The 177,811-nt window shown below is 39.8% G+C and carries 165 protein-coding genes and 2 pseudogenes (1 of these 167 running past the window's edge); 74 read left to right on the plus strand and 93 right to left on the minus strand.

Annotated features, from left to right (window positions below; translation table 11 throughout):
* Positions 1-468, plus strand: partial view of an SDR family NAD(P)-dependent oxidoreductase gene (locus tag ODQ17_RS02510; RefSeq protein WP_322901546.1) — the 3' portion only. It extends 354 nt beyond the left edge of the window; only the last 468 of its 822 coding nucleotides appear in the window; its start codon lies beyond the left edge, outside the window; its stop codon occupies positions 466-468.
* Positions 469-531: 63 nt separating this feature from the next.
* On the opposite strand, the gene ODQ17_RS02515 is transcribed toward ODQ17_RS02510, so the two are convergent.
* Genes ODQ17_RS02515 through ODQ17_RS02525 form a run of 3 tightly spaced genes read right to left on the minus strand, consistent with a single transcriptional unit; the run spans position 532 to position 3,452 of the window.
* Positions 532-1,986 (minus strand): NAD(P)(+) transhydrogenase (Re/Si-specific) subunit beta, encoded by a 1,455-nt coding sequence (locus ODQ17_RS02515; protein ID WP_004794591.1) that lies wholly within the window; start codon positions 1,984-1,986, stop codon positions 532-534.
* A 12-nt stretch (positions 1,987-1,998) separates the two neighbouring features.
* A complete protein-coding gene (locus tag ODQ17_RS02520) occupies positions 1,999-2,313 on the minus strand; it encodes a proton-translocating transhydrogenase family protein (protein WP_003654992.1) in 315 nt (104 codons plus the stop codon).
* 11 nt (positions 2,314-2,324) lie between these two features.
* Positions 2,325-3,452, minus strand: a complete 1,128-nt coding sequence (locus ODQ17_RS02525) for a Re/Si-specific NAD(P)(+) transhydrogenase subunit alpha (RefSeq protein WP_004794594.1) — start codon at positions 3,450-3,452, stop codon at positions 2,325-2,327.
* 238 nt (positions 3,453-3,690) lie between these two features.
* Here ODQ17_RS02525 and ODQ17_RS02530 point away from each other — a divergent pair, with 238 nt between their 5' ends.
* The 6 genes from ODQ17_RS02530 (at position 3,691) to ODQ17_RS02555 (ending at position 8,866) form a co-directional block, all read left to right on the plus strand.
* Positions 3,691-4,617 (plus strand): DMT family transporter, encoded by a 927-nt coding sequence (locus ODQ17_RS02530; RefSeq protein ID WP_322901549.1) that lies wholly within the window; start codon positions 3,691-3,693, stop codon positions 4,615-4,617.
* 67 nt (positions 4,618-4,684) lie between these two features.
* Entirely contained in the window at positions 4,685-5,092 is a 408-nt protein-coding gene (locus ODQ17_RS02535; protein WP_322901551.1) for a RidA family protein, read from the plus strand.
* A gap of 18 nt (positions 5,093-5,110) precedes the next feature.
* Entirely contained in the window at positions 5,111-6,301 is a 1,191-nt protein-coding gene (locus tag ODQ17_RS02540) for an MFS transporter (RefSeq protein WP_322901553.1), read from the plus strand.
* Between the two features lie 141 nt (positions 6,302-6,442).
* Positions 6,443-7,447, plus strand: a complete 1,005-nt coding sequence (gene dusA / locus ODQ17_RS02545; RefSeq protein ID WP_322901555.1) for a tRNA dihydrouridine(20/20a) synthase DusA — start codon at positions 6,443-6,445, stop codon at positions 7,445-7,447.
* A 335-nt stretch (positions 7,448-7,782) separates the two neighbouring features.
* On the plus strand, positions 7,783-8,301 hold the full coding sequence (locus ODQ17_RS02550) for a hypothetical protein (protein ID WP_005302354.1): 519 nt from the start codon (positions 7,783-7,785) through the stop codon (positions 8,299-8,301).
* 169 nt (positions 8,302-8,470) lie between these two features.
* Complete coding sequence (locus ODQ17_RS02555) at positions 8,471-8,866, plus strand: hypothetical protein (protein ID WP_322901558.1); 396 nt, start codon at positions 8,471-8,473, stop codon at positions 8,864-8,866.
* 31 nt (positions 8,867-8,897) lie between these two features.
* Here ODQ17_RS02555 and ODQ17_RS02560 read toward each other — a convergent pair whose 3' ends face one another.
* Positions 8,898-9,797 (minus strand): LysR family transcriptional regulator, encoded by a 900-nt coding sequence (locus ODQ17_RS02560; protein ID WP_322901560.1) that lies wholly within the window; start codon positions 9,795-9,797, stop codon positions 8,898-8,900.
* Positions 9,798-9,893: 96 nt separating this feature from the next.
* Here ODQ17_RS02560 and ODQ17_RS02565 point away from each other — a divergent pair, with 96 nt between their 5' ends.
* Entirely contained in the window at positions 9,894-10,016 is a 123-nt protein-coding gene (locus ODQ17_RS02565; protein ID WP_174745132.1) for a hypothetical protein, read from the plus strand.
* Between the two features lie 64 nt (positions 10,017-10,080).
* Here the strand turns inward: ODQ17_RS02565 and ODQ17_RS02570 are convergent, their stop codons facing one another.
* Positions 10,081-10,842: a tRNA threonylcarbamoyladenosine dehydratase gene (locus tag ODQ17_RS02570; protein WP_322901563.1), complete on the minus strand. Its 762-nt coding sequence runs from the start codon at positions 10,840-10,842 to the stop codon at positions 10,081-10,083.
* 110 nt (positions 10,843-10,952) lie between these two features.
* Between ODQ17_RS02570 and ODQ17_RS02575 the strand changes: the two genes are divergently transcribed.
* Positions 10,953-11,708: a hypothetical protein gene (locus tag ODQ17_RS02575; RefSeq protein WP_322901565.1), complete on the plus strand. Its 756-nt coding sequence runs from the start codon at positions 10,953-10,955 to the stop codon at positions 11,706-11,708.
* Positions 11,709-11,754: 46 nt separating this feature from the next.
* Here ODQ17_RS02575 and acnA read toward each other — a convergent pair whose 3' ends face one another.
* The 6 genes from acnA to ODQ17_RS02605 all read right to left on the minus strand — a co-directional run bounded on the left by acnA (position 11,755) and on the right by ODQ17_RS02605 (position 20,082).
* Positions 11,755-14,511 (minus strand): aconitate hydratase AcnA, encoded by a 2,757-nt coding sequence (gene acnA / locus ODQ17_RS02580; protein ID WP_322901567.1) that lies wholly within the window; start codon positions 14,509-14,511, stop codon positions 11,755-11,757.
* Between the two features lie 124 nt (positions 14,512-14,635).
* Complete coding sequence (locus ODQ17_RS02585) at positions 14,636-15,448, minus strand: TatD family hydrolase (protein ID WP_322901569.1); 813 nt, start codon at positions 15,446-15,448, stop codon at positions 14,636-14,638.
* Positions 15,448-16,389, minus strand: coding sequence for an RsiV family protein (locus ODQ17_RS02590; protein ID WP_322901789.1), 942 nt, complete (start codon positions 16,387-16,389; stop codon positions 15,448-15,450). The genes ODQ17_RS02585 and ODQ17_RS02590 overlap by 1 nt, the downstream gene beginning before the upstream one ends.
* A 91-nt stretch (positions 16,390-16,480) precedes the next feature.
* Entirely contained in the window at positions 16,481-17,323 is an 843-nt protein-coding gene (locus tag ODQ17_RS02595; protein ID WP_282495937.1) for a hypothetical protein, read from the minus strand.
* A gap of 69 nt (positions 17,324-17,392) precedes the next feature.
* Complete coding sequence (locus ODQ17_RS02600) at positions 17,393-18,985, minus strand: peptide chain release factor 3 (protein WP_199943647.1); 1,593 nt, start codon at positions 18,983-18,985, stop codon at positions 17,393-17,395.
* 233 nt (positions 18,986-19,218) lie between these two features.
* Positions 19,219-20,082 (minus strand): hypothetical protein, encoded by an 864-nt coding sequence (locus ODQ17_RS02605; RefSeq protein WP_322901572.1) that lies wholly within the window; start codon positions 20,080-20,082, stop codon positions 19,219-19,221.
* 328 nt (positions 20,083-20,410) lie between these two features.
* On the opposite strand from ODQ17_RS02605, the gene ODQ17_RS02610 reads away from it, so the two are divergent.
* Entirely contained in the window at positions 20,411-20,983 is a 573-nt protein-coding gene (locus ODQ17_RS02610; RefSeq protein WP_250374790.1) for a TetR/AcrR family transcriptional regulator, read from the plus strand.
* Between the two features lie 704 nt (positions 20,984-21,687).
* Here the strand turns inward: ODQ17_RS02610 and ODQ17_RS02615 are convergent.
* From ODQ17_RS02615 to ODQ17_RS02630, 4 genes are all read right to left on the minus strand, one after another.
* The gene (locus ODQ17_RS02615) at positions 21,688-23,742 is read right to left on the minus strand and encodes a bifunctional diguanylate cyclase/phosphodiesterase (protein WP_013198956.1); all 2,055 of its coding nucleotides are present in this window, start codon (positions 23,740-23,742) and stop codon (positions 21,688-21,690) included.
* Positions 23,743-24,078: 336 nt separating this feature from the next.
* Positions 24,079-25,095: a ketol-acid reductoisomerase gene (ilvC, locus tag ODQ17_RS02620; protein ID WP_322901576.1), complete on the minus strand. Its 1,017-nt coding sequence runs from the start codon at positions 25,093-25,095 to the stop codon at positions 24,079-24,081.
* Positions 25,096-25,127: 32 nt separating this feature from the next.
* Positions 25,128-25,619 carry an acetolactate synthase small subunit gene (gene ilvN, locus ODQ17_RS02625; RefSeq protein ID WP_001215920.1) on the minus strand — a complete coding sequence of 164 codons (492 nt, stop codon included), beginning with the start codon at positions 25,617-25,619 and terminating at the stop codon, positions 25,128-25,130.
* Positions 25,619-27,343: an acetolactate synthase 3 large subunit gene (locus ODQ17_RS02630; RefSeq protein ID WP_004794658.1), complete on the minus strand. Its 1,725-nt coding sequence runs from the start codon at positions 27,341-27,343 to the stop codon at positions 25,619-25,621. Before ODQ17_RS02630 ends, ilvN begins: the two co-directional genes overlap by 1 nt.
* Positions 27,344-27,848: 505 nt before the next feature.
* On the opposite strand from ODQ17_RS02630, the gene ODQ17_RS02635 reads away from it, so the two are divergent.
* The 7 genes from ODQ17_RS02635 (at position 27,849) to ODQ17_RS02665 (ending at position 37,418) form a co-directional block, all read left to right on the plus strand.
* Positions 27,849-28,196, plus strand: coding sequence for a DUF4124 domain-containing protein (locus ODQ17_RS02635; RefSeq protein WP_322901578.1), 348 nt, complete (start codon positions 27,849-27,851; stop codon positions 28,194-28,196).
* Positions 28,197-28,383: 187 nt separating this feature from the next.
* Positions 28,384-31,008 (plus strand): leucine--tRNA ligase, encoded by a 2,625-nt coding sequence (gene leuS, locus ODQ17_RS02640; RefSeq protein ID WP_322901579.1) that lies wholly within the window; start codon positions 28,384-28,386, stop codon positions 31,006-31,008.
* A 27-nt stretch (positions 31,009-31,035) separates the two neighbouring features.
* The gene (locus ODQ17_RS02645; RefSeq protein WP_004794663.1) at positions 31,036-31,545 is read left to right on the plus strand and encodes an LPS-assembly lipoprotein LptE; all 510 of its coding nucleotides are present in this window, start codon (positions 31,036-31,038) and stop codon (positions 31,543-31,545) included.
* 18 nt (positions 31,546-31,563) lie between these two features.
* Positions 31,564-32,553: a DNA polymerase III subunit delta gene (gene holA / locus ODQ17_RS02650; protein WP_004794664.1), complete on the plus strand. Its 990-nt coding sequence runs from the start codon at positions 31,564-31,566 to the stop codon at positions 32,551-32,553.
* Positions 32,554-32,660: 107 nt separating this feature from the next.
* Positions 32,661-34,001 (plus strand): MacA family efflux pump subunit, encoded by a 1,341-nt coding sequence (locus tag ODQ17_RS02655; protein ID WP_004794665.1) that lies wholly within the window; start codon positions 32,661-32,663, stop codon positions 33,999-34,001.
* Between the two features lie 2 nt (positions 34,002-34,003).
* A complete protein-coding gene (locus ODQ17_RS02660; protein ID WP_005302315.1) occupies positions 34,004-35,998 on the plus strand; it encodes a MacB family efflux pump subunit in 1,995 nt (664 codons plus the stop codon).
* Positions 35,999-36,020: 22 nt separating this feature from the next.
* A complete protein-coding gene (locus ODQ17_RS02665) occupies positions 36,021-37,418 on the plus strand; it encodes an efflux transporter outer membrane subunit (RefSeq protein ID WP_322901790.1) in 1,398 nt (465 codons plus the stop codon).
* A 69-nt stretch (positions 37,419-37,487) separates the two neighbouring features.
* On the opposite strand, the gene ODQ17_RS02670 is transcribed toward ODQ17_RS02665, so the two are convergent.
* The 3 genes from ODQ17_RS02670 to orn all read right to left on the minus strand — a co-directional run bounded on the left by ODQ17_RS02670 (position 37,488) and on the right by orn (position 39,881).
* Positions 37,488-38,291, minus strand: coding sequence for an enoyl-ACP reductase FabI (locus ODQ17_RS02670; protein WP_023274323.1), 804 nt, complete (start codon positions 38,289-38,291; stop codon positions 37,488-37,490).
* A gap of 137 nt (positions 38,292-38,428) precedes the next feature.
* Positions 38,429-39,160, minus strand: a complete 732-nt coding sequence (locus ODQ17_RS02675; protein ID WP_322901582.1) for a Bax inhibitor-1/YccA family protein — start codon at positions 39,158-39,160, stop codon at positions 38,429-38,431.
* 154 nt (positions 39,161-39,314) lie between these two features.
* Positions 39,315-39,881, minus strand: a complete 567-nt coding sequence (gene orn, locus ODQ17_RS02680) for an oligoribonuclease (protein WP_005302306.1) — start codon at positions 39,879-39,881, stop codon at positions 39,315-39,317.
* 125 nt (positions 39,882-40,006) lie between these two features.
* Between orn and rsgA the strand changes: the two genes are divergently transcribed.
* The 4 genes from rsgA to secB all read left to right on the plus strand — a co-directional run bounded on the left by rsgA (position 40,007) and on the right by secB (position 42,331).
* Positions 40,007-41,068, plus strand: coding sequence for a small ribosomal subunit biogenesis GTPase RsgA (gene rsgA, locus ODQ17_RS02685; RefSeq protein WP_005302303.1), 1,062 nt, complete (start codon positions 40,007-40,009; stop codon positions 41,066-41,068).
* A 97-nt stretch (positions 41,069-41,165) separates the two neighbouring features.
* A complete protein-coding gene (locus ODQ17_RS02690; RefSeq protein ID WP_004794673.1) occupies positions 41,166-41,582 on the plus strand; it encodes a rhodanese-like domain-containing protein in 417 nt (138 codons plus the stop codon).
* An 11-nt stretch (positions 41,583-41,593) separates the two neighbouring features.
* Positions 41,594-41,851, plus strand: coding sequence for a glutaredoxin 3 (gene grxC, locus ODQ17_RS02695; protein ID WP_002114715.1), 258 nt, complete (start codon positions 41,594-41,596; stop codon positions 41,849-41,851).
* A gap of 27 nt (positions 41,852-41,878) precedes the next feature.
* Positions 41,879-42,331 (plus strand): protein-export chaperone SecB, encoded by a 453-nt coding sequence (secB, locus tag ODQ17_RS02700; protein WP_003654925.1) that lies wholly within the window; start codon positions 41,879-41,881, stop codon positions 42,329-42,331.
* Positions 42,332-42,400: 69 nt separating this feature from the next.
* Here secB and ODQ17_RS02705 read toward each other — a convergent pair whose 3' ends face one another.
* From ODQ17_RS02705 to ODQ17_RS02865, 33 genes are all read right to left on the minus strand, one after another.
* Positions 42,401-43,057 carry a 4'-phosphopantetheinyl transferase family protein gene (locus ODQ17_RS02705; protein ID WP_322901585.1) on the minus strand — a complete coding sequence of 219 codons (657 nt, stop codon included), beginning with the start codon at positions 43,055-43,057 and terminating at the stop codon, positions 42,401-42,403.
* A gap of 24 nt (positions 43,058-43,081) precedes the next feature.
* On the minus strand, positions 43,082-43,516 hold the full coding sequence (locus ODQ17_RS02710) for a hypothetical protein (RefSeq protein ID WP_004794675.1): 435 nt from the start codon (positions 43,514-43,516) through the stop codon (positions 43,082-43,084).
* Positions 43,517-43,527: 11 nt separating this feature from the next.
* Positions 43,528-44,754, minus strand: a complete 1,227-nt coding sequence (locus ODQ17_RS02715) for a beta-ketoacyl-ACP synthase (protein WP_322901588.1) — start codon at positions 44,752-44,754, stop codon at positions 43,528-43,530.
* Positions 44,754-45,479, minus strand: a complete 726-nt coding sequence (locus ODQ17_RS02720; RefSeq protein ID WP_151767336.1) for a 3-ketoacyl-ACP reductase FabG2 — start codon at positions 45,477-45,479, stop codon at positions 44,754-44,756. The genes ODQ17_RS02715 and ODQ17_RS02720 overlap by 1 nt, the downstream gene beginning before the upstream one ends.
* 23 nt (positions 45,480-45,502) lie before the next feature.
* The gene (locus tag ODQ17_RS02725; RefSeq protein WP_000762337.1) at positions 45,503-45,928 is read right to left on the minus strand and encodes an ApeP family dehydratase; all 426 of its coding nucleotides are present in this window, start codon (positions 45,926-45,928) and stop codon (positions 45,503-45,505) included.
* Complete coding sequence (locus ODQ17_RS02730; protein ID WP_322901592.1) at positions 45,928-47,130, minus strand: beta-ketoacyl-[acyl-carrier-protein] synthase family protein; 1,203 nt, start codon at positions 47,128-47,130, stop codon at positions 45,928-45,930. Before ODQ17_RS02730 ends, ODQ17_RS02725 begins: the two co-directional genes overlap by 1 nt.
* Entirely contained in the window at positions 47,127-47,672 is a 546-nt protein-coding gene (locus ODQ17_RS02735; RefSeq protein WP_322901594.1) for a DUF3261 domain-containing protein, read from the minus strand. The genes ODQ17_RS02730 and ODQ17_RS02735 overlap by 4 nt, the downstream gene beginning before the upstream one ends.
* Positions 47,673-47,674: 2 nt before the next feature.
* Positions 47,675-48,970 carry an NAD(P)/FAD-dependent oxidoreductase gene (locus ODQ17_RS02740; RefSeq protein ID WP_322901596.1) on the minus strand — a complete coding sequence of 432 codons (1,296 nt, stop codon included), beginning with the start codon at positions 48,968-48,970 and terminating at the stop codon, positions 47,675-47,677.
* A gap of 29 nt (positions 48,971-48,999) precedes the next feature.
* Entirely contained in the window at positions 49,000-51,315 is a 2,316-nt protein-coding gene (locus tag ODQ17_RS02745) for an MMPL family transporter (RefSeq protein ID WP_322901597.1), read from the minus strand.
* Positions 51,290-51,919, minus strand: a complete 630-nt coding sequence (locus ODQ17_RS02750; protein ID WP_004794688.1) for a LolA family protein — start codon at positions 51,917-51,919, stop codon at positions 51,290-51,292. Before ODQ17_RS02750 ends, ODQ17_RS02745 begins: the two co-directional genes overlap by 26 nt.
* Positions 51,919-52,347 carry an acyl-CoA thioesterase gene (locus tag ODQ17_RS02755; RefSeq protein WP_000542808.1) on the minus strand — a complete coding sequence of 143 codons (429 nt, stop codon included), beginning with the start codon at positions 52,345-52,347 and terminating at the stop codon, positions 51,919-51,921. Before ODQ17_RS02755 ends, ODQ17_RS02750 begins: the two co-directional genes overlap by 1 nt.
* Positions 52,348-52,356: 9 nt before the next feature.
* Positions 52,357-53,892: an HAL/PAL/TAL family ammonia-lyase gene (locus ODQ17_RS02760; protein ID WP_322901599.1), complete on the minus strand. Its 1,536-nt coding sequence runs from the start codon at positions 53,890-53,892 to the stop codon at positions 52,357-52,359.
* A 1-nt stretch (position 53,893) separates the two neighbouring features.
* Entirely contained in the window at positions 53,894-54,820 is a 927-nt protein-coding gene (locus tag ODQ17_RS02765) for an LpxL/LpxP family acyltransferase (protein ID WP_322901601.1), read from the minus strand.
* A gap of 2 nt (positions 54,821-54,822) precedes the next feature.
* Complete coding sequence (locus tag ODQ17_RS02770) at positions 54,823-55,563, minus strand: glycosyltransferase family 2 protein (protein WP_322901602.1); 741 nt, start codon at positions 55,561-55,563, stop codon at positions 54,823-54,825.
* A 2-nt stretch (positions 55,564-55,565) separates the two neighbouring features.
* Complete coding sequence (locus ODQ17_RS02775; RefSeq protein ID WP_322901604.1) at positions 55,566-57,224, minus strand: AMP-binding protein; 1,659 nt, start codon at positions 57,222-57,224, stop codon at positions 55,566-55,568.
* Positions 57,225-57,233: 9 nt separating this feature from the next.
* Positions 57,234-57,788 (minus strand): septation protein IspZ, encoded by a 555-nt coding sequence (locus ODQ17_RS02780; RefSeq protein WP_322901606.1) that lies wholly within the window; start codon positions 57,786-57,788, stop codon positions 57,234-57,236.
* A complete protein-coding gene (locus tag ODQ17_RS02785) occupies positions 57,785-58,039 on the minus strand; it encodes an acyl carrier protein (RefSeq protein ID WP_322901608.1) in 255 nt (84 codons plus the stop codon). The genes ODQ17_RS02780 and ODQ17_RS02785 overlap by 4 nt, the downstream gene beginning before the upstream one ends.
* A 5-nt stretch (positions 58,040-58,044) precedes the next feature.
* The gene (locus ODQ17_RS02790) at positions 58,045-58,305 is read right to left on the minus strand and encodes a phosphopantetheine-binding protein (protein ID WP_000067033.1); all 261 of its coding nucleotides are present in this window, start codon (positions 58,303-58,305) and stop codon (positions 58,045-58,047) included.
* 1 nt (position 58,306) lies between these two features.
* A complete protein-coding gene (locus ODQ17_RS02795; protein ID WP_104075002.1) occupies positions 58,307-59,110 on the minus strand; it encodes a lysophospholipid acyltransferase family protein in 804 nt (267 codons plus the stop codon).
* Positions 59,095-59,709, minus strand: coding sequence for a beta-ketoacyl synthase chain length factor (locus ODQ17_RS02800; RefSeq protein ID WP_322901611.1), 615 nt, complete (start codon positions 59,707-59,709; stop codon positions 59,095-59,097). Before ODQ17_RS02800 ends, ODQ17_RS02795 begins: the two co-directional genes overlap by 16 nt.
* Before the next feature lie 197 nt (positions 59,710-59,906).
* Positions 59,907-61,316 (minus strand): ribosome biogenesis GTPase Der, encoded by a 1,410-nt coding sequence (der, locus tag ODQ17_RS02805; protein WP_004794708.1) that lies wholly within the window; start codon positions 61,314-61,316, stop codon positions 59,907-59,909.
* A 187-nt stretch (positions 61,317-61,503) separates the two neighbouring features.
* The gene (bamB, locus tag ODQ17_RS02810) at positions 61,504-62,649 is read right to left on the minus strand and encodes an outer membrane protein assembly factor BamB (protein ID WP_322901613.1); all 1,146 of its coding nucleotides are present in this window, start codon (positions 62,647-62,649) and stop codon (positions 61,504-61,506) included.
* Positions 62,649-63,347 carry a YfgM family protein gene (locus tag ODQ17_RS02815; protein ID WP_004794712.1) on the minus strand — a complete coding sequence of 233 codons (699 nt, stop codon included), beginning with the start codon at positions 63,345-63,347 and terminating at the stop codon, positions 62,649-62,651. Before ODQ17_RS02815 ends, bamB begins: the two co-directional genes overlap by 1 nt.
* 27 nt (positions 63,348-63,374) lie before the next feature.
* A complete protein-coding gene (gene hisS / locus ODQ17_RS02820; protein ID WP_322901614.1) occupies positions 63,375-64,667 on the minus strand; it encodes a histidine--tRNA ligase in 1,293 nt (430 codons plus the stop codon).
* Positions 64,664-65,779 (minus strand): flavodoxin-dependent (E)-4-hydroxy-3-methylbut-2-enyl-diphosphate synthase, encoded by a 1,116-nt coding sequence (gene ispG, locus ODQ17_RS02825; RefSeq protein WP_322901616.1) that lies wholly within the window; start codon positions 65,777-65,779, stop codon positions 64,664-64,666. Before ispG ends, hisS begins: the two co-directional genes overlap by 4 nt.
* A gap of 21 nt (positions 65,780-65,800) precedes the next feature.
* Positions 65,801-66,592 (minus strand): helix-turn-helix domain-containing protein, encoded by a 792-nt coding sequence (locus tag ODQ17_RS02830; protein ID WP_005302244.1) that lies wholly within the window; start codon positions 66,590-66,592, stop codon positions 65,801-65,803.
* Positions 66,583-67,383, minus strand: a complete 801-nt coding sequence (pilW, locus tag ODQ17_RS02835) for a type IV pilus biogenesis/stability protein PilW (RefSeq protein WP_322901620.1) — start codon at positions 67,381-67,383, stop codon at positions 66,583-66,585. Before pilW ends, ODQ17_RS02830 begins: the two co-directional genes overlap by 10 nt.
* Positions 67,384-67,398: 15 nt before the next feature.
* Positions 67,399-68,634, minus strand: a complete 1,236-nt coding sequence (gene rlmN, locus ODQ17_RS02840; protein WP_005302240.1) for a 23S rRNA (adenine(2503)-C(2))-methyltransferase RlmN — start codon at positions 68,632-68,634, stop codon at positions 67,399-67,401.
* A gap of 123 nt (positions 68,635-68,757) precedes the next feature.
* Positions 68,758-69,189: a nucleoside-diphosphate kinase gene (gene ndk / locus ODQ17_RS02845; RefSeq protein WP_003654870.1), complete on the minus strand. Its 432-nt coding sequence runs from the start codon at positions 69,187-69,189 to the stop codon at positions 68,758-68,760.
* Between the two features lie 113 nt (positions 69,190-69,302).
* Positions 69,303-69,503: a Fe-S cluster assembly protein IscX gene (gene iscX / locus ODQ17_RS02850; protein WP_004698764.1), complete on the minus strand. Its 201-nt coding sequence runs from the start codon at positions 69,501-69,503 to the stop codon at positions 69,303-69,305.
* A 99-nt stretch (positions 69,504-69,602) separates the two neighbouring features.
* Positions 69,603-70,154 (minus strand): phosphatase PAP2 family protein, encoded by a 552-nt coding sequence (locus ODQ17_RS02855; RefSeq protein ID WP_322901622.1) that lies wholly within the window; start codon positions 70,152-70,154, stop codon positions 69,603-69,605.
* Positions 70,155-70,178: 24 nt separating this feature from the next.
* The gene (locus tag ODQ17_RS02860) at positions 70,179-71,468 is read right to left on the minus strand and encodes a glycosyltransferase family 4 protein (RefSeq protein ID WP_322901792.1); all 1,290 of its coding nucleotides are present in this window, start codon (positions 71,466-71,468) and stop codon (positions 70,179-70,181) included.
* 138 nt (positions 71,469-71,606) lie between these two features.
* Complete coding sequence (locus ODQ17_RS02865) at positions 71,607-73,790, minus strand: carboxy terminal-processing peptidase (protein ID WP_322901624.1); 2,184 nt, start codon at positions 73,788-73,790, stop codon at positions 71,607-71,609.
* A gap of 192 nt (positions 73,791-73,982) precedes the next feature.
* Here ODQ17_RS02865 and nagZ point away from each other — a divergent pair, with 192 nt between their 5' ends.
* Both nagZ and ODQ17_RS02875 read left to right on the plus strand, forming a co-directional pair.
* The gene (gene nagZ / locus ODQ17_RS02870) at positions 73,983-75,002 is read left to right on the plus strand and encodes a beta-N-acetylhexosaminidase (RefSeq protein WP_322901626.1); all 1,020 of its coding nucleotides are present in this window, start codon (positions 73,983-73,985) and stop codon (positions 75,000-75,002) included.
* 80 nt (positions 75,003-75,082) lie between these two features.
* Positions 75,083-75,925 (plus strand): class I SAM-dependent methyltransferase, encoded by an 843-nt coding sequence (locus ODQ17_RS02875; RefSeq protein ID WP_322901628.1) that lies wholly within the window; start codon positions 75,083-75,085, stop codon positions 75,923-75,925.
* A 55-nt stretch (positions 75,926-75,980) separates the two neighbouring features.
* Here the strand turns inward: ODQ17_RS02875 and ODQ17_RS02880 are convergent, their stop codons facing one another.
* On the minus strand, positions 75,981-77,294 hold the full coding sequence (locus tag ODQ17_RS02880; protein ID WP_322901630.1) for an alpha/beta fold hydrolase: 1,314 nt from the start codon (positions 77,292-77,294) through the stop codon (positions 75,981-75,983).
* 299 nt (positions 77,295-77,593) lie between these two features.
* On the opposite strand from ODQ17_RS02880, the gene ODQ17_RS02885 reads away from it, so the two are divergent.
* Positions 77,594-78,859, plus strand: coding sequence for a glutamate-5-semialdehyde dehydrogenase (locus tag ODQ17_RS02885; protein ID WP_322901632.1), 1,266 nt, complete (start codon positions 77,594-77,596; stop codon positions 78,857-78,859).
* A gap of 74 nt (positions 78,860-78,933) precedes the next feature.
* Here the strand turns inward: ODQ17_RS02885 and ODQ17_RS02890 are convergent, their stop codons facing one another.
* From ODQ17_RS02890 to edd, 4 genes are all read right to left on the minus strand, one after another.
* Complete coding sequence (locus ODQ17_RS02890) at positions 78,934-79,446, minus strand: gluconokinase (RefSeq protein ID WP_322901634.1); 513 nt, start codon at positions 79,444-79,446, stop codon at positions 78,934-78,936.
* A 17-nt stretch (positions 79,447-79,463) separates the two neighbouring features.
* Positions 79,464-80,822: a GntT/GntP/DsdX family permease gene (locus tag ODQ17_RS02895; RefSeq protein WP_004794740.1), complete on the minus strand. Its 1,359-nt coding sequence runs from the start codon at positions 80,820-80,822 to the stop codon at positions 79,464-79,466.
* A gap of 186 nt (positions 80,823-81,008) precedes the next feature.
* Complete coding sequence (gene eda, locus ODQ17_RS02900; protein WP_005302210.1) at positions 81,009-81,638, minus strand: bifunctional 4-hydroxy-2-oxoglutarate aldolase/2-dehydro-3-deoxy-phosphogluconate aldolase; 630 nt, start codon at positions 81,636-81,638, stop codon at positions 81,009-81,011.
* A 20-nt stretch (positions 81,639-81,658) separates the two neighbouring features.
* Positions 81,659-83,512, minus strand: coding sequence for a phosphogluconate dehydratase (gene edd / locus ODQ17_RS02905; RefSeq protein WP_322901637.1), 1,854 nt, complete (start codon positions 83,510-83,512; stop codon positions 81,659-81,661).
* A gap of 659 nt (positions 83,513-84,171) precedes the next feature.
* Between edd and ODQ17_RS02910 the strand changes: the two are divergent.
* From ODQ17_RS02910 to ODQ17_RS02930, 5 genes and pseudogenes are all read left to right on the plus strand, one after another.
* Positions 84,172-84,292 (plus strand): annotated as a pseudogene (locus ODQ17_RS02910) (hypothetical protein).
* Complete coding sequence (locus tag ODQ17_RS02915) at positions 84,274-85,476, plus strand: acetate/propionate family kinase (protein ID WP_322901638.1); 1,203 nt, start codon at positions 84,274-84,276, stop codon at positions 85,474-85,476. The pseudogene ODQ17_RS02910 and the gene ODQ17_RS02915 overlap by 19 nt, the downstream one beginning before the upstream one ends.
* Positions 85,477-85,517: 41 nt before the next feature.
* On the plus strand, positions 85,518-87,662 hold the full coding sequence (gene pta, locus ODQ17_RS02920) for a phosphate acetyltransferase (RefSeq protein WP_322901640.1): 2,145 nt from the start codon (positions 85,518-85,520) through the stop codon (positions 87,660-87,662).
* A 230-nt stretch (positions 87,663-87,892) separates the two neighbouring features.
* Positions 87,893-89,419, plus strand: a complete 1,527-nt coding sequence (locus ODQ17_RS02925; RefSeq protein WP_002115045.1) for a fumarate hydratase — start codon at positions 87,893-87,895, stop codon at positions 89,417-89,419.
* A 141-nt stretch (positions 89,420-89,560) separates the two neighbouring features.
* A complete protein-coding gene (locus tag ODQ17_RS02930) occupies positions 89,561-90,115 on the plus strand; it encodes a DUF2059 domain-containing protein (protein WP_322901642.1) in 555 nt (184 codons plus the stop codon).
* A 24-nt stretch (positions 90,116-90,139) separates the two neighbouring features.
* Here the strand turns inward: ODQ17_RS02930 and ODQ17_RS02935 are convergent, their stop codons facing one another.
* The 4 genes from ODQ17_RS02935 to tig form a co-directional block, all read right to left on the minus strand.
* Positions 90,140-90,856: a DUF2846 domain-containing protein gene (locus tag ODQ17_RS02935; RefSeq protein ID WP_198307484.1), complete on the minus strand. Its 717-nt coding sequence runs from the start codon at positions 90,854-90,856 to the stop codon at positions 90,140-90,142.
* 154 nt (positions 90,857-91,010) lie between these two features.
* Positions 91,011-92,324, minus strand: a complete 1,314-nt coding sequence (clpX, locus tag ODQ17_RS02940) for an ATP-dependent Clp protease ATP-binding subunit ClpX (RefSeq protein WP_005302193.1) — start codon at positions 92,322-92,324, stop codon at positions 91,011-91,013.
* 105 nt (positions 92,325-92,429) lie between these two features.
* Positions 92,430-93,035 (minus strand): ATP-dependent Clp endopeptidase proteolytic subunit ClpP, encoded by a 606-nt coding sequence (clpP, locus tag ODQ17_RS02945; RefSeq protein ID WP_003654845.1) that lies wholly within the window; start codon positions 93,033-93,035, stop codon positions 92,430-92,432.
* A gap of 192 nt (positions 93,036-93,227) precedes the next feature.
* The gene (gene tig, locus ODQ17_RS02950; RefSeq protein ID WP_004794757.1) at positions 93,228-94,562 is read right to left on the minus strand and encodes a trigger factor; all 1,335 of its coding nucleotides are present in this window, start codon (positions 94,560-94,562) and stop codon (positions 93,228-93,230) included.
* Positions 94,563-94,976: 414 nt separating this feature from the next.
* On the opposite strand from tig, the gene ODQ17_RS02955 reads away from it, so the two are divergent.
* The 7 genes from ODQ17_RS02955 to rdgB all read left to right on the plus strand — a co-directional run bounded on the left by ODQ17_RS02955 (position 94,977) and on the right by rdgB (position 103,419).
* A complete protein-coding gene (locus ODQ17_RS02955; RefSeq protein WP_322901644.1) occupies positions 94,977-97,250 on the plus strand; it encodes a TonB-dependent receptor in 2,274 nt (757 codons plus the stop codon).
* Between the two features lie 107 nt (positions 97,251-97,357).
* Positions 97,358-98,041 carry a Fe2+-dependent dioxygenase gene (locus ODQ17_RS02960; protein ID WP_199944983.1) on the plus strand — a complete coding sequence of 228 codons (684 nt, stop codon included), beginning with the start codon at positions 97,358-97,360 and terminating at the stop codon, positions 98,039-98,041.
* Between the two features lie 458 nt (positions 98,042-98,499).
* Positions 98,500-100,197, plus strand: a complete 1,698-nt coding sequence (leuA, locus tag ODQ17_RS02965) for a 2-isopropylmalate synthase (protein ID WP_013198991.1) — start codon at positions 98,500-98,502, stop codon at positions 100,195-100,197.
* 83 nt (positions 100,198-100,280) lie between these two features.
* A complete protein-coding gene (gene metX / locus ODQ17_RS02970; RefSeq protein ID WP_049837917.1) occupies positions 100,281-101,441 on the plus strand; it encodes a homoserine O-succinyltransferase MetX in 1,161 nt (386 codons plus the stop codon).
* The gene (gene metW, locus ODQ17_RS02975) at positions 101,441-102,034 is read left to right on the plus strand and encodes a methionine biosynthesis protein MetW (protein ID WP_001217230.1); all 594 of its coding nucleotides are present in this window, start codon (positions 101,441-101,443) and stop codon (positions 102,032-102,034) included. Before metX ends, metW begins: the two co-directional genes overlap by 1 nt.
* Positions 102,031-102,618, plus strand: a complete 588-nt coding sequence (locus ODQ17_RS02980) for a tetratricopeptide repeat protein (protein WP_013198993.1) — start codon at positions 102,031-102,033, stop codon at positions 102,616-102,618. Before metW ends, ODQ17_RS02980 begins: the two co-directional genes overlap by 4 nt.
* 174 nt (positions 102,619-102,792) lie before the next feature.
* On the plus strand, positions 102,793-103,419 hold the full coding sequence (rdgB, locus tag ODQ17_RS02985; RefSeq protein WP_013198994.1) for an RdgB/HAM1 family non-canonical purine NTP pyrophosphatase: 627 nt from the start codon (positions 102,793-102,795) through the stop codon (positions 103,417-103,419).
* A 189-nt stretch (positions 103,420-103,608) separates the two neighbouring features.
* Here the strand turns inward: rdgB and ODQ17_RS02990 are convergent, their stop codons facing one another.
* Complete coding sequence (locus ODQ17_RS02990; RefSeq protein ID WP_151766724.1) at positions 103,609-104,484, minus strand: AEC family transporter; 876 nt, start codon at positions 104,482-104,484, stop codon at positions 103,609-103,611.
* A 251-nt stretch (positions 104,485-104,735) separates the two neighbouring features.
* Here ODQ17_RS02990 and ODQ17_RS02995 point away from each other — a divergent pair, with 251 nt between their 5' ends.
* The 5 genes from ODQ17_RS02995 (at position 104,736) to ODQ17_RS03015 (ending at position 111,034) form a co-directional block, all read left to right on the plus strand.
* Positions 104,736-104,954: a Sec-independent protein translocase subunit TatA gene (locus ODQ17_RS02995; RefSeq protein WP_004794775.1), complete on the plus strand. Its 219-nt coding sequence runs from the start codon at positions 104,736-104,738 to the stop codon at positions 104,952-104,954.
* Positions 104,955-104,966: 12 nt separating this feature from the next.
* Positions 104,967-105,401, plus strand: a complete 435-nt coding sequence (gene tatB / locus ODQ17_RS03000) for a Sec-independent protein translocase protein TatB (RefSeq protein WP_005302167.1) — start codon at positions 104,967-104,969, stop codon at positions 105,399-105,401.
* A complete protein-coding gene (gene tatC, locus ODQ17_RS03005; RefSeq protein WP_004794778.1) occupies positions 105,398-106,168 on the plus strand; it encodes a twin-arginine translocase subunit TatC in 771 nt (256 codons plus the stop codon). The genes tatB and tatC overlap by 4 nt, the downstream gene beginning before the upstream one ends.
* Before the next feature lie 175 nt (positions 106,169-106,343).
* The gene (locus tag ODQ17_RS03010; RefSeq protein ID WP_322901650.1) at positions 106,344-108,524 is read left to right on the plus strand and encodes a PhoX family protein; all 2,181 of its coding nucleotides are present in this window, start codon (positions 106,344-106,346) and stop codon (positions 108,522-108,524) included.
* A 176-nt stretch (positions 108,525-108,700) separates the two neighbouring features.
* Positions 108,701-111,034, plus strand: a complete 2,334-nt coding sequence (locus tag ODQ17_RS03015) for a PhoX family protein (protein ID WP_322901652.1) — start codon at positions 108,701-108,703, stop codon at positions 111,032-111,034.
* A 49-nt stretch (positions 111,035-111,083) separates the two neighbouring features.
* Here the strand turns inward: ODQ17_RS03015 and ODQ17_RS03020 are convergent, their stop codons facing one another.
* Positions 111,084-111,863, minus strand: coding sequence for an NRDE family protein (locus tag ODQ17_RS03020; RefSeq protein ID WP_322901794.1), 780 nt, complete (start codon positions 111,861-111,863; stop codon positions 111,084-111,086).
* Positions 111,864-111,956: 93 nt separating this feature from the next.
* Between ODQ17_RS03020 and lgt the strand changes: the two genes are divergently transcribed.
* The 7 genes and pseudogenes from lgt to msrA all read left to right on the plus strand — a co-directional run bounded on the left by lgt (position 111,957) and on the right by msrA (position 116,849).
* Positions 111,957-112,775: a prolipoprotein diacylglyceryl transferase gene (lgt, locus tag ODQ17_RS03025; RefSeq protein ID WP_005302151.1), complete on the plus strand. Its 819-nt coding sequence runs from the start codon at positions 111,957-111,959 to the stop codon at positions 112,773-112,775.
* Between the two features lie 79 nt (positions 112,776-112,854).
* Positions 112,855-113,214, plus strand: coding sequence for a hypothetical protein (locus tag ODQ17_RS03030; RefSeq protein WP_005302149.1), 360 nt, complete (start codon positions 112,855-112,857; stop codon positions 113,212-113,214).
* An 11-nt stretch (positions 113,215-113,225) separates the two neighbouring features.
* Positions 113,226-113,589: pseudogene (locus ODQ17_RS03035) on the plus strand (hypothetical protein); the annotation flags it as partial.
* A 168-nt stretch (positions 113,590-113,757) separates the two neighbouring features.
* Entirely contained in the window at positions 113,758-114,600 is an 843-nt protein-coding gene (thyA, locus tag ODQ17_RS03040) for a thymidylate synthase (RefSeq protein ID WP_005302144.1), read from the plus strand.
* 44 nt (positions 114,601-114,644) lie between these two features.
* Complete coding sequence (locus ODQ17_RS03045; RefSeq protein WP_004794794.1) at positions 114,645-115,154, plus strand: dihydrofolate reductase; 510 nt, start codon at positions 114,645-114,647, stop codon at positions 115,152-115,154.
* Positions 115,155-115,168: 14 nt separating this feature from the next.
* Positions 115,169-116,224: an Lnb N-terminal periplasmic domain-containing protein gene (locus ODQ17_RS03050; RefSeq protein ID WP_151766730.1), complete on the plus strand. Its 1,056-nt coding sequence runs from the start codon at positions 115,169-115,171 to the stop codon at positions 116,222-116,224.
* A gap of 100 nt (positions 116,225-116,324) precedes the next feature.
* Positions 116,325-116,849, plus strand: coding sequence for a peptide-methionine (S)-S-oxide reductase MsrA (msrA, locus tag ODQ17_RS03055; protein ID WP_005036987.1), 525 nt, complete (start codon positions 116,325-116,327; stop codon positions 116,847-116,849).
* A 57-nt stretch (positions 116,850-116,906) separates the two neighbouring features.
* On the opposite strand, the gene ODQ17_RS03060 is transcribed toward msrA, so the two are convergent.
* The 5 genes from ODQ17_RS03060 to ODQ17_RS03080 form a co-directional block, all read right to left on the minus strand.
* Positions 116,907-117,311 carry an ExbD/TolR family protein gene (locus ODQ17_RS03060; RefSeq protein ID WP_003654800.1) on the minus strand — a complete coding sequence of 135 codons (405 nt, stop codon included), beginning with the start codon at positions 117,309-117,311 and terminating at the stop codon, positions 116,907-116,909.
* On the minus strand, positions 117,311-117,931 hold the full coding sequence (locus ODQ17_RS03065) for a MotA/TolQ/ExbB proton channel family protein (protein ID WP_322901660.1): 621 nt from the start codon (positions 117,929-117,931) through the stop codon (positions 117,311-117,313). The genes ODQ17_RS03060 and ODQ17_RS03065 overlap by 1 nt, the downstream gene beginning before the upstream one ends.
* Before the next feature lie 42 nt (positions 117,932-117,973).
* The gene (locus ODQ17_RS03070) at positions 117,974-118,723 is read right to left on the minus strand and encodes an energy transducer TonB (RefSeq protein ID WP_013199006.1); all 750 of its coding nucleotides are present in this window, start codon (positions 118,721-118,723) and stop codon (positions 117,974-117,976) included.
* Between the two features lie 378 nt (positions 118,724-119,101).
* Positions 119,102-119,965 (minus strand): formyltetrahydrofolate deformylase, encoded by an 864-nt coding sequence (gene purU / locus ODQ17_RS03075; RefSeq protein WP_004794803.1) that lies wholly within the window; start codon positions 119,963-119,965, stop codon positions 119,102-119,104.
* Between the two features lie 75 nt (positions 119,966-120,040).
* Entirely contained in the window at positions 120,041-120,733 is a 693-nt protein-coding gene (locus ODQ17_RS03080; RefSeq protein ID WP_005302132.1) for a TetR/AcrR family transcriptional regulator, read from the minus strand.
* Between the two features lie 112 nt (positions 120,734-120,845).
* Between ODQ17_RS03080 and ODQ17_RS03085 the strand changes: the two genes are divergently transcribed.
* The 4 genes from ODQ17_RS03085 (at position 120,846) to ODQ17_RS03100 (ending at position 124,727) form a co-directional block, all read left to right on the plus strand.
* A complete protein-coding gene (locus ODQ17_RS03085) occupies positions 120,846-122,294 on the plus strand; it encodes a coniferyl aldehyde dehydrogenase (RefSeq protein WP_005302127.1) in 1,449 nt (482 codons plus the stop codon).
* Positions 122,295-122,461: 167 nt separating this feature from the next.
* Entirely contained in the window at positions 122,462-122,698 is a 237-nt protein-coding gene (gene rpmB / locus ODQ17_RS03090; RefSeq protein WP_000048256.1) for a 50S ribosomal protein L28, read from the plus strand.
* A gap of 12 nt (positions 122,699-122,710) precedes the next feature.
* Entirely contained in the window at positions 122,711-122,866 is a 156-nt protein-coding gene (gene rpmG, locus ODQ17_RS03095) for a 50S ribosomal protein L33 (protein WP_003654787.1), read from the plus strand.
* A 151-nt stretch (positions 122,867-123,017) separates the two neighbouring features.
* Positions 123,018-124,727: a cation:proton antiporter gene (locus ODQ17_RS03100; RefSeq protein ID WP_049837926.1), complete on the plus strand. Its 1,710-nt coding sequence runs from the start codon at positions 123,018-123,020 to the stop codon at positions 124,725-124,727.
* 35 nt (positions 124,728-124,762) lie between these two features.
* Here the strand turns inward: ODQ17_RS03100 and ODQ17_RS03105 are convergent, their stop codons facing one another.
* The 10 genes from ODQ17_RS03105 to ODQ17_RS03150 all read right to left on the minus strand — a co-directional run bounded on the left by ODQ17_RS03105 (position 124,763) and on the right by ODQ17_RS03150 (position 133,705).
* The gene (locus tag ODQ17_RS03105; RefSeq protein WP_002114792.1) at positions 124,763-125,041 is read right to left on the minus strand and encodes a hypothetical protein; all 279 of its coding nucleotides are present in this window, start codon (positions 125,039-125,041) and stop codon (positions 124,763-124,765) included.
* 112 nt (positions 125,042-125,153) lie between these two features.
* Positions 125,154-125,657 carry a DUF6586 family protein gene (locus ODQ17_RS03110; protein ID WP_004794811.1) on the minus strand — a complete coding sequence of 168 codons (504 nt, stop codon included), beginning with the start codon at positions 125,655-125,657 and terminating at the stop codon, positions 125,154-125,156.
* An 81-nt stretch (positions 125,658-125,738) separates the two neighbouring features.
* Positions 125,739-126,086: an ASCH domain-containing protein gene (locus ODQ17_RS03115; protein ID WP_322901666.1), complete on the minus strand. Its 348-nt coding sequence runs from the start codon at positions 126,084-126,086 to the stop codon at positions 125,739-125,741.
* A 9-nt stretch (positions 126,087-126,095) separates the two neighbouring features.
* Positions 126,096-126,335 carry an RNA recognition motif domain-containing protein gene (locus tag ODQ17_RS03120; RefSeq protein WP_003654760.1) on the minus strand — a complete coding sequence of 80 codons (240 nt, stop codon included), beginning with the start codon at positions 126,333-126,335 and terminating at the stop codon, positions 126,096-126,098.
* A gap of 72 nt (positions 126,336-126,407) precedes the next feature.
* The gene (locus ODQ17_RS03125) at positions 126,408-128,387 is read right to left on the minus strand and encodes an ATP-dependent helicase (RefSeq protein WP_322901668.1); all 1,980 of its coding nucleotides are present in this window, start codon (positions 128,385-128,387) and stop codon (positions 126,408-126,410) included.
* Between the two features lie 115 nt (positions 128,388-128,502).
* A complete protein-coding gene (locus tag ODQ17_RS03130) occupies positions 128,503-129,075 on the minus strand; it encodes an HdeD family acid-resistance protein (RefSeq protein WP_013199011.1) in 573 nt (190 codons plus the stop codon).
* Between the two features lie 135 nt (positions 129,076-129,210).
* On the minus strand, positions 129,211-129,969 hold the full coding sequence (locus tag ODQ17_RS03135; protein ID WP_322901670.1) for a hypothetical protein: 759 nt from the start codon (positions 129,967-129,969) through the stop codon (positions 129,211-129,213).
* Positions 129,970-130,057: 88 nt separating this feature from the next.
* Complete coding sequence (gene topA / locus ODQ17_RS03140) at positions 130,058-132,694, minus strand: type I DNA topoisomerase (RefSeq protein WP_013199013.1); 2,637 nt, start codon at positions 132,692-132,694, stop codon at positions 130,058-130,060.
* A 35-nt stretch (positions 132,695-132,729) separates the two neighbouring features.
* Positions 132,730-133,179: a hypothetical protein gene (locus ODQ17_RS03145; protein ID WP_004794821.1), complete on the minus strand. Its 450-nt coding sequence runs from the start codon at positions 133,177-133,179 to the stop codon at positions 132,730-132,732.
* 148 nt (positions 133,180-133,327) lie between these two features.
* The gene (locus tag ODQ17_RS03150) at positions 133,328-133,705 is read right to left on the minus strand and encodes a winged helix-turn-helix transcriptional regulator (protein WP_005302097.1); all 378 of its coding nucleotides are present in this window, start codon (positions 133,703-133,705) and stop codon (positions 133,328-133,330) included.
* Between the two features lie 99 nt (positions 133,706-133,804).
* On the opposite strand from ODQ17_RS03150, the gene ODQ17_RS03155 reads away from it, so the two are divergent.
* A complete protein-coding gene (locus ODQ17_RS03155) occupies positions 133,805-134,815 on the plus strand; it encodes a zinc-binding alcohol dehydrogenase family protein (RefSeq protein ID WP_322901672.1) in 1,011 nt (336 codons plus the stop codon).
* A 54-nt stretch (positions 134,816-134,869) separates the two neighbouring features.
* On the opposite strand, the gene ODQ17_RS03160 is transcribed toward ODQ17_RS03155, so the two are convergent.
* Positions 134,870-135,115 carry a SlyX family protein gene (locus ODQ17_RS03160; protein ID WP_005302092.1) on the minus strand — a complete coding sequence of 82 codons (246 nt, stop codon included), beginning with the start codon at positions 135,113-135,115 and terminating at the stop codon, positions 134,870-134,872.
* Between the two features lie 32 nt (positions 135,116-135,147).
* Here ODQ17_RS03160 and ODQ17_RS03165 point away from each other — a divergent pair, with 32 nt between their 5' ends.
* The 4 genes from ODQ17_RS03165 to ODQ17_RS03180 all read left to right on the plus strand — a co-directional run bounded on the left by ODQ17_RS03165 (position 135,148) and on the right by ODQ17_RS03180 (position 140,312).
* On the plus strand, positions 135,148-137,058 hold the full coding sequence (locus tag ODQ17_RS03165) for an ATP-binding cassette domain-containing protein (protein WP_111855546.1): 1,911 nt from the start codon (positions 135,148-135,150) through the stop codon (positions 137,056-137,058).
* A 234-nt stretch (positions 137,059-137,292) separates the two neighbouring features.
* Positions 137,293-137,925, plus strand: a complete 633-nt coding sequence (locus ODQ17_RS03170) for a LysE family translocator (RefSeq protein ID WP_004794830.1) — start codon at positions 137,293-137,295, stop codon at positions 137,923-137,925.
* A 116-nt stretch (positions 137,926-138,041) separates the two neighbouring features.
* Complete coding sequence (locus tag ODQ17_RS03175; protein WP_322901676.1) at positions 138,042-138,977, plus strand: LpxL/LpxP family acyltransferase; 936 nt, start codon at positions 138,042-138,044, stop codon at positions 138,975-138,977.
* 234 nt (positions 138,978-139,211) lie between these two features.
* Positions 139,212-140,312, plus strand: a complete 1,101-nt coding sequence (locus tag ODQ17_RS03180; protein ID WP_322901678.1) for a glycosyltransferase family 4 protein — start codon at positions 139,212-139,214, stop codon at positions 140,310-140,312.
* A 58-nt stretch (positions 140,313-140,370) separates the two neighbouring features.
* Here the strand turns inward: ODQ17_RS03180 and gltP are convergent, their stop codons facing one another.
* Positions 140,371-141,657, minus strand: a complete 1,287-nt coding sequence (gene gltP, locus ODQ17_RS03185; protein ID WP_049837933.1) for a glutamate/aspartate:proton symporter GltP — start codon at positions 141,655-141,657, stop codon at positions 140,371-140,373.
* A 686-nt stretch (positions 141,658-142,343) separates the two neighbouring features.
* On the minus strand, positions 142,344-143,453 hold the full coding sequence (locus ODQ17_RS03190) for an endonuclease/exonuclease/phosphatase family protein (RefSeq protein WP_107880686.1): 1,110 nt from the start codon (positions 143,451-143,453) through the stop codon (positions 142,344-142,346).
* Positions 143,454-143,640: 187 nt separating this feature from the next.
* On the opposite strand from ODQ17_RS03190, the gene asd reads away from it, so the two are divergent.
* From asd to truA, 5 genes are all read left to right on the plus strand, one after another.
* Complete coding sequence (gene asd, locus ODQ17_RS03195; RefSeq protein ID WP_004794839.1) at positions 143,641-144,759, plus strand: aspartate-semialdehyde dehydrogenase; 1,119 nt, start codon at positions 143,641-143,643, stop codon at positions 144,757-144,759.
* 148 nt (positions 144,760-144,907) lie between these two features.
* Positions 144,908-146,257, plus strand: a complete 1,350-nt coding sequence (locus tag ODQ17_RS03200; protein WP_322901681.1) for a type IV pilus assembly protein FimV — start codon at positions 144,908-144,910, stop codon at positions 146,255-146,257.
* Between the two features lie 60 nt (positions 146,258-146,317).
* A complete protein-coding gene (locus ODQ17_RS03205) occupies positions 146,318-147,610 on the plus strand; it encodes a hypothetical protein (RefSeq protein ID WP_322901684.1) in 1,293 nt (430 codons plus the stop codon).
* Between the two features lie 55 nt (positions 147,611-147,665).
* A complete protein-coding gene (locus tag ODQ17_RS03210; RefSeq protein ID WP_151766743.1) occupies positions 147,666-148,637 on the plus strand; it encodes an asparaginase in 972 nt (323 codons plus the stop codon).
* Positions 148,638-148,651: 14 nt separating this feature from the next.
* Positions 148,652-149,449: a tRNA pseudouridine(38-40) synthase TruA gene (gene truA, locus ODQ17_RS03215; RefSeq protein ID WP_004794850.1), complete on the plus strand. Its 798-nt coding sequence runs from the start codon at positions 148,652-148,654 to the stop codon at positions 149,447-149,449.
* Between the two features lie 23 nt (positions 149,450-149,472).
* Here truA and ODQ17_RS03220 read toward each other — a convergent pair whose 3' ends face one another.
* Entirely contained in the window at positions 149,473-150,483 is a 1,011-nt protein-coding gene (locus tag ODQ17_RS03220) for an AraC family transcriptional regulator (protein WP_005302061.1), read from the minus strand.
* Between the two features lie 263 nt (positions 150,484-150,746).
* On the opposite strand from ODQ17_RS03220, the gene infA reads away from it, so the two are divergent.
* Complete coding sequence (gene infA, locus ODQ17_RS03225; RefSeq protein WP_001284370.1) at positions 150,747-150,968, plus strand: translation initiation factor IF-1; 222 nt, start codon at positions 150,747-150,749, stop codon at positions 150,966-150,968.
* 51 nt (positions 150,969-151,019) lie between these two features.
* Here infA and ODQ17_RS03230 read toward each other — a convergent pair whose 3' ends face one another.
* Entirely contained in the window at positions 151,020-151,391 is a 372-nt protein-coding gene (locus ODQ17_RS03230; protein WP_322901687.1) for a lysozyme inhibitor LprI family protein, read from the minus strand.
* Between the two features lie 174 nt (positions 151,392-151,565).
* On the opposite strand from ODQ17_RS03230, the gene ODQ17_RS03235 reads away from it, so the two are divergent.
* A complete protein-coding gene (locus ODQ17_RS03235) occupies positions 151,566-151,973 on the plus strand; it encodes a hypothetical protein (protein ID WP_322901689.1) in 408 nt (135 codons plus the stop codon).
* A 53-nt stretch (positions 151,974-152,026) separates the two neighbouring features.
* Here the strand turns inward: ODQ17_RS03235 and leuB are convergent, their stop codons facing one another.
* From leuB to leuC, 4 genes are all read right to left on the minus strand, one after another.
* Positions 152,027-153,106 carry a 3-isopropylmalate dehydrogenase gene (gene leuB, locus ODQ17_RS03240; RefSeq protein ID WP_322901691.1) on the minus strand — a complete coding sequence of 360 codons (1,080 nt, stop codon included), beginning with the start codon at positions 153,104-153,106 and terminating at the stop codon, positions 152,027-152,029.
* Positions 153,107-153,144: 38 nt separating this feature from the next.
* Positions 153,145-153,729 (minus strand): hypothetical protein, encoded by a 585-nt coding sequence (locus ODQ17_RS03245; RefSeq protein ID WP_005302052.1) that lies wholly within the window; start codon positions 153,727-153,729, stop codon positions 153,145-153,147.
* 112 nt (positions 153,730-153,841) lie between these two features.
* Positions 153,842-154,489: a 3-isopropylmalate dehydratase small subunit gene (leuD, locus tag ODQ17_RS03250; protein WP_003654711.1), complete on the minus strand. Its 648-nt coding sequence runs from the start codon at positions 154,487-154,489 to the stop codon at positions 153,842-153,844.
* Positions 154,490-154,507: 18 nt separating this feature from the next.
* Complete coding sequence (leuC, locus tag ODQ17_RS03255; protein ID WP_004794861.1) at positions 154,508-155,926, minus strand: 3-isopropylmalate dehydratase large subunit; 1,419 nt, start codon at positions 155,924-155,926, stop codon at positions 154,508-154,510.
* Between the two features lie 236 nt (positions 155,927-156,162).
* Here leuC and ODQ17_RS03260 point away from each other — a divergent pair, with 236 nt between their 5' ends.
* Both ODQ17_RS03260 and ODQ17_RS03265 read left to right on the plus strand, forming a co-directional pair.
* Positions 156,163-156,417, plus strand: a complete 255-nt coding sequence (locus tag ODQ17_RS03260; protein WP_171056858.1) for a DUF2061 domain-containing protein — start codon at positions 156,163-156,165, stop codon at positions 156,415-156,417.
* Between the two features lie 115 nt (positions 156,418-156,532).
* Complete coding sequence (locus tag ODQ17_RS03265) at positions 156,533-157,393, plus strand: LysR family transcriptional regulator (RefSeq protein ID WP_174766152.1); 861 nt, start codon at positions 156,533-156,535, stop codon at positions 157,391-157,393.
* 5 nt (positions 157,394-157,398) lie between these two features.
* On the opposite strand, the gene ODQ17_RS03270 is transcribed toward ODQ17_RS03265, so the two are convergent.
* Positions 157,399-157,635, minus strand: coding sequence for a hypothetical protein (locus tag ODQ17_RS03270; protein WP_322901695.1), 237 nt, complete (start codon positions 157,633-157,635; stop codon positions 157,399-157,401).
* 95 nt (positions 157,636-157,730) lie between these two features.
* Here ODQ17_RS03270 and ODQ17_RS03275 point away from each other — a divergent pair, with 95 nt between their 5' ends.
* Complete coding sequence (locus ODQ17_RS03275; RefSeq protein WP_322901697.1) at positions 157,731-158,327, plus strand: hypothetical protein; 597 nt, start codon at positions 157,731-157,733, stop codon at positions 158,325-158,327.
* Between the two features lie 54 nt (positions 158,328-158,381).
* Here the strand turns inward: ODQ17_RS03275 and ODQ17_RS03280 are convergent, their stop codons facing one another.
* Entirely contained in the window at positions 158,382-159,032 is a 651-nt protein-coding gene (locus ODQ17_RS03280) for an HAD family hydrolase (RefSeq protein ID WP_250374823.1), read from the minus strand.
* Between the two features lie 182 nt (positions 159,033-159,214).
* Here ODQ17_RS03280 and ODQ17_RS03285 point away from each other — a divergent pair, with 182 nt between their 5' ends.
* From ODQ17_RS03285 to katG, 3 genes are all read left to right on the plus strand, one after another.
* On the plus strand, positions 159,215-159,700 hold the full coding sequence (locus ODQ17_RS03285; RefSeq protein ID WP_004794866.1) for an RNA pyrophosphohydrolase: 486 nt from the start codon (positions 159,215-159,217) through the stop codon (positions 159,698-159,700).
* A gap of 85 nt (positions 159,701-159,785) precedes the next feature.
* Positions 159,786-162,080, plus strand: coding sequence for a phosphoenolpyruvate--protein phosphotransferase (ptsP, locus tag ODQ17_RS03290; protein WP_004794867.1), 2,295 nt, complete (start codon positions 159,786-159,788; stop codon positions 162,078-162,080).
* A 515-nt stretch (positions 162,081-162,595) separates the two neighbouring features.
* A complete protein-coding gene (katG, locus tag ODQ17_RS03295) occupies positions 162,596-164,752 on the plus strand; it encodes a catalase/peroxidase HPI (RefSeq protein ID WP_322901700.1) in 2,157 nt (718 codons plus the stop codon).
* Positions 164,753-164,823: 71 nt separating this feature from the next.
* Here katG and ODQ17_RS03300 read toward each other — a convergent pair whose 3' ends face one another.
* Positions 164,824-165,876: an MBL fold metallo-hydrolase gene (locus ODQ17_RS03300; RefSeq protein ID WP_005302032.1), complete on the minus strand. Its 1,053-nt coding sequence runs from the start codon at positions 165,874-165,876 to the stop codon at positions 164,824-164,826.
* Positions 165,877-166,533: 657 nt separating this feature from the next.
* Here ODQ17_RS03300 and hcaR point away from each other — a divergent pair.
* Complete coding sequence (hcaR, locus tag ODQ17_RS03305) at positions 166,534-167,439, plus strand: DNA-binding transcriptional regulator HcaR (RefSeq protein ID WP_004794873.1); 906 nt, start codon at positions 166,534-166,536, stop codon at positions 167,437-167,439.
* A 266-nt stretch (positions 167,440-167,705) separates the two neighbouring features.
* The gene (locus ODQ17_RS03310) at positions 167,706-168,383 is read left to right on the plus strand and encodes a DUF1345 domain-containing protein (protein WP_111855567.1); all 678 of its coding nucleotides are present in this window, start codon (positions 167,706-167,708) and stop codon (positions 168,381-168,383) included.
* 58 nt (positions 168,384-168,441) lie between these two features.
* Here the strand turns inward: ODQ17_RS03310 and ODQ17_RS03315 are convergent, their stop codons facing one another.
* The 4 genes from ODQ17_RS03315 to ODQ17_RS03330 form a co-directional block, all read right to left on the minus strand.
* Positions 168,442-169,047, minus strand: coding sequence for a glutathione S-transferase family protein (locus ODQ17_RS03315; protein WP_322901704.1), 606 nt, complete (start codon positions 169,045-169,047; stop codon positions 168,442-168,444).
* 49 nt (positions 169,048-169,096) lie between these two features.
* Positions 169,097-169,789: a helix-turn-helix transcriptional regulator gene (locus ODQ17_RS03320; protein WP_322901705.1), complete on the minus strand. Its 693-nt coding sequence runs from the start codon at positions 169,787-169,789 to the stop codon at positions 169,097-169,099.
* Between the two features lie 71 nt (positions 169,790-169,860).
* Positions 169,861-170,535 carry an HAD-IA family hydrolase gene (locus ODQ17_RS03325; RefSeq protein WP_322901707.1) on the minus strand — a complete coding sequence of 225 codons (675 nt, stop codon included), beginning with the start codon at positions 170,533-170,535 and terminating at the stop codon, positions 169,861-169,863.
* Positions 170,532-171,464 (minus strand): RluA family pseudouridine synthase, encoded by a 933-nt coding sequence (locus ODQ17_RS03330; protein ID WP_322901709.1) that lies wholly within the window; start codon positions 171,462-171,464, stop codon positions 170,532-170,534. Before ODQ17_RS03330 ends, ODQ17_RS03325 begins: the two co-directional genes overlap by 4 nt.
* 721 nt (positions 171,465-172,185) lie before the next feature.
* Here ODQ17_RS03330 and ODQ17_RS03335 point away from each other — a divergent pair.
* Both ODQ17_RS03335 and ODQ17_RS03340 read left to right on the plus strand, forming a co-directional pair.
* Positions 172,186-175,539 (plus strand): Rne/Rng family ribonuclease, encoded by a 3,354-nt coding sequence (locus ODQ17_RS03335; RefSeq protein ID WP_322901711.1) that lies wholly within the window; start codon positions 172,186-172,188, stop codon positions 175,537-175,539.
* 191 nt (positions 175,540-175,730) lie between these two features.
* Entirely contained in the window at positions 175,731-177,572 is a 1,842-nt protein-coding gene (locus ODQ17_RS03340) for a long-chain-acyl-CoA synthetase (protein WP_144733981.1), read from the plus strand.
* The last annotated feature ends 239 nt before the right edge of the window (positions 177,573-177,811 follow it).

Consider the following 177,811-nt stretch of genomic DNA (forward strand, 5'->3'; position numbering starts at 1 on the left):
CTCCCAGTTTTAAAACAATCTCCGAAAGCACGTATTATTCATCTTGCATCTATTGCTCACTGGGTGGGCTCAATTAAACCCAACAAGTTTCGCGCAGAAGGTTTTTACAATCCCCTGTTCTATTATGGGCAATCAAAGCTTGCAAATTTATTATTCAGCAATGCATTAGCAGAACAGCTAGCTGGAAGCTCAATTACTAATAATGCATTACACCCTGGTGGTGTTGCTTCCGATATTTATCGTGACTTACCAAAACCAGTTTATGCAGCGATGAAATTAGGATTAGTTCCAACTTCAGTTCCAGCAAACCTCATTACAGAAATGGCAACTGGAGATACTTGGCAAAACCGTAATGGCGAATATGTCAGCGCACATATGCCAGACTGGAAATCATCGCATGCCAAAAATCAGCAACTGGCACGTGACCTCTATCAACAATCTCTAAACCTTGTAGAAAAATTTCTTTAAACAAATAAGCCAAATAAAAAAAGCCACCCGAGGGTGGCTTTTACAATCCTGATTGGGGTCAGATTAGTGACCACCACCATTGATTGCTTTTGTCATATCTTCAACAACTTTCTTAGCATCACCAAAGATCATCATTGTTTTTTCGTTATAGAACAAATCGTTGTCTAGACCAGCATAACCTGTTGCCATAGAACGCTTAATCACCATGATTGTACGCGCTTTATGAGCTTCAAGAATCGGCATACCATAAATTGGCGAGCTTGGATCATCTTTCGCAGCAGGGTTCACAACGTCATTTGCACCAATTACAAGCACTACGTCTGTTGCAGGGAAGTCTGAGTTAATCTCATCCATTTCCAAGATGTCTTCATACGCCACGTCCGCTTCAGCAAGCAATACGTTCATGTGACCAGGCATACGACCAGCAACAGGATGGATTGCGAAACGAACGCGAACACCTTGCTCTTTTAGAATTTCACATAATTCTTTTACAGCATTTTGTGCACGACCTTGCGCCATACCATAACCAGGTACAATCACAACGCTATCAGCATTTGACATCAAGAAGCCAGCATCATCAGCAGAACCAGAACGATGGTTACGTTGAACTTGCTCACCTTTGGCAGCAGTAGCAACCGCTGCACCGCCCATTGCACCACCAAACAATACATTGATGATCGAACGGTTCATTGCTTTACACATGATGTACGACAGAATCGCACCAGATGAACCTACGAGAGAACCCGCAACGATCAACATGTTGTTTTCAAGTGTAAAACCAATACCTGCCGCAGCCCAACCAGAGAATGAGTTAAGAAGTGACACTACTACAGGCATATCACCACCACCAACTGGTGCAATCCACACCCAGCCAAATGCAAGCGCAAGAGCTGTCATTGCCCAGAAAGCAGTCATGTTGCCAGTCGTGAAGAAGTAAAATCCACAAGCCAACATCGCAATAAAGATAAGCGCTTGAACAGGTTTAACCCATGCACCAGAAATTGTTTTAGCCCATTTTTTCGCAGCCAATTTACCGTACGCAAACACAGATGCAGTAAAGGTAATCGCACCAACGAAACAACCAACAAACAATTCAAATAAGTGAACTTTGCTCATGTGCACATGTTGCACACCAGCTGCCGTTAAAGCTGCTTCATTTTGAGCAAACAATTCAGTTAATTGGTTGTTATGTAAAATTGCAGCAATTGCAATTAAAACAGCAGCCAAACCAACTAAAGAGTGCATAAGTGCAACAGTTTCCGGCATTTGCGTCATTGGTACAGTGCGAGCACGTGCAATACCTACGATTGCACCGAGCACCATTGCACCAACAATCATCCAGATCACTGGGTTATTCGCAACAAAGAAAGTCGTTACAACTGCAATCGCCATCGCGATCATACCGTAACGGTTACCTTGAATTGCTGTTTTAGGGCCAGACAAGCCACGAAGCGTCAAGATAAAGAGGATTGCGCCAACAAGGTACAACCAGTTTGCATTTGCTTGAATAAATTCCATGTCAAAGCCCTCTTATTTCTTTTGCTTAGGCTTGAACATTTCCAGCATGCGTGCAGTTACTGCAAAGCCACCGAAAATATTAATGCTTGCCAAAAATACTGCAATCGCACCAAGTACGCTCACCACATTTACACTTTGAAATGCAACGTTAGCATCCACACCCAAAATAGGTAGACCTACAGTTTGCAACATCGCACCTACTACAATAATAGATGACAATGCATTGGTTACAGCCATAAGCGGCGTATGTAAAGCTGGTGTAACACCCCAAACTACGTAATAACCTACGAAGATGGCAAGGACGAAAATTGTAATAGTTTCAACCATGAGAAATCTCCTTAACCACGCTTAAGCAGTACTTGACCGCCATGAGTGACCAATAGGGCTTTTTGGATTTCGTCTTCTTGATTAATCGCAAAGTTTTTCTCTTTGTCGAATAAAGTCTCTACGAAATTAAAAACGTTACGTGCATATAGCGCTGAAGCTTCTGTCGCTACAGTTGCCGGAATATTTGGAATACCCAAAATTTTCACGCCATTTTCTGTAAAAACAGTCTCGCCCACTTTAGAGCCTTCAACGTTACCGCCAGTTTCAACAGCCATATCTAAAATGACAGAACCCGGTTTCATCTTGGCAACAGTTTCAGCCTTAATCAGACGTGGTGCATCACGACCCGGCAAGAGCGCAGTAGTAATCACGATGTCAGCGTTAGAAACAGCCTTATCAACAATCGCAGCTTGGTCTTTGATGTATTGCTCACCCGGCATCCATCCATAACCATTTTTAGCGGCATCCGCTGCACGTTGTTGTTCTTCTTCAGACATTGGTACGTCTAACCACTTACCACCTAAAGATTCAACCTGATCTTTTGCTGTAGGACGTAAATCGGTCGCCTCAACAATTGCGCCTAAACGCTTTGCGGTTGCAATTGCCTGAAGACCTGCAACGCCCACACCCATAATCACAACACGAGCAGGTTTTACAGTACCAGCAGCAGTCATAAGCATTGGGAACATGCGCTGATATTCAGCAGCAGCAAGCAAAACTGATTTATAACCAGAAAGGTTTGCCTGAGAAGACAATACGTCCATATTCTGCGCACGAGAAAGCGTACGAGGAAGCAATTCCAGAGCAAAAGCAGAAACTTGCTGATTCGCAAACTGATCTAGCTCGGTATTACGATAAGGATCAAACATTGCTACAACAGCAGTATTTGCTGCAAGTTTTTGAATTTCCCCGCCTTGTGGCGCGCGAACTTTCAAAATAATTTGACTACCCGTATAGGCATCATCCGTAATGGTTGCACCGACCTGTTCATAAGCACTGTCAATGTACGCGGCCTTTACACCAGCACCACGTTCAATCACAACGCTATGACCAGCGCTAATCAACTTCTTTACTGTCTCTGGCGTAGCAGCTACACGATTTTCACCGACGACAGTTTCGGTTGGGATTCCGATCTGCATGAGCGTTCCTCAAGCTAATTTCTCATTGTCAAAAACATTGCAAGCCGCAATGTTTCCCCCATGTGTATTCTTTGTACAGAATTTGGATTCTAATTGAACTTTTTTAAAATACCACCCAATATTTATTTAATAAATACCCATATTTTGAACTGATGATTCACGATATTTGATTTGAGGTGTAATATAGGAAGATTTTTCTTTTTTTGTAGACAACAGTCTCTCTTATACAGTCTTGTATATGAAAATTTCGCTTTCTTCGTTTCAAATCGGGTCTTTTTTTGCTCTTTGCTCTGCTTTTCTATTCAGTACAAAAGCAATCTTTATTAAACAGACTTATGCCCTTTCTCCATTAGTAGATGCCACAGTCCTGATGGCTTTACGCATGTTAAGCGCTTTACCGTTCTTTCTACTTATTTGTTGGTTTAACAGGCATCATAATAAAGGCATAAAAAAGAAGGATTGGCTAATTTTAATTTTTGCCGGTCTATTAGGCTACTACTTTGCCAGTTGGCTCGATTTTATGGGTCTCATGTTTATTAGTGCCTCTCTAGAACGAATTATTCTATTTTTATATCCCACGCTTACTGTCATCGTCTCAAGCTTACTCTACAAACAAAAATTAGATGCAAAAAGTTTATTTGCCATTTTTCTTAGTTATGGTGGAACCGTGCTGGTCATGCTTCAAGAGCACAACAACGCACCAATTCAGGGCAACTTCTGGCTAGGTACAAGTTTAGTATTTGCAGGTGCGGTAGCTTTTGCAGGCTATTTATTACTAACCCCACCATTAATTAAGAAATTTGGTTCTTGGAATTTCACAGGGTTAGCATTAACTGTGGCTTGTATTGGTACATTAACGCACTATGCACTCAGCACACCTCAACCTATTCAACTTCTATTACAGCTACCCTCTAGTGTAATTTGGTATGGGGTTGGTCTAGGCTTCTTAGTGACCGTCTTACCTACTGTTATGCTCATGCAAAGTATTGAACGATTAGGCGCCTCTCAATCTGCAATGATTGCTTCGATTGGACCGGTTTTAACGATTTTACTTGCCGTTGCCTTTTTAAATGAACACTTAAATATGTGGCAATGGGTCGGTTGCCTTCTCAATATTATTGGTGTGATGATGATTACATTAAGAAAGAAAAGGCTAAAACATTAAATTCTCTTGACCTCAACTTAAGTTGAGGTTGGATACTCATCTAAATTTGAATGAACGGTTGAGTTCCATGAATAAAGAAACTTTTAAAATCATAAATCCATCAACTTTATATGACCCTACCCCAAATGCTTATAGTCATGTGGCTGTAGTAGAAAATTTTAAAAAGATTATTCATATTGCAGGTCAAGGAGGCGAAAACTCAAAAGGTGAATTAAGCCCAAATTTTGAAGAACAAGTTATCCAAACCATTAATAACATTCAATATGCTTTAAAAGCTGCCAATGCAGAGCTTAGTAACATTGCAGTGTTAAGAGTTTTAGTTGTTGACCATTCGGTCGAAAAACATCAAATTTTGATTAAAATTATGCAAAATTTATGGAAAAATCATCCTTTTCCAGCCTGTACACTCATTCCTGTACCACGCCTTGCGCTAGAACACATGCTTATTGAAGTTGAAGCAACCACATACACCTAATAAAATCGAGAGAACATCATGTCTACCCCTGAAGATATCAGTCAGAATAAACCTTTGCTTTGGTTGATGGCAGCAGCATGTGGCTTATGTGCAGGTGTGAATTACTATTGTCAGCCTCTAATTCACTCGATTCAACAAGAGTTTGCTGTAACTCAAGCACAAGCAGCATTAACCGTGACATTTGCTCAGGTGTCTTATGCCCTCGGTTTACTCTTTATTGTTCCAATGGGTGACATCGTCAATAAAGCCAAGGCTATTCCGTTTTTAATGGTGCTTTGTGCAATTGGCCTATTTACTTCTGCTTTTGCTGTGAACTTGCCTATGCTATGGATTGGTACAATTTTAGCAGGCTTGTTTTCTGTTGCCGCTCAAGTGCTTATTCCTCTTGCCACAATGACTGTAAAACCCGAAAAAACTGGAGAAATCATTGGTTTTTTAATGAGTGGTTTATTAGTCGGAATTTTACTCTCTACCAGTCTGGCAGGCTTATTTTCGAACCTTTTCCACTGGAAAGTGGTGTATGTAGTAAGTGGCATATTAATGCTGCTGTTGGCATTTACCTTAAAAAGCCGCTTACCTTATGTCTTACGTATGAAAATGAACTATGGGCAAATCTTTGTTTCCATGGCTCAACTTTTAAAGCAGGAAAAGCGATTATTATTAAGAGCGCTTACAGGTGCTTTCGCCTTTGCAGCAGTAAGTATCTTGTATTCCACCATCGCATTACTTCTTACCTCAGCACATCACTTACCTGATCTCTTTATTGGACTAGTGCCTTTAGTAGGTATCTTCGGTGCTCTATCAACACGTTACATTGGTAAATATGCGGATCAAGGACATACTGGCTTACTGACATGGATGGGCTGCGGGCTGTTCTTAGTAAGTTGGGTTTGTTTCTACTTCGGACAAACTCTACTTTCTACTTATGTTATTGGTTTTGCTTTAATTCAATTAGCACTCGCGCTCGTACACACCAGCAACCAAAGTATTATTTTCCGTTTACGACCAGATGCAAAGTCTCGTATTAATGCCATTTATATGACGACTTACTTTATTGGCGGTGCAGGCGGTTCGGCATTAGGAATTTTTGCATGGAACCGTGGTGGATGGACCATGACTTGCCTTGCAGGGATTGGGCTAGTCGTTCTTTGTATTTTATTTAGCATGTTCGATACGATCTTACAAAAAAAGAAAATGGTTTCCCAATAAGGTAACTTGTTATAAATCATCTTCCTATATTCAACACAAGGGTGGTTATAAATTACTCGGCTAAATGCCTCTGTCGATTCAAGCATAAACCTCGTATAATGCTGCCCTTTCATTAATTTAGCGACTTTTGGGCTATTGGTTATGCAATCACTTCAATCGTTACAACCTCGTATTTCTGTCGCACCCATGATGGACTGGACTACAAAGGATTATCGATTCTTTGCACGCTTGTTTAACCCAAATGTTGTGCTCTACACAGAAATGGTGACCACAGGTGCGATTCTTTTTGGCGATGCAAAACGTCATTTGGACTACAGCGCACAAGAACACCCTATCGTATTGCAACTTGGTGGCTCAAATCCGCAAGAGCTTGCGACCTGCACAATAATGGCCGAAGACTGGGGTTACGATGAAGTCAACCTCAATGTAGGCTGCCCAAGTGACCGTGTACAGAACAATAAAATTGGTGCTTGCTTAATGGCAGAACCAGAGTTAGTTGCTGAATGCATTCATACCATGCAAAAGGCAGTAAAGATTCCTGTAACAGTCAAACACCGTATTGGTATCGATGACATGCAATCTTACGAAGAGATGCTTCATTTCGTAGATACTGTTGCGGCAACAGGTTGTACTTACTTCGTTGTGCATGCTCGTATCGCTATTTTGAAAGGTCTATCTCCGAAAGAAAACCGTGAAGTTCCACCTTTGCGCTATGAAGATGTTTATCGTTTAAAACAAGAACGTCCACATCTCACCATTGAAATTAACGGCGGGATTAAAACGTTTGCTGAAACTCAAACACATTTACAGCATGTTGATGGTGTCATGATTGGTCGTGAAGCCTACCACAATCCATACTTACTCGCCGAAATGGGTCAGCTTTGGAATTTAGAGGCACCAGATCGATTCGATATTATGGAACAAATGCTGCCTTATATTGAACAACGTATGGCTGAAGGTGCTCCTCTTTCAATCATTACGCGTCATATCTTAGGTCTATTCCAAAACTTGCCAGGTGCTCGAAAGTGGCGCCAAGCGCTAAGTGGCGGAAATGCAAAAACTTTAGGTGATGTAGAACAGGCTATTAGCAACATGCAAGCAGCTCTAATTCGTACCGAGGAATATTTAAAAGAGCAGCAAGCTTAAGCTTGTGAGCGCTTCTTAAATTGTAAGAAAATGTGGCATTTTAAATCAGAGACTTAGATTTTGAGTATATTCGCAAATGTTGAAGCAAAATATTCAAATTTAAGCTCTGGTTAATTATTTATTTATAATGATATCAATAATTTAAATTTCACTATTTTTAATCACTCTTTTGATGAGCATCTTTTTACTCCGAAGCAGGTACCTCTGGAAAAAAAGATACGTTATTACATAACATAAACAAAACTTTTAAGGTACGCCGATTAGTATCTCTGAACGCCACAGGTAGGTGGTGATTTTTTTAATATGGATATGAGTAGCACGGTAGAGATTTCACGATGATTATTTATGACGGACAAGTAGCTGATAATTACATGTATCAGGATTCAAATCAGGCAGCCATTGTTGTATCCCACAGCACCCCAAGCCTTCCTTATCCTTTCACTATGAAACCCAATAATCATCAAACAGAAACTTCCAGTACTCCCGCTATAGATATTGATAAATTTGTAGAAAAATTAGAAAGTGTTACCTCTAGACGCAGTAAAGCTCGTTGCGCACGCAGTATCCGCCTTGCACTAGAATCTGCTGGTGCCAATGTCGAAAACCACCCAATCGCAGCTTCAGATTGGGGAGATACCTTAAAAAAGATTGGCTATAAAGAAATTAATCCAGCCTTTGATGAACCACAAGAAGGCGACATCTATATCATTCACAGAACCCGTAACCATGTTTATGGACATATTGCTGGATATACAGGAAGTGAATGGGTCTCTGACTTCAAACAAAATAGTTATGATGTCTATAAAGATGATAGCGTAACCTATACTTATTACCGATTAGGGCAAGCTACTTAAGAACTAGATGTTCAATCACTTGAATCATTTCAAGCATCTTATCAAACAAACGCTTAAAATCCAGCTTGGCTTCTTTTTTGCTTTATTTTCATATTGTACTCGTCAAAAATAATGATGGAACTTTATGAAAAGAATATTGCTGAGCTTTTACTTACTGACGTCATTTAGTATGACGTATGCTGCCCCAGATACAAAAGTTGAAGAGGTTTTAAAAAAAGTACCTGAAAAACGGATTTATCAGCCCCAATATTTATTAAAAGAAACCACTCCTAAAGCTCAGATTCATGTGATACGAAAACAATATTCAAACGGACTACTAGATTGCCCTTCCGTGATTTATCACGACAAGAAGAAAATTCTATCTTTGCACTCATTTGAAGAAGCAACATTTTTTCTAGAGCCTGATCGTTATTATATTCGCTATGAGGTAAACAATAGTGGTTGTATTAATGTGGAATTTTACCAGCATAAACGCCCCAAAATGGACATCCTATCTCAGGAGCGTCAGTTAGAAGGTGATACCGAATATACATTTTCTATTAGTGAGCACACTGGGCCACAATAATTATTTCAGTATGAGTTAAACATATTACCTCTCACACTTGCAGCAGCTGGTAGATCTGCTCAACATAAGGTTGAATCAGATCACTCTGGTTTGCTCTGTAAGCTAAAACCACTTCAGATAAAAGATTCTTATTTTCTAAAGGAATCAATTTTACATTTTTGGGTAATATTTGCTTGAACTCTTGGGGAACAATGCTAATACCCAAATTTGCAGCGACTAACTGTAATTGGCTTAGCTTACGTGATTGGATCACCGCTGCTTTAGGCCAGAAGCCTGCCCCTACACACAAGTTTGAAACCAAATAACTTAAACCGCCTCGTTTAGAATGGGGTGTAGAAACGAAATATTCATCTTTTAAGTCTTTAACTTGAATCTCTTGTTTATTTGCAAACTTAGCATGATCAACATGCACAGCCACCATTAAAGGTTCTTCATATAGCTTAACAACATTGATCTCATCTAAAGTATGCCGAACTGGTGGTCTAATCAAACCAATATCAATTTCCCCGCTCATTAAAGCTAGAATTTGATGCTCAGATGACAAAGTATTTATCTCAAAATTTATATGTTTGGCTAAGCTAATTTCTTTTAATATCTGAACCTTTTTATCATCCATAATAATACTGCTTGAGTGGGCAATTTTAATCTGGCGATTTTTTCCTTCGGCAATATTCTTAGAAAGTCCAATGATTTCATTTAAATAATGCATATTATCTTTTATTTTTTTATAGAAGACCTCTCCCGCGGTTGTAAGTTTTATTTTCTTATCAGTGCGATCAAATAACTGAAAATCAATTTCTTCTTCTAATAATTTAATTTGTCGACTTAAAGCAGATTGAGCAATAAAGAGCTTTTCTGAAGCAGCAGTAAAGCTCCCTTCTTCTACAATTTTTATGAAATATTGGAATTGTTTTAATGTGAGCATCACCATCTCAAAATTAGATTCTTAGGTCTATTTTCTATATTAGATTAGATAGATTGCCTTCGCTAGAATTTTATCAAGACCACACACTTGATTGAATTATTCATGAAGTATTTTAAAGGTTTCACCCTCTTCACTGTCGTTGTTCTAATTTTATGGTGTTTTAAATTTTATGATCAGCAGCTTCCACCACAGCCCAAACACGACACTATAGAGTTATATGATTAAATCGTTTTTCTCAAAAACAAAAAGCATGCCCTTCAACATAAGAGCATGCTTTTTTATGTTTAAATCAGGCTTTCTTCAAATCGAGTTTCTTCAAAACTTCAGCCACAGCAATCATGGCAAAACTTGAAGTCACCACTACCGCTGAACCATAGCCACCACAACGCAGACCAGCCGATGGACAAACATCGGCACTTGAAAATGGATTATCGATTGAATAAACACAAGTAATGCCAAATTTCTCTTTTGGCTTTTTACAGATGCCCCGAGCACGAAGTTGACTACGTAGCTTCGCTAGCATTGGATCTTGTTCTGTTTTTGATAAATCAGCCACACGGATTTTAAGCGGATCGAGCTTGCCACCAGCTCCACCCGACACAATCAACGGAATTTTATTAAAACGGCAATGGAGCATTAAAGCCAATTTTGCTTTAACGTCATCAATGCAGTCCAAGATAATATCTGGTACAGGGTTTAACAGCGCTGTGACATTCTCAGGCGTTAAGAAGTCATCAATAATATTTACTTTAATACGTGGGTTAATTTGGCGACAACGTTCCGCCATAATCTCAACTTTTTCACAGCCTAAAGTTGATGTCATTGCAGGTAACTGACGGTTCACATTTGATGCTGCAATCACATCCATATCTACCAGTGTAATCTCACCAATACCTGTACGTGCTAATGCTTCTACCGCCCAACTGCCCACCCCACCAATACCAATCACCATCACATGACTTTTTTCATAGTGCTGGAACGATGAATCACCATAAACTTTGGCTACACCTGCAAAACGGCGGTCATATTCATCTTGTTGGAGATCGGTCATTGCTACTCTTTGGGGATATAAAACACGGGAGGTATTTTACCTCAATCAATTGGTATCGCATATCTTTTACGATATTATGAGTGGGAAAAGCTCCTTAGAACTTATTAATAATGAATCAAGAATTTAATCAAAAAATTATCTTATGTATTCCTGGTATTTGGGAAAATCATCAAGCTCTATTACATGCCCTACTTGTTAATAAAACTGGATATATTTATGCGGGCTCAATTATTAAATCTTTAACAAACGAATATTACGGTGAAGTTGAAGAATATGGAAATGATCCAAATATCAGTGAGGTTTTTAGATCATTTAGTCTAGGTCGTTTTTCTGAAAGCGAATTAAAAAAAATTGAACAACATAATATGGTTATTTATGTTGTTTGTGATGGCGGATCAATAGAGTTAGCACAACAAGCTCTGTTAATAGGTCAGGCCCTCATGAAAGCAGGTGGCTTAGCAATTAAAGTTGAGACTTCGGGTCTTACACACCTTAAAAGCGATTGGCTTAGCTATAACGCTGAAAATATATTAGATCTATTTAAAGCCTTTATCCCTATTATTTCTGATGATAATTTACTCTACTCTTGTGGAATGCAGCAATTCGGTAAACCAGATGGATGTATAAACCTAAAGGTAGATCAAGCATCCTATATTTTGAATAACTTCTTGTTATATCTTCTTATAGAAAACCCAGAGTTATTAGAAAATCAAACTTTTTCGGCTGATGAAGAATCAGAACCACTAAAGCTTTCCCTAAAAGCATCTAGCGATTTTTTTGATGTAGATTCACTATATTTTAATCCATTCGATGTTTGGGTACTGACGTCATCATTTAGCTGGAAGAAATTATTTAAATTTAGTTAGATTTTCATAAAAAGAAACCCCATATTTTACGGGGTTTCTTTTTTAACTAACCAGCAATCAAATTCCGCAGTACATAATGCAAAATACCACCCGCCTTAAAGTACTCAACCTCATTTAACGTATCAATTCGACATAACACATTAAAGTGGCTGGCGACTCCATTTGGCCCTTTTACATCAACCTCAAGAATTTGATGAGGCTGAACGCCATCAGACAAACCTCGAATTGATATCACCTCATGACCAGTTAAGTTGAGAGATTGTCGAGTTTGCCCATCAACAAACTGTAATGGCAACACGCCCATACCTACCAAGTTTGAACGGTGAATGCGTTCAAAACTTTCAGCAATGACAGCTTTGACACCTAACAAGTTCGTTCCTTTGGCAGCCCAGTCACGTGAAGAACCTGTTCCGTATTCTTTACCAGCAATAATCACAAGTGGTGTGTGTTCTTGTTGATAGCGCATTGCGGCATCATAAATAGCGAGCTTTTCACCACTTGGCACATGAATGGTATTACCACCCTCTTCCCCACCAAGCATCTCGTTTTTAATACGAATATTGGCAAAAGTCCCGCGCATCATGACTTCATGATTACCACGTCGAGAACCATAGGAGTTAAAGTCTTTTGGCTCAACACCTTGCTCTTGTAAATACCGACCTGCCGGACTGTCTTTTTTGATATTACCTGCCGGTGAAATATGGTCAGTCGTTACTGAGTCACCAAGCACTGCCAAGATATTTGCCTGTTCAATATTTTTAATTGGTTTTGGTGGTTCACCAATGCCTTCAAAGAATGGCGGATGGCGGATATAAGTCGAATCATCAGCCCATTCATAAGTTTTACTTTTTGGAATCTGAATTGATTGCCAGCTTTCATCACCATCAAACACCGCAGCATATTCTTTATGGAACATGTCGGTATTTACTTTCTGTAAAACGGCATCAATTTCTGCCTGACTTGGCCAGATATCTTTTAAATAAACAGGTTGCCCATCTTTACCTTGCCCAATAGGTTGTGTGGTCAAATCGGTACGAATACTACCAACTAAACCATAAGCGACTACCAAAGGTGGCGAAGCAAGCCAGTTTGTTTTAACTAATGGGTGTACACGTCCTTCAAAGTTACGGTTACCAGAAAGTACTGATGCAACATTCAAATCATGGCATTGAATTGCTTCTTCAACTGGTTCGGGTAGTGGACCTGAGTTCCCAATACAGGTTGTACAACCATATCCCACCAAGTTATAGCCCAACTCATCTAAATACGGCGTAAGCCCAGCAGCCAGCAAATAATCAGTCACGACTTTAGAACCTGGTGCAAGAGAACTTTTCACCCACGGCTTACGCTGCAAACCTTTTTCAATCGCTTTTTTAGCAAGCAGACCCGCTGCCAGCATTACACTTGGGTTAGAAGTATTGGTACAAGATGTAATAGCCGAAATAACAACATCACCATGATTTAATGGATAGGTTTGTCCTTCAATCACGCATGAGGGGCTTTCATGTTGAATATTTGCTTTTTTTGCCTCGACAGCAGTACCACCACCGCCTTCATTTTCTAAACGCTCTTTAGCTTCTTTAGCTGGTTTTAATGTTAGCTCCATGAGCGCATTAAAGGTTTTCGGCACCTCTGATAAAAGCACTCGGTCTTGTGGACGTTTTGGACCTGCCAAACTTGCTTGAACCGTACTCATATCAAGGCTTAAAGTATCGGTAAAAACAGGTTCATCACCTGCATTTCGCCATAAACCTTGTGCTTTGCTATACGCTTCAACCAATTCAATACGATCACTTTGACGACCAGTTAATCTCAAATATCCTAGTGTCACTTCATCAATTGGGAAAAAACCACAAGTCGCCCCATATTCTGGTGCCATGTTGGCAATGGTTGCACGGTCAGCAAGTGGTAAATCTGCTAAACCATCACCATAGAATTCTACAAATTTACCCACCACCCCTTTTTGACGAAGCATTTGAGTAATGGTCAGCACCAAATCAGTTGCCGTAATCCCTTCTGGTAGTTTTCCTGTCAATTTAAAACCAATAACCTCAGGAATCAGCATCGAAATCGGTTGGCCAAGCATAGCCGCTTCTGCCTCAATTCCCCCTACACCCCAACCTAAAACACCTAAACCATTAATCATGGTGGTATGTGAATCTGTACCCACTAAAGTATCTGGAAAAGCAAAAGTCTGACCGTTATCTTCGCCCAGCCACACCGCTTGTGCCAAATATTCTAAATTGACCTGATGGCAAATACCTGTGCCCGGTGGCACTACACTAAAGTTATTAAATGCAGATTGCCCCCAGCGTAAAAATTGATATCGCTCACCATTACGTTGCATCTCGATTTGTACATTTTCTTCAAAGGCCTGATCGTCAGCAAAATAGTCGACCATCACCGAGTGATCAATCACCAAATCAACAGGAGATAATGGATTAATTTTTTCAGGGTCGCCGCCCGCTTGTGCCATCGCTGCTCGCATTGCAGCTAAATCAACCACTGCTGGCACACCCGTAAAATCTTGCATCAAAACCCGCGCAGGTCGATATTGAATTTCCTGATCTGAGGTGCGGGTTTTTAGCCATTCGGCTAAAGCATGGATGTGTTCAGTTTTAACGCTATGCTGATCCTCAAACCGTAATAAGTTTTCCAATAATACCTTTAAAGATTTCGGCAGTTTGGCAATATCCCCTAGCGTTTTCTCTGCTTGGGCTAAGCTAAAAATCTGATAATTGCTGGAACCTACTGTTAGCGTCTGTAAAGCATTAAAACTATTGATATTGCTATACTTAGCCATTGGGTTATCCTCCCATGTCTGGCAATGTTATTTTTCACGTTTTTACATGTTGTTTTCTTACTTTAAGCTTCTTTTTTAATCGCTGTGTTTTGTTTTAGTTAATATTTTTAATCTTTGATTTTTATTACGATAATTTCAATGCGGTGAGAGAGTTTTTCCACAGCACCTCAGCTAAATCTGACTCTGGCATATTTAAATTTTCGGCCAAACTTTGTAATACATAAGGCAAATTAACAGGAGTATTACGAGTACGTTGTTCAGTTGAGGTTTGACAGCAAAGCGGTGTCATATCTGGGCAATCTGTTTCAATCACCAAGTGCTCGGCACCTATGGCCTGCACAACCGTATGAAGTTTTTTTGCGTTTGGGTTGGTGATCTGCCCCGTCACACCAATTTTAAAACCAAGTTTAATCAGGCCTTTTGCCTCTTCTACCCCCCCACTAAATGCATGAGCAATGCCACCCAATTTAAATTTTTGAGCTTTCAATATAGCGAGCACATCACCATGCGCTTTTCGAATGTGGAGTAATACTGGTTTTTGGTATTGGGTTGCAAGCTCTAATTGATCTGCAAAATATTGCTTTTGCTTAGCATATATATCGGGCTGCTTATGTTCTTTTAAGAAAGTATCTAAGCCAATTTCACCTACTGCCACACAGTCCTGTTGCTGCAAGATATGTTCAAGGTGAGAAAGATGTTCTGGCTGATGCTCCTCAATATAAAACGGATGTAAGCCTGGTGCTAAATATGAAGTGGGCACATTTTCCCAGCCCTTTAACTGATGATGAGTCTGCACCAATTCATCAAAACGTGACTGCACAAAACCAATTAAGACTAATGCATCTACGCCCACTTTTTTGGCATTAAGCGCTAACTGTTGCCGATCTTCATCAAAATCAGCAACATCAAAATGGGTATGGGTATCAAACAAATGCATTAGCCAGCACTTTTTGCAACTGGTGCTGAAGCTGGTTTAGCTTTAGGCTGTGGCAAATACTCTTGTTTCAATACGTCTTGTAATTGGTCATATGGAATGACTAGTCGAGGTAATCCCACCACATATGGTCCAATTTCATATTCACCATATTGAAGAATTAAACCTTGCTCACCCAATAAGAAGTTATCAGATAACTTAAATGGCCAAGCTTGCTCATATTCCCCTACATTATCAGCCAGTTTAGAGTCTGTAACCCAAGTCTTAAAGGCTTCATGGGCTAACTTTTCCAATGCAGTTTTTTGCTGTGGGCGTAACAAATCTTCAAGCTTGATCTGCTTTTGTTCTTTTAAATCAAAATTATAATAATGCTGTGCAGCAGAACCATGTGCTCCACCTAAATAGCTACTACTATTCAGTACCACGGTTACAACTTTACCTTGAGCCTGCAAAATCTTAGGTTTCACCAAAAGATTAATCTGATGATTACTACTTAAAGCTTTTAATTCATTGTCCAAACCAATAAATGAATTGGCGTAGCGTTGAACTTGTGCATCAAAACTATTTTTTTGCTCTGCACTCGCAACTGCTGAAGCTTCTGTTTTTTGATCGGCTTGCTTCACTTTAGCATCTGGTTCAGCAATCTCTAAAATTTGACCTAGAGTCTTTAAAATTTGCTGATCTAGAATTTTGTCAATAAATGGAAAATTACTCTGCAAACGTTCAACTGTGAATTCTGGACAAGTTTTACCATCACAATCAGGTAAAGCAACCTTAGTAGGAACTGTTTCGCCCTTCAAAGTCAGCTCTACTGGCTTTTGTTCCTCGACTGCTGATTTCTGCTGTTCTTGAGAATCCTTAGGATCAGCTTTAGGCTGGCATGCCACCAAAAATATAGCAGAAGCAAGCAAAGTTAATCGCAGTGAAGCTTTAGAAGATAACATCATATTTTGCCTTTTATTCTAAGGAGATTACACAGTGCCTTTTCTAAGAAATTAGCGCATATAAATAGAGGTTGCAAATTCTGCTACCATCTTAAAACATTTGTTCATAAACCTCGGGTTGTAATATTTTTTTGGTTTGTTCTTTAGATAAATAAATATCGAGCTGTGGAGCTTCTTTAGTAATCTGGTTTGCCTGATAATGTAAGCCAACACCTTCACCATCAAAGAACCAATCTGCTTGTCCCCAATATAAAGTTTTTGGTGCTTCTTTCTTTATGTCAGCAGTCTGCTTTTTTAACCAATCTTGATACGCCACCTGCACCATTTGATGCACAGTCGTTTGTTGATCTTTTTGTAAAACATCTAATAAAGCTAAGCTTTTATGCAGTTTTCGGTCAGCCACGAAAAAGTAATAACGATCTTTAATCGTGAGCTCTTCTTGCTTGGTATCAAGTCCTAATTGCAATAGAACATATTGGTTGCGCTGTGATGCAATACGCGTATGAAGATGTAATTCGTAAGCCCGATTCTTTGAATATTTATCTTGCCATTCATCAGACTTTTTAACATAGGCATTAATGGCTTGCTGCAAGCTTAAGTCTTTTTTCAAATCAATTTGGTCTTGGATCACTTTAGCCTGACTTTTGGCAATCCATTCATTTAGCCATGCATCTTGGGTCTTTATCGTTTGAATATCGACATCAATACAGTTTTTCTTTTCACAAAATGGCAAAGCATAATCAGCTTTTACTTGTTGTAAGTTAAGGAATGGCAGTACTTCAGCCTTTTCTATATGTTGAGTTTGGGTAGATGCTAATTTTGTTTGAGAAGATGATGAAGGCTGAGTTCTTTTCCAGACAAAAAGACAAATCGCCAAAATTAATATGATTACTGCAACTAAAAGCGCAATAACTGTCTTTTTATTCAAATTCATTTCATCATCCTTTCTTATTTTTCAAAACAAAACAGCTTCTATTCGAAGCTGTTTGTCACATTAAAATGATCAGTGTTCACGTGTGTTACGGAACTGAATATCAGGCCAACGCTCTTGCATAATCTGCAAGTTCACTCGGCTTGGCGCAAGATAGGTTAAGTGTCCGCCGCCATCGATAGAAAGTTGATCGTGTGCTTTCTTCTTAAACTCATTCAGAGTTTTTTCATCATCACAGTGAATCCAGCGAACTGTGTTAACGCTTACAGGCTCATAAACACAGTCAACCTTATATTCTTCTTTCAAACGATAAGCAACCACATCGAACTGAAGTACACCTACCGCACCTACAATCAGGTCATTGCTAATTTGTGGCATAAATACCTGAGTCGCCCCTTCTTCAGACAACTCTTTCAAACCTTTTTGCAACTGTTTTGACTTCAATGGATCTTTTAAACGCACACGACGGAACATCTCTGGCGCAAAATGAGGAATACCTGTGAAATGTAAATTTTCACCACTGGTAAAAGTATCACCAATTTGAATTGTGCCATGGTTATGTAAACCAATAATATCGCCTGGCCATGCTTCTTCTAAATGTTCACGCTCACCAGCAAGGAATGTCAAAGCATCACTAATACGGACATCTTTACCAAGACGCACGTGGTTCATCTTTAAACCTTTTTCATATTTACCAGAGCAAATACGCATAAAGGCAATACGGTCACGGTGTTTCGGATCCATGTTGGCTTGAATTTTAAATACAAAACCAGAGAAACCTTCTTCTTTCGCCTCAACCACACGCTCTTGTGTAGGATGCGCTTTAGGTTCAGGTGCCCAGTTCATAAATGCATCTAGAACGTGGTCAACACCAAAGTTACCTAATGCCGTACCAAATAGAACCGGAGTTTGTTTACCTTGTAAAAATAATTCGCGGTCTAATGGCTCATTCGCCATTTGCACAAGTTCAAGCGATTCTTCAAAAGATGCCCAAGCCAACTCACCTACTTTTTCACGAATATCCGCATGATCGTATCCATCACGGACTTCAATATCGGTAATGGTTGAGCCAAAGCCTGCTTTGTAGACATACAATTTATTTTCAATAATGTTGTATACACCAGCAAAATCACGTCCCATCCCTAATGGCCATGTAATCGGTACACAGCGGATATTGAGGACATTTTCAATTTCATCAAGTAACTCAAGCGGCTCACGAATCTCTCGGTCCATCTTGTTTACAAATGAAATAATAGGAGTGTCGCGCATACGACAAACTTCCATCAATTTGATGGTACGTTCTTCGACACCTTTTGCACCATCAATTACCATTAACGCAGAGTCAACTGCAGTTAGGGTACGATAAGTATCTTCCGAGAAGTCTTCATGTCCCGGTGTATCGAGTAAGTTAATCGTATGACCTTTATATGGGAATTGCATAACAGACGTGGTAATCGAAATACCACGCTCTTTTTCCATTTCCATCCAGTCAGATGTAGCTGCGCGGTCAGATTTACGGCTTTTTACCATCCCTGCAACCTGAATTGCTTTACCCCATAACAACAGTTTTTCTGTCATGGTGGTTTTACCGGCATCGGGGTGGGAAATGATGGCAAATGTGCGGCGTTGAGCAACCTGTGCCGCTAACTCATCTTTAAAACTCATGAAATACACCTACTGCGGAAATTGCAGTGCCAAAGACCTAAAGTCGATCAAAATAAAAATTGGCGTAATTGTAGCAGATTTATAGAAGTGTTTAATGATTGTTGATAAGCTATGAGCTACTCATAAGCTTTTTAGATATTTTTTGAGAATGTAGCTTAGCATCTTAGAAATTTTATAATTAAAAAAAGCCCATACAATCTTAGATGGGCTTTCTTCGGGCTTAGGAGAATATCTTATGCCAGTTTCTTTTCTTCTATAAACTGAACATCGGCAATTTGTGCATCCCAGAACTCATTCCATAACGCGCAATATTCAATACATAGCTTCGTTAAGCCTTCATAATCGTCTTTGGTAATTGCTTGCGCTAAAGTGAACCAAAGATCATCTTGATGGTCATCATCAGCAGCTTCAGACGTTTCATCAGTAGATATACCATGCACATGGTAATACCCACCACCTTCAACATCAATATTCACAAATTTGGTCGCTTGACGTAATGGAGGACTAAAAAGAATAACCTCTTCCTCTGCAACAGCTAGTAACGCGACTACATTGATATAACTATCATAAGAAGATTCTAAAAATGATCTAACCTGATCTGAAATTTTTGATGGCTTAAAGTTACGACGATCAAGCTCTGTTAAACCATAATCATTAAGTAAATCTTCATATAACGGATAATGAGCATATTCAGGATTCCCCAAATAATAATTATCTTTACCCAAACCAGGACGAAAACCAAATTCATCAAGTATATTTAAACTTAATAATACTCTTGGAAACATTTTAGCTCCGGAATGGAGTTTAGGTTCCAGTTGTTTTGTCAGAAACTGAGCCTTTAATAAAGCATCTGTAAAAATTTGTACAATTGCATGACGATATTCTAAATGAATATGGGTCAAACTCTTCTTATCAAGATATCCGTTATTTAATACTTCAATTGCAGGATGTCTAGAAACTGGTAATTTTGCAATTTTACTTCTTAACTCTTTAAGAAATTGTAAATTCTCTTCCCACTGTTTTGCAGGAATGCTATTTCTCATCCCTTGCAATGCTTTTTGTCTTGGATTATTAAAGTCTTCAAATTTTTTTGACATAATCATTCTCAGTAAAAAGTTTTTCTTATAGTTAAGTTATAGGCCTTATTTTTATTCCAATTTTGCATTCAATTGCTAAAATAAATTCCACAAACCAAAACTTAACAATTTTATATTATGTTTATTAACTCAACAAATCAACGAATTAATTAATAATATTTAAAAAAAGTAAATTACTGCCAATTAGAAGTAATTTTTATTATTTTCAATAACAAATCAACCTATTGAATAAATATAATTTTTTAAATATCATTAAATAAGATTTATTTAAGCTTTCATACTTTACAATAGCAAAGTTAATCAAAAATATTTTATGACGAGAAAACCGATGTCAAAAAGAGAAACAATTATAACAACAGCCACAGCCCTCTTTAACCAAAAAAGCTATACCTCTATTGGGGTTGATCGTATTATTGCTGAAGCAAACGTGGCAAAAATGACTTTTTATAAATATTTTTCCTCTAAAGAAGCCTTAATTGAAGAATGCCTTCATCGAAGAAATTTAGAAGTCCAAACTTCTTTATTTGATCAAGTTAATGATATTGATGATCCATTAATTAAACTTAAAAGTATTTTCAACTGGTATGTCGACTGGATCAATACAGATGATTTTAATGGCTGCTTATTTAAGAAAGCGACGATTGAAGTCATGCAATTGTATCCATCTATTAAATATCAAATTAATAAATATCGAGATTGGATTTACAAATTAGTTTTTTCAACCTTTTCAGAACTTGAAGTTGAGAATAAACAAATCCTTACAGGACTCTTTCTTAATATTGTCGATGGCATCATTATTGATGGCACTATAAATAAATCAAAAATCAACTCAGAGAAAACATGGTCTTATATAAATAAAATCATTAATTTCGAGAAGGTTCGAGAGTGTGCAACTATTTAATATATAAATTAATTAACTTTTTATAATTTAACAAAAATAAACAATAATGTTAATTTTGGTGGAGCATAAACTCCTACTCCACCAAGTTAAAGCCAATTCACTCATTTTCTACAATCCTATAAATTTAATGATCTTATTATTAAAACAAGCACCTCACTTCAACCTTAATCAACACCCTCTATTTTAAGGCTAATTATTTTATAAAATTAATAAAATCAATAAGAAAATTTTATAATCTTTCTTCTAGCTCGAGTTGCTTACTCATTAAAGCAATTTTAAAATAATGATCTATATTTTATTTAAATATACTAATAAATTATTATATCTAAAGTATTTTATTCTCTATTAAAAATAAAAAAGGTTAACATGCCTATTTTCAATGATTCTATATAAGTTGTTAAAATTATTATATAAATTTTACTAACAAACACTTCCAATAGCACACTATAACTTGCTGGGCTTTGGGTGAAAGCTTTTCAATTTCAAAAATTATTAAACATACAATCCCATCTAAATGAGCATGTAACAAGAAAGTCTCTCTTAAACTATATATTTATGCTTAACCTTTTCTTTGCAACTGAATAGGCATGTATTCTCTTTAAGCGTATCAGTTTTAATGATTAGACCTAGGTTGATCAGCCGCTTTTTAGTAGGAAAGTTTGAAAATTAACAAAATAAATTAAAGAAAATTAATATATAAAACGTTAAACGAAATTAGCCCCTTGAGACTCAATGAGTTGATCAACCTGAACAGGCATTCCCAATAGATAACCCTGAAATTGCTGACATCCTAAACGGGTCAAAATCTCAACCTGCTGCTGAGTTTCCACCCCTTCTGCCGTTACCGTTAAACCTAGCTTTTTAGCTAAATGAATAATACTTTCTAGGATAACTTCTTCTTTTGAACCAGGTTTTAAATCAACAATAAAGCCACGGTCAATTTTCAATTCGTCTACAGGCAAATCTTTTAAATATAAGAAGCTCGAATGCCCTGTTCCAAAATCATCAATAGCAACACGAATTCCCATATCACGCAACCGCTCACACGCTCGGATACTCAAGTCGATATGACGCATTGCCGTAGATTCTGTAATTTCAACAATTAAGTGATGAGGTTGAATTTGATATTTTTTTAATAATGCTTCAAGCGTACTAAATAACTTTTTATTTTCAAACTGTAATGCCGACAGGTTCACTGCAACTGGATAAAACGGTGTATTACTGCGTTCCCACGCTTGAATTTGTAGGCAAGCTTGCTCCAGTGCCCAATATCCCATTGGAATGATTAACCCCGTTTTTTCCGCACCCTCAATGAACATATGCGGAGTAAGTATTCCTAAGGCTGGGTGATTCCAACGGATTAAGGCTTCAACTCCACAGACTTCAAGATTCGTATTAAATTTTGGTTGGTAATATAAGATGAACTGTTTTTCTTCTACGGCTTTATAGAGATCATTGATCAGTTTTGACTGACTTCTTGTTTCTTGCTGATGGGTTGAGTAACTAAAGATTGTATATGTATTCCGACCTTGTTCTTTAGACATCAGCATGGCGGCATCAGCATTCATGAGTAAGTCCTGAACATTTTGTCCATGCTCGGGAAAGAGTGCCACGCCCAAACTTGCAGAAATATTAATTTCCTTACCAGAAATTTGATAGCTTTCCTGAATCAGTTGTAAAACTTTCTCAGCCAAAACCACCGCTTCATCTGCATTTGTATTTTCTGCAATAAGCAAAAACTCATCGCCACCGATTCTAAGCAATTTACATTTTTCATTGAGTTGCCAATGTAAACGGTTTGCCATTTGAATAAGTAATTGATCACCCACATGATGCCCAAATGCATCATTCACCGATTTAAATCGGTCTAAATCAATATATAAAAAAGCAATTTTCTGATCTTTATACCGATGATCTGAAAGTAATACCTCTGCATAATCAACCAAATAAAGGCGGTTGGGTAGTTTGGTTAAATTATCTAGTATAGATAAGTTAGCTAATTCTTTATTTGCCTTACGTAACTCTAAATTCTGTTGTGTGAGCCTTTGCTCTAACATCGCGACAATAAAACTTGCTACGAGTACCAGACACGTGACCAAAATAATCGTAAATAATAATAAGTCATGTTCTGCCTGATATTGGCTAATAAATTTATCAGTGATATTCGTCGCAATGAGTGCCGTATAGTGCATTCCCATGATACTTAAGGTCATCATAACCGAAAATGCGATTTTTAAAGTTAGGCGGTAACGCTCATTGTCTTTCAATTTATAGGCTAATAAAAACGCCAGCCCTGAGCCACTCATCGCAATTAATATAGAAAATAATAGCAAGAAAGAGGTGTAATCTTTTTTATAGATATTAATATTCCAGCCCAACATACTAATGTAGTATGAAGCTGAAATTCCAATTCCCATAATAATAGAGCTTAAAATGAGTCGGAATAAAGGAAGCGTAAAACGCGAAGTCAACCACATTGCAATGCACGATAGCAAAGCACTAATGGCAAATGAAACAGTAATCAAAGGAATATTCGAGTTAACTGTTTCAGACAGATGATAAGCTTGTATACCAATAATATGAACAATACTAATTGCTGATGCGAGCAATAAGCCATTGATAAAGAGAATTAAGGACTCAAATTTTTTATAAACTTGCTTGAATATTAATTGCTCCATGGAAATCACAAGATAGCAAATGAAGCCAGCTGCAAAAAAAGAGCCGACGATCAATGTGCTATCGTAATCAACATGACCCATAGTGGACTTCCATGATTATTCAATACTTTTTTTTATTTTGTTCAACTCATTGCCCAAAATACAATTAAAAATTAAACATGTTAAAAAAATTTTAGTAAATTTGACGTTTTTAGTCAGTTATAAACAATAACATTATCTATATTTTGGTCAAGTATTTTTTACTTTATAAATCAATAGAGTAACTAAAAATTAAGCAGCCAATTATATGAAAAATATAGAATTTCTTTAATCTGGTCAAGTTGACCTAATCGCTCTTTTTCACATTCAAATAAAAACAGTATAAAAAAAGAACCCTGCGTAGTAGCAGGGTTCTTTTGAAGCTTTAGAAAAAGAAAATTAGTTCTTTTCTTTGTCTACGATTTTGTTTGCTTGAATCCAAGGCATCATTGCACGTAACTTATTACCAGTTACTTCAATACCATGTGCAGCATTTTGACGACGACGAGCAGTCATAGATGGGTAGTTTAATGCACCTTCTTGAATGAACATCTTCGCGTATTCGCCAGATTGAATACGTTTCAACGCATTACGCATTGCTTCACGAGACTGTTCGTTAATTACTTCAGTACCCGTTACATATTCACCGTACTCAGCATTGTTAGAAACTGAGTAGTTCATGTCAGCGATACCGCCTTCGAACATCAAGTCAACGATCAATTTAAGTTCGTGTAAACATTCGAAGTAAGCCATTTCTGGAGCATAACCAGCTTCAACTAAAGTTTCGAAGCCCATTTTCACGAGTTCAACTGCACCACCACAAAGAACTGCTTGCTCACCGAATAAGTCAGTTTCAGTTTCTTCACGGAATGAAGTTTCGATAATACCAGTACGGCCGCCACCTACGCCTGAAGCATAAGAAAGAGCAACGTTACGTGCATTACCAGTAGCATCTTGGTGAATTGCGATTAGGTCAGGAACACCTGAACCACGTTGGTATTCAGAACGAACTGTGTGACCAGGTGCTTTAGGAGCAACCATGATTACATCTAAATCTTTACGTGGAACAACTTGGTTATAAAGAATTGAGAAACCATGAGCAAATGCAAGAGTTGCACCTTCTTTGATGTTCGGCTCAATCACGTCACGGTAAAGTTGTGATTGGAATTCATCTGGAGTCAAAATCATTACGAGGTCAGCTTGCTTAACAGCAGCAGGCACTTCTGCAACTTTAAGACCAGCATTTTCAGCTTTCTTCCAAGAAGCTGAACCAGCACGTAAACCTACAGTTACGTCTACGCCTGAGTCTTTAAGGTTAAGTGCATGAGCATGACCTTGAGAACCATAACCAACAATCGCTACTTTCTTGCCTTGGATGATTGATAAGTCACAGTCTTTATCGTAAAAAATTTGCATTTGTGTTCTCCGCTAAAATACTTTTTAAAAAATTAAATGGCTAAAACTTTTTCGCCACGGGCGATACCTGATACACCTGAACGAACGACTTCTAGAATAGTGTTTTCTGCAAGTGCATCGATAAAACCATCTAATTTTTCAGTTGTCCCTGCTATTTGAATGGTATAGGTAGTTGGTGTCACGTCGACAATTTGCGCACGGAAAATATCCGCTGTTCGCTTAATTTCAGCACGTGAAGCACCTAACGCTTTTACTTTAATCAACATCAGTTCACGCTCAATGTGTGAACCTTCTGATAAATCTACTACTTTTACAACTTCAACAAGCTTGTTGAGCTGCTTTGTAATCTGTTCAATCTTATGGTCATCACCATAAGTGGTTAACGTCAAACGCGATAAAGTTGGGTCTTCGGTCGGGGCTACATTCAACGTCTCAATGTTATAGTTACGTTGACTGAATAAACCTACCAAACGAGAAAGCGCACCAGCTTCGTTTTCAACGAGTACAGAAATAATATGTCTCATTATGTACGCTCCCCTTTCCCTAACCACATATCCTTCATTGACTGACCTGCGATCAGCATTGGATAAACATGTTCTGTACGATCAACCATGACATTAATGAATACGCATTTATCATTAATCGCCATTGCTTCAGCAAGCTTTGACTCTAGTTCGTCAGCATGATCAATCTGGATACCTACATGACCATAAGCTTCCATCAATTTGCCAAAATCAGGTAATGATTCAACGTATGAGCTTGAATGACGACCTTCATAGTTCATATCTTGCCATTGTTTAACCATACCTAAAGCACGGTTATTTAAGCACAAGATCTTCACATTCATACCGTATTGCTTACAAGTTGAAAGCTCTTGAATACACATCTGAATTGAAGCTTCACCGGTAATACAAACTACCTGTTGATCTGGGAAAGCCAACTTAGCTGCCATTGCATAAGGTAAACCTACGCCCATGGTGCCTAATCCGCCTGAGTTAATCCATTGACGTGGACGTTTGTACTTGTAATACAACGCACCAAACATTTGGTGTTGACCCACATCCGAAGTAATAATGGCATCGCCATTAGTCGCTTTATATAAAGCTTCAACAACTTGCTGTGGCTTCATCGTGCCATCAGCAGGTGTTTCATACTTCAAACCATGAACTTTACGCCATTCATTAATTTGATCCCACCATGCAGCAATTGCTTCAGGGTTTGGCTTAGACACATTCAATTGTTTCAACTGCGTCAACATTTCCTGAAGTACAGGCTCAACCGCCCCTACAATCGGAATGTGCGCCATGATCGTTTTTGAAATGCTTGCCGGATCAATATCAACATGAATAACTTTTGCATTCACACAGAATTTTGCAGGATTATTGGTTACTCGGTCATCAAAACGCGCACCAATTGCAAGAATGACGTCAGCATTATGCATCGCCATATTTGCTTCATAAGTACCGTGCATTCCCAACATGCCCACGAACTGTGGATCATTGCCTGGGAAGCCACCAAGGCCCATAAGTGTATTTGTCACTGGATAGCCCAACAAATGAGCCAATTCAGTCAATAATGCTGATGCATTACCTTGAACAACACCACCACCCGTATAAATAACAGGGCGTTTTGCACTTAAAAGCTCATCAATCGCTTTACGAATTTGACCAGAATGACCACGTGAAGGTGGTTGATAAGAACGCATCTTCACTTTTTCAGGATATTCGTACGCAAATTTTTCTGCAGGATTTGTCGCATCTTTAGGAATATCAACTACAACAGGGCCAGGGCGACCACTTGAAGCGATATAAAATGCTTTTTTGATAATTGCAGGAATTTCACTTGCGTGACGAACTTGGAAGCTATGTTTCACGATCGGACGTGAAATACCCACCATATCAGTTTCTTGGAAAGCGTCTTCACCAATAAGATGTGATGCAACCTGGCCAGACAAAATCACCATTGGGATTGAGTCCATATAAGCTGTTGCAATTGGAGTCACAGTATTAGTTGCGCCAGGTCCAGAAGTGACCAGTACTACGCCAGTCTTACCTGTAGCACGCGAGTAAGCATCTGCCATATGACCAGCAGCTTGTTCATGACGTACGAGGTAATGATTAATTTTGTCTTGTTGAAATAGCGCATCATAAATATGTAATACAGCGCCGCCTGGATAACCAAAAACATGTTCAACGCCTTCGTCCGCAAGAGCACGAACGAGCATTTCACCACCAGATAAAAGTTCCAACGTGATTCACCCTAAAATCTTTATCACTATTTATGGAAGGCACAAATAGTGTTTCATTCATTGAATTGTCTGCACTGTTATAGCACACATATTGTCTAGTTTTCGTTGCAATAGAAAAATTTCTGTTTTTCAGCCGTATAAGCTTTTTTAACATTAATAAAGCATGTCTGGATATACATACTTTAAGTAAAATCAATCTCTCGGCTAGAGAGAATGTCTATTACAAAACATGACGGTTATTCGAAGGGTGATCAAATAATCGCATATAAAACTAAAGGAAGCATTTTTGTTGTTTAATTCACTAAAGTCAAGATTAAAGAAAAGGTTTTTCCATAAAAAATTTTAGCTGCTTCTTTTTTAATCTAAAATTAAATCGTAAATTTGGTAGTTCTACCCTCTATTTATTAAAAATAATTCTTCTTTTTTATATAAAACCATGCATTGTAAATTGCTTATTTCTGAACTTTATTTAAATATAGCCAGCTTTCTTTGGGGAATATCTAATATGAATTTATCTTATTTAAAAACAAGCTTATATACGACAGTTGCAACAGTGATTTTAGTTTACTCAAGCCAAAGTCAGGCACAGCAATATTACAAATGGATGGATAAAAATGGCTCCACCCATTACACCACGACTCCACCACCTAAGAGTGCAAAACATTTGAACAAAGTTTCTACTTACGGTAGCCAATCATCCGTAAAAAATTCGACGCCTTCTCCAGAACAACAATCTCAAGATAAAACAGATAAAGTAGTGCAAGAGGCAACTAACGTCGCACAGGAAAAAAATGCACCCGCAGTAGCTGTTCCACCTGTAGCACCTCCCCCATCCGCTCCAACACCGCGATAAGTAAAATGAGAGTGGTGAATATTTTCATCACTCCTCTATTATTTAAAATAAAGAAGAATAGATTGAGAAATGTTTATTGCTCATATTAAAAGATAAAATCCTGATCTAAAAACTGACATTTCCTGTTATTTTGCGCTATGCTGTGCAGCAATCTTTCATTTCAATTTTCGTTGTATAGCTTACGTCTATGACTATTTCTCACATTGACCCCGAATATCAAGCAAACACGATTGAACCATCAGTTCAACAAGATTGGGAAAATCGTAAAGTCTTTAAAGTTGCCGACACTGTCGAAGGTAAACATCGCTACATCCTGTCAATGTTTCCTTACCCAAGCGGCAAGCTGCATATGGGGCATGTGCGTAACTATACAATTGGCGATGTAATTAGCCGTTTTTACCGTTTAAAAGGTGAAACTGTATTACAACCTATGGGTTGGGATGCATTCGGTTTGCCTGCTGAAAACGCAGCAATTGCCCATAAAGTTGCTCCGGCAAAATGGACATTTGAAAACATCGCTTACATGCGTGACCAATTAAAAAAATTAGGTCTATCTGTAGACTGGGATCGCGAATTCGCGACTTGTACACCAGAGTATTATCACTGGGAACAATGGTTATTTGTTCAGCTTTATAAAAAAGGCCTGATCTACCGTAAACTTTCAACAGTAAACTGGGATCCGGTTGACCAAACAGTTTTAGCAAACGAGCAAGTTGAAAATGGTCGTGGCTGGCGCTCAGGTGCATTGGTTGAAAAACGTGATATTCCAATGTACTACTTCCGTATTACGGACTATGCACAAGAATTATTAGACGATCTTGACACTTTACAAGACGGCTGGCCTCAACAAGTGTTGACCATGCAACGTAACTGGATTGGTCGCTCTACAGGCATGGAAATTACTTTCCCATCTGCCAATACTGAAATCTATGCTGATGGTTTAACTGTTTATACAACACGTGCCGACACGCTAATGGGTGTGACATATGTTGCTGTTGCAGCAGAACACCCTCTCGCGCTTAAAGCTGCTGAAAACAACCCTGAATTGGCTGCATTCATTGAAGAGTGCCGCATGGGTTCAGTTGCAGAAGCAGACTTGGCAACAGCCGAGAAAAAAGGCATGGCAACAGGTTTGTTTGTAAAACATCCTGTAACTGGTGAAGAGCTTCCCGTCTGGATCGCAAACTACGTATTAATGTCTTATGGTTCTGGTGCAGTAATGGCTGTACCGGCACATGACGAACGTGATTTTGAATTTGCTAACAAGTTTAACTTGTCAATTAAGCAAGTGATTGATGCCAAAGGTGCCGACGATGCAGATTATTCTGCAACTGAGTGGCAAGAATGGTACGGTTCTAAAGAAGGTAAACTTGTTAACTCTGGTGAGTTTGACGGTTTAGAATTCCAAGCTGCGTTTGACGCATTTCTTGCAAAATTAGAACCACAAAGTTTAGCAAACTCTAAAGTTCAATTCCGTTTACGTGACTGGGGTGTTTCTCGTCAACGTTACTGGGGTTGTCCAATTCCAATGATTAACTGTGATACTTGTGGTCAAGTCACAGTTCCAGAAGACCAGCTTCCAGTTGTATTACCAACAGACGTTGTTCCAGATGGTTCAGGTAACCCGCTTAACAAAATGCCTGAATTCTATGAAACGAAATGTCCTTGTTGTGGTGGCGATGCTCGTCGCGAAACAGATACTTTAGATACTTTCGTAGAGTCATCTTGGTACTATGCACGCTATGCTTCTCCAGACTTTACTAGTGGTATGGTTAAACCTGAAGCAGCTCAAAACTGGCTTCCTGTAAATCAATACATTGGTGGTGTTGAACACGCGATTCTTCACTTACTTTATGCACGTTTCTTCCACAAATTAATGCGTGATGAAGGCGTTGTACAAGGTAATGAGCCATTTACCAACTTGTTAACTCAAGGCATGGTACTTGCAGATACGTTCTATCGTGAAGCAGAAAATGGCAAAAAAACTTGGTTCAACCCAGCTGATATTGAACTAGAACGTGATGAGAAAGGTCGTATTCTTTCTGCAAAATATTCAGGTGACGGCCAAGAAGTTGTAATCGGCGGACAAGAAAAAATGTCTAAGTCGAAAAATAACGGTATTGACCCACAAGCGATTATTGATCAATACGGCGCAGATACAGCTCGTGTATTCATGATGTTTGCTGCTCCACCAGATCAATCTTTAGAATGGTCTGATGCAGGTGTTGAAGGTGCAAACCGTTTCTTGAAACGCGTATGGCGCCTTGTAGCTGGCTTCCTTGAAAAAGGCAACTCAGCTTCTACAATCGATACAGCTAATTTATCTAAAGATGCTCAAGATTTACGTCGTAAAACGCACGAAACTATTCAAAAAGTAAGTGATGATATTGAACGTCGTCATGCATTCAATACTGCGATTGCTGCTTTAATGGAGTTGTTAAACGCGAGCAACAAGTTTGAAGCAAAAGATGACAATGACATTGCTGTAGAACGTGAAGCAATCACAACACTATTAACTTTACTTGAACCGTTTGCACCGCATTTAAGCCAAACTTTATTGGCTCAATTTGGTACAGATGTTACGGCAGCAACATTCCCTGAAGTTGATGCTTCTGCGTTGACGCGTAATACGCAAACGATTGTTGTACAGGTTAATGGTAAACTTCGCGGTAAACTTGAAGTTTCTGTTGATATTTCTAAGGAAGATCTATTAGCTCAAGCTAAAGCTCTACCAGAAGTTCAACAATTCTTAACTGGACCAACAAAAAAAGAAATTGTGGTTCCAAATAAATTAATTAACCTCGTGGTTTAATTAAAGTTATTAATGAGAGGATCAAGCATGCACTTAGCCAAACGTTTAGCCGCTGTTGTTTTAACCTTAGGCCTTAGTGCAGGCTTAGTCGGGTGTGGATTTCATTTAAAAGGAACCAACCCGACTGCGACTCCGCTTGTTTATAAAAAGTTAAGCCTTGAGTTACCGGCTAAAACTGATGATTTGGAAACGCAGTTAAAAGTGTATTTAGCTGCAAATGGTGTTCAACTCAGCAATGATAATGATGCCTACGTACTTCGTGTTTTAGAGTACACACCACGTCGTCAGCTTTTAAATGGAAAACTCACTGAAGTATTATTACGTTTGACTGTAACCTTCCAGATTGAAGATCGTCAGGGTAATAAAATTACTGAGCCACGCTCATTAACTGCATCTCGTAGTTATCAATATGACTTGGCAACAGTCAACACTGAAAATCAGCAAGAAAGTTACTTACAACGTATTGTAATTGATGATATTGCACAGCAAATTACTCGTCAGATTTCAGCAAATCGCTTACCAAAAGCTCAGCCTTAATCTGTATTTTTACCCGCAATGAAAATTGATTATTTACAAGCCTTAAAACGTACTCCGGAAGCTCGGGGTGCGTGGATTTTGCATGGGCAAGAGCCTTTATTAGAACAAAATTTATTAGATGCCTTTCGAAAAAGCTGGCAACAACAAGAAGTTGAAAGACAGCGCTATGATATTAGTAGCGTAAGCGACTGGAAAAATGTCTTTAACGCACTTAATAGCTTATCTTTATTTTCTCAGCAGCTTGCTATTGAAGTACACGGCAATATAAAACCTGATGCGAATGGCTTAAAACAGCTCAAAAGCTATATACAACATAATGAACATAACCTGCTATTAATTGTTTTACCCAAACAAGATAGTAGCAGCTTAAAATCTGCTTTTTTCCAAGTTGTTGAGGCAAATGGGGTTGTAGTTGCCCTCACGGCAAATTATCCACAAGATCGCCAAAGAATTTTATCTGCTGAAGCAGAGAAACTTGAAATTCAACTCGACAATGATGCTTGGCAGTGGTTAATGCAACATCATGAGCACAATTTGCTTGCAGCTAAAAATAGCTTGATGCGTGTAAGAGATACATTTCCAGACCAACAACTCATTCAGATTGAACAATTATATGCGTGCCTACAAGATCAATCACGCTATACCACCTATGATTTAAGTGATGCATTATTAGAAGGCAACCTTGGCCAATCTATTAAGATTTTTCAATATTTAATTGCAGCAGGCGAACCAGACAGTCTGATTTTATGGACTTTAAGTAAAGAAATGCGCTTGTTGATGCAGTTGTTTGAACAACCCCATAATGCCTTACAGCTCGGTATATGGAAAACAAAAGTCAGCTTATATCAACAAGCATTAAGAAGACTAAATCCACAACAGTTTTTAGGCTGGTCTACCCTTCTATTGCAAATTGATGCAGCAATTAAAGGAATGTCGAACGAAAATGCAGAACATTTAATGCAGCAAGCGATTGCTGAATTATGTGGAAAAACATTATTTATACAGTAATTCGGCTGTATCCTTTTTCTTCATTCCTGAAATATCATAAAAATTCACGTTTTATCCTCATTTCGCTTTTATACTAAATTAAATTTTAAACTTTTCGACCTCTCGCCATGCCAAAAATAAAGCCAATCAAACTTGTTATTATCATCGTCTGTATAGTCATTATTGCTCTTTTAGCCTGGAAGTTTTTCAAGCCAAAACAGCAGCAGCCTCAATATATTACTGCCGAGGTAACACGCGGGGATATTGAAAATAATGTACTTGCAACGGGTACACTTGATGCAACCAAACTGATTAGTGTCGGTGCACAGGTATCTGGTCAGGTTAAAAAGATGTATGTGCAACTAGGCGATCAAGTTAAGCAAGGTCAGCTTATTGCACAGATTGACTCAACGACCCAAGAAAATAGTTTAAAAACCTCTGATGCAAATATTAAAAATTTAGAAGCACAGCGCCTTCAGCAAGTTGCTTCTTTGAATGAAAAACAACTTGAATACCGCCGTCAGCAACAAATGTATGCACAAGATGCAACACCACGTGCGGATTTAGAATCGGCTGAGGCAAGCTATAAAACAGCTCAGGCACAAATCAAAGCGTTAGATGCACAAATCGAATCGGCAAAAGTCACAAAATCTACCGCGCAAACCAATATTGGTTATACGCGTATTGTTGCTCCAACAGATGGTACGGTTGTTGCGATTGTGACCGAAGAAGGTCAAACAGTAAACGCCAATCAAAGTGCGCCAACAATTGTCAAAATTGCAAAATTACAAAACATGACGATCAAGGCACAGGTCAGTGAAGCTGACATTATGAAAGTTGAGAAAGGACAACAGGTTTATTTCACTACCTTAGGTGAAGACACTAAACGTTACGCGACTTTACGCCAGATTGAACCTGCTCCAGATTCTATTTCTAGCGAATCAACAAGTACGACAAGCTCAACAACGAGTTCAGCTGTTTACTATAATGCCTTATTCGATGTGCCAAATACCGATGGTAAATTGCGTATTGATATGACTGCACAAGTTTATATCGTATTAAACTCAGCTAAAAATGCCTTGCTCGTTCCATCATCAGCACTTAGCTCTAAACAATTTTCAGGTCAAAGAAAATCAGGCCAATCATCTGATAAAGCAAGCTCTACACCTGAAGCTGCTAAAAAATCTCAAGGAAATGGAGCTCGTCTGGAGCGTCTTAACCTGACTGCTGAGCAAAAACAGCTAATTGAACAAGGTAAATTAACCTTAAGTGTTGTACGTGTATTACAAGCTGATGGCACAACTAAACCAACTCAAATTTTGGTTGGCATTAACAACCGTGTAAATGCACAAGTTCTTGCGGGCTTAAAACAAGGTGATCAAGTTGTCATTGCCGATAGCGCAGATACTTCTGCTGCATCAGCTAATAGTAGTAATAACCGTCGCCGTAGTGGCCCAATGGGAATGTAAGCATGACAAAACAAGCTTTGCTTGAAGTCAGCAATCTAGTCCGGGAATTCCCTGCTGGCGAAAGCACGATACAAATTTTAAAAGGCATTGACCTTACCATTTACGAAGGCGAACTGGTTGCCATTGTCGGTCAGTCTGGTTCTGGTAAATCAACACTCATGAATATTTTGGGCTGTTTAGACCGCCCTACGAGTGGTAGTTACAAGGTCAGTGGACAAGAGACCGGTAAACTTGAACCAGATCAACTCGCTCGACTACGTCGTGAATATTTTGGTTTTATTTTCCAGCGCTACCATTTACTGGGTGACTTATCTGCTGAGGGTAACGTTGAAGTTCCGGCTGTTTATGCAGGTGTTACCCCTTCTGAGCGTAAACAACGCGCAACGGCTCTACTGACTGAATTAGGTTTAGGCACTAAAACACTCAATAGACCAAGCCAGCTCTCTGGCGGTCAGCAGCAACGTGTTTCTATTGCCCGTGCTCTTATGAATGGCGGTGACGTTATTCTGGCAGATGAACCAACGGGGGCACTCGACTCTCATAGTGGTGTTGAGGTGATGCGTATTTTGCGTGAACTCAATGCCGCAGGTCACACTATTATTTTAGTCACCCACGATATGCAAGTTGCAAAAAATGCGACGCGTATTATCGAAATTAGTGACGGAGAAATTATTAGTGACCGTCCTAATGTTCCAGATCAAGCAGCCGAACCAGGAAATTCTGATCCTGATGCCGCTCCTGCTTTGCAAGGCAAACAAAAGAAAGGCAAAAGTATTTCTGCATGGCGTTCTACTTTAGACCGTTTGTCAGAAGCTTTTCAAATGGCTTTACTGTCTATGAATGCCCACCGCATGCGTACTTTTTTAACCATGCTGGGAATTATTATTGGTATTGCATCTGTTGTTACAGTGGTCGCGCTAGGTAAAGGTTCTCAACAACAAATTTTAAGTAATATTAGTAGTCTGGGAACAAATACGATTACGGTGTTTCAGGGCCGTGGTTTTGGTGATAACTCCAAAACTGCAAACTTTAAAACTTTGGTTCCTGCCGATGCTGATGCGTTAATGACTCAACCTTATGTCAGCGCAGTCAGCCCAATCGTCAGTACATCAAAAACCATGCGTTACCAGCAGAATGAAGCAAATGCCACCATTAACGGTGTGAGTAACGATTATTTCGATGTAAAAGGTTTAGTCTTTAAAGATGGTCAAACTTTTGACCAACGTAGTGTGCGTGATCGTTCACAAGATGTTGTAATCGATACCAATACGCAAAAACAATTCTTTGGAGATGGTAGTAATCCAATTGGCCAAGTCGTACTGCTCGGTAGTGTACCAGCACGTATTATTGGGATTGTAGAACCGCAGACAAGCGGCATGGGCTCAGATGATACTTTAAATGTCTATATGCCTTATACAACCGTAATGAGCCGTATGTTAGGTCAATCTAATGTACGTAATATCGTGGTTCGTATTAATGACAAATATTCAACTGCTGCCGCAGAAAATGCGATTGTAAATTTATTAACCCAGCGCCATGGTGCACAAGATATTTTCACCATGAACAGTGACAGTATCCGTCAAACTATTGAGAAAACAACTAGCACAATGACGCTTCTGGTTTCAGCAATTGCTGTAATTTCACTGGTGGTTGGTGGTATCGGGGTGATGAACATTATGTTGGTTTCGGTGACTGAACGTACTCAGGAAATTGGCGTACGTATGGCAGTAGGTGCTCGTCAAAGTGATATTTTGCAGCAATTCCTAATTGAAGCAATTTTGGTGTGTTTAATTGGTGGTGTGCTTGGCGTCTTACTATCGCTTGGCCTTGGACAACTCATTAATAAATTTGCTGGCGGTAACTTTAGCGTGGCTTATTCAAGCACTTCTATTATTGCAGCATTTGTCTGTTCAACTCTGATTGGTGTCGTATTCGGTTTCTTGCCTGCCAAGAATGCCGCGAAACTTGACCCTGTTGCCGCACTATCACGAGAATAAGGAAAATTGCATGTCTTTCTCTATGACTAAACTCAGCACAGCACTTCTTCTCACAGGTTCTCTTGTAGGATGTGCAGCTGTAGTAAAAACACCTTATGAAACGCCTGCGGTACAAGTTCCGGGTAGCTTTCAATATGACACACCAAAAGCAAAAAACATGTCTGCCGATCAATACTCTGATCGTTGGTGGACGCTTTTTAATGATACACAACTTAATCAGCTTGTAAGCAATGTATTAGAACGTAACAGTGATTTAGCAGTTGCCGGAATTGCGTTGAAACAAGCCCGTCTACAAGCAGATCTAACTGCAAACCAACAAGGGCTTCGTGTTACAAACACGGGAATCTCAACAGGCCATTCTTTCGATTTAAATTCTGGAGATGATAATTCTAGCGGATTATCAGTTAAAGGAGGCGTAAGCTATGAGCTTGACTTGTTTGGCAAGCTTGCACGCCAAACTGAGGCAAGTAAATGGGAAGCCTTAGCGACTGAACAAGACTTACAAGCGACTGGGCAAAGTTTAATTGCAACCACTGCCAAACTTTATTGGCAACTCGGTTATTTAAATGAGCGCTACACAACTGCCCAGCAAAGTCTCGCAACCTCTCAAAAGCTTTATGACTTGGTGCAGATTCAATATAAAGCTGGTGCTGTTTCAGGTGTAGATCTGACTCAAGCAGAACAATCGGTACAAAGCCAGAAAGCGAGTTTAAGCCAGATTGAACAACAACGTGTTGAAACACGTACGGCTATTGCAGTGCTATTACATGAGCCATTGCAACAATTAAACATTCAAGAGCCAAAGCGTTTACCACGCACTGCCCTACCTTCAATTGGTGCTGGTTTACCTGCCGATATTTTATCGCGTCGCCCTGATTTGCAAGCAAGTGAGTTACGTTTAAGAAAAGCATTAGCAACTAAAGATGCGACTAAAGCGAGCTACTATCCATCAATTAGCTTAACCAGCAGTTTAGGTTCAAGCAGCACATCGTTGACAGAACTGTTACGTAACCCTGCCCTCACACTTGGGGCAAGTTTAAGCTTACCGTTTTTGCAATATAACGATATGAAGAAAGATATCGCGATTAGCAACCTAGATTATGAAAAAGCGATTATTCAATATCGTCAAACGCTTTATCAGGCTTTTGCTGATGTAGAAAATGCTTTATCGAGTCGAACCGAACTCGACAAACAAGTAGCGTTACAGGAGCGTAATGTTGAACTTGCAGAAAAAACTGAACGTTTAACCGAAGTCCGTTACCGTTATGGCGCTGTCGCATTAAAAACACTTCTCGATGCTCAGCAAACTACACGTACTGCACGCTTAAGCCTCGTTGAAACCAAGCAAAGCCAATACAACGCGTATGTCACCCTTATGCAAGCTTTAGGTGGTTCACCTGTAAAAGAACTTCCTCAGTAACTTGTACCAATTAAAAAAGCCGTAGTCCTTCAACTACGGCTTTTTTTATGGCTAAATAAGTTTTAAAACTTATTCATCATCCATCATAGATTGGCTCATACCTACAGTATTGAAACCAGCATCTACATATAGAATTTCACCAGTAATACCTGAAGCCCAAGGTGAGCATAGGAACAACGCTGCATTACCTACTTCTTCAATCGTTACGTTACGTTTTAACGGCGCAACTTTTTCATTGGCATCTAACATTTTACGGAAAGACTTAATACCAGAAGCAGCTAAAGTACGGATTGGACCCGCAGAAATCGCATTTACACGAATACCATCAACACCCAAGCTTGATGCTAAATAGCGAACACCCGCTTCTAAAGACGCTTTTGCCATACCCATTACGTTGTAGTTAGGCATAACGCGCTCAGAACCTTGGTAAGTCAAAGTCAATAAACAACCTTGGCGAGCTTGTAATAAAGGTTTTGCAGCGCGAGCCATTGCAATAAAGCTGTATGCACTGATGTCATGAGCAACTTTAAAACCATCACGGTCAGTCACGTCAGTGAAGTCACCATCAAGCGTGTGTGCAGGTGCAAAGCCAATTGAGTGCACAACACCATCTACGCCGTCCCAATGTTTTGCAAGTTCTGCAAATGCATTATCAATTTCAGCATCAACAGCAACATCACATGGAAACACAAGCTTAGAACCGAATTGCTCAGCAAATTCATCCACACGTTTTTTTAATTTTTCGTTTGGATAAGTAAACGCAAGCTCTGCACCTTCACGGTGTAATGCTTGTGCAATACCAAAAGCAATTGATAATTTACTAGCAACGCCTGCAATCAAAAAGCGCTTACCTGCTAAAAGTCCTTGTGTCATGCCGATCTCACTCAAAACAATTTCAAGCATAATGCCAATATTCAACGGTTTTCGAAATTGCATAATGCATCTTTTTTCAAAAATCGCACGAAAAAAAATCGCTCCTGATAAGGAGCGACTTCTCGATGAATTCAATCTTAGTCGTCAGACAATAAGCCAAGTAAGCGTAAGAAAGAAATATACATCCACACTAAAGTTGCAAGTAATGCGATACCACACAACCATTCCATGAATTTTGGTGCACGATATGCTGCATTAGTTTCGATTAAATCAAAATCTAAAATCAGGTTAAGTGAAGCAATCACTGCAACAAATGCAGCAAAGCCAATGCCTAACCAGTTACTTTCAAAAATATAAGGAACACTTGAACCAAATGCTAAACGCATGACCATCTGCACGATAAATACAATAAAGATCGCCAAAGATGCAGAAATTACAACTGACTTGAACTTTTCAGTTGCGCGAATAATTTGGAATTTATATAGACCAAACATCACCAAAGTGGTGACGAAAGTTGCTAATAAAGCTTGAAGAGGAACACCTGGATATTTCAACTGGAAAGTAAAAGAAATACCACCTAAAAAAGCCCCTTCAAATAAGGCATATGGAATTGCCAATGTTGTTGCGGTCGTTGGTTTAAACGTTGTAATTAAAGCTAAAACCAAGCCACCAATTGCACCCACAATTGAAGCCGCGTAAGCAATGCCAACATTTGCAGTAAAGGCTGCATAGAAAAATAAAGCGACACCCACCGCAGCAGCAATGACTGTCAACATTACAGATTTTTGAATCGCACCTTGCACAGTCATCGGTTGACTATAGTCACTGACCGTTTCAACACGGGTCAGTATCGGGTTATTACTTTGCATAAATGCTCTCTTTTTATAATAAAAATTTAAAACATCATTTTAAGCAAAATGAATATGAAAGCCAAATCAGGCGATCGGCATTATTGTAACAATCCCCTTTAAACAATAAAAAAGGAGGCAATAGCCTCCCTTTCATATCACTCAGGCAAAGTCATTAATCTTTACCGTCAGTGTTCATGATAAAAAAATATTCACGGTAGTATTTCAACTCAGAAATCGAGTCACGAATATCATCCATTGCCAAATGAGATGCATTCTTTTTCAAACCGCTCATGATTTCAGGGCGCCAGCGTTTTGAAAGTTCTTTTACCGTAGATACATCAAGATTACGATAGTGAAAATACTGCTCTAGTTCAGGCATAAGACGATGTAAGAAACGACGATCCTGACAGATCGAGTTACCACACATCGGTGAAACTTTTGGATTAACCCATTTTTTTAGGAATTCTAAAGTTTGTAACTCAGCATCACGAGCTGTTAATTTGCTGCGACGAACTCGTTCAATCAGACCAGACTGCCCATGTTGGCGGGTATTCCACTCATCCATTGCATTTAAAATACGGTCAGGCTGGTGAACGGCTAAAACCGGACCTTCGGCAAGTACATTTAAATGATCATCTGTAATAATTGTTGCGATTTCAATAATTTGGTCATTATCGGTATCTAATCCGGTCATTTCCAGATCAATCCAAATTAATCGTGTATTTAAAGTACTGCTCATGTATGTACGTTCTAAAATGCCGTAAAAACATCAATAGTAGCAAATTTCTTGCATCTGCGCTGTAATTCTATAGCCGCTTCATGCTATTTTTGCCATCTTCAAACAGTGGTTTTTTTGGGATATGAATGGCTTTAATTCGTAAGCGTCGTTTAACTGAACAACAGCAACGTCGTATTGAAAAACAGCACAAAACTCGCCAAGAAGAGGCCGATACTTCACAAGATCTGGACGGACTCGTTGTACAACATTATGGCCGCCAACTTGAAGTACAAGCACTCTCTGTACCTGAGCATCACCCAGAAAAACCTCAAGTTGCCGAAGGAGAGCCAGAACCTTTCTGGAAACCTATCGAGCTCAAAAGCGTATGGCGCTGTCATACTCGAACAAACTTAGAATTACTTGTGACTGGTGATCGAGTTAAATGGCAAGCTGACCCAAATACGGGTTTAGGTATTATTACAGCCATTCACCCTCGTACCTCTTTACTTACCCGTCCAGACCGTTATCACAAAGTTAAACCTGTGGCAGCAAATATCAGTTTGATTGTGATTGTATTTTCACCGCTTCCTGAACCTGCGCCAACATTAATTGATCGATATTTAGTTGCTTGTGCAGATGCTAATATTCCTGCTCTTTTAGTCCTCAATAAATCTGATTTGTTAACCGAAAATGACCCAATTCTCACATTATTAGAAGAATATAAAACTTTGGGTTATGAAGTGATGATTTGTCAGTCTAAAAAGGGTGATATCTCTGCTTTATCTGAACGTTTAGATGGCGAAACAGTCGCTTTCGTTGGCCAATCGGGTGTAGGAAAAAGTTCTTTAATTAATGTGCTCATTCCAGAAGCAGAGCAAAAAACAAATATTATTTCTGAAAACTCTGCACTTGGTCAGCACACAACAACTTCTACACGTTTAATGAATTTCGGTAAAAATGGCGCGTTAATCGACTCACCGGGAATTCGTGAATTTGGGCTTTGGCATCTTGATTTAGAAAAAATTCGTATGGGCTTTCCAGAAATTGAAGCACATTTGGGTTCTTGCCAATTCCGTAACTGTACCCATACTCATGAAAAGAACTGTGGGTTAAAACACGCTGTAGAATCTGGTGAAATTTTACCACGGCGCCTAGATAGCTTTTTGCGTTTAAATGATGAGATTCAAGAAGCACAGCAAAAAAACTAATTTTCTGTCCGCTTTGCCCTTGAAGTGGTGATTTTGATCACCATCTATATACGCTATACTCTAGGTCAATTTTGTTTTTAATTTTTTTAGGTGACTTGTGGAACGCTGGTTAGAGTTTATGGGGAATCACCCCATTTTGTTTGGTACGCTCGGAGTCTTGGTCGTGTTGTTCTTCATTTTTGAAGGTCAACGTAACGGTCGTAAAATTTCACCACAGTCGCTTGGTATTTTAGTGAAAGCGAAAAATGCCATACTCATCGACTTACGCGATAGTAAAGACTTCCGTGAAGGTCATATTAGTGGTAGCCGCAATATTCCTTTCAGCCAAATTGCAAGTCATGCTGATGAATTAAAAGCAAGTGACCGTCCATTAGTATTTATTTGCAACCTCGGGCAAGTGGCTGGTAGTGCTTTGCAAAAAGTTGCTCACCATGACAGCTATCGACTCGATGGTGGCATTAGTAACTGGAAAGCACAAGGCTTACCTCTTGTAAAAAGCAAACCAAAAGCTTAAGGAGAATTATTATGGCTGCAAATGTCATTGTTTACTCAACTTCTGTATGCCCGTATTGTGTTCGTGCTAAACAGTTACTTGAGCGTAAAGGTGTTGCTTACAAAGAAGTAAATCTTTCTGTTGAAGCACCGGAAGTACGTGTTGAATTAATGCAACGCACTAATCATCGTACTGTCCCACAAATTTTTATTAACGATCAGTTTATTGGTGGTTTTGACCAACTTTATGCTTTAGAGCGTGAAGGTAAACTCGACGAATTATTGGCTTAATCTCGCATCCATATTAAGGAAAAAACAATGAGCGAAGAACAACAAGTTCAACCACAATTAGCTTTAGAGCGTATTTATACAAAAGATATTTCTTTTGAGGTTCCTGGGGCACAGGTTTTTACTAAACAATGGCAACCTGAACTCAATATCAATCTTTCTTCTGCTGCAGAAAAAATTGATCCAACTCATTTTGAAGTTTCTTTAAAAGTTGTGGTACAAGCCGATAACGACAACGAAACAGCGTTCATTGTAGATATCACTCAATCAGGTATTTTCTTGATTGATAACATCGAAGAAGATCGCTTACCGTATATTTTAGGCGCTTATTGCCCAAATATTTTGTTCCCGTTCTTACGTGAAGCGGTAAATGATTTAGTGACTAAAGGTAGCTTCCCACAGTTACTTCTTACACCAATTAACTTTGATGCAGAGTTCGAAGCGAATATGCAACGTGCTCAAGCTGTTGAAGGTCAAGCTTAATTTTATAGCTTGCTCTAAACTAAAAAAACCGCGTAATTCGCGGTTTTTTTATGTCTGCTATTTCGCTTATTAAACATCAAGTGAATGAAGCTGAATTGTAGGAAACTGAAAACCACGGCAAGATAATTCTGAACGCCATGCCACTGTTAAAATCATATTACCCACAACGAAGTTTTGATAAGCAAATGTCCCGATCAGTAGATGAGAACATATTCCGCCACGGTCTGTAGGATGTGCTTGAGTATTTAAAGTATTTAAATCTAAACGGATACCAAGGCCTGAAGCTTTTAGAACAGCCTCTTTAGTTGTCCAGACTTTAAACCAATATTCTCTATCTTGTTCTAGACTTTGCCATGTTGCATATTCATCGGGATGAAATGCATGCTGCGCTAGAGCTTCCAAACGTACTTTACGGTCTAACTCTTCAACGTCTATACCGATATCTTTAACATGCTGACTCATCGCTAAAGCATAGTATTGTTGACTATGAGAATGATTAAAATCTAAATCGTGATTCAATAAATATGGCTTGCCATGCTCATGCTTTGCAAACTCCAAATCCGTTATTGTAATTTGTAATCTCTGTGCTATCAGCTCATTTCTAATATTATGTATTTGCTGTTTTTTATAATGATTAAATGTACTGAAGTCTGGAAAATCTTGTTTAGATTTTAAAAGAAGCTGGGACAATGTCTGTGTGTAGACTTCAATATTACGTTTAGACATTATCCCGACCTTATTTAAAATTAATTAGAATTTAACCACGTCGCCTTTTAAGGTAACACCCGCCATCATGGCGCCTTTATAGCAATCGTAAGTTGTCGTACTTGTAGTTTCATTGGCTTTAAAATAGCTCACAATATTGGTAACTGCATTTGCACCTTGTGCTTTAGCATTGTTTTGCATTTGGATCAGTGCTGAACGTAAAACCCAGTCACAAGACGTTGCTGCTGACTTACCAAAACCATTGGTTTTTTTATTGGTTACCGCATCTTTTTGAATGATTTTACCGCCAGACTTTGTACCCTTTAAATAAAACTTTACTGAACCATCTAAAGTCCCATCTGCAACTGCACGGTCTACAGCTTCTTTAAAATTTAACTGATGTACTTCATCTCCAGCCTGAACAGTGGCAGTAAAGCCCGCACTTAGCATTGCTACAAATAAAAGTTTTTTATTTAACATTGTTGTGTTCCTTATTGTTTAACAAGTTTAAAAATAAGCGAAGTATTAATTCCGCCAAAAGCAAAGTTATTGCTCATAATAATGTCAGCATCCAAAGTTCTCGGTTGCTGAACGATATAATCTAGATCACCGCACAATGGGTCGATTTCATCTAGGTTTAAAGTTGGAATGAAACGGCCACGATTCATCATTTCAATGCTCAGCCAAGCTTCAATAGCTCCACACGCCCCCAGCGTATGTCCAAAGTAGCTTTTTAAAGAGCTTATTGGTTTACGTCCTAAAACTGTTGCTGTCGCCTGACTTTCAGCCACATCCCCCTGATCAGTTGAGGTGCCGTGCGCATTTACATAAGCGATGTCTTTAGCCTCTACAGATGCGTCTTTAAGAGCCAATTGCATACAACGCCCCATCATCTCGGCGTCTGGTTTAGTTACATGTTGACCATCGGTGTTGCTACCGTAGCCAATCACCTCTGCATAGATATGAGCACCTCGGGCTTTGGCATGTTCGTATTCTTCTAAAATTAAACAGCCTGCCCCTTCACCAATCACCAATCCATCTCGCTTGGCATCAAATGGACGCGGTGTTTTTTCTGGTTGGTCATTCATGCCACTAGTCGCAAACAATACATCAAAAACCGCTGCACCTGCTGCACTGAGTTCCTCAGCACCACCCGCAATCATGACCTGTTGTTTGCCATATTTAATTGCTTCATAGGCTTGCCCAATGGCCATAGAGCCAGAAGTACATGCACTTGAGGTCGGTAAAGTTAAGCCTTTTAGACCAAAATATACGGTCATGTTCACCGCACTGGTGTGGGCCATCATACGAATATAGGTTGTTGCATTGATCTTACTCATGCTCTGATGAAGCAACATGCTAGCAAACTCACCTACGGCCTCTACACTACCCGCAGAAGAACCAAAAGCAACACCGGCTTCGCCACTAGACAAAATTTCATGCCCAAGCAAACCAGCATTTTGTAAAGCAGTTTCGGCACAAACCACAGACATGAGCGCTACACGCCCCATCCCGCGGGTAACCTTACGGTTAAAATGTTTTGGAACATGGAATGTTTCAACCGGGCCAGCAAGCTTAGTCCGAAGATCAACATATTGCTCCCACTCTGGCATGTAGCGTATACCACTTTTGGCAGCATCAAATCGAGCAAAGATCTCATCGGAGGTTTCACCTAAAGAGGTAATTCCTGCCATTCCTGTCACGACCACACGTTTCATCAGATCAATCCCCCATTCACAGAGATCACCTGTCGAGTTACATAAGAGGCTTCATCTGAACACAAGAATTTTACTACGCTCGCCACTTCATCGACCTGCCCCATGCGTTGCAACGGAATCATTTTAAGCGCATGTTCTTTGACTTCATCTGTCACCATTTCAGTTTCGATCAACCCTGGTGCAACACAGTTAACAGTAATTTTTCGCTTCGCTAATTCGAGGGCCAAAGCCTTGGTCGCACCAATCAATCCTGCTTTTGCAGCACTATAGTTAACCTGACCACGGTTACCCATAATCCCAGAAACCGAAGATAACGTGACGATACGGCCACCTTTACGTAAATGAATCATTGGCATAACTAATGGTTTTAATACGTTATAAAAACCGTCTAGGGACGTTGAAATAACTTCATCCCAATCTTGATCGGTGAGTGCAGGAAAAGCTCCATCATGAGTAAGACCTGCATTCAATACAACGCCATAGAAAGCGCCATGCTGCTCTACATCTTGTTCTAGAATCTGTTGAACAGTTTGGCGTTCATTTACATCAAACATTAGATAATGGCTATTTTGTCCTAATGCTTGAATCTCTTGTACGACTTGCTCAGCCTCTGCCTGACGCGAACGTGCATGTACGGTCACATCAAAACCAGCCTTTGCTAGTTGTAATGCAATCGCTTTCCCAATTCCTCGACTTGAACCTGTTACTAAAATTCGTCTTGTCACAATGTATTCCTAATTCTTTGTGGTTATTCAAATGGTGATTCTGTTGGTTCAAATACACTTAACGTTGCCTGAATGCAGTGCTCAGCATATTGAATTTCACAGGAAAATTGCCCAAGGCCTTCATGAAAATATTGTTGTTCTATTTGAATGATCAATCGAGAACCCAAGGCGAAATAAGGAATCGGTAGATTTAACTTACGCGTTCCCAATAAAAAACCGACTTTTGGCGCTTGTTTTGACTGCTGACCTTGCCAGCCTGAATAAGCACTAATCGTTTGTGCCATAATTTCAATGCTTGCCCATGTCGGCAAACCTTCTGCTTCACAAAACATCAGCTCTGGCGTAATCGTGAGTTCTGCTTGCGCCCGCCCTTCTGCAACCTCAGTTAAATGGTCGATAAATACCATCGGTTGCTCATGAGGAATATATTGAATTGCATCTAGTTTCACTAGGGCTTCACTCCAAAAACAAGACTAATATTACTTCCCCCAAAAGCGAAAGAATTACTCATGACATAGCGGATGGGCTGTTTTAGTTCGGCATTTTGCACATAGTTTTGGTCAGCCAAATCTAGGTCGACCTCAACACTTTGATGTAAAGGCAACCAATTTTGATCTTTTAAAACTTGCTCACAAATAAAAGCTTCTATGGCACCAGCAGCACCGAGACAATGTCCCGTTTTATGTTTTGTACTACTTAAAGCCACTGGGTAATCCCTAAAAACTTGTCTTACAGCCTTAATTTCCATTGCGTCATTTTGTGGAGTTGCTGTTCCATGCAAATTGATATAACCCACCTCTTGAGCGGAAATATGTGCCATATCTAATGCACGTTGCATAGCTAAAGCGGCACCTTTGCCTTCAGGGTGCGGGGCTGAAATGTGCCATGCATCCATGGACTCACCCGCCCCCATTAACATGACAGGTGCTTGTTCTTTACTTAGTACAAAAAACGCAGCGGCTTCACCAATATTAATACCATCACGGTTTAGACCGCAGGGTTGGCAAATATGTTCAGATAAACTTTCTAGGCTATTAAACCCATTTAGGGTCAACTTGCACAAGGTATCGACACCACCAACCAGCACAACATCTGCTAAATCTGCGTGAAGTAATCTCTGCCCTGCAGCTAATGCTTTAGCGCTTGAAGAACAAGCTGTCGAAATCGTATATGCTGGCCCTTCCCATCCTAAGTACTGCTGTAATGCTTTCCCTAAACAGCTCATTTCTTGGGGATAGTGTGATATCGATAGATCTGTTTGCCCTTGAAAATATTGCTTAAGTAATAATTCATTATCTGCAATACCAGAGGTAGATGTGCCTACCACAATGGCTAAACGTTTATTTTCAAAGGATGCTGTATAGCCTTTTAACTCTGTTTCAATTTTAGATAATGCGGTTAAGGCAAAGCGTAGATTACGTGAATCTACAGACTGTAAAGCATCAGGTACGCTCGAACATAATGGATGCGTATATTGTCCCACCCAAACATCATGATCAGCGATTAGATCATTACGTAAAGTTAAGGTTTGCTGAGGCTGTTGTAATGCTTGTTTAATTTGATTAAGTTCGCAGCCTAATGCAGATAAACCAACACTAAATTGTATGCCTACTGCCATTGGAGCTGCATTTGCTGAAGGTAAATGTTTCATGGCGTAGAACTTTCTTCTGTTTGCAAGGTGTTCTCAATCGAACTCAGCGTCATGGTATAAGGGACTTGTTCATTAATCAATTCAATGCTTCCTTGTCCCTGTTCAAGCTGCAACACAGGTTGCTTTTCAATATAAACAACCTGCTTGTCTGCTTGTTGTTTCATCTCTACAGCTTGCTGCCCTAAATGCGAAAACTGAGGGTATGTCGCAAACAAAAGGTCACGCACCACAAACTCAAAAGGCAATAAACGCATTTGATCAATACGTTGTTCAACATGAACCCGATGCCCATCAAACTGTAGCTTAAATAATTGCTGGCCTGTTAGGCTCAAAGCGACCATATCCAGTACAGCACCCTTTTGCTGTTGATATAACAAGAAGCTAAAACTTTGCTGCTTCCACTGAACTTCAACTTGATCTTGCCTTTGATAAGTCTGAGCCTGCCATAGAGGACTTTGCAGCCCTTTGGCATGTGGCATGACCTGACAACCATTTAAAAATATAAAGCTACTGAGTAATATCGTTGCCCATTTGCGTTGCATGGTTATCCCTCAAGTACCTGTTCTTGCGCCAAGCCTTCACGACAATATTCTGCCAAAGTGTTGAGTCTACGTTTAGCATTTTTATGAATCGGATTTTTTTCATCCCACGCATAACCAGCCAATAATGAAGAAATCATACGGCGAATACCTTCATTCTGATTTTGTGAGAACACCACATCTTGGAACTCGCCTTCGTACCATGACTCAACATAGGCACGAAATACCTGAATGCCGCGGCGTAATGGTTTTTCATATTCTTCTAACCAGTCGACTTGCTGACCTTGCAAAACTCGCTCAACCAAAGGAACCGCCAAACTTGAAGATTTAAGAGCAATCGTCACACCTGATGAAAAGACTGGATCAAGAAACTCACCCGCATTACCTAATAGCGCATAGTTGCGGTCTGCCAAGTGTTTTACATTCGCTGAGTAGCCCACCAAAGTACGCACTGGTGTATCAAACTTTGCATGGCGCAAGACATCTGACAAGCTTGATTCATCAGCCAAAATACGCTTAAACATTGCCTCTGGTTCATTATCTTCAGCATTTTCGACCGTGTATTTGTCAAAAAATTCTTGTTCTGCAACGACACCGAAAGAAGCACGCCCATCAGCAAATGGAATTAACCAATACCATGCACGGTGATCTTTTTCATGGACAGTAATTAAAATTTTATTACGATCAAATTCTGGGTCATCTGTAATACCATCTTCAATATGGGTAAACAGTGCACGTCGTACCGGAAAATTTGATGGGCTCTCTAAATCTAATAACTTTGGCAAAATTCGTCCAAAGCCACTCGCATCTAACAAGAATTTAGTTTGAATCTGATAACGCTGTTGTTCTTCATCGATTACTGTAAGTACAGACTGTTCAGATGCAACATCAACATCTAAAACTTCATGTCCAAAGCGTATGTCTGCGCCATAAACTTGAGCCTGTTTTGCTAGCAGGTTGTCAAAATCTGCACGGCGAACTTGCCAAGTTGTTCCCGGACCATCCGTAAATTTTTCTGTAAAGTCATAAAAACTACGCTGTTTGCCACGTAGAAAAGCTGCCCCATTTTTAAATTGAAAAGCATATTGCTCAACATGCTCACTGACTGTTTCTAATAAACCAGCCTCTTCTAAAAATGCCATAGACTGCGGTAGCAATGACTCACCAATCGAAAAACGAGGGAAATGCTGTTTTTCAATGACCGTAACGGTATAGCCCTTTTTTCGAAGAAGTGCAGCAGCAGAACTACCTGATGGCCCAGCCCCAATAATTACGACGTCAATTTTTTCTATAGTGCTCATAGCACAACTTCCTTTTTAATTTATTCAAATTATGAATGGTCTTGTAAATTTACAATATGTTTTTCATCTGCGGGGGTTAATAAAGTCGCATAGATAAACGAGAAAATAACCCCGAATAAAACAGTTAAACCAAAACAATGAATTGCATAAGTATGGCTAAATGAAAGTAATCCAAAGCCAAGTAAGGTCGACATCATACATAAAAATAATGCCATTCCAACTACTTGTGGGTGATCATGTCCATGTCGGTAGAAAATTGCATAGTCGACACCAATCCCAATAATCAGGAAAGTCGCCATAATACTAAATAGGTTAATCTCGACACCTAACCATGCCTGAATCGCAAAAGTGCTCAGTAATGCCAAGCTGACTGGCAAGACCAAAGGCACAATCGAACTTAATCCATAAATAAGCGCCAAACCAACTGCCAGACCAATTAAGGCATAAATCAGAAGATGTTGAGCCTGTACTCGATGTTCAGCAAACATTTGCGACATTTCGGTAATCGGTTGTTGGAAATGTATATGCTCATTCTGAAGCTGCTTTAACACTTCAGGCTGTTTTGCCCCTGTCACCATCACTAATCGTTCATTGGTTTGAGGCTGTAAAAAAGCTAATGGGTGATCTTTAAATACAGAAAAATCTAATAACGGTTGTGTCGCCAGTTGCTGTTGCCACTGTAAAACATCATTAACATTTAGCCCCATGCTTTGTGCATACTGCTGCAAAGTCGCTTTTGGAATATTTCTTAATAGTTGTAGATTATTTTGCTGGTCTGCCAATGGTGGAATCCATTGTCCCAAAGCTTGAAATGCACTGATTTTCCCTTGTGACTGTAACTGTTGCAAATTTCCAATCAGTTGCTGCTCTTGTTGCTGCATTTCATTTGCCGATGCTGCACGCACCACAAAATAATCACTACTTTGTTGCTGGCCAAATTGCTCACGAACCGCTTGGTCTTGCTGTTTTAAGCTCGCGTCCATACCTTGTAAATTACGAATATCATCGTTACTTTTAAGATAGAAAAGACTCGCCGTACCTACTGCTAAAATGATTGCAATCAAGCTATAACGGACTGTGGTTCGTTGCTGAAACCATAACCGTGCGTGTCCAATCCATGACAGTGCTTTTATTGCTGGCTGGGCATTGAGTGCGGGTAATCTTGGTAATAGCAGAACACTACTGATCCACGCCGCAGTTAATCCTACAATTGAAAAGACTGCAATCTGCTTAAACCCAGGAAACGGAGTAAAACTCAAAAAGATGTAAGCAACCAATGTGGTCATTAAGCCCATAAACAAACTTGGTAATAGCGGTTTTAGAATTTGAAAACCACCAAGCTTTCTATGCTGCGATTGCATCGCCATAAAATAAAATGAAAAGTCGACACAGACACCAATCAGACTTGCACCAAACACTAATGTCATCAGGTGAATTTCACCAAACACCCAATGTGTGACCGCAAATGCTACAAAGCTTCCAGTCGAAACTGCAATAAACTCGGTCGCCAAAGGTCGCAGTGAGCGAAAGCCGAACCAAACCAGAAAAATTAAGCCCAATGTCGAACCAACACCAATGGTTGAGATTTCCTGTTTAGCCGATTGCGTCCCAAAATTTGAAAATAAAATAGTTCCAGTCCAATGAGATTTTAATCCCATTGCAGCTAACTTTTGCTTAGTTTGCTCAATCCAAGTAGAGGTCTGTTCTTGGTAATCAATATTGTATGGGCTTTGCGTCAACTGTAATACGAAAAGCCGAGAGATACCTTGCTCATGATGAATTGTGGCAAAACCCTGCTCCATTTCAATATCTTGTTGTGATGGCGTTGCCAACTGCATGGCATAACGAGGGAACAATAATAGCGGGTCTTGCTTAAGTGATTCAGCAGTGACAGGCATGCCTGGACTCATCATCTGCATCAAACTTTGTTCAGTCAGCGCAGCATAATCCTTTTTTTTCAATAAGGCTTGATCTTGAGCACTCAACAATCCTGCTCGATGTTGATACAGCTGTTTTGCAAATTGATCAAAATCAAGTTGTGGCTTCAGCGGTTGCCACAACTGGCTTTGTTTGGCCTGCGCTGTTAAGAAATGAGTCGCTTGTTGTATCGCAGCTTCATCTTTGGCATCTACCACCACAAATACTTTATTGTTGAGTTGCTCATTCATGTACTGCTGAGTACGTGCAAGTTCTGGGTCTTGCTGAACTTTAGGCAATAACGCAAAAATATTGGTTTGAATATGAATATCTTTATTCAGCCACGTCACGCCAAGCCCCACCGCGATCAGTAGCAGAGCAATTAACCAAAGCGCGGTGAACTTATTTTGCCAGTTGGAAAATCGCATGCTCAGCAGCCGTTAGAGTCGTCGGTTGAGAAGTCTGGTGACTAAAGCGAATAGTCGTTAAATTATTCGCTTTCTCGGTAATCACGATTTGGTTAACGTACTGTTGACCTTGAGCATCAACACGCACAAATAACTTTTTAAACAAGCTACTTTTCGGAGTTAGGCTCATACTCCAACCCGCTGGACTATAATTCGCACTTACCACATTAAAATTCTTTGCTAAGGCCTGTTCATTACCAGACATGAGCTGTAAGAATAAAGTCGCGACCGAACTATATGGCGATTGATCAACTTGTATTTGGCTAAATGTACGCTGAGTTTTCTGTACCAATTTGGTTGGGGTAACAATCAAATCTGCTTGCACAGGTCGTTTGATTTGCCACGCTACACCATAAGATTTTGAGAACAACAAAGAGCCATTCGATACAAAAGTTTTATTCAACGACGGCAATTTTTTTTGCTGTTCAAAATCAGCACGAACCGTAGGAGACTGTGATAGTTGCTGAAAAATTTGAGTGATCTGTGTGGGCGCTGCATAGACCGCACTTAAACTGCTCATCCAAACAGCAGCACCTAAACCTAAAGTTTTGATGAATTGAGACATCACGCATTCCTCTTCGGTTGAAACTCAGACCATGCATTCAAGCGATCAAACAAAACCTGTGGCGATTGAAAACACATTTCACGGGCTTCAATATTCACCGCTACCTGTGTGGTATAACCCTTGGTTAAACGTTTTCCTGACTCAGCATCAAAAATCAAATAATCAATTTTCAAACGGTTTTCCCATTCTTTTAAAATGGCTCTAACCCGGATCTTTTGTTCAAACTCAATACCGTATGCATAGCGAACATGGCTTTCAATCACAGGCCATGCATAGCCTGATTCTTTCATCTGCATATAGTTGTAATGAAATTGATCGAGCAATTTACAGCGAGCAATCTCAAAATATTTTAAATAGTGTCCATGCCAAACCACATTCATGGTATCGACATCATGAAATGGAATTTCAATGATTACATCTGCATGCATTGGCTCACCTTATCCCATAAATTCTGGTTGATTAAACAATTCAAGTTGGTCTAAACGATCAATAATCTGTTGTAATTCGGTTTGTAATGGTCGGTCTTCTTCGACAAATGCAAAGCTTTGTAAGGTCCATTGCATAAACGTTTGCAATGTTGGACTTAACTGTGTGGTTAAACCTTTCAGATGAATCGCCTGCACACTTGCGCAGCACAGCGCTGCAATGACTTGCTGTGTTAAGGTAATTACGCGGCTCGCATCACGCGCGGCGATGGTTCCCATACTCACTTTGTCTTGGTTATGACATTCGGTCGAACGTGAAAAAATTGAAGCTGCCAAAGTGTTTTTTAAGGCTTCAGCCGTCCACGCCGATACTCCGATTTGTACCGCTTTAAAACCATGATTCAGCGGCAAACGCTCTGCTGTTGCACCTGTTAAATTACGTGGTAAACCATGATTCATTTTATGATCGACTAGCTGTGCAATCTGTCTATCCATCAGATCAGCAATATTGGCAATCATAATTTTTAAGCTATCCATTGCTTGTGCAATGTGTCCACCGTAAAAATGACCGCCATGCAATACACGCATACCGACTGGATCAATCAATGGATTGTCGTTACTTGAATTCAGTTCATTTTCAATAAACTGACGTAACCATACTTTTGAGTCTTCAAACACACCAATAATGTGTGGTGCACAGCGCAACGAATAACGGTCTTGCAAGCGTGGACTTTGATGTGCCGTTTGTACTTCACTGTTCAGCCAGTCACGTAATTGCTTGGCAATTTGCTGTTGTCCCGGATGGGGTTTTTGTGCAAACAGCACTTCATCAAAATGACTAGGATTACCTTCCAAGGCCAATACATTTAGAGCGGTAATTAGAGTACTTGCAAGTGCAATTTGCTCTGCTTTTTTATAATTTAAACAAGCAATCGCCGTCATCACCGCTGTGCCGTTCATGAGCGCCAAACCTTCTTTAGGTCTAAGCGTTAAAGGCTGCATATTCTTTTCAGTATAGACTTGAGCAATAGGAACAATTTGCCCATCGACATAGACGTCACGCTCACCGACTAAAGTTCCCGCAATGTAAGACAACGGCGTTAAGTCACCACTTGCTCCGACTGAACCTTCAGATGGAATGACTGGAATTACATTTTCATTCAGCAACCAAACTAAGCGTTCCAGCAAAGCGATCGACACGCCTGAATAACCGCGAGCCAATGAACATAAACGTGTCACGACTACTGCACGTGCAGTGATGACATCTAAATTTTCACCTAAACCACAACCATGAAAGCGTGAAAGATGTAGCGGTAGTTCATTAACCTGATGTAATGGCACTTCAACCAAACATGAGTCACCATACCCCGTGGTCACACCGTAGATAACCCCTTCTTCTTCAAGGAGCTGATCGAGAAAATCAGCGCCTTTTTGAATCAGTTCACGCCACTCAGACGTTTCTGGTAAAGCAACCTGACATTCGCCTCTGGCTACAGAAACGACATCTTCAATACTCAGTGGTTGTTCACCTACGGTTAACACACGCATGTTATTTCGTCCAAAAATTATAAAAATTAAACCATTGATAAGGGGCACGCAGACAATGCTGTTCCAGTACGGCAACGTACGTTTTAGTGATGGTTTGCATACTTTCAATACGGTGAGCACGGGGTAAATTGATCTGTTCAGCAATTGAATGAATATGCACTTGAAACTGCTGTTGCACTCGATAGCAAAACACCGCAATAACAGGCACTTTGAGTAAATTTGCTAAAATCCAAGCCCCTTGTGGGAAAGCTGCTGACTCCCCTAAAAAATCAACATGCTGTACACGATCTGACTGCACAGGTACTCGATCTGCCGCCACAATGACCCACTCGCCTTGCTGCATTTTTTCTTGCAGCAACATTGCAGTTTCAATACCCAGCTCATCAACTGATAAAAGACACACATCCGCCTTATCATTTATTTTTTTCAAAAACTCATTAAATTTTGTCGCGTGCTTTTGGTAAACCAGCACATTAATTTTCTGCGGATGCTCTGACTTAATGGCGCGAAGCAATTCAATATTGCCAAAGTGAGAGACAATAATCAGAGCACCTTTTTGATAATGCTGAGAGAAGTTTTCATGTCCAAAAACTTGTAATTCCTGCTCGGGAATATTACCCAACCAGCCCTCAATCTTATCTAAAATACATTCCCCAAATTGCATGAAATGCGCGTAGCTATTTGTCCAATTTGGTTGATGGTTAAACGGCGACTGTGATCCAGCAAAATGATGCAGTTTTTGTAAATAGAGTAAAGAAGCCTGTCTTGCTGTGGCTGCAAATAACCAATACCACATAATGACAAAATACATCACCAACTTGCATAACCAACGTCCACCAAAACGGTAAAACCACAACATCAGCATAAGGGGCAACATACCGCCTCGCTCTTTAATGTCGTTCCATTTTGGTGAAGCTGAATCTGTCATAATTAACCTTGTAGCTTTTGCTTTAACAGCTTCGGTAAGCGAATCAGCATGCCCATAAACAAAGTTGCATGCGCTTTGCTTAGCCCTAAGTTATCTCGCCAAGCATGAAAATGAGAAATTCCCTGCTCTGGATAAACCACAGGTGTTGGTACATTAATAAAAGGGGTATTTTCCCATTTTAAACGTACTAAAATTTCACTATCAAAACCCATACGTGGCTGAAATTTAGCACTATTTAAAACCTTTATCGTGCTCTCAAGCGGATACACGCGAAACCCACACATGCTGTCTTTAATTTCAAAAGACAAACTGTTTAACCACACCCAAAAATGGGTGATGTAACGACCATACAACCGTTTTTTAGGAATAGATTCATCAAAGTACGGCTGACCAATTACCATTGCATCTGGATGTTGTCGAGACTGCTCAATAAATTTTGGAATGTCATCCCAGCAGTGTTGTCCATCTGAATCGAGTTGTAATGCATGGCTTAAACCAAGCTCATAGGCTGCACGTAAACCAGTCATTACGGCTTGTCCCTTACCCTTATTCACATCATGTTCAATAAGATGAATTTGAGAATATTGCTCTGCTAATCCTTTTAAAATTTGGCTACACGCATCATCACTACCATCATTGACCAACACAATCGGTAGATGAAAACTGTCCAGATAAGAAATCAAATCTGCTAAATAATGTGGATGATTATAAACCGGAACAACAAAGCCGTAATTGGACTGCATTTTTAATCCTCTACTTCTGTTTGCAAGGCAAATAATAATCGCCCTGAAGCCAGAATCTGTTCTGAATCACGTAGTTCAAAACTCACTTTATGCTCTTTTCGAGCAAGCTTGAGTTGTACCACGGCATAAGGACGAATCAGGTTTTGAAATTTTAACTGCTCATATCCCTGACACCAGCTCAAATCAGACCAAATTGATTTAGCAAAATGTTGTAAAAAGCCTATTTGCCCAACCCCAGGATAAATGGGTTGTGTTGGGAAATGCCCTTTAAAACATGCTAATTCAGGTGGAAATTCCAACTCCCAAATGTAGTCATCTGAATTTTGAGAGTGTGATAGCACCACGGGTTGTAACATAGGCTTAAATAGAGTTTTCAAATAGTTTTTATTGAGTTTGGACTGAGTGTTTTGTGGTAGCTGACTGAGGAAACGCCATTGACGAGGAATCGCGATCGTTTCCAAGCTGTCTTTTAATTGTTGTTTTAAATGGCTGACAAAAGCGGACTTACCTTGCTGTTGTAACTGCTCACGAGCTTGTTCTGTCAGAACAACAATACAACCCAATATTTGACGTTGCTCATGTTCAAGTACCAATACATGACAGTGTTTTATGCCATCTAGAGCCTGAATACTTTGCTCAATCGCGTCTAGACTCAAGCGCTTTTCTTCAAGTTTTACAATTCGATCTGTACGCCCCATTAACTTAAAGGTCTGACTTGTTGCATCTGTCCATGCGGCGCTATCACCTGTGCTAATCCAATCATTCTCAAAGGCGTGATTACTCTTGACCATAAGCTGTTGGTCTTCAATCCGAATAGCCACATTACTAAATGCAATCCAAGCATCTTCATCTTTAGCACGATGGGCAATACCACCAGTTTCCGAACTTCCCAAAACTTCAACAATCGGACGATTTAAGAAAGGGCGAACACCACTTTCTAGCTTGCCACCAGAACTAAAGACCATTTGACAGTGTTGCAAAACGACATCAGTTGTCCAACGTTTTAATAATGCAGGACTTGAGATCAAATAATTACTTAAACTCAGTGTTTCTAATTGTTTTTGAGCTTGTACCACATCTTCTGGGAATGCCATTTGAGGCACATAAAAACTTCGACCAGTAGCAAGTGGTAGCAGTAATTTAAACAGTAATCCATAAATATGTTGATGACTAACCGTTGCAATCGCAATTGCATGTTCATCAAAACTAAAGCTTTGACTTAACCCTTGGACTTCGTTGAGTAATTGTTTGAGTGTCCTTGGAATTTTTTTAGGTTCACCAGTTGAACCTGATGTATAAAAATAGAGTTGCGCCTGCTCTAAAAAAGCATCGTCTAAGGTTAAAGATGAAGGAACAACTTTTTCAGTATTTTGGCGCTTTAAAAAATAAACCTGCTGTGCTGCAAAATCCTGTTCTAATTCACGCACTCTATTGGGTGGTAAAAGTACTTGTTTTTTCGCTAGCAAAGCAGCAAAGAATAAAACCAGAAATTCATAGCTATCCGCTTCCCATAAAGCCCAAGTTAGATTTTCCATTTGAGCAATTGCAGTAGCTTGTAAGGCCACATCCTGCCAAAAGTAATTAAAACTGGTCGAGTGCAGAGCATCGTCTATACAAAGTGGCTGAGCTGAATCGATGAATTTCTGAAAATGGCAATACATAGTTTTTAATTAATGATTTGAAGAATGTAAACGCTGATGTCGCTTACGCAAAATAAATTCACCAAGGAACAAAATGCCCATCAGCACATAAGAAATAAAGCCATTATAAATGACCCAAACCTGAGTTGAGGTAAAAAGCACAGTGCTTAAAGCAATCAGTGCATTACAAAAAAAGAAAACACACCAAACTTTAGTCACCTGTCTGGTCCACTGCACCCCAGAATCAGGTAAATCAGGTTCAACGAGTCGGGCAAAGCGCTCAATCATAGACGGCGGCTTAATAAGTGTCAGCGAAAAAATAATTAATGCGCCTAAACTCATACCGACTGGATATAACTTTAACCACGCATGATTGTGTGACAATAAGCTCAGACCGCCACAAACAATAGCAAAACTGGTTAAAGGCCATAATAAAGAGTTACCTTTACCAAAAAGTCTGACGACACCCAACCCGATGAGTAATAGGCTTACCCAAATGAATTGACCGTGTGTCAAACTCCAACCCACAATAAAGGGATACAGCACAAACAGTGCTGCTATTATCCCTTTAAGAATAAACTTCATTCAGCAGTCATGTTCTGAATAACCGTCACAACATCCAGTATGGTTCTCACATTTTTAAAGTCTTCAGGCTTTACTTGCTTACCTGTTAACTCTTTAATTTTTACAACTAAGTCAACTGCATCAATACTGTCGACATCAAGGTCTGAATAAAGGTTCGAATCGAGTTGAACAGACTCCGGTTCAATTTCAAACAAATCTTCCATCCATTCACGGAGTTTAGTTAATACTTGCTCTTGAGATAACATCATCACGCTCCTTATGACTTCTGTTGTGCTTCAACTAAAGCAACCAAACTCTGGATTGATTTAAAATGCTGTTTGGTTTCATCCGACTCTGCATTTAAATGAATGTTGTAACGCTTTTTCAAAGCTAGTCCCAACTCAAGTGCATCAATCGAGTCTAATCCTAAACCTTCTCCAAATAGTGGCGCTTCTGTATCAATATCCGCAATAGTGATATCTTCAAGTGCCAAAACATCAATAATCATTTGCTTTAGTTCATCAGCAAGATTGCTCATTTCAAGATAACTCTTCATCAAAAATTTTATAAAAACTACGACTTAACTGACGAACTTGTTTAGGTCCTACTGTTAAATCGTCTAACAAATCTGATACTTGCACTGCATCTAAAACCTTGACCTCGATATGAAATGGTTGAGATGGTACGTGGTACCATTTTTCATTCTTAGTTAATGTGGATGGTGTGCAGGTAATAATTACTGGACGAATTGGTACATTTGCGCGAATGGCAATATTGGCTGCGCCTCGCTGAAATTCGTTGAGGGTCATCCCTTTTTCAGTGCGCGTTCCTTCCGGAAAAATTAAAAGAGAAGCCGCATTGTTTTCTTTTAGGCGCTTTACACAGTCTTCAACAAACTGCTGAGAACCTGCATTTAAAATATAGCCTGCGCTTTGTACAGGTCCTTTGGTAAATGGGTTCGACCAAAGAGACTGCTTCACAACGCAATTAGCCTGCTGCATCATACCAATTAGTACTACAACATCAATCAAAGTCGGATGATTGGCAATCACCAACTCTTGACGACTATTTTGTAGCTTTTCCAAGCCTTCTACCGAATAAGTCATGATGCCAAGTTTGACCATCATTTCGGTAAAGCCTTTAAAACTATGTTTAATCACATTTTGTGCACGCTGCTGACGCTCTTCAGAATCAGAGGTTGTCGCATTTAGTACTGGTGCAATCACTGAGGCAATGGCCATACCACCCAGCCCAAAACTGGCAAAACTAAAACCAGTAGCAGCCACACGCCAGCAATAATTACTTTTTTGCTTGAGGTTTTTAAGATTTAGCATTTGTTCCACCCAAATGCAGATGTTAACTGGTCAGCATCCTGCCAAAAATGAGCAAAAGCAGGAGCATCTGCTTCATCTGTATGCATCCACGCAGTAATTTGTAAATTAGGTTGCTCTAGAGTAACGACGGTAGCCATTGCATAGGCAGAAAAATCGACTGCCTCAGCATAAATATTAGGTAATGGCTCATCATAAGCAACGACTAAGACCCGTTTGATATCAGTCATTGACATTAAAAGTGCATACGCCTCAATCAAACTTTCAGTCCATGAACAGCTTAAGCTTGTAGAAGGAGTATCATCCTGACATAAAATAGAATAAAGTCCGGAAATTGCATTATGAACAGACGTTGAAAATTGTGTAGGCGATGGAGTTTGTTCATTTAAAACATCTTTTAAGATATTTAAAGTTTTGGCCTCATCACCATATTTTGACACCCAAACAATATAATCGGCTTTATTACCATCTAATGCACCGATCGCGCTATTTAAAGCAAGTTTAGCTAAAGGCGATAACCGTCTACGCTGCATCGCGGGGATGCAGTCGAGAGCTGCGTAGGAGGGCTGAGCATGTGTAAATATAAGCTGAGCAAGATGTAATGTTACCATGCTAAAAAATGAACCCTAAGCCGCGTTATTCTGTCGAAATATAAATTATTTTATAAAGATGCTGATTATAGCATTCGTTATAAAATTTACAAAAAATTACGTTTAATACTCACACTTTTTCATAACTCTTGGCATGTGCTCATTTATTTGCAATAAAAAACCCAAAGAAAACTTTGGGTTTTTGAACGTTAAAAAGCTTAACGATTAAATTTTTTCTCTGCTTTTTTAAATTTCTGAATGTAGCGACGACGACGCGCAGCAGTACGTTCATCAATTTGACTCTTACGACCTTCAAACGGGTTTTCAGAAGTTTTAAAGTCAATACGAACTGGTGTACCTTCAAGTTTATATACTTTACGGAACACGTTTTCTAAGTAACGGCGATAATCCGCAGGAGTCTTATCAACCTTATTACCATGGATCACAATTGTTGGTGGGTTTTGTCCACCCATATGCGCGTAACGCATTTTAATACGTTTTCCACTCACCATTGGCGGTTGATGGGCATCTGTAGCATCATTCAAAATTTGGGTTAATTTCGCAGGTGAAACTTTTAAATGCGATGAATCATAAGCACGGTGAATAGTTGGGTACATATCCCCTACACCCGTACCATGCAATGCAGAAATAAGGTGTACTTTCGCCCATGGAATAAAGTCAAAACGACGATCAACATCCAATTTACATTGTTTGCGATCATATTCGGTCATGTTATCCCATTTATTAATGGCGATCATCATGGCACGCCCAGCTTCAAGCGCATAACCAATTAAATGTAAATCTTGCTCAACAACCCCTTCACGAGCATCGAGAACTACCACAACCACATGTGCATCTTTAATTGCTTGTAGCGTTTTCACAATTGAGAATTTCTCAATCATTTCTTCTACTTTACCCTTACGACGCACACCAGCTGTGTCAATTAATGTGTATTGACGGCCATCACGTTCAAAAGGAATATAAATCGAATCGCGGGTTGTACCAGGTTGGTCAAATGCTACTACACGATCTTCGCCAAGTAATCGATTGACCAAGGTAGATTTACCAACGTTTGGACGGCCAATAATAGCTAAACGTAAACCTGTTGCTTTGTCATGTTCTTCTTCACTTTCATCTTCAGGAACATTCTCAAGAACATCTTCAAGCATTTGCTGCACGCCCCGACCATGGCTGGCAGCAACTTGTAAAGGCTCACCCATACCAAGCTTGTAGAATTCAACCAAAGCCGCTTCTGCATGAACGCCATCTACCTTGTTCGCAACAAGATAAATTTTCTTGCCTAAAGTACGTAGTTCGCGGGCAATTTGCTCATCTGAAGCCAATAAACCAGCACGAGCATCAACCACAAAAATAATGATATCTGCTTCATTGATTGCTGTTTTTGACTGCTCGGCCATGTAGTTATCAATACCGCCCTCATTTTCACCAATACCGCCAGTATCAACGACAATGAAAGACTTATTCTGATAAGTCGCATCACCATATTTACGGTCACGAGTCAGGCCCGCGAAGTCGGCTACAAGTGCATCACGACTCTTGGTAATCTGGTTAAATAACGTTGATTTTCCGACATTCGGACGACCAATGAGCGCAATAACGGGTTTCATACAATAACCTTAATTCAAGACCAGCCATATCTCATGGCATGAGCATTAAAAACAGTACAGGAGATATATTTTAAGGTCAGAGATGACCATAATAAAAGACGGGGCTTTGAACTGATTTAATTCAAACACCCCGATATTTTTAACAGCATAATTTGTTAAGCGCTTATTTTAGCACAAGCGAACGAAATTAACGATTCTGCCAAATACTTAAATCGCCTTTTCGGGTCGAAACATAAAGTTGATTCTCGATAACACGCAATGTGTTAACTTCACCACTTGTTTTTGAACGACCAATTAACTTACCTGTTGTTGGTTCAACAAGATGTAATACGCCATCTAAATCACCTACAACAAGATCTTGTCCTAACACAACTGGGTTACTTAAATGACGGTTTAACAAACTATCATTTTCCCAGATCTTTTCACCAGACGCTAAATCGTAAGCTGTTAACTTACCATCTGTTGAAGAGACAAATACTTTATTGTCATAAACTTCTGGACGTTTAATACTGCTCGAATCTTCACTCCAAACAACACGTTGAGAAGCAAGATCGGTTACAGTCACTTGACCTTGGAAACTGGTCGTTACCATAAACTGTCCAGCTACAGTAGGATCACCATCGATATCAATTAAACGTTGAATATCAGAACGACCTTCACTTACCGCAACACGACGTTGGAAACGCGGAATACCACTAATGGTATCAATTGCATAAACATATGCATTCGCAGAAGCAATTAATACAGTACGAGGATCAAGGCTCACTGGTGATGCCTGACCACGCAAACTAAATTGGACATTCGGTAACTTATAAGCCCAAACTTGTTGGCCTGAAGTAGCATCATGCGCAAATACAGTACCATCATTCGCAATGGTAATAACACGTCCAGATTGAACCAATGACGGGCTTAACAATGCGCCAGATAACTGTGCAGTCCACTTCTGTTCGCCTGTTGCCTGATCTAGTGCAAAGAGTTGACCTTTACTGTTACCAACAACAACAATTCCTTCAGCAGCTTCAACACCAGAACTCAAGCCTAATTTGCTGACTTTCTTTTCCCAAATGCGTTGTTTACCACGATATGCAGCTATTTCACCTTTTGGATCAAGCGTGAAAACCACACCATCGTTTGCATCAAGTTGCAAACGTAATGGATCAGCTTTATCAGTAGAAGAAACACTACGCGAAAACACTGGCGTTAAGGTCTTTTTCGACTCGGTCAATTTCGGTAGAGGATTTGGTTTAACTTCTTTTACTTTATTACTAGAACATCCCACCAGTACAGCCGATGCGATTGCAATTGCCAAAGGCAGTTTGAATTTCTGATTCATTAAGACTCTTCCACCTGTGTTTCCAAAATTGGGCGCTCAATCTGTGGATCTTCAACTAAAACGCCAACACTTTCGAGTTTAATTTGTAAAATTTGTCGCTCTTGTTTACGTTCTAGTAACGAATTCCAAGCTGCCTGATACGCTTTTTTAGCAGAATCAACATCTTTCTTAGCAACAAAGATATCACCACGTAACTCTTCTACCGTTGCTTTAAATGCAGGATCGACGTTACCAGACAGAGTTTTTAGTGCTTCATCATATTTGTTTTGCGCCAATTGTGCATCTGCTAAACGCAATTTTACAACCTGAATCAAACCTTCATCTTTAACTTTTGAATTTTCAACTTTCTTTAAGGCTTTTTCGGCAGCAGCATAATCTTGTTTTTCATAGGCTAATTTTGCTAATACAAACTGAGTCTGTATGGCCTGAACAGAGTCGATATCATCTTTTACAATTTTATCTGCTGATGCAGTTACTGAACTTAAAGCATTCGGATTATCGGCACTCGCATTTGCTTCATCCATTAACTGCTGTACTTTTGCAGTTTCTACCTGACTAGTTGCCAGATTCTTTTTTTGCCAGTATGTCCACCCAAAAAAGGCAATCAACGCAATGAGAATTCCGCTAATCATGGCAGAACCATATTTTTTGGCGAACGACTTTAAGCTGTCGAATTGTTCTTCATCACTTAAGCTCATGTGATTGTCCTTTTCCAGATGTTCAGTTTATTTTGTAAATTTTTGGATTAAAAATGGTACGAGGTCAGCAATTGCGACTTGTGACTGGTCAGCTGTTGCTAACTCTTTAATAGCAAACTGCTGCGCTTCCCACTCTCGTTCCCCTAAAATCAAAGCAAAGATTGCTCCAGCCTGATCAGCTTTTTTCATCTGGCTTTTCATGCTGCCTTGTGAACCTGTTTTGATTCGAATACTGCTATTTGCAGCTTCTAACTGGTCACGTAATTGTTCCGCTAAAATCAAAGCATTTGTTTGATAAGCAGGTTCTGCAACCAAAAAGACTTCACAATCGCGAATAACTTCAGCTTGTTCAACTTGCTCAAGCAGAAGCAATAGACGCTCCATACCCATCGCAAAACCAACAGCTGGTACAGATTGATCTGGCTTACCTTTTAATTGACCAACTAAACCATCGTAGCGTCCACCAGCACATACTGTGCCTTGCGAACCGAGTGCTGTAGTCGTCCATTCAAAAACAGTCTTGTTGTAATAGTCCAGACCACGTACCAACTTCTGGTTAATTACAAACTGGATGCCAGCAGCAGTCAAATAATCTTGTAACTGCTTAAAATGATCCAAACTTTCTTCTTTTAAGAAATCATGCAATTTCGGCGCATTTTCCAGAATTTTCTGAGTAGATTCAATTTTAGAATCTAAAATGCGTAATGGATTTGTTGTTAAGCGACGCTGAGAATCTTCATCCAACGCATCTTTATGTTCGTTTAAGAATGCAACTAAAGCATTGCGGTATTCAGCACGCTCATCAGCCTCACCTAAAGTATTCAACTCAAGCTGAACCTTATCAGCAACGCCCATACGTTTCCATAAGCGAGCTGTCAACATAATTAATTCAGCATCAATGTCAGGAGTCGCAACACCGAAAGTTTCTACACCAAACTGGTGGAACTGACGGTAACGCCCTTTTTGTGGTTTTTCATAACGGAACATAGGTCCCATATACCACACACGTGGCGTAGCGCCGCGCAACAAATTATGCTCAACCAATGCACGAACACAACCAGCTGTACCTTCCGGACGTAAAGTTAATGACTCTGGTGGGTTACCTTTATCGAAAAAGGTATACATTTCTTTTTCAACAATATCGGTAGCATCACCAATAGTGCGTTTAAACAAGCTCGTTTGTTCAACGATTGGTAAACGAATTTGTTGATAACCATAAGCATCCATTAACGATGCTAAATGTTGCTCAAGACGTCTCCACGCTACTGTTTGCGTTGGCAAGACGTCATTAAAACCTTTGATTGCGACAATTGAACTCATGATGAACTACGAATAATTTCTTTAGATTTAGCTTCTTCAAGCTCTTGGACACGTTGACGAACCATTGTTTCGATTTCATCAACCAATTGATGGGTATCGATTAAATGGCTTTTCTCACCATTACGATAAACCAGTGAGCGAGGCGCAGCCCCAACAACCCCGATATCGGCTTCTTTTGCTTCACCCGGGCCATTTACCTTACAACCAATCACTGACACATCCATTGGAGTACGAATATCTTCTAAACGTTCTTCCAAAGCTTGCATCACTTGAATAACATTAAACTCTTGGCGAGAACAACTCGGACAAGCAATAAAGTTAATCCCGTTAGAGCGTAGACCAAGCGATTTTAAGATATCAAAACCAATCTTGATTTCATCTTCTGGTTCGGCAGCAAGCGAAATACGCATCGTATCGCCAATGCCTTCCATCAATAATCCGCCAAGGGCAATCGCTGATTTCACAGTACCCGTACGGTAAATACCCGCTTCGGTAACACCAAGGTGTAATGGATTATCAATTTGCTGAGAAAGCAAGCGGTAAGCATCCATGGTTAAAAACACATTTGAGGCTTTTACACTAACTTTAAACTCATGGAAATCAAGGCGATCTAAAATATCAATGTGACGTAAAGCTGATTCAAGAAGTGCTTGCCCAGTAGGCTCGCCATATTTTTTCTGTAAATCTTTTTCTAGAGAACCCGCATTCACACCAATACGCATTGAAATACCATGATGACGTGCCGCAGCAACGACCTCACGAACTTTCTGGTCTGACCCGATATTACCCGGATTAATACGCAAACAGTCTGCACCATAATCTGCAACTGCTAAGGCAATTCTATGGTCAAAATGAATATCGGCAACTAATGGTACTGAAACGCGCTTACGAATTGCGCCAAATGCCTCAGCAGCCTCCATAGATGGGACCGAAACACGCATAATATCAGCACCTGCATCAACGCAACGCTCAATCTGAGCAACGGTTGCATCAACATCGCAAGTTTCAGTGTTTGTCATACTTTGCACACTAATAGGTGCATCGCCACCGACATACACCGACCCAACACGAATTTTGCGTGTTGGTCGACGTTTAATTGGGTTCTCTATCATTGTATCGCTCAACTCATGGTATTAGCGGGATAAACGGAATTCAGCTTTACCGTTTACCGTATATGGAGACAATGAAATCTGTTCTTGGTTTAAACTTAATGACACCGCAGTTGCATCATCAAGACGAATCTGAAATGGAGACTCGCCATTTAAGTTTAAAGTTGATGACTGACGGCCTGTCGCCAAAACTTTACCTGTTGCATCAACAATATGAACAGACGTTGGACGGTTAAAGTTTAGCACCAATTGATCACCCACTGTTGAAGTGGCATTTCCTTTCATAGGTAAAACTTCAACACTAGATTGATTCACTTTAGGTAAATCAGCATCTTCTTTCTTAGAAGTCCATTTTTGAATACCCATGACAATCAATGACACAACAGCAATAACCACGATTGCAAGAAGTGCTCGCTTCAACCATTTCTTATTACGGTCACTATTAGAACCTGGGAGTTTACCCATGATTTTAATCGGTGAGTTGTTTAAGGCATGGTTTGGTAAAAGCCCGGTATCATTTGCATAAATTTCATCAAAGCGCTGAATAATTGCCGTCGCATCTGTATTTAAATATTTTGCATATGAACGGTAATAACCCTTGATAAAAGTCGCTTCTGGCAATGACTTGTAATCATCTTGCTCTAAAGCAGTTAGAGTCTTAACCGGCATGTTTAAATCTGAAGAAACTTGCCCTAACTCTTTATTCTGAGCAACTCGAATTTGACGTAAATACTCACCAGGACGTTGAATATTTCCTAAAGCAGAAGTCGGTAAGCTTGAGCCAGTTGGCTGCTGTGAATTAGGATTTATTTCCATACGGCCTCAGTACTATACTGTAATTGCAAATAACGTTGATATTCTGGACTTTCCGGGAACAAAGCACGTAACTGGTTTACTAACACTTGCATTCCCATTTTATCCGCATTGGCTCGAGCCACTCTTACACCAATCCAAAGTGCTCTCGCACCCTGATTTTTCTGCCCCACTGTATGAACATATTGCTCATACATTTGTGTAGCAGCCGGAATCTGCTGCTGCAAATAAAAAATTTCCGCTAACTCTAACATTGAAATATAAGAGTCGCGGTTAGCAAGGAGTGCTTGTTTGAATGTTTTTTCAGCATTCGCAACATCACCCAATTTTAAATAAATACGCCCTAGATTTTCTAACGCCTGATAGCGTTGGTCATAACCTAATGTTGTACCAGCAATACGAAATTGCTCGATCGCATCATTATAGCGTTCCATTTGATACAAGTACGTACCATAGTTATTATGTGCTTGAGCATTATCTGGTTCAGATGAAATTGCTCGTTTAAAGTAATGTTCTGCTTTTTCTAAGTTCGGCTTACTACCTTCTTGCTGTAGCAAAATGCCCATCATCATGTTTGCCGTTGCATCACGGCTATCTACACTTAAAGCTTGATCAAGAGCTCGCTTTGCTGAATCCAAGTCACCCGAACGGATATGTTCAGCAGCAAGTTGTGTACGCACTTTTACCGCTTTTTCTGGGTCTTTCTTTTGCACATGCGTTGTCTGGCAACCACTTACCAGAAATGCAACTGCAACCCCCATATATAATACCGTTTTTAACTTTGGAGTACTCAAAGCCTGCCCTCAATTTTATCCCTGTGTACGCAAAATCTCTTGACGCTGTGTGACTTTCTTCTGCCACTGTTCAGCACGACGAGTTCTATCGGCAACTTGACCGACTAACTGTCCACATGCAGCATCAATATCATCACCACGTGTTTGACGAATCGTACACACAAATCCAGCATCAGACAAAGTTTTTTGGAACGAGATAATTCGATTTCGGCTTGAGCGACCATATGGTGCATGCGGGAACGGGTTAAATGGAATTAAATTAATTTTACTTGGTAGGTTTTTTAATAATTTAATCATTTGCTGTGCATGTTCAGGCTGATCATTTACACCCTCTAACATCACATATTCAATAGTCACATGTTTACGCGTACTTTCATTACCATCTTTGGCAATATAACGCTGACATGCTGCAATCAACTGAGCCAATGGATATTTTTTATTAATTGGCACTAATTCGTTACGTAATTCATCGTTTGGCGCATGTAAAGAAATTGCTAAAGCAACATCAATGTCTTTTGCAAGTTGATCAATTTTAGGTACAACACCTGATGTTGATAAAGTCACACGACGCTTAGACATGCCATAAGCAAAGTCATCAAGCATAATCTGCATTGAGCTTAATACGGCATCATAGTTGAGCAATGGTTCACCCATACCCATCATCACGACATTAGTCACTGAACGCTCGCGCTCGGCAACGGGCACTTCTTCCATATAAGAATAGTTAGCCATCCAAAGTTGTCCAATGATTTCATCTGGTGTTAAATCACGTTGGAAACCTTGTTTGCCTGTTGAACAAAATGAGCAGTCTAATGCACAACCGACTTGTGACGAAATACACAACGTCTTACGCAAGCCTGTTTTATCTTCGGCAGGAATTAATACAGTTTCAACTAAAGAACCTGCACCATCGCCCACACGAAAAACCCACTTACGTGTACCATCTTTTGAATAATGACGGTGAACCACTTCAGGAGCTTTGATTTCACAAATCTGTTCAAGCTTCGCACGCAATTTCCCTGAAATATTGGTCATTTCAGCAAAATCAGTAATGAAGTATTGATGTATCCATTTCATGACCTGACCGGCACGAAACTTTTTCTCGCCAATATCTTCAAAGAATTTTTCTAATTCAGTACGAGACATGCCGAGTAAATTCACTTTATTTTCGGCAGCAGGAATTACCAGCTTGGACGAAGATTGCTGCTGTCCATCAAGATTTTCAGATGAAACGACCTCTGCAGAACTCATGTGTATTTACCTAAACCATGTCAAAAAACTGAAGATATTGTTCAAGAATCAAACAATATTCTCTTGAGAGAATAAAAAAACCAGATAAGTAGTATACCACTTATCTGGTTTGAATGCTTTCGATTAACGAGTGCGTGGGCAGATCTCGTTGTCAGCAAAGAAGTAAGCAATTTCACGCTCTGCAGAAGCAACTGAGTCAGAACCGTGAGCAGCGTTTTCGTCGATGCTTACAGCAAAGTCAGCACGGATAGTGCCAGGAGCAGCTTCTTTAGGGTTTGTAGCGCCTAAGATTTCACGGTGTGCAAGAACTGCATTTTCGCCTTCAAGAACAGATACTACAACTGGACCAGAAGTCATGAATGCAACTAAGTCACCAAAGAAACCACGTTCTTTATGCTCAGCATAGAAACCTTCAGCATCAGCTTGAGAAAGGTGTTTCATTTTAGTCGCAACAATTTTTAAACCCGCTTTTTCAAAACGAGCAAAAATATCACCGATGTGGTTTTTAGACACTGCATCAGGTTTTACGATAGACAAAGTACGTTCAATAGCCATGAGTGGCTCCTTTATTTTAAAATTTAAACATTAAAAAATTTGCCGCATTATACCGATGTCATAGGCAATAATCAGCTTTGAATGTGTAAAAGTTGCGATTTTTTCTACTGTTTTTAGCGAACTTCGTCTATCCAGGCCATTTGAATCCCTTCTAGCAATCCTTCTGTCGATTTATTTGGGTCATCGCTGAAGTCTGGTAATGCGCACACCCATGCATGTAAATCGGTAAAACGAATCCATTGCGGATCAACTTCTGGATGTGCTTCTGACAATTCAATGGCAATATCAATCGTATCTGTCCAACGTAAGCCCATAGCGGCTCCTATCTGTTTAATCTGCTAAATCACGAACTGTGTACTTTAGCAAATCCACAAACCTAATCGATAGCTTAAGCTGATAAAAATTACCGATACTTATAAGGCTATGTTCAATAATGGCGCTACAAAAATAATCATACCCGCGACCGCCGCGCCAATAAGCGCACCGACAATCACATCACTTGGGTAATGAAGACCAAGCACCATACGAGACAAGGCTACAAGCACCATGAAAGGAAACATCGCCGCAAGCAAAGCCGGCTGGATATAACCCAACACAATTGTCACCATCACGGCATGAAGTGTATGACCCGATGGAAAGCTAAAATGATCAAGTGGTCTTTCACCAAGCACAATCACCTGATGCACTTGATAAGGACGAGGTCGTGTTGTCTTATGTTTTAAAAATTTATAGATCGCGGTCCCAACAGAACCACCTAATAACAAGTAGATGATTTGCAGGCTATAGGTGATGCCTTGCATCCCCCACACGATTGCCAGCATTAGATACCAAAATGGACCGTCACCCACACGACTGATGATTTTGAAGAAAAGGGCAACGCGCTGTGAGTGAGAGAAATTGTTAAGATATAAACAGCCTCTTAAATCTAAATCGAGTATTTTTATTTTTGCATTCTTAAATTTCATGGTCATTCTCCTATTTTAGGATACTTAGGTGAAGTCCACCGAGGGCTCCTTCACTACCTGATAAAATGCCTGCTCCAATTGCTGAACCGGAAGTTGCCAACCGCTTTGCTGTACTTTATGACAGGCTTGTACGCCCATTTCTCTAAGTTGTTGTACTGAAGGAAGCTGATAAATTTGTTGTATAAAGTGGCTTTTTTGTCCAAGTGGGCTTAACCAGCCATTCACACCATGGGTTAAGTATTGATGTGCACATGCATAATCATACGCGATAACTGGCAAACCGCTTGCCATTGCCTCTAAAACTACGTTACCAAACGTTTCAACTTGACTCGCAAATACGAATACATCAGCACTTGCATAGGCAGCCGCCAAATCTTGACCTCTTAAACTTCCAGTAAAGATGACACCCTTCGCTTCAGGCAATGACTTTAAACGAGCAAAATCCGGGCCATCTCCCACAATAACCAATTTCGTTTTATGGGGCTGAACAGTTTGTAAGTTGGCATAACTATCAATGAGCACTTGCACTTCTTTTTCAGGAGACAAACGTCCCACATAAAGCATAACGCGAGTATTCTCATCGGCATCCCATTGTTTTCGCAAATTTTCAGAGCGATGCTTCGGTGAAAATCTCGTTGTATCTACGCCACGCCCAACCACAACCAGTGGACAAGTAATGCCAAAACCGCGTAATGCTTCTTGAGTATCTTTACTCGGCACACAGGTCACTTGAGTGTTATTGTGAAACCAGCACAAGTATTTTTGAATCGGTTTGACTAAAAAAGCCAAATCGAAGAATCGACTAAAGTCTTGAAATGGTGAATGAAAACCACTCGAAATCGGAATAGCTTTTGCCTTAGCAGCTTGCATGGCAGTTAAACCTAACGGTCCTTCAGTCACAATATGAACCACATCGGGCACAAACTTTTCAAAAGCTTTCGATACTTTTAAATATTGTGGCCAACCAAATTGTAAAGTTGGATATTTTGGAATAGCTTGTGACATCACCAGACATTCTTGCTCTGGCGTAAAGTCATGGCATTTTGCTTTTTGCTCTGGACGAATCAGTAAAATCTTATGCCCCTGTTTTTGTAAACCTTGGCATAGTTGTAATAATGAAAGTGCCACACCATTAATTTCAGGTGGCCAAGTTTCCGTCACAATCGCAATTTTTAAACGTGGGCGCACTAAATCATGCAGTGAATGCGTATTAGATAGCTGCTGCTTTTGTTTAAAAAAGAATTGGAAGCTTTCAGGAAGTTGCTGTTGTTTTAATAGTGCTGTCGCGTATGAGCTTTGCATAGCGCCATCCATCAATGTATTTATTTTCATGCTTAAAGATTAAGCAGTTTTTTTGACATTTTGATGATAAATGCGTGACAGTTTACTGACATGAAAAATAAAAAAAGCACACTGATAACAGCATGCTTTTCTCTTAAGACCTAGTAATACTTAGCGATTTTGCAATTTTGCATAGTCCATGAGTACGTTTGCAGCTTCAGTCACAAAAGTTTCTTCCTCTGGCAATGCAGGGCGTTGAGATGCTTTCATTTTAGCGCGAGATTCAGCTAGAGCATCTAATGAAGCTTGATAGCTTTCCCAGTTTGCAAAAGGCTTTTGACCAGTTGCAGCACGGCGTTCATTTTCTGCATCTAAAGTTTGTTTCTCTAGACCAAGTAATTCAGCACGGCGTTTATCAATATCAAGCACCACTTGTTTTTGGTCGCTCGTAACTTTAGCAATCGCAGTACGTTTATTTAGATATTTAAACTGGGCATCATTAGCAACACGTTGTTCAGAGAATTGAGACAACTTTGCCACATAAGGTTGAACAGAGCCTTCACGTTTAAATGGTGCTGTAGGAATTGTGTCCCACTTCAACGCATTCTTCGATTTACGTTCACCAAACTCTTCGTTATAGATATCGACGAGTTTAATGTCTGGCACTACACCTTTATTTTGTGTACTACCACCTGTAATACGGTAGAACTTACGCTGAGTTAAAGTCGCTTGACCGTATGCCAGAGTATCAAGTTGTACCTGAGCTGTACCCTTACCAGTCGTTGTACTACCAATAATAATACCGCGCTCATAGTCTTGGATTGCAGCAGAGTAAATCTCACTTGCAGATGCAGATGCCAAGTTCACCATTACAGCGAGTGGACCTGTGTAAACTTGCTGACCACCATCATTGTCTTCAAAAACACTTACGTTGCCATTACCATCACGAATTTGAACCACTGGACCTGACTTAATCACTTGACCCAGCATACGTGCAACTTCTTCTAATGAACCACCTGGGTCATTACGCAAGTCGATAATAATACCTTCTACTTTCTTCGCTTTTAACGCTTCAAAGGCATTGGCAGTATCTTCAGAAACTGAACGGTATTGTTGACCCGCACGACGTGAACGATAGTCAAAATAGAATGATGGAATTTCAATTACGCCCAACACATGCTTTTTACCATCACGTGTCACTTCAACTGTACGCGAACGAACACCAGCATCTTCTTCTTGAATCACATCACGCACTAAGGTCACATTACGTGCTTGACTCATTGATGCACCAGCACCAAGAAGTTTTAACGTGACTTTGGTTCCACGCTTACCACGAATGAGTCCAACAATTTCAGAACTTGTCCACCCAACCACATCAATCATTTTCTCGCCTTCTTGGGCGACACCAACGATTCGGTCTCCTGATTTCACTTGGCCAGACTTACTTGCAGGACCACCTTCTACAATGGTTTCAATCTTGGTGTAATCTTCATTTCCACGCTCTGGACGAATCGATACACCAATACCTTCAAGCTGCAAGGTGGTTTGGCGATTCAATTCTATCGCATCGATTGGCGGGTAATAGTTACTGTGTGGATCATAAGTCGCCAACATGGCATTCAATGTTTTGTCCAACACATCATCGCTTTTCACACGACTAATTCTTTCAAGCTGACGCGTATAACGTTTAGTTAAGGTCTGAGCTGGTGTTAAATCTTCTGGGCCAGTTAAATCTTGACCATCAGCAAGTGAAGGATTTTCTTTAAGCGCTTTTTGTTTCGCCTGCTCTTCTTCACGGCTAATCGTTAAGTTGATTAACTGTGAAACCAACATTTTACGCCAGTGATTTTGTTGCTCAGCAGACGTTTTAAAATACGGCGCTTTTTCGCGATCTACTTCAATATAGCTATTTAGCTGTTTTAAATTTTGCTGCTGTTTCAGCTCAGCTAACATGAACTCATAAAATTGTTTTAAGCGTTCACGATATTGCTGATGAATTGCAAACGGTCCAGTCAAATTCCCTGCTTTTAAAGAAGCACCAAAATTTGAACCATATAGTTTTTTATAATTTTGAACTTCAGCGTCTAAAAATAGAGAGTGATCCGGATCAAGACTATCTAAATACATATCGAGAATACGATTTGATGTCGTTGCATCCAGACGCATATTCAAATAATGTTGGCGATCAACTAAAGTTGCCAGTTGGCGAGCCACCAAAGCCTGTTCTTGCGTTGGCTGGATCGATTGAGAAACCACAGCAGTATTGGTTGCTGCTCTCGCTTCATTCATCGTATGAGTGAAGAATAAACCGCCAGTCGCGATCGCTACTGCACAAGCTATAGTTTGAAGTTTCATAAATTTTTAATACTTCCTTGGGTGTTCCTATCTTACACGCTCTGTTTTCGATATGAACTAAGCAGATTCAAAATCTTAACCAACTAAATTGTTTATACCGTGTAGTTTTATCATATTCTGTACTGACAAAATGTAGCAAAACATTGCAAAATTCGCTTATTGTTTTTCAATCAAAATTCAAATGGAACCAATATGATTGGCGCATTGATGCTGGACATCGCCGGCACAGAACTTACTCAAGAAGATATTGAACTATTACGCGCTCCGCAAGTCGGTGGCATGATTTTATTTGCACGAAATATTGAATCTCCACAACAAGTCCGTGCCTTAACGGACCACATGCGTCAAATTCGTCCAGATATTTTAATTGCTGTCGACCAAGAAGGCGGTCGAGTTCAGCGCCTAAGATCAGGTTTTACCTTATTACCGGCCATGGGTCGTTTTGGTGAACTCTATATTACTCAACCTCAAAAAGCACTTGAACTGGCTGAACAGTGCGGCTGGCTCATGGCAACTGAAGTCTTGGCTGTAGGTATCGATTTTAGTTTTGCACCCGTTTTAGACCTTAATGCAATTAGTGATGTGATTGGCGACCGTGGTTTCTCTAAAAATATTGAGGATATTGCCCCGCTTGCTGGTGCATTTATGCAAGGCATGAAAAAAGCTGGAATGGCAAACACGGGCAAACACTTCCCGGGCCACGGTTCAGTGAAAGCCGACTCTCATGTTGCAGCTGCAATCGATAGCCGTAGCTATGATGAAATTTACAACCATGACATGCAAAGCTTTATTAAGCTCATGCCACAGCTTGATGCGCTCATGCCTGCACATGTGATTTATGATCAGATCGATCCAAATCCAGCAGGTTTTTCACCGTTCTGGATTCAAGAAGTTCTACGCAACCGTTTGAAGTTTGATGGTGTACTTTTCTCTGATGACTTAAGCATGCAAGCTGCTTGTGTAGCAGGTGGCGCAGATGCACGTATCCAAGCTGCTTTAACCGCGGGTTGTGATATGGGGCTCGTGTGTAATGACCGTAGTGCGGCATGTACAGCACTCGAAGGTATTGCAAACCTAGAGCTACCGAATCAAGAACGCCTTGAACGCATGCGTGGTCAAATTCCACAAATTCAGATTGGTGAAACCTTATCGCTTGGCGACGGGTGGCAAGCTGTCAAAACAGCCATTGAAGAGTTTAAAAATTCGATCTAAATTGAGTTAAACGTTTATTTGACTGATGGTCTCGATCATCAGTCAAACCACACAAAAACAATAAATCGAGCTCAGGACGAATGACACAACAACTTTCAAAACACCGCCACATCTCTTTTACAGCCCATTATACAGGCTATATCTGGTATCAAATGGGGATCTCTCATGAAGCATTTGCCACTACCAAAGGCAAATCACTGGCGTATTTAGTTCATCCAATAGAATCTTGGGCTGAGAAATATGTCGGCGGCAGCATGCGCACGACGCTCAAACAACGTCACACCATGCTTGATCATCACTTAGAACAACTCATTCAAGAAAGTCCTGATTTACAAGTTCTAGAAATAGCATGTGGCCTGTCTCCACGTGGCTGGTGGTTTAGACAGCATTACCCTTTGATTACCTATCGGGAGCTTGATTTACCCGATATGGCACAAACCAAACAAAATGCGTTACAACAAATTGAAAAAAATGCACCTGAAGTTTTATCAGTTGATTTATTTACCGAAGCTTTTGCACAAGCATTTGAAGTATTTGACCCGAACCGCCCATTGGTTGTGATTAGTGAAGGTTTAATTAATTATTTTGATAAAGATTTATTAAAACAGCTGATTCAATCGATTGCACACTATGGTTCGTCTTTTAAAAATTTTCATTATTTAACGGATCTCTACCCTGAACCAGTTAAAAATAAACTTGCCAGTATTATCTGGAATAGCAGTAAATTATTGAAATTAATGTCTCGAAGCTCGTTTAGTTTTCACTTCAAAAGTCCCAAAGAAGTTGAAGACTTTTTTAAAGATACAGAGTTCGATCAAGTTAGCGTGGAACAACCACAAATTTTCTTTGGACAAGCGTCTCAATATAGTCATGAGCAACATTTAGGTGACTTGGTCTGGACTATTCACGCACAAACAAAATAACCAATATAAAAAATGGAAGCTCGACATCAACGAGCTTCCATCTATAACTATATTATTAAGCTGCTTGTTTTTGACGAGCAATAAAACGGCTTAAACGATCAGCAAGTTCGAAACTACCATGTTTAAATAAAGCTCGAATACCCTGCTCTGTACTTTCAAAAATTAAGCACTCAATTGCAAAGGTACCTTCTTCATCTTCTAAATGCAGTGCCAAGTCACGTGGATGGTCATTCACAAAATCAAGCTGTGAAACATCATCCATTTTTAAATACATACCAAAGAAAGTGACATCAACAATCGTTACAGGTACCTCTACATCAGACTCTCGGTGAGTAAGTTGGGTTTTTGGCTGCAAAACCCGAACTCGCTCTTCCCCACGGCGCTCCATCTTTTGCATTTGTTCACGTGTCATAGGAATAATGCCATCCAAATTTTGGATAGATTCACCTTTTAAAAATGAAGTGAACAAACTCATGGTTTCTTTACGACGCTGCAACTGTGGCACATGGTCCGCATTTGCAATAAGGGCAAATTCCATATCTGGGCATTGCAAAGCAAAATTCGCATTTTCATGAGGCAGAGTAAAACTATCGTACTGCCCTGCTGCAACCAGCGTTTTACACTCTGGAATGGGTACATCAGTTAACCGCAAAAGACGATTACAGTTAATTTCATAACGTTCTCGCTCTGTACCCGTAAACTCAGCCATTTGCCTAAAAAATAATTTTTTGGCTGTTGGTGACATGCGGGTTTTATCTAATTTTGCATGATTAACTAAATATAAAATTACAGCTTGCCCAAACTCTTCCATGCGGTTTTCTTGCATGAGCTTGAGCGACTCTTCCAAAATCATTCGCCAACTTTTTCGGGTCTTTTGCATAACCCCCATCAAAATCATGCGATCCATTAATTCTGGACGATGATAAGCAAAACAAGAAGCAATCACTGACCCTAAAGACATTCCCATTACAGAAACTTTTTGTAGTCCAACAATATCTAACCAGCGACCCAACATTTTAGACAAATCAGGTAGCTCTAAAGTACCTGCTGATACTCCTGTGTCCCGATTGGTAATTTGCTGATTTGCGCCCATAGAAGGTAAATCAATTAATATGACCGGACCGCTTTCAAACAATTGTTCAACACAATATTTATAAGAATTAAAATTCTGGAAAGCTCCGCCCACAATCACAATTGGCGTATTGTGAATCGTTTTTGGGTCGGCAATTGCCATATATTCAATTTTCCAGCCGTCAATCCATGTGGTACGAGCAGGTTGTTTAAAACTATCTCTATGGTAGATATCGAAAAAGCCAAAACCGGCATAAGCTTGGTTGATCTCCGAATCCATTTGAATAATGGAATTCATATCCTTGCTTCCTCCTTGCTGTAATTTTTTTATGCTGCAAGAGTTCCTTCTTGAACACGTAATCTTTTATGCACAAAACTTTAAAATTTGTATTAGTTTGTATTGCACAATAACATTCTAAACAATTGTGTGAAATATACGCAATCGCTCAAATGACCGCTCATCTTGTTTAAGTCGCTAATAGTTTGCAAAATATTTAAATGTTTTTTTATGGCGGTCACATTTTTCAAAAAAAGCCATTCATTGTTCCGCATTTGACTGCTACTATCTTACTCATTGGTAAATGATTAAAAAATGCTATGCAAGATTCAATTGAACAATATATGCAAACAGTCGGGCAACAAGCACGTCAGGCCTCTCGTATCCTTACAAGTGCTTCTACCTCACTAAAAAACCATGCACTCTCTGCTATTTATACTGCTTTAGAAAATAATCAGGCAGCAATTTTGGCAGCGAATCAAATCGACATGGATAAAGGTCGTAGCAATCAGCTCGACAGCGCATTGCTTGATCGTCTTGAACTTACGCCCGCACGTTTTAAAGGAATGTTGCAAGGTCTAAAAGATGTGATTGCTCTTGTCGATCCAATTGGGGAAATTACGGATCTTGCATATCGCCCCACAGGCATTCAAATTGGAAAAATGCGTGTGCCTTTAGGTGTTGTTGGGATGATTTACGAATCACGTCCAAACGTAACCCTTGAAGCTGCATCTTTAGCCATTAAATCGGGCAACGCCATTATTTTACGTGGTGGTTCAGAAGCACTTGAGTCAAATAAAGCAATTGCTGAAGCGATTAAGCATGGCTTAAAAGTTGCTGGCTTACCTGAAAATTCAGTTCAAGTAATTAACACTTCTGACCGCGCGGCAGTTGGTCATCTCATTACCATGGCGGAATATGTAGATGTAATCGTTCCACGTGGTGGCAAAAGCTTAATTGAACGTGTCACCAACGAAGCGCGTATTCCGGTGATTAAGCATCTTGATGGTAACTGCCATGTATTCGTTGAAGCACAGGCAGACTTGCAAAAAGCATTACCGATTACATTAAATGCCAAAACACATCGTTATGGCGTTTGTAATGCGATGGAAACTCTGCTCGTTGATGAAAAAATTGCAGATGTTTTCTTACCACGCATTGCTGAACTTTATGCTGAAAAACAAGTTGAACTTCGCGGTTGTCCAGAAACACGTCGCATTTTAGGTGCTTCTGTAAAACCAGCAACAGAAGAAGATTGGTATACCGAATATCTAGGGCCAATTCTTGCTGTTAAAGTTGTTAGCGGTATTGATGAAGCAATTGACCATATCAACAAATATGGTTCACATCACACCGATGCTATCGTAACTGAAAACTACACGTTGGCTCGTCAGTTCTTGGCTCGCGTAGATTCAAGCTCAGTCGTGATTAATGCCTCAACTCGTTTTGCTGATGGTTTTGAATATGGCTTAGGCGCAGAAATTGGTATTTCTACCGATAAAATTCATGCCCGCGGTCCAGTTGGTTTAGAAGGCTTAACTTCTCAGAAATGGATTGTGTTAGGTGACGGTCAAATTCGCCAATAACCAATTTAACAATTCAAAAAAACGCCTGATCAATATCAGGCGTTTTTATTTTTATCATTTAAAAGTTTCTATGATTATTCTTGGCAGACATCACTAACTACACCAAGTTGTTGCATGACTTGTGCAACAATCTGTTCAGGTGTCAAAGCAATATCAATCGTTATTGCTTCATGAAGATCCGGTTCTTCTAATGTATCTAGCTGAGTTTGTAACAATGATGGGTCAAAGAAATGGCCTGATCTTGCTGCAAGTCTTTCCTGTAATAACTCATAAGAGCCTTTGAGGTAGACGAACTTAACATTCTGATCTTGCCCTCTTAAAATATCGCGATACATGCGTTTTAAAGATGAGCATGTAAATACAGCTGTTTGACCATCTCTTTGTTTGGTTTCAATCACCTGACGAATCGCCTGCAACCATGGCAGACGATCATCATCAGTTAAAGGAATCCCTTGGCTCATCTTACTTTTATTTGCAGCCGAATGAAGCGTATCACCGTCGAGAAATTCACAAGCCAAACGCTCTGATAACAACTCACCAATGAGGGTTTTACCTGTTCCACAGACACCCATTGCAATCACAATCATGGATTACTCACCTTTAATTATAAAATAGTGCTAAGCAGTAGCGTGAAAGATAAACCCAATACTGAAATGATCGTTTCCAATACTGACCAAGTCTTGAGTGTCTGCCCCACGGTCATACCAAAATATTCTTTGATTAACCAAAATCCCGCATCATTTACATGTGAGAAAACCAATGAACCTGAACCTGTAGCAAGTACTAAAAGTTCTGGCCTAACAGCGACACCAGCTGTAGCTGCAATTGGAGCAACAATACTACATGCTGTAGCCATAGCCACCGTTGCAGAACCTGTCGCCAAACGAATCAGTGCTGCAACAAACCAACCCAACAATAACGGCGATAAATTTGCTTTTAAAGCTGTGGATACGATCTCATTAGAAATCCCTGTGTCACGTAAAATGCCACCAAAACCACCACCAGCACCAACAATCAACATAATTCCAGCAATAGAAGCTAAACATCCGCCGCAGAATTTTTCAATTTGTTCACGGTTAAAGCCTTGCATCGTACCAAAAGTAATAAAGCTGACCAGTACAGCAATAAGCAATGCGATATCAGAAGTACCAATGAAACGTAGTAAATCATTTGCGAAAGTCTGTGGAGCAAAGAACAGATCTGCCCAACTTCCGATTAACATCAACACTACTGGCAGCATAATCGTAAATAAGGTAATCCCAAAGCTTGGCAACTCACGAGTTCTATTTGTATCTGCTTCAATAAATTGTTTTGCTAACGGGTTATTTTCAGGCAATTTGACGTACTTATTAATCCAAAGTGCATACAATGGCCCTGCAACAATTGCTGTTGGTACACCGACGATTAAACTGTAAGCAATCGTTTTACCAATATCAGCATGGTAGGCTTGTACTGCTAACAATGCCGCTGGATGTGGTGGAATTAAGCCATGCACAACAGATAAACCTGCAACCATTGGCAAGCCAACAACCAGTAAAGATTTACCAGTTCGTTTAGCAATGTTGAACGCAATTGGAATAAGTAGAACAAAACCTACTTCGAAAAATACGGGAAGACCAACAATAAGCGCAATAAACATCATGGCCCAGTGAATATTTTTCTCACCAAACCATTTAATTAAGGTAATTGCTATTCGCTCAGCACCACCAGACTCGGCCATCATTTTTCCGAGCATCGTTCCCAGTGCGATTACAATCGCAAGGTGGCCCAAGGTTTTACCAGTACCAGCTTCGTATGATTTAACAATATCGCCCATTGGCATGCCAACAGCCAAAGCCAAACCGAGTGAAACAATAATAAGAACAAGAAATGGATAAATTCTGAACTTCGCGATCATGACAACCAATGCAATAATCGCGATTACAGTGTAGATAAGCAACATGCCACCCTGAACGGTCTCCATGTGATACTTCTCCTTGGAATAATGCTATTTAGGCACACTGCCCAAACAAAGGTCTTCAACCACAGTAATTCCTACTGTTAAGACACTAAATTTTTATATTTAGGTGTGACCAGCACAAACTGGCCACCTCAATACAGCCTTAAAGTACATAGAATGCACTTCATTTTTTATAAATATTGACTACATTTACAGTGCTCTCAACTGACTCGCAATTTGCGCTAAGCGAGTAATTTCAGCCCAATCTTGTGCAGCTACAGCAGCTTTAGGCGTTAACCATGAACCACCTACACACACTACGTTTGGTTGCTTTAAGAAATCTGGCGCTGATTCTGCCGTAATTCCGCCAGTCGGGCAAAAACGTAAGTTTGGAAATGGACCATAAAATGCTTTTAGCATCTCAACTCCACCTGCCTGTTGAGCTGGGAAGAACTTCACAATCTCATAACCCAACTCAATCGCCTGAATCAGATCACTTGGTGTCATCACACCCGGTAATAAAGGTAAGCCAGCATCTTGTGCAGCCAAATGCAGATCTTTAGTCAAACCAGGAGATACACCAAATTGAGCGCCTGCTTTTTTAGCTTGAGCACAATGTTCTGGCTTGGTAATCGTCCCCACCCCCACCACAATGTCATCCGCCAATTGGCTCGCACGCTCAATAGCAGCAAGACCTGCAGCGGTACGCAATGTAATTTCAAGGACTTTTACACCACCTGCATGCAACGCACGTGATACATCTTCACCTTGCTCAGCAGAATCAAATGCCAATACAGGAATGACTGGGCCTAATTTGACGATATCTTCAATTTTAATCATTATTTTTCAGTTCCTTTGACTCAAATCTGCTCTGGTGAAGTTTCACCAACCAATGCACCAAATACAGATGCTCCATGTTCAGCTGGCGCAGCAGCAGCACGGAAAACACCAAATAATTCACGGCCAAAGCCAACTTCGTTTTCTGCCTGATGTTCTGGCTGTGCAACAGGGCGCGACTGCCAAGTCTGCTCATCTATTTCAACATCAAGTACGCCAGCCTCAGCATCAATAATCAACATATCGCCTGTTTGAACTTTAGCAATCGGCCCATTTAGTAAGGCTTCTGGAGATAAATGAATCACCGCAGGAACTTTGCCTGAAGCACCAGACATACGCCCATCAGTAACTAAAGCAACGTGGAAACCTTGATCTTGTAAAACACCCAACACAGGCGTTAAGCGATGCAATTCAGGCATGCCGTTAGCACGTGCACCTTGGAAACGAACAACTGCAATAAAATCTCGGTATAACTCACCACGATCAAACGCTGCTTGTACCGCTTCTTGAGAATCAAACACGATTGCTGGAGCTTTAACTTTACGGTGCTCTGGCGCAACAGCAGAAATCTTGATAACACCACGACCAAGGCGACCTTGCATCAAACGCAAGCCACCATCTGGTTGAAACGGCTCATCAATACTACGTAGAACCTTGTCATCAAGGCTTTGAACCACACCATCAACCCAAGTGAGCTTACCATCAATCAATTTCGGTTCTTTGGTGTAATGCTGCAAACCTTTACCAGCCACTGTCGTTACATCGTTATGCAACAAGCCTGCTTCAAGTAAGTTACGAATGAGGAAAGCAACCCCACCCGCAGCTTGGAAATGGTTTACATCGGCCTTACCATTTGGATAGATTTTTGCGAGCAATGGAACAACAGCCGACAACTCGTCGAAGTCATCCCAGTCAATCAAGACGCCAGCAGCGCGAGCAATCGCAATCAAATGCAAAGTATGGTTGGTTGAACCACCTGTAGCGAGTAATGCCACGATGCCGTTTATAATTGCTTTTTCATCAACAACATGACCAATCGGCGTGTAGTTTCCACGCTCAACTGTTAAATCAAGTACACGAATCGCAGCTTCTGCGGTAAGTGCATCACGTAATGGTGTGTGAGGATGAACAAATGCAGCGCTTGGCAAATGCAAGCCCATGACTTCCATCAGCATCTGGTTACTGTTGGCTGTACCGTAAAAAGTACAAGTCCCTTGTCCATGATAAGCAGCTGACTCAGCTTCTAGCAAAGCATCTCGGCCAACCTGACCCGTTGCAAATTGCTGGCGAATTTTGGCTTTCTCATCGTTAGATAGCCCACTCGTCATTGGGCCAGCTGGCACAAAAATAGTAGGTAAATAGCCGAACTGCAAAGCACCAATGAGTAAGCCTGGTACAATCTTGTCGCAAACACCCAGACACAAAGCTGCGTCAAACATGTTATGAGACAATGCAATCGCTGTGCTCATTGCAATCGTTTCACGAGAGAACAATGAGAGTTCCATACCAGCATTACCTTGGGTAATACCGTCACACATCGCAGGAACACCACCTGCAAACTGTGCCACGCCACCATTTTCACGAGCGGCTGTTTTAATTAAATCTGGAAATGTTTTATAAGGTGCATGAGCCGACAACATTTCGTTATATGACGACACAATACCAATATTTGGTTCACGACCTACTTTAATAATTAATTTTTCATTGTCATCCATGCTGGCAAAACCATGAGCCAGATTGGCACATGAAAGTGCCCCACGAGCAGGAAATTTGCCTTGTGCATGTTCAATACGTTGTAAATATGCAGAACGAGTTTTTTGACTACGGGCGATTACACGCTCGGTCACTTTTGCCAATATTGGATTCGGCAAGTCCATGCTGGACGCTCCTGTACAACCGGATAAGCCGGAAAAGAAAAATAGACCAAATGATATATTTTTTATGATCATTTGAAAAAAGGATGAACAATATTATTCAGGCAAAAAGCGACATGCAACCCCAGCCAATGCTGCTGTAATTGCCTCAGTACAAGCTTTAAAGGCATAACGAGTTTATATTTTAGACAAAAAACTTATTTAATATTTAGGTATATTTACAGCTAAACTAAATCTCAAAAATACGGTAAATTTATTGTAAATCAACATAATAAAATATATTTAACAATATATAAATGATGAGCTTTTCATTCTAATTTTTAGTACTTATAAATCCATATTAGGTTCTTTTTTAACGCCCTTCATACCATCAAAACTTAATTTCAATTACGTATATTATTTGTAATATATGCTTAAAATTTAACTTAAAGAACCAGCTCACTTATTCAATAAAGGTTTGGTTTCTACCATTTAAAATTCATCCTTCATTGGGGTTTGTTTTTTCATAAATATATACAAAAAACTCGTTTCTAAGCATATAAAAAAACAAGGAATACAGTGGTTAAGCTTTATACTGGACAAATATTAGTTACAAATAATTTGATGGTCGATAGTGCTTAAGTCTAATGGGCTAAAGTCTATCTTGGACAGAAAAACAACGCATGTTAAAACATGACAACCCGTTCAATCTGTATGAAAAAAATAATACATCTTGAACAGGAAGTTAGGAAAACTATTTTAAATCAGGACTTGGGTATTTCAACGTGGCTATATCAGTATTAGTTATCAATTGCGGCTCTTCATCTATTAAATACGCACTGGTTTCAGAGCGTCGTGAAGACCGTATTTACGGTTTAGCAGAAAACTTGGGGGCAGCTGACGCTCGTATTAAGGGAGTTACAGTTGGTGGTGAACCACTGGAACTTTCAATTCCTTATGCTGACCATGCCAAAGCTTTAGAAACTTTACTTGCACGTCTTGCCAACTACAAACCGCAAGCAATCGGACATCGTGTTGTACACGGTGGTAGTTTAACCAAAGCAGAATTACTCACTCCTGAAATTATTGAACGTATTCGTGCAGCAACGCCTTTGGCTCCGCTTCATAACCCAGCACATTTAATTGGTATTGATGCAACCGTACGCCTATTTCCTGAATTACCTCAAGTTGCCGTATTTGATACTGCATTCCATCAGACCATGCCACCGCATGCATACCGTTATGCAATTCCTAAGTTTTTATATACTGACCACAATGTCCGCCGTTATGGCTTCCATGGTACGAGCCATGCTTATGTGTCTGACAAAGCAAGTGAGCTCGCAGGCAACCTGAAAAAAGGTGGATGGTTAACAGCACATCTAGGAAACGGCAGTTCAACTTGCGCAGTATGGAATGGACAAAGTGTTGACACCTCTATGGGCCTTACTCCACTTGAAGGTGTGGTGATGGGAACACGTAGTGGTGACGTCGACCCAAGCTTACATAGCTTCCTTGCGAAAAACCTCGGTTGGGATTTAGCAAAAATTGATAAAGTTTTAAATAACGAAAGTGGCTTACTAGGCTTATCTCAACTGTCTAATGACATGCGTACAGTGATTGAAGCTGCTGAAAATGGTAACGAAGATGCTAGTCTTGCAATTGAAGTCTTTAGCTATCGCCTTGCAAAATCACTTGCTGCATTAAGCTGTGGCTTACCAACTTTAGACGGCTTAATTTTCACAGGTGGTATTGGTGAGAACTCAGCTTATATTCGTGAAAAAACTTTAGCTTATTTACCTCATTTTGGTTTGCAGCTTGATAAAGATCAAAACAATAACTTAAAACGTGGCACTGAAGGCCGAATCGACAATGGAACTGGTCCTCAAATTTGGGTTATTCCAACAGATGAAGAAGGTCGTATTGCTAAAGAAACTCGTCAAGTTGTTGAAGCGGCAGAAAATACAGTATCTGTAGCAAGCCTTGCTTAATTAGAGCTCAGCGAAAACTCGATATTTATTTATAGGTTTATATGAATACAATTTTATTGATTCCTACAGGCGAAGGGGTTGGCTTAACCTCTGCCTGTTTAGGCATGATTTACGCACTTGATTGTAACGGGATTAAAGCAGGCTTTTTAAAACCATTTTCTCAAGAAGACCAAGAGCATCTTGACCGAACCACTTCATTATTTGGTCATCTATTTCAAAGTAAAACTGTTCAATCTATTTCGCATGAAAAATTAACTCAGCTTATTGCCGCTGGGGAAGTAGATGAATTACTTGAAGAAGCTGTTAGTCTTCACCGTAGCGTTGCAGCAGACCACGATGTCATTATTGTGGAAGGCTTATTACCTAACGGACAAGACCACTTCGCCAGTGAACTCAACGCAAGTCTTGCACAAGCACTTGATGCAGAAGTCGTGTTGGTCAGCACAGCAGATATTCAAAATCCGAAAAAAGCCGCAGAAAAAGTAGATGCTCATTTACGTCAATTTGGCGGCGCAGTTTCAAATCGTACTGCTGGTGTACTCTTTATGCGTACCCGTGGATTAACTGAAGAAACAGCACAAATTCCTGTTGCGTTTGATCCATCGTTACGACCGACTGAAGAAATCGCAAAATTTACGACCGAACTGCAAAAATATAATCGTTATTTTGGCTCTAGCGATTTACCAATTATTGGTTTGGTTCCATTTAGTAACACGCTAAGCGTGCCAAGAACTCTCGATATTGCAAATGTCATTGATGGGCAATGGGTACATCAAGGTGAAGCAAAAACACGTCGTATTTTGCATTCGAGTTTAATTGCTTCAAGCATTGAATATGAACTGAATAAATTTATTGCAGGCGAATTGATTATTAGCGCATCTGAGCGTACCGACGTTTTACTCGCAAGTAGTTTAGCAACTAGTAATGGTATTCCTCTGGCGGGTTTAGTACTTACAGAACGAGAAGCTCCAGCACCCGAGCTTTTAGAGTTTTGTCAAAGTGCGATTAAACAAGGGTTGCCGATTTTACATACCCGTTTAAACACACTTGAAACCGCTCAGCGTTTATCTAATTTTGGTAATGAAATTCCAACAGATGATACTGAACGTGCTGAGCAAGTGACCCGATTTGTTTCAAGTCATATTGATGTTGAATGGCTTAAACAGCACAGCAACAATGCTGCCACCCCTCGCCTGTCGCCATCGGCTTTCCGTCATGAACTGGTACAAAAATCGATTGCCGCGAAAAAACGAATTGTACTACCTGAAGGTGATGAACCGCGCACCATACAAGCTGCAGCAATTTGTCAGGCACGTGGTATTGCTGACTGTATTTTGCTAGCTAAACCAGATGTCGTACAGGATGTTGCAAAAGCACGTGGTATTGAATTACCTGCTGAATTGGCAATTGTTGACCCTGATAGTATTCGTGACCAATACGTTGCACCAATGGTTGAGCTACGTAAAGGTAAACTCAACGAACTTCAAGCGAAAGAACAGCTTCAAGATACTGTTGTGCTTGGCACCATGATGTTAGCCTTAGATCAAGTCGACGGTTTAGTTTCAGGTGCGGTACACACCACAGCAAATACGGTTCGCCCAGCATTTCAGCTCATCAAAACAGCCCCTGATTATTCACTGGTTTCATCAATCTTCTTTATGCTTTTACCAGATGAAGTCTATGTCTACGGTGACTGTGCGATTAATCCAGATCCAACCGCAGAGCAACTTGCTGAAATTGCAATTCAGTCGGCTGACTCAGCGAAAGCTTTTGGGATTGACCCACGTATTGCCATGATCAGCTACTCAACTGGTACTTCTGGAACAGGTGCAGATGTTGAAAAAGTACAGCAAGCAACTCAAATTGCTCAGCAACGTCGTCCTGATTTACTGATTGATGGTCCACTTCAATACGATGCAGCTTCAGTTGAAAGTGTGGGACGACAAAAGGCACCAGACTCACGCGTCGCTGGCCGTGCAAATGTATTTATTTTCCCAGATTTAAATACGGGTAATACCACTTACAAAGCAGTACAGCGTGCTGCAAATGTTGTGAGCGTTGGACCAATGCTGCAAGGCCTAAACAAGCCTGTTAATGACTTGTCTCGTGGAGCATTGGTAGATGACATCGTCTTTACCATTGCATTAACCGCAATTCAGGCAGAACAGCAAGCAGCTGCCAAATAATTAATATAATTTTAACCTTTACTACCTCTCGCCATTTGATGTCCGCTCAAATGGCTTTTTTTATTTTAGTCATTCAAAAATAAATAATTTTCCGATTTCTGAAATTTAAATCACTTCAATATGTTCTTATGCGACTTTCGGTCAAAAGATCAACCAATCTCCCACAACACTGTCTTTTTGTCATATAATTTAGCCCGCTAGCTAACAGCCCGCTCAAGAGATTTTCTGGTATGACAACGATTATCAAACAAGATGACTTGATTACATCGATCAAGGACGCCCTACAGTTTATTTCGTACTATCACCCGCAAGACTTTATCCAAGCGATGAGCCGTGCTTATGATCGCGAAGAAAACAAAGCCGCAAAGGATGCAATTGCACAGATTCTAATTAACTCTCGCATGTGTGCGGAAGGTCATCGTCCAATTTGCCAAGACACTGGTATTGTTAACGTTTTCCTTGAAGTGGGCTTAGATGTTAAATTTGATTTAACAATGAGCTTAGACGATGCGGTAAACGAAGGTGTTCGCCAAGGTTACCTTGAAAACAGCAACGTTCTTCGTGCATCTGTACTTGCTGACCCAGCATTTGGTCGCAAAAATACAAAAGATAATACCCCTGCTGTAATTCACTACAAACTCGTTCCGGGTAATAAAGTAGATATTACTGTTGCTGCTAAAGGTGGCGGTTCAGAAAACAAATCTAAACTTGCAATGCTTAACCCATCTGACTCGATTGTTGACTGGGTTCTTAAAACTGTTCCAACAATGGGTGCAGGCTGGTGTCCTCCAGGTATGCTCGGTATTGGTATTGGTGGTACTGCTGAAAAAGCCATGATGCTTGCTAAAGAAGCACTCATGGAAGAAATCAACATGGACGAATTACTTCGCCGTGGACCAGAGAACAAAATCGAAGAACTTCGTATCGAAATCTTTGAAAAAGTAAACGCACTTGGTATTGGTGCTCAAGGTCTTGGTGGTTTAACGACTGTTCTTGATATTAAAATCAAAGACTACCCATGTCACGCTGCTGGTAAACCAGTAGGTATGATTCCTAACTGTGCTGCTACTCGTCATGCTCACTTCCAGCTTGATGGTACAGGTGTAGCTCATATTCAAGCACCAAAACTTGAAGACTACCCTTCAGTAACTTGGGACTCTTCACAATCTAAGCGCGTAAACCTTGATACCATTACTCAAGAAGAAATGGATTCTTGGAAACCGGGTGATACATTACTTCTTAGCGGAACAATGTACACAGGTCGTGATGCTGCGCACAAACGTATGGTTGAAATGATCGACAACGGTGAAGAATTACCAGTTGATCTTAAAGGTAAATTTATTTACTACGTTGGCCCAGTTGATCCAGTAGGTGATGAAGTCGTTGGTCCTGCTGGTCCTACAACTGCAACACGTATGGACAAATTCACACGTAAAGTACTCGAACATACTGGTCTATTCGGTATGATTGGTAAAGCTGATCGTGGCCCTACAGCAATTGAAGCAATCAAAGACAACAAAGCAACTTACTTAATGGCAGTTGGTGGTGCGGCTTACCTCGTATCTAAAGCTGTTCGCGAAGCTGAAGTTGTTGCGTTTGCAGACTTAGGCATGGAAGCAATCTATAAATTCGTAGTTGAAGATATGCCTGTTTCTGTTGCAGTTGATGTAAACGGTACTTCAATTCACGCAGTAGCTCCAAAAATCTGGCAAGCGAAAATTGGAAAAATTCCAGTAGTCGATGCAGCAGCTGGCTAATCAAGAAAAGCACCGAATTCGGTGCTTTTTTTTGCATTCTTTTTTTATTTTAAAATCTGAAAAGAATTGTAACAATTACTTCTTCAATCTGTGCTATTAATAAATGCACTCTCTCGCCATATATTGAATATAGGTCATTTCATGACTATTCGCCCTATTCTTAAAAATCTTTCAATCAGTCTCTGCTTAAGCTGTATTACAACAAGCTTATTTGCTTCTCCTGCCAAATTAAGTTCAGTCAAAGAACTCATGCAAATGAGCCAAATTGATTACCTACTTAAAGAATCAATTAATGAATTAACGCCTTACTATAATCAACAGGCAGAACAGATCGTTAGTAATATCACGGGTATCAAAACTTTAGGTCCAAAAGAAAAAGAGGCCGCGAAGAAGTTAGGTTCTCTTCTAAAAGATTCGAGCAATCAGCTCATTAGCAACCCAAAAACCGCTCAAGCTTTACAGGATATTTACCTAAAGACTTATACTGAAGAGGAAGTTCAGGCTAATCTGAAATTTTTAAAAACTCCCGAAGGCCAATCAATTACACGTAAAAATGTGCAAATTATGGGACAAATTTCAGAATATATGATGGAGTTAGGACAACAGACCTTTAATGACCCTAAAGCAAGGGATCATATGCAAGAAGAGATGCTTAAAATTCTTGCCCCACTCATGAAAGATAAAGAAAAGCCTTAACTTTTCTTTATCTTTTGTAGGCCCTTACCAAGTTAAAGGATTCCATAATTTAAATGGCTTAATCAGATGTACATCTGATTTTTCATCATATTTGGCTGGCTTTAATTCCTGTGGTTTATGACGGATCTTTCCTGAAGCATCTTCAGCCACAAAGTTGTAGCTAGAAGATTTAAGCTCAGTAAATGCTATCTCTCTACGTCCAATATTGTCTTGCATTAACATAAATGGGCCAGTGTGTTCGCCACGGTCCATTTTGTTCTCTTCATCATATTTCAAATAATAAGACGTTCCCGCCTCAACATTGATATCAATATATTTCGGTTCTTGAAAATGAATACCCAATAAAGGACGGCTCGCAGAAAGACGATAAGTTCCTGCCGGCAATTCAATCCAGTAATAATGATTATGTAATAGACTCGGAATGCGCTTGCCATTCACAAAGAGATTTATCGCCGCAATTTCCTGACGATTCCATTTCGTGTCTGGTCGGTAAAGATAAACAACAGCAGCTTGTTGATTTTGTGGTTTGACTGGAACAAAAGTCTGACCCAATTTTTGATTAACCCAACCACCTACAGCAAAACCACCCACATGATATTGATCAAATAAACCAGGTTCTTTTTCAACATCAACTTTAGGTAAGGTTGCAGTCAATTCACCCGTATTTTTTTCTAAATGAGATGAACTTTGACAGCCCACAAACAGTCCGGCACAGCACAAAGATACGATTAAATAACGCATGGCATCCCTCAAAGCGTTTTGTTTTTGATTTATTTTTTACAACGCAAAACTATGCGTATTTTGTATTTTTAAGATTAACACCACGCACATAAATTGAAAACAAAAAAAGCATGAATCACTCGCGCGATTCATGCTTTTTAGATGAATGAAATCTCTATGCAGACTTCGAATCAATAACCTTTAAATCTGCCTTAGCAACACTTTCATGCGTTGCAGCTTCTTTAGGTTGACGCTCTGCTTTATAAACAGGTTCTGCTTCACCATTAATGACTGCTTCATTAATAATGACTGTCCCAACATCAGTACGACTTGGTAAATCATACATGGTTTCAAGCAGCACGTTCTCCATAATAGAACGTAAACCACGTGCACCAGTATTGCGTTCAAGTGCTTTCTTCGCGATAGCACGCAATGCAGAATCTTCAAAGATCAGATCAACATTTTCCATAGTGAAAAGATATTGATACTGGCGAGTTAATGCATTTTTTGGCTCAGTCAAAATTTGCATTAATGCTTCTTCATCCAACTCTTCAAGTGTCGCAATCACTGGTAAACGACCAATGAATTCTGGAATTAAACCAAATTTCACTAAGTCGGTTGGTTCAACCTGACGGAACAATTCAGCAAGTTTTTTGGTTTCATCTTTGTTTTTAACATCAGCTGTAAAACCAATACCGCCTTTCTCTTGACGCTGCTGTACAATTTTTTCCAAACCAGAAAATGCACCACCACAAATAAACAAGATATTCGAAGTGTCAATTTGGATAAACTCTTGCTGCGGATGCTTACGTCCACCTTGCGGAGGAATAGAAGCCACTGTACCTTCAATCATTTTTAACAATGCTTGTTGTACACCTTCACCAGAAACATCACGAGTAATTGACGGGTTTTCAGATTTACGAGTAATCTTGTCAATCTCGTCAATATAGATAATGCCCTTCTGAGCTTTCTCTACATCGTAGTCTGCTTTTTGCAAAAGCTTTTGTACAATATTTTCAACATCTTCGCCGACATAACCAGCTTCGGTTAATGTCGTTGCATCTGCCATTGCAAATGGAACGTCTAAAAGGCGAGCCAATGTTTGCGCAAGTAAAGTTTTACCCGAACCTGTAGGTCCAATTAATAGAATATTACTTTTAGCAATTTCTACTTCTTTAGACACATGGCCATTATGACCAACTTTTAGGCGTTTATAATGGTTATAAACCGCAACAGATAATGTCTTTTTGGCAAGATCTTGACCAATTACATATTGATCAAGCGCAGCACGTATTTCATGTGGTTTTGGCAATGCCTTACTCGCCCAGTCCCCTGCTTCAACCTGTTGGCTGGTTTGTACAAGGTCTAAGCAGACATCCACACACTCATTACAAATATATGCGTCCTCACCTGCAATCAGTTTCCCGACTTCAGACTGCGTTTTACCGCAAAATGAACAATGTTTTTGTCCTTGAGGATGTTCGGACATATTCACTCCACAAATAGAATCTTAAATATTAGGGCAAGATGCACTGCATAAATAACTAAATGGAGATCTTTTTCAACATCTCAAGTTATTTATATAATAAGGTCCTTATGGACGCTTACTTAACACCTGATCAACCAAACCATATTCTTTAGCAGACTGTGCTGTCATAAAGTTATCACGGTCAGTATCACGAGCAACAGTTTCGTAGTCTTGACCACTATGCTCTGCCATTAAGCGGTTTAAACGTTCTTTAATAAATAGAATTTCACGCGCATGAATTTCAATATCCGATGCTTGACCGCGGAAACCACCTAATGGTTGGTGAATCATGACACGGGCATTTTCTAGACAATAGCGTTTGCCTTTAGCACCAGCATTTAATAAGAATGCACCCATTGAAGCAGCTTGACCCATACAATATGTGACGACATCAGGTTTAATAAACTGCATCGTGTCATAAATAGCCATGCCCGCTGTCACAGATCCACCTGGAGAGTTGATATAAAGGTGGATATCTTTATCAGGGTTTTCAGCTTCTAAAAACAACATTTGGGCAACAATTAGATTTGCCATGTTGTCTTCAACTTCACCTGTTAAAAAAATGACGCGCTCACGTAAAAGTCGTGAATAAATATCAAAAGAACGTTCGCCGCGAGAAGATTGTTCAACCACAACAGGAACTAAAGCATTTTCAATTGTTGGAACATACATACGTTATTTATTCCTAAATTTTTTGTGACTTAACCTATGGCAACAATATGCGGGATAATTTCTCAAATTGCAAAAGGTTCGCACTGAAATATTATATTATTTATACCTAAGTACTTAATGTCGCACTCAAATTGACCACATAAAGAAAAACAAAAAAGGCGCCTAAGCGCCTTTTTCTAACTTCTAAAAAGATTAGCCCATACGGCGAGCTTGTTGTTCTTTCAATAAGTCATCATAAGATACAGCTTTGTCAGTCACTTTAGCACCAGCTAAGATGTGATCAACAACTTGATCTTCTAATACAACTGCTTCGATTTGAGCACGTTGTTGAGCATCATTTTTGAAGTATTCAATCACTTCAGTTGGATCTTCGTAAGAAGAAGCCATGTCGTCGATGTAAGCATCAACGCGAGCTTGGTCAACTTCAAGTTTAGCATCAGCTAAAACTTTGCTTACCAATACGCCAAGCTTAACAGAACGCTCTGCTTGTTCTTTGAACAATTCGTCAGGAAGCATGCTCTTGTCAAAAGATTGCGCGCCTGCACCACCAAATTGTTGAGTGAATTGTTGAACCATTTGTTGACGTTGGCGGTCAATTTCTTGAGCAACCATTGCAGTTGGAACTTCAACTTCGTTCGCAGCAACAAGTGCATCAAAAGCAGCTTGTTTAACTTGGTTACGTAAACCATTGCGAACTTCACGTTCCATATTCTTACGAACGTCAGCTTTTAATTTCTCAACGCCCTCTTCTTCAGTTACACCGAAGATTTTCAAGAATTCTGCATCAATTTCTGGAAGTTTTGATTTTTCAACTTGCTTCACAGTGATTTTGAACTGAGCTGCTTTACCAGCCAAGTTTTCAGCTTGGTAGTCTTCTGGGAAAGTAACATCAATTACTTTCTCTTCACCAGCTTTCATACCAACGATGCCGTCTTCAAAGCCAGGAATCATACGACCTGAACCTAATACGAGTTTAAAGTCTTCAGCAGAACCGCCTTCAAACTTTTCACCGTCGATAGTGCCTTCAAAGTCAAAAGTCACTTGCATGTCTTTTTTCGCCATGCCCTTGGTAACAGCCCAAGTTTGACGTTGTTTTTGCAAGTTTTCGATCATAGCATCAACGTCAGCATCTTTAATTTCAGCTGTTTTACGTTCAACTTCTAAACCGTCGAATGCTTGTACTGCAACTTCTGGATAAACTTCTACAGTCGCTTCAAAAACTAAAGCATCTTCTTTATGTTCAACTTTATCAATGTTCGGCATACCTACCGCATTGATTTTTTCTTGTTGAATTGCTTCAAAAACGCTATCACGAATGATGTCATTTACAACTTCTTGATAAATGCCTGCACCATATTCGCGGCGAACAACGTTTTCAGGTACTTTACCTGGACGGAAGCCGTTGATCTTCACAGTTTTGGCAGTGCGTTTCAAACGAGCTTCAAATTGCTCGTTAATACGGCTCGTCGGTACAGACACATTTAAACGACGGGCAACGCCCGAAACCGCTTCAGTCGTTACTTGCATGGCTTCCTCGATAAAAATTAGTGAGTAGGAACAGTTTTTTTAAAAGTGCTGTATTATATGACAACTTTCAAGATATACAAAATTAACCGATCACTTCATTTAAGTTAGCCTCGTTATTGTCGTAAATTTCACAGTAATTTTATGATTCTTTAAATATTTTTCATAAGACCTTAAGTGAAACTAATTTTTTAGTTATTCTTCATAAATCTAAAATTACAATCAAAATCTAAATTTAATCGCTTTTACAAACAATTACTAAGAATCAGTAGATTAGCTAAATAAATATACAATTCACCATTCAATCATTCACTTTTTCTTCATAATTCAATTGGCAAATCCAATTAACACAAACTGTACACATAAATAAGAATTATTATTATTCGCATAACCTTTTAGTTTTAGAGTCCTGAAGTCATGTCTTTGATTAGAACACGTAAAAAAATTGTTTCTTCTGCGATTGCTTCTTCGTTATCAATGATTGCAACAACAGTCATGGCACAAGAAGCAATTTCACAATTACCAACGATTCATACTCAGGCGACTCAAGAAGAATCTTTAAAAGTAGATCAGTCAGCCAACTCTAAACTAGTAGCTCCTCTTAAAGACACGCCAAAATCAGTCTCTATTCTTTCTCAAAAATTAATTAAAGATACAAACTCTAATACTCTACTCGAAGCTTTACGCTATGAACCTGGTATTACGTTAGGTGCAGGTGAAGGTGGTACGCCGTTTACAGATATGCCCTACATCCGTGGTTATAGTGCTCAATCATCTGTCTACGTTGATGGTGTTCGTAATTCTACTTCTCAAAATCGCGATATGTTTGCCATCGAACAAGTTGAAGTCATTAAAGGCTCTTCTTCTGCTCTCGGCGGCGGCGGCGGTGTAGGCGGAAGTATTAATTTAATCCCTAAAGTTGCTCATGAAGGTGACGTTTACCAAGGTAGCGTTCAAGGTGGTACTGACAACTATCGTCATATCCAACTCGATGCAAACAAAGACTTTGGTAACGGAGTCGCTGGTCGTGTAGTGGTTATGGGCCATGAAAACGAAAAAGCTGGTACAAATAATGGTGCTGAATATGCTCGTGCCGGTATTGCATCAAGTCTTGCATTTGGCCTAGATACTGCAACTCGTGGAACACTGAGCTACTACTATTTACGTAGTAATGATGAACCAGATGCAGGTATTCCATTTCTTCCTGTTGGTGGAAAACCAATTGACGTAAAACAAGGCACATATTATGGATGGAAAGAGCGTGATTTTGATAAGCGTGAAAACCACATTGGTACATTTAAATTAGAGCAAGATCTTGCTGATGATTTAACTTTGTCAAATACGATGTCATATACAAAATCTAAATCAGATTACATCTATACAAACGCAGATGACTCAAAAGGTAATGTAACCAAAAATGGTACTATTGTTCGTCGTGCTTTAAGTCGTATTGTAGATACTGATGCATATAGTGACCAGCTTGCGTTAAAAGGGAAATTTAATACTGGCTCACTTAAGCACTCTTTCAATACAGGTGCTGAGTGGAGCTATCAAGAATCAAGCCAAGGTGTTTACACTTTTACAGATGGCTCTGGTACAACCTCAACTGTACACAATACAAGCTGCCCTGCGAGCAGTGCTCTTTCGAATGGTTGGTGTACATCAGTAAATAATCCAATGAATGGAGCATTTACCGATACTTTAGGTAGCATCACCAATCAATATACAACCCGCAGTCGTACTGTTTCTTTATATGCTTTAGATAGCATCGAATTTAACCCTCAATGGCTTTTAAATTTGGGCGTACGTTGGGATAAATTTGAAACTGAACGTAAATATAATAAAAACATTTATAAAACAGTGGGTGGAGCTAACGGCAATTATTCAAATGATGTAAGCATTGCAGCTGGTCAGAAATTTGAAAACGACAGTGATTATTTCTCTTATCAAGCTGGTCTAGTCTATAAACCAACTGAAAATGGCAGTGTCTATGCAAGCTTTGCAACTTCTGCTAACCCAGTTGGCGTAGACCAAGGTGACGGCGCAGATGCACTATCTACATCTTCGCAACAAGCAAATGATTTAGACCCAGAAAAAGCACGTACTTTCGAAATAGGTACAAAGTGGGACCTATTTAATAACCGTGCAAACTTAACTGCTGCAATCTTCCGCACAGAGAAGCAAAATACTCGCATCGCTATAGATGCCAACACTTCAACTAATGCTGGCGAAAGTAAAGTTGACGGATTTGAAGTTGGTTTCAACGGTAAAGTGACTGATAAGTGGGAAGTTTCAGCTGGTTATAGCTATTTAGACAGCGAACTTACAAAAGCGGCTTACAACGCAGTTGCTCAAGAAGGTAAACCATTACCATTTGTAGCTAAAAATAGCGCAACATTGTGGTCAACTTATAGAATCTTGCCTAAATTAACAGTTGGTGCAGGTGCTGAGTATCGTGACAAAGTGTTCACTAATACAAACACGGGTACAACGATGCTTGAAGATAAGTATTTACCAACCTATACCATTTACAATGCTATGGCTAAATACGACGTCAACAAGAACGTAAATTTACAGCTTAACATTAACAATATCTCTGATAAGCGCTACTTCACAAGTGCTCACCCTGCTCACTATGCGTTTGAAGGTGTTGGCCGTAATGCTGTTTTAGCGATTAACTTTAAGTACTAAGTTTAAATTCCATAATTTATTTATGGAATTAATTAAAGTTCATATAAAATAGCCTCATCACGAGGCTATTTTTACAAATGAAGTATCTATATTAAAAGGTGTTTGCTGTGATTCATCATATCCCTAATGTTTTAAGCAAAGAGCAAGTTGCTGAGTTTCGTAAACTCATGGAAGAAGCCAATTGGGTAGGTGGAAAAGTGACGGCTGGCACCTTATCTGCTTCTGTTAAAAGAAATCAGCAACTCTCTGAACAAGACCCGCTTACTCATCATTTGAGTGATATTGTCATCAAAGCAATTTGGCAAAATCCAGTGTTTCAGGCTGCGGCTCTACCCCACAAAATTATTCCACCACTTTTTAATCGTTATGATGAACATGAAAGCTTTGGTTTCCATGTGGACAACTCAATTCGTCTTATCCGTGGTACTTCTGAGCAGCTCCGCACCGATTTATCTTGTACGCTATTTTTAAGTGAACCTGATGAATATGAAGGCGGTGACCTTGTTATTGAAGACACTTATGGTTATCACGAAGTAAAATTACCCGCAGGTGATGTGGTGCTCTACCCGTCTACTAGCCTACATGAAGTCAGTAGTATTACTTCAGGTACTCGTTTTGCCTCTTTTTTCTGGGTTCAAAGTTTGGTGCGCGACGATAGTAAACGTCATCTTTTATTTAACTTAGATGAAAGTATTAGAGAATTACGTAAAACACACGGCGATAACTATCCAGAAGTCATGAAGCTCACCAATATTTATCATAATTTAATTCGAATGTGGTCAGAGCTATAACTACATTTATTTTTGCCTTATTGAGGTCATATAATTTCTTTTACCTCAATATAGCAAAAATATGAAAATTATTTTCTCATAAACATAAAACTGCGCAAAATTAGAAAATTATTTTCTAATTTCTGAGATTAAAATTACGATAAGATTTTTGCACAAGGTGTAATCATTGTTTAGATGTGATATATCTAAATATCAAGATTACCAGCAAACCATCAAACTTATTATTTCACGGTCTAGAGATGAAAACGAATTACTTGTTTGCCCAGCCTACTCAAGCAAGACATCATCCGCAACTCCTGATGCTGCGCCAAGCGCGCGTATAAAAATTTTGTCTGCTTTCTAAAGCAGCACTTTGAAGTTCCCTTTAATTTTTCTGAATTAGATACCATATATTAAGTAGAGACGTTGCCTTTTAAATATATCCAGAGCAACTGCGCTACGAGACAAGGAGTTTTCTCATGATGTTGGCTGACCCAAGCAAAAAATACCGCCGTATGTACCAACGAGTGGATTTACCAGATCGCCAATGGCCAAATAAAGAAATTACAAAAGCGCCAATCTGGATGAGTACTGATTTACGTGACGGTAACCAAGCAATTTTTGAACCGATGAACATGGAGCAAAAATTCAAAATGTTCAAAATGCTTGTAAAAATCGGTTTTAAACATATTGAAATCGGCTTCCCTTCTGCGTCTCAAATTGACTTCGATTTTACTCGCATGTTGATTGAAGAAAATCATATTCCTGATGACGTATACATTGAGGTTTTGGTTCAAGCACGTGATCATTTAATTGAACGTACTTTTGAATCTTTGGCAGGTGCTAAACGCGCAATTGTGCATATTTATAACTCTAACTCTCCGACCTTCCGTCAAAAGGTGTTGAATGTAGACGTTAATGGCGCAAAACAATTAGCAATTAATGCTGCTCAAAAAGTTAAAGAGTATGCGGCACAATATCCTCAAACTGACTGGATTTTCCAGTACAGCCCAGAGTGTTTCTCTGCAACTGAATTAGAAGTCGCTAAAGATGTCTGTGATGCCGTCACAGAAATTTGGGATGCACGTCCAGACCATAAAGTGATTTTAAACTTACCCGCGACTGTAGAAGTTTCTACACCAAATGTTTATGCAGACCAAATTGAATGGATGCATCGTAATTTGGCACGTCGTGATGGCGTGATCATTTCTGTTCATTGTCACAATGACCGCGGCTGTGGTATTGCTGCATCAGAACTTGCGATTATGGCGGGTGCTGACCGTGTTGAAGGTTGTGTGTTCGGTAATGGTGAACGTACAGGTAACGTTGACGTTGCAGCAATTGCATTGAACATGTACACCCAAGGCGTAGCGCCAGAGTTAGATTTCTCTAACATTAATGAAGTGATTGCAACGGTTGAAGAATGTACTGGTTTACCGGTACACCCTCGTCATCCATATGCAGGCGACTTGGTATTTACTGCATTCTCTGGTTCACATCAGGATGCAATCAAAAAAGGCTTTGAGTACCAGAAAAACGAAGAAATCTGGGATATGCCTTACTTGCCAATCGACCCGAAAGATTTGGGCCGCGACTATGACGCAGTTATTCGTGTAAATAGTCAGTCTGGTAAAGGCGGTATCGCTTACTTATTAGAAGCGAACTACAACGTTGTATTGCCTCGCCGTTTACAAATCGAATTCAGCCAAGTTGTTCAACAATATGCTGATGATAATGGTACAGAAATTAATGCAAAAGAAATCTGGACCTTGTTTAAAGACACTTATGTTGATGTGAAAAACCACCATTACACAGTCAAAAACTACAGATTATCTGATATTAATGGCACTCAGATTATCGAACTTGATGTTGATGTTGAAGGTGAAACACAACAACTTCGCGGTGAAGGTAATGGACCAATCTCTGCATTCTTAAATGCGCTTCAATTACCAATTGACGTATTGAACTATGAAGAACGTAGTATTAGTTCAGGTGCAAATGCGAAAGCATTAACCTTGATTGAACTTCAAGTCAAAGGTACAGGTAAAGGTTCATTTGGTGCGGGTGTTCATGACAATACAGTCACCTCATCGATTGAAGCAATTATTGCATGTACTAACCGTTTGATTGATCAAGGCGTTTTAAGTACAGATCAGGTTGTTGCCGCCGCTGTTTAATTTAAAAAAACTCTTTTGAAAGGATACCTAGCTTGGTATCCTTTCTTTTTATTCCTGAAAGATTTAAAAGGCGAAATGTTCCCGTGTCTTTTCCAGCTGATTCAGTGGGGTTAGTCACTCCGCAAAAGTTCCAATTTGAAGAACCATTACATCTTGAATGTGGGCGTGTTTTGCCACGTTTTGAATTAATGGTTGAAACTTACGGCACTTTAAATGCAGATAAATCAAATGCCATTTTAATCTGTCATGCTCTTTCCGGACATCATCATGCAGCGGGTTATCACCATGAAGATGATAAAAAAGCTGGATGGTGGGATAGCTGTATTGGCCCGGGTAAAGCAATCGACACAAATAAGTTTTTTGTAGTTTCGCTCAATAATATTGGTGGATGTAGCGGCTCAACTGGTCCAACGTCACCAAATCCTGAAAATGATAATCGCCCTTATGGACCGGATTTCCCGTTAGTAACGGTACGCGACTGGGTCAAAACTCAGGCCATGCTTTCTGACCTTTTAGGTGTAGATGCTTGGTATGCAGTTGTGGGTGGATCATTAGGAGGCATGCAAGCACTACAATGGTCAGTAGACTATCCTGACCGCTTACAAAAGTGTGTGATTATTGCCAGTGCACCAAAGCTTTCAGCACAAAATATTGCATTTAACGAGGTTGCACGTCAGTCGATCTTATCTGATCCAGACTTCCATCATGGTCGTTATTTAGAAAATGATAGCTACCCGAAACGTGGTCTGATTTTGGCTCGCATGGTCGGTCATATCACCTATCTTTCAGAAGAAGCCATGAAACAAAAATTTGGCCGTGATTTAAAATCTGGCAAATTTATGTATGGTTTTGATGTTGAGTTTCAAGTCGAAAGCTATCTTCGTTATCAGGGCGAACAGTTTAGCCGTAACTTTGATGCCAATACTTATCTCATCATGACCAAAGCTTTAGATTATTTTGACCCATCACGTGAATACAATCATTCGTTAACAGAAGCGATGGGTAAAACCAAATGTCAGTTCCTGATTGTCTCATTTACAACAGACTGGCGTTTTGCCCCTAGTCGCTCTCAAGAAATTGTAGATGCACTTATTACCAATCATAAGCCTGTAAGTTATCTCGATATTGATGCAGAACAAGGTCATGACTCGTTCTTATTCCCTATTCCACTGTATGTCAAAACCATGCGCGCTTTCTTAGGCGGTGAAGAACACTTAAAATCGACATCACTGGAGGCAAGTTAATGCGTATTGATCAACAACTGGCAGAAAAGTGGATTAAACCCGGCTCAAGCGTACTCGATTTAGGGTGTGGTGATGGTGAATTGCTCGCTCATATGAGCCAAAAGCATCAAATTCGTGCTTATGGTTTAGAAATTGATCAAGAAAAGATTGCAATTGCCGTCAGTCGCGGGTTAAATATTATTCAACAAGATTTGAATCTCGGTTTGAGCCGTTTTGCCGACCAGTCTTTTGACTATGTGGTTATGGCACAGGCTTTGCAAGCCGTAGATGCACCGGATGTTTTATTAAGAGACATGGTGCGTGTGGGTAAACAGGCAATTATTACTTTTCCGAACTTTGCGCATTGGAAGACTCGCTCTTTTCTTGCATTAAAAGGAATGATGCCTGTATCGGATGCTTTACCATATATGTGGTATAACACCCCCAATATTCATCTATGTACATTTAAAGATTTCGAAGCACTCTGTGCTGAAAATCAGATACAAATTATTAATCGACTCGCCGTCAATGGAAATCAGCAGGGAAGCCTGTTAAGCAAACATGTTCCTAATTTGTTTGGTGAAGTCGCTATTTATCGAGTGAGTGCACTATGAAAAAGACATTATTTAGCACACTATTTGCAGGACTGCTAAGTATGCAGGCTCATGCAGATTATATCGCCCAGCCACAATCGGTTGCGAGTCAGGCTGCACGCTTTTCAACAATGGGGGTTAATGACCTTCAGAAAGCTGCAAAAGCTGGTCAAGCAGGCGCGCAATTTTACCTTGGTACACACTACCAATATGGTAAAGATGTAGAAAAAGATGAGAAACAAGCTTTCGCATGGTTTAAAGCAGCAGCTGATCAAGGTTTATCACCAGCACAACTGAACGTGGGTCGTATGTACGCCGATGGTATTGGTGTTAGAAAAGATGAGTCAATGGCTCGTAAATACTTTGAAAAAGCAGCAAGCAATGGTGATAACCGTGCAAGCTACAACCTCGCGATGATGGAAGAGCAAAAGAAAAACTACGTAGGTGCTTACCAGTGGTATGAGCTTTCAACTCGTGATGGCATGCTCGATAATAAAGTGATTAGCCTATCTGAAGGTAAGAAAACTGCTCTAGCGGCGAACTTAACTCAAGAACAAATCCGTACAGCGCGTGACCGTGCAGACAAATGGATTCAAGCACAATAATAACGATTCACCCGTAAAAAACCTTACTCGACTAAAGCCACCTTGTATGCTCTACAAGGTGGCTTTAGTTTAGGTTGTCCCATTTTATATTCTATTTATTTCCCTCTATATCCCCTCTTAAAAAACACGTAACATAACTCACGTTCGATATTAGCTATAAAGTTTGGTTTTATTATGTCTACCCCACATTGGTTTGATCAGGGCAGTTTAGTTCTTGCCAGCAATAACAAAGGTAAAGTCGCTGAGTTTGAAAAACTTTTTGAACAGCTTAAGTTACCTGTAGAAATTATTCCTCAAGGCCGCCTTAATATTCCCGATGCAATTGAAGATGGCTTAAGCTTTATTGAAAATGCCATTATTAAAGCTCGTCATGCCTCTAAAATTTCAGGTAAACCTGCTATGGCTGACGACTCTGGCATTTGTGTTCCTGTTTTAGATGGTGCACCTGGCATTTACTCTGCACGCTATGCTGGAGAACACGGTGACGATGCAGCGAACAATGCCAAATTATTAAATGATCTTTTGCCATTTCGTAAAAATGGTGAAGTGATTGAAGGCATGTTTGTGTGTGTACTTGCTTTAGTAACGCATGCTGAAGATCCTTTGCCACAAATTTTCCAAGGCATCTGGCACGGCGAAATTTTAGAAGCTGCACGTGGTGAAAATGGCTTTGGTTATGACCCACTGTTCTGGTTACCTGAGCTACAAGTTTCTAGCGCTGAACTTTCTAAAGAAGACAAGAATAAGATTAGTCATCGTGGACAAGCGATGCAGTTATTTAGAGAAAGTTTGCAGAAGTAAAACTTTAAAGCCATTTGCTATCGTGCTAGGCGACATGGATGTCGCCCGTCGAACTGCGACATCACGGATGTGTCGTCAGTTCGACAAATGGTTTTGTTACTTTTGACGAAACAAAAGTAAAGTATTGCTTACATACACAAAATAAGCATATAACCACTATTCAAAGGCTGCCTAATCTAATCATCTTACTTAGAAATAAAGATGCAAGAACACAGCATAAATCGCAATACATACACAACTCACAATCGTCCCTGAGGCGATATAAGCCGCAGATCTTCCTGTTCCTTGATAATGTGTTTCTAGCGCTACAATATTGGCTGCTGGTGGCAAACAGAACATTAAAAACATGACTCCAATTTGCTGACTTATATTTGGAATCGGTAGAAATCTATAAGTTAAGCCACAAAGAATAAGTCCACACACCACTTTAAATGCTTGAGCTTTGGTGCTGTAGATTAAGTCTTTTAAATGCACTCGAGTACGACGTAACCACATTCCCAATACACACATTCCAGCAAATGTCATTGCGAACTTGGCAACCTCATATACCCAATGTATGGCAGGATGCTCGATATGTTGAGCACCTAACAACCTGAGCACAAGCGCGCAAAAGATTGAAATACAAGGTGGAGAAGTTAAAACCTTTTTTAATATGCTGAGCTTACTTTGTGGTGCAGTAGTGACTGCCGTAACCGCCCATGCATTTCCAAAAAGAGACATACCAATATATAGCGCAACAATTGGAGCCGTAGCATCCGGGCCAAATAAAGCCATGGCAAAAGGAAAACCGAGCCAACCCATGTTGGTATAGCTCACGCAAAGCGCTAATAATCTGTCTTTAAATAAAGCTAAATAAGCAAAGAAAATAAGAAATGCTGAACCGAAGCTAAAGAGCATCAAACTCAAACTACCCGGCTGATAAAATACCATGTTGTAAATAATCACAACTGGAATCAGTAAGCGGGCAAGCCAAGCTGAAAGAACAGGTTTTATCGTTTCTGAAAGAGAAGTCTGAGCAAGTAAAAGTCCAGTGATAAACGCCAATATTGGCAATAATAACGCCACGTTTTCTCCTCTCACCCATCAAAATCAGTTTGTTATGCTACACCTTTTCAAAGTAAAATGTACTCTCCATTTCAAGTAATTTAAGCTTCACTTTCTCAGCTCTCTCTAAAATAACAATCCAATACAGCCTTTATAAAACTACCCTTTTAGATTTTGACTGACGGCTATTGTCTTAAAAATGACATATAAATGTCACATTGTTGTCATAGCAACCTGTTGATATAAAGCAAACTGAAAAGAGGTATAAGATCATGGCCGGTTTATCTATTTGGCACGTCGTTATTTTTGCAATTGTCGTTATTTTATTATTCGGTACATCTAAATTAAAAAATATCGGTAAAGACGTAGGCGGTGCAGTAAAAGACTTTAAAAAATCAGTTCGTGAAGAAGACGAAACTGCTGCTCTTAATACTCCACGTACAATTGATGCCCAAGTCAAAACCCCTGACAGCACATCAGTGAAAAGCTAAAGGTTTTCCACCATGCTTGATGTAGGAATGACAGAGCTACTCTGTTTTGCAATTATTGCAATTTTAGTTTTAGGCCCAGATAAACTTCCAGAAGCCGCACGCTTTGCTGGTCGCTGGTATGTTCGCCTAAAACGTTATATTACCAATTTGCAAAATGAGATTGATCAAGAGTTGCGTCTTTCTGAATTTCGAAAAGAAATGCAAGAAGAACTCAACCGCATTGAAGCACTAGAACGCAAAGTACAACAACAACTTGAAGAAATACAAAAACAGACTACTTCAGACAACTCAGAAAAAACTGAGGTAGCTGAAACTATATCTCAGTCTACGATGTACTCCCCTGTATCGGGTCATTATGAAGTGCCCTTTCTTGCCAAATTTACACCTTTGGTATCTGAAAGCGACACTTTAGAAACACCTCCCGTTAAATTGAAGATTGCCGTATGAACCAACTGCCTTCAACGACTGTAAATACGCAAGAAAATTTAGACCAAATGCCAATCATGAATCATTTGGTCGTTTTAAGACGTCATTTATTTAGGATTGTCGGGGTAACATTATTTTTATTCTTTTGCTTATTACCGTTTCGAAATAATACTTACCAATTATTATCTGAACCTTTAAGGCTGCAACTTCCTGCATCATCGTCAATGATTGCAACAGATGTAACTGCAACGTTTATGGCGCCGTTTAAGCTCAATTTATTTGTCGCGCTTGTGCTTGCAATGCCATTTATTCTTTATGAAATCTGGACTTTTGTCCGCCCAGCGTTATATCAAAAAGAACGTCATTTAGCACTGCCATTACTCATTGGTAGTATCGTTTTGTTTTATGCCGGAGTTGCCTTTGCATACTACATTACACTTCCTGCGATTTTACATTTCTTTATTAGTGTATCGCCTGAAACTGTTGCACCTATGACGGATATTAATAGCTACCTAAGCTTTTGCTTAAAGCTGTTTTTAGTTTTTGGTGTCACTTTTGAAATTCCAATCGCGACACTTCTACTCATTTTAATAGGTGTGGTAAATACAAAAAGTCTTGCTGAAAAAAGACGTTTTATCATTGTGGGCTGTTTTTTTGTAGCGATGTTCATTACCCCACCAGATGCAATTTCTATGGTGATGTTGGCAATCCCGATGTGGCTGCTTTTCGAACTTGGATTATTGTTCGGTAAAATTCTTGAGAAAAGAAAAGCTCAATCTGCTGAATAAAATGATATCTAAGAAAAAGCCTGAACCTCTAAGTTCAGGCTTTTTTGTCTAGGTCACTTTTTAATCTACAAAGCCATAAACTGTCTTCAAAGTGACTTAAAAATGTAAGAAAAGTGTCATTTACAGTCCATAGAATCAACTCAACAAATATACTCACAAAAGTTACGGATTTATTATGACAACTGCTTCTAACCACCCAACACGTCGCGACATTTTAAAATGGTTTACGGGGATCCCTTTTCTTCCATTAGGTGCGATGGCTACGGCAGCAACGTTAGCAGGATGTAACGATAGTAATGATGATTCAGACGTTACCACTCCATCAAAACCAATTAACTTTAAAAATGCAACGTTCACGTCAATGCCTGCACCGTCTACTGTAGCAGAGATCGCAACAACAGCATGTGCATCAAAGCTTGCTATTTCATGGGAAGATGGCAGTAAAACTGAATATCAACTTGCTTACAAACCATTCTTCTTAACAGGTACAGAAGTTCCTGATGGTAAAGGCGGAAAGATTATCGCGGGTGGTTATGTTGACATTAATAATAAGCCAATTATTGATAAATCAGTTGCAGGTAAAGAACGTCAATTCTTCTCTGACTGTCCAGATGGTAGTTCTCTGATTAGCTTCAAACAAGCGACTGGCAAAGATTTCACAGATGCAGACAAGAAAGCATTAGGTGTAACTGGTAACCCAGTGTTCCATGTAGTTCAGTTTGAATATTTATCAAAAGACCAAAATGGTGGTGATACTTACGGTAAATTATCATCTCCGATTGCAGTGCTTACTTTAGATCAAGACCCAAAAACTGGTCATTTAACTTTAATCAAATATCACAATGTAGACACTTCAAGTGCGCATGGTTTATGGATTACTTGTGGTGCAAGCTTATCACCATGGGGAACTCATTTATCGAGTGAAGAATATGAGCCAGATGCTTTCAACCAAAAGTTAGGTCAATCACTTTCAACACTTAAAGCATTCAGTAAAAATGTATATGGTGATGAAAATGCGGCTAACCCATATAACTACGGTCATTTACCAGAAATTACCGTTAATGCAGATGGTACGGGTCGTGTGACAAAGCACTACTGTTTAGGCCGTATTTCACATGAGCTTGTACAAGTTTTCCCAGATAACCGTACAGTTTTAATGGGTGACGACTATACCAATGGTGGTCTCTTCATGTTCGTTGCAGATAAAGAGAAAGACCTATCTGCCGGCACACTTTACGTTGCAAAATATACAACAGTACTTACAGATACAACGACGGGTCAGATCTCATGGATCAAACTTGGTCATGCAACAAGTGTAGAGATTGAAAACCTAATCAAGAGCGGTATCAAAGGAACTGATATTTTCGAATCGGTTCTACAAATTGCCAAATATCCAAGCGATGCAACGACAGCAGAAGTTGAAGCTATTGATGCTGGAGATAAAGGTACACCTGAACAACAAGTTTTAGCAAAAGCTGCGAAAGATCGATTAAAACTACAACAAGCTGCTCAAAAAGCAGAATTAGAAGCTCAAGGTTTTAAATTTACTTATTTGAGCAAAACTGGTGTTTATCTCAAGCTTAAAGATAACAGCGACAAAACTAAACTTGCTGCGGCTTTCCTTGAGACACACCGCTATGCAGCTTACGTTGGTGCTTCAATGGCATTGACCAAGAACGAAGGTACGACTGTAAATATTGCAGATAAACGCGCATATTCAGCTTTAGCTAACATTGTTGATTCAATGGTTGAAGGTGGTAGCGGTTACCTTGCTGAGCACAACGTTAAATTTCCGAAAATCACGGCTGGTGGTATTTTGGAGCATAAACTGACAGGCGGCCAAAAAGACAGCTCAAATGTGGCAATTAACAGTGAATGGGTACCTAGCCAATCTAGTCTTCTCATTAAAGGTAAAGACATTAGCTTTGACAGCTTAGGTAACACTGCTGACCCAGAACAGATTGCTAGCCCTGACAACTTGAAGTTCTCTGAAAAGCTACGTACGTTATTTATCGGTGAAGACTCTGGTAATCACTTAAATAACTTCTTATGGGCTTACAATGTCGACACTAAACAGCTCATCCGTATCTTGTCTACACCAGCAGGTGCAGAATCAACTGGTCTACACGCAGTCGATGAAGTAAACGGTTGGACTTACATCATGAGTAACTTCCAACATCCAGGTGATGAATGGAATCGTTTCTATAAAGAAACTAACGGTGTTCGTACTGGTATCAGTGCAGATTTACTTTCGCAAATTGATACAGCGATTAATGTAAACTACAGCAATAAATTTGCAGCAGCGGTTGGTTATATCACTGCCGACCCAATTGCTCCATCTGTTGTGAAAAAATAATCTCTTTCACCAAAATAGAAGAAACCTGCCTTATGCAGGTTTCTTTTTTTGACTAAACGATCAATTATTTAACAAACCTATCATCAAAACGTCAAAGCCTCGTCACACTACCCAACTAAGCTAATGAAGATTTTTAGAACAATCTCTTTATTTCTTTACTTACTTAGGAATTTCCCATGACAGAGCTGACGCCATATCATGAAGATCAAGAACTGGACAATAATACTTCTGACAATATCCACTTTCGTGACATTTTAGAACAACATGTAAGTCGCCGTAGTTTAATTACTAAAGCAGCAAGCGGTGCTGTAGCTTTAACTTTAGCCTCAACTTTAACAGGCTGTAATGATAGTAATGATGACTCAGGTTCTAACAACGGTGGAATCCCACCTGTAGATCCAAATAAAAAACCAGAGAAATTAACTTTTACAGCAGTGGCGAAAAACCACAACGACATCGTGACTGTACCAGAAGGCTATGAAGCAAATGTCATTTATGCTTTAGGTGATTCAATCAATCCTGCTTTTGGCGACTGGGATGACAATAATATTCCATCTGGTCCAAGCTTCCAGTTCCGTTCAGGCGACTGCCATGACGGTATGCATTTCTTTGGTTTAAATACGTCAAAAAACAACTTTGATGAAAGTGTTTCGGCTGAAGGTTTGTTGGTGATGAATCACGAATATATCAACCAGACCTTCCTTCACCCCAAAGGCCCAACAAAAGTTAATGGACGCCGCCCTGAAGATGAAGTCATTCGTGAGACAAATGCGCATGGCGTTTCAATTGTTCACATCAAAAAAGATGCAGCAACTCAAAAAGTAGTAATTGATAAAAAATCAATTTTTAACCGCCGTATTACAGCGTCAACAGAGATGAATTTTGCAGGTGTTGCTGCTGGGTCTAGTTTGCTTGCAACTAGTTTCTCTCCTACCGCACGTAAAACCCGTGGTACTCATAATAACTGCGGTAATGGTTATACGCCTTGGGGTACATACTTAACTACCGAAGAAAACTTTATTGGTTATTTCCAACGTTCAGGTAGCGATGAATATGCACGTACAGATGCAGAAAAAATTGCATTAAAACGTTATGGGTTAGGTGTTAAAAAAGATGAACTTTATCAGTATGAGAAAGATGAAAAAGGTGCTCCTAAAAAAGATAAAGACGGCAAGATCATTTATTTAAAAGATAAAAATGGTGAGTTAATCCCTAACGTTGATGAACAAGGACGACAAATTTATTTAGGCGTAAGTTCGCGCTACGGCTGGGAAACAGCAATTGGTCAAGTAGAGTCACAAGACTTATATGACCGCTGGAATGCCGATGTAAAAGCTGTACAGCCGACACAGGACTATCGCAACGGGCCAAATACCTTCGGCTGGATGGTCGAGATTGATCCTTTTGATAACCGTCTAAACCCAGTTAAAAGAACATCGCTAGGTCGTTTTGCACATGAAGACAGTGCTTGTCGTGCCGTAGCAGGTCAGCCATTAGCGTTTTATATGGGTGATGACTCTCGCGGTGAATACATCTATAAATTCGTCTCGACTGCTGTATGGGATGTCAAAGACGTAAACGGCGGTTATACAGCTGGCGACAAATATATGAACGCGGGTAAATTGTATGTTGCCAAATTTAATAATGATGGTTCAGGTCAATGGATTGAACTTGCCTACGGCAAAAATGGCTTAAATGAAAGTAACACTACTTACCCTTTCAAATCTCAGGCAGACGTTGTTACATTTGCACGCTTGGCGGGTGATGCAGTCGGTGCAACAAAAATGGACCGCCCAGAATGGTGTACGGTTAACCCAGTAAACGGCGAGGTCTATGTCACCCTAACCAACAACTCAAATCGTGGTAAAGATTACGCGACCGATGCTGCAAACCCACGTAACTACACAGACCTCTACAACGGCACTAAAGAGCAAAAGGGTAACGTTAACGGTCATATTATCCGTTTTAAAGAAACCGACGACAAAACCACTGCTGAAACCTTCAAATGGGATATCTACCTATTTGGTGCAGAAGCATCTATGGCTTCAAATATCAACTTATCGGGTCTGACAGACAATAATGATTTGTCATCTCCTGACGGGATGTGGTTTGACCCACGTGGCGTACTTTGGATTCAAACAGATGATGGCGCTTACACTGATGTTACTAACTGTATGATGCTTGCAGCACTACCAGGTCAAATTGGTGATGGCGCTGCTGCCACTACGTCAAATGGCCAACAAACGCTAGTCGGTGCTAAAGTTACAGACTCAACATTACGACGTTTCTTGGTTGGACCAAAGCAATGTGAAATTACAGGTATTACCATGACACCTGACCACAAAGCTATTTTTATTAATGTTCAACACCCTGGTGAAGACTCGAAAAGTTACGCAACACCAGACAGTAACTGGCCAGCAACCCAGAAAGATCCAAACAATAAAACAGCACGTCCACGTTCAGCAACTGTTGTGATTACCCGTAAAGATGGCGGTGTGATCGCAGGCTAATTCGTTTATGCCAATAAAAATGCCGGTCAATTGATCGGCATTTTTATTGCTATCGATTTAAAGGAATTTGCTGCTCTACAATTTGACCGCTGTGCTCACCTTGTTGGGTCTTTTCAAACCAAAGCCATTCATTATTAGTCATTCTTAGAAAATTCGAACAGCGTGTGCCATACACAGGACTTTGAATAAAGGTAGATGACAATAACTCTTCCATCTCTGCTTGAATGCCAGTATTGGGTAATAAAGCAGTTGTGACTTTGCGCTCATCTTCCAGAATATCCCACGCCGCATGTTGCAAAGTTAACTCTTCTGTCTGATGCTGAAGCATAGGCAAAAACTCTTGTGTAAAACGAGTTCGTAAATGTTTAGTTTTTTCCCAATGTTCAGACATCAAGCCATTCGAAACCACATACACACCGTTAGCCAATACTTGCGGAGCTTCACCACGGTTACTCATATAAACCGCTTGATCAGCATTTCCCATAAACAAGTTAAAGCCAGCAAAACTCTGTTGTTGCTGTTCCAATTGTTGAGCAAATCGAATCGGCATTAAATCAGATTCTAAAAAAGCCTGCACCAAATGCCCCCGAGAAGTCTCATAAGACTTTTGATCTCGCCCATCACGGAAGTTGGTTAAAACAGCCCATCGACCTTGAGGCGTAATGCCCATCCACGTGCCACCCGACTGCAAATCTTGTCCTGCAACAATCGGAGTATGTTCCCACTGATGCAACAAAGCTGTTGGACGATGATAAAACTCATCCCGATTTGACATAAGACACAAGGGCATATCATCCAGAACATGCCATGCTAAAGCCACAATACACATTGATTCTTGTTCCCTATCTTTACACATTGAATGTACAACATTTTTCACATCATTCCGCTACAATCTGTCAAAACGTAAGATCAAGGAGCAGCAATGCTGACCTATCCTAATATCGATCCGGTCGCAATACATCTAGGACCTCTTCAAGTCCATTGGTATGGACTCATGTATTTATTGGCATTTTTATGTGCTTGGGGGCTTGCTTCCTACCGTGCCAAACAACGTGATGGCTGGACATCAGAAATGGTTTCCGACCTAGTGTTCTATGGTGCCCTAGGTGTTGTTCTGGGCGGTCGTGTCGGCTATGTCCTTTTCTATGAGTTTGATAAATTCCTCGAAAATCCGATTTGGTTATTCCAAGTCTGGACAGGTGGTATGAGTTTCCATGGCGGCTTTCTCGGTGTTATGGTTGCTATGCTATTTTGGTGTAAAAAATACCAAAAAACATGGTTCCAAACGCTCGACTTTATTGCCCCTTGTGTACCGACTGGCTTAATGTTTGGACGCATTGGTAACTTTATTGGTGGAGAGTTATATGGTCGTGCGGTAACTGACCCAAATTATCCATTCGGTATGATCTTCCCAACAGATCCGTTACACCTAGTTCGCCATCCATCACAAATCTATCAAGCGCTTTGTGAAGGTTTGATTCTATTCATTGTTCTGTGGTGGTTTAGTTCAAAACCACGTCCTCGTATGGCCGTTTCTGCCCTATTCTTAATGGGATATGGTGTTGCCCGCTTTGTTATGGAATTCTTCCGCCAACCAGATGCCGACCAAGGTTTTATTCTATTTGGTTGGATGACAAAAGGACAGATTCTAACAATTCCAATGTTGCTGATTGGCCTTTGGATGATGTGGTATGCCTATCAAAAGAAAATTTATGACTGGGGTCCACAAAAGAATAGTTAATATCTAAATTAGAGGAGTTTCGGCTCCTCTTTTCTTTTTTTATGCTACAGTTTTTACTCTCCCAAGATGAAGATATACCATGCTGGAATTCTGGTTTAACACGCAAGTCCCAACATTTAAAAAATTAGTGATTTTGATTATTACGCTACTTATTTGTATTGCGCTATATCAATACCAACCACTGCCTTTAGATACGATTCTAATGTTTACTGGAACTGGGGTAATTTTTTTAATTTGTCGTTACTTTAAATTGCATTTCGCTCAAAGCAACCCGACGGGTTTACTCTACCGTTTACTTACTTGGATCCCTATTGCCCTTTTGTTTGCCCTTATTTTTGTTAAAGCGATGCCGAACTTGCTGATCTGGGGTGTGCAAGGAATTGCTTTTATGGCACTTGCTGCTTTTATTTTTTCACCTCAATCACTTTTTAAGAAATAGGTCTGGTTTTCATGTTGGCTTATTGGTACAACGCTCCGCGCCATATCAAACTCATTTTCATTATTGCGGTTTGTGCTGCAATTTATGTAGCCAATCAAGCCCAGCCTTTATCACCGACTTATACTGTTCTTAGCCTTATTTTCGGTTTTGGTTTACATGTTGGACATTACTTAAATAGCAAAATTTCAAATAACACATCAGACAAATCGAGCTTTAGATTTTTAAGCAGCATCTATCCTATTTTGATCGTTGTTATTTTGATGTATCTACTTCCTGCTCAGCATAAATGGATTCTTGCTATACAAGCTTTAGGTTTTGTATTGGTTGGCTTTTTTCTGGTTTCGATACATCAAAATCGTGCTAAACGATTTGAATAATTACATCTATTGAAATGTCATAGAACTATTTTTAGATTTTCATCTTGAGCTACAAAGGGTATCATCTTCAATGGTTCATGATGAAGCAGCTCTATTGCGTAATTATTTATCATTGAGCTATCTCCCCCCTTTTATTTTATGGAATTAATCCGAACTCGAGAGTGTTATGCGTGCATATTTAGACCTACTACAACATATCCTTGATAATGGCGGTGACAAAGGCGACCGTACAGGCACAGGAACCCGTTCTGTATTTGGTCATCAAATGCGTTTTGATCTCTCTAAAGGTTTTCCTTTACTCACCACAAAAAAAGTTCACTTCCGTTCTATTGTGATTGAGTTACTTTGGTTTTTAAAAGGCGATACCAACGTCCAATATCTAAAAGATAATAAAGTTTCAATTTGGGACGAATGGGCAACAGCAGAACAAACTGCTCGTTTTGGCCGCCCAGAGCATGAGCTTGGTCCAGTCTATGGTCATCAATGGCGTAATTTCGGCGCAACAAAAAACGCTGACGGCACTTATAACCAAGATGGTTTTGACCAGATTAAATGGTTAATTAATGAAATTAAAACCAACCCAAACTCACGTCGTTTAATTATTTCTGGTTGGAACCCAAACGAAGCTGGACAAGTAGCCTTACCACCTTGCCACACGCTTTTTCAATTTTTCGTACAAGATAACAAATTGTCGTGCCAACTTTATCAACGTAGCGCAGACGTGTTCTTAGGTGTGCCTTTTAACATTGCGAGCTATGCTCTACTCACCCATATGATTGCTCAAGTGTGCGGTTTAGGAGTCGGTGATTTTGTATGGACTGGTGGTGATACACATCTTTATGCCAACCATTTTGAGCAAGCACAACTTCAATTGACACGTGAGCCTTTACCGCTCTGCCAATTGAAACTAAATCCAGAAATAAAAGACTTATTTGATTTCAAATTTGAAGATGTTGAAATTGTAGGTTATGAGTCGCATCCTGCAATTAAAGCACCAGTTGCAGTATAACAACGACTCAAATTTCATTAGGTTACGGTTTAGAGAATAAGATTATGGCATGGCAAAATGTAGAAGTTGTTCACGTTGTGGCAATGGATAAAAACCACTGTATTGGTAAAGGCAATGCGTTGCCATGGCATATTTCTGCCGACTTAAAACACTTTAAAGAAATCACACAAGGCGGTGTGGTTGTGATGGGTCGTAAAACTCTTGAGTCTATGGGTCGTGCGCTACCAAACCGTGTGAACTGGATCATTACCCGTGACATTAACTGGCAATTTGACGGTGTTAAAATTGCCTATTCAATTGAAGATGCTTTAAATGCAGCTTTAGAAGATGTAAAAAATACTGAAAAGCAGGCATTGTTCATCATCGGTGGCGGCGAGATATTCAAGCAAACTTTGTCAATTGCAGACCGTCTTGAACTTACTCATGTTGACTTAGATGTGCAAGGTGATGCACATTATCCAACAATACCGAGTGAATTTCATAAAACTGCAAGTGAACAGCAAGTTGATGAAAAATCAGGAACTTCATTCGAGTTTGCCACTTATAAAAAATAATTCTATGGATGCCTATGCACAATATCGGAACACGTGAATTTATTATTGCTCTACTTTTTGGGCTGTTACATAGTCTATTCACGCTGTTTATTGTGTTCTCTAGTATTTGGGTATGTGTAGCGCTCTGGGTTCAACAGCCTTTTGGCTGGTTAGGCAGCCGCATACTCATTGGCATCTGGATTGCTTTTGCGCTGAGTATGGCAGGTCTATATGTTGAAGGCCATCTTGTTAGCCGCCGTACAGACATCCTGATTTACCTTTTAGCATTTGCCTGCTCTCTCGTTTGGTATTTTTCGATTACTGCACGTCAAGACCGTGACTGGAACCCTGAAGTTGCCAATATGCTGAGCTATGAAAAGCACGGCGATGTAATCACTTTACATAATGTCCGTAACTTTAACTGGCATCCCGATGGAACCTATGATGTTCGCTGGGAAACTCGAACTTTTGACCTCAACCAGTTAAATGGAATAAACATCATTGCTTCTTACTGGATGGGACCACAAATTGCCCATACACTGGTCAGCTTCGAATTTGCACACCAACAACCTTTAGTCTTCTCAATCGAGATTCGCAAAGAAAAAACTGAAGAGTTTTCGGCAATCGGTGGTTTTTTTAGAAAATATGAACTGAGCTTAATTGCTTCTGATGAGAAAGATATTGTCTATACGCGTAGTAATATCCGCAAAGAGCAAGTTTATAATTTTCCTATCAATATGCCACGATCTGAGCAAAAAGCTTTATTTTTAGAATATCTTAAAAAATCAGATGAGTTGCGTACAAAACCAGAGTGGTACAATACGCTCACGAGTAACTGTACAACTCTAATTTTTGATATGGTTCAAGCGATTAACCCCTATCAACTTCCTAAAGATTATCGTCTAATCGCTTCAGGTTATTTACCTAATTATTTATATGATCTTAAAGCTCTTAATCAAAATGTCAGTTTAAAACAGTGGTATCAAATTGCACATATCAATCCACGTACTGAAAATTTTGAACAGCTCTCAGATCAGAGTAGTGAACACTTCTCTCAAATCGTTCGACAAGGTTTACCTAAAGCTAAATGAAATAAGTAATGCACTTTTCTTTACTTTTTTATACATGCTTTACTTTGTATTTTAAATACATAAACCCTATTGTAATAGGTAGGAAATAGAGGGAAAAACAATGCAACAGGCATTATTTGGCGGCGGCTGTTTTTGGTGCGTCGAAGCTGTATTTTTACAAATACGCGGTGTAGAAAAAGTAACTAGTGGTTATGCAGGTGGGCACACGACTAACCCTACCTACGAGCAAGTATGTCAAGGAGACACCCAGCACGCTGAGGTGATCTTGGTTGATTTTGATGAAGAGCAAGTAACATACTCCCAGTTACTCGATGTATTCTTCGCGACTCACGATCCAACGACTTTAAATCGCCAAGGTAATGATATCGGCACGCAATACCGCTCTGTTATTTATTATTATAATGAAGAGCAAAAGCAAGCAGCGGAACATACGATTCAAACGTTAAAAGATGATGATCTTGATATTGTGACTGAATTGTCTCCTGTTCCGACGTTCTACCCAGCCGAAGAATATCATCAGAATTACTATGCAAAGAATCCTTCACAAGGTTATTGCAACTTTGCGATTCCACCTAAGTTGCTCAAGCTATATAGTAAATTCCAGCATCTTATGAAAGATCAATAAATTAGAGCAATAAAAAAGCAACCGATTTGGTTGCTTTTTTATTAGGTAAACTAAATTTTAGTTTTCACTGACAAAGGCAATATCGCTCAGTCCGGCTTCACTGGCGCGAGACATTACCTGTGCAACAGTATCGTACTTCGACTCTTTATCTGCACGAAGCTGAACTGTTGGTTTAACATCACCTTGACCTGCTTCTTGAAAACGTTTTTGAAGCTCATCAAGGCTAATTACTTGAGTATCCCAAGCCACTTCACCATTTGCATTAATACTAATCGTAATTGCTTTTGGTGGTGGATCAATAATTTCAGCAGTTGTTTTAGGAAGCGTTAATGGAATCGATGGGTTGGCAACTGTTGCTGTGACCAAAAAGATGATCATTAACACCAACATAATGTCGATTAGCGGAATGAGGTTCATCTCATTTATGCCACTATCGTGGTCTTCACCCAATTGAAAAGCCATTAAGCTTGACCTCCAACATAACTTTGCTGTGCAGTTTTAACATCAGACTTTACAGTTGAGTCTTGCTGCAACATCGTATCAATTAATAAGCTGTGCGCTTGATCTTGTAAATCATGAGCAAGATCACGGTTAGCGCGTACACAAATGTTATAAGCCAATACCGCAGGAATCGCAACTGCAAGACCAAGGCCCGTCATAATAAGCGCCTCACCTACTGGTGTAGCCACTTGAGCCAAACCTGCTTGTCCACTTTTACCGACTGCAACAAGTGCATGGAAAATACCCCATACCGTACCAAACAAACCAACGAATGGTGCAATTGAAGCAATTGTTCCTAAAACAGAAATACCTTTTTCAGCATTGACTTTTTCAGCAGAAATTTGACGAAGTAGAGCCTGCTCCGCAACCGCTTTACGCTGCTCAAAACTTAAAGGTTGTAACTTTGCTTTTAGCGAAGCGATAGCCTGAGAAAGTTGAGCATAAGCTTGTTGCTTTAATTGGCGAGTCCCCATCAAACGTAAGATGAAAACTGTCCAGGTAGCAATCGACATTGCCAATAAGATGAAATACAGGGTTTTACTCACTGCATCTGCATGTTGCCAATAGATTGAAAAGTTCATATGAACTCCTGATTAAGGTTAGCCGTTGGGACTCAAATTCATTTAAGGGGTTAAATCAAAGGGTTGCTCTGCTTTAATTGGATAAGCAACACCATTTTCCATATAAGGTTTAAATTTCGCACCGCGAACAGCACGGACAACTTTGTCATCTAGACTTGGAATACCACTACTTCTCGTCACTCGTACATTAATAATCTTGCCTTTTTCATCGGCTTCAATCAGTACCATGACAGAGCGTGCTTCGCCTTGTAAATCTTTTGAAGAAACTGTTAAACGTGGTGAACGACTCCACTGTACACCCGAACCACCAATTGAAACTCGTTTTGGTGATGGATCTGGAGCGGGTTGAGCTTTAGGTGCTTCTTGTACTACTGGCTTTGGTTTTTCAACGACTTTTTCAGAAACAGTCGTTGTCACCACTTTGGTTTCAACTTTAGGTTCTGTCTTTACTGTTTCTTTTGGTGTTTCAGCTTTTTTCACCTGTTGAATTTTTTCCACTTTTTTCGGTGGTGTCACAGGCTTTTCAACAACTTTAACTTCTTTTACCTCTTTCTTAGGTTCCGGCTTTTTAGGCGGTTCCTTTGGTTTAGGAGGTAGCGGTTTAGGTTGCTCTTGAATTTTTACGAAACGTACCTGTAAAGGTTTCTTATCGATTGGCTTTAATTCAGCAGGCTTAATATGACTAACTGCCCATAAGACCCCGATATGACCAATTGCAACTGCAATTAGTGCTGTGATGACTTTCTTTTTCATCGGATTGGGAGCGTTTAAGGCTGCGGAAGATTGACTCATAAGAATCTAATTACCTAATGGATGATGATTTCAGATTTCTATTTATAGAAACGATTTCAAACATCGGATAGAACAATAAAGTGCCACAATAATAAATGAGAAGTGTTTTCATTTGCAACTATTTTTTGAGAAAAACATTTACTCTTTGTCATAGCTTCATGCTTGCTGAGTGTCTTTACTTTAGTTTTCTCATAGTTACATCAATAGACACCCATGTTCACAATTTGTTTAGCTAAACTTAAATAGCTGGGCTATTTACAACATGAACAGGTCTAATTCTATGATAAATCCATTTGTTATTGATATGTTATATTATTTCAATTTTATTTTAAATATAAAAAAACACGCAAGAAGCGTGCTTTTTAAAATAACCGTTATTTAAAAAACAACAGTCTTATTACCATCAACAATAATACGGTCTTCTAAATGCCATTTTACTGCACGAGCCAATACATTACGCTCTACATCTTCACCTAGCTCACGTAATTGCTCAACATTATAGTCGTGGCTCACACGCTCAACGTCTTGCTCAATAATTGGACCTTGGTCAAGGTCAGCTGTCACATAGTGAGCTGTCGCGCCAATCAACTTCACACCTTTTTCATAAGCTTGCTTATATGGATTAGCACCCACGAAAGCTGGCAAGAAAGAATGATGAATATTGATGATTTTCATTTCCCATTTCGCAACAAAATCTTCGCTTAAAATCTGCATGTAACGTGCAAGAACTAATAAATCATTGCCTTGCATCATTTCATCAATTTGCGCATAAGCTTCAGCTTTATTGTCTTTAGTGACTTTAATTACAGTAAATGGAATACCGAAGTTTTCAACAGATTCACGTAAATCTTCATGATTAGAAATGACATGAGTAATTTCACAAGGTAACGAACCACGTGCATGACGCCATAGCAACTCAAGCAATGCATGGTCAACTTTAGAAACTAAAATACCAACTTTTTTAACATCGTTTACGAAAGCAAGACGCCATTGCATGCCGTAACGCTCAGCAACGTTCGCAGCAAAAGTTTGAATTAATGCATCTTTACGCGACTGTAAATGATCAAGTTCAAATTCAACACGCATGAAATAACGTCCGCCCTGAGCTTCCGTCGCATACTGATCAAGCGCGGTAATGTTTGCACCTTGGTGATACAAAAAGCTCGATACCGCTTGTACGATCCCTGGCTTGTCTTCACAAGTAATCAGTAAACGGGCTGTATTGGCAGTGGTCATATTCATTTGGTTAATATCACTTAATTGAGATAAATCTTTTAATAGGCCGAGTATTCTAGCGCCCTAAATAAACAAGCACAACTATTCGTCTTTTAAGGACGATAAGCTAGCAAATAGATCTGAAGGGCCAAGAGATTCAAGCAACTGCTCATAAGTTGCTCGGCTCTCCCCCATAAGATAAGGACCTTCAAGGAAAACCATTTGGCGTAATGCTTGCCAAACCCATTTTTCTTCTAAATGGTTATTGTCACTAATATGACCAGACATATACAAAAAGTTTGTCCAGTTTGTTAATACAATCCAGAGGTTAATAATGAGGGCTTCAATTTCCGATGCCGTCATTTTCATAAGACCTGCATCTACAAAGGCTTGATAAATCTTTTGCCCCTGCTGCATCACCTGCCCTGCAAAACGCGGATAAATCTTTTTAAAGTCTTCGTTACTTTCAACTAAATGATAAACATCACGATGAATAAAACGGTAACTCCAGAGTTGACCGCTGAGCACTTGAAAATAGTTGATTTTATCATTGGTCGTTAATGGTCTGTCGTCAGGTAAAGAAAGCACTTCCAATGTCTCGGCCTGATATTGATACATTAATTCCTTAATGATTTCATGCTTATTCCGGAAATGATAATACAAATTTCCGGGACTGATACCCAACTCCGCAGCAATATGATTGGTTGTAACTGACCGTTCACCTCGCTCGTTAAAAAGCTGCAAACTGATTTGTAAAATCCGGTCTTTTGTCTTCAGAGCTTTAGGTTGAGACATTTTAATAACCTTTAATAATTCACATGGTTAAGACTTGAACACATAAACTGACTTGACTATTTAGAGTATTTACTCTAAAAAATAAATATATCAATGTATTTGGTAAGTACCGATGAACAGTCAAACAAAAACAAATCCAGAGACTCAGCTTCCTTATGATGTTAAGCATTTACATGATTTGCTTGAACAACAAAAGCTTGCTTATTTACGTCATCCGGTACCCACTGCTAAAGAGCGTATTGATCGTTTAGCTCGTCTTAAAAGAGTCTTGGTAAAATATCAAGATCAGATTGCCGACGCAATTAACCTTGATTATGGTAATCGTGCAGTTATGGAAACAAAAATTGGTGAGCTACTCACCAGTTTGGAACAAATCAAATATTACAGTAAACATCTGACAGCGTGGATGAAACCTTCAAAACGCCATATCAGTGTATTACATCAGCCAGCAAAAGGTTGGGTACAATATCAACCTATGGGTGTAATTGGTATTATTACACCATGGAATTACCCATTACTTCTTTCAGTTGGGCCATTAATTTGTGCACTGGCAGCTGGCAACCATGCCATGATCAAAATTTCGAGTGCCTCTCCTAACTTTGGTCGAGTTCTTGAAAGTGCATTAGCAGAAGCGTTCCCACAAGAATTAGTTGCTGTAGTAAATGGTGGCGGCGTTATTTCAGATGCTTTTAGTCATTTGCCTTTTGACAAAATGATTTTCACCGGCTCAACTTCTGTTGGTAAAACAGTGATGGCAGCCGCAGCTCAAAATCTGGTTCCTGTTATTCTTGAATTAGGCGGAAAATCTCCTGCCCTTGTGCATGCATCGATGGATATGAAAGATGTGGCTCAACGTATTGCTGTAGGGAAATTATGGAACGCGGGTCAAACCTGTGTTGCACCTGACCATATTTTCTTGCCGCGCGGGAAAACTGCCGAGTTCATCGAAAACTTTAAATTGATTGTGGCTGGCATGTATCCGCATTTCCGCAATAATCAAGATTACACGTCTATTATTAATGACAAGCAATACAACCGCATTCAGGGCTATCTTGAAAATGCCCGCGATCAAGGTGCTCGTATTATTGAAATTAATCCACAAAATGAAATTTTAGATGATGTCCGTAAAATTGCACCGACTTTAGTTACAGGCGTAACGACTGCAATGGATATTATGCAGAATGAAATTTTTGGTCCGATCCTACCAATTTTAGAATATGACCAAATAGAAGAAGTTGTTGAATTCATTAATAGTCGCCCGCGTCCTTTAGCAATGTATTATTTTGACTATGATCAGGCACGTGCTGACTATATTGCACAGCATACCCACTCAGGGCACTTCGGAATCAACATGGTGATTACCCATGTGGCTCAAGATGATTTACCGTTTGGGGGAATTGGTGCATCAGGTATGGGGAAATATCACGGACCAGAGGGCTTTTTTAGCCTTTCTCATGAACGTTCGGTGATGTCTAATCCAAAACTTTATAGCCTTAAATACATTCTTCCACCGTTCAATAAGCCCATTCATCGTTTCATTTCGAAAACCTTGTTGCGCTAACTGATCAAGGCATGATCTGTTATACTAAATCATGCCTCGTTTTTACCAATTCCGCTTGTCTTTTAATCGTATTTTTGGTATAAAACGCCCCTTGAATGAATTCATCCGTTTACATTTAGTATGACTGGCCACAGATTTGCTGTTGGCTGAATCAATGGAGTTACACCATGTCTAAGGTTTGCCAAGTTACCGGCAAGCGTCCAGTCGTTGGTAACAACGTCTCACACGCCAACAACAAAACCAAGCGCCGGTTCGAGCCGAACCTGCACCACCACCGTTTCTGGTTAGAAAGCGAAAAACGTTTTGTACGTCTTCGTTTAACCACTAAAGGTATGCGTATTATTGACAAATTGGGTATCGAAAAGGTTGTTGCAGACCTTCGTGCTCAAGGTCAAAAGATCTAAGGAGTCTGAACAATGCGTGATAAGATTCGTCTCGTTTCTACAGCTGGTACAGGTTATTTCTATACCACGACTAAAAACAAACGTACTATGCCGGAAAAAATGGAAATCAAAAAATTTGATCCAAAAATCCGTCAACACGTGATTTTCAAAGAAGCTAAAATCAAATAATTTTAGCCTCGAAAAAAAACGACTTCACAATGAAGTCGTTTTTTTTTGCATTTTTTTTATAGCTAGCTTTTTTTTGTTAAACTTTCCACATATTTCGCCTTGGCATTTTTTATGCTTGTCTTTAGCCTAACTCACGTAAAAGGAGTTTTTAGTGCCGCATGACGTAGATTTAATTGTTTTACTTGCTGTTGGTTTCGGTGTTGCCCTCTTTTTTGGTTATCTTGCAGCCCGATTACGACTTCCTCCTCTTATTGGCTATTTAATTGCCGGAATTATTATTAGCCCAAATACACCCGGCATAGAAGCAGATATTCATCTTGCTAATCAGCTTGCAGAACTCGGGGTCATGTTCCTGATGTTTGGTGTAGGGATGCACTTTTCGTTAAATGACTTGCTGCTGGTTCGACGTATTGCTGTACCAGGTGCGATTTTACAAATTGCCGTCGCTACCCTATTAGGGGTCGGTGTATCCATGCTCTGGGGATGGAGCTTTGGTTCTGCACTCGTTTTTGGCTTAAGCCTGTCGTGTGCGAGTACTGTTGTATTATTAAAAGCTTTAGGAGACCGAGGTCTTTTAGACTCAGTCAACGGCAAAATTGCTGTGGGTTGGCTGTTAGTCGAAGATTTAGTGATGGTACTTGTTTTAGTACTCCTTCCAGCTACAGCGGTTTTACTCGGTGGGAAAGCACCAGAAGGTGCAGATGGTAATATCTGGTTAACCCTTGGACTCACTTTATTAAAAGTAATTGGCTTTATTGCCTTTATGCTGATTGTAGGTAAACGTGTCGTTCCTATTATTATGCAGTTTGTTGCTCGTTTAGGTTCAAGAGAGTTATTCACCCTTACTGTTGTTGCCGCTGCTGTTTCAATTGCCTACGGGTCTTATGCCATTTTCGGGGTTTCAATGGCACTAGGAGCTTTCTTTGCAGGGATGGTTGTTAAAGAATCAGACTTTAGCCACCGCGCAGAAGAAGAAACACTTCCACTACGTGAAATTTTCTCAATTCTGTTTTTTGTTTCTGTGGGTATGCTGTTTGATCCACATATTCTTGTTGAGCGTCCACTCCATATTTTGGCCGTTATCGCAATTATTATGGTAGGTAAAACACTTGCTGCAATGGCTTTGGTTTTATTCTTTCGCTATCCAATTAATACAGCGCTTACAGTTGGTGCGAGTTTGGCCCAAATTGGTGAATTCTCATTTATTTTAGCGACTCTCGGCGTCTCATTAGGCTTATTAAGCTTAGAAGCACAAAATCTGATTTTAGCTGGTGCTTTATTTTCGATAACGCTGAACTCCTTTATATTCTCTGCCATTGAGCCTGTACAACGCTGGATTCGTGAGCGCTCTCACCTAGCCCGACTTCTTGAACGTAGTGGTGACCCATTAGCCATGTTACCCGATGAAGTTGATCAGGCTTACTTACGCGATCAGGTTGTGATTGTTGGATATGGTGGTGTGGGACGACGTATTACTGAAAATTTAATTAATGAAAATATTAAAGTCGTTATTGCTGAAGAGAATCGTGAAATCGTAGAAAAGCTACGTCAGTCGAATATTGCTGCTGTGAGTGGTGTTGCAACCGAACCGGGTGTTTTAATTCAAGCACACATCATGCATGCAAGACTCTTGGTGATCTCACCTATGGATATTTTAGATATTCACCGTATTGTGGCGATCGCTAAGCAATTAAACCCTCAAATTCAGGTGTTAATTTGCGCAGAAAGTAAAGAAGAAGCGGCAGTAATCAGAGATGAGAATATTGGTGAAGTGTTCTATGCCAAAGAGGAAATGGCAAAGAATATGAGCCATCATATATTAAATCAGATCGAGCTTGCCCATCAGTCAACTATTCATTAACCCATATAAAAAGCGTACTCAAGAGTACGCTTTTTTTAACTCAAGAATTTAGGCTGTTCGTCTAGTACTTCAGCCTGCCATTCATTTACCTGCTTTTCGAGCAGTCCAAATAGTGCAGCCTGAATCATATGCTGAGCAACAACTGGAGTTTGCTCACCCAAGATTGCTTTTACTTCATCGCTAAATTGAATTTTAACCAAGGGTTCATTCTCAGAACCTGCATTACGTAAGGCGAGTTCACCACCTTCGAGTTGGACTAATTCCAAAACGGCTTCTTGATTTCCAAATAACTCTTTCAATTGCTGTATAGACATATATTTCCTCCATGTTTCAACATGGTGGCAAAGCACCCTTGCACTTTGCATCTCTTGTCTTATTTATATAGGCACACCCGGATTAAATTTCAAGCGTTCGGGCAGTTTAATTTTAGAACTCGACCATTTCATTACGAAAACCATCAATTAAATGGCTTAATTCACGATGCCATTCACGCAAAATCTTAACATCTGGCAACCAAGATTGAGGACCTTGAGTTACTTTGATAATGAGATTAGAAGAAGTTTCTTCTTCTGGGGTCGGCTCTTTAGGTTCTGGTGCATATTGACACATACGGTAAGCTCGTTTGAGCTCTGCAACAAAACCATCTTTCGCCAATTGTTGCAAAACGGACACTTCTGGAGAAACTTGTCCTTTTGCCGCCATATGTTCTTCAATAGATTTTAAAGTGGGTTGCAATTCATTTAAACGGTAATAACGTACGAGTTCTTGTAAGAATGCTAACATTGCGCCATGTAAATGAAATACAGCTGCTTCACGGTAAGCTTGTATCTGCTGCACATGATCGGTCTGTTCTGCCTGTTGACACGCTAAGCGCGCAAAATAGAGCTTCTGATTGGTACGATCGGCATGATAACGAGCAACACGTGACATAACTAAACTTTCCTGTTCTAAAATCGCTATTGCAACAGCTATTCTTTAGCTTAACGACTCCATTAATAAAATCAACGTTATTTATGGTAAATCCAGCTCAACTTGATAAATTTTACGTTTCGCTAAAACTTTTAGTGGCTGCTTTATAGGACGAACATTCCTTAAAACCCAAGCAAAATACCCTTCGTCCCAAGCAGTTGCACATGCTGGCTCAATTTCATCGTTTCGCCAAGCATGAATAGAGTCGACATCAACTCCCTCTTCTTCATCAGTATCTTTAACCAAAAATTTTTGGTTCTCGACAATTAATAGATCTTTGATTGGCAGTTTTGTAGGTACCCATGAACGCACTTCAAGTGTTTTGATACCTTCAGCGATACGAATACCATTTGGCGTTACAATCGAAAGAGCTAAAAACTGTCTTTTCACACTGAAGACTTATTCTTCAGCTGCTTTAACGCGAATTCCATTACCTTTAACTTTAAGCAGGTTTAAGCCTTTAATTGCCTTAATTGCTTCACGAGGGTTAGGCATTTCAACAAAACCAAAACCTTTTGATTTGCCAGTGTCTTTATCAGTAACAAGAACACACGTTTCAACTTTACCAAATGCTTTGAATAACTCTAAAATTTCAGTTTCACTCACAGCACGATCTAAATTACGAACTAATATCTTCATTTTCTAACCTTAATTGGCAATTAAAGGGAGTAGCCAATATATTTAAGTAATCACAGTGTCTTATACAGTAGTTTAATCCAGATCGATACCAAAACCTAAATTTACTGTAGGTGAACGGTTCCATTGCTTTTTAGCAAATGGCTGAGGTACTTGCCTATGAATCTTTGCTTGAACTAAATGTGTAGGAAGATCATTTAGGAAATAACTTTCGATTTTACGACCTTGTTCATCATAATTGTCTTCTGACCATGTATTGAGATTTTGCTTGGTCAAAATTAATTCATTTTCTGCACGTGTTAAGGCAACATACAATACACGGCGCTCTTCCTCGACATCATCAAAATCCCCCTGCGCCCTTGCATAAGGATATTGATTAGGCGATACATGAGGTACATAGCAGACTTTCTGTTCAGCACCTTTAGCGGAATGAATCGTAATTAAAGTCACTAAATCCTGATCAGCAGCTTTCTCAATTTCAGAAACTGAGATAGGTTCAAGAACATATTCTTCGAGGAACTCACCTAAAGACGCATGTTTACGTGCAAGTTGTTTGACTAAATCAAAGTCTTTTAATCGGCGAGACCAATCTTTAGTTTTATAATTTTGCTCTAGTTGTTCACCTAAAGCATCGAGTGCCAAGCCAATGCTTGCTTCCACATGCTGCTGTAATACATCTAGCTGTTTTAAAATTAAAATCGCTTGTAAAGGGACTTTCCCATGACGTTCTAGACGATTGCAGCGCTCCTCAACGTCAACAATTCCCATCAACTCTTGCGCTAGCTTACTTGCACCAACGTCACCAATACCATCCCACAAGGTTAAAAAACGCATCCACGCCAAATCATCGTGAGGATTGCTCACAATGCGTAGCAAGCTAAGCACGTCTTTCACATGTGCAGACTCAAGAAGTTTTACCCCACCAATAAAACGATAAGGTACTTCAGCAGCAATGAAAGCCCCTTCCAAATATCGTGCACTATAGCCAGAACGGACCAAAACCATATGGTCGTACCAGCTTGCACCTTGCTGATGTCGCGTTATTAAGTCCTGTGCAATCCAGTTTGCTTCTTCATACTCATTACCAAATAGGTGCAGCTGAGGCTTTTGCCCTTGCCCACGATGTGCTTGTAGTTGTTTTTGATAATCAATTGGGCTGTGGGCCAACAACCAGTTTGATAAATCCAAGATTTCTTGAGTCGAACGATAATTTAAATCCAGTGTATGAATAACTGCGTCGGGTATCCGCTCTTTAAAAGAATGGATATTTTCAAAGTCTGCACCGCGAAAACCATAAATCGACTGGGCATCATCGCCAACACAAAATAGCTTCACTTTGCCAATCAATGGTTGTAATAAAGCCCATTGCAAAGGATTGGTATCTTGCATTTCATCAACTAGCAATGCCTGACAAAAACCTGCCACCCAATTCGTTAATGCTTCTGAATTTTGTAAATGAACAGCCACAATTGACAAGATATCGTCGTAATCTAAAAAATTACGCTCTCGTTTACGCTGCTCATAGGTTTTCATTAAATCTGCAATTTGATTCTTATGCTCATATGCATCTGGAAGCTGTTTAATTAATGCCTCAGAAAGCTTTGTTTGAGTATTTCTCGCATAAGAATATAAATCACACAGCTCTGCGGCTTTGGGCAAGACGTTATCTTTATCTTTGCCTCTTAATAAGCGAAACATAAGCAACTGATCATCACGATCAATAATACTAAATTGATTTAACCCAAAAGCTTGTGGATTACGGCGTAGTAAATACATACAAAACGTATGAAAAGTTGAAGCTCGCAGACCCTTTGCCTGTGCTCCCACATGTTGTTCTACTCTCGCAACAATTTCACTCGCAGCACGGCGCGTGAACGTTAAAATCTGGATTTGGTTCGCTGGCAAGCCCTGATCAATTAAATAAGCTGCACGAGCAACAATAGTTTTAGTCTTGCCACAACCAGCGCCCGCCAAAACTAAACAGTTTTGCGCAGACGTAGTGGCTGCTTTTTTTTGCTGAGTATTTAGTTCATTAATTAATTTTGCAAGACTCATAACACATATCGCTAAAACACCAAGACATAGTTTAACAGACCGAGGCAACAGATGGGTCTGCCTATCCTAAAAACAAAAAGAGCACTTAAAGTGCTCTTTGGTCGAATATTATTTTTTAAGATACTGTTTTTGAACTAGAAGGAAGATGTTTAATGGCTGAAGCCAAACCTAGAAAGTTAATTCCCTGAAATAAAATATCAATAGCAAGGAACATTCCTAATACCCAAAAAGGTGAATCTTTAGAAACTAAAATTAAAATACCTGTAGCGAGCGTCAATAACCCTGAAAACAGGGTCCAGCCCCATCCACTAATTGGCTTAAGTAAAATTGCATTTATGGTACGTATAGCACCAGCAATGATCAGCGCTATAGATAATAGGCTTGTCAGTACTACTGCTGTAGTGACTGGAGTAGAAAACGCATAATAACCAGCCATTAAATAAAGCACACCAAACAGTGCCCACAACCATCGGCTTGCGCCTTTAAAAACACTCATAGCCGCGACAAGATGCAAAACACCGCCGACCATCATGAGTATTCCAAATAAAAAAACAACAGAAAAAGTCGCAAATGGTAATGAACTAAATAAAATCAGGCCAAAACCAATAAGCACAAAGCCCAATATCAAATACCATTTACGGTCAGCATGTAACTGATTACGTACTAAATCATTACCTACAGTTTTCATCATGGCTACTCTTATTATCAGGTATTAGAATTTCATCTACCTAATAATAGTGATGCACTTCACATTTTTTGTCTGTATAAAATCTGCATCGTTTCTTAACAATTGATGTGGATAAAGCAGTATTTATCCACAGTTTTATTTCACCCAGCCAATTTCTTGAGCTGTAAGTAAACCTATTATTGTTTCATGTAAGCCATTCGGCATTTTACTGCTCTGCTCAGACAAAGGCGTTCGGCCACCCATAATTTCAGCATCAGTTTGTGGATATAGAGGTACTTTTTCAGGTTGGGCATAACCTAAAGGGTAAATAGGTTGTCCTGTTTTTAAATCATATTTGTCTTGTGCCCCAAAGCCATGTAATAGCTCATGAACAATCACAACCTGGTTTTGTGAAGCTTGTGCCTTGGTCGCAAATAAATTCACACTACCAATACGACCTTTTTCTAAAGCAGTCGAATGGATTAAGACTTTTTGGTAGTTAGGATCATAATAATTTAAATAAAGTTTAAGTGATGCTCCACTGTCTTCAGGTTGTTTTTGTCGCCACGCATAGAAACGAAATTTCAAGCTCCACCACATAACATGCAAAATATTGGCATTTTGAGGAACCTCAGGTGGTCGTTGCTGCAACTGTTGTCCTAAGCGAATTGTAAAGTTTCCTGATTGTCCACGATAATGCTGTGACCACTCACTTAAATAGCTGTTAATTGCCCAAAAATCTTCGTTTTTCAACTGACGAATATAGCTCTGTGTTGTCTCTAAACCATCTACATTAACTGGATGTAAAACGACTACAACTGGTCGATTCCAATCTTGATTTTGATCTCGCCATGCTTGAACAGCAACAATCAATAAAATAATTAATAAACATAAGACCCGAATGTTTTTCCACATTCTTATTCCCCATAAAATTAAAATTTTCTTTTATTGTTTTAGACATAAAAAATGCTAGCTGAGCTAGCATTTTTTATGGTGGACTTGGTTAGCCCTCAACCCATTTACCATCTTGGTAAACTAGGCTCCATTTGGTTTGTTTACCTTCTGGGGTTTCTGAACCGACATACTGTGATTGATTCTTACGACTGAATTTCACAATTGTTGGATTACCTTCAGGGTCTACATCTGGCGCTTGTAAAATAAATTGATATTTTGGATCAAGCTGAGCTGCCACACTACGTAACTCTGCAACTTTTGGTGCACGTGTTTCACGGATTTTCGGGAATTTACTCGCTGCCAAGAATAAGCCAGCTGCACCGTCACGCAACACAAAGAAGTCATCATGTTTCGCCGAACGTAAATGTTCCATCTTGATCGGTTCTACACGTGGAGGTGCAGGTTGACCACTTTTCAAGACTTTACGGGTATTGTCACAGCTTGTACAAGCGAAATACGGGCCAAAACGACCAGTCTTAAGCTGCATTTCACCATCACATTTATCACATGGGATCGTTGGCCCGTCATACCCCTTAATCTTGAACTCACCTTCTTCAAGCTCAAAACCATCGCAGTCAGGGTTATTACCACATACGTGCAGTTTACGACCACCATCAATCACATAGCTGTCCATGGCAGTGCCACATTTTGCACAGCGATGCTTTGACATCAAGTCAGCAGTTTCAGCACCATCATCATCAGATAACGCAGCTAAAGACTCAACAGGTGTTAAGTTCAATGTACCCTTACAACGCTCTTTAGGCGGCAAGTTATAGCCGGAACATCCTAAGAATACACCAGTTGTACCCGTACGAATCTGCATTGGACGTGAGCATTCAGGGCAATGTACTGCTGGTACTTCAACTGGTTGGTTACGGCGCATGCCATGCTCGCCTTGAGCATTGGTCAGACGTTTCTTAAAGTCGCCGTAGAAAGTATCTAGTAACTCTTTCCAGTTACGCTCGCCTGTTGCAACTTTATCAAGCTGTCCTTCAAGGTCTGCCGTAAACGCATAGTTCATCAAGTTATTAAAACTTTCATCCAGACGATCCGTCACAATCTCACCCATTTTTTCGGCGAAAAGACGACGGTTTTCTAACTTAACGTAACCACGTTCCTGAATAGTAGAAATAATCGCTGCATAAGTCGAAGGACGACCAATACTACGTTTTTCAAGCTCTTTAACCAAAGATGCTTCAGTAAAACGTGCAGGCGGTTTAGTAAAGTGCTGACTTGGATCTAACTTTTCTAACTTTAAAATTTCGCCTACTTTAATAGCAGGTAAAATAATATCGTCATCTGACTTATTCGCGCCACGTACTTTAGTGAAACCTTCAAATACAAGCGTACGGCCTTTCGCCTTTAGCTCAACATTCGCCGCTTCAACAATCAAAGTAGAAGACAAATATTCTGCTGGTGTCATTTGACACGCAACAAACTGACGCCAGATCAAATCATATAGTCGTTGAGCATCACGCTCTACACCCGCAAGCTGATCACCTGTAAGTGCAACATTTGACGGACGAATCGCCTCATGGGCTTCTTGAGCACCCGCTTTGTTCCCATAGCGGTTTGGCTTTGCCGGTAAATATTTTTCACCATATTGGCTTTCAATATGCGCACGTACCATGCTTACTGCATCATCACTCAAGAAAGTTGAGTCAGTACGCATATAGGTAATAAAACCAGCTTCATATAAACGCTGAGCTAACATCATGGTTTTCTTCACAGAAAAGCCTAAACGTGTACTCGCAGCCTGTTGCAGAGTTGAAGTAATGTAAGGTGCGCTTGGATTGACCTTAGTTGGTTTATCTTCACGCTGTGCAACTTTATATTCAGCACCTTTTAAAACATCTAATAAAGCATCAGTTTCAGCTTTATTTTTCAGTTTAAGGGTCTTACCAGCCTGTCTAAATGCTTCAAGACGAATATCGTCTTTTTTCGCTTGGGTATCTGCAAAAACTTGCCAATATTCTTCTGGAATAAAAGCACGAATTTCTCGCTCACGTTCTACAACCAGTTTCACTGCTACTGACTGCACACGTCCAGCTGATAAACCACGGGCAATTTTTTCCCAAAGTAATGGCGAAACCATAAAGCCCACAACACGATCTAAGAAACGGCGTGCTTGCTGAGCATTTACACGATTTAAATCTAGACGTGTTGGCTGTTTAAATGCTTCTTGAATGGCATTTTTAGTAATTTCGTTAAATACCACGCGGTGATAACGGCTGTCATCACCACCAATCACTTCTCTTAGGTGCCAAGCAATGGCTTCCCCTTCTCTATCCAAGTCCGTTGCGAGATAGATTGCATCGGCATCTTTGGCGAGTTTTTTGAGTTCAGCTACAACATTTTCTTTACCAGGCAGAACTTCGTAATGAGCTTCCCAACCATGCTCAGGATCAACGCCCATACGATTAACTAAAGCCTGACTAGCTTTTTGTTCTTTTTCGGCTTCGGTGAGTTTAGTCCGGGCAGCCGGCTTTTTCTCTGTTGATTTACTGCCGCCTGTTGGCAAGTCACGTACGTGACCTACTGAAGACTTTACAATGAATTGCGAACCCAAATATTTATTGATGGTTTTCGCTTTGGCAGGCGACTCCACAATCACTAAGGCACGTTTATGTGCAGCAGGTGCAGTAGATGCTGTGCTTTGAGATGCAGAGCGCGAGGTATTCGCCATATAAAATGTTATTCCTATACCAATAAATTTAAAAATCAGGCTTTAGCCAAGGTCAACAGATAAGCCTTCATCTCATCTAATTGTGTTGCTCTCAGGTCTGATTCCTCATCCCAATAAAGCCCTACACAGTTTGCCTGCATATCAATAGCATAAATCCCTTTTAATGCAATGGGAGAATCATTAAATTTCTCATCGCCCTGAACCACTTTTAACTTGCCGTCTATAACACGAGCACGCATTAAGGATAAACGGGCATCAGGAATCAATACACTATAATAAGCAACCATGCTGGCACGTTTTTCAGTAGCCATTGGAACATGTGTCCATTCAGGTGCAACTATTACACGTGGATGTAACCCTATTTTTCGGGCTTTATCACGCATAATACCAAGTGCCTTTTCACGTGGGCTCACTCTTAAACCAAAAATGGAGCCTAGTACGAAAAGAACAATGATAACGGTAACCCAAATTCCCATATTGTCCATAGCAAAACCTATTAATCTCTTTTATTAGAGTTGCATAAGCTGACCAGAAAACGCAAGTTACATCAGAAAAATAATGCCCGATAAGATCGCAAGACCCCAAATATCGGTATTTCACTGTGCAAATTGCAATATTGTCACTCAAATATAGTTAAGAGTTCTGACCATCATTAACAAGTGTCAACTTTCCAAATCGGTCAAGATGGGCATCACCCCACAGTTTTAAAGCAAATAGAATTTGCTCAAGACTTTGCCCTAATTCGGTCAGGCAGTATTCCACTTTAGGTGGGACCTGAGGGTAAACTTCCCGATGAATAATTCCGTCTTGCTCTAACTCACGTAACTGATTTGTCAGCATTCTTTGGGTAATGCTCGGAACACGCTTTCGAATTTCATTAAACCGTAAGGTGCCTTCATTAAATAAATGCCAAAGAATGACGCATTTCCACTTTCCGTCAATCAAACTAATGGCCGCCTCCACTGAACAACCCGGAGAGCAATCAAAACTTGAATGTCGTAGTTTTGCCATTTTACAGTATCCTTTTTGACACTATGAGCGTTATTTGTCTGTAGTCACTAAATTTAAGCTTACGTTATGATCAAACTCTCAACAAGAGGAATTATTATTATGAAAGCTGTGGCATATCAAAAAGCAGGTCCCATTACGTCACCAGAAGCACTCGTTGATATTGAACTCGATACTCCCGTTGCAGAAGGTCATGATTTACTTGTTCGTGTTCAGGCGATTTCAGTTAATCCGGTTGATACAAAAATTCGCAACAATGTAAATCCAGAAAATAATCAGTGGAAAACTCTTGGTTGGGATGCAGTAGGCATTGTTGAAGCGATTGGAGATCAAGTCTCGCAATTTAAAATCGGAGATGCAGTCTGGTATGCAGGCGCACTCAATCGCCAAGGCAGTAATAGTGAATTGCAGTTGGTTGATGAACGCATTGTGGGTCATAAACCAAAAACTTTAGAAGCAACTGAAGCTGCTGCTCTTCCTTTAACTGCTATCACAGCATGGGAAATGTTATTTGATCGGTTACAAGTACCCAAAGCTGCTCCAGAAAATACATCAATATTAGTAATTGGCGGAGCTGGTGGTGTAGGTTCAATCACCATTCAACTTCTTAAGCAGCTGACTAACCTAACAATTATTGCAACAGCTTCACGAGCAGAAACTCAAGAATGGGTTAAGCAACTTGGAGCAGATTATGTGTTAGATCATCGGGAGCCTTTAGCAGCCCAAATCAAACAATTAGGCTTAACTGCACCTTTATATGTATTCTCAACGACTCAAACAGATCAGCATTTATCAGATATCGTAGAGTTGATTGCGCCACAAGGTCATTTTGGCTTAATTGATGATCCAGCACAGTTAGATATTAAGCCTTTTAAATCAAAGTCTGTATCAGTGCATTGGGAGTTTATGTTTACACGTTCACTGTTCCAGACCGAAGATATGCAAAAACAAAGTGAACTATTAAATGAAGTCAGCAAACTAGTTGACGAAGGAAAAATCAAGACGACCGTAACCGAGGTTATAAGTCCAATTAATGCTGAAAATTTAAAACGAGTTCATCAGCAAATTGAAAGCGGTACAACAAAAGGGAAAATCGTATTGCATGGTTTTTAAGTAAAATTGAAGATATTCCCTAATAAAATGGCAAGTATTGAACTTGCCATTTTATTAATAGTGAGGAGGTTTATTGGTTAATGGGTCAAAAGGTGCAATACCTTCCGATAAATCCGATGATTCCACACGTTGATAAAGAAATTGCATTTGTTTTTTTAAATCAGCTATTTCTTGGGTCTGAATAGCGAGTTGTTGATTTAATTCTTCAACTAAATCATCCAAAAATGTAATTCGCACTTGCAAATCTTCAATGGGTGCGGACAATGACGCTTGATCATCATGATATGGTGGTTTAGTCATTTAAATCCTCATTTGAGATTCTGGAAAACATTATGGCCTATATTACCCTAAGGGATGTCCAACTTGCTTTTGGCGGACCTGCCCTACTCGATGGCGCGAACTTTAATCTAGAACGTGGCGAACGAGTCTGTTTAATTGGGCGTAATGGTGAAGGTAAGTCTACTTTACTTAAACTGATCGAGGGAAGCCTATTACCAGATTCTGGTGAAGTTTCCATTCAAAATGGTCTAACTGTTTCAATGTTAGCCCAAGACGTTCCAATGGACTCTGGCAAAGTAGCTGACATTGTGGCAGATGGTGCAGGAGAAGCTTCTGAAGTACTCAGAGCGTATCATGAAGCGACCGATGCTTGTATGTTAGGAGATATGGAAGCCTGTGATCGCATGGGTAACCTTCAGCATAAGCTAGACCAACTAGATGGTTGGGCACTAGAAAATAAGGTAAATGCTCTTTTAAGTAAAATGGGACTTGATCCGAATGCAGACTTAGCAGACCTGTCAGGTGGACGTAAACGCCGTGTCTTACTCGCACGTGCTCTTTTAACACAGCCAGACGTATTACTTCTAGACGAACCTACAAACCATTTAGATGTTGAAAGTATTGAATGGTTAGAAAAATTCTTACTCGATCAAAATAATTTAACGCTTCTATTTATTTCGCATGACCGTTCTTTTGTAGATAGCATTGCAACTCGAATTGTGGAACTAGACCGCGGTATTCTACGGGGCTATGAGGGCAATTATTCTCGCTATTTAGAGCTAAAAGCTCAGCAAATGGAAGCAGAAGAAAAGCAGAATGCTTTATTTGATAAAAAGTTAGCTGAAGAAGAAGCTTGGATTCGCCAAGGTATTAAAGCACGTCGTACCCGTAACGAAGGCCGTGTTCGTGCTTTAAAAGCTTTACGTGAAGAATCGAAAGCACGCCGCTCACAACAAGGCAAAGTGAGTATGGCAACTCAAGACGCAAATCGTTCAGGTAAATTAGTATTTGATATCGAACATTTAAGCGTTGCTTACGATGATAACTTACTGATCAAAGATTTCTCTACCCTTGTTATGCGTGGCGATCGTATTGGCTTGGTAGGTGATAACGGCGTTGGTAAAACCACGTTGATTAAAGCCATTTTAGGTGAAATCGAACATGGCGGTTCGGTTAAAACAGGTACACAGTTAGAAGTTGCCTATTTTGACCAGTTACGTAATGCCTTAGACCTTGAAAAAACAGTCATGGCAAACGTTTCAGAAGGTTCTGACTTCGTTGATGTAAATGGTAACCGTCGTCATATTTACAGCTACCTTCAAGACTTCTTATTTTCACCTGAACGTGCCCGTACTCCGGTAAAAGCACTTTCTGGTGGTGAACGAAATCGAATCTTACTGGCTAAACTGCTACTCAAACCATCGAATCTAATTGTAATGGATGAGCCAACCAATGACTTGGATATGGTGACTCTAGAGCTTCTAGAAGAAATGTTGTCTGATTACAAAGGCACGTTGCTTCTCATTAGCCATGACCGTGCATTTATGGATAACGTAGTAACATCTACGTGGGTATTTGATGGCAAAGGTAATATTGCTGAGTACATCGGTGGCTACCAAGACTATTTGCAGCAACGCCCAGATGACAAAGTAGTCGATCAGAAATCTGATGTTAAAAAAGCTCAGGCAAAAGCTGAAGCGGAAAAAGCTGCTGCCCAAAGTACCGTTAAAAAGGTCAAACTAAGTTATAAAGATCAGCGTGAACTTGAACAATTACCCGCTGAAATTGAAAACTTAGAAAAGGAACAAGCAGAACTTTCTGAGAAACTTGCAGATGGTTCATGGTTTGTTAAAGATGCAGATGCTGCGACCCAAGCAAGCCAACGCCTAGCAGAAATTGAAGAATTACTGCTTGAAAAATTGGAACGTTGGGACGTGCTTGAACAAATGAGTAAAGGAAACTAATTCGTTTTACTTTCCTAAAAAGACCCTAAAAAAGAGCCTTCTTAAATTAAGCAGGCTCTTTTTTTATATTGTGAATATAAGTTTTTAAAAACTTAAAGCTTATAAATCACATTCACATAATGGATTATATCTTCGCTATTTTTAGTATTTTAAAATAGCCTTGTGCTTGAATATAGGACTTATAAAAATAATTATGTTATATCTAACAGCATAATAATATTGGAGTGTTTTGGCATGCTGGAGCTTTCTCAAATTTTAGCATTTGGACTAATTTGTTTGGCGATGGTACTCACTCCTGGTCCCAATATGATTTATCTTATTTCCCGCTCAATTTGCCAAGGGAAAACTGCTGGATTTATCTCTTTAGGTGGCGTAGCTGTAGGCTTTATCTTTTATATGCTTTGCGCATCTTTTGGTATTACTGCATTAATTGTTGCTGTTCCTTATGCTTATGACACTATTCGTATTGCTGGTGCAATTTACCTACTCTGGCTTGCATGGAAAGCACTACGTCCAAATGCCGCTCCAATTTTTAATGTAAAAGATTTATCAGTAGATTCGCCAGCTAAACTCTTTTTAATGGGTTTCGCAACCAACTTGCTGAATCCTAAAATTGCGATTATGTATTTATCTTTACTGCCACAATTTATTCACCCACAACAAGGCAGTATTTTGTGGCAATCAATTCAACTCGGTACGATTCAAATTTTTGTCAGCGTTTCAGTAAATGCGCTTATTGTACTTTCTGCGGGTAGCATTGCCCTTTTTCTACAACAAAAACCTCTTTGGGCAAATATACAACGTTGGCTGATGGGAACTGTATTGGCCGGACTCGCTGTTAAAATTCTTTTAGAAAATCGTCGATAACTCAACATTCTTATTTCGCACTCTCTTAACACTCAATTGAACAGTGTATTACGACGATAAATTCAGTTCGTGATACACTTTTGCCAGTTTTAACTTTCTGAACTCTTTATATCGTTATGAGCCAAAAGCAGCCTTATACGCCCGGTGAATTTCAATGGTCCTTTTTATTGCCTAAATATTGGGGTGTTTGGATTGCTATTGTCTTTTTAATGCTTTTGGCTATTTTACCTTGGGCCATACAATGGCGTCTGGCGCATGGTGTAGCTCATCTAGCTTGGAAATATCTAAAATCACGCCGTAAAACCACTATTCGTAATTTAGAAGTCTGCTTTCCTGAATGGTCTGCCGATAAGGTTCAACAACAAGCTCAACAAGTTTTCGTCGATATGATGCTTGGGGTATTTGAAACCTTAAATGCATGGTACAGCCCACGCTGGTTTAAAAACCGAGTCACGATTGAAGGTTTAGAGCACATTACCAATGCCCAAGCTCAGGGCAAAGGTGTTTTATTACTGGGGACTCACAGCACGCTTCTTGATGCAGGCGGCTATGTTTGTGCCCAGTATTTTGAACCAGATGTTGTCTATCGACCTCAAAATAACCCATTGCTCGATATGCTCATTTATCGTTGCCGTGGCACAATTTATAAAGCACAAATCGACCATGATGATATGCGTGGTTTAATTCGTCACCTTAAAGATGGCGATGCAATTTGGTATAGCCCCGACCAAGACTTTGGACTTAAACAAGGTGTTATGGCTCCGTTTTTCGGCGTACCTGCTGCTACAGTAACTGCACACCGCCGCTTATTAAAAATCTCAAAAGCAGTCGCTGTGCCTTTATATTTCTATCGCCATGGGGATATTAGGAACCCGAAATATCATGTTCTGATTGAACCTGCGGTCGACAATATGCCAAGTGAAGACGAAGTTGATGATGCAACACGCGTCAATAAAATTATTGAAAATCAACTTCGCATCGCACCGACTCAATATATGTGGTTCCACCGTCGATTTAAGACACGTCCTGAGGGATATGCAGAAATCTATTAAATAATCTTCTGTAATGACCGCACTGTAGTTATAAACATCTAAATAAACACCAGTATGTACTATCGTGCGAAGGCGACAAGGATGTCGCCTGTTGGACTACGACATCATGGATGTGTCGTTAGTCCAACAAATGGTTTTGTTACTTTTGCCAAAACAAAAGTAAGGAGTAAACTCCACCTATTGAATGAATAAACCGTAAGACCCCGCTTTGCTACAACCTAAAGGCAAAAAACAATGAAAGTGATGCAACTTCTCCCAGAACTCAATAGCGGTGGCGTAGAACGCGGCACACTAGAAATTGCACGTGCGCTCGTTGCACAAGGCCACAAATCATTGGTTGTTTCAAACGGTGGTCGCTTGGTCTCACAGCTCGAAGTTGAAGGTTCTACTCACTTAACGCTACCCATTCATAAAAAGTCGCTTTCAAGCTTGTGGCAAATCCGTCCATTACGTCAGCTAATTGAACAGCATCAACCCGACATTGTTCATGTACGTTCACGTGTACCTGCTTGGCTGACTCACTTTGCTTTAAGAAAAATACCTGCGAACAAACGCCCTCACCTCATTAGCACGGTGCATGGCTTTTATTCAGTCAATCGTTATAGTGCAATTATGACTCAGGCCGAAAAAGTGATTGCTGTTTCAGACAGTGTAGTTAAATACATCACTGACCATTATAAAAACTGCCCTCCCCAAGATATTGTTCGAATTTATCGAGGAATTGATCCAGCCGCGTTTCCACATAATTATCAGCCATCAGCACAATGGTTTAATCAAGTTTTTAATGACTTTCCTGAGCTTGAAAATAAGTTTTTGCTTTGCTTACCTGGCCGTATTACGCGTTTAAAAGGACATGAAAGCTTAATTGAATTGATGCAAAAACTAGGTGAACAATATCCTCAGCTACATGCTGTGGTTGTTGGTGGTGCCGATGCTAAAAAACAGGCCTATTTAAGTGAGTTGCAAAGCACTATTCAAAGCAAAGGACTCGCAGATAAAATTACATTCGTAGGTCATCGCTCAGATATTCGCGAGTGGCTCGCTTTTAGCGATATTGTGCTCTCTCTATCCAATCAGGCAGAAACATTTGGTAGAACAGCATTAGAAGCGCTTTCAGTAGGTACGCCAGTCATTGGCTGGAACCGTGGAGGCGTGGCCGAGATTTTATCGAATGTCTATCCACAAGGTCTTGTTGAAGTAGGAAATGAAAAGGCATTATTGGAAACAGTCAGACAGCATATTAAACAGCCTCAAGTCGTTGCCCCTGTTACTATGTTTAGCCTGAAAGACATGTGTGATCAGACACTGGCTCTATATGAATCTGTACTGAAATAACCCCATTAAAAAACCCGCGATCAACGCGGGTTTTTATTACAACAATAAAAAGTCAGCTTTATTTAAGCGATGCTTCATAAGCTGCTGCTTTTTCATAGTCGTATTGTTTTTCCCATTTACTAATCACAAGTACTGCAAGTGCATTACCTACAACGTTCAACGCGGTACGTGCCATATCCATGATACGGTCAACACCAGCAATAAATGCCAAGCCTTCTACAGGAATACCAACACTACCTAATGTTGCTAATAACACAACAAATGATACGCCAGGAACACCCGCAATACCTTTAGAAGTAATCATTAAAGTTACAACTAAAATGACCTGTTGGCTAACTGACATTTCAATACCGTAAAGCTGTGCAATAAAGATTGCCGCAATACTTTGGTAAAGCGTAGAACCGTCAAGGTTAAATGAATAACCTGTTGGGATTACAAAACTAGAAATTGCTTTAGGCGCGCCATAAGCTTCCATCTTTTGCATAATACGCGGTAAAACTGTTTCAGAGCTTGCAGTTGAATATGCCAAAATTAATTCATCTTTCAAAATCTTAAACAAAGTAAAGATATTGATGCTGAACATTTTTGCAGTTAAACCAAGTACCACCAAAGCAAAGAACAAGATCGCGCCATATACTAACACGACTAACTTGCCTAAAGGGATAAGCGAAGCGAAACCGAAGTTTGCAACCGTTACTGCAATCAAACCAAACACACCCACTGGTGCATATTTCATGATGATGTGCGTTACACGGAACATTGTTTCCGATACAGCATGAAATACGTTTAATAATGGATCTTTAGTTGTTGCTGGTAATGAAGACAAACCAATACCAAATAACACAGCAAAGAAAATCACAGGTAACATTTCGCCATGCGCCATTGAACTAATAATGTTCGTTGGGATAAGCGATAATATTGTCTGCATGATTCCATGAGACTGTGACTGAACTTCTTCAGTTGTATGCTTATATTGAGAAATATCAGTTTGAACCAGTTGAGACATATCAATGCCTGAACCTGGATGGAAGATATTCGCTGCAACTAAACCCACCAAAATAGCAATAGTGGTAATAATTTCAAAATAGAGAATGGTTTTAAAACCAAGTCGCCCTAAACTTTTCGTACTGCCAACACCTGCAATACCTAAAATTAAGGTAGAGAAAACGATTGGAATAACAATCATTTTAATCAGGCTAATGAAAATCTTACCAAGTGGCGTAAGAACATTAGTTACAATACTGTCTTTGATTTCAGGCTGATTATGTAAAACAGCCCCGACAACTATCCCTAGGATTAAAGCAATTAAAATTTGCCAAGCAAGGCTAAATTTAAAATTCTTCATAAGACAATCCTTATGCACCGCAAAGTATCAAATATGAGAGGGAGAAGACCACTAACTAAGAGTGAAACCTCAATATGTACACTAATTTCCAAACAGAAATTTAAATGCACAAACAAATCACAACTCGCCGATCCGGCGATATAAACAACAATGCCTGTTGACGATCCAACATGTCAACGATCGGCACATTCTATTGAGATTTACCAATTAAACAACCCCAATTTATCTCTAAACAGATGAAAACCCATATTTATTCATCAATAATCTATAAAAACAGAAACTTATCTGAAAAAAAAATTGTATCTATTTTCATTGAAAATTACTTAGATATAGATGAGCTTATCTATCATTAGATAGATTTTAAAATTAAGATTAACTTAAAAATATTTCTTTTTTTACGATAAATTAAATATGGTATATATAAAATATTAACCCGAGTTCTGCGTCCTGCAAAACTCGGGTAAATGAGGTTGTGCTTTCAGGTTAATCGTTATTTTTATCGTTTCCGTTCCAACATCTAATCCGTGATGCTATTCCATATCAGCTTTGTGTATCCTTACGTGGGATAGTCCATTCCCGTTTCCGTGTGCCGATGAATGTAGAATAAGGTTTTTATCCCCCCCTGCCTATTCGCCCTAGACTCAAATCTTTGTACGATATTGCTTACATCAATTTTTATATTCTTTTTATTTATAAGGCTGTGCAATTTTATCAGTCACAATTTTTTCTTCTTTTTCAGCCTTTGCAATTCCTTCTTGTATGGCGCTTTGAGCCTCTTCTTCATCGGTTTGAGTTTGTTCCAATTCCTCTTGAATATGTTCAAATATTCGCCCAGTCTGCAAAACAACATATACAGGAAAATGATCAGATCCAATATGTGGTAAACGCTGCATTTTAACTAAACCAAAATCGGTACTATGAAAAATATGATCTAAAGACCAACGCAGCAATGGGTAATCTGCATGAAACGTATTAATGAAATGTCGCCCAACTCGAGGGTCAAGTAGCCCACTAATCCGCTGGAACAACCGCGTTGTACGTGACCACGCTACATCGTTTAAATCTCCCATCACAATACAGCTTTCATCTAAGTCTTTAATCTGGTCGCCAACAATTAAAAGCTCTGCATCACGTAAAGTCGAATCTTTCGCCTCGGTTGGACTCGGTGGCTTCGGATGTAAACAATAGAGTTGAACTGGCATACCAGATCGTAAGGTCACAGTAGTATGAATAGAAGGAATTTCATCACTTAAAATAAATTTAACTTCAGTATTCGATAGAGGTAATCGACTATATAAATGCATGCCATATAAATTATCTAAAGGCACGGGAACGCGATAAGGATAATCTTCTTCAATTTCTTTTAAAGCATTTTCCCACGTCTTATCACTTTCCAATGTAAGTAACAAATCTGGTTTTAATGTCCTGATCTGCTCAACAAGTAAATGATATTTATTATTTGGGGTTAGAACATTCGATACAATTAATGAAATTTGCTTTTGCTGGTCTAACTGAGATGATTTGACCTGTTTAACCTGTTTTTTCCAGAGCAAGGTATAAGGCAAAACCATTTTAAGCTGATAGGCGATGGCTGCCATAAGCACAGCAAGCACTATTTCACGCCATAGATTCCATTCGCCAGGCCAAAACAGCATACCAACAAAGGCTAATAGACCAACAAATAGAATCTGCAAACGAGGAAAATCGGCGCCACGAAACCACCACTCATCACGAGGAATAAGTGACCAGAAACTTAACCAAATCACCAGACCAGCTAGAACTTCGACATAAATCATTGAATTTTCTCTTTTAAGATGATTTGGTTTTTAAATTTTTTGTCATCTTTATCAATTTTGTATGTAACATAAACAAGATATTCTACTCAATAAACATGGTGTTTTGTTTCTGTAACGCTTGCAGTTGTGGACACTTTTGATACACTCAACTCCCCCTAACAATTTTAACGCACCGAGGCAAAATGACATGAAAGTAGGTCTGGTCGGTTGGCGCGGGATGGTCGGTTCCGTCCTTATGCAACGTATGGTTGAAGAGAATGATTTTGCTCATATTGAGCCATTTTATTTCTCTACCAGTAATGCAGGTGGTGAAGCTCCTTCATTTGGTGGTAAGACTGCCCCAGCACTTATGGAAGCTACAGACATTAATAGTCTGAAGCAAATGGATGTCATTATTACCTGTCAAGGTGGTGACTATACGTCTGAAGTTTTCCCACAGTTAAAAGCAACTGGTTGGGATGGCTACTGGATTGATGCAGCCTCTACTTTACGTATGTCAGATGATGCGATCATCGTTCTTGACCCAGTAAACCTTAACGTTATTAAAGACGGCTTGGTTAACGGCACCAAAACTTTCGTAGGTGGTAACTGTACAGTATCGCTTATGTTGATGGGTGTAGGTTCACTTTTCCAAAACAATTTGGTGGAGTGGATGACTGCTATGACTTATCAAGCAGCATCAGGTGCTGGCGCACAAAACATGCGTGAGCTAATTACTGGTATGGGCTACTTATATAACAATACCAAAACATTGTTAGATGATCCTAAATCTGCAATTTTGGATATTGATCGTCAAGTTGCTGAGTTACAACGTGGCGAAGGTTTCCCATCTGCTAACTTTGGCGTGCCATTAGCTGGATCGTTGATTCCTTATATTGATAAACAGCTCGAAAGCGGTCAGTCAAAAGAAGAGTGGAAAGGTCAGGTTGAAACCAACAAGATCTTGGGTAATTCACAAATTGTTCCGATCGATGGCCACTGTGTCCGTATTGGCGCGATGCGTTGTCACTCTCAAGCACTGACAATCAAGTTGAAAAAAGATGTTCCGCTTGATGAAATCGAAGATATGATTCGTACTTCAAACCAATGGGCGAAAGTTGTACCAAACACTCGTGAAGCGTCTATGACTGACCTTACACCTGTGGCTGTAACTGGTACCTTAACTGTACCTGTTGGCCGTTTGCGCAAACTTAATATGGGTAAAGAATATTTAGGTGCATTCACAGTAGGTGATCAGTTACTTTGGGGTGCTGCTGAACCTTTACGTCGCATGTTACGTATCTTAGTAGAATACAAGAGCTCATAATTTGGTCTGAATTATTCAGTCAAAACGAAAAGCCGATCACATTAGATCGGCTTTTCCGTAACTGGTTTGTAAAAATTTTACAATTTATTTACATTTCATTATTGTATAATTTTGAACGACTTTACGACTTATTAGGTCATGGATTGAGATGACTGTTTATAACAAATTAAAAATTGCCATTTTCACCATTATATCTTCGCCTTCTCTTTATGCGATTACATTAGACCCTATACAAATTCAGTCTGCGCCCGGGGATTTGTTATATGCAGAAATGAATTTCCAACAAGCTGACCCCAACGCTACATTACAAGTGAGTTTAGCGACTCCAGAAGATTTAAGCGCTTTGGGTGTAACTCATCAGCCTCCAGGAAATCTTAATTTTTATACACGCCAAAATGGTCAAGGTTCTGGGGTTATTGTGATTACCTCATCCCGACCTGTTAATGATCCTGAGCTCAATATTGTTGTGAAAATCAGTGAAGGTTCTGCAACGCGTTTACAGCATATTAAAACTGTAATTAAGCCTTCTTCTATAAAAAAAGCTGAAAATAACGAAAGTACTTTATCTCCTCAATTTGTTGTTAATGAGAAGGATATTGCATTAAATCTGCCAGAAAGCACCCAATATGCTTCATCAACTTCGGCTCCTACTACAACAAACTCAAATAGTGAACAAAACCTTAATATCAGCTCTAGCACTGCCTCTGCGGTAAATACGAATTCAACACCCTCACTTAGTGAAAACGCTTCAGCTCTAGCAACTCAACATGTTGTAACAGGTACGGCGCCCGATCAGGCACAAACCAAACCTACTATTGCTAAGTCAAATGCACATACTTCGCCAAAGACAACAGTTAAAAATTTAGCAGGACAAAAGAAGTCTGCTCCACCCAAAAATATCAGTCAAAATACTGCAAAGAAACAAACCCTAAGTCCATCTAAAGGACCAGTAACTTCAGGTAAATATGTAGTACAACATAATGAATCTTTATGGAGCATTGCTAATCGTATTGCAGTGAAAACCAAACAGCCAGTTGCAAAGGTCATGCATGATATTCAAAAACAAAACCAGCATGCTTTTATTCAAGGTGATGTAAACCGTTTACGTCAGGGAATTTCTCTAAAACTCACACACCCTCCTGTCGCTAAAACTCAGCAAAATAAATCAAAAACTGAAATAACACATACTGCAAAATCCTCTTCTGGCCAAGCTAAATACCGATTGCAACAAGCAGAAATGAGTATCGTGGCTGAAAACAGCCAAAATTCTACACATGGAAGTGCTAAAAAGAGCACACAACAAAGTCAAAACAATACTGAGTTAGCAGTAAAAGTTATGACAAAAAGAGAAAAAAACGTTACATTACAAAGGAATGTAACCAAACTAAATCAAACTTTACGTTTAAAAGACCAGCGTATTCAGCTTTTGAATGCTCGTTTGGCAGAGTTACAACAGCAGTTACAAGCACAGCAACAAACTCACAAACAAAAACATTAAGTTAAAACCAGAGTGAGCTCGCTTTATATTGCAAATATTTATTTTTTAAGGGGGAAAGTAATGTTATATGTGATTCCGTTCATCATATTACTCGTGGTCGCTGTTATTTTTAAAAAACGCGAGAATAGCCAGAAACAAGAGGCCACTTCTCCTAAAACGGTAAACAAAAAAACCAATAAAAAAGCGAACTCTAAATCGAGTAAAAGCTCGCGTGAAAAAAGCAAAGTAAATGTAGTAGAAGACACTCTTCCACCTATTCCACAAAGCACTCCTGTTCCAGAAGCTATACGTCAAAAAATTCAACAGCTCATTCAAGAAAAGCAATATTCAGCTGCTGAAGCTCAAGTCAATCAGGCGTTAAAAAAAGACAATACTCAGCATGCGCTTTATTTACTGTTACTTGAAGTTCATATTGCACAGAAAGATGAGTTTGCTATAACACAACTGATTAGCCATATTCGTAGCTTGGCACTCAATGAAATAGCGACTCAAGCAGAAACTAGACAAAAAGAATATGAGTCATCAAGACAACCTGATGCCATCGATTTTCCTCAAGCTCAAACATATGAAGAACCAAAAAATACACCAGACAATACAGCTCAATTTGACCAGTTAACAACAAGTTCTTCTGAAGCTTCTTTTGATGACTTGCAGAAAGACTATACACCTGTAAAACAAGAACCTGCTGTTGAAGTTAAACCTTTAGAATTTAATTTCTCAATCGAAAAAACTGCTGCTACCGAAACTACCAGCCAATCTGTACATGAACCAGAAGTATCAACATCTCAACAAGTACCAGAAGTATCGTCATCTCAAGAAACAAATGAGCTAGCTGATTTAGAGTTTTCTTTTGACTTGGCACCTCTGCATGAAACTGAGGAAAAAACTCAAGCACTAGAGGTAAAAGCAGATCAAGAGAGTAGCGTCAATGCATTAGATTTTAATCTTGACTTAAATCCTTCAAGTTCAGAGACCAAATCTGTTGAACAAGCTCCATCATTAGATGAACTTACACTCGTAGAACAAGCGCCATTAGAAGCAGCTTCAATCGCGCCTCTTGAGTTTTCGTTAGATGGGCCAGCGTTAGTTACAACACCAGAGATTGAAACTCAAAACCATATAGAGGCAGTCAATGAAGAGGCGACTCAAACTCAAATAGAGGATCCACTTCTCGACGCATTTCCAGAATTAAAACAGTTAGATGAAAATGAGCTCGACTTACAACTTGCAGAACAATACATCAAATTAGGTGCTTACCCAGCAGCACATGCCTTGTTGGCAAGTAATGAGCAAAAATTCAACACAGAGCAACAACAACGCGCGAAAAATCTACTAAATCGCATAGCTTCTTAAGGCCGATCGTTTTACCATAAGCAGTCAAAGATGACTGCTTTTGTGCCTGAAAAAGATGAAAAAAATTGCCTTATTTTATATGGGTGGTACTTTTGGCTGTGTAGGTGAACCTTTAGCGCCTATGCCATATGACCAATTCTTGCCTCAACTTGAAAAAGTTATACCACCCCACTTAACAGTTGACTGTTTTGCTGCCCCAAATATTGTAGATAGCAGCGCTTGTACAGCGCCCGATTGGCTAAGTCTTATTCAACGTATACAACAGCTCCAACTCGAAGGTTATCAGCACTTCGTCGTTATTCATGGTACAGATACTCTTAGTTATGCTGCTGCAACCCTAGCTCGCTTTTTAGGCCAAAGCTGTCATATTGTGATTACTGGTAGCCAATACCCGTTACTCAATGTTCAAGGTGATAATACTCGTGAATTTACTGATGCAATTGAGAACTTATATCTTGCATTAGAACAAGTGATTGCCCTACCTGTAGGTGCGTATCTTGCATTCCATCATCAAGTATTCCATGCACAAACTGCGTTAAAAACGCATACGACTGAACTCGATGCATTTTCAGGTTTAAGTAGTGAAGTTGAGTTTAAGCCTCAGCAAAATGAATTGATCGTACAAGATGTTCAAATTGAAAAAGCTGCTTCATTCCAAATTTTAAACTGGATGATGCAACCTATTGCAACACAGCACTTGGTGCAGCAGTTACGTCATTTACTTCCTGCCCCACCACATTTCTTGGTGTTACAAGGCTTTGGTACAGGCAATATCGCAGTAAACCCTGAATTATTGGCAACCTTAGATGAACTGTATGCTCATGGTTGTGTTCCAATCTTGACGACACAGGTGACGTTTGGTGGTATTGACCAACGTTATGCAATTAGTGCTTGGGCCAAAACTGCAAAAATTGTCATTAATGATGCGCATAGTCACGCAGATCTCTATGCAAAAGCACTTCAAATCTATTTAAAATACTCAACCCCAGAACAATGGTTCAGCCATTGGAACGAAAATTTGCATTAAATAGAGGTAAAGCCATGCAACGTTATGCAGTCGGTATTGAATTTAGCGGAGTTCAATATCGAGGTTGGCAAACACAACAGCCAGGCGTTGCCAGCGTACAAGAAACTATTGAACGTGTGCTTAGCAAAGTCGCAAATGAACCTATAGCACTCCATGGTGCTGGTCGTACCGATGCAGGAGTACATGCGACAAATATGGTGGCACACTTCGATACTCATGCCATTCGTCCAGAGACAGGGTGGTTAAGAGGGGCAAATAGTCAGCTGCCTAAAGATATTTCCATTCAGTGGATTAAGCTGATGGATGAAAGTTTTCATGCCCGCTTTAAAGCAACTGCTCGACGTTACCGCTACATTATATATAACACGCCACATCGCCCTGCACTCCTACATAAACAGGTTACTCACGTTTACCAAAAGTTAGATGTGAAAAAGATGATTGAAGCGGCAAGTAAATTTGAAGGCACTCATAACTTTGAAAGCTTCCGTGCAGCAGCGTGCCAATCAAATCAACCTGTTCGACATGTAAAACATTGCCGTTTATTTGAACACGGGCGCTATTTAGTTTTAGATATTGAAGCAGATGGTTTTTTACACCATATGGTTCGCAACATTGTTGGATGCTTACTTGAAATTGGTCAAGGTATGTATGAAATTGATCATATCGATACAATGTTTGCTGCACAGGATCGTAAAGCGGCAGGAGTAACAGCCCCACCTGACGGTCTTTATTTTATTCAGTGTAATTATCCTGAGCAGTTTGATTTGCCACAGCCACCGCTTGGGCCACATTGGCTAAACTTACCTGAGTAAGCTTAGCCCAATGCTGTATGTTTCTACCGGTGTTGTTTACGCTTACGGTACTCAACCGGTGTCTCATTCGTCCAACGCTTAAATGCGCGGTAGAACGTACTTGGCTCAGAGAAGCCAGTTAAATACACAATACGCTCAACACTCTCATTGGTATTTGCCAAAAGTTTTTTAGCTAATCGACAGCGATAATCTGACAAGATTTGCTGAAAACTAGTATTGGCTTCACTTAGCTGAGTACGTAAGCGACGTGGAGTAATATTCAACTGAGCTGCAACCGTTTCTAAGGTTGTTTCTCCACTTTCCAACGTTGAACCAATTGCGCGACGAACTTCACCCACTAAATCATAACGAGCTAATTCCTGTAGTTTTTCAATCGCGAGCTGCTCATGCAACTGCAATAACTCAGGCTCTGCTTGCCAAAGCTGAAAATCTAGAATAGCTGGATCAAAATATAAACGTGTCTCTTTCTGACCTAAACTGACTGGGCAGCCATACACTCGGAAATATTCATCCTCAGAAGCACCTTCGCTAAAATTAAAATCGATGAAGATGGGATGAAATTGCCCTTCGGTAATAAATTTAAAAAATCTAAGGATGCCTGAAATTGCACATTCAGAGAAATGTCGATTAACAAGATTATCAGCACCGATCTGTTGACCATTGGTTAAATAACAACGCCCTTCTTCAATGACTAGTTTCGCATCAAATGCGTCACTAATGAGTCGCTGATAAGCTAAAGCCCGTTTTAGCCCTTCACCAAAAGTTTCACTACTAATAAATAGATGTTCAATGACCTGACCACGGTACAAAGGCAAATGCTCGCCTAAATGCAAACCGATATCTGGATCTTTACTGACTTCCTGAGCGGCAGTCCAAAAGGCGTACTGTGCACTTAACGGTGTACGTGCATTTGTATCAACCTGATTTAAAGCAACTCCCGCTTTGGTTAATATTTCTTCTGTTGGCAAACCCGCACGACGAATCGCTTGATAGCCAAAGCGTAATACAACTGATGCATCTGTTAGCTGACCCACGCAGTGCCCTTCCATGTAGATACTTCATTGATATTTAGGGCTGTTGACCTTTACGCAATTAACAGTCCCTAATAACTATGATTTTAGATTAGCGTTGATTGACCAAACTGACAACAGAATTACTCTTCTTTTATGAAAAAAATTACATCTTTTTTTATTAGTCATACTTTAACCAGATGCTTTAGCAAAAGGATGTCTATCTTGTTTTTTTTAAATAAATTGACTATAATTTGCGCCTTTCCAATTTGATCATCAGGTAGGCTATGGCCAATAAAGAGGAACTCATTGAGTTCGAAGGCGTTGTCACCGAAACGCTTCCTAATACGATGTTCCGTGTACGTCTTGAAAACGGTCACGAAGTTATTGCACACATTTCTGGTAAAATGCGTAAACACTATATTCGTATTCTTACTGGCGACAGTGTAAAAGTCGAAATGACTCCATATGACCTCACTAAAGGTCGTATTACGTACCGTGCTCGCTAATTAGTGAATGCAAAAAAGCCACTTTATGATGTGGCTTTTTTATTGCGTTGTTTATTCACTTAAGCGACTGGTTTTACATCCCACCGTTTGGCATTCACGCAGTCTTTCTTGCAGCCAATGGTTTCTTTCTTGCGTTGTCTGTAAACGACATTGCACGTCTACGCTATTCCTATTTGAATCTGTACAATCTGCATCACGTTGACGTATCCACGCGAGCTGAGACTTCTTAAGAATATTTTTCTGCGCTGTATTTAATTTTACGCGCAATGCTTGATAGTTCTTGTTCAGATCTGCATCAGCACTCGCATAAATTTTATTTGTACAGTAAATATCATCGTAAGTATTTCGGGCACTATCACAGTTATCTGCATAGACCGCAGTCATTCCAAAGCTGCATAAAAAAGCCAAAACTATTTTTTTCATACTTTTCTTCCTTAAGTTTTCTATGAAATTATTATTAAAACGATTTCTATGTAATGATAAATCGCAAGACAAATTTACCTTCTATTTATCATAATCTTCCTTTTTTACTTTACAAGCATTCAAATCCAACCTATTGTTCTTTAATAATAAATATAATTTTTTATTGAGATAAAAATGAATACAGCTACCCGATGTCAAATTGGTCTACTTTGTTTAATCGTCATGAATATGAGCGCTTGTACTAGCCATCCACGCCAATCAATAGATTTACAAGAATACTTAAAGGGCTTTCTAGGCAAATCATCGAACACCATTCGGCAAGATATCAATCTACGAAGTCTTGGTTTTCAAGTCACAAATACTCCACAGAAAACATCCAATCAACTCATCTATACGATTTTACGGCCATTAAACATTCCAATCCCGATGGTGACTAATGTCGACATGAGAGGTAATTCTGTCGCTATACAATCAGGTAATCTGGGTGGTAATTCTTACGATTTAAATTTCAACTGCAAAGTTATTTTCCAGCTGAAGAATGATATTGCCGAGTCTATTCAATATGAAGGTAAAGCCTGCTAAAACATAGGCACAAAAAAACGCAGCGATTAGGCTGCGTTTTTTATAAGAAGCTTTTAAGCAAGAGCAGCGACAACTGCCTCACCCATCTCAGCTGTACCAACTTTTGTCATGCCTTCAGACATAATATCTGCTGTACGCAAGCCTTGATCAAGTACTTGACCTACAGCGTCTTCAATTGCTTTTGCAGCAGCTTCTTCACGGAAAGTATAGCGAAGCATCATTGCAACAGAAAGAATCGTTGCTAATGGGTTAGCCACATTTTGACCCGCAATGTCAGGCGCCGAACCATGACAAGGCTCATACATACCTTTACCATTTTCATCTAACGATGCAGATGGCAACATACCGATTGAACCTGTAAGCATTGCTGCTTCATCAGATAAGATATCGCCAAATAAGTTACCCGTTACGATCACGTCAAACTGTTTAGGCGCACGTACAAGTTGCATTGCAGCATTGTCGACATACATATGTGAAAGCTGAATGTTTGAATAACTTTCTTGCTGTAAATCAGTAACTGTTTGCTTCCAAAGTTCTGTAACTTCTAAAACGTTAGCTTTATCGACCGAACAAACTTTACCACCACGTAACCCAGCAAGCTCAAAAGCCACTTTCGCAATGCGCTTAATTTCACTTTCAGAATAAACATCAGTGTTATAGCCTTGTTTTTCACCGTTTTCGAGTTCACGGATACCACGTGGCTGACCGAAATAGATACCGCCAGTCAATTCACGAACAATTAAAATATCTAAACCAGCAACGATTTCAGGTTTTAAGCTAGAAGCATCTGCTAATTGCGGATATAAAATTGCTGGGCGCAAGTTAGCAAACAAGTTAAGTTCACTACGAATTTTTAAAAGACCACGTTCAGGGCGAATAGAGCGCTCAATCGCATCCCATTTTGGTCCGCCTACCGCACCTAATAAAATTGCATCAGCTTTTTTTGCTTGTTCACTCGTTACAGCTGGATACGGTTCACCATGCGCATCAATTGCTGCGCCACCCAATAGACCATGTTCCCAAGTTAACGATAAATTAAATTTTTCATTTACTGTATTTAATACTTTTTCTGCTGCCCCAACAATTTCAGGACCAATACCATCACCAGCTAAAATTAAAATCTGTTTAGACATGAACTTTTTCCATTTTCCAAAAACAAGCAGCGTTATATTTACCGCGGTGTTAGTTTTTTCTGTTCAAGGAACTCGCCTAGCCCTGTTGTTACATCAAATGGTCGACAAAAACGGCGAATTACACGCCCATCCTGATCTAAATCGACACATAATGGATCTGGTACAGAAACATTGAGCAAACTACCCGAACGGTTAGATTTGTCTCGGTACATTTTAAATGTATAGCGATGGTTGGCATTAAACTGGTGAATCACATGAAATGTTTCTGCCCGATCTGGAGAAATCGGATAGAAACGGATCACCACTTCATATTGTTTAGCGGGCACAGATAAATATAAACTGTTGGTTTGACCAAGCACTGAACCATGCAATCTTACAATTCCTTGATGAATTGCCTGATTACTAATTCGTCGTGTTTGCGCATCCACTACAGTAATATCATTTAGTCGTTCAAATTCACAACTCTTCGCGCCCGAACAATATATTGCTGCATTCTGCCCCAAATTTTCTTGTTCAGCCTGCTTAATACGGACAGTATCCACTACATTGTACGTGCTCTGACAAGCACTGAGTGTTATTGCGCACAGGCTCAACAAAAAGCTATGAGTAACGTTCCTCTTCATTGTTCAAGCCCAATCCTCATCTAGTGCATAATTTTAAGGTGTTTTTATGCTTTAGCATGTTAGCAAGAGTTTGAACACTACGCCATGGCTATGTTTAAAATGTACCAAAAGGTTAATTTAACTCTTGGAATACCCAAGGACGAACTTGTTTAGTTTTTTCTTCATAGGCACGAATTGCGTCGGCATTTTGAAGCGTTAAACCAATATCATCCAAACCATTTAACAAGCAATGCTTGCGAAATGGGTCAACTTCAAATTTAAAAGCTTCACCTGTTGGTGTACGTACTTCCTGAGCTGCTAAATCAATTGTTAATTGATATCCTTCATTTGCCGCACACTCTTTAAATAACTGATCAACAATTTCTTCTGACAAAATGACAGGTAACATGCCATTTTTAAAACAGTTATTAAAGAAAATATCAGCAAAGCTTGGTGCAATAACAGTACGAAAACCGTATTCATTTAATGCCCAAGGTGCATGCTCACGGCTTGAACCACAACCAAAGTTAGTACGAGCAATTAAAACATTTGCGCCTTGATAACGTGGTTGGTTCAAAACGAAATCCGGATTTTTTGGACGAACTGAATTATCTTGCCCCGGATAACCTTCATCTAAATAACGAAGTTCATCAAATAAGTTATCGCCAAAACCAGTACGTTTGATTGATTTCAAAAACTGTTTTGGAATAATTAAATCTGTATCAACATTGGCACGATCTAATGGTGCAACGATACCTTGTTCAACTGTATAAGCTTTCATGGTTTGCTCCAGACCGAATTAAAATGAACGAACATCAACAAAGTGACCTGCGATTGCAGCTGCTGCCGCCATTGCTGGGCTCACCAAATGAGTGCGACCACCATTGCCTTGACGACCTTCGAAGTTACGGTTTGATGTTGATGCACAGTGTTCACCTGGTTGTAACTTATCTGCATTCATTGCTAAACACATTGAACAACCCGGCTCACGCCATTCAAAACCAGCTTCTAAGAAGATTTTATCCAAGCCTTCTTTTTCTGCCTGTTGTTTAACTAAACCTGAACCCGGAACAATCATGGCTTGCTTAATGCTAGAGGCTACTTTACGACCTTTAACCACTTCAGCCGCAGCACGAATATCTTCAATACGAGAGTTAGTGCAAGAACCGATAAAGACACGATCAAGTTGAATATCAGCTAATGCTTGACCTGCATTTAAACCCATATATTGATAAGCACGCGTCCAGTCATTACGTTGAACGTCATCTTTCGCTTGTTCTAAAGTTGGGACAGCTTCTGTGACCGGAATAACCATCTCAGGTGAAGTTCCCCAAGACACTTGTGGCTCGATCTCTGCACCATTTAATTCAACGACTGCATCAAACACTGCATCTTCATCTGAATGCAAAGTGTCCCAGTAAGCAACTGCTTGTTCCCATTGCTCGCCTTTTGGTGCGTAACTACGGCCTTTCACGTATTCAACAGTTTTGTCATCAACTGCAACCATACCGACACGAGCACCAGCTTCAATCGCCATGTTACATACCGTCATACGCCCTTCGATCGACATATCACGGAAAACTTGACCACCGAATTCAATTGCATAGCCTGTACCACCAGCAGTACCAATTTTAGCAATGATTGCCAACACAACATCTTTTGGTGTTACGCCTTTGCCTAATACGCCATCTACACGTACTAACATGTTTTTAGATTTTTTCTGGATCAAACATTGTGTTGCTAACACATGTTCAACTTCAGATGTCCCAATACCATGCGCCAAACAACCGAAAGCACCGTGAGTAGCTGTATGTGAATCACCACATACGACTGTCATGCCCGGTAAAGTTAAGCCCTGTTCAGGTCCAACAACATGCACAATACCCTGACGGATATCATTAATGCTGAATTCAACAATATTAAAAGCTTTACAGTTGTCATCTAAGGTTTGAACTTGAATACGAGATGTATCATCTTCAATACCTGCGATACCTTGGTCACGTTCTTTTTTAGACGTTGGAACGTTATGGTCTGGTGTAGCAACGTTTGCACTTAAACGCCATGGTTGACGACCTGCAAGTTGCAAACCTTCAAATGCTTGTGGACTAGTCACTTCATGCAATAAATGACGGTCAATATAAAGTAAACATGAGCCATCATCACGCTGTGAAACAACGTGGTCATCCCACAATTTGTCATATAAAGTTTTGCCTGCCATGTCGTCTTGCTCCATTGGACTGGGTAATTCTAATCTTTCTTCGATTATAGCCAGAGTTTCACATAAATCTAATTTATCATTTTTATAAATTAGAAAACTTTTTGGAATAAATTATAATTCCTTTGAGGTATCGCAAATTTAATAAATCGTTTTTGTTAATGATTATCATTTGCATAATCAATTTTTAATCTTATACTCTCATCTCTATACTAAAAATATCAAAGTGGCTAAAGAGAATGATCATGGCTAATATCCAAAAATTCGTTATAAATAATCAACGTACCTTAAAGAAAACCTTCAGCTATTACATTATGCATATTAGTGTAGCAATGATAGTTGCATACTTTGTAACAGGTAATATCTGGATGGCTTTGACCCTAAGCATGCTCGAACCAACCGTACAAGCCTTTGCTTTTTTCTTCCATGAAAAAGTTTGGGCTGCTAAAGATCGCCGTGTATCAGCCTTAGCCGAAAAAGAAACAACTGCTTAGGCTAAGATTAGTGCGGTAATTCACAACTTTCTCACTCGTTTTGCTGCAAGCATGATACGATTTTGGCTCGGCAACTTTAGCCCCTCGATTTTTCTATTCCAAGTTGAGTTGTATTATGAATCTTGCAGCCTTTGAAGCTTTTGTAAAAGTTATGGAAACAGGGTCTATCTCTGTGGCAGCAGATCAATTATTTATTACTCAACCTGCTGTTACCAAACGTATTCACAGCTTAGAAGAATATTTTGGTGTAAAACTTTTTGAGTCCGCAGGCCGAGGTGTGCAGGCAACTCATGCTGCACATTCATTATTACCAAAAGTTAAAAACTGGCTAAATGAGCTTGGAGATATCCACCATACGCTTAGCCATGAACAAACTCAGGTGCAAGGCCGCTTAAAAGTCGGTACGAGTCACCATATTGGCTTACATCATTTACCGTCTCCACTTAAACACTTTGTTCAACAATTTCCACAGGTTACTTTAGACGTGCATTTTGTTGATTCAGAGCAAGCCCATGAACAAGTACTTGCTGGTGATTTAGAGTTAGCATTTTTAACACTTCCTCCTTCAGGTGATGAGCGTCTTAACTACATTACTATCTGGAATGATCCTTTAGTTTTTGTTGCTGCGCCATTTCACCCACTTGCACAAAAAGAGCATCTGACCTTACAAGATTTAATTGAATATCCAAGCCTATTGCCCGCTGCACAAACTTACACAGCTCAAATCACATTAGCCGAGTTTGAAAAACAAGGGCTTAAACCAAAAATCACTATGAGTAATAACCCTCTTGAGTCTATTCGCATGTTGGTGTCGATTGGTTTAGGTTGGTCAGTACTACCAAAAACTCTACTGAATCAAGATATGCAGCAACTTGATTTAGATGTAAAAATGAATCGCCAATTAGGCATGGTGTGGCATCCTGCACGTACTCAATCTAGAGCTATGCAGGAGTTGATTAAAATGATGCAGGAATAATTGAATTAACGACTATATTTTTTAAAAAGGATATAAATTAAAACAGCAAAAGGTAGTAGTAAAAACAGAACGCCCCAACCAAAGAAAATTGCGGCAACAATAATTCCACCAATTGCACTCATAAACAGTAAAGCAATGATATAAACAAGTAATTCACCAAAAATAGCGGTAATGAGCTGATCTATAAACTCTTGAAAGAAACCACTACTACTTTCATTTTTAGTGCGCTTGTTTTTAGCCATGCTATTTTAATTAATAAAGTTATATATTGATTAGAAATGATACTGTAAATATATATCCTTTTCTCTACTATCATTATACTTTTCACTTAAGATTCATGATCGTGAAGAATCAATATTCAAAGATAATTAAAATCGGTTTATACGGCTTTATAACTTTAGCTATCTTAGTTCTAGTTACATTTATTTGGTTTAAACCGATACGTGTTGTTTTCGCCCATTACCTGTCATTGTTACAGTGTGATGGTCAGATATGTGTAGATGATCCAAAGACAGAGCCTCTTGCAAAGATACTTTATAATCAGGCATTAAAAGAAACCCAAGACAAAATAGGTACATTTCATCAACAGCCCACTATGGTTTTTTGCTCAACTTCACAATGTGCAAATACCTTTGGTATGGAAAAAGCAGCCGCTAAAGCAGTGGGTAATTTGGGATTATTGGTTGCACCGCGTGGCTGGAAAGATTTCTACATCACCCATGAACTTATTCATCACCGTCAAGCCGAAGAATGGGGAAATATAGCAATGCTGACTAAACCCAAATGGCTAGTAGAAGGCATGGCTTATAGTTTAAGTGATGACCCACGCCCTACGTTAACGGCACCCTTTCAACAATGGCGGACTCAATTTAAGCTTTGGCATCAACAAAACCCTGACCCAAATATTTGGCACACTACAGAGAAATTTAAGTAATTTATTAAAGAGCTTCTAAAAACTTATTTTTTCCAAGAAGCTCACGCCTTTCAATTAAATTGACCAGTCCTGAATATCCCAATTATTTTCTTGAGCCAATTTTTCAAGGCGATCATCAGGATTCACTGCAATTGCATGCGTTGCATATTCAAGTAAAAAACGGTCATTAATTGAATCGGAATAGGCCCAAGACTCAGACACACTACGACCTTCCAACCAACCATCTAGACGGGCAAGTTTGCCTTTTTGATAACACGCTAAACCAGCAACTTTACCTGTATATTTTCCGTCAGCCACTTCAGCATTGGTTGCCAAAATTTCTGTAATTCCAAATTCACGGAAAATTGGCGCAGTAATAAAATCACTTGTTGCCGTAATACCCACAATCGTATGTCCTAAGTCCTGATGTTTTTTGATTGCATCAAAACCTTTTGGACGCATTTGTGGGCGAATCACTTTTTGCATGAACAACTGGTGAAGTTCAGTTAAATAATTATTGTCGTGCTTTGTTAAAAATCCAAAGACAAATTCGTTATAAGCATATGGGTCAAGTTGTCCTGCTTTGTAATCTTCATAAAATTTATCATTCATCTGACGATGATGAACCGGATCAACCAAACCTTCATTGACTAAAAATTCACCCCACGAGTGGTCTGAATCGGTATTTAACAAGGTATGGTCTAAATCAAACAACGCCAGTTTCATGAAAATTCTCGTTTAAACTGAAATTTAAGAAAAAAAATGTAAATCTATCTCCGCTAGTCGATAGAAATTCGTTAAGATCGTAGCAATTTAAACATTTTACTTTGATCTTTTCGAGCTGGACATAAAAAAGTGTTTGTCCCCGCGATTAAAGTCAACGATATAGACAATATTTAGGTAGCCAAATGATCGACTCAGAAGGTTTCCGACCGAATGTCGGGATCATTTTGGCAAACGATGATGGACAGGTTTTATGGGCAAAGCGCATTGGTCACAATGCTTGGCAATTTCCACAAGGAGGCATTCAGTTTGGAGAAACTCCTGAACAGGCACTTTTTCGAGAACTGAGAGAAGAAATCGGCTTATTGCCCGAACATGTCCAGATTATTGCGCAAACCAAAGGATGGCTGCGTTATCGTTTGCCACATCGGTACATTCGGTCAGACTCTGACCCCGTATGTATCGGACAGAAACAAAAATGGTTTTTACTGAAATTAACTGCGCATGCAAAAAATATTCAGTTAAACCTCTCCGACCCACCCGAATTCGATGAATGGCAGTGGGTTAGCTATTGGTATCCCCTTGGACAAGTGGTGAACTTCAAGCGTGATGTTTATCGTAAAGCCATGGTGGAGTTATGTACACAGTTGCCGATGCAACAATTACCCTAAAAATCATTTATCTAGCAAATGATTTTTATTAAAAGTGCTGTTATAAATACATTCATAGTCTAAAAAAATACTGGAGTATACATCCATGTCAAACATGCAACTCGACACTTTACGGCGCATTGTCCAAGAGGTTAATGCGTCCGTCAGTTTGCATGAATCGTTAGACATCATGGTCAATCAAGTTGCTGAAGCCATGAAAGTGGATGTTTGCTCTATTTATTTACTCGATGAACGCAACCAGCGCTATGTTTTAATGGCCTCTAAAGGCTTAAACCCAGAATCTGTGGGCCATGTTTCACTGCAACTCGGTGAAGGCTTGGTCGGTCTAGTTGGGCAACGTGAAGAAATTGTTAACCTTGACAACGCACCAAAACATGAGCGTTTCTTGTATTTACCTGAAACGGGCGAAGAAATTTATAACTCATTCCTTGGCGTACCTGTCATGTATCGCCGTAAGGTTATGGGCGTTTTGGTTGTACAAAACAAACTTCCTCAAGATTTTAGCGAAGCAGCCGAGTCATTTTTAGTCACTCTGTGTGCTCAGCTTTCTGGGGTTATTGCACACGCTCACGCAGTTGGAAATATTGACGTATTTCGTAAACCAAGTAATGGCCCTGCCTATAAAACCTTTCAAGGTGCTTCAGGTGCAGGCGGTGTTGCTTTAGGTCGCGCTATTATTTTATATCCACCTGCCGATTTAGCCTCAGTACCTGACCGTGAAGCAGAAGATATTAGTCATGAACTTCGACTTCTAGATCAAGCCATTTCATCAGTTCGTTCAGAGATTCGTTCTTTAGATGAAAAAATGCATGATTCATTAATGGCAGAAGAACGCGCTTTATTTAGTGTTTTCTTAAGAATGCTAGATGAAAATGCATTACCAGCCGAAATTAAAGAACTCATTCGTGACGGGCATTGGGCACAAGGTGCAGTACGTCGTGTAATTGAAAAGCACACTGCTCTATTTGCACAAATGGAAGACGACTATCTACGTGAGCGAGTTTCTGATCTTAAAGATTTAGGCCGACGTATTTTAGCCTCGTTGCAAGAAGAAGATTCTAGTCACCGTGAACTCAGTCCAGACAGTATTTTAATTGGTGAAGAAATTAGTACTGCGGCACTCGTAGAGCTACCAGTAGACAATATTGCAGCAATTGTAACCTCAGAAGGTGCAGCCAACTCACACATGGTGATTGTGGCTCGTGCATTAGGTATTCCAACCGTAGTTGGTGTAACCGAACTGCCTGTTAACACACTTGATGATGCGGAAATGATCGTGGATGCCTATCAGGGCCGTGTTTTTGTTAATCCTCCACGTCGTTTACGTCAACGTTATAAAGAAATTCAAAAAGAAGATGAACAGATCGCAAAAGATCTCAAACAATACGAGACCAAAGAAGCGATTACGCCAGATGGTGTATCTGTTCAGCTTTATGTGAATACGGGTCTCATGATTGATGTCGTCCGCGGAGTACAACGCGGCGCACAAGGTGTGGGTCTATACCGAAGCGAAATTCCATTCATGTTGCGGGAACGTTTCCCGGGTGAAGAGGAACAACGCGCAATCTACCGTCAACAATTAAGTCACTTCGCCAACAAACCTGTGGTGATGCGAACTCTCGATATTGGTGCCGATAAAGACTTGCCTTACTTCAGTATCGAAGAAGAAAACTCGGCATTAGGCTGGCGTGGTATTCGTTTCACGCTTGATCATCCTGAGATTTTCTCGTCTCAAATTCGCGCCATGCTCAAAGCCAGTATTGGCTTAAATAATTTGCATATTTTATTGCCAATGGTGACTACAGTAAGTGAAGTCGAGGAAGTACTTTATTTACTTGAGCGTGACTGGATTGCGGTGCAAGAAGAAGAGCAAGTTAAAATTACCAAGCCTAAAATTGGAATTATGGTTGAGGTGCCAAGCGTATTACTACAAATTGATGAGTTTGCTGAACTCGTCGATTTCTTCTCAGTCGGTTCAAACGACTTAACCCAATACTTACTCGCGGTTGATCGTAATAATCCACATGTAGCAAACGTTTACTCGCATTTCCACCCATCTATTCTACGTGCTTTATCTCGCTTGGTTAAAGAATGCCATGACCACAAAAAACCAATCAGTATTTGTGGTGAAATGGCAGGTGATCCATTATCGGCAATTTTACTTATGGCGATGGGCTTTAATACCCTTTCGATGAGTTCGAGTAATATTTTGCGAGTACGAAAAGCAATTTGTCATGTACCTATGACAGATGCACAAAAATTACTTGATGATGTTATGAAAATGAATAATCCACTCATTGTGAAAAGCTGGCTTGAGTACTATTTTAAAACTCACGGCCTAGCCGATATGGTCAAATCAAATCGAATCGTAAATGTTTAATATTTAAACAAAGGAGAGCAACGCTCTCCTTTTTTCTTTCAAATAAGTTAAAAAATAAATATAAAAATTTCTTTTCACTCTCGCTAATACCCAGCTTTTTAAACCAAACTTTAATCGGTTTTTTAAATCAATATTGACAATTTAATCCATTTGAAAAATAAGACCTCTACTTCTACTATATTTAAAGAGCGTTATTAAAAGATCTTAAGTTGTTCAGCAATTGAAGAGGTAATTCTATGCATCGTTATTTACAGGTTTCATCTTATTTTTCCTTTTATTTTTTAACCTCCATGCAGTAAATTGGAGGGATAACAATTAAAGGAATCTGATGCATTATTAAATAAAAAATAATGAGCCAACATCTTAGTGAAAAGAATTTTGAAACGGTTTCTCTCACCATGTGTTCACTCATTTCTTTATTTGATAAACATGAGTTTTAAACCAGAAGTCCAGGAAAATGAGCCCTAACATTTTTACTAAGAGCTCAATAATTATTACCCAGAGAGAATATAATCATGTCAGACGAATCAAAATGCCCTTTTTCAGGACATAACTCAAAACCCCAAGTAACGATCGGTGGTGGCACGCCTAGTTTACACTGGTGGCCAAAACAACTACGCGTCGACCTACTCAACCAACATTCAGAACGTTCTAATCCACTCGGTAAAGATTTTAATTATCGTCAAGAGTTTAAAAAACTCGACTACTACACCCTCAAAGCTGATATCAAAAATGTATTAACCGATTCTCAAGATTGGTGGCCAGCCGATTGGGGAAATTATACAGGCTTATTTATTCGTTTAGCATGGCATGCTGCTGGTACATATCGTATGGGTGATGGCCGTGGTGGTGCTGGTCGCGGACAGCAACGTTTTGCGCCATTAAATAGTTGGCCTGACAATGCGAGCTTAGATAAAGCACGCCGCTTGCTATGGCCAGTTAAACAAAAATACGGTCAAAAAATATCGTGGGCAGATTTATTTATTCTTGCCGGTAACATTGCGCTTGAGTCTTCTGGCTTCCGTACATTTGGTTTTGGTGCGGGTCGTGAAGACGTTTGGGAACCAGATAACGATGTAAACTGGGGCGATGAAAAAGAATGGTTAGCTCATCGAAACTCTGAAGCATTGGAAGGTAGTAATCTTGCTGCAACCGAAATGGGGCTAATTTATGTAAACCCTGAAGGTCCACAAGCCAGTGGTGATCCAAAATCAGCTGCGCCGTTCATTCGTGCGACTTTCGGCAACATGGCAATGGATGACGAAGAAATTGTTGCATTGATTGCAGGTGGTCATACTTTAGGTAAAACCCACGGGGCTGCCTCTGCCGACCATGTTCAGGCTGATCCTGAAGGTGCACCAATTGAACAAATGGGCTTTGGCTGGTCAAATAGCTTTGGCACAGGTGTTGGTAAAGACGCAATCACTTCTGGCTTAGAAGTCATTTGGTCACAAACGCCAACACAATGGAGTAATTACTTCTTTGAAAACCTATTCAAATACGAGTGGGTACAAGAACGCTCACCTGCTGGCGCAATTCAATGGGTCGCAGCAGATGCCGAAGCGATCATTCCTGATCCATTCGATCCATCAATTAAACGTAAGCCAACAATGCTGACTACAGATTTGACCTTACGTTTTGATCCTGAGTTTGAAAAAATCTCTCGTCGCTTCCATAACGACCCACAAGCTTTCGCTAATGCTTTTGCCCGTGCATGGTTCAAATTAACTCACCGCGATATGGGACCAAAAGCACGTTATCTAGGTCCTGAGGTTCCAACTGAAGATTTAATTTGGCAAGATCCATTACCTGCTGCTAGTGCTGCGCCATCGGCTGCCAGCATTGCTGATGCAAAAGCAAAAATTGTTGCACTAGGACTATCTGCTGGTGAGTTGGTTTCTCTTGGTTGGGCTTCAGCGTCAACTTTCCGTGGTGGAGACAAGCGTGGTGGAGCAAACGGCGCACGTATTGCCTTATCACCGCAACGTGATTGGGAAGTAAACCAAAAAGCTGTTGAAACTTTAACTAAAATTGAAGAAATCAAAGCCTCAACTCAACTGTCATTAGCTGATCTCATTGTGCTAGCAGGTAACGTTGGTGTAGAGCAAGCCGCTCAAGCAGCAGGTTTCAACATTAGCGTTCCATTTGCCTCTGGTCGTGTTGATGCATTACAAAGTCAAACTGATGTCGAATCTTTCCAATTGCTCCGCGGCCTTGCCGATGGTTTTAGAAACTGGAAAAAAGAGGGCGTCAATGCAGCAACTGAAGCATTATTAATTGATAAAGCACAGCAACTGACTTTGACTGCACCTGAGTTAACCGCATTGATTGGTGGTCTACGTGTTCTAGGCACTAACTGGGATGGTTCGCAACACGGCGTATTCACTCAGCAGGTTGGTGTACTCAGCACAGACTTCTTCACGAACTTACTCGACATGTCTACTGTATGGGCACCTGTTGATTCATCAGGCGAAGTATTTGAAGGCAAAGACCGTAAAACAGGCACTGTAAAATTTACTGCAACACGCAATGATTTAGTATTCGGTTCAAACTCAATCTTACGTGCACTGGTAGAAGTTTATGCTCAAGCAGATGGTAAAGAAAAATTTGTTCAAGACTTTGTAGCGGCATGGACTAAAGTCACGAATCTAGATCGTTTTGACTTAGCTTAATTTAAGTCAGAATGATAAAAGCCAGTTCAAATTGAACTGGCTTTTTAAATTAAATATAAAATGATGTACTTTTATACAGTCAATTTATGCCCTTCTCGAATGCAATAAAAAGGATTCGCAAGTTTCGATGAAGCTTTAATCGCTTGAGCTAGCGCATGTTCAGGATCTTCTCGGTCTTCGTCGGTCAACTGAAAAGTTCGATAATGAATCGCAACAGAACGATGAGCTTGCAAATCTAAATGTGCATGTACAGCATCTTGAGGGTTCATATGAACATAACTCATTAACTTGCGAGGTTCATAAGCTCCGATCGGAAGCAAAGCAACACGTGGTGCGCCATAACGAGCATGAATTTGCTTAAAATGCCCCGCATAACCCGTATCACCAGCAAAGAAACAATGCCCTGTTTTCGCTACAACCGAAAAGCCGCCCCAGAGTGCTTTATTCTGGTCACGTAAGCCACGTCCAGAGCCATGCTGTGCAGGTGTATAGATTATTCTTAGTTCGTGATAGGGAATTTCTTGCCACCAATCCATCTCAATCACATGAAACTCTTTGGGTAGGTAAAAGCCATTCCCGAGTCCAGTGTAAATCGGCATTGCGAATTTTTTATGTAGCCATTCAAGCGTAGCCAAATCCATATGATCATAATGATTATGACTGAGTAGAACACCATGAATCGTCGGTAATTGTTCTAATGCAAAACCTGCTGGACACACACGGCGAGGTCCACGACCCTGTGAAGGGCTTGCATAATCACACCATACTGGATCGGTAATAAAGTTATAAGGCCCGATCTGAATCAATACCGTTGCATGCCCAACAAACCAAACTTGCCAATCATCTAAGTCCGCCTGAGGACGATTTTGAGGCAAGGCCACAGCCGTATTTACACGAGTATCGTATTCATTTTGAATATCAACTTTCCATGTAAAAGACTCACGTGTAACTAACCAACGTAATAGCTCTTTTGAGCCTCTAGCCGGTGATTTAGGCTGTTGGTTATAAAAACGTGTATCAGATTCACGCCCTGACTCGGGATGATAAAAAGGAGGTTTTATCCATGTATGCGTCCAACAGGACTGAGTCGGCAATTGATATGTTAATGTCGGCTTGTCTTTCATGGGCTTTTCTATGTTTTAGCATCGGCAGAATGGATGTGTTCAGGTTTCTATCTTAACAATTAAAACAAATTAAGCTATGGCACTTACACTTATTTATCATATAAATATCCCTTTTATTGTGGTCACAGCCAACATAAGTTGAATTAGATTGCCATAAAAAATACATAGATGTGTTGGGTTTATGCGTCGATAATTACCATTCTTATTAAGACTGCTTGTATAACATAACAATAATTAGTCACGTGAAATTGGGGATGAGTTACTTGGTTTTGCTTTGGTAAGCCCTCCTTTTCTAACTTCAAATGTTTTGTGAGCTTATAGAACAAAATATTTAGTAACACTTAAATCCAACTCATTCTTAAAGAATTTATATTTTATAATATTATTTTATATTTCTTCATTTTTGCATAATATGAGAATCACCTATACTAATATTTAAAACATTTAAATATTTCTTTGATTAAGTAAAAATAATGTATTTAAACGACCCTAATTAATATATTTTATGAATTACTTGAACTTAGATTTATATATTAAATGTTTAATGAAAATGGAAATTCCATTTATTTTATAAATACCTAAATCACCTTCACGCTATATCCCTTTATGCTTTATACTTCACATAAATCATAGTAAGACATTTTTTGGATTAGTCTTATGGAACTACGCCATCTCCGATATTTCATTACCGTTGCTGAAGAATTAAATTTTAGTAAAGCCGCCCTTAAACTTTTTACCGCACAACCCTCCCTTAGCCAACAGATTAAAGATTTAGAAGAAGATGTTGGTGTACGACTTTTAAATCGCACTAAACGTAAAGTTGAATTAACCGAAGAAGGTGAAGTCTTTTTAGAACATGCTCGCCTGACCCTTGCTCAAGCTGAAAAAGCAGTTGCTCTGGCACGACAGGTTTCTAAGGCTAAACAGCAACTGCTCCGTATCGGTTTTGTTCCCATTGCAGAAATGAAAATTTTTCCTTACGTTCTTCCTAATCTGCGATTACAACACCCCGATCTCATCATTGAACTATCTAATCTAAATAATACTGAACAACTTAAATCCTTAAAAAAAGGTGAGTTAGACATTACCTTTACTCGAGAAAATACAGATAGTGATGAGATCCAAAGCCAATTTGTTTTGACTGAACCCTTGATTTTTTTACTTCCTAAAAATCATCCACTTACTCAATATGAACGAATTCCCGTCCATGCTTTACAGGGCGTTGACTTTATTATTCCTGCTGCCGAGCAGTCACAAACATTACATAACACGATTTTAGACTTTGCCAAAACTCACAATATTGACCTCAATATTGTTCAAAAAGCAGATAGTATGTTGTTTAATATTAACTCTCTTGGCTCTGGATTAGGTTGTACAATTTTACCTGCTTACGTTGCGCCTTTAGGCATCAAAAATACAGTAGTCCGCCCTCTTGATGTCGAGTTACCGACATTGGATTTATTCGTAAATTATCGTAGAAATTCACAGTCTTTAGGGGTTCAAAAATTTATTGATCAACTCACTAAAGTATTTCATCTGGATAAGAACTTAACTCACACCTAATCAGAAAAGCTATATTTTATTTTAAGCCTATGATTAATAAGGACACCTTTATAAAAGGTATAAGTAAATAATATTTTTTATTTATTTTATACTTTTTATAAACAGTTTAGCCCGCGCTTTTGTTCTATTTTACCTACTCGGTAAAAGTAAATATCTCTTAAATACAATTTAAAAACTTGGAATAAAACCCATATAAAACTAGATATTATTTTCACCATTTAATAAAAAATAATATATTTACCATTTGGTAAAAGGAGATTAGGAAAATGGTTGCAGTATTTCAACATCTTGGACGTAGTGTACTAAACCGCCCTCATTTCTTTATTGCTTTAGTTATAGGATTTATCACAGCAAGTATTCTGACATGGTTCACCTCATGGAAATGGTCAACTATTTTATTAGTCAGCTGGAATACTTCGATTAGTATATATTTACTACATGTTTGGCAGCTCATGAAAAGTGCTGATCATTCTCAAATGCAGCAGCAAGCAAAAAAACAAGATGAAAGCAAATGGGTCATTATGCTGATTGTTCTATTGGCTTTAACCATGTGCCTAGTTGCTATTTTAATACAGCTCTCACAGCTTCCTTCTGATCATGCTGCAAAGTTAGGCCATGTGGCTTTAGCTTTACTCACCATTGTTTCTGCATGGCTTTTTATGCATACCGTTTTTGCCCTACATTATGCCCATGATTTTTATATGGCTTTATCTAGAAATGAAGAAAATGGTGGTCTAGATTTTCCGGGAACAAAACAGCCCACTTATCCTGATTTTCTATATTTTAGTTATATTATTGGGACTTCTGCCCAAACTGCCGATGTTTCGATTACAACCAAACACATGCGTCTTTTAAACTTATTTCATGCGGTGTTGTCTTTTGGATTTAATACCACCATTTTAGCGATCTGTATTAACGTTGCTGCTGGCTTTCTTACCAACTAAAACTTGTATTTAGGAAATAAAAAAGTCACCCAAATGGGTGACTCTGAACAGCAGAGGTTTACAACAATGAGCCCATCGTGCTTTGTTTTAAGCCTTCACGTTGTTTGATGGTTTCAACATAACGCGTAATAGCAGGATGAGATTCAATCGCTCCCATTTTCAATTGCCATAACAGCATTGCTCCAACGCTTACATCTGCGGCGGTAAATTGTTCGCCACACACATACGGATTTGCTTCACTAAGCCCTTGTACTAAAGCTTGGTAGACATCGTTGTAATCACCATAACCCACAAACATTTTTTGCTCAAGAGATACATCTATTCCGAGAGCTTTATCAACACCCGCAGCTTCCCATGGGCCTGCCATCAAAAATAACCAGCGATAGTACAAACCACGTTTAGGATCATCTAATGCAGGAGCTAAACCTTTATCGAAAAATTTATCAGCAAGATAAGCACAGATTGCACCTAGCTCATAAATCACGACATCACCATCTACCAATACTGGCACTTTTCCAAAAGGATTAATTTTTAGATATTCCGGTGTTTTCATTTCAGTCTTGTATTCGACTTCAATACGTTCACACTCAACACCTAATTCGACTAAAAGCCAGTCGACCACAACACCACGTGATTCTTTGTTAGTATAAAGTTTAAGGCTCATTTTTATGGCTCCTTGTTTATCGTGGAACCTAGTCTACAAAACCTCTTTGTCAGTTTTTGTCAGTAGTCTTCGACTCTTGTGCCCACCACTGCTCAAATAGTTTTTGCTTAAATGATGGATATAACTCTTGGGTTAAACTCAAGTGTTGAATACGGTCCATTCTAAAATGCCGAAAGTCCTGTCTTAGCTCACACCATGCAGCTAAAACAATTTTGTCATTAAAATATCCCAAGGCAAAAGGCCACAAAGTTCGAACACTACTTCGTTGCTGCTCATCATGATAATGCAGCGAAATTTTGACTTGCTGCCGAATGGCTAAACGCACCTGTTCGACTCGATTTTCATCTACAGGCAGCCACGTATTAAATGCTCTTAAAGTCGTTTGCTGTAATAAATATTGCCGATGCTCAGGCAAAACAGAATTCAATTTAGCTAATACAGATGTAGATGCCGATTGTAACGATTGATCTGGCACACTCTTTAACCAATACAATGCCAAAAAAATAGCTTCGACTTCATTTTCATTGAGTGTCATTGGTGGCAGTACAATATCTTCTTTAAGCTGAAAACCTATACCTGCCGATGCCTCAATTGCTACACCCTGCTCACGTAAGCTATCGATATCGCGATAGACACTTCGAACACTAATTCCCATACGCTCAGCGAGAATTTGTGCAGTGATTGGATAACGGGCTTCACGAAGTTGTTGTAAAAGATTTAATAGACGAATAGAACGACTCATTTTTCTCTTCTTATTGTTATTAGACATACAATAAGAGGGAATAAATTCCCCCCTTCTTATATTATTCTAAATTATGCAACATCTACCGTAGATAACTTTGCATACTCTCTTAAAAAGTTGTGCAGCTCAGGTACATCTTTGGCAATCGTTAAAGGCTGGAACTGTTGTAGAACTTCGATCGAATGCACACCATAGCCCACACCAATTCGTGGCATGTTTAACCGCTGAGCCATCTCAAGATCATAGCTACTATCACCAATCATTACTGCACGCTCAACACTCACTCCAGTGACTGTTAAGATTTCTTGCAACATGAGTGGATCTGGTTTCGATCTGGTTTCATTGGCTGCTCGAGTCACATCAAAAAGATGAGTACTCTGTGTTTTTGCGATTACACGATCTAGCCCACGACGGTTTTTACCCGTTGCGACTGCAAGTTTTAAACCTTGTGCTTTTAAATCATATAAAAGCTCAGCAACACCATCGAACCATGCATCATTTGTAGAGTTTGCAATATAGTGATCGCCATATGCTTTTAAAATTGAGTCATGTAACTCAGGTGCTTCTGGAAATAGGGTTTGCATAACTTCGGGCAAGCCTAAACCAATAATGCTTTTTGCTGCTTCATCTGTTAAAGGCAATTCATGTTGTTCTGCGGCATGTTGCAAGCTAGCAACAATCTGTCCAACAGAGTTATATAAAGTCCCATCCCAGTCGAAAATAACTAATTCGGTTTTTAGACTCATTTTGCCACTCTCAAAGCCTTTAATAACTGGGTCATGTCTTCTGGTAAAGGTGCTTCAATCGGTGGATAACCTGGAATATCTAAACGCATCGCATGTAAACATAGACGACGTGCTTCAGGGCCAGTGTACTCAGTCGTGTGTCCATATTTATCGTCACCAATTAACGGGTGTCCAATGCTTAAACCGTGCACACGAATCTGATGAGTACGGCCAGATAAAGGTGATGCATGAACCAGAGTCGCATTTTTAAAGCGCTCTACTACAACCCATTCGGTTTTACTTGGTTTACCATCTTTAGTCACACGTACACGACGCTCGCCATTTGCTAGCTCATATCTCAATAAAGGTGCATCAATCAGCTGTTTATCTAAGCTCACTTGACCTTTAACAATCGCTGCATAGGTTTTACGAATTTTGTGCTCACGCAACATATCTTGTAGTTGTTTTAAAGTGCTACGTTTTTTACTAATCATGACCAGACCAGAAGTATCACGGTCAATACGATGAATAAGTTCTAAATATTTTTTGCCTGTCGCTGCACGTAGTGCTTCAATCAAACCATATGCCATACCACTACCACCATGGACAGCAATACCTGAAGGCTTATTAACAACTAACAAACCTTCATCTTCATAGACCACACGGCTTAATAGGCCTTGTGCCACACTGTCACTGACAGGAGCGGCTGTTTCATCTTTTTGTTCGTAGCGAATTGGAGCAACACGAATCTGATCGCCAATCTCAAGTTTAGTCTCAGCTTTAACACGTTTTTTATTTACTCGAACCTGACTTTCACGAATCAAACGATAAATACGACTTTTAGGTACACCTTTTAAACGCGAGAACAGGAAATTATCAATTCGCTGTCCTGCTTGATGTTCATCCACCTCAAACCAAGTGACACTTTGCCATTGCTGTGTAGAATTCATACTAATATTTAAACCTGAAATTTTGCTAAATTTGATTAATAAATGACCGTTTAGCTTAGTTTTTTCACAAGAAATCTAAGCTTAGCCCATAGGCAGATGCTGCAAGGTTTGATATAGTCAGCGCACGGATACCGCCGTAAGTGAACATCTAATAGGGAATTTCCCTGATTGAAACCTCAATCAAAATGATGCTTTCACCATCAGCTCGGATAGGTCCTAAAGAATTATGCCGACGCCGAAGGCTTATTATATCGGCAAAATGACAAACTGTTGCGTTTAATTCAGTTTGTTCAAAAAAATATGTTACCAACTCTAGTTGGTTATGGAACGTAAACTGATACACATCAGACAAATCGCTCCTTAATGTTGCCTTCAGGCTAAAGCGTTGATGCATTGGAACTGCCGAAAGCACCGATACGATGAACATTCCGTATCAAACTTCCAAAAAGAAGTCACTTCGCGCTCAATGACAGTGAAAGTCATTAACCAATGTACCGCTCACCCGCCAGTGAAGCACTAAGGAAGTCCGATTTAAAGGTTGAAGCAGTATTGCCTACATCACAGACGAGAATCGAAGTTAAGGCTAAATGTAGCCGGTAACAGATGACTCAGACCACAAATATTTTGAGATCTGGGAAATGATCCGTCATGTTCGATGTTCGTTCAGAACCTTTAAGTTTGTGCGATATGTTTGTGTGGGTCACTATTAGGTGTCACACCCATGAAACGTATGTTGATTAATGCAACTCACGCAGAAGAAGTCCGCGTTGCACTTATCACTGGTAATCGTCTTTACGATTTTGATTTAGAAAATCGTACCCGAGAACAGAAAAAATCCAATATCTATAAAGGCCATGTAACCCGCGTAGAACCTTCTTTAGAAGCTGTGTTTGTTGAATATGGCGCAGGCCGTCAAGGCTTCTTATCTATGCGCGAAATTGCGAATAGTTATTTCCAAGCAGACCCGCGACAAACTTCAAACATTCGTGAACTCATCACTGAAGGTACTGAATTACTTGTTCAGGTTGAAAAAGAAGAACGTGGTAACAAAGGCGCTGCCCTTTCTACATTCATCTCACTTGCAGGACGTTATTTGGTTCTTATGCCAAACAACCCGAAAGGCGGTGGCATTAGCCGTCAAATTTCAGGTTCTGTACGTGAAGAATTAAAAGAAATTTTAGCTTCTTTAAATTTACCTCGCGGCATGAGTGTTATTGTGCGTACCGCAGGTATTGGCCGCACTCAAGAAGAATTACAGTTAGATTTACAGCATTTGCTTGACCTGTGGGCACAAATCCAAGGCACTGCGAGTTCTGGTCCGTCTCCAATGCTTGTTCACCAAGAAGCTGGCGTAGTTACTCGTGCTATCCGCGATTACTTACGTGATGACGTTGCAGAAATTTTAATTGATAGCGAACAAGCTTATAACGAAGCGTATAACTTTGTTAAAGCAGTTATGCCACGTCAATTAGACAAACTTAAAACTTATACTTTAAACGAGCCGTTGTTTGCTCATTTTGGTATTGAAAGCCAAATTCAAACTGCTTACGAGCGTGAAGTAAAACTTCCTTCTGGTGGTTCAATTGTAATTGACCAGACTGAAGCTTTAGTTTCAATCGACATTAACTCTGCGAAATCGACTCGTGGACATGACGTTGAAGAAACTGCACTTAATACAAACCTAGAAGCAGCAGAAGAAATTGCTCGCCAACTTCGTCTTCGTGACATTGGCGGTTTAGTTGTTATCGACTTCATCGATATGACTAAAGAACGCAACCAACGCATGGTTGAAGCAAAACTTCGTGAAGCAACACAAAGCGACCGTGCACGTATCCAGTTTGGCCAACTTTCTCGTTTTGGCTTAATGGAAATGAGCCGTCAACGCTTACGTCCATCACTTGAAGAAGCAACTGGATATGTTTGCCCACGCTGTCATGGCACGGGTATGGTGCGTGACTTACGTTCACTTTCGCTTTCAATTATGCGTAAAGTAGAAGAAATTGCACTTCGTGAACGTCATGGTGAAGTACAAGTAGAAGTTCCTGTTGAAATTGCAGCGTTCTTACTCAATGAAAAACGCCATAGCCTTGTTTATTTAGAACAAACTTCTGGTGTTCGTGTGACTGTTTTACCTCACCCGCACTTAGAAACACCTCACTATGAAATTCAGTACAATCCAGATGGATTTGCACCATCTAGCTATGAGCGTACAGAAGCAACTCGTTCAAGTGAGAAAGAGCTAGGTTATGAATCTTCTGAATGGCATTTAGAGGAAGCTGATCATGGCCATGCTCATGCAGCTCCTGCTGCAAATAACGCAGCTGGTCAAAAGAAAGCAAATCAAGCAGCTCAACCTTCTGCTGCTCAGCCAAGCACTCAAAAAGCAGCAAGCCCTCTTGCATGGTTAGAGAACCTTTTTGTTCAAAAACAAGCTAAAACTATTGATCAATCTCGTTCAGCACAAAATGCTGCTGCGACAATTGAACAAATGGTCAATACTGGCGCTGTAAGCCGTGGCCAATTTGGACAAGTTACAGTACCGCCAGTTGCTGAAACTGTTGCGGCTCCATCTAATAATGCTTACATTTCACAGTCTCCTGCTAAACAGGAAGCTCGTGAAAATGTTGAAAAAGACGATAAAGTACAACAACGTCCAAACAACAAAAAACGTAAGCACAAAGAGCAACGTGAACAACATCACCATGCTCAAGAGCCACAACAACAGCAACAACCACAACAGGTTCACGAAGAAGTTGTACAGTTATCACGTCAAGAACAACGTGAGTTAAAACGTCAACAAAAACGTCAGCACCCAGATCAGTCACATCAACAACATCAAAATGATGGACAACAAACTGAAAATGCCGTGCCGCGTCGTGACCGTAATAATCAACAACGTCCGAACCGTCCAAATCGCCACCGCGATCCAAGTGTATTGAATGAAAATCAAAATGCACCGGCGGCACCAGTAGTTGTTGATGAGAAACAAATTAAGGTTGATTTGATTGATGCTCCAAAGCATGAAGTCATGAATACAGCCTTAGTAATTAATGTTGATCAGGCACAAAGCGAAATTATTGCTTTGACTCCAGAGCAACCTGTTGAACGCACTGAAACAGCACCTGTTGTTGAAGTCGCTCAAGAGCCAGCTCCAGCACCTGTTGTAGTTGTAGAAGAAGCAGTCACTGCCAAAGCAGAAGAAACGACGACAACTCCTGCAGACAGCAAAGCTCAACCGCAAATCCAACGTGCGAGCAATGACCCTCGTATGCGTCGTCGTGAACAACGCAACGCGAAACGTGCTAAAGCTGCGGTACCATCAATTGCCCCATCGCAAATTCCAACGTTGGCGCAATATACGATTGGTAGCTTGATTCGCCATGTTTATGGTGAAGATTGCACAGTATTGATTGAACAGTTTGGTTTAGTTCCAACATTCAATCGTGCATTGCAGAAGTTTGCTGAACAGTACGCTAGTACGCTAGCAACAGAAGTCGTGTCTGATGCTGAAGACAAAAAGCCTGTTACTCGTGATGCAGAGCTTCCAAGCAACAAGCCATCACAAGAAGCAGAGCCTGCGCCTGTACTTGCATTGACGCCACAAAAAGAGCAAACACCACGTGTTGCTAATGATCCACGTGAGCGTCGTCGTTTAGCAAAACTTGCTGCTGAACAAGCTTTTGAGCAAGTTAAACAACAACACGCTGCACCGGAAGAAGCTGCCCCTGTAGCTCCAGCTGTTGAAGAAACAGTTGTTGCTCCTGCTGCTGAAACACAAGCACCTGTTGAGTCAAAACAACAACCGCTTGAGCTTCATCAAGTGGTTGAAGAAGTAGCTCAAAGTGAAACAAGCGTAGAAGAAACACCAGCGACAACTGTAGTTGAAGCTCCGGTTGTTAAACAGCCTAAAGCATCTGCAAGAGCAAAAGCTGCCGCAGAACAGGCTGTAGCACCAACAGAAACTACTACAGAAGTTGAATCAGACGATTCTAAGGCAGATCAGGACAAACCAAGTCGTCCTCCTCGTCGCCCTCGCGGTCGTCCACCAAAGAAAGCAAATCCTGTAGCTGAGTAAATCATTTGCTCAATTGCAGCTAATTTAAACAAACCTAGTCATTTCGATGACTAGGTTTTTTTTGTTATTTTTAACCAATTAGGTTGATTGCACTAGAAGAAAAGTTTTAAAAGCATGGTGAACCATGAAAAACACTGTACTTTTGCCAACGCAACCTTTTTTGGATTGATCGAAAAATAAATAGGATTGATATGAGCCAGACAACACAGACCGATATCATTACGCTTGGTGATGTTGCAACAAGACTTCCTAGCTTCATCCCCAAAGTACCCCATATCCTGAATGGTCTTAAACAGGCTTACTTAAGAACAGCAAATACACCAACGGGATTAGGTGTAGCTTTTGAAAAAGCTGTTAAGCGAAATCCGCAAGGCATTGCTTTATTATTTGAAGATCAAAGTTATTCATATGAAGCTTTAAACGAATGGGCTAACCAGATTTCTCACTATTATCTATCTCTTGGCGCACAAAAAGGTGACGTGATTGCCGTAATGGTTGAGAACCGTTCTGAACTTATTGCCACGATTGTAGGTTTAGCTAAAATTGGGGTAACAATTGCGCTTGTTAATACCTCTCAAGTAGGTAAGGTCCTCGCTCATAGTATCAATCTTGTAAAACCAATTGCCGTAATTGCAGGTGAAGAAGTTCGAGCTGTAATTGATGAAATTCGTCAGGACCTAAATGTTCCTAAAGACCGTTTTCATTGGTTTGCAGATCAGGCTACACGTCAAGATGCGGGTACAGCACCTCAAGGTTATGCCAATCTTGCAATAGAAATTGATCAATTTCCAAAATTTAACCCATCGACTACGCAATCTGTTCATGGAAATGATGGCCTGTTTTATATTTATACTTCGGGCACAACAGGCTTACCAAAGGCTGTTATTTTCAAACACAGTCGCTGGACGCTCGCATATGGCACCTATGGCCACATTTTAAACCTTGGCCCAGATGATGTGATGTATGTAACGTTACCGCTTTACCATGCAACAGGTGTCGTAGTTTGCTGGTGTGGTGTGATTGCGGGAAGTTCTACCCTTGCAATTCGACGTAAATATTCAACCAGTGCATTCTGGAAAGATGTTCAGAAATTTAATGCCTCTGCAATTGGCTACGTAGGAGAGCTTTGCCGTTACTTAATGGATGCCCCTCCTACAGAAATTGACCGTGCCCACCGCGTAACCAAAATGATCGGTAATGGCATGCGTCCAAACATCTGGGATAAGTTCAAACAACGTTTTGGTGTGCAAGAAGTTCTTGAGCTTTATGCATCAAGTGAAGGCAATGTCGGGTTTAGTAATATTTTTAACTTTGACAACACAGTAGGCTTCTCTCCTACGCCATATGCCATTATTGAGTTTGATAAAGAGAAAAATGAACCTGTACGCGATAAAAAGGGCTGGTGTAAAAAAGTTAAAGCCGGTGAAATTGGTTTGCTAGTGGGTAAAATTACCAGTCGCTCACCTTTTGACGGCTATACAGACCCAGAAAAGAATAAATCTGTGATTATGAAAGATGTCTTTAAAAAAGGTGACTCATATTTCAACACAGGTGACCTTGTTCGTAATATTGGTTTCCGTCATGCTCAGTTTGTTGACCGCTTAGGCGATACCTTCCGCTGGAAAGGCGAAAATGTATCTACTACTGAAGTTGAGAACATGGTTTGTGAATATGACAAGATCGCTGAAGCGGTGGTTTATGGGGTAGAAATCCCAAATACCAATGGTCGTGCTGGTATGGCAGCAATCACACTTGCTGATGGCGCTGAGTTAAATGAGTCTGATTTAACCGAAATGGTGACTATATTTAAAAAATGCCTGCCTGCTTATGCAGTACCAGTGTTCTTACGAGTGCAAGCCAAAGTTGAAACAACAGGTACTTTTAAATATCAAAAGAATAAATTGAAGGAAGATTCGTTTAATCCAAGCAAAACTTCTGAACGTTTACTCGCTTTATTACCTGGTACAAACAGTTATTGTGATGTCACAACTGAAATTTTTGACAACATTCAGGCATATAAATACCGTTTTTAGTTCATTTTTTAGCTAAACAAGAGGAAATCGTGCTTTTTATAGGCAATCATGCAAATGTTTTTGATTTACCTCTTGTGTTAGTTGAATAACTTGCTAAAATACGCGACATCAAAACAAAGGTGGTGTTAGAAAACTTTTAGTTATCTTGCACTTCACATTCAAACGATGTTTGAATGTTTGTTCAGGGTCGTTAGCTCAGTTGGTAGAGCAGCGGACTTTTAATCCGTTGGTCCCGCGTT

This window comes from Acinetobacter sp. IRS14 (assembly GCF_034650275.1).
Lineage (GTDB): Bacteria > Pseudomonadota > Gammaproteobacteria > Pseudomonadales > Moraxellaceae > Acinetobacter > Acinetobacter oleivorans.

Bases quoted from the DNA above. Each gene is read 5' to 3' on its own strand.
- eda (WP_005302210.1), bottom strand. From the start codon at position 81,638: ATGATTAAAATTGAAGATATCGTCAAATTAGGCCCAGTCATTCCTGTA.
- ODQ17_RS02745 (WP_322901597.1), bottom strand. From the start codon at position 51,315: ATGCGATTTTCCAACTGGCAAAATAAGTTCACCGCGCTTTGGTTAATT.
- ODQ17_RS03325 (WP_322901707.1), bottom strand. From the start codon at position 170,535: ATGAGTCTAAAAACCGAATTAGTTATTTTCGACTGGGATGGGACTTTA.
- rpmG (WP_003654787.1), top strand. From the start codon at position 122,711: ATGCGTGATAAGATTCGTCTCGTTTCTACAGCTGGTACAGGTTATTTC.
- ODQ17_RS03180 (WP_322901678.1), top strand. From the start codon at position 139,212: ATGAAAGTGATGCAACTTCTCCCAGAACTCAATAGCGGTGGCGTAGAA.
- purU (WP_004794803.1), bottom strand. From the start codon at position 119,965: ATGAATATGACCACTGCCAATACAGCCCGTTTACTGATTACTTGTGAA.
- ODQ17_RS02885 (WP_322901632.1), top strand. From the start codon at position 77,594: ATGCAAGATTCAATTGAACAATATATGCAAACAGTCGGGCAACAAGCA.
- ODQ17_RS02740 (WP_322901596.1), bottom strand. From the start codon at position 48,970: ATGAGCACTATAGAAAAAATTGACGTCGTAATTATTGGGGCTGGGCCA.
- ODQ17_RS02595 (WP_282495937.1), bottom strand. From the start codon at position 17,323: ATGAATTTGAATAAAAAGACAGTTATTGCGCTTTTAGTTGCAGTAATC.
- ODQ17_RS03260 (WP_171056858.1), top strand. From the start codon at position 156,163: ATGATCATGGCTAATATCCAAAAATTCGTTATAAATAATCAACGTACC.
- ODQ17_RS02735 (WP_322901594.1), bottom strand. From the start codon at position 47,672: ATGCAACGCAAATGGGCAACGATATTACTCAGTAGCTTTATATTTTTA.
- ODQ17_RS03010 (WP_322901650.1), top strand. From the start codon at position 106,344: ATGACAACTGCTTCTAACCACCCAACACGTCGCGACATTTTAAAATGG.
- ODQ17_RS03015 (WP_322901652.1), top strand. From the start codon at position 108,701: ATGACAGAGCTGACGCCATATCATGAAGATCAAGAACTGGACAATAAT.
- ODQ17_RS02670 (WP_023274323.1), bottom strand. From the start codon at position 38,291: ATGACACAAGGACTTTTAGCAGGTAAGCGCTTTTTGATTGCAGGCGTT.
- katG (WP_322901700.1), top strand. From the start codon at position 162,596: ATGTCAGACGAATCAAAATGCCCTTTTTCAGGACATAACTCAAAACCC.
- ODQ17_RS03105 (WP_002114792.1), bottom strand. From the start codon at position 125,041: ATGTCTATACAGCAATTGAAAGAGTTATTTGGAAATCAAGAAGCCGTT.
- ODQ17_RS02705 (WP_322901585.1), bottom strand. From the start codon at position 43,057: ATGTCTAAACGTAATATTGAAGTCTACACACAGACATTGTCCCAGCTT.
- ODQ17_RS02555 (WP_322901558.1), top strand. From the start codon at position 8,471: ATGACGTATGCTGCCCCAGATACAAAAGTTGAAGAGGTTTTAAAAAAA.
- topA (WP_013199013.1), bottom strand. From the start codon at position 132,694: ATGGCGAATACCTCGCGCTCTGCATCTCAAAGCACAGCATCTACTGCA.
- leuC (WP_004794861.1), bottom strand. From the start codon at position 155,926: ATGGCAGGCAAAACTTTATATGACAAATTGTGGGATGACCACGTTGTT.
- ODQ17_RS03175 (WP_322901676.1), top strand. From the start codon at position 138,042: ATGAGCCAAAAGCAGCCTTATACGCCCGGTGAATTTCAATGGTCCTTT.
- ODQ17_RS03045 (WP_004794794.1), top strand. From the start codon at position 114,645: ATGGCATGGCAAAATGTAGAAGTTGTTCACGTTGTGGCAATGGATAAA.
- ODQ17_RS02710 (WP_004794675.1), bottom strand. From the start codon at position 43,516: ATGTTAAATAAAAAACTTTTATTTGTAGCAATGCTAAGTGCGGGCTTT.
- ODQ17_RS02755 (WP_000542808.1), bottom strand. From the start codon at position 52,347: ATGCATGCAGATGTAATCATTGAAATTCCATTTCATGATGTCGATACC.
- ODQ17_RS03070 (WP_013199006.1), bottom strand. From the start codon at position 118,723: ATGAGTCAATCTTCCGCAGCCTTAAACGCTCCCAATCCGATGAAAAAG.
- ODQ17_RS02995 (WP_004794775.1), top strand. From the start codon at position 104,736: ATGGCCGGTTTATCTATTTGGCACGTCGTTATTTTTGCAATTGTCGTT.
- rlmN (WP_005302240.1), bottom strand. From the start codon at position 68,634: ATGAGTTCTGCAGAGGTCGTTTCATCTGAAAATCTTGATGGACAGCAG.
- ODQ17_RS03085 (WP_005302127.1), top strand. From the start codon at position 120,846: ATGAACAGTCAAACAAAAACAAATCCAGAGACTCAGCTTCCTTATGAT.
- ODQ17_RS02535 (WP_322901551.1), top strand. From the start codon at position 4,685: ATGAATAAAGAAACTTTTAAAATCATAAATCCATCAACTTTATATGAC.
- leuS (WP_322901579.1), top strand. From the start codon at position 28,384: ATGACTATTTCTCACATTGACCCCGAATATCAAGCAAACACGATTGAA.
- ODQ17_RS03030 (WP_005302149.1), top strand. From the start codon at position 112,855: ATGCTGGAATTCTGGTTTAACACGCAAGTCCCAACATTTAAAAAATTA.
- orn (WP_005302306.1), bottom strand. From the start codon at position 39,881: ATGAGCAGTACTTTAAATACACGATTAATTTGGATTGATCTGGAAATG.
- ODQ17_RS02980 (WP_013198993.1), top strand. From the start codon at position 102,031: ATGAAAAAGACATTATTTAGCACACTATTTGCAGGACTGCTAAGTATG.
- der (WP_004794708.1), bottom strand. From the start codon at position 61,316: ATGAAACCCGTTATTGCGCTCATTGGTCGTCCGAATGTCGGAAAATCA.
- truA (WP_004794850.1), top strand. From the start codon at position 148,652: ATGCAACGTTATGCAGTCGGTATTGAATTTAGCGGAGTTCAATATCGA.
- asd (WP_004794839.1), top strand. From the start codon at position 143,641: ATGAAAGTAGGTCTGGTCGGTTGGCGCGGGATGGTCGGTTCCGTCCTT.
- gltP (WP_049837933.1), bottom strand. From the start codon at position 141,657: ATGAAGAATTTTAAATTTAGCCTTGCTTGGCAAATTTTAATTGCTTTA.
- ODQ17_RS03080 (WP_005302132.1), bottom strand. From the start codon at position 120,733: ATGTCTCAACCTAAAGCTCTGAAGACAAAAGACCGGATTTTACAAATC.
- ptsP (WP_004794867.1), top strand. From the start codon at position 159,786: ATGTCAAACATGCAACTCGACACTTTACGGCGCATTGTCCAAGAGGTT.
- ODQ17_RS02615 (WP_013198956.1), bottom strand. From the start codon at position 23,742: ATGGGTCATGTTGATTACGATAGCACATTGATCGTCGGCTCTTTTTTT.
- ODQ17_RS02770 (WP_322901602.1), bottom strand. From the start codon at position 55,563: ATGCAGTCCAATTACGGCTTTGTTGTTCCGGTTTATAATCATCCACAT.
- ODQ17_RS03110 (WP_004794811.1), bottom strand. From the start codon at position 125,657: ATGTCACGTGTTGCTCGTTATCATGCCGATCGTACCAATCAGAAGCTC.
- nagZ (WP_322901626.1), top strand. From the start codon at position 73,983: ATGATTGGCGCATTGATGCTGGACATCGCCGGCACAGAACTTACTCAA.
- ODQ17_RS02675 (WP_322901582.1), bottom strand. From the start codon at position 39,160: ATGCAAAGTAATAACCCGATACTGACCCGTGTTGAAACGGTCAGTGAC.
- ODQ17_RS02875 (WP_322901628.1), top strand. From the start codon at position 75,083: ATGACACAACAACTTTCAAAACACCGCCACATCTCTTTTACAGCCCAT.
- ODQ17_RS03200 (WP_322901681.1), top strand. From the start codon at position 144,908: ATGACTGTTTATAACAAATTAAAAATTGCCATTTTCACCATTATATCT.
- ODQ17_RS03280 (WP_250374823.1), bottom strand. From the start codon at position 159,032: ATGAAACTGGCGTTGTTTGATTTAGACCATACCTTGTTAAATACCGAT.
- infA (WP_001284370.1), top strand. From the start codon at position 150,747: ATGGCCAATAAAGAGGAACTCATTGAGTTCGAAGGCGTTGTCACCGAA.
- ODQ17_RS02925 (WP_002115045.1), top strand. From the start codon at position 87,893: ATGACAACGATTATCAAACAAGATGACTTGATTACATCGATCAAGGAC.
- clpP (WP_003654845.1), bottom strand. From the start codon at position 93,035: ATGTATGTTCCAACAATTGAAAATGCTTTAGTTCCTGTTGTGGTTGAA.
- leuB (WP_322901691.1), bottom strand. From the start codon at position 153,106: ATGTCTAAACAGATTTTAATTTTAGCTGGTGATGGTATTGGTCCTGAA.
- ODQ17_RS03060 (WP_003654800.1), bottom strand. From the start codon at position 117,311: ATGGCTTTTCAATTGGGTGAAGACCACGATAGTGGCATAAATGAGATG.
- rpmB (WP_000048256.1), top strand. From the start codon at position 122,462: ATGTCTAAGGTTTGCCAAGTTACCGGCAAGCGTCCAGTCGTTGGTAAC.
- ODQ17_RS02730 (WP_322901592.1), bottom strand. From the start codon at position 47,130: ATGAAACATTTACCTTCAGCAAATGCAGCTCCAATGGCAGTAGGCATA.
- ODQ17_RS02585 (WP_322901569.1), bottom strand. From the start codon at position 15,448: ATGCATTTGTTTGATACCCATACCCATTTTGATGTTGCTGATTTTGAT.
- ODQ17_RS03145 (WP_004794821.1), bottom strand. From the start codon at position 133,179: ATGGACAATATGGGAATTTGGGTTACCGTTATCATTGTTCTTTTCGTA.
- ODQ17_RS03150 (WP_005302097.1), bottom strand. From the start codon at position 133,705: ATGGCAAAACTACGACATTCAAGTTTTGATTGCTCTCCGGGTTGTTCA.
- ODQ17_RS03170 (WP_004794830.1), top strand. From the start codon at position 137,293: ATGCTGGAGCTTTCTCAAATTTTAGCATTTGGACTAATTTGTTTGGCG.
- ODQ17_RS02565 (WP_174745132.1), top strand. From the start codon at position 9,894: ATGAAGTATTTTAAAGGTTTCACCCTCTTCACTGTCGTTGTTCTAATT.
- rdgB (WP_013198994.1), top strand. From the start codon at position 102,793: ATGTCTACCCCACATTGGTTTGATCAGGGCAGTTTAGTTCTTGCCAGC.
- ODQ17_RS02660 (WP_005302315.1), top strand. From the start codon at position 34,004: ATGACAAAACAAGCTTTGCTTGAAGTCAGCAATCTAGTCCGGGAATTC.
- thyA (WP_005302144.1), top strand. From the start codon at position 113,758: ATGCGTGCATATTTAGACCTACTACAACATATCCTTGATAATGGCGGT.
- ODQ17_RS02520 (WP_003654992.1), bottom strand. From the start codon at position 2,313: ATGGTTGAAACTATTACAATTTTCGTCCTTGCCATCTTCGTAGGTTAT.
- ODQ17_RS03230 (WP_322901687.1), bottom strand. From the start codon at position 151,391: ATGAAAAAAATAGTTTTGGCTTTTTTATGCAGCTTTGGAATGACTGCG.
- ODQ17_RS03210 (WP_151766743.1), top strand. From the start codon at position 147,666: ATGAAAAAAATTGCCTTATTTTATATGGGTGGTACTTTTGGCTGTGTA.
- ODQ17_RS02525 (WP_004794594.1), bottom strand. From the start codon at position 3,452: ATGCAGATCGGAATCCCAACCGAAACTGTCGTCGGTGAAAATCGTGTA.
- ODQ17_RS03320 (WP_322901705.1), bottom strand. From the start codon at position 169,789: ATGAGTCGTTCTATTCGTCTATTAAATCTTTTACAACAACTTCGTGAA.
- tig (WP_004794757.1), bottom strand. From the start codon at position 94,562: ATGCAAGTAACGACTGAAGCGGTTTCGGGCGTTGCCCGTCGTTTAAAT.
- lgt (WP_005302151.1), top strand. From the start codon at position 111,957: ATGCTGACCTATCCTAATATCGATCCGGTCGCAATACATCTAGGACCT.
- ODQ17_RS02935 (WP_198307484.1), bottom strand. From the start codon at position 90,856: ATGCGTTATTTAATCGTATCTTTGTGCTGTGCCGGACTGTTTGTGGGC.
- ODQ17_RS03335 (WP_322901711.1), top strand. From the start codon at position 172,186: ATGAAACGTATGTTGATTAATGCAACTCACGCAGAAGAAGTCCGCGTT.
- leuD (WP_003654711.1), bottom strand. From the start codon at position 154,489: ATGAAAGCTTATACAGTTGAACAAGGTATCGTTGCACCATTAGATCGT.
- ODQ17_RS02930 (WP_322901642.1), top strand. From the start codon at position 89,561: ATGACTATTCGCCCTATTCTTAAAAATCTTTCAATCAGTCTCTGCTTA.
- ODQ17_RS03160 (WP_005302092.1), bottom strand. From the start codon at position 135,115: ATGACTAAACCACCATATCATGATGATCAAGCGTCATTGTCCGCACCC.
- ODQ17_RS02760 (WP_322901599.1), bottom strand. From the start codon at position 53,892: ATGCGTGTGTTAACCGTAGGTGAACAACCACTGAGTATTGAAGATGTC.
- pta (WP_322901640.1), top strand. From the start codon at position 85,518: ATGAATACAATTTTATTGATTCCTACAGGCGAAGGGGTTGGCTTAACC.
- ODQ17_RS02865 (WP_322901624.1), bottom strand. From the start codon at position 73,790: ATGAAACTTCAAACTATAGCTTGTGCAGTAGCGATCGCGACTGGCGGT.
- ODQ17_RS03020 (WP_322901794.1), bottom strand. From the start codon at position 111,863: ATGTGTATTGTGGCTTTAGCATGGCATGTTCTGGATGATATGCCCTTG.
- grxC (WP_002114715.1), top strand. From the start codon at position 41,594: ATGGCTGCAAATGTCATTGTTTACTCAACTTCTGTATGCCCGTATTGT.
- ODQ17_RS02860 (WP_322901792.1), bottom strand. From the start codon at position 71,468: ATGGATGGCGCTATGCAAAGCTCATACGCGACAGCACTATTAAAACAA.
- ODQ17_RS02880 (WP_322901630.1), bottom strand. From the start codon at position 77,294: ATGAATTCCATTATTCAAATGGATTCGGAGATCAACCAAGCTTATGCC.
- rsgA (WP_005302303.1), top strand. From the start codon at position 40,007: ATGGCTTTAATTCGTAAGCGTCGTTTAACTGAACAACAGCAACGTCGT.
- ODQ17_RS02600 (WP_199943647.1), bottom strand. From the start codon at position 18,985: ATGAGTTTTAAAGATGAGTTAGCGGCACAGGTTGCTCAACGCCGCACA.
- ODQ17_RS02890 (WP_322901634.1), bottom strand. From the start codon at position 79,446: ATGATTGTGATTGCAATGGGTGTCTGTGGAACAGGTAAAACCCTCATT.
- ODQ17_RS02775 (WP_322901604.1), bottom strand. From the start codon at position 57,224: ATGTATTGCCATTTTCAGAAATTCATCGATTCAGCTCAGCCACTTTGT.
- ODQ17_RS03270 (WP_322901695.1), bottom strand. From the start codon at position 157,635: ATGGCTAAAAACAAGCGCACTAAAAATGAAAGTAGTAGTGGTTTCTTT.
- ODQ17_RS02895 (WP_004794740.1), bottom strand. From the start codon at position 80,822: ATGGAGACCGTTCAGGGTGGCATGTTGCTTATCTACACTGTAATCGCG.
- ODQ17_RS02955 (WP_322901644.1), top strand. From the start codon at position 94,977: ATGTCTTTGATTAGAACACGTAAAAAAATTGTTTCTTCTGCGATTGCT.
- ODQ17_RS03130 (WP_013199011.1), bottom strand. From the start codon at position 129,075: ATGAAAACTGTAGGTAATGATTTAGTACGTAATCAGTTACATGCTGAC.
- ODQ17_RS02570 (WP_322901563.1), bottom strand. From the start codon at position 10,842: ATGACCGATCTCCAACAAGATGAATATGACCGCCGTTTTGCAGGTGTA.
- ODQ17_RS02530 (WP_322901549.1), top strand. From the start codon at position 3,691: ATGAAAATTTCGCTTTCTTCGTTTCAAATCGGGTCTTTTTTTGCTCTT.
- ODQ17_RS03300 (WP_005302032.1), bottom strand. From the start codon at position 165,876: ATGAAAGACAAGCCGACATTAACATATCAATTGCCGACTCAGTCCTGT.
- ODQ17_RS02610 (WP_250374790.1), top strand. From the start codon at position 20,411: ATGTCAAAAAGAGAAACAATTATAACAACAGCCACAGCCCTCTTTAAC.
- ODQ17_RS02665 (WP_322901790.1), top strand. From the start codon at position 36,021: ATGACTAAACTCAGCACAGCACTTCTTCTCACAGGTTCTCTTGTAGGA.
- ODQ17_RS02590 (WP_322901789.1), bottom strand. From the start codon at position 16,389: ATGTTATCTTCTAAAGCTTCACTGCGATTAACTTTGCTTGCTTCTGCT.
- ODQ17_RS03310 (WP_111855567.1), top strand. From the start codon at position 167,706: ATGGTTGCAGTATTTCAACATCTTGGACGTAGTGTACTAAACCGCCCT.
- ODQ17_RS03275 (WP_322901697.1), top strand. From the start codon at position 157,731: ATGATCGTGAAGAATCAATATTCAAAGATAATTAAAATCGGTTTATAC.
- leuA (WP_013198991.1), top strand. From the start codon at position 98,500: ATGATGTTGGCTGACCCAAGCAAAAAATACCGCCGTATGTACCAACGA.
- ODQ17_RS02855 (WP_322901622.1), bottom strand. From the start codon at position 70,154: ATGAAATTTAAGAATGCAAAAATAAAAATACTCGATTTAGATTTAAGA.
- clpX (WP_005302193.1), bottom strand. From the start codon at position 92,324: ATGTCCGAACATCCTCAAGGACAAAAACATTGTTCATTTTGCGGTAAA.
- ODQ17_RS02655 (WP_004794665.1), top strand. From the start codon at position 32,661: ATGCCAAAAATAAAGCCAATCAAACTTGTTATTATCATCGTCTGTATA.
- metW (WP_001217230.1), top strand. From the start codon at position 101,441: ATGCGTATTGATCAACAACTGGCAGAAAAGTGGATTAAACCCGGCTCA.
- hisS (WP_322901614.1), bottom strand. From the start codon at position 64,667: ATGAGTTCAATTGTCGCAATCAAAGGTTTTAATGACGTCTTGCCAACG.
- ilvC (WP_322901576.1), bottom strand. From the start codon at position 25,095: ATGCAAATTTTTTACGATAAAGACTGTGACTTATCAATCATCCAAGGC.
- msrA (WP_005036987.1), top strand. From the start codon at position 116,325: ATGCAACAGGCATTATTTGGCGGCGGCTGTTTTTGGTGCGTCGAAGCT.
- ODQ17_RS02560 (WP_322901560.1), bottom strand. From the start codon at position 9,797: ATGGTGATGCTCACATTAAAACAATTCCAATATTTCATAAAAATTGTA.
- ODQ17_RS03125 (WP_322901668.1), bottom strand. From the start codon at position 128,387: ATGAGTCTTGCAAAATTAATTAATGAACTAAATACTCAGCAAAAAAAA.
- ODQ17_RS03050 (WP_151766730.1), top strand. From the start codon at position 115,169: ATGCACAATATCGGAACACGTGAATTTATTATTGCTCTACTTTTTGGG.
- ODQ17_RS02800 (WP_322901611.1), bottom strand. From the start codon at position 59,709: ATGGTAACATTACATCTTGCTCAGCTTATATTTACACATGCTCAGCCC.
- ODQ17_RS02515 (WP_004794591.1), bottom strand. From the start codon at position 1,986: ATGGAATTTATTCAAGCAAATGCAAACTGGTTGTACCTTGTTGGCGCA.
- ODQ17_RS02765 (WP_322901601.1), bottom strand. From the start codon at position 54,820: ATGACAGATTCAGCTTCACCAAAATGGAACGACATTAAAGAGCGAGGC.
- ODQ17_RS02815 (WP_004794712.1), bottom strand. From the start codon at position 63,347: ATGAGCTTAAGTGATGAAGAACAATTCGACAGCTTAAAGTCGTTCGCC.
- ODQ17_RS03190 (WP_107880686.1), bottom strand. From the start codon at position 143,453: ATGATTTATGTCGAAGTTCTAGCTGGTCTGGTGATTTGGTTAAGTTTC.
- ODQ17_RS02635 (WP_322901578.1), top strand. From the start codon at position 27,849: ATGAATTTATCTTATTTAAAAACAAGCTTATATACGACAGTTGCAACA.
- holA (WP_004794664.1), top strand. From the start codon at position 31,564: ATGAAAATTGATTATTTACAAGCCTTAAAACGTACTCCGGAAGCTCGG.
- tatB (WP_005302167.1), top strand. From the start codon at position 104,967: ATGCTTGATGTAGGAATGACAGAGCTACTCTGTTTTGCAATTATTGCA.
- tatC (WP_004794778.1), top strand. From the start codon at position 105,398: ATGAACCAACTGCCTTCAACGACTGTAAATACGCAAGAAAATTTAGAC.
- ODQ17_RS03265 (WP_174766152.1), top strand. From the start codon at position 156,533: ATGAATCTTGCAGCCTTTGAAGCTTTTGTAAAAGTTATGGAAACAGGG.
- ODQ17_RS03245 (WP_005302052.1), bottom strand. From the start codon at position 153,729: ATGAAGAGGAACGTTACTCATAGCTTTTTGTTGAGCCTGTGCGCAATA.
- ODQ17_RS03285 (WP_004794866.1), top strand. From the start codon at position 159,215: ATGATCGACTCAGAAGGTTTCCGACCGAATGTCGGGATCATTTTGGCA.
- ODQ17_RS02830 (WP_005302244.1), bottom strand. From the start codon at position 66,592: ATGGAAATAAATCCTAATTCACAGCAGCCAACTGGCTCAAGCTTACCG.
- iscX (WP_004698764.1), bottom strand. From the start codon at position 69,503: ATGGGCTTACGTTGGACAGATACGATTGATATTGCCATTGAATTGTCA.
- ODQ17_RS02780 (WP_322901606.1), bottom strand. From the start codon at position 57,788: ATGAAGTTTATTCTTAAAGGGATAATAGCAGCACTGTTTGTGCTGTAT.
- acnA (WP_322901567.1), bottom strand. From the start codon at position 14,511: ATGGCTAAGTATAGCAATATCAATAGTTTTAATGCTTTACAGACGCTA.
- secB (WP_003654925.1), top strand. From the start codon at position 41,879: ATGAGCGAAGAACAACAAGTTCAACCACAATTAGCTTTAGAGCGTATT.
- ODQ17_RS02575 (WP_322901565.1), top strand. From the start codon at position 10,953: ATGAATCAAGAATTTAATCAAAAAATTATCTTATGTATTCCTGGTATT.
- ODQ17_RS03205 (WP_322901684.1), top strand. From the start codon at position 146,318: ATGTTATATGTGATTCCGTTCATCATATTACTCGTGGTCGCTGTTATT.
- ODQ17_RS02605 (WP_322901572.1), bottom strand. From the start codon at position 20,082: ATGTCAAAAAAATTTGAAGACTTTAATAATCCAAGACAAAAAGCATTG.
- ODQ17_RS03120 (WP_003654760.1), bottom strand. From the start codon at position 126,335: ATGAAGATATTAGTTCGTAATTTAGATCGTGCTGTGAGTGAAACTGAA.
- ODQ17_RS02790 (WP_000067033.1), bottom strand. From the start codon at position 58,305: ATGAGCAATCTTGCTGATGAACTAAAGCAAATGATTATTGATGTTTTG.
- ODQ17_RS03315 (WP_322901704.1), bottom strand. From the start codon at position 169,047: ATGAGCCTTAAACTTTATACTAACAAAGAATCACGTGGTGTTGTGGTC.
- edd (WP_322901637.1), bottom strand. From the start codon at position 83,512: ATGGACTTGCCGAATCCAATATTGGCAAAAGTGACCGAGCGTGTAATC.
- ODQ17_RS02750 (WP_004794688.1), bottom strand. From the start codon at position 51,919: ATGTCTCAATTCATCAAAACTTTAGGTTTAGGTGCTGCTGTTTGGATG.
- ODQ17_RS02715 (WP_322901588.1), bottom strand. From the start codon at position 44,754: ATGAAACGTGTGGTCGTGACAGGAATGGCAGGAATTACCTCTTTAGGT.
- ndk (WP_003654870.1), bottom strand. From the start codon at position 69,189: ATGGCTATTGAACGTACTTTGTCTATCGTAAAACCTGATGCAGTGTCT.
- ODQ17_RS03330 (WP_322901709.1), bottom strand. From the start codon at position 171,464: ATGAATTCTACACAGCAATGGCAAAGTGTCACTTGGTTTGAGGTGGAT.
- hcaR (WP_004794873.1), top strand. From the start codon at position 166,534: ATGGAACTACGCCATCTCCGATATTTCATTACCGTTGCTGAAGAATTA.
- ODQ17_RS02540 (WP_322901553.1), top strand. From the start codon at position 5,111: ATGTCTACCCCTGAAGATATCAGTCAGAATAAACCTTTGCTTTGGTTG.
- ODQ17_RS02645 (WP_004794663.1), top strand. From the start codon at position 31,036: ATGCACTTAGCCAAACGTTTAGCCGCTGTTGTTTTAACCTTAGGCCTT.
- ilvN (WP_001215920.1), bottom strand. From the start codon at position 25,619: ATGAGACATATTATTTCTGTACTCGTTGAAAACGAAGCTGGTGCGCTT.
- ODQ17_RS03065 (WP_322901660.1), bottom strand. From the start codon at position 117,931: ATGAACTTTTCAATCTATTGGCAACATGCAGATGCAGTGAGTAAAACC.
- ispG (WP_322901616.1), bottom strand. From the start codon at position 65,779: ATGATAGAGAACCCAATTAAACGTCGACCAACACGCAAAATTCGTGTT.
- ODQ17_RS03155 (WP_322901672.1), top strand. From the start codon at position 133,805: ATGAAAGCTGTGGCATATCAAAAAGCAGGTCCCATTACGTCACCAGAA.
- ODQ17_RS03135 (WP_322901670.1), bottom strand. From the start codon at position 129,969: ATGTGGAAAAACATTCGGGTCTTATGTTTATTAATTATTTTATTGATT.
- bamB (WP_322901613.1), bottom strand. From the start codon at position 62,649: ATGAATCAGAAATTCAAACTGCCTTTGGCAATTGCAATCGCATCGGCT.
- dusA (WP_322901555.1), top strand. From the start codon at position 6,443: ATGCAATCACTTCAATCGTTACAACCTCGTATTTCTGTCGCACCCATG.
- ODQ17_RS03235 (WP_322901689.1), top strand. From the start codon at position 151,566: ATGAATACAGCTACCCGATGTCAAATTGGTCTACTTTGTTTAATCGTC.
- ODQ17_RS03340 (WP_144733981.1), top strand. From the start codon at position 175,731: ATGAGCCAGACAACACAGACCGATATCATTACGCTTGGTGATGTTGCA.
- ODQ17_RS02550 (WP_005302354.1), top strand. From the start codon at position 7,783: ATGATTATTTATGACGGACAAGTAGCTGATAATTACATGTATCAGGAT.
- ODQ17_RS03165 (WP_111855546.1), top strand. From the start codon at position 135,148: ATGGCCTATATTACCCTAAGGGATGTCCAACTTGCTTTTGGCGGACCT.